Below are 162322 nucleotides of genomic sequence, written 5' to 3' on the forward strand. Positions count from 1 at the left end.
GTCCGTTCGAGCCGTCCGCGGGCCACCGGTGCGACCCGAGCAAGCTGCTCGTCGATCCGTACGCCAAGGCGCTCTCGGGCGCGATCGACTGGGACCCGTCGCTCTTCGACCACCGCTTCGACGACCCGGATGAGCGCAACGAGGACGACTCGGCGTCCCACAACGTGCGCGCGGTCGTCATCAACCCGTACTTCGACTGGCGCGGTGACCGCCGACCGGGCACGCCCTACAGCAGCACGCTGATCTACGAGGCGCACGTGAAGGGCCTCACCCAGCTGCATCCCGACGTCCCCGAACAGCTGCGCGGCACGTACGCCGGTGTCGCGCATCCGGCCGTCGTAGCGCACCTGCAGCGGCTCGGGGTGACCGCGATCGAGCTGATGCCCGTGCACCAGTTCGTGCACGACTCGGTGCTCCTCGAGAAGGGCCTGCGCAACTACTGGGGCTACAACACCCTCGGATTCTTCGCCCCGCACAGCGAGTACTCCTCGAGCGGCGACCGCGGCGAGCAGGTGCAGGAGTTCAAGGGAATGGTGCGCGCGCTGCACGCCGCCGGCATCGAGGTCATCCTCGACGTCGTCTACAACCACACCGCCGAGGGCAACCATCTCGGTCCGACCCTGTCGTTCAAGGGCATCGACAACGCCGCCTACTACCGGCTGGTCGAGGACGACCCGCAGTACTACATGGACTACACCGGCACGGGCAACACCTTGAACGTGCGCAATCCGCACTCTCTGCAGCTCATCCTGGATTCGCTGCGTTACTGGGTGACCGAGATGCACGTGGACGGCTTCCGCTTCGACCTGGCCGCGACGCTCGCGCGGGAGTTCTACGAGGTCGATCGCCTGTCGAGCTTCTTCGACCTGGTTCAGCAGGATCCGGTGGTGTCGCAGGTCAAGCTGATCGCGGAGCCGTGGGACGTCGGACCCGGTGGCTACCAGGTCGGCAACTTCCCGCCGCAGTGGACGGAGTGGAACGGCAAGTTCCGCGACACGGTGCGCGACTTCTGGCGCGGAGAGCCCGCGACCCTGGGCGAGTTCGCGTCGCGGTTCACCGGCTCCGCCGACCTGTACGAGGGCACGGCACGTCGCCCCTTCGCGTCGATCAACTTCGTCACCGCTCACGACGGGTTCACGCTGCGCGACCTGGTCTCGTACAACGAGAAGCACAACGAGGCGAACGGCGAGGACGGACGCGACGGCGAGTCCCACAACCGCTCCTACAACCTCGGCGTCGAGGGGCCCACCGACGACCCGCAGATCCTCGAGCTGCGCGCGCGTCAGCAGCGCAACCTGCTGGCCACGCTGCTGCTGTCGCAGGGCGTGCCGATGCTGCTGCATGGCGACGAGCTCGGCCGCACCCAGGACGGCAACAACAACGGCTACGCCCAGGACAACCCGCTCACGTGGGTGCACTGGGATCAGGCGGACGAGCCGCTCATCGAGTTCACGGCGCTCGTCTCGCGCCTGCGCCGCGAGCATCCGACCTTCCGGCGCTGGCGGTTCTTCGACGGGCGTCCCGTGCGGCGCGGCGAGGGCGATCCCCTGCCCGACATCGTGTGGCTGACGCCCGACGGCTCCGACATGGACGAAGCCGACTGGGGCACGAGCTACGCACGTTCGCTGGGTGTGTTCCTGAACGGGGAGGGCATCCGGGAGCGGGGGCCGCGCGGCGAGCGGATCGTCGACCGTCACTTCCTGGTGTGCTTCAACGCGCACGACGAGCCGGTCGACTTCACCCTGCCCGCCGAGGAGTACTGCACGGCGTGGGACGTGGTGCTGAACACCGCCGACGGGCGCGACCCGAACCCGCATGAGGCCGGATCGACGCTGGCCGTCGAGGCGCGCTCGATCGTGGTGCTGCGCGAGTGGCGCGAGCCGGAACCCGAGGCCGTCTGGTCGCCCGCGGAGTCGGTGCGTCACGCGCTCGGCGCCCGTCAGGAGGAGTCATGAGCCGCGTGCCGCGCACGACGTATCGCCTGCAGGTCCGACGCGAGTTCGATCTCGACGCGGCTGCGGGGGTCGTCGACTACCTGGCCGCACTGGGCGTCGACACGGTCTACCTGTCGCCGCTGCTCGCGAGCGAGCCCGGATCCAATCACGGCTATGACGTGATCGACCATACGCGCGTGGATCCCGACCGTGGTGGTCCCGACGGACTGGCGCGGTTCTCGGCCGCGGCCCGGAAGGCGGGGCTCGGAGTGCTGATCGACATCGTGCCCAACCACGTGGGCATCGCCACGCCCTCGGGCAATCCCTGGTGGTGGGATGTGCTGACGCACGGGCGCGCGTCGCAGTACGCCGACGCTTTCGACATCGACTGGGAGGCGGGCGCGGGGCGCGTCCGGGTACCGGTGCTCGGCGACGAAGACGCCGCGCTGCCGGATCTCGGGCTCAGCATCGAGGACGGGACGCTGCGGTACTACGAGCACCGGTTCCCGCTCGCGCCCGGCAGCGCCGACGACGGCGCGTCGCCGGGCGTCGTGCACGCGCGCCAGCACTACGAGCTGGTCAGCTGGAGGCGAGGCGACGACGAGCTCAACTACCGGCGCTTCTTCGCCGTGTCGACGCTCGCCGCCGTGCGCGTGGAGGACCCGCGGATCTTCGACGCGTCCCACACCGAGATCCTGCGCTGGATGCGCGAGGGCCTCGCCGACGGGCTGCGCATCGATCACCCGGATGGTCTGACCGACCCGGCCGGCTATCTCGCGCGGCTCGCCGAGAAGACCGACGGCGCGTATGTGCTCGTCGAGAAGATCCTCGAGCCCGGCGAGCCCCTGCCGTCGCACTGGGCCACCGCGGGGACCACCGGATACGACGCGCTGGGTGACGTCGACCGCGTGCTCGTCGACCCCGCGGCCCAGACCGTGCTCGACGAGCTGGAGGCGGAGCTGAGCGGCGGCCCCGTCGACTGGACGCGCCTGGTGCACGACGGCAAGCGCGGGATCGCCGACGGGCTGCTGCAGGCCGAGGTGCGCCGACTCGCGCGCCTGGTGCCCTCGGTCGAAGGCGCCGAGGACGCGCTCGCGGAGCTGCTCGCGTGCTTCCCCGTGTACCGCTCCTACCTGCCTGCGGGGATCGAGCACCTGCACGAGGCGGCCGACATGGCGCGCCGGCTGCGCCCGGATCTGACGGGCGCCATCGGTCGGCTGCTGCCGCTGCTGTCGGACCCGGGCCATCCCGCCGCCGTGCGCTTCCAGCAGACCTCCGGAGCCGTGATGGCCAAGGGCGTGGAGGACACCGCGTTCTACCGCTACGGGCGGCTGGTCTCGCTGAACGAGGTGGGTGGGGACCCGTCGGAGTTCGCGATCGACGTCGCCGAGTTCCACCGCCGCCAGGCGGCCAGGCAGGCGTCCTGGCCCCTCTCGATGACGACGCTCTCGACACACGACACGAAGCGCGGGGAGGACACGCGGGCGCGGATCGACGCGCTCTCGGAGGACCCGAAGCTGTGGCGTCGGACGCTGCGGACGCTGCGGTCGCGTGCCCCGCTGGGGGACGGTCCGCTCGAGGCGCTGCTGTGGGAATCGCTGATCGGCGCCTGGCCGCTGTCACGGGAGCGCGCGCACGCCTACGCCGAGAAGGCGGCCCGCGAGGCGGCCACGGGCACGACGTGGACCGAGCCGGATGCCGAATACGAGCGCAAGCTGCACGCCCTGGTGGACGCGGCCTACGACGACGACATCGTGCGCGGCGCGATCGAGGAGCTCCTCAAGGTGGTGCGCGCCGCCGGATGGTCGAACTCGCTGTCCGCGAAGCTGCTGCAGCTCGCGTCCCCCGGCGTGCCCGACGTGTACCAGGGCTCGGAGCTGTGGAACCGCTCGCTGGTCGACCCCGACAACCGCCTGCCCGTCGATTTCGACGAGCGCCGTGAGGTGCTCGCACGGATCGAGGCGGGCGACCTGCCGCCGGTGGACGAGACCGCGGCGGCGAAGCTGCTCGTCACGGCCCGGGTGCTCCACGCGCGTCGGGACCGCCCAGAGCTGTTCACGCGCTATGCGGGGCTCGAGGTCGTCGGAGACGCCGCGCGGCATGCCGTCGCCTTCGACCGCGGCGGTGCGGTCGCGGTCGCCACCCGGCTGCCCCTTGGACTCGAGCGCGCGGGCGGCTGGCGCGATACGCGGGTGCTCGTGCCCCCGGGGCGCTACACCGACGCCATCGCCGGCACGACGGTCGAGGGCGACGCCGTGGCGCTGGCCGATCTGCTGTCGCGCTATCCCGTCGCGCTGCTGCTGCGAGAGGAGACATCGTGAGCTTCGAGGTATGGGCGCCGCTCCCGGAAACCGTGCGGCTGGTGCTCGACGGCGAGACGCACGACATGACACGCGACGACGCCGGATGGTGGCGTGCCGACGTGCCGTCACGGCCCGGGCAGGACTACGGCTACCTGCTGGACGAGCGCGACACGCCGATCCCCGACCCGCGATCGCTGCGCCAGCCCCGCGGGGTGCACGAGCTGAGCCGCGTGCACGACCTGACGTCGTTCGGATGGACCGATGAGCGCTGGACCGGTCGCCAGCTGGCAGGGGCGGTGATCTACGAGATGCACCTCGGGACGTTCACCCCCGGCGGCGGGGGCTCGCCCGGCGGCACATTGGACTCCGCGATCGAGCGGCTGCCGCATCTGGTCGACCTCGGCGTCGACTTCGTCGAGCTGCTGCCGGTGAACTCCTTCAACGGCACCTGGAACTGGGGCTACGACGGGGTGCTCTGGTACGCCGTGTCGGAGAGCTACGGCGGCCCGGAGGCGTATCAGCGCTTCGTCGACGCCTGTCACGCGGCGGGCCTCGGCGTCATCCAGGACGTGGTCTACAACCATCTGGGCCCCAGCGGGAACTACCTGCCCCTGCTCGCGCCCTACCTGCGTCAGGACAGTGCGAACACCTGGGGCTCGTCGCTCGACCTCTCCCGGCCGGAGGTGCGGGAATTCATCCTCGACAACGCGCTGATGTGGCTGCGTGACTTCCATGTCGACGGGCTGCGCCTGGACGCCGTGCACGCTCTGGTCGACGACTCCCCCACGCACCTGCTGCAGGAGATGGCCGAACGCGTCGACGCGCTCAGCGCCCACCTGCGGCGTCCGCTCACCCTGATCGCCGAGTCGGACATGAACGATCCGAAGCTCATCACGCCGCGCGAGGCCGGCGGCTACGGCCTGCACGCGCAGTGGAGCGACGACTACCACCACGCCGTGCACGTGGCCGTGACGGGTGAGACCACGGGCTACTACGCCGACTTCGAGCCCATCGAGGCGCTCGCGAAGGCCGCGACGCGCGGCTTCTTCCACGACGGCACGTGGTCGTCCTTCCGGGAGCGCGCGCACGGGCATCCGATCCCGCCTCAGACCCCGACGTGGCGGCTCGTCGCCTACGCGCAGGATCACGACCAGATCGGCAATCGCGCGACCGGCGACCGCCTCTCTCAGACGCTCGACGACGACCTCCTCGCCGTGGCGGCGCTGCTGGCGCTCGCCGCCCCCTTCACGCCCATGCTGTTCATGGGCGAGGAGTGGGCGGCCTCGACGCCGTGGCAGTTCTTCACGTCCCACCCCGAGGCCGACCTGGGCGAGGCCACCGCGAAGGGGCGCATCGCGGAGTTCGAGAAGATGGGCTGGGATCCGGCTGTCGTGCCCGACCCGCAGGACCCCGCCACGTTCGAGCGCTCGAAGCTCGACTGGGACGAGCCCTATCCGGCCGGTGGTGGCGAGACCCGCCACACGCGTCTGCTCGCGCTGCACAGGGAGCTCATCGCGTTGCGGCGCCGCGAGCCCGACCTCACCGATCCGCGGTTCGATCGGCTCTCGGCCGAGTGGAGCGAGGATCCGAAGTGGATCCGGATCCGCCGTGGCGCACTCGAGATCGTGGTGAACCTGGACGACGTGCCGCTGGCGATCGATCCGCCGCGCGAGGTGCTGTTCGCGACGCGGCCGCTGGGCGCCGAGGCCGACGGCATCCCCGCCCGCTCGGGCGCGATCATCCGGCCCTGACGGTCAATCGGACGCCAGTTCGGCCGCGTATCCCATGACAGAGCGCGTGTAGAACGTCAGGTGCGGTGCGAGGGCGGTGAGCGCCACCGACACCGCTCGAACCGGGTCGCCCGCCGACGCCAGCGTGAGCGCCGTGAAGGCGGCCAGCTCGTCGCGCAGCTCGGCGCCGCTGCGCTGACGCTCGGCATCGAGCAGGGCGAGGGCGTCGTCGGTCTCGCCGAGGTTGCGCAGGGTGCTGGCCAGCTGGATCGTCGCCCGCGCACGGCGACGGTCGTCGAGTCCTCGCTCGATCGCCCGGCGGTACAGCGGCTCGGCCTCGGACTCGCGGCCGGCGCTGTCGCGTGCCCCGGCGCGCTCGAACAGCGACACAGGATGGTCGTCGCCCAGCTCGGTCGCCAGCGCGTCGATCCGCGCGATCCGCTCGTCGGCGCTGAGCGCGCGATCCTGCCAGACCGCGTCGACGCGCGCCTGCCACTGGTCGAAGTCGGTGACGGCCATGGAGCCTCCTGATCGGGATGCTGCAGAAGCAGAAGGGGGACGGATGCCCGCGGGCATCCATCCCCCTTCGAGAGACAGTCGAAGACTACTCGGGTGCGACGTCGCGGATCACTCCGCGGCGGGCTCCTCGGTCTTCTTCTTGCGCGTCGTCTTCTTGGGCTTCTCCTCGACCGGGGCCGCCTCGACCGCGGCCTCGTCGGCCCCCGGCTCCTCAGCGGCGACCTCGTCGGTCGTCTCGGCGGGGGCCTCGGCGTCCGCGGCCTCGTCCTCCTCGACCGCGGCGAAGCCCGACAGGTCCACCGGCTTGCCGTTGGTGTCGACGACCTCGACCTTGCCCAGGACGATCGCGAGCGCCTTGTTGCGGGCGACATCGCCGATCACGGCCTGCAGCTGGTTGCCCTGCTGCAGCGCCTCGATGAACTGCTGGGGCGCCATGCCGTACTGACCCGACATCTGGATCAGGTACTGCGTGAACTCGTCCTGCGAGACCTGCACCTCGAGCTTCTCGGCGATCGCGTCGAGCAGCATCTGCGTGCGGAACTGCTTCTCGCTGGCCTCCTTGACCTCGGCGCGGTGCTCGTCGTCCTCGAGACGGTTCTCCTGCTCGAGGTGGCTGTGCACCTCGTCCTCGACGAGCTGCTCGGGAACCGCGATCTCGACCTTCTCGAGCAGCGTCTCGATGAGCTTGTCGCGGGCCGCCGAGCCCTGCGAGAAGGCACTGCGCGACGCGACCTGCTCGCGGAGGCTGTCACGCAGCTCGGCGATCGTGTCGAACTCGCTCGCCATCTGGGCGAAGTCGTCGTCGGCCTCGGGCAGCTCGCGCTCCTTGACGGCCTTGACGCTCACGGAGACCTCGGCCTCCTCGCCGGCGTGGTCGCCGCCGACCAGCGTGGAGCGGAACGTGGTGTCCTCGCCCGCCGTCAGCGACTCGATGGCCTCGTCGATGCCCTCGAGCAGCTCGCCCGAGCCGACCTCGTACGACACGCCCTCGGCGCGGTCGATCTCGGCGCCGTCGATCGTGGCGACCATGTCGAGCTCGACGAAGTCTCCCTTGGCGGCGGGACGGTCGACGGGGATCAGGGTGCCGAAGCGGGCGCGCAGGCGGTCGAGCTCCTCATCGAGCTTCGCGTCGTCGACCTCGGCCGCGTCGACCGTGATCGTGAGGCTCTCGTAGTCGGGCAGCTCGAACTCGGGGCGCACGTCGACCTCGACGTCGACCACGAGGTCGCCCGAGAAGTCCTTCTCGCTGGGCCACTCGACGATGTCGGCCGAGGGACGGCCCAGCATCTTGATGTCGTTCTCGGCGACGGCGGCACGGAAGAAGCCGTCGAGGCCCTCGTTCACGGCGTGCTCGATGACGGCGCCGCGGCCGACGCGCTGGTCGATGATCGGAGCCGGAACCTTCCCCTTGCGGAAGCCGGGGACCTGCACGTCGCGCGCGATGTGCTCGTACGCGTGCTGGATGCTCGGCTTGAGCTCGTCGGGGGTGACCGTGATGTGCAGCTTGACCCGGGTGGGGCTGAGCTTCTCGACGGTGCTGGTGACCATAGGGGTTCGTTCTCCTCGTGACTCCTCCCGCGCGCAGGTCGCGCGACGGGATCGTAGGTCTGGGTGGGCCGATTGTCGGGGCGACAGGATTTGAACCTGCGGCCTCCCGCTCCCAAAGCGGGCGCTCTACCAAGCTGAGCTACGCCCCGGGGAGTCCCCGCACGGGAACACGAAACGGCCCCGTGAAGTCTAGCCGACGAAGTCGGCGACGCCTTCACGGGGCCGTGAGCGGAGGGGATGACGGGAATCGAACCCGCGTAGCCAGTTTGGAAGACTGGGGCTCTACCATTGAGCTACATCCCCGCGATGCGGTCCGAGAACCGCACAGCGCCTTCGAGTCTAGCCGACTCCGCAGGCGGTTCCGGACAGCCGCCCGGATCACCCTCCCGCAAGCGCCGCAGCGTGGCGCTCCCCATTCGAGAGGTAACGCTCGGCATTGCGGCGCAGCCCCGCGACCTCCTCGTCCGAGAGCTCCCGCCGCACCTTGGCCGGCACCCCCGCCACCAGAGATCGCGACGGGATCGCCGTGCCCTCGAGAACGACTGCTCCGGCGGCGACGAGCGAACCGGCTCCGATGACCGCGCCCGACAGCACCACGCTCCCCATGCCGATGAGCGCCCCGTCGCCGATCACGCAGCCATGCACCACGGCGTTGTGCCCGACCGAGACGAACTCGCCGATCTCCACGGGGTGCGCCGCGTCGACGTGCACCGACACGTTGTCCTGGATGTTGCTGTTGGCGCCGATCGAGATCGCCTCGACGTCCCCACGGACCACGGCGTTGTACCAGACGCTCGCACGCTCGCCGATCCGGACGGAGCCGATGATCCGGGCGCCGTCCGCGACGAACGCGTCAGGGTGCACGGCGGGGACGTCGTCGTCGAGAGGCAGGATCGAGGCATGCGGCGACACGGACATGACGCCGACTCTAGGCGCTGTCAAGCCCCCGCGCGCCCGGAGACTTTGGATAGCCTCACTTTCCCCAGATGAGGGCATATTTAGCCCAGCCTTGTCTTGCTTGCGGAATGCGCCGCGGTGAGTAGCGTTGTGGGTACAGAAGGCAGTCATGCCATCGACCTTCGGAGGGAACGTCATGAGCAAGAACCAGACCATCTCGACCACCGCAGCCGACCCGACCGTCGCCGCCGCCGCGGCCCAGTTCCTCTCCCCTGTCGCTCTGGGCCTGCAGGCGCTCACCGTCAACGGCAAGCAGGCGCACTGGAACGTCCGCGGCGCCAACTTCATCGGCGTGCACGAGTTCCTCGACACACTGGTCGAGCACACCGGCGCCTGGGCCGACGAGGCCGCAGAGCGCATCGTCGCCCTGGGCCTGCCCATCGACGCGCGCCTCGAGACCGTCGCCCAGAAGGCCGCGGGGACGACCGTCGCCGCCGGGTTCTCGCAGTCGGCCGACACGATCCGCGCGATCGTCGCCGACATCGACAAGGTGATCGCCGACCTCGATGCCGCGATCGAGGGACTCGACGAGATCGACCTGACGAGCCAGGATGTCGCCATCGGCATCAAGGGCGGTCTCGAGAAGGACCGCTGGTTCCTCGTCGCGCACATCGCCGAGTGACCAACGGCCGGATGACCGGCCATACCCGCGAAGGCCCCGGACCACGTCCGGGGCCTTCGCGCGCATCGGGACATGTTTCGACGTCGAGACACTCCGCGCACCACCACTACTAAGGCGCCCCTAACTTAGGCTAGGCTCACCGCAACCGATATCCCGGATGCACCAGACCCCGCCAGCGCACGGCGCTCATACGCCGCTCGCACGAGAGGACGCCCATGCCCCAGCCCGATTCACGCGCCGTGCCGCGCGTGCGACCGCCGCGTCCCTCACGGCCGCGTTGCTCCTGACCGGCTGTTCGAGCCGGACCGGCGCGGATGACCCCCATCCCACCCCGGGCGACGACGGTTTCGAGCCGATCGTGTTCACGGACCAGCGCGGGGTCGAGCACACGTTCGACGAGCCCATCACACGCGTCGCCACCACCGTCATCCCCGCTCCGTCGATGATCACGGCGATCGACCAGAGCTACGACCGGATCGTGGGTGTGAACCAGGCCACGATCGGTCGCGACAAGGGATCGGCGTTCGCGACGATGTTCCCGCAGTCGCTCCAGAACACCGTTATCGCGGGCCCCGACTTCGTCCCGAACGTCGAGAAGATCCTCGCGCTGGACCCGGATGTCGTGGTCCAGTGGGGCGACCGCGACGACGACGCGACGTTCATCACACCGATCGAGGACGCCGGCATCCCGGTCGTGGGCTTGAGGTACGGGACCCAAGCCGACCTGGAGACGTGGATCGACATGTTCGGCACGATGCTGCAGCAGGAGGATCGCGCGGCCGAGCTGATCGACATCATGCACTCCTCGATCGATGAGGTCGAGGCGTACGCGGCGGAGCAAGGCGACTCGCCCCGCGCGATGTTCCTCCGCGGCGACGGCACAGGGGCCTACAACGCGGGCATGAACTCGACCGAGGCCTACATGAGCACGTGGATGACCGCCGGTGGCGCCACGAACGTGGCACCCGACGTCGAGTACTCGCAGGCCACCACCGTGAGCCCGGAGCAGATCCTCGCATGGAACCCCGAGGTGATCTTCGTGTCGGGCATGACGCCGCTCACGGTCGAGCAGGTGTACGCCGACCAGGCACTGGCGGGTGTGGAGGCCGTCAAGAACAAGCGGGTGTACGCCGTGCCGTCGGGCGGCTTCTGGTGGGACCCGCCCTCCGCCGAGTCGAACCTGATGTTCCAGTGGGCCGCTGAGGTGCTGCGCCCCGATGACCAGGCCTTCGACGTGCGCACCGCCATGAAGGAGCACTACGCCTTCCTGTACGACCACCAGCTCAGCGACACCGAGATCGACCGGATCCTGAAGCTCGACCAGAACGCGGCCGGGGCCGGCTATGCGGATGCCTTCGCCGGCTGACGCCGACGCGCTCGAGGCGCCGTCAGCATCGCCGACGCCGGCCGTCCGACCGGCCCGCCACCATGACTCCACGCGTCGCGCCCGGTGGGTCGCGCTGCCGGCCATCACTGTCGCGGCGCTCTTCGTCGTCATCGTGGCCACCGCGGCCGGGAAGTACTTCGTGCCGCCTGAGGAGGTCGTGCGGCTGCTGGCCGGGCAGATCCTCCCGATCGAACGCACCTGGTACGACCGGGAGCAGAGCGTCGTCCTCGACGTGCGCCTGCCGCGCGTGCTGCTGTCGTTCCTCGTCGGCGCCGGCCTGGCCGTGTCGGGCGCCGTGCTGCAGGCGGTGTTCCGCAACCCCCTCGTGAGCCCGCAGTTCATCGGCGTCTCCACGGGTGCATCCTTCGGCGGCGTGCTGGCCATCCTGTTCGGGCTCGGCACCGTGCACGTGGTCGGCGGCGCGTTCGTGTGCGGCATCGTCGCACTGGCGCTGGTGCTCTCGATCGGCCGGATGGGCTCCACCTCGCCGCTGCTCATGATCGTGCTCGGCGGTGTGGTGGTCAGCGCGTTCTTCAGCGCGCTGGTTTCGTTCGTCGCGTACATCGCCGATCCCTACACGACCTTGCCCACCATCACGTTCTGGCTCATGGGGTCGCTCGCGGGCGCCTCGTACGCGAAGGCGGTGACCGTGCTGATCCCCCTGGCGATCGGCGGCGTCCTGATCTTCGCCCTGCGCTGGCGTCTCAACGTGCTCTCACTCGGCGACGAGGACGCCCGCGCGCTCGGCGTCTCGCCGAGCGCGACCCGCAGCGTGCTGCTCGTCGCGGTGGCCCTCGTGACCGCCGGGTCGGTCGCGGTGTCGGGCGTCATCGGCTGGGTCGGCCTGATCGTGCCCCACATCGCGCGCCTCCTCGTCGGCAGCGACAGCCGCGTGCTCCTGCCCGCGTCGTTCCTGGTCGGCGGCGGGTATCTCACGCTCATCGACACACTGTCCCGGACGATCGCCGATACGGAGCTGCCCGTCGGCATCCTGACGGCCGTGATCGGTGCGCCGTTCTTCGTGATCCTGCTCGCCCGATTCCGGAAGAAGGTGTGGATCGGTGACTGACGTGCTGACCATCGCGGCCCGAGCGGCCAGCAGCGGAATGCAAGGGTCGTCCAAGGGGACGCCGATGATCGAGGCGCGCGGGATCTCGTACCGCTATGACCGTGCGCGATGGATCGTCCGCGACGTATCCGTCGACGTGCGCGCAGGCGAAGTGCTCGCCGTGCTCGGACCGAACGGGCGCGGCAAGACCACCATGATCAAGGTGCTCGCCGGCCTCGTGGCGCCGAGCGAGGGGGCGGTGGAGCACGGCGGGGGCGTGGGCTATGTGCCCCAGACGCTCGCGACCGCGTCGGCGTTCCCCGTGTTCGACATGGTGCTGATGGGGCGCAGCCGATTCGTGCGCGCCTTCGCGACCCCGTCGTCTCACGACAGGGACGCCGCCGCGGCCGCGCTCGAGCGCGTCGGCATCGCGCACCTCGCGCACCGCGAGTTCCGTGCACTGTCGGGCGGCGAGCGGCAGCTCGTGCTGATCGCACGCGCCCTCGCTTCGGGCTGCGACATCCTGGTGCTCGACGAACCCGCCTCGGCACTCGACCTGCGCAACCAGGCGCGCGTGCTCACCGTGCTGGAAGCGCTCGCCGACGAAGGCATGGCCGTCGTCATGACCACCCACCACGCCGACCACGCGTTACGCATCGCGGCGCGCACGATGCTCGTCGTCGGCCCGGAGGACGTCCGCACCGGCGACACACACGACCTGCTGGTCGGCAGCACGCTCAGCGAGCTGTACGCGCTGCCGATCTCGACGCCCGACATCACACTCGACGGCCGGGAGCACCGGCTCGTCGTACCCCACTACGGAGTGCGCTCCCGCGCTCCGCGCATCGCGCCCGGCTCGGCCGCGGCGCCCGTCACGAACGGAGACGCCTGACATGAGCGACACTCAGACCCTGGAACCCGCCCCGCCACCCGCCCCGTCCCCCGGCCGACTGCTGCACGTGATCGTCGACCCCAGTCGCGGTGGCACGGGGATGAGCCCCGTCCCGCTGCCCGCGGGCCTTGAGATCGTCGACATCTACGATCTGTTCGCGCACGACCTGGACACGGTTGCCGGGATCAACCTGGCCACCCAGTGCGACCAGGTATTCCTGTCGCGCCACCGCGATCGGCTCGACGCGTTCGTCGCACGCGGTGGGCGCATCCTCGTCAACGGCCACGTGGTCGAGCCGTTCGTCACGGGCCTGGCCAAGTGGCGCAAGCTCGCGTACAGCCAGCCGGCCGACCTGGCGGTGACACAGCTCGCCGCGCATCCGGTGTGGCAGGGCGTCGATCCACGCGATCTGCTCTTCCGCACAGGTGTGCCCGGACAGCACACGCACGCAGAGCTCGCGCGTATCGGCGTTGCCGGCTTCTACGGCCGCGGGTACCACGTGCGGCTCCCCGAGGGTGCCACCCCGATCAACGGTCTGGGCGAACTGGGCGCAGTAGTGGACTACGAGTTCGCGCTCGGCGCGGGACGCGTGCTCGTGCACGGCGGACTGGACCTGCTCGCCATGCGCGACCCGCGCCGCACCACCGCCGCTTTCGGCGAGAACATCGTCCGCTGGCTGTCCGGCGGCATGACCCCGGAGAACGCCCAATGACCGCTCCCGTCCTCGCCTATCTGCACAACGGCACGTTCTCGCAGCTGACGACATTCCGCGATCCGGCGCTTGCTCCGTACCGCATCCGAGAGGTCTACCTTCCCGACATGCAGCCGGGCGATCTCGATGACGTCGATGGTCTCATCGTCGCCGACCGCATCCACAGTGGCTTGCTGCGCCGCCATGCCGAAGACATCCTGAGGGTCGCGCATCGAGGTGGAGTGCTCGTGGTGTTCGGCGAGAACTGGGTGCACACCTGGATGCCGGACGTGGTGTGGGAGCCGGGAGTCACCAACTTCTGGTGGTGGCGCACAGGCGAGGACCACGGCATGCGCCCGCGCAACCTCCAGGACCCGGCATGGGAGTTCTTCAGCGAGGGCTCTCTGATCTGGCACCACCACGGCACGCTCACCCCGCCGGCCGGCGCGGTGCCGCTGGTCGCCGTCGAGGAGGACGGCGTCGACATCGGCTGCATCGCCTACGTCGACCGCGTGTCGACAGCCGGCGAGATCCTGGTCACGACGCCCGATCCCTGCTTCCACCATGGCGCCGCCTTCATGAAGGGCGCGACGCAGCTGCTGTACTCGGCGGTGCGCTGGGTCGATCACCGCACCCGCGCGCTCGCGGCTGTGCAGGCCTGAGCCGAGCACGAAGGGACCGAACCGTCGGTCCGGGCCCTTCGTCTGTGTCCAGGTGCTCAGGCGAGATGGGTGAGGCGCCCGGCGAGCAGCGTCGCGTGCACCGCCATGCCGCGCAGCTCCGCCTCCGACGCGGTGAGCGGATCGATCGCGACCAGCGCGAGGTCGGCGAGCTCCCCCGGCTCGACGCGGGCGCCGTGCAGAGAGCCGCCGGCCGTGGATGCCGCCAATGCGGTGGCGGGGTCGATCCGCTCCTCCGGACGCCACGGCTCGCGGCCGTCGCGGGTGCGGAACACGGCTGCCGCCATGGTGATCCACGGATCCAGGGGCGCGACGGGGGCGTCCGATCCGAAGAGCAGGTTGGCTCCCGCGTCTCGCAGCGACCGCAGCGGGTAGGGCAGCGCCGTCTGCTCGCCCCACAGCTCGTCGCTCAGCTCTCGGTCGTCCACCGCGTGCTCGGGCTGCACGCTCGCGCCCACCCCCAGGCGCGCGAACCGCGCCAGGTCGGCGTGGCGCACGAGCTGTGCGTGCTCGATGCGCCCGACCGCTCCCGTCGCGGCGAACGCGTCGAGCGCGAGGGTGTTGGCACGGTCGCCGATGGCGTGGATGGCGCACCCGATGCCGGCCGCGGTCGCCGACGTCATCAGCTCGGTCAGGTCGCCCGGCGAGACGTTGAGAACCCCGAGGTTGCGGGGGTCGTCTGCGTAGCCGTGCGTGCACGCGGCGGTGCGCGTGCCGAGGGATCCGTCGGTGATCACCTTGAGCGGTCCGACGCGCACCAGATCGGTCTCGGCGTCGCGTAGAGGATCACCAGACCGGAGGCCGAGGGCGATCGCGCGGTCGAGGTGCTGCGGATAGATGCCGAAGTCCACACGCAGCGCGTCGAAGCCCGCCGCCACGCGCCGGTGCCACGCATCCTCGTTCCAGGTCATGTCGAGGTCGACGTAGCCGACGAGGCCGCGCGCCGCGGCGGCGGACGCGGCTCGCGCGACCGCCGCGTCGCCGTCGGCGTCGGGCACGTCGTTCAGCACGCGTGTGATCGCGAACGCGGCCTCCTCCCGGACGAGTCCCGTGCCGTCGGGTTCGACGCCCTCGCGGCGCAGCGCCGCCGTGTTCATCCAGAGCGAATGGAGGTCGAGGTTCAGCACGTACGTCGGGGTGTCGCCGGTCGCCTCGTCGATGGCCGCCAGCGACGCCGGCTCCGGCCAAAGGGCGTCGCGCATCTCCACGGCGATACGGCGGCCGTCCGACCGTACGGGCGCGCCGGCCGCCAGCGCCGCCGCCTCGGCGGCCGACGCGGCGTCGCGCAGCGACACGCGCTCGACGCCCAGCGCCCACTGCAGCACGTGCACGTGATGGTCCCACAGCCCCGGGATCAGCCAGGCGCCTCCCGCGTCGAGCACGGTCCCACGGCGCGGCAGCGCCCCCGCCGGAGCGATGTCGACGATGAGGCCGTCGGCGAGGTGCACGTCGTACAGCGCCGCCGCATCCACCATCGCGAGCGGCATGAGCTCTCGGCCCTCGCCCGCGATCCGCGCGTCCGCGATCACGTCGACGCGCGCCCCGGGCTCCAGCGTCATCGGGCATCCTCCATCGCGATCCGTGCCGCCGCACGGGCATCCTGCGAACGGCGCATCTCGGCGGCGAGGGCGGCGTTGGCGTGCGGCCCCTCGCCCGAGAGCCCGGCGATGATCGTCTCGACGACGTCATCGGGCCGGTTCTGGCTGAGCTTGCGCTTGGCCGTGACGCGGGTGGGCGTGAGGCGGAACCCCACCGTGCCGCGCTCGAGCTTCTCGATGAACGCCGCGTCATTGGGCCGCTCCCACATCATGCGGGGTGCGGGCATCGGCGCCTCGAAACGCGCGACGAGCCGGTCAAGCACGGCGAGATTCTCCTCGGGCGTGAGGATATCGGGTACACCCGCAAGGTGAGCGGACACGAAGTTCCAGGTGGGCACCGACGGCACGTCGCCGTACCAGCCGGGAGAGATGTAGCCGTGCGGCCCCTGCACGACCACCAGCAGCTCCCGCTCCCCCAGACCATGGATCGCGTCATCCGGACGCCCGACGTGGCCGACGATGGTCAGGTCGTCGCGGCCGTCGTCGAGCAGCACCGCGTAGTGGGAGGCGACGAGTCCGTCATCCGTGTCGCTCACGAGCGTGACCCACGGATTGAGGTCGATGAGACGGCGCAGCTCGGCGACGTCGGTGAGCGCGAAGCTCGGGTTCTGGCGCATGGATCCGATCGTACGGGCGTCAGGATCGCAGGACCGCCAGGTGCGCGGGCGTCACCTCGCGGTCGGCGTAGACGAGCCGGATGGCGGCCGCATCGGGGTTGCCCTCGTCCGCCCCGCGCCAGACCAGGCGCAGCCGCAGCCGCTCGGCCACGGCCTTCGACGCGAGGTTGTGCTCCAGGAGGATCGCCGAGATCGGCAGCTCCGGCCGGACGCGAGCGGCGTGCGCCATTCCCGCCCGCGCGACCTGCGTGGCGTATCCGCGGCCGTGGTAGGCGGGATCCAGCCGGTAGTAGATGTTCCACGCGACGCCGTCGCGCACCCGGCAGCCCCCGATGCCGACGTAGTCGCCCGTCTTGCCCGCCCGAAGGGTCCAGTAGCCGAGCCCCTCGCGCCAGTCGGCCAGGTAGTGCTCCATCATGTCGCGCGTGCGCTCGAGGGTCGTGTGCCGGCCAGAGGGCAGATGCCGCCAGACGGCGGGATCCGCATGGAGCCGGTGGATCTCGGGGAGGTCCTCCGGCACGATGCGCGTGAGCACCAGCTCGCCGGTCTCGATCCGCTCGTTCATCGCTGGCAGTTGGGGCACCAGTACAGCTTGCGCGCCTGCATCTCCTCCAGCACGATCTCCGTGCCGCAGACGCGGCACGGCAGACCCGCGCGGTGGTAGACCCAGTGACGGTCGTCACGATGCGCCATGGCCTTGCGCCAGGCCTCGCCCTCGAGCCCGTCCATCGTCATCATCTGGCCGGTCTCCACGCCGACGCGCAGCAGCTCGACCCAGTCGCGCCACAGCCCGCGCACGATCTCCTCGGGGATCGCCTTGCCGGGCGTGTGCGGGTCGAGGTTCGCGCGGAACAGCATCTCGGCGCGGTAGACGTTGCCGATGCCGCTCACGATCGACTGATCCATCAGGAGCTGGCCGATCGCGACGTTCTTGCGACGGACGGACGCGACGAACCGCTCCTCGTTCTCGGCCGGATCCCCCACCAGCGGGTCGGGACCGAGCCGCGCGATCACGGCGGCGATCTGCTCGGGCGTCTCGACGACGCACGCTGTCGGACCCCGCAGATCGGCGCACGTCACGTCGGTCATCAGCCGCAGCCGCACCTGACCCACCACCGGAGGCGGCCACTCGGCATCGGCGGCCTCCAGACCGTCGGGCTCGTCGAGCCCCTTCGTCTGCTCGGACATCCGCACATGCACCCGGGTCTTCCGCGGCGCGCCGATCGAGGTCAGCGAGTTCTCGCCCGCGTCGTCGAACACGGGAGCGTCATCCGGCGTCGCCAGGTCGGTGCCGCGCTGGTTGGTCTGCCCCATCCGGCCGTTCGCCGAGGCGATCGTGGAGTCGACCAGGATCTCCCCCGCGAAGTCCCATGCGCCATAGAGGCCGAGGTGCACGCGCAGCCACGCGTCGCCCTCGAACTCGAGGAACATCTGCTTGCCGACCGCCTGCGCGCGCAGCGGAGTGCGCCCGTCGAGCTGCGCAGCGCCGGCCGCGAACCGGCCCTGCGGGCTGGAGGCCGACACGGGCCTGCCGACGAAGTTGCGCGCGAACTGCCTGGCGATGCGATGGACGGAATGCCCCTCGGGCATCAGGCGCGCGGGTCCGGCAGCAGCGAGCCGTCGGCCTCGTAGGCCGCGATCTGCGCGATGCGCCGGGCGTGGCGCTCGTCGCCCGAGAACGGCGTCTCGATGAACCGGTCGATGAAGCCCACGACGTCGTCGAACGAGTGCTGCCGGGCGCCGATCGCGATCACGTTGGCGTCGTTGTGCTCGCGCGCCAGCTCGGCCGTGGCGATGCTCCACACGAGCGCCGCGCGCACCCCCGCGACCTTGTTCGCCGCGATCTGCTCGCCGTTGCCCGAGCCGCCGAACACGACTCCGAGCGCTTCGACGCCGGCCGCCTGATCGGCCACCACCGCCTGAGCCGCGCGAATGCAGAACGCGGGATAGTCGTCGACCGGGTCGTACTCGATGGGCCCGTGGTCGACGACCTCGTGCCCGCGCTCTGCGAGGTGATGCTGCAGCTGCGTGGAGAACTCGAGGCCGGCGTGGTCGGTCGCGATGTGGATGCGCATGATGACGATCCTATTTCCGTCGGGAGACGCCGGTCAGGGCAGGATGCCCGCGGCGGCCGGCTTGAAACCGGCCCGGACGTTCTCGCAGCAGCCGGGGCGGCAGATGTCGAACCAGGGCCCCAGCGACGTGCGGTGGGGGCGCTCGGACGCCGGGGTGCCCTGCAGCCGCTCCTCGATCAGATCGACCAGGCCCGACACGTAGTGGGGGTCCACGCCCGGGGTGGGCGTGCGCACCGCGCGGATCCCCGCCTCCCGCGCCGACTCCATCGCCTCGTTGTCGAGGTCCCACATGACCTCCATGTGGTCGCTGACGAAGCCGAGCGGCACGATGGCCACGGCCTCGATCCCGGCGTCCGGGAGCTCGGCGATGACGTCGTTGATGTCGGGCTCCAGCCACGGCTGCGACGCGGGGCCGGAGCGCGACTGGTAGACGAGCTTCCACGACACCTGCGCGGCCTCGGGAAGGCGCGTGGCGATGTCGGCCATCACGGCGTCCGCCACGGCGAGGTGCTGCGCCGCATACGCGCCGCCCTCGCCCCAGTCGACGTCCCGCGGACCCGAGCGCTGCGCATCCTGCAGGGGCACGCTGTGCGTCGAGAACAGGATGTCGATCCGCGCCGGGTCGATCCCGTCGTCGAGGTAGCCGCGGATCGCCGCCTCCACTCCGTCGATGAAGGGCTGGACGAACCCGGGGTGGTCGAAGAACTGACGCACCTTGTCGATGCTGACGCGCTCACCGAGGCCGGTCTCGGTCAGTACACGGGCGAAGTCCTCGCGGTACTGGCGGCAGCTCGAGAAGGAGCTGTACGCGCTGGTCGCGATCGCCAGCAGCTTCCGATGCCCGGCCGCGTCAGCCTCGGTGACGGCCTCGTCCAGGAACGGCGCCCAGTTGCGATTGCCCCAGTACACGGGCAGGTTCAGACCGCGCCGGGCGATCTCGGCCTCCAGAGCGGCCTTCAGCTCGCGGTTCTGGGCGTTGATGGGGCTCACCCCACCGAAGTGCCGGTAGTGGGTGGCGACCTCCTCGAGGCGCTCATCGGGGATGCCGCGGCCCCGGGTCACGTTGCGCAGGAACGGGATGACGTCGTCCTGCCCCTCCGGACCGCCGAAGCTCGCCAGCAGGATCGCGTCGTACGCCACGGGGGTCTCGATCACGGGTGCACCCGTCGACGCCTCCGGGGAGGCGAACAGGGGTCCCTCGCAGGTGCTGGTGCCGCCGGTGGTCTGAGTCTCGTCGCGCTGCTCGTTCACGCATCCATTTTCGCACCTCTGTAGAAGTGGATGCGCCAGTCGCGGCCCGCGCGGTGGCGACGTCGAGCCACGGCATGACGCGCTTCCGGGAGCGCGGGCCCCGGACGACGTAGTCTTATCCAGTTGCCGCCGGCGTCACATCCGCCCGGCACACCCCCGATCCTCACCCCCACGGGAGCTCAGCAGTGCCTGGAGAGAACCTCACCCGCATCGAAGCGCACGAGCGCCGCGCCGTCATCGACACCCGCTCGTACGAGGTCTCGCTCGACCTCACGAAGGGCGCGGAGGTGTTCGGCTCGCGCAGCGTGGTGCGCTTCACGGCGACGCCCGGTGCCGCCACGTTCATCGATCTGATCGCGCGAGACGTGCGCGAGATCACGCTCAACGGCCAGGAGCTCGACCCCGCGGCCGTCTTCCATGACTCGCGCATCCAGCTCGAGGGCCTCCAGGAGGAGAACGAGCTCGTCGTCGACGCCGACTGCCTGTACACGAACACCGGCGAGGGCCTGCATCGCTTCGTCGACCCCGTCGACGGCGAGGTGTACCTCTACTCCCAGTTCGAGGTGCCCGACTCGCGCCGCGTGTTCGCGGTCTTCGAGCAGCCCGACCTCAAGGCGACGTTCCAGTTCACCGTCACCGCTCCCGCGGGATGGAAGGTCGTGTCGAACGCCCCGACGCCCGAGCCCATCGCGCACGACGACGGCCAGAACGCGACGTGGGGCTTCGCGCCGACGCAGCGGATCTCGTCGTACATCACGGCGCTCATCGCGGGACCGTACGAGGAGGTCCGCTCGGAGCTGACCAACTCGGAGGGGCGTGTCATCCCGCTCGGGGTGTTCGCACGCAGGAGCCTGTGGCAGCACATGGACGCCGACTACATCTTCGACAAGACCCGCCAGGGGTTCGCGTACTTCGAGGAGAAGTTCGGCTACCCGTACCCGTTCGAGAAGTACGACCAGCTCTTCGTGCCCGAGTTCAACGCGGGCGCGATGGAGAACGCCGGAGCGGTGACGTTCACCGAGACCTACGTCTTCCGCAGCAAGGTGACCGACGCCGTCAAGGAGCGTCGCGTCGTGACCATCCTGCATGAGCTCGCCCACATGTGGTTCGGCGACCTCGTGACGATGAAGTGGTGGAACGACCTGTGGCTGAACGAGTCGTTCGCCGAATGGGCCTCGACCATCGCCACGGCCGAGGCCACCGAGTGGACCGAGGCCTGGACCACGTTCAACGCCATGGAGAAGACCTGGGCGTACCGGCAGGACCAGCTGCCCTCGACCCATCCCGTGGTCGCCGAGATCAACGATCTCGAGGACGTGCAGGTCAACTTCGACGGCATCACCTACGCCAAGGGCGGCTCGGTGCTCAAGCAGCTGGCCGCGTGGGTCGGCATCGACGCGTTCTTCTCGGGCGTCGGAGCCTACTTCCGCAAGCACGCGTTCTCGAACACCGAGCTGAGCGACCTGCTGGTCGAGCTCGAGCGCACGAGCGGTCGCGACCTGTCGGGCTGGTCGAAGAAGTGGCTCGAGACGGCGGGCGTGAACACCCTCTCGCCGGTGATCGACGAGGCCGGCGACGGCACGATCTCGCGCTTCGCGATCACGCAGACGGCGCCCGCCGACTACCCCACGATCCGCCCGCACCGGCTGGGGATCGGGTTCTACGACCTGAAGGACGGCGCCCTCGTGTGCACGCACCACGTCGAGCTCGACGTGGACGGCGACCTCACCGAGGTGCCGCAGCTCAAGGGCCTGCGGCGTCCCGACCTGGTTCTGCTGAACGACCACGACCTGGCGTACGCCAAGATCCGCCTCGACGACCGCTCGCTCGCCACGGCGATCGACCACCTCGCCGACATCTCCGACCCCCTGGCGCGCTCGCTGGTCTGGGGCGCCGCCTGGGACCAGACGCGCGATGCCGAGTCGGCAGCGAGCGACTACGTCGACCTGGTGCTGCGCAACATCGGCCGAGAGACCGAGTCGACCACGATCCGCACGACCCTCGCGCAGCTGCAGCTCGCCGCCAACGCGTACGTCGCGCCGGAGCGCCGGGAAGCCACGCGCGCCAATGTCGCCGATGGCCTGTGGCGCCTCGCCCAGCAGGCCGAGCCCGGCAGCGACGCGCAGCTGCAGTTCGCGATGGCCTTCGCATCCGCCGCTTCCACGCCCGCGCAGTGGGACACCGTGCGCCGGCTCCGCGACGGCGAGCTCGCGCTCGACGGCCTGGCGATTGACACCGACCTGTCGTGGCAGCTGCTCGTGTCGCTCGCGGCGGGCGGTGTGGTCGATGCGACGGCGATCGACGAGGCGCTCGCCGTCGACAACACCGCCAAGGGCGGCGAGTTCGCCGCACAGGCGCGCGCGGCCCTCCCGACCGCCGAGGCGAAGGCCGCGGCGTGGGCGTCGCTCGTCGAGCAGGACACCCTGCCCAACACGCTCGTGCGCATGGCGGCGATGGGCTTCGTGCACCCGGCGTCGCGCCACCTCCTGCGCGATTACATCGGCCGCTACTTCGACATGCTGCTGCCCATCTGGGAGTCGCGCACGTACAAGATCGCCGAGTACCTGTGCGAGCTGCTCTACCCGGCTGCGTTGGCGAACGCGGAGCTGCTGGACGCGACCCGCGGCTGGCTGTCGGCTCACCCGGACGCGCCGGCGGCTCTGCGCCGCATCGTGCTCGAGAACCTGGCGGGCGTCGAGCGCGCCCTGGCCGCCCAGTCGCGCGACGCGGAGTGATCGCCGCGATCTGAGCGAGCACTGCGAGCCCCGGATGCGCACAGCGCGCGTCCGGGGCTCCGGCATACCCTGGAGGGGATGACTCCCCTGAATACGGACGACACGGCCGAGAAGGTGCTCACGTTCTCGGAGCAGGCGCTTCAGGCGCTGATCGCGGTCGGCTGGAAGCTGCTGCATATCGCCGCGATCATCGTGATCTGCGCGCTCATCGCGTGGATCCTGCGCTCCCTCGTGCGCCGCGTGGTCGACCGCATCGTGCGCGGCGCCAAGAGCAAGGCGAAGGTCGACGACACCAGGGCGCTCGAACGCTCGCCGCTCGCCAATGTGCGGCTCGTGCAGCGCACGCGCACGCTCGGCTCGATCCTGACGAACATCATCAACGTCGCGATCGTGATCGTGGCGATCATCCTGATCGTCGGCGCGATCGACGAGGGCATCCTCGGCTCCTTCGCGCTGATCAGCGCCGCCATCGGCGCCGGCCTGGGCTTCGGCGCCCAGAACATCGTCAAGGACGTGCTCAACGGCATCCTGATCGTCGCGGAGGATCAGGTCGGCATCGGCGACGTGGTCGACCTGGGGCTGGCGACGGGCGTCGTCGAGTTCGTGAGCGTGCGGATCACCCATGTGCGCGACGTCAACGGCACGCTCTGGTACGTGCGCAACGGCGAGATCACGCGCATCGGCAACCTCTCCCAGGGCTGGTCTCGCGTCGTGATCGACGTCGGCCTGCCCGCCGATGTCGACGTCACCGAGGTCGAGGCCGCGCTGCTCGGCACCGCCGAGGAGCTCGCGAAGGACGCGCGCTGGCGTTCGCGCATCATCGACACCCCCGAGGTGTGGGGCCTGGAGTCCGTCTCGGGCGACACCCTCAGCATCCGGCTCGTGCTGCGCGCCAAGCCGAGCGCGAAGGACGACGTCGCCCACGAGCTGCGTATGCGCCTGCGCGACGCGGTGCACGGCCTGGGTCTCGACCTGCCGTCGCTCGAGACCGTCACGCTGGAGGGAGCCGCCGGCGCGCTGCGCGTGCGCGGCGCGAACCCGCCGCGCACCGAGCCGCAGCCGCTGCCGGAGCGCCCGTCCTGGCGTCCCCGCATCCGCCGCAGGACCACGGTGGATGACGCCGCCCCGCTGACCACTCCCCCCGCGGACGACCAGGCCGACGAGGCGGTCGCCGACGGCGACCTGGACCCCGCCGCACCCAGTTCGGATGCGCCATCCGTCGCGCCGGATGGCGCGCACGACGACGACCCGCACAACGGAAGGGACCGCGCGCTATGACGATGGGCATCCGACCCGAGGGGCACGGCGCGTCGCCGTCCGTCACCTTCTATGAGGCCGTGGGAGGCCACGAGACGTTCGTGCGGCTCGTCGACGGGTTCTACCGCGGCGTCGCCAACGATCCGGTGCTGAAGCCCATGTATCCGGAGGAGGATCTCGGACCCGCCAAGGAGCGGCTCACGCTCTTCCTGGAGCAGTACTGGGGCGGACCGACGACGTACAGCGAGAACCGCGGGCATCCGCGCCTGCGGATGCGGCACATGCCCTTCCACGTGAACCCCGACGCGCGCGATCGCTGGCTGCGGCACATGCGCACGGCCGTCGACGAGCTGGGGCTCTCGCCGCTGCACGAGGAGACGCTGTGGGACTACCTGCAGCGCGCGGCTCACGCGATGGTGAACACGTTCGACCCGACGCCCGGTTCGGCCGCACCGGGCGCCGCCGCCGATTCCCCGCGATCGGGGCTGCCGCTCGCCTGAGGCGGCCGCGCGGGGCTCAGGCCGAGCCGGTGCGCCGGACGGCCGTCAGACCCGTGGCGGCCGGACCGCGCGTCAGGATGTGACCGCGTTGCAGCGTGACGCGCGTCCACCGCCCGGATGCGGTGACCCGTGCCTCCTCCTCGCCGCCGATGAACCCGAGCGAGAACGCAGCGAAGGCGACCCCGAGCGGCAGGCCCAGAAGAGCGTCGTCCGGCGCGCCCCACACGTCCCCTCGCACGGCTCGCACCACGTCCTCCCCCGCGTCCGTCGGCACGCGCTCGGCCACCGCCGCGATGCCCCATTGCGCCCGCGACGCCAGCGTGGCCGCGGCGATCGTGCCGACCCCGCTCCATCCCCCGCGCGGCGGCGCGACGCCCGCCCAGGCGGGTGCCAGTGCCCTCTCCGGCAGACCCAGGGCCCTGTCGTCCTCGGTCTCGGACAGCTCCGCGACCACGAGATCGCACTGCAGCTCAGGGTCGGCCGCGAGCACGCGCATGCCCAGCACCGTCGGGGTGCGGTCCAGCAGCCCGCGGGGTGCCAGCGCCGCAGTGGACATCGCCAGCACCCCGCCCGCGGCCTGCAGTCGCACGCCCTCGTCTCCGAGGCGCGCCGCACGGCGCGCGAACGTCAGGGCATCCTGGGCGGAGGGGGCATCGGCGAGCACGAGGCGGACGGTCACTGGACCAAGCCTAGGTCGGCGCGCGGAGCGCGGGTGCCGACCGCGCGGCGCGGCAAATCTAGACTGGGCGGATGACCGACGCCGCGAACGCCGACCCGATCGACGTGCTGCTCGACGTGCTCGCCCTCGGCGAGACCGGCGCCCGCACCAACGAGGACATCTTCACCGCCTCCTCGCACCCCATGCCGGGCGGACGCGTCTTCGGCGGACAGGTGCTCGGTCAGTCCGTCGTGGCCGCCGCGCGAACCCTCCCGCCCGACCGCGCGCCGCACTCGCTGCACGGCTACTTCCTGCGCCCCGGCGACGTGCGCAAGCCCCTCACGTTCTCGGTCGACCGCATCCACGACGGGCGCTCGTTCTCGCGCCGCCGCATCCAGGCCTTCCAGGATGGGGAGCCGATCTTCTCGGGGATCGCGTCGTTCCAGGACGAGGACCCAGGGCTCGAGCATCAGCTGCCGATGCCGGACGTCCCGGGACCCGAGGCCCTGACAGGACCGTCGAGCCTCGTCACGGATCGCCCCGAAGCGTCGCTGCTCATCCGCGCCAACCCCATCGAGGTCCGGCACGTCGAGTCCGACATCTACCTGGCGGTGGACGAGAAGGCGCCGCGTCAGGCAGTGTGGACCCGCCTGCGTCGCCCGATCGGCGACGACCCGGTGCTGCACCGCGCCGCGCTGGCGTACCTGACCGACTTCACCATCCAGGAGTCGGTGCTGCGCGCCCATGGCGTGCCGTGGCGGACGCCGGGCATCCGGACCGCCAGCCTGGACCACGCCATCTGGTGGCACCGCTTCGGGCGCGCCGACGAGTGGATGCTCTATGTGCAGGAGTCGCCGAGCTCGCGTGGCGGACGGGGCCTCGCGCAGGGCCACCTGTACTCACGCGACGGTGCGCTTCTCGCCACGGTCGCCCAGGAGATCATGCTGCGCGTGCCCGAACAGGGCTGACGAACCGATGACGTCCGTCCTCCGTGACGCGGTCGACGCGGGACGCGGAGCGGCCGTCCTCGACGCGCTCCGGAACGGGCGCGCAACGCAGGTCGTCGAGCTGCTCGAACGGTTCCCTCCGGAGCAACGCAGCGCGATCCGCGGGGGCGTCACGGGCACAGCGAGCGCGATCCTCTCCGCGCCCTCCGGTTCGACGCATCCCGATCGTCTGTGGCGCGGTCCGCTCCGCAGCGGCCATTGGCACGCAGCGCAGACGGCGCTGCTCGCCACTGCCACTGTCCCCCAGGCGCTGCGGCTGCGCACGTTCGACGGGCCCGTCGCCACGGAGCACATCCCCCGCCTCTTCCCGGGAGATCTGCCCGCTTTCGTCGACGCGTTCTCGACGCGCTACCTCTCGAACCCGAAGGCATGGGATGGCAACCGCGGTATCGAGGCGATGTTCGATTGGGCGGAGCGCGGGCTCATCGAGGCGCCCACGCAACAGGGCGCCGTGCTGATCCTGATCTGCTGGGCTCCCCGGCCGTCGCTGTGGAGCTTCCTCCAGAGGCATCCGAGGGCGATCCGCACCACGCTCCCCCGTGTGTTCGAGGTGCCGGGCATCAAGGGCGCTTCCGCGGCGCAACGCGATGAAGCGGGCCCTGCGCCGCGGCTCGACCGCTACGTCATCCCGCGCCTCATCCGCGAGGGGCACTGGACGCGCGACGAGGTCCTCTCGTGGTGCGCGACCGCCCTCGACATGCCGCGCAGCGAGTACGAGCACCGGTGGTTCCGAGCCCTGCAGGACCGGATCAGCGCGATGAAGCGGCCTGATTGAGGCAGGCCTCCAGGGCCACCCATCCGAGCATCGCGCACTTCACCCGCATGACGTACTTCGCGACGCCCTGGAACGCTGCAGCGTCCTCCAGCGACTCGGGCGGCTCTCCTGTGCCGCGCGAGCGCAGCATGGTGCGGAACTCCTCGATGCGTGCCCGCGCGTCGTCGCTGCCGGCGCCCGAGAGCAGATCGGCCATCACCGAGGCCGACGCCATCGAGATGCTGCATCCCTGCCCGTCCCAGACGAGGTGCGAGATCCGGCCGCCCTCCACCGTGACGCCCATCGTGATCTCGTCGCCACACGACGGGTTCAGCTCGTGATGCGTATGCGCCGCCGTCGCGGGGTCGCCCTTGCCGACGGGGGTGCGTGAGTGATCCAGGATCACCTCACGGTAGAGCGCCTCCAGCTCGGCGCTCATCGGTCCGCCCCGAAGAACGCGCGCACCTCGGCGAGGGCGCTGCCGAACGCCGCGACATCGTCAGCGCTCGTGTAGACGTAGGCGCTCGCCCGCGTGGTGGCGGCGACGCCGAGCCTGCGATGCAGCGGCTGCGCGCAGTGATGCCCGGTGCGCACGGTGATGCCCCGGTCGTCCAGGAACTGGCCCACGTCGTGCGCGTGCACGCCGTCGACCACGAAGCTCACCAGTCCCGCACGCTCGGCCCCGGCTCGCGGGCCGATCATCCGCACCCCGGGGACGGCTTCCACGGCTTCGACCAGCAGTCCCGCCATCTCGGCCTCGTGGCGACGTACGCGATCCATGCCAATGCCGGACAGGTACTCGGCCGCGGCTCCGAAGCCCACGGCCTGGGTGACGGGCTGCGTGCCCGCCTCGAAGCGCTGCGGGGCGGGCAGGAACTGGGCATCGTCGATGGTGACCGTGCTGATGGTGGAGCCGCCGGTGCGCGCGGGCGGCAGGAGGTCGAGCAGTTCCGCGCGCCCGTAGAGGGCGCCGATGCCCGTGGGCCCCAGCATCTTGTGGGACGAGAACGCGGCGAAGTCCACCCCGAGCGCTCGCAGATCGAGCGGCAGATGCGGCGCGGACTGGCACGCGTCGAGCACCGTGAGAGCGTTCACGCCGCGAGCGACCTGCACGACGTCGGCGACAGGCGCGATCGCGCCCGTGACGTTGGAGACGTGGGCGAACGCGACGAGCCGTGTGCGCGCCCCGACGACCCCGGCGAGATCGTCCACCGACCACAGGCCGTGCTCGTCCACCGGGACCGCTCGCAGCACCGCGCCGGTGCGACGGGCGAGACGCTGCCAGGGGATGAGGTTCGCGTGGTGCTCGGCCTCGGTCACGACGATCTCGTCCCCCGGGCGCAACGCGAGCTCATCGCCGCCGAGCCCCGCCGAGGCGTCCGAGAGCCCGAGCGCGATGACGTTGAGCGCGTCCGTCGCGTTCTCGGTGAACACGATCTCGCCCTCGCCGGCCCCGACGAATCGGGCGATGCGCTCGCGCGCCCCTTCGAACCCCCACGTCGCCTCGCCGGTCGCCATGCTCGATCCCCGATGCACCGCCGCGTACTCCGTGCGCGCGAAGGCGCTCTCGGCGTCCAGCACCGCGTCCGGGCGCTGCGATGTCGCAGCCGAGTCCAGATAGACCCGCTCGGCGTTGTGCCGCAGGTAGGGATAGCGCTCGCGCCGGAACGCGTCGGACATGTCGACGGTGGTCATAGATCTCCTGGTCGGACGGATCCCGCCCGCCGATGCCGCTCCGACGGATGTCGTGAACGCGTCGCGGGAAGGCCGTCCTCCAGTCTCCCCCATCCCGACCAGCAGCAGGCCCGGATGACGCGACGCTCAGCGACGACCGAAGCGGATGGGCTCCTCGACGTAGGGCTCCCATGCCTCGCGCACGGAGGCGGGCAGACGGGCCGGCCGCCCGGTGGTGGTGTCGACGAGCACGACCACCGCCGATGCGCGGGCGTAGAGCACCTGCGGCTCGCCGCCCAGGGGACTGTAGACCTCGTAGCAGACCTCGGCACTGGAGCCGCCGATGCGCCCGATCCACAGCTGCACGTCGAGGGGCTTGTGCTGGTACGGCACCGGAGCGAGATATTCGATCTCCTGCCGTGCGATCAGCGTGGCGACGGGACCGCCGCCCTCCAGCACGCCACCCTCGAACACCGCCGTGGGAGCCTGGTCGGCGGGATCCTCCGACTTCCAGAACGCGCGCAGACGCGCTTCCTCCAACAGCTTCAGCATCGACGTGTTGTTCACGTGGCCGAGCGCGTCGAGATCGCCCCAGCGGCGGTGAATCGGAACGTGCACGCGGGTCATCGAGGCTCCTGACAGGTCGGCGGTACGGGCTCCTCGAGTCTCTCACCCGCGCGGTCGTCACGATCGCATAACGAAGGAGCACGCCGAATGCGGCGGGCCAGCACCCCGAAAAACCGCGGAATCATGCGCCTGGAGCGATATTTCAGGCGGTCGATGACCGCCCGAGAGGGCTCCGGTCCCGTTGCTAGCCTGGCCAAGGCCTCCCGGTCAGCGACCGTTCGGGGGCCGACCGAGCCGCCGGCGACGCGTCCGACACGACCGCGCGACTCACTACCCGATGAGGGCCGCGCGTGCCACCGAAGGCATTCGTATGGCCGACGAACGCTGCCGCCCGACGGCTGTGCGCGAGACACCGCGCCCTGGATTCGTCTGCCCGGACCGCTACCGATCACCGATCGAGCCGACGTTCGTCGTGCGCTCGATCGGCAGAGGAGAACGTGACCGAGAACGCGAACACCCCCGCTCTGCGCGCCGAGAACCTGTTCAAGGTCTTCGGCCGGCGAACCGATGAGGCTGTCCGGAGACTGCGAGACGGCACCCCCCGGGAGCGGCTCGGCTCCGGCGTCACCGCCGCCGTGATCGACGCGTCCTTCGAGGTGCGCCGCGGCGAGATCTTCGTGGTGATGGGCCTGTCCGGCTCGGGCAAGTCCACCCTCATCCGCATGCTGAACGGCCTGCACGGCGCGACCTCCGGCTCGATCACGGTGCACGGGGAGGCGCTGACCGGTGTCGCGCCCAACCGGCTGCGTGAGCTGCGGCGCGAGCGCATCTCGATGGTGTTCCAGCACTTTGCGCTGCTCCCCCACCGCAGTGTGGCGGCGAACGTCGCCTATCCGCTCGAGCTGCGCGGCGTGGGGCGCGCCGAGCGCCTCGCCAAGGCCGAGGAGATCCTGGGCCTCGTGGGGCTGGCGGGCTGGGGCGACAAGCTGCCGTCTGAGCTGTCCGGCGGAATGCAACAGCGCGTCGGCATCGCCCGGGCGCTCGCGGCCGACACGGACATCCTCCTCATGGACGAGGCCTTCAGCGCCCTCGACCCCCTCATCCGGCGCGAGATGCAGGAGCAGCTCCTCGAGCTGCAGGCGCGCTTCCAGAAGACCATCATCTTCATCACGCACGATCTCAACGAGGCGATGTTCCTCGGCGATCGCATCGCCGTGATGCGCGACGGACGCATCGTCCAGATCGGAACCCCGGAGGACATCCTCACCGACCCGGCGAACGACTACGTCGAGCAGTTCGTGCAGGACGTCGACCGCGCGCGCGTGCTGACCGCCGGCGCCGTGATGGAGCGGCCTCGCCCGGTGATCGCCGACAGCGCAGGGCCTCGCACCGCCCTGCGCACCATGCGCGACGCCTACTCCGCCGCGGCCTACGTGGTCGACCGTGACCGCCGGCTGGTCGGCACCGTCGACGACCGCGACGCTCTCAAGCTCGTCCGCCGCGGCGAGCGCACGATCCAGAGTGCGATCAGAAAGGACGCGGCGACCGTGAGCGCGGAGGCGGTGCTCATGGACCTGTTCGTCCCCGCGGTCGAGTCGAAGCTCCCGGTCGCCGTCGTCGACGACGCCGGCCGGCTCGTGGGGGTCATCCCGCGCGTCACCCTTCTCGCGGCCCTCGGTCCCGGCCCCAGCGCCACCGAGGAGATCCCGCTGCCGGTGCAGCCCATCCCGACGACCGTCATCGACCAGATCCTCGCTGACGGAGAGGATGACGCCGTCGACCGGACGGCCCGCGAGAACGAGGAGGCCCGCTCATGATCGACGGATTCCGCATTCCGGTCGGCGAATGGGCCGCGACCGCCGTGGACTGGGTCCGCGACAACCTCGAGGCGCTCCTCGACGTGATCTCGATGGTCGTGCGGTTCCTCGTGGACGGCCTCACGGATCTCCTCGTCGCGACCCCCATCCCGATCGCCGTCCTGGCCGCAGCGCTCATCAGCTGGCTGCTGCGGTCGTGGCAGCTGGCCGTCGGCACGGTGATCATGTTCACGGTGATCGTCGGCATGCAGATGTGGGTCTCGGCCATGCAGACGCTCGCGCTCGTGCTGGTGGCCGCCCTCGTAGCCATCGCGATCTCGATCCCGCTCGGCATCTGGTCGGCCCGCAACGCGACGGTGCGTGCGGTGGTCAAGCCCGTGCTCGACTTCATGCAGACGATGCCGGCCTTCGTCTACCTGATCCCCGCGATCGTGTTCTTTAGCATCGGCGTCGTTCCCGGCGTCGTCGCCACCGTCATCTTCTCGGTGCCCCCGGGCGTGCGGATGACCGAGCTCGGCATCCGCGGGGTCGACCCGGAGACCGTCGAAGCGGGTCATGCGTTCGGAGCCACGCCCCGGCAGATCCTGCGCGGCGTCCAGCTGCCCCTGGCGCTTCCGACCATCATGGCCGGTGTCAACCAGGTCATCATGCTCGCCCTGTCGATGGCGGTCATCGCCGGCATGGCGGGTGCCGACGGCCTCGGCAAGAAGGTGGTCGAGGCGATCTCGACCATCAACACGGCGCAGGGCGTCGAGGCCGGACTCGGCGTGGTCTTCCTGGCGGTGTTCCTCGACCGCGTGACAGCCGCCCTGGGCAACCCCTCCGAGTACCGCGGCTCGCTGCTCGGAGCGCTGCGGCGTCGCCGCGGCAAGCGCCGGGCCGACGCCGACGCGATCCACGCCGTCCCGGAGCGCGTGCCGACCCCCGTCGGCGCCTGACCGGTCGCGCGCAGATCCGGTCGCGCGCAGATCCGGTCGCGCGCAGATCGGGTCTCGCGCAGACCCCCCTCGAACGCCCCGGCGTTCTCCTCCACGGGCCACCGCGCGTCCGGGAGTCCCCCATACCCGCGGCACCGCCCGCGGGAGGAAAGGAATCAACAGCATGATGAAGAAGCGTCACCTCACCGGGGCTCTCGCCCTCAGCGCCATGGCGAGCCTGGCTCTCGCGGGCTGCGCCTCCGGCGGCGCCGGCTCCTCCGACGCCGACGACTCCGGGGACAGCCTCGGGACGATCACGCTCGGCTACCTGCCCTCCTGGACCGACGGGCTGAGCACCGCCTACCTGCTCGCCGACCAGCTCGAGAAGATCGGCTACACGGTCGAGATGCAGACCCTCACCGAGGCTGGGCCGCTCTACACCGGTCTCGCCCAGGGCGACATCGACATCTATCCCTCGGCCTGGCCGGAGCTCACCCACAAGAAGTACATGGACGAGTACGGCGACGACATCGAGGATCTGGGCGCCTACTACGACAACGCCAAGCTGACGATCGCCGTGCCCTCGTACACCGACATCGACTCGATCGAGGATCTCAAGGGTAAGGCCGACCAGTTCGACGGCAAGATCATCGGCATCGAGCCCGGGGCCGGTCTGACGGGCGTGACCCAGGACTCGATGATGCCCGAGTACGGGCTCGAGGGCGAGTACGAGCTGGTCACGTCGTCGACGCCCGCGATGCTCACGCAGCTCGACACGGCGATCGACGACCAGGAGGACATCGTCGTCACGCTGTGGCGTCCTTTCTGGGCGAACGACGCCTATGACATCAAGGACCTCGAGGACCCGCGCGGGGCGATGGGCGAGGCCGAGGCCCTCCACTTCCTCGGCACGAAGGGCTTCGCCGAGGAGTTCCCCGAGGCCGCCGAGCTCATCGCCGGGATCAAGCTCGACGACGCCGAGTACGGATCGCTCGAGGATCTCGTGGTGAACGAGTACGGCGAGGGCAAGGAGGCCGACGCGGTGGACGCGTGGCTCGAGGAGCACCCCGACGCCTTCGAGACCGTCGCGGCGGAGTGATCCGCGCGGCGTCTCGCCTGTGAAGAGGCCGGTCCCTCCAGACCGGCCTCTTCGCACATCCGGCTCCCTGGCGCACGCCGGGGAGCGCCATCCGCGGCACGGCCGCACCCATCCCGACAGGAAGCACACCGCACACGATGACGCACCGACACCGTCGCACCGCACTCGCCCTGATCGCCGCCGCGGGGGTCTCTCTCGCCGGCTGCTCGAGCACGTCCACGCCCGACTCGGCGCAGGCGCCGCAGAAGGACACGATCACGATCGGATACCTGCCGGCGTGGACCGACGGGCTCACGAGCGCGTACATGCTGGAGGACCAGCTGACGAAGCTCGGCTACGACGTGGAGTTCCAGACGCTGAGCGAGGCGGGCCCCATCTACGCCGGCCTGTCGCAGGGCGATATCGACATCTTCTCGTCGGGATCGCCGGAGCAGACCCACCGGTCGTACTGGGAGGAATACGGCGACGACCTCGAGGATCTCGGCACCTACTACGACAGCATGCAGAACTTCCTGGCGGTGCCTGCGTACACCGACGTCGACACGATCGACGACCTGATCGGCCAGGGCGACCGGTTCCGGGGAGAGATCATCGGGATCGAGCCCGGGGCCGGCAACACCGCGCTGTCGCAGGCGACCGTCGGCGCGTACGGGCTGGATGCGGAATACGACCTGATCACGTCGTCGACCCCCGCGATGCTCACCGAGCTGAGCGATGCGCTCGAGCGGCACGAGGACATCGTCGTGACGCTGTGGAGCCCGTTCTGGGCGAACGCCGTCTACGACGTCAAGCCGCTCACCGATCCCAAAGGGTCGATGGGGGGCAGCGAAGGCATGCACGTGCTCGCCACCAAGGGCTTCACCGCGGCGCACCCCGACGCCGCCGAGCTGATCGCGGGATTCCATCTCGACGACGACGAGTACGGCACGCTCGAGAACACGATCGTCAACGACTTCGAGGAGGGCCAGGAGCGCGAAGCGGTCGATCAGTGGATCGCCGAGAATCCGGAGGCGTTCGACACGCTTCTCACCCAGTGACGAGCAGCTGACGCGCAGACCACGCGAAGAACGGCTGGGGCCGCCCGGATCATCCGGGCGGCCCCAGCCGTTCGCGTCGCCGCGCGCGTCAGTCGCGCGTGAGCTTGCGGTGAGTGGTGCGGTGCGGACGCGCGGCCTCGGGGCCGAGGCGCTCGACCTTGTTGGCCTCGTACGACTCGAAGTTGCCCTCGAACCAGTACCACTGCGCCGGGTTCTCATCGGTGCCCTCGTACGCCAGGATGTGCGTCGCGATGCGGTCCAGGAACCAGCGGTCGTGCGTGATGACCACCGCGCAGCCCGGGAAATCGAGCAGGGCGTTCTCGAGCGAGCTCAGCGTCTCGACGTCGAGGTCGTTGGTCGGCTCGTCGAGCAGCAGAAGATTGCCGCCTTCCTTCAGCGTGAGCGCCAGGTTCAGGCGGTTGCGCTCACCGCCCGACAGCACGCCGGCCTTCTTCTGCTGATCCGGTCCCTTGAAGCCGAACTTCGACACGTACGCGCGCGACGGGATCTCGGTCTTGCCGACAGTGATGATGTCGAGCCCGTCCGAGACCACCTCCCACAGCGTCTTGTTGGGATCGATGTTCGCGCGGGTCTGATCCACGTAGCTGATCTTGACGGTCTCGCCGATCTTCAGGTCGCCGCCGTCGAGCGGCTCGATGCCGACGATCGTCTTGAACAGCGTGGTCTTGCCGACGCCGTTCGGACCGATGATGCCCACGATGCCGTTGGGCGGAAGGTTGAAGCTGAGACCGTCGATCAGGGTGCGCCCGTCGAAGCCCTTCTGCAGGTTCTTCGCGTCGATCACGATGTTACCCAGGCGCGGCCCCGGCGGGATCTGGATCTCCTCGAAGTCCAGCTTCCGCGTGCGATCCGCCTCCGCCGCCATCTCCTCGTACCGGGCCAGGCGCGCCTTCGACTTCGCCTGGCGGCCCTTGGCGCTGCTGCGCACCCACTCGAGCTCTTCCTTCAGGCGCTTCTGCAGCTTGGCGTCCTTCTTGCCCTGGACGTCGAGACGCTCGGCCTTCTTCTCGAGGTACGTCGAGTAGTTGCCCTCGTAGGGGTAGAGACGCCCGCGGTCGACCTCGGCGATCCACTCCGCGACATGGTCGAGGAAGTACCGGTCGTGGGTGACCGCGATGACGGCGCCCTTGTAGGCCTGCAGGTGCTGCTCGAGCCACAGCACGCTCTCGGCGTCGAGGTGGTTGGTCGGCTCGTCGAGGAGCAGCAGGTCGGGCTTCTGCAGCAGCAGCTTCGCCAGCGCCACGCGGCGCTTCTCACCGCCGGAGAGTGGCGCGATCGCGGCGTCGGCGGGCGGAGTGCGCAGTGCGTCCATCGCCTGCTCGAGCTGGGAGTCGAGGTCCCAGCCGTCGGCGGCGTCGATCTCCTCCTGCAGAGTGCCCATCTCGGCGAGCAGCGCGTCGAAGTCGGCGTCCGGCTCGGCCATCAGCGCCGAGATCTCGTTGAAGCGGTCGACCTTCGCCTTGATCGCGATGCCGTCCTGGATGTTCTCCAGCACGGTCTTCGACTCGTCGAGCTCGGGCTCCTGCATGAGGATTCCCACGCTGAAGCCGGGCGTCAGCTTGGCCTCGCCGTTCGACGGGGTGTCGAGCCCCGCCATGATCTTGAGGATCGTCGACTTTCCGGCACCGTTGGGGCCGACCATGCCGATCTTGGCCCCCGGCAGGAACGCCATCGTGACGTCGTCGAGGATCAGCTTGTCGCCCACCTTCTTGCGGGCACGGACCATCGAGTAGATATATTCAGCCATTTGGGTCCCAGTCTAGGGCGCGACGGCTGGATTGCAGGGGTCGCTGCGGGCCCGGATGCCGACGAGACGCGATCCGGTCGGCAGGATCTCAGTCCTTGCGACTCACCAGTCGATCGGCCGGGTGTCTCCCAGCAGGCACACGCTGCCGTCCTGCAGCGCCGGCAGCACGCGCGTGACGGCCTCGCCGATGTCGGGCCCGACCTGGCCGACCAGGCACTCGTCGCCCCAGAGCACCGAGAACTGCATCGACTCGGCCGGGTTGCCCACGGTGCTGAAGTCCTCGGTGACCTGCATCGCGGCCTTGTCGAACCCCGCCGCCACGAGAGCGTCGACGTACGCGCGCCCCTCGGCCCGTCGATCCGATGCCCACACCTGCTCGGTCACGGTCGTGAAGTACGGCAGGTTGTCCGCCGCTGTGCCGCCGGGCACCAGTGCCGGCGGCTGAGGCGTCGCAGCGGGTGTGGGCGTGGCGGTGGCGGGGGCCGAAGGAGTGGAGGCGGGCTCCGGCTCCTCGGCGACGCAGCCGGCCAGCAAGACCGTGGCCGTCGTGACCAGGAGGGCCGCCGACGCCCGCCCGGCACGGAAGGGTCGTGGGTCGCGTCGCAGGCTCACGGCGTCGAGTCTACGGCGCCGCCGTGGCGAGGCCGACGACACGGCGCGATCCGGTCCGGTCCGGCGCCTGCCGCACAGACCTCAGAACGGGGTCTCGCCGACCTCGGCGTCCGGGTGGGGGTCCGGCACCGGCTCCCCCTCCCCCATCGGCGCCCCCGGCGTCGCCCACGCGTCCTCCGCCGTCTGCTGGGCGTCCTGCGCGGTGTCCTGCGCATCCTCCGGCGCTGCGGGAGCGGCGCCGGCCGCGGCCGGACGCTGAACTGTGCGCTGGAAGACGCTGGTTCCGAATCGGAGATCGTGCCCGAGGGCGTCGGCGTCGACCTCGGCTTCCATGCCTTTGCGCCCGTCCGCCTCCCACACGCGGAGCCTCAGTCGCCCCGTGACGACGACGCGCTCGCCCTTGTGCAACGAGCTCTCGGCATTGTCGGCCAGCGCACGGTACGCCGCGACGCTGTACCAGTTGGTGGGTCCGTCCACCCACTGCCCCGCCTCGCGGTCGTAGCGGCGCGTGCCGCTCGCGAGCCGGAAGCGCGTGACCGCGATCCCGCTCGGCAGGATGTGCTTCTGCGGGGGCGTCGCGATGTTCCCGGTGATCGTGATGGTGTCGCTCATGGTCGTCCTCCAAGACCGGGGCCCTTCCCCGGTCGGCCGCCCAGCGGCCTCGGGACGACTGTGTCGCAGCCGGGGCGCCCGAAAACGAGATCGCCCCCGCCCGGGAGGGGCGAGGGCGATCCGCACCTCTGTGGACGAAGGGCGTCAGGCGACGAACTCCGCGAATCGGGCACGCACCTTGTTGACCTTGGGCACCGCGACGGCCAGGCAGTAGCCCTGGGTCGGGTTCTTGGCGAAGAAGTCCTGGTGGTAGTCCTCCGCGTCGTAGAACTCGCCGAGCGGCTCCATCGTGGTCACGATCGTGCCCTCGACGTCTCCGATGGGCGCATCCCAGATCTCGGAGGCCCGCTCGCGCGCCGCCTCGAACAGCTCGCGCTGCGCGTCATCTGCGGGGAACATCGCCGAACGGTACTGCGTGCCCGTGTCGGCGCCCTGGTGGTTGAGCTGGCGCGGGTCGTGCATGGTGAAGAACGCGTCGAGGATCACATCTGAGGGGATCCGGTCGGGATCGAACGTGATCTTCACGGCCTCGGCATGACCCGTCGCTCCCGTGCAGACCTGCTCGTAGCTGGGGTGCGGAGCGCTCCCGCCCGTGTAGCCCGACACCACGCTCGAGACACCCCGGAGCGCGCGGTATGCCGCGTCCAGGCACCAGAAGCATCCGCCGGCCAGCACAAAGGTCTGCATGTCGTACTCCTCTCGCCGCGCGAGCGGCAGGGCGGCCGCGGCCGCGCATCAGTCGGGTGTTCCACGCTACGCGGGTTCCACAGCCCGTGGACGTGTCGATGTCGGTGGCCCCTCGTACGGTCGCTCGTGGAGAGGAGTCCCTCGATGCACAACACCGCACACATCACATCCGTTCCCGAGATCCCCGTCGCCGCGCCGCGCATCCGCGGCCGCGAGACCCTCATCCGCGCCGGCGCCGCATTGTGGCGCGTTCAGGATCGCGATGGCCGCCTTCTCGGGCACCTCCGGCACCTCGAGCATCCGCTGGGGGTGCGGTTCCGCGCCGAGCGGCTCCACCTTCCCACGGGCCGGTTCCTGCAGGTGGGCGAGTTCTGGTGCGCGGACGAGGCCGTCGCGAGCCTGCGCGCCTGAGGGTCAGACGACCGCGTCCAGGGGCTGCTGCTCGCCGGAACCGAATCGGTCGTGCGCGACGTCGCGCCACGCCTGCCCGAGCAGTGTCGCCGCGTGCGAGAGCAGCGCGGGCGGGGCCGTGAACGGGACCCGGATGTGCCGCTCGTGACCTCCGCCGACCGAGAACCGCGGCCCCGCCGACAGCAGCAGCCCGCGACGCCGCGCGGCCAGCGTCAGCGCCGAGCTCCGAGCCGCACCGATGCCGATCCACAGCGCCACGCCTCCGCTCGCGTGCGGCACCGACCACTCGGGCAGCTCCTGCGCCAGCGCCGTGATCAACGCGTCGCGCCCTTCCCGAAGCAGCTGCGACCGCTGCTGCAGGATCTCGGGCATGAGCGGCATCAGGCGCTCGGAGATCGCCTGCTCGAACTCGGGCGTTCCGAGGTCCATGGCCGGCCGGGCCGTCGCGAGCCTCCGGATGGTGTCGACATCCGCGCGGATCCATCCGATCCGCAGTCCACCCCACACCGTCTTCCCGAGCGATCCCAGTGTGATGGTGTTCTCACCTCCCACCGTCGCGAAGGGAGGCGGTGCGATCCGACGCTCGATCGAGAGCTCGGCCGTGGTCTCGTCGACGATCACGACGGCGCCTACGGAACGCGCCAGCTCGGCGATGCGCCGTCGCGACTCCACGGCCATCGATTCGCCCGTCGGGTTGTGGAAGTCGGGCATGAGGTACAGCGCGCGGGGGCGCGAGCGCTGGATCGCATGCTCCGCGCGGTCGAGGTCCCATCCCCCTCCCACCGTGACCGGCACGGCCACGAGTCGGCCGCCCACACGCGCGAAGGCGTCTGCTGCATGGGGGTAGGTCGGGGTCTCGACCAGCACGGCGTCGCCCCGCGAGACGAGCACCGACGCCACAAGCGTGATCGCGCTCTGCGCGCCGGTCGTGACCATGATCTGGGCGGGGTCCGTGGGCAGACCGCGCTCCTCGTAGCGACGGGCGATGGCTTCCCGCAGGCCGGGTCGCCCGAGCACCTCGTATCCCGGCCGCGCCACGACGGCGGCCGCCTCGGCCGCGAGCTCGGCGTACACCGCCGCGAGCCCCGGCCAGGCCGAGGGGCTCGCCTGCTGCAGATCGATCATCCCGTCCTCCGCAGCCGCGCGTCCGAGGTCGCGTCGGCCGATCGGCAACGTGACGCTGCCCGAACCGCGCACGCTCTCGATGTGTCCCGAGCCCCGAAGGCTCCGATAGGCCGCGGCGATGGTCGTCCTGCTCACGCCGAGGCGTGCGGCCAGCTCTCGCTCGGCGGGCAGCGCTGTGCGCGGAGCGATGCGACCGTCGAGGCACAGCAGGCGGATCGCATCGGCCAGCGCCTCGTACGCCGGCTCGCGCATGCGCCAGGAGCCGATGAGAGCCGTGAGGGCGCGTGCGGTGAGGCGGGAGTCCATCATGCCGCCACGCTAGCCGAGGTGGACCCCTGGGAGCAGGCCAATCTCTGTCAGTCGAGGGCAAGAGAGCCAGCGACGCCGGATTGGACCGCATCCTCCGCCCGTCGGATGGGGTGTGATGGGCACGTGACCATCCGACTCATCCGTCTCCTCGCAGGTCTCGTGCTCTACGGCATCGGCGTCGCGCTCACGGTGGAGGCCTCGCTGGGCCTCGACCCGTGGACCGTGCTCGCCGAGGGTGTGGCCGTGCGCACCGGCATCGGCATCGGGTGGGTCGTCACCCTGCTCGGCGGGCTCATCCTGCTCGTGTGGATCCCGTTGCGTGAGCGGCCGGGCGTCGGCACGGTGCTGAACATCCTGATCGTCGGTCCGGTGATGCAGCTCACGCTGGACCTCATGCCCCCGGTCGGCGGCCTCGCCTGGCGCATCCTGCTGCTGCTCGGCGGCATCGTCGTGGTGGGGTTCGCGACCGCGCTGTACATCGGCGCGCACTTCGGGCCCGGTCCGCGCGACGGGCTCATGACGGGGTTGCACCGCCGGTTCGGGTGGCGCATCTGGCGCGCCCGCGCCACGGTCGAGCTGACCGTGCTCGGCATCGGCTGGCTTCTGGGCGGCACCGTGGGCTGGGGCACGCTGGCTTACGCGCTGCTCATCGGCCCTGCGGTCGACTTCGCCATGCGCGTCACCCGCACACGCCCCGCACCGACCCGGGCGATCAGTGCTGCCGGAACTCCGGCCGCGCCGAGCCCGGCTTGAGGTGCGCGCACAGCGCGTTCTTGGCGATGTCGAGGGCCGGATACGTGCCCACAGGCGCATCCGCCCCGGCCATCGTGACCGCGAACTCGCCGTCCTCCACCTCGCGGATCGTCCCGACCGCCCCAGCCGGGCCGTAGGCCACGTACAGCCGCCGCGTGTGCGTCAAAGTCATCGTCGACTCCTTCCGTCCGCCGCGAGGCTACGCCGCCTGCGGCGCGTCCGGTAGGCCTTGACACGATGCCCGTGCGGAGCATCTCTCGCCGGCCCCGGTACGCTGGGGGCGACCCTCAGTAGCTCAGTGGACAGAGCGACGGCCTTCTAATCCGTTGGTCGCAGGTTCGAATCCTGCCTGGGGGACGCATGCTCGTGTCGGCCGGTGTCGGCGCCCGTCGTTAGGCTGGACGGCATGGTAGGCGCCTCCGAGAACGACCGGCTCGTCTGGATCGACTGCGAGATGACGGGTCTCGACCTCACGGTCGACGAGCTGGTCGAGATCGCGATCGTCGTGACCGACTTCGAGCTGAAGATCCTCGACCCGGGTTTCCAGGTCGTCATCAAGCCGTCGCAGGCCGCGATGGACCACATGGGCGACTTCGTCACGGAGATGCACCGCAAGTCGGGCCTGCTCGACGAGATCCCGGGCGGCGTCTCGCTGGAAGAGGCCGAGCGTCTCTCGCTCGAGTACATCCGCCGCTTCGCGCCGCAGGAGCGCAAGGCCCCCCTCGCGGGCAACACCATCGGCACCGACCGCATGTTCCTCGCCAAGTACATGCCCCAGGTCGACAACCACCTGCACTACCGCAGCGTCGACGTATCGAGCGTCAAGGAGCTCTCCCGACGCTGGTTCCCGCGGGCGTACATCCACGCCCCCGCCAAGGACGGCGGTCACCGCGCGCTGGCCGACATCCTCGAGTCGATCCGTGAGCTGGAGTATTACCGACGCGCGGTGTTCGTCGCCGAGCCGGGTCCGACGAGCGACGCGGCACGCACCATCGCGTCGTCGGTCGTGTCGTCATTCGCTCCAGAAGTGTGACAGAATAAAGAGGTTGTCCCCGAGAGATCGGGGGCCACGGTGGCTGTAGCTCAGTTGGTAGAGCACCGCGTTGTGGTCGCGGGGGTCGCGGGTTCGAGCCCCGTCAGCCACCCCAATGAATCACCCGGAAGATTCGATGATCGACATGGACGCAGATGCGTTCGAGCGTCTCGTGATCGATGAACTCGACCGGCTCCCCGACGACATGGTCGACGGGCTGGACAACGTCGTGTTCGTCGTCGAGGATCGGCCCGAAGACGGCTCGCTCGACCTGCTGGGACTCTATGACGGCCTCGCGCTGACCGAGCGGGATCGCTACGGCATGGGCGAACTGCCGGACCGCATCATCCTGTATCGCGAACCGCACCTCGCCCAATGCGAGACGGAGGACGAGCTGCGCGACGAGATCCACACGACCCTGGTGCACGAGATCGCGCACTTCTACGGCATCGACGACGAGCGGCTGCACGAGCTGGGATGGGCATGACCGTGACAATCACTCCCGTGTTCGCGAGCGCCGGCTTCGCCACGCCCGAGGTCGACGAGGAGACCCGGCTCGACGAGCGGCTCGAGGCGGGCCGGCCGTGGCAGACCGTCGTCTGGAATGATCCCGTCAACCTGATGAGCTATGTCGTGCGCGTCTTCCGGGAGTACTTCGGCTACAGCGCCGAGCGGGCCACGGAGCTGATGCTCGCCGTCCACCACGACGGTCATGCCGTGGTGTCCGAAGGTGCGCGCGAGCAGATGGAGCTGCACGCGCAGGCCATGCACGACTACGGCCTCTGGGCGACCGTCAGAAAGGCTTCCGCATGAGCGACCGCATCGTGATGCTCACCCTCACCCGCATCGAGGCCACGCACCTCGCGGATCTGGTGCGTCAGTTCGCCGATCTCGTCGACAGCACGCCGTCGATTCCCGACCCGGCGCTCGAGCGGCTCACTCCGGACGTCTACCCGGAAGACCCCGAGGCCTCGCGCGAGTTCCGCGCGGTCACGCGCGCGGATCTGCTGCGGCGCCGAGCCCACGACGCCCGCGTGGTGCTGGACGACCTCGCGCGGGTCGAGCGCGTGCAGGACGAACTGGCGCCCGTGGACGTCGCGCTCGAGGGCGCGAGCATCGAATCGTGGCTGCGCACCCTCGCCGCCGTGCGCCTCGTGATCGCGAACCGTCTCGGCATCGTGGCGGATGACGAGGACCACGATCCCGAGGATCCCCGCTACGGCGTGTACGACTGGCTGGGCTTCCGGCTCGAAGGCCTCGTGCAGGCGGCCGAGCAAGAGCTGTAGGCCCCGCGGCTCTCGGGCCGGGTTGACCGGCCGGAAGCCTCAAGGCAGGTCGAACACCAGATCCGCCACGGTGCGCGGGTCGTGGCGGGCGATGTGCGCGTCCTCCTGCACGGCCCAGCGGTCCCAGTACGGCACGTAGCTGTCGCCATCGCGGGCGAGCGCGCGGCGGCGCCGCGCGACCTCGGGACCGTCCACCCACACCGCGAGGTCGACCAGACCCCGCGCAGCCTGCGTGAGCGCTCCCGCTCCCTCGACCACGAGCGGACGGTCGGCCCTGGCGACATGCTCCTCCGCGAACGCGTGCGCTTCCCAATCGAAGCGCCGCCAGCGCGCTTCGACCCCCGCCGCGTGCGGTGTGAGCAACCAGTCGTGCGTCAACCTCGTTCCCTCCGCCAGCCCGTCCCACCCGGGGTAGAACGAGTCGAGCGCCACGAGCTGCGGGCGCTCCCCCGACCGAGGCCACCCCGACACCAACCGCTCGGCCAGCGTGGTCTTGCCCCCGCCGCTGCGCCCGTCGATCAGGATGACCGGGGCGGCGGATTGGAGGGCGGCGACCGCGGCGCGCATGGTCACGAGCGCCTCTGCGAACGCGGCTTCGAACGAACCGGCGCTACTTCTTGAGGACACGGATGATGCGGGCGAGAGCACGACCCGCGACCCACACGAACGGGATGCCCACGGCGAGCAGGGACACCACGTTCGGCTCGAACGTCAGCGTGTCGCCCCGGCGGACGTACGCGCCGATCGGCGCGGAGAACCCGCCGCCCCCTCCGCCGCCGTTGCCGGCCTCGTCCGAGCCTCCGCCGAAGCCGGTCCACGTGGCCGCGACGGGCACGAGGCGCACGCCGTCGACATCCTGCTGCTCGCCGTAGGCGCTGTTGACGCCGATGCTCGCCGACATGCGGCCGAGTTCGAGTGCGATGTTGGGCATGAGCCCACGCTACTCGGGATGCGCGGTCGCCACGAGGCTCAGTCCGAGTCGGCCGGCGGGCGCGGGTGCGACGGCAGGTGACCGGATCTGTCACGACCGAGGAAAGCGGCGCGCGTCACCGCGCCGCGGCCGAACCTCGCCAGGGCATCGTCGAGCGTGCCTTCGACGCGCTTCCAGTCGGCGTCGTCATCCCACAGCGCCACGCCGCCCGAACCGGCCGGGCGCAGCCGCTCGGCGCGCACCCCGATGAGGCGCACCGGAAGGCGCATGTCGACCTCGCCGAACAGCTCGCGCGCCACCTCGCCGATGCGCTGCCCCACGGCCGACTGCTCCGGCAGCGTCGCCGAGCGTGTGATCGTCGAGAAGTCCGAGAACCGCACCTTGATGGCCACGCCCGCGGCCTCGAAGCCCCCGCGCCGCAGCCGCACCGCCACCCGGTCGGACAGGCGCAGCAGCTCGGCGCGAAGCAGCTCGACATCCCAGATGTCGGTCTCGAACGTCTCCTCGTGGCCGATGCTCTTCTCGGTGCGAGTCGTCTCCACCTCGCGAGCATCGATGCCGCGGGCGAGCTGCGAGAGCCGCTGGGCGCCCGCGGGCCCGATGATGCGCGCGAGCACAGGCGTCGGCGTGTTCCGCACGTCGGCGATCGTGCGGATGGCCCGCGATTCGAGGGCCTCAGCCGCTTTGGGGCCCACGCCCCAGATCGCGCGCACCGGCTTCGGGTCGAGGAACTCCTGTGTGCGCGCGCCGGGCACGATCAGCAGACCGTCGGGCTTCGACATGGTCGAGGCCATCTTGGCCACATGCTTGGTCGCCGCGACGCCCACGCTCGCCGTGATGCCGATCTCGTCGGCGATGCGCTGTCGGATGAGCTGCGCGATGCGACCGGGACTGCCCCAGAGGCGCCGAGCGCCGCGCACATCGAGGAACGCCTCGTCGATCGACAGGGGCTCGACCAGCGGTGTGAAGCTGCGGAACACCTCCATGACCTGAGCAGACACCGCCTGATATCGGTCGAAGTGCGGCAGCACGACGAGCGCCTGCGGACAGAGTCGCAGCGCATGTGCCACCGGCATCGCCGAGCGCACGCCGAACCGGCGCGCCTCGTACGAGGCGCTGGAGACCACCGAGCGCCCTTCGGGCGCGCCGATGATGATCGGCTTGCCCTTCAGCGTGGGATCGTCGAGCACCTCGACCGACGCGTAGAACGCGTCCATGTCGACGTGCAGGATGCCCGTGCCTGCGTCGTCGGCGCCGGCGGGCGACACGATGCGCCCCGACCCGTCCGCTCGCCCCATGCCTCCATTGTCGCGCGAGGGTCGGACATCCGGGTCAGTCGTCGAACGCGTCCCCGTCGAGCACGCCCGAGGCCAGCACGCGCAGCGTGACGACGCGGGTCGCCGCCTCCTGCAGCCGCTCGGGCTCGAGCTCGCCGTCGTCGGCCGCGCTCGCGATGCCGTCCGCCAGCGCTGACGCCGTGCCGGCATCCGATCCGGCCACCATCAGCGCCATGTCGGCACCGGCCGAGATCGCCTCGACCGCGTTGCGCACGGGGTCGGTGTAGCGCTCCTCGCCGGACGACAGGAGCATGCCCAGGTCGTCGGTGATCGCCACGCCGTCGAAGCCGAGCTCGTCGCGCAGGATGTCGTACCAGGCCGGTGACAGCGACGCCGGAGCGTCGTCGACGTCGCTGAAGCGGAGGTGTCCCGTCATCACCAGCTCGGCACCGGCGGCGATGCCGGCCTCGAAGGGGGGCGCATGCTCGGCACGCCACTCGTCGAGCGGCATCGCCGTCTCCGGGATCGCACTGTGCGAGTCTCCGGGCGCCGCGCCGTGCCCGGGGTAGTGCTTCAGCGTGGAGAACGCGTGCGGCGCTTCGCCCTCGACCGCGGCCGCCACGCGCTCCGCCGCAGCTTCCGCGTCGGCGCCCAGCGTGCGCGGACGGATGAACCCGCTGGTCCTCGTGCCGACGTCGGCCACGACGCCGAAGTTCGTCGTGATACCCGCCTCCTGCAGGAGTCGTCCGCGCGTGTCGAACGCGGCCTGGGCGACGCTCGGGTCGCGCTCGTGCAGCTCGGCGCCCGCCGGCGCGTCGTCCCAAGGCAGACGCGTCACCGCGCCGCCCTCCTCGTCGACCGCCACAAGCGGAGGCAGCGTGTCATCCGGCCCGTCCACGGCGTCGGTCACCCGACGCAGCTCCCGCTCGCTCTTCGGCACGTTCGATCCCATCAGGATGAACCCGCCCAGACGCCCGTCCTCGACATACCGCTCCAGCGTGCGCGGGTCCGTGCCGCCGATGTGTCCCATCACGACGGCCGACGCCCGTTCCTCGGTCGACATCTCGTCCACGATGATCCGGGCGAGGGCCGACGCGACGTCGTGGCGCGATGCCGGCTCGACCGCGGCGCGCACGGAGGACGACGGCGCCGACCCGGACAGCGCTGCCCCCTCCGCCGAGGCGGGAGTCACCGCGGACAACGCGCACATGACGGAGCCGGTCAGCGCGGCCACGAGCCACGCCGACCGGCTTCGGTCACTGCGGAACAGCATCACTCCTGAACGGAACGCTCCAGCCGTCGCCTATGCTTCTTCCGCGCTGGCGCGCGTCAGGACGAGCTCGCGCACGCGCGCGGCGTCGGCCTGGCCCTTCATCGCCTTCATGACCGCGCCGATCACGGCACCGGCGGCCTGCACCTTGCCGTCGCGGATCTTCTCGAGCACGTCCGGCTGGGACGCGAGCGCCTCATCGATCGCGGCGATCAGCGCGCCGTCGTCCGACACGACCGCGAGACCGCGAGCGTCGACGACCGCCTGCGGCGACCCCTCGCCCGCGATGACGCCCTCGAGCACCTGGCGCGCGAGCTTGTCGGTCAGCGTCCCGGCGTCGATCAGGCTCTGCAGCTGCGCGACATGCTCGGCCGACACCAGGTCGGCGGGTTCGCGGCCCTGGGCGTTCGCGACGCGCGTGATCTCGCCCGTCCACCACTTGCGCGCGGCCTGCGGCGCGGCACCCGCGGCGACGGTGGCCTCGACCTCGCTCAGCAGTCCGCCGTTGACGACGTCCTGGAACTCCAGGTCTGTGAAGCCCCAGTCGCCCTTGAGGCGGCGACGGCGCGCGGCCGGCGGCTCGGGCAGCGCGGCACGCAGCTCCTCGATCAGCTCGACGCTCGGCTCCACGGGCAGCAGGTCGGGCTCCGGGAAGTAGCGGTAGTCGTCCGCGTCGGACTTCGGGCGCCCCGGCGACGTAGTGCCGGTGTCCTCATGCCAGTGACGCGTCTCCTGGACGATCGTGCCGCCCTCGGCCAGGATGGCCGCCTGGCGCTGGATCTCGTAGCGCACCGCGCGCTCGACCGAGCGCATCGAGTTGACGTTCTTCGTCTCGGTGCGCGTGCCGAGCTTCGTCTCGCCGCGCGGCCGCAGGGACACGTTGGCGTCGCAGCGGATGTTGCCCCGCTCCATGCGCGCCTCCGAGATGCCCAGCGCGATCGCGATGTCGCGGATGGTGGCGAGGTACGCCTTCGCGAGCTCGGGCGCCCGGTGCTCGGCGCCGAAGATCGGCTTCGTGACGATCTCGACGAGCGGCACACCGGCGCGGTTGTAGTCGACCAGCGAGTACTCGGCGCCCTGGATGCGGCCCGTCGCGCCGCCGACGTGGGTCAGCTTGCCCGCGTCCTCCTCCATGTGCGCGCGCTCGATCGGCACCGTGACGATGGTGCCGTCCGACAGCTCAACCTCGACGGACCCCTCGAACGCGATGGGCTCGTCGTACTGGCTGATCTGGTAGTTCTTGCCGAGGTCGGGATAGAAGTAGTTCTTCCGCGCGAAGCGGCTCGACGGCGCGATCGAGCAGCCGAGCGCGAGGCCGAGGCTGATCGACGAGCGGATGGCCTCGGCGTTGACCGTGGGCATCGAGCCCGGCAAGCCCATGTCGACGGGAGCCACCAGCGTGTTGGGCTCCGCGTCGTGGTTGTCGGCGTGCGCCGGGTTGGCCGCCGGCGAGAACATCTTGGTCCTCGTGTTGAGCTCGACGTGCACCTCGAGGCCGATCACCGGCTCGAACAGCTCGAGTGCCTTGTCGAAGTCCATCAGCGTGGCCGTCGCCATCAGCGGGCCCCTCCCTTGAGCTCCGGGGCTCGGTCGAGCAGCAGACCGCCCCACTCGTCCACCAGCATCGCCTCGAGGGCGGCGCCCACGCGGTACAGTCGCGCGTCCTCGCGAGCAGGCGCCAGGAACTGGACGCCCACCGGCAGGCCGTCCTCCTGCGCCAGCCCCGAGGGCACCGAGATGCCCGGCACGCCGGCCAGGTTCGCGGGGATGGTCGTGAGGTCGTTCAGGTACATCGACAGCGGGTCGTCGATCTTCTCGCCGAGCTGGAACGCCGTGGTCGGCGCCGAGGGCGTCGCGATGACGTCGACCGAGGCGAACGCCTCGTCGAAGTCGCGCTGGATCAGCGTGCGCACCTTCTGGGCGCTGCCGTAGTAGGCGTCGTAGTAGCCCGCCGAGAGCGCGTAGGTGCCCAGGATGATGCGGCGCTTGACCTCCGGGCCGAAGCCCGCGTCGCGCGTCGCCGACATGACGTCCTCGACCGTGCCTCCGGGGACGTCCACGCGCATGCCGAAGCGCACCGAGTCGAACTTCGCCAGGTTGCTCGAGGCCTCCGCCGGAAGGATCAGGTAGTACGCGGCGACCGCGTACTCGAAGTGCGGGGCGCTGATCTCGACGATCTCGGCGCCCTGCGCCTCCATCCGCGCCAGGGCCTGGCGGAACGAGGCGGCGACCCCGGGCTGGAAGCCGCTGTCGGGCAACTCCTTCACCACGCCGACCTTGAGCCCCTTCAGCACGTCGCCGCGCGCGCCCTCGCGGGCGGCTTCGGCGAACGACGGCCAGCTCTCGGGGATCGACGTCGCGTCGTGGATGTCGTGCCCGCCGATGACGTCGTGCAGCAGGCCCGCATCCAGCACCGTGCGCGTGACCGGGCCCACCTGGTCGAGGCTCGACGCCAGGGCGATCGCGCCGTACCGGCTCACGCCGCCGTAGGTCGGCTTCACGCCGACCGTGCCGGTCACGTGCGCGGGCTGGCGGATCGACCCACCGGTGTCCGACCCCAGCGCGAGCGGCGCCTGGAAGGCCGCCACGGCCGCGGCGGAGCCGCCGCCGGAGCCGCCCGGGATGCGGTCGAGGTCCCACGGATTGCGGGTGGGGCCGTACGCCGAGTGCTCGGTCGACGAGCCCATCGCGAACTCGTCCATGTTGGTCTTGCCAAGGGGCACCAGATCGGCGGCCCGGGAACGAGCGACGACCGTCGCGTCGAACGGCGACATGTATCCCTCGAGGATCTTCGATCCGGAGGTCGAGGGCATGTCGGTCGTGACCAGCACATCCTTGATCGCGAGCGGCACGCCCGCGATCGGGCCGAGCGCCTCCCCTGCGGCGCGGCGACGGTCGACGTCGGCCGCCACGTCGAGCGCGCGATCCGAGACGTGCAGGAACGCGTGCACGTCGCCGTCCACGGCGGCGATGCGGTCGAGGTGGGCCTTCGTGGCCTCCACGCTCGAGATCTCGCGCGCGGCGAGCCTGTCGGCCAGCTGCGCGGCGGTGAGGCGGATGATGTCGCTCACTGCTCCTCCCCCAGGATCGCGGTCACGCGGAAGCGCGAGCCGTCGGCATCCGGCGCGTTCTGCAGCGCCTGGGCCGTCGTGAGCGTCTCGGCGACCTCGTCGGGCCGGAAGACGTTCTGCATCGGGATCGGGTGGCTCGTCGCCGGGACGTCGGGGGTGGCCACCTGCGCGACCTTGGCGATGTTGTCGACGATGGCGTCGAGCTCGCCGGTCAGGCGGGTCACCTCCTCGTCGCTCAGCTGGATCCGGGCGAGCACACCGAGATGGCGCACGAGATCGGGGGTGATTTCAGACACCCCCCGAGTCTACGTGGTGCCGCTCCGCGGGCCCGCGCGCCCGGATCTAGGCTGGACGCGTGACGACCTACGATCCGCCGCGCCCCTGGGTGAGCAGCTACGCCGCCGGTGTCCCCTCCGACCTCGAGCCCGTCGCCGGGTCGCTCCCCGACCTGGTCGCCGCATCGGGACGTGAGTTCGCCGACGCCCCCGCCCTGCAGTTCTTCGGGCGCACGACGAGCTATGCCGAGCTGAACGCGGCGATCGAGCGCGCTGCCGCCGGTCTGCACGCGCGCGGCGTGCGCAAGGGCGATCCCGTGGCCATCATCCTGCCCAACTGCCCGCAGCACATCATCGCGTTCTACGCGATCCTGCGGCTCGGCGCCGTCGCCGTGGAGCACAATCCCCTCTACACCCCCCGCGAGCTGCGCAAGCAGTTCGAGGATCACGGAGCGAAGCACGCCATCGTGTGGAGCAAGGTCGTCGCCACGGTGCAGGACTTCCCCGCGGACCTGGCGGTCTCGACCCTGGTGTCGGTCGATGTGACGCGCGCGATGCCCCTGGGGATGCGGCTGGCCCTGCGCCTGCCGATCCCCAAGGCGCGCGAGTCCCGCGCGCAGCTGACCGAGAAGGTTCGCGGCGCGATCCGCTGGGAGGATCTGCTGGCTTCGGCCGCCCTGCCCGCGTCGCACCCCGGCCCCGCCACCGACGACCTGGCGATCATCCAGTACACCTCGGGTACCACCGGCACGCCGAAGGGCGCGGCCCTGACCCATCGCAATCTGCTGGCCAACGCCGCCCAGGCGCGGGCGTGGGTGCCGACCATCCGGCGCGGCAAGGGCACCAACGTCTACGCGGTGCTGCCGATGTTCCATGCATACGGCCTGACCCTCTGCCTCACGTTCGCGATGTCGATGGGCGCACGTCTGGTGCTGTTCCCCAAGTTCGACCCCGACATGGTGCTGGATGTCGTCAAGAAGCACCCAGCCACCTTCCTGCCGCTCGTTCCGCCGATCGCGGAGCGCCTGCTCAAGCGCGCCCAGGAGCGCGGCGTCTCCCTCGCCGGCACCGAGATCGCCATCTCCGGCGCGATGGCGCTGTCCCCCGCGCTCGTCGAGCCGTTCGAGGCGGAGTCGGGCGGATTCCTGGTCGAAGGGTACGGGCTGAGCGAGTGCTCGCCCGTGCTGATGGCGAACCCGGTCGCGACGCACCGTGTCGCGGGCAGCGTCGGCCTGCCCCTTCCGGGTACGGAGTGCCGCGTGGTCGATCCGGACGACCCCAGCCGCGATGTCGCGCCCGGGCAGCCGGGTGAGCTGCTGGTGCGCGGTCCCCAGGTGTTCGGGGGCTATTACGGCAAGCCGGAGGAGACCGAGGCCGTCTTCGTCGACGGCTGGTTCCGCACCGGCGATGTCGTCACGATCGACGAGGCCGGGTTCGTGCGCATCGTCGACCGCATCAAGGAGCTCATCATCACGGGCGGCTTCAACGTGGCGCCGACGGAGGTGGAGGGCGCTCTGCGTCAGCACCCCGACATCGCCGACGCGGCTGTCGTGGGGCTGGCCAGCGAGCGCAGCGGCGAAGAGGTCGTCGCGGCGGTCGTTCCCGAGGACGGACGCGAGGTCGACGTCGAGCAGGTGCGCGCCTACGTGCGGGGCATCCTGACCCCTTACAAGGTGCCGCGCCGCATCTTCGTGTTCGACGAGCTGCCCAAGTCGATGATCGGAAAGGTGCTGCGCCGCCAGGTGAAGGAGCGCATCGAGCAGATCGTCTCGCGCTGAGGGCGAGCCTCGACCGGCGGATGCACATGTGCGCGCGCTAGCGTGACCAGGTGAGCACTGCAGACAGCGACCGGACCGACACCACCGACTCTCCCGACACCCCTGGATTCGAGGAGCTGGGCATCACCGGCTCGGTGCTCTCGGCCATCCGCGAACTGGGATACGAGACGCCCTCACCCATCCAGCGCGCCACGATCCCGACGCTGCTGAGCGGCCGCGACGTCGTCGGCATGGCGCAGACGGGCACCGGCAAGACCGCGGCGTTCGCGCTGCCGATCCTGCAGCGCCTCGACACGGCGCGCAAGATCCCCCAAGCACTCGTGCTGGCCCCGACGCGCGAGCTCGCACTGCAGGTGGCCGAGGCCTTCGAGTCGTACGCCGCGCAGATGCCGGATGTCCGACTGCTTCCGGTGTACGGGGGCCAGGGCTACGGCGTGCAGCTGTCGGCGCTTCGTCGCGGCGTGCAGATCGTGGTCGGCACGCCCGGCCGCGTGATGGACCACCTGGCGAAGGGCACGCTCGACCTGTCGGAGCTCGACTACCTCGTGCTCGACGAGGCCGACGAGATGCTGAAGATGGGCTTCGCGGAGGACGTGGAGCAGATCCTCTCGCAGACACCCGAGGACAAGCAGGTGGCGCTGTTCTCCGCGACCATGCCGCCGCAGATCCGGCGCATCGCGCAGCAGTACCTGCGCGATCCGGAGGAGATCTCGGTCAAGGCGAAGACCGCCACGAACGCCAACATCACACAGCGCTACCTCGTCGTCTCCTACGCCCAGAAGGTCGACGCCCTCACGCGCATCCTGGAAGTCGAGAACTTCGACGGGATGATCGTGTTCGTCCGCACGAAGAACGAGACCGAGACACTGGCCGAGAAGCTGCGCGCCCGCGGCTACTCGGCCGCCGCCATCAACGGCGACATCCCGCAGAACCTGCGCGAGCGCACCGTGAACCAGCTCAAGGAGGCGAAGCTCGACATCCTGGTCGCCACGGATGTCGCGGCCCGCGGCCTCGACGTCGAGCGCATCAGCCACGTCGTGAACTTCGACATCCCGACCGACACGGAGTCGTACGTGCACCGCATCGGCCGCACGGGCCGCGCCGGCCGCACGGGCGATGCGATCAGCTTCATCACGCCGCGCGAGCGCTACCTGCTCGGTCACATCGAGAAGGCCACTCGCCAGCAGCCGACGCAGATGCAGCTCCCGACCGCGGAGGACGTCAACACCACGCGCCTCGCGCGGTTCGACGATGCGATCACGACCGCGCTGCAGGACGAGGAGCGCATCGCCGAGTTCCGCGACATCATCGCGCACTACGTGCGCAACCACGACGTCCCGGAGGCCGATGTGGCCGCCGCCCTGGCGGTCGTCGCACAGGGCGAGAAGCCGCTGCTGCTGCAGCCCGAGGACGATGCGCTGGCCGCCGCCGTCGCCCGCGACAACCGGCCGCCGCGGGAGAGGTCCGAGACGCGAGAGCGCGACGCACGCCCTGCGAGGCGTGGGCGCGGGGACTACGAGCCGTACCGCATCGAGGTCGGGCGCCGGCACCGTGTGGAGCCCCGCCAGATCGTCGGCGCGCTCGCCAACGAGGGCGGACTGGGGCGCGACGACTTCGGAGCGATCACGATCCGCCCCGACTTCTCGATCGTCGAGCTGCCCGCCGGCCTCGACCGCCGCGTGCTCGAGAAGCTGCGCGACACGCGCATCTCGGGCCGCCTGATCGAGATCCGCCCCGACCGCGGCGTCCCTGGTCGTCGCGGCCCGCGCGACGGCGATCGCCGCAGGGACCGAGATGAGCGCCCGGGGCGCGACGACCGCCCGGCGCGCAAGCCACGGCACCGCAAGGACTGACGCCAGACCAGACCGCCCTCCGGATCCATCCGGAGGGCGGTCTGGTCTCGGCGGCGTCAGGGCCGCGTGATCGCGTCGGGCTCGGGCCCCGGTCCCGTGGGGATCACGATGGCCGCCGTCCGGGTGAACTCGCCCTCGATCTCGGCATCGGGACGGTATGTGAAGCGGCTGACGATGGCCGCGACCACCAGGTTGAGCGCGAAGCCGGGCACGATCTCATACAGCCCCGTGCCGAGCAACGGCCACACGAACACCGTCACCACTGCGACGATCATCCCCGCGAGCGCCCCCGCGGCGCTCAGGCGACGCCAGAACAGCGACAGCAGGATGGTCGGCCCGAACGCCGCGCCGAAACCCGCCCACGCGAATCCCACGAGCTCGAGGATCGAGCTGTCCGGATCGAGCGCGAGCACGACCGCGACGATCGCGACGACGAGCACGCACGCGCGGCCGAGCAGCACCAGCAGGCGCTGGCTCGGTGCACGGCGGGCGACCACCTTGTAGATGTCCTCGACCAGTGCCGACGACGTCACGATCAGCTGGCTCGAGATCGTGGACATGATCGCCGCGAGCACGGCTGACAGGACGAGTCCCGCGACGAGCGGATGCATCAGCGCCTGCGCCATCTCGAGGATGACCGTTTCGGGGTTGTCGAGCCCGTCGGACCCGAAGAACGCGATGCCGACGAAACCCGCGGCGACGGCCCCCAGCAGCGACAGAATCATCCAGCCCATGCCGATGCGCCGCGCGGTGTTGGCCTCCCGCGCCGAACGCAGCGCCATGAAGCGCACGATGATGTGCGGCTGCCCGAAGTAGCCGAGGCCCCAGGCGAGCGACGACACGATCGCCACGATCGTGATCCCGGTCACCGCTTCTCCGCCGAACAGCGAGAGATGCGCCGGCGACACGGACCCGCCCACCTCGCCGAAGCCTCCCAGCGCGACGACAGCCATGACGGGCACGATGAGCACGGCGGCCAGGATCATCACGCCCTGCACGAAGTCGGTGAACGACGCTCCGAGGAAGCCGCCGAACAGCGTGTAGGCCAGCGTCACTCCGCCCACCAGCAGCATGCCGACGAGGTAGTCACCGCCGAACGCGCTCTCGAAGAACACCCCTCCGGCGACCATGCCGCTCGAGACGTACAGCGTGAAGAACACCAGGATGATCACGGCCGACACGACGCGCAGCAGTCGCGACCGGTCGCGCAGGCGGTTCTCGAAGAAGCTCGGGATCGTGATCGAGTTCTTCGCGACCTCCGTGTAGGCGCGCAGGCGCGGAGCGACGAGCTTCCAGTTCAGGTAGGCGCCTATCGTCAGGCCGATCGCGATCCAGGCCTCGATCAGACCGGTCGCGTAGATCGCGCCGGGCAGACCCATGACGAGCCATCCCGACATGTCGGATGCCCCCGCGCTGAGCGCGGCGACAGCGGGCGGCAGGTTCCTGCCGCCGAGCATGTAGTCCTCATGGTCCTTGGTCTTCAGGGCGGCGTAGACGCCGATCGCGATCATCGCGGCGAAGTAGATCACCAGCGCGACGATCAGCCAGCTGTGTGCGGACATCGGGAAAGAACCTCCTGTACCTCAGCGCGCGACGGTGCGCACCGGTCAACCTATGCGCTCGCGCGCCGAAGCGCGAAGTCGCGATCTGCCGACGCCGCGGCTAACGCGCGCGCGTAGCAGACGCCGGCGCGGGTCATCCTGCCGGCGGCCGCCCACGATGCTCTCACCCGGGTGGCGCACAGGGGCCCGTGCGGGCCGCTCGCACTGCACGAACAGCGCGTCGGCCGCGTACTCGATCCCGGCCGCGCACTCGATCCCGGCCGCGCACTCGACCCCGGCCGCGTACTCGATCCCGGCCGGCAGCCGCAGCTCGGCCGCCGTCGGCCGGCGGAGCTGCTCACCAGCGGTCGTGCACCAGCGGACGGATCGACTCGTCGTACAGGTCGCGAACGGCGTCGAGGAAGTCGGCCGGCAACGGTCCGACCTCACCCGCGGCGGCGTTGGCCCGCGCCTGCTCGGGGTTGCGCGCGCCCGGGATGACCGTGGTGACACCGGCCTGCTGCGCGACCCATGCGAGGGCGGCCGTCGTCGGCTCCAGACCCGCCCCGCGCGCCAGCCCGGCGAACCGCGCAGCGGCGTCGACGCCGGTCTCGTAGTCGACACCCGAGAAGGTCTCGCCCACATCGAACGCCTCGCCGTGGCGGTTGTAGGAGCGGTGGTCGTTCTCGGCGAACGTCGTCTCCCGCGTGTACCGGCCGCTGAGCAGACCGCTCGCGAGCGGCACTCGCGCGATGATGCCGACGCCGGCCTCCACCGCAGCCGGCAGCGCCACGTCGAGGGGCTTGCGGCGGAACGCGTTCAGGATGATCTGCACGCTCGCGACCCCGGGGCGCTCGATGGCGCGCAGCGCTTCGGCAACGGTCTCGACGCTGACGCCGTAATGGGCGACGGCGCCATCCGCCACCAGCGTGTCGAGGTCGTCGAACACTCGATCCGCCTCGTAGACGTCGCTGGTCGGGCAGTGCAGCTGCACCAGGTCGAGCGTGTCGACGCCGAGATTGCGGCGGGAACGATCGGTCCAGTCGCGGAAGTTGGCCAGCGTCGCGTGCGCGAGGTCCGGTGCGGCGGCGCGGCGGATCATCTTCGTGGCGACGAAGACGTCGGCGCCGGGGTTGGCACGGCGCCACTCGCCGATCGTCTGCTCGCTGCGGCCGTCCCCGTACACGTCGGCGGTGTCGAACAGCGTGACACCCGCCGCGTAGGCGGCGTCGAGGACCGCGAACGCGTCGCTCTGCGCGACGTCGCCCCAGTCCGCTCCGAGCTGCCAGGTGCCGAGGCCGATGACCGAGACGTCGCGACCGGTGCGTCCGAGAGTGCGGTGTTCCATCTCTCGAGCCTATTCCGCCGCGGGAGGAAGGGCGTCCGGCCCTTCGGTCACCAGGATGTGGAACTGCGCCGCATCGATGATCCGCACCCCCAGCTGCTCGGCCTTCGCGAGCTTCGAGCCCGCACCGGGACCTGCGGCGACGAAGTCGGTCTTCTTGCTGACGCTGGAGGCGGCCTTGCCACCCGCCTTCATGATGGCCTCCTGCGCGCCCTCGCGCGTGTAGCCTTCGAGCGACCCCGTGGCGACGACCGTGACCCCGTCGAGCACACCTCCGGCCGCGGCGACCGCGCCGGGACCGGGGTGCCCGGGCGTCTCGAAGCGCACGCCCGCGGACCGCCAGCGATCGATGATCTCGACGTGCCAGTCCACCTCGAACCACTCACGCAGCGACTCGGCGATGATCGATCCGACGCCTTCGACGCCCGCGAGCTCGTCCACCGACGCGGTCCGGATGGCGTCGAGCGAGCCGAAGTACGTCGCCAGGGCCCGCGCCGCCACCGGGCCGACGTGGCGGATGTTCAGCGCCACGAGCAGACGCCAGAGCTCCTTGGTCTTCGCCTTCTCCAGCTCCTCCATGAGCACCAGCGCCTGGGCCGAGGGCTGCGGTGCCTCCAGACCCTGCTTGCGCTCCGCCGCCGTGGGGTTGCGCCGGAACGGCGCGCGCCGCACGTACTCGCCCGTCTTCTCGTCGACCCGCCGCTCGCCGGTCTCGGCATCGCGCACGACCACCTCGATCGGCACGAGCTGCTCGAGCGTCAGATCGAACAGGGCCGCCTCCGTGTGCAGCGGCGGATCGGCCGGGACGTCGGGCTGGGTCAGAGCGGCCGCCGTCACCTCGCCGAGCGCCTCGATGTCGAGGGCGCCCCGTGAGCCGATGTGCTCGACGCGACCGCGCACCTGCGCGGGGCAGTCCTTCGCGTTAGGACAGCGGAGGTCGATGTCGCCCTCCTTCATGGGCCGCAGCGGCGTGCCGCACTCGGGGCACTCCGTCGGCATCACGAAGGCGCGCTCGCTGCCGTCGCGCTTCTCGACGACGGGGCCCAGCACCTCGGGGATCACGTCACCCGCCTTGCGGAGCACCACCGTGTCGCCGATGAGCACGCCCTTGGCCTTCACCACGTCCTGGTTGTGCAGCGTGGCCTGGCGCACGACCGATCCGGCGACGTGCGCGGGCGCCATCACGGCGTAGGGTGTGGCGCGGCCCGTGCGTCCCACCGAGACGACGATGTCGAGCAGCCGCGTGTGCACCTCCTCCGGCGGGTACTTGTACGCGATCGCCCACCGGGGCGCGCGGCTGGTCGCGCCGAGTTCGTCGTGCAGCGCCAGCTCGTCGACCTTCGCAACGATGCCGTCGAGCTCGTGCTCGATCGAATGGCGGTGCTCGCCGAAGTGCTCGACGAAGCTCACGACCTCGTCGATCGTGGCGCACACCTTCGGGTGCGGACTGATCGGCAGCCCCCAGGCCCGCAGCAGCTCGTACACCTCGCTCTGCGCCGCGACCGGCGGGTCGGGCCACGCGCCGATGCCGTGCACATACAGGCGGAGAGAGTTCACGCGGGCGAGGCCTGCCTCGAGCTCGAGCCCCGACTTCTTGTCGAGCTGCTGCCGCAGACCGCCGCTGGCCGCGTTGCGCGGGTTGGCGAAGGCCGGGAAGCGTCGCGCGGCCGACCGCTGCGCGCGTTCCTCGTCGACCCCGCGCTCGCGTGCGTCGGAGACGACGCGGTCGCGCAGCTCCGCCTGCAGGGCGTTGAGCTTCTCGAAGGCGGCGACGGGGATGAACACCTCGCCGCGCACCTCGACGATCCGGGGATGCCCTTCGCCGGAGAGCCGCTCGGGGATGTCGGCGAGCCGCAGCGCGTTCTCCGTCACGATCTCGCCCACGCGACCGTCGCCGCGCGTGGCGGCCGACGTCAGCACGCCGTCCTCGTAGCGCAGATTGATCGCGAGGCCGTCGATCTTCAGCTCGGTGAGCCACGCGACCTTCCGACCGGCGGCATCCTGCGTCTTCGCCGCCCACTCGCGCAGCTCGTCGATCGAGAAGACGTTGTCGAGGCTCAGCATGCGCTCGGCGTGCTCGATGGTCTCCAGGACCGTGCCGTCGGCCGCACCGACCGCCTGCGTCGGCGAGTCCTGCCCCTGGAGCTCCGGATGGGCTCGCTCGAGATGCTCGAGCCGGCGCATCCAGGAGTCGTATGTCGCGTCGTCGACGAGCGACACGTCGCGCCCGTAGTAGGCGTCCTTCGCCTCCAGGATGCGTTCGGTGAGGTCGCGTGCCTCAGCGCGCGCCTCATCGAGGGTCAGGTCGTCGAGGGTCAGGTCGGGGAGGTCGTTCGCACCGTCAGCCACCCGCCAAGTCTATGGAGCGGGTGAGACATCCCCCGGGGCTTGACGGCGGCTCAGACGCTGGCCGGGACCGCGGAGACGGTGCGGTCGATCGTGCACTGCCCGATCACGCGGGTTCCCGCGTAGATCACGGCGGTCTGGCCCGGTGCGACGCCGTGCAGCGGCTCATCCGGGCTCACGATCAGCTCGCCCCCGCGGACCACGGCCTCGGCGGGCACCGGATCCGCGTGCGCGCGCACCTGCACGTCGCAGCGGAAGCCCTCGTCCGGGCGGAGCGGAGCGGCACCGGCCCAGCTGAAGCGCGAGCCGGCCAGCTCGCCGATCGCCAGCGCCTCCTTCGGCCCCACCACGACCGTGTTGCTGACCGGTCGCACCTCGAGCACGAAGCGCGGCTTGCCGTCGGGCGCCGGCACCCCCAGACGCAGACCCTTTCGCTGGCCCACCGTGAAGGCGTGCGCGCCGTCGTGCTGCCCCACGACCGCCCCCGAGCGGTCGACGATCTCGCCCGGGGCGGTGCCGACCTTGTCGGCCAGCCATCCGCGGGTGTCGCCGTCGGGGATGAAGCAGATGTCGTAGCTGTCCGGCTTGGAAGCCACGGTGAGCCCCCGCGCTTCGGCCTCCGCGCGCACCAGCGTCTTCGACGGCGTCTCGCCCAGCGGGAAGTAGGTGTGCGCGAGCTGATCCGCCGTGAGCACGCCGAGCACGTACGACTGGTCCTTGGCCTCCTCGCTCGAGCGGTGCAGCTCCAGACCGTGCTCGCCCTGGCGCAGGATCGCGTAATGACCGGTGCAGACGGCGTCGAATCCGAGCTCGAGGGCGCGCTCGAGGAGAGCCGCGAACTTGATCTTCTCGTTGCACCGCATGCAGGGGTTCGGCGTGCGGCCCGCCTGGTACTCGGCCACGAAATCGTCGATGACGTCGTCGCGGAAGCGCTCCGAGAAGTCCCACACGTAGAACGGGATGCCGAGCCGGTCGGCCACGCGGCGCGCGTCCATCGCGTCCTCGATGGTGCAGCAGCCGCGGCTGCCGGCGCGCAGCGTGCCGCCCGCGCGCGACAGCGCGAGGTGCACCCCGACGACGTCGTGCCCCGCGTCCACCGCGCGGGCAGCGGCGACCGCGGAGTCGACTCCGCCGCTCATGGCCGCCAGGATGCGCATGGCTCCAGTCTAGGAAGACGCGCCTGGGCGCGGGCCGCGTTCAGCCTCCCGCCGCACGGCGATACGCGTCGGGCAGCGCCGCGACGAGCGCGTCGACATCGGCGGCCGTGCTCGTGCGGCCGAGCGTGATCCGCAGCACCTGGCGCGCAGCCCGTTCGTCGTACCCCATCGCCATCACGACGTGCGACGGCTCGGGCACGCCCGCTTGACAGGCGGATCCGGTGGACACCGCGATGCCCGCCATGTCCAGGAGGTACAGCAGCGACTCGCCAGGAGCGCCCGGCAGATGCAGGTGCACGCTGCCGGGGAGCCGGTCTGCCGCATCCCCGAGCAGCACGGCAGACGGGATGCGCGCCGACAGCTCGGCGATCAGACGATCGCGCAGCCGCTCCAGCCGCCGCCCCTCGCTGTCCCGCTCGGCCTCCGCGAGCTCGGCGGCCACGGCCAGCGCGGTCGCACCCGCGACATCCTGCGTCCCCGCCCGCAGCGAACGCTGCTGCCCCCCGCCATGCAGCAGGGCCGTGAGCCCCGCGTCACGTGAGACCACGAGGGCGCCCGTGCCGACGGGGGCGCCGATCTTGTGGCCTGAGACGCTCAGCGCGACCAGGCCGGCGGCGCCGCCGGCCTGGCCCCGCCACGCTCGGAACCTCACGGGCCGGTGCCCGAATGCCGCCACGGCGTCCAGATGCAGCGGCACGCCCGCCGTGCCGGCGGCCTCCGCCAGTGCGCGGGCGTCGTTGACGGTGCCCGCCTCGTTGTTGGCGACCAGCGCCGTGGCCAGGGCCGCCCCCGCATCGAGCGCCTCCGCGAAACGCGACGGCAGGATGCGCGCGTCGCGGTCCAGCGCGACAGGCACGACCCGTGCCCCTTGCTGCTCGTGGAGCCACGACACCGCATCGAGCGTCGCGTGGTGCTCGCCGTCGGGAAGCACCACCGCGTCCGCCCCGTGGGGGCGCGACCACCACAGCCCCTTCAACGCCAGGTTGATCGACTCGGTCCCGCCCGACGTCAGCACGACCTCGATCGGCTGGCAGTCGAGCACCGCGGCCAGCCGCTCGCGCGCGTCCTCCAGCATCCGGCGGGCGGTCTGCCCCGCGCCGTGGATGGACGACGGGTTTCCGACCGCCTGCGACGCCTCGAGCCAGGCGTCCCGCGCCTCCGGACGCAGCGGCGTCGTCGCGGCGTGGTCGAGGTAGACGGTCACAGGATCACCGCGCGTGCAGGGACGACCAGTGCCTCAGAACAGCAGCGACGTCAGGCGCGTCCGCGCGCGGGCCACACGCGGATCCGCCGCGCCGACCACGCCGAACAGCTCCACGAGCCGCTCCCGCACCGGGGCGCGCTCCTCGCCCGGCAGCGCCGCGAACAGCTCCAGCAGGCGGTCGAACGCGTCCTCCACGTGTCCGCCGGCGATGTCGAGGTCGGCCACCAGCAGCTGCGACGCGACGTCGGTGGGCGCCTCGGCGGCGGCGCGCCGCGCCGCCTGCAGGTCGACTCCCTGAACCCGCGCGAGCAGACGCACCTGGCCCAGCCCCGCCTGCGCCTCCTCGTCGCGCGGGTTCTCCTTGAGCGCCTTCTCGTACGCCGCGATGGCGCGCTCGTAGTCGCCCACCTCGATGGCCGCGTACGCCTCGGCGTGCAGGGGCGGCAGGGGCGGCTCCTCGGGCGCCTCGGCGGCGCCGTCCGCCGGCATCGAACCGGTCACGCCGTTCTGCGCCGCGAGCTGGAGCAGCTGGGCGAACACCTGCGCGAGCTGCTCCTCAGGCACCACGCCCGCGAACATGGGCACCGGCTGCCCGGCCACCAGCGCGATGGCCATCGGGATCGACTGGGGGCGGAAAGCCTGCACGAGCTGAGGATTGCCGTCGGCGTCCACCCGCGCGAGCACCAGGCGCCCGCCCTGGGCGCGCACCGCGCGCTCCAGCCCGGGATCGGCGCCGCCCGCTCGGGCCGACCACAGCTCGACGACCACGGGCACAGTGCGCGACAGCTCGAGCACTTCCCCGAACGACGCGTCCGTCACGTCCATGACGAGCGACGAGCCGCCCGTGGGGCCGGCGGTGCCCGCGCCCGGCGCGGGCGGTGCCGGGCGGTTCTTCAGCGCGGACAGATCCACGGCGCCGCGCAGGGCGGCGGCATTGAGCTGTGAGGGGGCGGCGTCACTCATCGATCACCTTTCGACGGATGCGGTCGTTGCAACGGCGGCGGCTCATCCCTCGGTCTCGAGGATCTCCGCGTCGCGGAGTCCCGACGAGTAGCCGAGGAGACGGATCTTCTCGCTCGACCCCTGCGCGGGGACGGAGAAGAACAGCTGGTCGGTGTAGGTCGTCTTCACACCCGGCACGGTCTCCTCACCGGTGAGGGCCACCAGCGGGCGGTCGCCCTCCAGCTTGATGAGCGCTCCCTCGGCGGTCGAGCGCACGAGGTCGACCTCGTCGACCGTCACGGCGACGATCGCACCGCTCTCGAGGGTCGCGAGGGCCGTCGGCTCGCCGGGCCCGGGGCCCTGCTGGAACTCGAGCGACGCGGTCTCCTCGCCTGTCTTGTTCAGCTCGGCGAGCGTCGCAGCGCGCTTCTCCTCGACGGCCGCGCGGAACGTGTCGCTCTCCAGGTCGAACATGGTCGCGAACTCGCTCTTCTCGCCCTTCGCGAGGATGTCTGCGTATGCCGCCCCGAGCTCGCTCGGCGGGATCGACAGGAACGACGAGTCCGGCGGCACGAGCGCGGCCCCGAAGTACCAGGGCGCCAGCTTGGGGATCTCCGCCGATGCCTCCAGGCTCGCGACGGACGAGACCTTGTACCGCGCCCAGGGGTCGGCCTGGCTGACCGTCATGATGCTCGGCGGCGCGTTCTCGGCACCGTCCTCCTCGACCACGAGCATCGCGGTGCGCGGCCACTCGTCGAAGGCCTGGGGCAGCAGGATCCGCACCCTACCGCCCGGGATCGCCAGCGGCGCCGGGTAGTCGTCGACCTCGCCGCGGATGCGGTAGTTGACCTCGCGCATCTGGAGCGCGATCCCCTCGAGGCGCGTCGCCGCGAGGTCGGCGTCGCGCGTCTCATCGGCCTCCGCGACGGTCTCGGCGACGTCGGCCACGATCTTCTCGGCCTGAGCGTCGGTCATCGCGGGGGCCTGCTGGTTCTCGGGAGCGACCACCGTCTCGGTGGGCGACGGCGTGGGCGACGCCGTGAACTGCGGCCATACGTCGGGCGAGCAGCCGGTGAGCAGCGCGACGGTGAGGCCCATCGCGGGTAGCGCGAGCAGTGTGCGACGGCCCCCACGACGCGGACCGCTCGACGAGTCGTCCGGGGAGGACGTCGGCTCGCCCGAGTCGCCCGCACCACCGGCGCCGACCGAGCCGTTCGGCTGCTCTGCGGCGGCGCCGTCTGCGGCCGCGCCGTCGGCTGCGGCGCCGTCGGCTGCGGCATCATCTGCCGCGGGGCCCTCGGCGGTCGAGATCTCCTTGGCGGGCCGCCCGGCCGTGACGGCACCGCGGCGGCCACGCCGTCCGACGGCGATCGGCTCGGTCGGGGGCAGCACCGTGCCCTTGCGGCGCGGACCGCGCGAGCGGCGCACATGCCGCACGCCGAGCGCGTACAGGATGACGCCCAGCAGCAGCAGCAGCGCCCCGGCGGCGATCAGCGGACCCACCCAGGGCGTGGCATTGGAGATCGGCCAGACGATGGAGACCTCGCTCGGCGCGGGCGCGTGGCCGTCAGACGCGATCAGCACGCTCACGCCCTCGGGCAGCTGCAGTCGCTTGCTGAACTCGTTCTCCGCCGAGTGCTCCTCGAGCCACAGGTCAGACCCCGCGGGGCTGCGACCCGGGTACTCGGGGCCCTCCCACGTGGGCTCTGCGGCCGGCACCGACTCGGTCACGGCCTCGCCCGCGTCGTTCAGCGTGACGTGGTTATAGGGGGCGTCCGAGAGCCAGGCCTCCATGTCGGCCGTGCGCCCGTACGCCACGAAGACCTGCTCCGCACCCGAGACCTCGAGCGTCTGCGTCCCGGTGTGGGCGCGGAAGACCTCGGCGTCGACGAGGATGTACGGCTGCTCCTCCTCGATCTCGACGCGAGTGCTCGCGCTGTCGGGCCCCAGGAAAACGGTGCGCTGCGCGATGCCGGCGCCGATCAGCGCGGCTGCGAGCACGAAGGCGATGACCGCCCAGACGAAACGCACGAATCCGACTCCTCACACGACCCCCGGCTCGGGCGGCGGGTCTCAGCACTCGACTCTCCAGACTAGCGAACACGGTCTGAATGTCGCCCAGGAGCAGGTCATGGCGCGGCTGGGCGGCCGGGGGCCCATATCCTTGCGTCACAGACCACGCCCTGAGGAGGACGCTTGAAGATCCACAACCCGTTCCGGGTCGCACTGGTCGCGACCCTCGGCGTCGGTCTCGGCATCCTCCTGCTCCAGAGCGTTCAATCCCTCTCCACGATCCTGCTCTACGTCGGCACGGCGCTGTTCATCGCCCTGGGTCTCGACCCGGTGGTCTCCTGGCTCGAGCGTCACCGGTTCCCCCGCTGGGCTGCCGTGCTCACCACCCTTGTGGCGGTTCTCGGGCTCTTCACCGGCATCGTGCTGATCATCCTGCCGGTCCTCGTCGCGCAGGTCGGGCAGCTCGTGAAGGCCGTCACCGACATCGTCAACCGGGGCACGTGGCAGACGGATCTCCGCCAGTGGCTGCTCGGCATCTTCCCCACGCTCGACATCGACGGGATCTTCCTGAACGTCAACGACTGGCTGCTCGGCAACATCGACACCATCAGCGAGGGCGTCGTGGGCGCGACCTTCGGCGTCGTGAACGGTCTGTTCGGCGCGTTCATCGTGATCATCCTGACGATCTACTTCACCGCCTCGACCCCCTCGCTCAAGCGAGCGATCTACCAGCTCGCGCCCGCCTCCAAGCGGCCGACGTTCGTGTCTCTCGGCGACCAGATCACCGACTCCGTCGGCTATTACGTCATGGGACAGATGAGCCTCGCGCTCATCAACGGCGTGCTGAGCATCGTGTTCCTGAACATCATCAGCGCCCCCTTCCCGGCCGTGCTCGCGGTCGTCGCCTTCCTGGGCTCGATGATCCCGCTCGTCGGCACCCTGACCGGTTCGACGATCATCGCGCTGACCTGCCTCGTGCCCGGCCTCGGGTCGCCGACCACCGCGCTGATCGCCGCGATCTACTACCTCATCTACATGCAGATCGAGGCGTATGTCCTCTCCCCGCGCATCATGAGCCGCGCCGTGTCGGTGCCAGGCGGCGTGGTCGTGGTGGCGGCGCTCGCCGGCGGCGCCCTGCTCGGACTGCTCGGCGCGCTCATCGCCATCCCGGTCGCGGCGAGCATCCTGATCATCTACCGCCAGGTCGTCATCCCGCGCATGAACGAGCGCTGACCCGCGGAGCACCGCGCCGTCAGTCGCCCGGCCACTGCGTGGGCAGCGGCAGGGCCGCGGGGTTGACGACGCCCACGATCTCGCTCAGAACCCGGAAGGTCTGCTTCTCCCCCACCCAGAGGTGCTTGCCGTCCTCGACGTCGATGAGCCGGATGTGCGGGATCGCCGAGAAGCGCTCGGCAGCCTCGGCAGGGCGCAGGTAGTCGTCGAACTCGGGGATGAGCGCCACCAGCGGGCGCGCGTCTCCGGCCCATGCGCGCAGGTCCTCGTCGGTCGCACGGTGCAGCGGCGGCGACAGCAGGATCGCGCCACGGATGTCGTGGCGCAGCCCGTACTTGAGCGCGAGCTCCGTGCCGAACGACCAGCCGAGCAGCCAGGGGTCGGGCAGCCCTCGCTCCGAGACGAAGGCCATCGCCGCGGCCACGTCGGCCTCCTCCGCCACACCGTCGCCGAAGGCGCCCTCGCTCGTGCCTCGCGGCGACGTGGTGCCGCGCGTGTTGAAGCGCAGCACCGCCAGGTCTGCCAGCGCCGGAAGGCGGGCCGCGGCCTTGCGGATGATGTGCGAGTCCATGAAGCCGCCGTGCGTGGGCAGCGGGTGCAGGGTGACGAGCGTGGCGACGGGCTCACGTTCCGCGGGAAGCGACAGCTCCCCGACGAGCGTCAGCCCGTCGCTCGTGTGCAGCTCGATGTCCTCGCGCCGTGCGGGAAGCAGTGCGGCTCCGCGGATCTCCATGTGCAGCGTCCTCCCCGGCCGTCAGGCCGTCCTCCAGCAGTGCGTGTGCCAGTGGCGACGCGCGGCCAGGTCGGCCGCGGCGCCCAGCACGCCGTCCTCGCGCCACACCACCACGTGGGCGACTCCGATGCCGATCGTGCCGCCGCAGCCGGGGCACGCGTAGCTCTTCTCCGATCGGGCACCCGACACGGGCTGCACCGAGTACTCGCGGCCGCGGCGCGTCTCCGTACGCCGCCATCCCGCGATCAGGCGGTCGAGCGAGTCGTCGTCGCGATCCTCGCGGCGACGACGGTGCGAGCGGGGCATGACGCGCGGCCTACCACCAGTGGTTGGCGGTCCAGAACGCGTACGCGTTCGCCCAGCTGCCGTAGCGGCCCACCGCGTAGCCGTTGGCCCACTGCAGGTTCGCAACCGGGTTGTAGCCGCCACCGGGGACCTTGCTGCAGGGCAGCGCCTGCACGAGACCGCACGCACCCGACGAGGGGTTGGTCGCGTTGGGGTTCCAGCCGCTCTCGCGCGACACGATGTAGTCGACGTAGCCCCAGTCGCTCTGAGCGATGCCGGCGGCCGCCATCCACTCCTCCGGCGCGCCGCCACCCGAGTAGAACGGCGCCGCGAAGCCGCCGCCCGACGAGGCGGGCTGCGCGGCCGGCGGCTGCGCCTCGGCCTCCGCTTCGGCCTTCGCCTCGGCCACGAGCTTCACGATGTCCTCACGCGTCGCCTCCGCGGGCACTTCGATGCCCTCGCCCTCGGCATACGCGGCCCACTCGTCGCGCGACGCCTTGGGGTGCGGCGTGCCGTCGGCCTGCGCCTCGAGCTGCACCGCGTACGTGCCGTACTGGATGCTGCCCGCCGGCGAGAGGTCCGCCGCGGCAACGTACACCTGGGCATCCGACGCGGCGGCGTCGAACGAAGAGGCGGGCACGCCCTCCGCCAAGGCGGCGGTCGTCGGAACCAGATAGGCGGCCAGGAAGCCGAAGGCCGCCACACCGGCGAAGGCGTTCAGCACGCCCCGCCGGCGGCTGAGCCGCGTCGGGGCGGGAGTCGGGGTGCGGGTGGCCATCGCGCGCGCGTCGCGACGCGTGAGTGTCTGGGTGGACTGGGCCGTCTCGCGGGTTCGGGTCTCGTAGGCGGAAGTCACAGTCCGCCAAGTCTACCCTTCACACCCCGAGGATGTCATCGCCGTTCGTGATCGAATCGTGATCGATTCTCAGCGCACCGCGAGCATGACGTCGACCACCGCATCGAGCAGGGCGTCGACCTGCTCCTCGCGATAACCGCCGCGCACGGAACGGAACGCGACCGCGCGCACCTGCTCGACCGTGACGGGCTCCCCCGACTCGAAGTAACGGGTCAGCCGGTCGGTCACCAGGTCGACCTCGTCGGGCGCGTAGCCGTAGGCCAGGATGCCCACGCGGTCGAATCGCTCGCCGGGTCGGCGGCTCATCCGGTCGAGGATCACCTGCGCGTCGGCGCGCGCGCGCTCGACCCACGCCTCGGGTCCGACCGTCGCGATGGCGCGCTCGCGCTCGCGGGCGGCGAACGCGTCCTCGACCCGGCTCAGCGCCGCGTCCACGGCGGCGATCTGATATCCGCCACGCCGCAGAGGGAACGCCGCCTCGCGCACGGCGCGCGCATCCAGCACGCGTGTCCCGTCACGATCCGTGCCGAGCTCGAACGACCGGCGGGCGGCGTCGAGGAACGCGTCGACCGCCTCACGGTCATAGCCCTTCTCGCGCCCCTGGGCGACGGGGAACGGCTGCGCGCGGTCGTCGTCGCTCATGACATCCCCAGCGGAGCCAGGAGGTGGTGGAGGGCGAGGGCCGCGGTCGCCGACGGCAGGATGCTGTCGAGACGATCCAGCACGCCACCGTGCCCCGGCAGCCACGAGCTCATGTCCTTGATGCCGAGGTCGCGCTTGAGCATCGACTCCGCGAGGTCACCCGCCGTGGCGGTGGCCACGAGCGCGCCGCCGATGATCAGCCCCGTCCACCACGGCAGCCCCAGCATGAACTGCGCCAGCAGCGCACCTGCCACGAGCGAGGCGAGCACGGCACCGGCAAAGCCCTCCCACGTCTTCTTCGGGCTGATGCGCGGTGCCATCGGATGCCGTCCGAACGCGAGCCCTGCCGCATAGGCGCCCGTGTCGGCGATGACCACCAGGATGATGAACGCCAGCACCCACCACTGACCGCCCGGCTCTCGCAGCAGCACGAGCGCGAGGCTCGCGAGGAAGGGCGCGTAGATGGCGATGAACGCCCCGACCACCGCGTCGGCGAGCACATCGGCGTAGACGCGCCCATCCTGCGCGGCCATCTGCGCGAGCAGGCGCCACACGATGATCAACGCGAGCGACGCGAACAGCATCGACCAGTGCAGCAACGGGTCGCCGAGGTATCCCGACACCATGAGCAGCGGCACGGCAGCCAGCTGCGGCACCAGGTCGACGCGGCGACCGCCCGCCTGCAGCGCACGCGACAGCTCGAAGACCGCCAACCCGACCGCCGCCAGCGCGAAGAGCACGAACGTCCACTTCACGAAGATCAGCGACGACAGCGTGATCAGACCGATCACGAGCCCGAGCACGACGGCGCGGATGAGATCGCGCCCCGTGCGCTCCTTGATGCGCTCGTTCGCCTCGTCGAACTGGTCGCGCGCGTGCGCCGCGTGCTGCTCGAACTCGCTGCGTGCCGCACGGATGCGCGCCTGGAAGGCGGCGGCGTGCTCACCACGCGTCGGCGCAGCCTCCGACGGCGCAGCCTCCGACGGCGCAGCCTCCGACGGCGCCGCCTCCGACGGCGCGGGCTCCGGCGGCACGGGGCCAGGCCGCGACGGATCGGAGGCGCCCCTTCCAGCCTCGGGAACGTCGCTCATGGGCTCAGACCTCGAGAAGCTCGGCCTCTTTGTGCTTGAGCGCGTCGTCGATCTTGTCGACGTGCGCCTTGGTGATGGCGTCCAGCTCCTTCTCGCCGCGCACGATCTCGTCCTCGCCGATCTCGTCACGCAGGGCGTCGAGGTCGTCCTTGATCTGCCGCCGGATGCCGCGGATGCGCACCTTCGCGTCCTCGCCCTTCGAGCGCACGAGCTTGACGAACTCCTTGCGGCGCTCGCTGGTCAGCTCCGGCATCGTGATGCGGATCAGGTTGCCGTCGTTGGTCGGGTTCGCTCCCAGGTTCGGCATGTCGCGGATGGCGTCCTCGATCGCCTTGAGAGCCGACTTGTCGTACGGCGTGACGATCAGGGTGCGAGCCTCGGGATTGGCCAGCGCCGCGAGCTGCTGCAGCGGCGTGGGCGTGCCGTAGTAGTCGACGAGGACCTTCTGGAACAGCTGCGGGTTCGCGCGTCCCGTGCGGACCGTCGCGAAGTCCTCCTTCGCCGCCTCCACGGCGCGATCCATGCGAGTGGTGGCGTCGGCCAGGACGTCCGCGATCACGGTGACTCCATTCATCAGGTGGTACAGCAGAGTTTAGTGTGCCGGATGTGCACGGTCTGGGAGCGCAGCGCTCCGGCGGGCGCCGAGATCACGCCCGAACGGGCGTCCGCGGGGGGTCAGGCGGTGACGAGCGTGCCGATCTTCTCGCCCCGCAGTGCCTTGGTGACGTTTCCGGCGGGCTCCATGCCGAACACCCGCATGTCGATCCGGTTGTCCATGCAGAGGCTGAAGGCGGTCGAGTCGACGACCTTGAGCCCCTGCACCAGGGCGTCGGCGTAGCTCACCGTCTCCAGCTTGGTCGCGGTCGGGTCGGTCCGGGGATCGGCGGTGTACACGCCGTCGACGCCGTTCTTGGCCACGAGCACCTCGTCGGCGCCGATCTCGAGCGCGCGCTGGGCCGCGACCGTGTCGGTCGAGAAGTAGGGCAGGCCGGCGCCCGCGCCGAAGATCACGACGCGCCCCTTCTCCATGTGACGCTCCGCGCGACGCGGGATGTACGGCTCGGCGACCTGCGTCATCGCGATCGCCGACTGCACGCGCGTGGCCGCTCCGGCCTGCTCGAGGAAGTCCTGCAGCGCGAGCGCGTTCATCACGGTGCCCAGCATGCCCATGTAGTCGGCACGTCCTCGGTCCATGCCGCGCTGGCTCAGCTCGGCACCGCGGAAGAAGTTGCCGCCACCGACGACGATCGCGATCTCGACGCTGTCGCTCGCCTCTGCGATCTCGCGCGCGATCTGGCTCACGACATCCGGATTCACACCCAGCTGACCGCCGCCGAAGGCCTCGCCCGACAGCTTCAGCAGGACGCGGCGGCGTCCGGTCTTCTCATGGATCACAGTATTCTCCTGCTCACGCACCTCGCCCGGCTCGGGCACCCTGCGGGTGCCGCTCGCCGCGCCAGACGCTGTCGCTTCACTCCATCGGGCGTGAGAGGGCGGGCGCACTCGCGCCGCCCGCACGCGCACGCTTCGCGCTCACCCGGTCGGTTCAGTCTATGGGGGCGCACCACCTGGACCGGTGGCGCGGAAAGGGGGCCCGGATCCGTGGATCCGAGCCCCCTTGCGACGCTGTTACGCGCCGACCTTGAAGCGGACGAAGCCCGTCACCGTGATGCCGGCGGCGTCGGCCACCTGCTTGACGGTCTGCTTGTCGTCCTTCGCGTACGCCTGGTCGAGCAGGGCGACCTGCTTGAAGTAGGCGTTCAGACGACCCTCGACGATCTTCGGGAGGGCGGCCTCGGGCTTGCCCTCCTGGCGCGTCAGCTCGGTGACGAGCGTGCGCTCCTTCTCGACCTCGGCCTCGGGGACCTCGTCGCGCGTCAGGTACGACGGGTTCGCGAACGAGATGTGCTGCGCGATGCTGCGAGCGGTCTCGGCGTCGTCACCGGTGTAGGCGACGGCCACACCCACCTGCGGGGGGAGGTCCTTGCTGGTCTTGTGCAGGTACACCTGGAAGGCATCGCCCTCCAGCGTGCGCACGCGACGCAGCTCGACCTTCTCGCCGATGATGGCGGCCTCGTCCGAGATCAGCTCGGCGACCGTCTGCTCGCCCGCGGGGGCGGCCAGGGCGGCCTCGGCCGAGTCGGCGGCGACCGCTGCGGCAGCGTCGGCGACCTTGTCGGCCAGCGCGATGAAGCGGTCGTTCTTGGCGACGAAGTCGGTCTCGCAGGCGAGCTCGATCAGCGTGACCTTGCCGTCGACCTCGCGCGACGCGACCAGGCCCTCGCTCGTCGAGCGGTCGGCACGCTTCGCGTTGCCCTTCGCGCCCTTGAGACGGAGGATCTCGGTGGCCTTCTCGACGTCGCCGTCGGCCTCCTCGAGCGCCTTCTTGGTGTCGACCATGCCCGTGCCGAGCTGCTCGCGCAGCGCCTTGATGTCGGCGATGGTGAAGTTGGCCATGGGTTCTGGCTCCTCAGGTTCGGTGGATCCGGATCGGACCCGGACGACTTACTTCTCGGTGGTCTCGGCGGCCGGGGTCTCGGCCTCGGCGGGCGCCTCGGTGGCGACCTCGGCCTCGGCAGGAGCCTCGGCGGGGGTCTCGAGGAGCTCGCGCTCCCACTCGGCCAGCGGCTCGGCGTCGCCCTCGGGGTTGTGCTTGGCCTGCAGGCCCTCGGCGGCGGCGTCGGCGATGATGCGCGTCAGCAGCGAGACCGAGCGGATGGCGTCGTCGTTGCCCGGGATCGGGTACTGCAGGTCGTCGGGGTCGACGTTCGTGTCGAGGATGCCGATCACCGGGATGCCCAGCTTCTTGGCCTCGTCGATCGCGAGGTGCTCGCGCTTGGCGTCGACGACCCACAGCGCCGAGGGCGTCTTGGTGAGGTTGCGGATGCCGCCGAGCGACTTGTGGAGCTTGTCCAGCTCGCGCTTCTTGAGCAGCAGCTCCTTCTTGGTGAAGCCGGTGCCGGCCGGGTCGTCGAAGTCGAGCTCCTCGAGCTCCTTCATGCGCGCGAGGCGCTTCGACACGGTCTGGAAGTTGGTCAGCAGACCACCGAGCCAGCGCTCGTTCACGTAGGGCTGGCCGACGCGGGTCGCCTGCTCGGCGAGCACCTCCTGGGCCTGCTTCTTGGTGCCGACGAAGAGCACGGTGCCGCCGCGGGTGACGGTCTCCTTGACGAAGTCGTACGCCTTGTCGATGTACGTCAGCGACTGCTGCAGGTCGATGATGTGGATGCCGCTGCGCTCCGTGAGGATGAAGCGCTTCACCTTCGGGTTCCACCGACGGGTCTGGTGTCCGAAGTGCACGCCGCTGTCGAGCAGCTGGCGGATGGTGACCACAGCCATGGTCTGTCTCCTTGATTCCGGGCATGGCGCGCCTCGCGAGGCGGCGCATGCCGATTGCGGTTGATCTGCCGGTCGATCGACCGGCGAGCCTGGTGCCCGGCGCACTTCCGCCCTCGAAAGGGACCGATGGGAGTGGATGCCGCGATGTGGTCCGGAGACGCGATCGCTGTAGGCACGCGGAGTCATCCCGACACACGGGATGCGACCTCCAGTGTATCAGGGCGGCTCCCCGATCATGCGCGCCCGCCCCCGTCGGCCATCGGACGCTCCCACGGTCGTCCCCAGGCGCACACTCTCGCCACGGCTGTCCCCGCCACCTCGCTCGCGGCCTGCGCACTCGGAGAGTCGGCGACCCTGGCGACATGCCACGTTCACTTCTCTTGTCGCTCCCCGGGCGGGCAGCCGCCGCCGCGCTCTCGCTCGCGCTCCCGCTCGCGTCCTGGGGCGGGGGTCCCGTCGCGGCGTCTCTCGAGGCGGTCACAGCCCCGCCCGACGCCGAGGCGCGGATCGACACCGCCGAGGCGTGGGTGTGGCCGGTCTCCCGGGGCGTACGGATCGTCGTCGCGTTCTCGGCACCCGCGCACGCGTATGGCGCGGGCCACCGCGGGCTCGACATCGCCGCCGACTCCGAAGACGAGGTTCGCGCGCCCGCATCGGGAGTGGTCGCCTTCGCGGGCACCGTGGTCGACCGCCCCGTGCTGACGATCGACCACGGAGGCGGTCTCGTGTCCACGCTGGAGCCCGTGCGGACCACGCTGAATCCGGGCGATCGCGTCGCGCGCGGGGAGGTCGTCGGGCACGTCGCGACGGGCGGGCATTCGGCGCCCGGATCTGTGCACCTCGGCGCGCGTCTCGACGGCGAGTACGTCAACCCGCTTCTGATGCTCGGCGGTGTGCCGCGCGCGGTGCTGCTTGCCTGCTGCTGATTCCCGGCTGCGGGTGTCGCCGTGGCGCCTCAGGCTCGGGGATGGGCGAGCCGGTAGGCGGCGGCCAGCCGCTCGGACGACACGTGCGTGTAGATCTGGGTCGTGCCGAGGCTGGCGTGCCCGAGCAGCTCCTGCACAGCGCGCAGGTCGGCTCCCCCGTCGAGCAGGTGCGTCGCTGCCGAGTGCCGCAGCGCGTGGGGCCCGACGGCGCTCGACCCCAGTGCCGGGCCGACCTCGCGCGCGACCAGGTCGTACACCGCGCGAGGACCGAGCCGTCCGCCGCGGGCGCCCAGGAAGAGCGCCGGGCCGCCGGCAGAGGCACGGGCGCGCAGCACGGGCCGCGCCCGTGTGAGATACGCGCCGATGGCGCGCTTGGCCGGTGCGCCGAACGGCACCACCCGCTCTTTCGAGCCCTTTCCGAGCACCCGCACGGCTCCGCGGTCGAGATCGACGTCGTCGACGTCGATCCCGCAGAGCTCCGAGACGCGGATGCCGGCCCCGTACAGGGTCTCGAGCACGGCGTGATCGCGCAGCGCGATCGGCTCTCCGTCGGCCGCGACGCGTTCCAGTCGGTCGAGCACATCGCGCAGGGCATCCGCCGTCGCGACCCGGGGCAGGGTCCGGCCCCGTTTGGGGGCCACGAGGCGGAGACTCGGGTCGGCGGGGACCAGCTCCTCCTCGTGCGCCCAGCGGAAGAACGCGCGCGCCGATGACGTGCGTCGCGCGAGGGTCGAGCGCTCGTCGCCGCGCTGGGCGGCGCGCCACAGCCATTCCCGCAGATGCTCGAGGTCGACGTCGGCGATATCGACGTCGTCGGTCGTCTCGACGAGAGCGCGCAGGTCGTTGCGGTACGCGCGCACAGTCGCCGGTGACAGCCGCCTCACCTTTTCGAGGTGCGTGGCGAACAGCTCGATCGCACGCGTCATCCGCATATCTCCAGCTTCCCCCGCGGCGCGACCGTCCGCCTCATCCGACCCGCCGTCGACCGCGAACAGAGCCGCTCCTCCCGCGTCCCGTCAGGTGCGCGCGAGACGCCATCCCTCCGCGGATGACTCGATCCGGCCGTCCAGTTCGAGCAGTCCCAGCTGTGCCTGCACATCCGGAAGGGACATCCCGCACCGCTGCGCGATGTCGTCCAGAGCGCGCCACGCGCGCACCGCGAGGGCGTCGAGCACCCGAATGGCTTCGGGCCGCGGCCGGTCGGGACCGGAGCGCTCCTCGCCGGACCAGTCGCCCAGCAGCTCGCGCACGTCCTGGGCGCGCGTGATGCAGGCCGCGTCGAACTCTCGGAGCAGGCGGTGGCACCCCTCCGACGTCGCGCTCGTCACAGGCCCGGGCACCGCGCCGAGCGGCCGGCCGAGCGTGGCCGCGTGCCCCGCCGTGTTGAGCGACCCGCTGCGCCACCCCGCCTCCACCACGACGGTCGCCGCGCTCGCTGCCGCGATGAGTCGGTTGCGCTGGAGGAACCGCCACTTGGTGGGTGTCCCGCCCGAGGGGATCTCGCTCACGATCGCCCCCTGCTCGGCGATCCGCGAGAACAGGTGCGCGTGAGCGGCCGGGTAGACCCGGTCGGCGCCGCCCGCCACGAACGCCACGGTGAGACCCCCGGCGCCGAGCGCGGCGCGGTGTGCGGCGCCGTCGATGCCGTATGCGCCGCCCGACACGATAGGGACGCCCGTGCTCGCGAGCTCTGCCGACAGAGTGCCCGACAGGTGCTCGCCGTAGGGAGTCGCCGCTCGCGCCCCGACGAGAGCGACCGCGCGCTCGAGCCCCGCGACCGCCGCGACCTCGCCGCGGACCCACAGCGCCAGCGGGGCGTGATCTCCCAGGTCGTCCACGCGCGCGGGCCACAGCCTGCACTCGGGGCTGAGCAGCGCGAGGCGCGAGCGCGCCGCGGCCTGCGTGCGGGATGTCAGCAGCGCCACGTCGAGGCGCGGGGCCCAGCGGTCGATCGCGGCGCGCAGCTCGCGAGCCGAGACGTCCGGGATCCCGGGCAGCAGCCCGTCATGGACGGCGCTGTGAACCGCATCGAGCGCACGCGCCGCTCCCAGCAGGCGCACGAGGGCTCCCGCGATCGCATCGCCCGGTTCTGCCAGGGCGGTCCACGCCGCTCGCGCGGCGACGGCTTCTCGGTCGTCCCCCTGCACGGCGACCGATGCCGCCGCCCGCCGGAAGTCCGGGTCGGACAGCAATCCCCCGGCGCTCACGCCGTGACGCCTTTCTTGAGGAACAGCGCCTGTCCCACCTCGACCGCACTCGGCTCATCCCGTCCCGCGAGGTCGGCCAGCGTCCAGGCCACGCGCAGGATGCGGTCATAGCCGCGCAGAGTGATCGCACCGCGCTGCAGCGCCGCCTCGAGCACGCGCCGCGCCTCGGGCGACACAGGGCGTGGGCCCTGGCGCAGCCAGGCGCCGGGGACCTCCGCGTTGAGCCGCCACGGCGTCTCGCGCAATCTGAACGCAGCGCGTTCACGCGCCGCGGCGACACGTTCCCGCGCCCGCGCGGTGGTCACGGGCGGGGACGCGTCGTGCTGCGAAGACGCGACGCGCTGCAGGCGCAGGTCGATGTCCATGCGATCCAGGAGGGGCCCCGAGAGCTTGGACAGGTAGCGGCGCACGACGCTCGGCGCGCAGACGCACGTGCCGCCCCGCACACCGTACTCGCCGCACGGACACGGGTTCGTCGCGAGCACGAGCTGGAACCGGGCGGGGAACTCCGCGCGGAACCCCGCCCGATGGATCTCGATGCGCCCCTGCTCGAGCGGCTGCCGCAGGGCGTCGAGCACGCCGCCAGGCGCTTCGGCCGCCTCGTCGACGAACAGCACGCCCCGGCTCGCCCGCGCGATCGCACCCGGTCGCGCGGTGCGCGACCCGCCGCCCACGAGCGAGGCGATCGTGGCCGAGTGATGCGGCGCCTCGAACGGCGGCGTCCGGTCGAGCGCCGTGACGGGTTCCCCCGCCAGCGAGCGGAGCGATGCGACCTCCAGAGCCGCGGCGTCGTCGAGCGGCGGAAGGATGCCCGGCAGCCGACGGGCGAGCATGGTCTTGCCCGCCCCGGGCGGCCCCGACATCAGCAGGTGATGGCCGCCGGCGGCGGCCGCGATGAGCGCCTCGACCGCAGCAGGCTGCCCGACGATCTCCGACAGGTCCAACCTGTTGTCGGCGCGGGCGCTCGCCGCCTCTCCCGGAACGGGTTCGACATCCGGCACCTCGATGTCGGCGCCGTGCCACCGCGCGACCTCGGCGAGCGACACCGCGCCGATCACCTCGATGCCGGGCACGAGCCGCGCCTCGTCCGCGTTGGCGTGAGGAACCACGAAGCGCTCGAACCCGCGACTCGCCGCCGCGTGCACCGCGGGCAGCACGCCGGGCACCGGCCTCAGTCGCCCGTCGAGGCCGAGCTCGCCGATGTGCACGGTGCGCGCGAGGGACTCCGGCAGCACGAAGCCGTCGATCGCGAGCGACGCCACCGCGATCGCGACGTCGAAGCCCGTGCCCTGTTTGGGCAGGCCGGCGGGAGACAGGTTCACCGTCACGCGACGGTCGGGCAGGCGCATGTCGCTGTTCTCGCACGCGTTCATCACGCGCCGCTGCGCTTCGCCCAGCGCCTTGTCGCCAAGGCCGATGATGCGGAACTCCGGCTTCTGCGCCGTGATGTCGGCCTCGACCTCGACCAGCTCGCCCCTCAGCCCCGTGAGCGCGACGGCCCACGTGCGCGAGACCCTCATCGCAGGTCCTCCAGGTGCTCGAGGGCTCCGGTGTGCGGGTCACGGCCGATGATCGCGATCGCGTCGACGCTGATCCGACGTCGGCGGGCCTCATGCGGATGCGCCGCGGACCAGGCGAGTGCGACCCGCCACATCCGGTCGAGCTTGCGATCGTCGATCGCGGCGAAGGGGTGCCCGTACGCCGTGCCGCTGCGCGTCTTCACCTCCACCGCCACCAGTCGCGCGCCGCGCGCCGCCACGATGTCGATCTCCCCCTCGCCGCAGCGCCAGTTGCGGTCCAGGACGTCGTAGCCCCGCTCCGTCAGGTAGGCGGCGGCGCGGTCCTCCCCCGCCCGTCCGAGCTCATCCTTGCGTGCCATGTCTCGAGCGTGGCCGCCCGCGGACGCCGCGACCGGCCTCGGTGCGTCCGGTGGACGGGAATCGTCGGGATCGCCGGCTGTGGACGGTCCGCGAAGCCCGCCGTGCGTCGCTCGAGCTGGACGAGGTCAGGCAGTCGATCGAGCAGGTGCGGCCGCTGCTGTCGGGGACACGCGGCGCTTCGGCTTCGACATCGTCGGTCCGGCGCTTCGCGACCGACCGCCGGTGCGGCCTACTTGCCGTCGAGCGAGAGCTCTTCGGGCAGCTGGAAGTCGCGGCGGGAGAGCTCTTCGATGTTGACGTCCTTGAACGTCAGCACCCGCACCGACTTCACGAACCGGTCGGCGCGGTAGATGTCCCACACCCAGACGTCGGTCATGGTGAGCTCGAAGTAGAAGTCGTGCTCGGTGTCGTGCCGCACGACGCTCACGTCGTTGGCGAGATAGAAGCGCCGCTCCGTCTCGATCACGTACTGGAACTGCGAGACGACGTCGCGGTACTCCCGGTACAGCGCGAGCTCGAGTTCGCGGTCGTAGTCGTCGAAGACCTCGTCATCCATGGTGAGTCCATCCTATGGCCGCCGAAGACACCGCCGGCGCCACGCCGGCCCGGCCGCGCCGCGTCAGAAGAGCGTGGGCGCGTCGGCGATCGCCCACGACCGCCGGTGATGGGCGCTCAGGCCCAGCTCGCGGATCGCCGCCCGATGCACAGGGCTCGCGTAGCCCTTGTTGCTGTGCCACTCGTAGGCCGGATGCTCGTCGTGCAGCGCCACCATCCGCGCGTCCCGCGCAACCTTGGCGATGACCGAGGCCGCAGATGCCGACGCGCAGTCGCGGTCGGCCTTGATCACCGGACGCACCGTCAGGCCCGCAGCGCCCGCGGGGCTGATGTAGTCGTAGTTGCCGTCGAGCAGCACGATCCCGGCCGCGGGGGCGAAGCCGCGCTCCTCGAGCGCCGCGAGCGCGCGGATGGCCGCGAGCCCGAGGGCCCGCATGATGCCGACCTCGTCGATCTCCTCGGCCTCCGCCCATCCGATCGCACTGGCCCGCACCCATCCAGCCGCGCGCTCCGCGACATCCGCCCGCTTCGGCTCTGGCACGAGCTTCGAGTCGCGCAAACCCGCGGGCACCCGACGCCGGGCCGACGCCGCGTCGACCACGGATGCGCCGACGGCGACCGGCCCCGCCAGCGCGCCGCGCCCCACCTCGTCGCACGCGAACACGTAGGGCGACTCGCGCAGCAGCCTGCGCTCGAGACTGAGAGTCGGAACCGCGACGGCCATCAGCCCGCGGCCTCCTCCGCATCCGGCACGCCCGCGAACACCTCGTGGTGCCCGTCCACGGCGCCGAACCGGTCGAACGGCCACGTGCGCAGGAACACCTTGCCCACGACATGGTCGAGAGGCACGAAGCCGTCTCCGGGCTGATCGGTGTTGTACCGCGAGTCGCGCGAGAGATTGCGGTTGTCCCCCAGCACCCACAGCGCACCCGCCGGCACCGTGACGTCGAACGGGTCCTTGGAGGCCTCGGAGCTGCCCGGGGGAAGCTTGATGTAGCCCATCTCGTCGATGGGCACGTCGTTGACCGTGATCTGCCCCAGGGCATTGCAGCACACGACGTGGTCGCCGGGCAGACCGACGATGCGCTTGACCAGGTGGTCGTCGGAGTCGGACGCCGACAGCCCCACGAGGCTGAGCAGCCAGTCGACACCGGCCTCGAGCGGCGTGTGCTGGGGCTGCGGCACGGGGTCGAGCCAGCCGCCCGGATCCTGGAACACGACCACGTCGCCGCGCGAGTAGCCGGCCCAGTCGGGCGTGATCTCGTCGACCAGGATGCGGTCGTCGACGATCAGCGTGTCCTCCATCGACGCAGACGGGATGAAGAACGAGCGCACCACAAAGGTCTTCACCAGGAACGACACCAGGACCGCGATCACCACGATCACGACCACGTCCCGCAGGAAGGACAGCCACCCCCGGGAGCGACGCGGCGCGGTGGCCTCGGACGCCTCGCGTCGGCCACGACGATACAGGGGTGCCGCCGAGGCGGAGGAGTCGGTGCTCATGGGTTCCTTAGACTGCTGCGCGCCGATGCTGGGCGCTCCCTCCAGGGTCGCATATCCCGGCGCGAGGGACGCGCGGCCCGCCGATGGGCGGCAGACCTCAGCCGCAACCCGCGCCCAACGCACGGAACCCCGCGACCGAAGCGGTCGCGGGGTTCCGTGGACGAGAGCGCTGGACTCAGCCGCGCTTCTCCTTGATCTTCGCCTTCTTGCCGCGCAGGTTGCGCAGGTAGTAGAGCTTGGCGCGGCGCACGTCACCGCGCGTGACGACCTCGATGTGGTCGATCACGGGCGAGTGCACGGGGAAGGTGCGCTCCACGCCCACCTGGAAGCTGATCTTGCGGACCGTGAAGGTCTCGCGCACGCCGTCGCCCTGACGAGCGATGACGACGCCCTGGAACACCTGGATGCGCGAGCGGTTGCCCTCGATGATGTTCACGTGCACCTTGACGGTGTCGCCGGGAGCGAAGGCGGGGATGTCCGAGCGGAGCGAGGCCGCGTCGACGACGTCGAGGATGTGCATGTCTGATCACTTCCTGCGGCCGTCACAGGTCGACCGCGCTGAGTTCTGAGAATTGGTCTGTGTCGTGCTGTGAGGTCATGCGACCCTCGGCTCCCCTGTGACAGAGCGGCGAAGCGGGGGCAGCGACGGCTGCACCGACCACGGCACAAGGATCCATTATGCCACGCGCGTGGGGTCCGTCCAAACCAGCGCCGCGGGAGCGCCGGGGCTGATCCCGCGCCGGGATCAGCGGTCTGGGCGGTCGTCCTCGCGCAGCACGATCACGGGGTGCCGCTGGGCGGACGCGCCGGCCGGCCACGAGGCACCGTGGCGGCCTTCCTCACGCAGCGTGCGCTGCGCGTCGGCCGTGGCGTCGCGCAGCAGTCGCGAGGGCGACACCTCGCGCCACAGCTGCCACAGCTGCAGCCACAGTACGGCCAGCGCACTCGCGATCGCCGCGGTCAGGGTCAGGCCGAACCAGCCCTCGTCGAAGAACCCGACGACGATCGTCAGCACATGCCATGTGCCGAAGCCGGCGACGTCGAGCCACGAGACGGCTCCGCTCCGCCGCACCGAGGGACGCGCGCGGTTGAGGAGGGTGAACGCCACCTGCGCGACGAGCACGGAGGGCAGTGCCATGAAGAGCACCCAGAGGAAGGCCCATCCCCCGGCATCCGAGATGCCCCACCCGATCAGCAGCCACAACGGCAGCACGAAGGCGGCGGGCCAGAGCCACCGGGAGAAGATGCGACGCAGCGCCATGACGCGATCGTATGCCCGTGGCAGGTGCCGATCGCGCCGGCGAACGCGATCCACAAGGAAGGCACAGGGGCCGATCAGCGACAATGGGACGCGAGCGAGAGGACACTCATGATCGAACTGCGCACCCCGGCCGAGATCGAGCAGATGCGGCCCGCCGGCCGGTTCGTCGCGGAGACGCTCGCGACGCTGCGCGAGGAGACGAAGGTCGGCACCAACCTGCTGGCCATCGACCGCCGCGCGCACGACCTCATCCGCAAGGCCGGCGCCGAGTCGTGCTACATCGACTACCACCCGTCGTTCGGCGCGAGCCCGTTCGGCAAGGTGATCTGCACCTCGGTGAACGACGCGGTGCTGCACGGCCTGCCCCACGACTACGCCCTGCGCGACGGCGATCTGGTGACTCTGGACTTCGCGGTGTCGGTCGACGGCTGGGTCGCCGACTCGGCCCTGTCCTTCGTGGCGGGCACGCCTCGCGATGAGGACCTGAAGCTGATCGAGACCACGGAGCGCGCGCTCGACGCCGCGATTCGAGCCGCGACGGTGGGCCACCGCGTCGGCGATGTCTCGGCCGCGATCGCGGACGTCGCCCGCGGCGAGGGCCTGAGCATCAACACCGACTTCGGCGGCCACGGCGTGGGCCGCATCATGCACGGTGACCCGCACATCCCCAACGACGGACGCCCGGGCCGCGGCTTCCCGCTCAAGCCCGGCCTCGTCGTGGCGATCGAGCCGTGGTTCCTGCAGACCACCGACGAGCTCGTGACCGACCCCGACGGCTGGACGCTGCGCAGCGCCGACGGATCTCGCGGAGCCCACTCCGAGCACACGATCGCGATCACGGAGGACGGCCCCATCGTGCTGACAGACCGGAGCTTCCTCGGCGTGAGGTGAGCCGACGACCGCGAGGCGCGGTCATCCGCCGATCGCGTTCATCCCCCGCGCGGGCTGCAGGAACGTCGGGTCGTCGATCGCGTGGCCCGGCAGCTTGCGCAGGATGCATCCGCGCATCATGGCGTCGACGTCGCGATCGATGTCATCCGAGTCGCCCCTCAGGATGGGCAGCAGGTCGAACTCGGTGGTGGAGAACAGGCAGTTGCGCAGCTGCCCGTCGGCGGTGAGCCGGAGGCGATCGCACGCGCCGCAGAACGGTGCGGTGACCGATGCGATCACCCCCACGCGATGAGGTCCGTCGTCGAGCACCCACGTCTCGGCCGGAGCTCCCCCACGGCCTTCGACGGGTGTCAGCCGCCACCGCCGGGACAGCGTGGCGAGGATCTCGTCGCGCGTCACCATGCGCTCTCGCGACCACGTGTGACCCGCGTCGAGCGGCATCTGCTCGATGAACCGCAGCTGCGCGTCGTGCGCGACCGCGAATTCGACGAGATCGACCAGCTCGTCGTCGTTGACGTCGCGCATCGCCACGGCGTTCAGCTTGAGCGGCTTCAAACCGGAGGCCGCCGCCGCGGCGATGCCGTCCAGCACGTCGTCGAGGCGATCGCGCCGGGTCAGGTCGCGAAAGCGATCGCGCCGCAGCGTGTCGATCGAGATGTTGAGGCGCGACAGACCGGCCTCCACCAGCTCGGGCAGCGCTTCCCGGAGCCGGATGCCGTTGGTCGTCATCGCGATCTGCACCGCCCCGCCGTCTGGACCCCGTATGGCGGAGAGCCTGCGCACGACCTCGACGATGTCGGTGCGCAGCAGCGGCTCCCCGCCCGTGAGACGGAACGTCGTGATGCCCGCGGCCGCCGCGACGCGGGCGATGCGCTCGATCTCGTCGAGCGTGAGGATGCTCGTCTTCGCGAGCCACTCGTTGCCCTGCTCGGGCATGCAGTAGGTGCAGCGCAGCGAGCACCGGTCGGTGAGCGAGATGCGCAGATCGCGGTGCACCCGCCCGAAGGTGTCGACGAGAGCGCCCGAAGAGCGCTCGGCCGCCGGCGCACCCGCGACGGGGCGCGCGCCGATCACGACCGGAACGGCCGTCATCCGTCGCACCCTCGCCTCATCCGTCCAGCCTACGGGCGGCTGATCGCGCGAGGGCCGCGGATCCCGCAGGACGGCGGCGCACGCGTCAGGCGCCCGGCATCAGCCGCACGTCGCCCGGGTCGATCGCGAGCCGCACGGGGTCGCCGGGGGCGAGGGCGAGGGCGGCGAGCTGCGCCGCCGGAACGTCGACGATCACGTCGGGCGTGGCGGTGTGAACGCGCGCGCCGCCGGGCGTGGGCTCCAGCCGCTCCACGCGGGCCAGCCACTCTCCCACCGGCTGGGGGCTCTCGCGGGCCACGCGCAGGGCGCCGGTCCAGGTGCTCTCGGAGGCGCGCGCGAGGCGAACGTCCGCCGGCCGGAACACCGCGACGAGATCCGCCTGATCGGGTTCGGACGACTCCTCGGCAGCGGCGAGGCGCACATCGCCGTCGACGCCACGGGCACGCCAGAGCCCGGCGTCACGCACGCCGTGCACGCGATTGAGCCCCGCGACGGCCGCGACGAACCTCGTGGCGGGGGTCTCGAGCACACGCCGCACCGCCCCGCGCTGCGTGACCCGCCCGTTCTCGATCACGACGACGCTGCGCGCGAGCGCCGCCGCGTCGAACGCGTCGTGCGTGACGACGAGTGCGGTGGTGCGCGTCGCGGAGAGCTGCTCGCGCAGCACCGCACGGATGCCGGAAGCCGTCTCGGCGTCGAGGCCGGTGAGCGGCTCGTCGAGCAGCAGCAGCCGCGGGGCGACGGCCAGCGCGCGGGCCAGAGCCACGCGCTGCTGCTGCCCGCCCGACAGCTCACGCGGTCGGTGATCGCCGGAGCCCGACAGGCCGACGCGCCACAGCCACTCGTCCGCCAACTGGCGCGCACGAGCCTTCGCCATGCGCCGCACCCGCAGGCCGAAGGCGACGTTGTCGCGCACCGAGAGATGCGGGAACAGCCGGGCGTCCTGTCCGAGCAGCACGACTCCGCGTCTCGCGGCCGACGGATGTCGCCGCCGGGTGATCACCGTGCCGTCACCCAGCCGGATGCTCCCCGATGTCAGGCGCACCGTCCCCGCGATCGCGCCGAGCAGGGTCGACTTGCCCGCCCCGCTCGGACCCATCACGGCGGTCACCTCGCCCTGCGGCACCGTCACCTCGGTCTCGAGACGGAACCCACCCCGTTGCACCGTCACGTCCGCGGCCAGCGCCACGCCGTCGGCGAGCGGCGCATCCGAGCTCGCCGACTCCTTGCTCCCCCGACGGTCCCGCCGACCCGCGGGCCGCCCGGCCGGGATCGCGGAGGCGCCGGGCGTCATCCCACGCTCCCGGGCCGCCACGCGCGCACGAGCAGCAGCACCGCGACGGCGGTGACGAGCAGCAGCAGCGACAGTGCGACAGCCGGCCCCTGCCCGACGCCGGCGCCGTTGAAAGCCGTGTAGATGGCCAGCGGCATGGTCTGCGTGACCCCCGGACTGTTGCCCGCGAACAGGGCGGTCGCCCCGAACTCCCCGACCGCGCGCGCGAAGCACAGCACGAGTCCCGCCACGAGCCCGGGACCGGCCAGCGGCAGCGTGATGCGCCAGAGCGTGGCCCATCTCCCCGCGCCGAGCGATGCCGCCGTGCTCTCGTAGTCGACGCCGACCGCGCGCACGGCGCCCTCCACGGCCAGCACCAGGAACGGGAGCGCGACGAACACCTGGGCGATGACGACCGCCGCGGTCGTGAACGGCAGCGCGACGCCCGTCTGCTGCAGCCACGCGCCGACGGGGCCGGTGCGGCCGAACAGATACAGCAGCGCCACGCCGCCGACCATCGGGGGCAGCACGAGTGGCACTGTCACCAGCACGCGCAGGATGGCCGCCAGCCACGGCTGCGATCGGGCGATCACGATCGCCAGCGGCAGACCGAGGAGCAGACACGCGCCCGTCGCGATCAGCCCGGTCACCAGCGAGAGCGCAAGAGCGTCGATCGCCGCGGGTGCCGTGACATCAGACCACAGCGACGACCAGTCGGCCCGGGCGACGAGCCCCCCGAGCGGCACCACCAGCAGCGCGAGCCCCAGGATGGCCGGCAGTGCCAGGATGCGCGGCAGATTGCCCCGCGTCGTCTCACGGTCGTCACGGCGCACGTGGCCCATCGTCCTCCCTCACACCTCTCCGGCCGCTCGCGGGTCTCGCGGCACGCCATCGATCTTGGCGTGCCCACGTGTCGTGCGCACGTCGGCTCCCCTCACCGGCGACCGCCCGCGGCGGCGCACAATCGTGTCACGGCGCTGCGAAGCCATGCTCGGCGAGGATGCGCTGGCCCGCTTCCCCCACCACGAAGTCGATGAAGGCCTGCGCCGCCTCCGGTTCGCTCGCCGCGCGCAGCGACGCAATGGGGTACCGGTTGATCACGTCCGCCGCCCCCTCGGCCGAGACGCTGTCGACGCCGCGGTCGTCCACCGCATCCGTGCGGTAGACCAGGCCGGCATCGACCTCGCCCGCCGCCACCTTCGCGACGACGGCGCCCACGTTCTGCTCCCAGCTCACCGGCCGCACGTCGACGCCCTGTCGACCGAGCAGCGCGCGGCTCGCGGATCCGCATGGCACCTCGGGTGCGCACAGCACCACCTTCGCATCGGAGCGGGCCAGATCGGCGAGCCGGCGCACGCCGGCGGGGTTTCCCGGGGGCACGGCGATGACGAGCGTGTTGGCGGCGAAGATCCGCGGCACGTGCACGAGGTCCGCCACACGCCCCATGGTCGCCTCGTCCGCGCTCGCGAAGACGTCGGCTGGAGCACCCTCGGCCAGCTGCGTGGCGAGCACCTGCGACCCGTCCAGCACGAGGGGGCGCACATCCACGTGCGCATGTGAGCGCTCGAAGGCCGATGCGATCTCGTCGAATGCGGGGCCGAGCGATGCGGCCGCGTAGACGGTGAGCTCACGCGTGGCGCCGTCGTCCTCCTCCGACCGCGCTGCGCAGCCGGGGAGGCAGACTGCGGCGGCGATCGTCAGCGCGAGGACGACCATCGGGCGGGAGGCGCGCATACGCCGATCCTGTCATCCCGCGCGCCGAACACGACCTCCACCTCAGCCGGTGCCCCTGTCGACGACCCGCCGTAGGCTGGCCGCATGTCCGAGCGCCTCCCCCTTCCCCCGCTCGTGGAGCCCGCCGCCCGGCTCACGCCTGCCGAGCGCGAGCGCACCGCCCGGCACCACGTGCTGGCGCCCTTCGGCGAGCTGGGCCAGCGCCGCCTCTCCGCCGCGCGCGTCGCCATCGTCGGGGCCGGAGGACTCGGCTCGCCGGCCGTGCTGGCACTGGCCGCAGCCGGCGTGGGCAGCCTGACGGTGATCGACGACGACGTCGTGGAGGCGTCGAACCTCCAGCGGCAGCTCATGCATCGGGTGGCCGACGTCGGTGCGCCGAAGGTGCGCAGCGCCGCCCGGGCCGCGTCCGACCTGGCGCCGGAGGCGACCGTGCATGCGGTGCAGGCGCGCCTGACGGCCGCGAACGCCGAGCGTCTGCTCGCCGGCGCCGACGTCGTGCTCGACGGCAGCGACACGTTCGAGACGCGGGAGGCGGTCGCCGCCGCGTGCGACCGCCTCGGGGTGCCGCTGGTGTGGGGCACGGTGCAGGGCTTCGATGCGCAGGTCACCGTCTTCTGGTCCTCGCCGCCGGTGGGTCGGCCGGTGCGCCTGAGCGACCTCTACCCCTCCGGAAGCGCGGGGGACGTGCCCACGTGCGCTGAGGTGGGCGTGCTCGGCTCGCTCTGCCTGCAGGTGGGGTCGATCATGGCGACCCAGGCCATCCTGCTGATCGCGGGCATCGGCGATCCCCTCCTGGGCCGCATCCTCGTGATCGACGGCCTGCGGGCGCGGCAGGCCGAGGTGCCGCTGCGGCCGTCGGAGGCCGAATCGCCGCGCGCTGCGACGCAGCCGCCTGCGGCTGCCGCCGCACCCGCCGCCAGGCGCATCGGGACGGCCGACCTCGCGCGCGTGCTGCACGGCGATGCCGCTCCGCTCGTGGTCGACGTGCGCGAGGACGACGAGGTGGCGTCGGGGACGCTCGAAGGCGCGCTGCACCTGCGGCTCGGCGACATCCGCGCCGACCCTGCGGCCGCTGCCCGCGTCGTGACCGACGCGGCGCACGGCCGGCCCGTCGCCGTGGTGTGCCACGCCGGGCGACGCTCGGCCGAGGCGGCCGCCCTGCTCGGCGCGGAGGGTGTCGACGCGGCGACGGTCGACGGCGGCATGCTCGCCTGGCGCGGCCCGGTCGTGCGGCCCGCAGCAGCATCGCGGGTGCCCGCGTGAGCGTCCTGCGCACCGTCGAGCAGCAGCTCGCCGAGGTGCTGGGACGGGTGTCGCCGACGGGGGCGGTGCCGCTGTCGCTTGCCGGTGCGGCCGGCCTCACGCTCGCCGAACCCGTGCGTGCGCGGGTCGACGTGCCGGTCTTCGACAACTCGGCCATGGACGGATTCGCGGTGCGCTTCTCCGACGTCGCCGGCGCCTCCGCCGAGCGGCCCGTCACTCTGCGCGTGGTGGCCGATCTGCCCGCGGGCACCTCGCACGACCCGGCACTCGCGCCGGGCGAGGCGGCTCGGATCATGACCGGATCCGCCCTGCCGACCGACGCCGACACGATCGTGCCGTTCGAGGACACGCGCGGAGGTCTCGCCGACTCCCTCGAGGTCGCGACTGTGCTCCGTCCCCCGAAGGCGGCGGGCGCACACGTCCGCCGACGCGGCGAGGATCTCGGTGCGGGATCCGTGGTGCTTCCGGCCGGCACGGCGCTCGGGCCGCTGCAGCTGTCCGCCGCCGCCGCCACGGGGATCGACCGTGTGGTGGTCGCCCGTCCGCCGCGCGTGCTCGTCGTCTCCACCGGCAGTGAGCTCGTCGAGCCCGGCGCCGAGCTGGAGCGCGGGCAGATCCCCGAGTCGAACTCCGCGCTGCTCGCGGGGCTCGTGCGCGCGACAGGTGCCGAACTGCTGCGCGTGGCCTGCGTGTCGGACGACCCCGACGATCTGCGCAGCGTGCTGGCCGAGATCGACGACGCCGACGTCGTGATCACCTCGGGAGGCGTCAGCGCCGGGGCGTATGAGCCGGTGAAGAGCGCTCTGAGCGGCGAGATCGCGTTCACGAAGGTCGCGATGCAGCCCGGCAAGCCGCAGGCGTTCGGCCGGCTCTCGGACGGGCCCCTCCTGTTCGGACTGCCCGGCAATCCCGTCAGCGTCGCGGTGTCGTTCGAGGCCTTCGTGCGGCCTGCACTGCTGGCGATGCAGGGTCGCGCCGAACTCTTCCGCCCCGTCCTGCGCCTGCCCGCCGGCGCGGGGTGGCGCACGCCGCCCGGGCGGCGCCAGTACCTGCCCGCCGCCATCGATCGCAGCGATCCCGCCCGCTGGACGGTCCGCCCGGCGACGCGGGGCGGATCCGGCTCGCACCTCGCCGCCGGGCTCGCATACGCAGAGGCCTACGCCGTGGTCCCCGCCGACGTCGAGGCGGTCGCCGAGGGGGATCTCGTGGATGTCATGCTGATGTCATGAGCTTCACCCACCTCGACTCGTCCGGTCACGCGCGCATGGTCGACGTGACCGAGAAGCAGCCCACCGTGCGCTCGGCCACGGCACGCGGCTTCGTCCAGGTCGCGCCCAAGACCGTCGCCGCGCTGCGCGACGGCTCCGTCCCGAAGGGCGACGTGCTCGCGGTCGCGCGCATCGCGGGCATCCAGGGTGCGAAGAAGTGCGCCGACCTGTTGCCGCTCGCCCACGTCATCGGCGTGCACGGGGCCACGGTCGACCTCGCCGTCGAAGACGCGGGCGTCGCGATCGAGGCCACCGTGCGAACCGCCGACCGCACGGGGGTCGAGATGGAGGCCCTCACCGCGGTCACGATCGCGGCGCTGTCGGTCGTCGACATGGTCAAGGGCATGGATCGCTCGGCCCGCATCGAGAACGCGTGCATCGTGGCGAAGACCGGCGGGCGCAGCGGCTCGTGGACGCGGACGGAGGACTGAGGATGTCGGATCGCACGCTGCCTCCGGAGGCGCTGGACGAATGGACACGCGCCGCGTGCGAGCGGCTGGGGCTCGATTCGGCCGAGATCTCGATCCCCCTCATCCTGGATCTCGCCCGCGACGTCGCGCACGGCGTGGCCCGGCCTGCTGCGCCGCTGACGGCGTTCCTGGCGGGCCTGGCCGCCGGTCGCGCGGGCGGGTCGCCTGCCGACATCGAGCGCGCCGTCGCCGAGGTCGTCGAGCTCGCCAGCACCTGGAGCGCAGCATGACGCGCGTGCGGTACTTCGCGGCGGCCGAGGACGCGGCGGGCCGCGCCGAGGAGCAGCGAGGCGAGGCGACCCTGGGAGAGCTGCGCACCGCGCTCGCGAGCGAGTACCCCGGCCTCGGGGGCATCCTGCCGCGGTGCGCCGTGCTCGTGGACGGCGAACGACGCGACGACGACGCCCCCCTGGCCGGCGCGCAGACCGTGGATGTGCTGCCGCCCTTCGCAGGGGGGTGAGGCGCGACGGCGCGTCAGCCGGGCACGCTGCGGGAGCGGGCTCCTAGCCCCCGATACCCTTCCATTCCGCAGTGCCGTCGGCCTCGATCTGGCGCTTCCACACCGGCAGCTCGCGCTTGATGTCCTCGATGACGACGCGGCACGCCTCGAACGCCTCGGCGCGGTGCGCCGCCGCAACCGCGATCACCACCGCGGCCTCGCCCACCGCCAGCCGCCCGGTCCTGTGGCTCACGGCCACGATCGCGCCGTGCGCGGAGGCCGCGCGCTCGGCGATCCTGTGCAGCGCCGTCTCCGCCTCGGGGTGAGCCGTGTACTCGAGGGCGGTCACGACGCCCGACGCATCCGGGTCGTGGTCCCGCACACGCCCCACGAACGACGTCTCGGCGCCCATGCGGGGGTCGTCGATCGCCGCGACGTGCTCGTCGAGCGCGATCGGGGCATCCGAGATCCGGGCGATCCTGACGTCCGCCATCAGTGGTCCTCGCCCGCGAGCTGCGACACGACGTGCTTGGCGACCGACAGCACGACGGGCATGCCGCTGCGGACGGCCGCCGGTGAGCCGGGCAGGTTGACGATCAGCGCACCGCGCGCGACGCCCGCCAGGCCGCGCGACAGCATGCCGGCAGGTTTCTCGGCGGCGCCGATGCGGCGCAGCTCCTCCGCCACTCCGGGGATCTCGCGCTCGAGCACGGCACGTGTGCCTTCGGGCGTCTCGTCGCGCGGGCCCAGTCCCGTGCCGCCCGTCGTCACGATGACGTGGGCGCCGGCGGCGATCATCGCGATCAGCGCTCGCTCGACGCTCTCGGCGCCATCCGGCACCACCACCGCGTCGTCGCAGTCGAAGCCGCCGACGCGCAGCGCGGCGACGGCCTCGGGGCCCGACAGGTCTTCGCGCTCGCCACGCGATGACCGGTCGCTCACCGTGATGACGGCCGCGCGGAGGGGGAAACCGGGATCGTCCATGGCACGAGTCTAGGGAGCCGCGCGCCCGCGGGCGCCGCGTCGGCTCCGGGCGAGCGCCTGACCCGGCGCAGGAGCATCGGCCTCAGTCGCCCAGCAGATCGGGGCGGCGCTCGCGCGTGCGTGCGATGCTCTGCTCCCGCCGCCACGCCGCGACGGCGCCGTGGTTGCCGCTCAGCAGCACCGGGGGCACCTCGAGGCCCCGCCAGACCGCGGGCTTGGTGTAGATGGGGTACTCGAGCAGACCGTCCTCGTGCGACTCCTCGAGCAGGCTCTCGGGATTGCCCATGAATCCTGGGATGAGCCGCGTGACCGCCTCGATCATCGCCATCGACGCGACCTCGCCGCCGTTGAGCACGTAGTCGCCGATGCTGACCAGGCGCACGCGCCCCCGCGACGCGTAGTGGTCGATCACGCGCTGGTCGATGCCCTCGTAACGGCCGCACGCGAAGACGAGCTGGGCCTCCTGCGCGAGCTCGCGCGCCAGCGGCTGCCGGAACACCTCGCCCGACGGCGTCGGAACCACGAGCACGGCATCGGGACCCAGGATCTCGTCGAGCGCCTCACCCCACGGCTCGGGCTTCATCACCATGCCGGCGCCGCCGCCGTAGGGCGTGTCATCCACCGTGCGATGACGATCGTGCGTCCAGTCGCGCAGGTCATGCACGCGCAGGTCGAGCAGGCCCTTCTCGCGGGCCTTGCCGATCAGCGAGACGTCCAGGACGTCGAAGAAGGCCGGGAAGATCGTGACGATGTCGATCCGCACGGCGTTCAGTCCTCGGAAGCGGGCTGCTCCGCTTCGGCGTCGCCCGATGCGGGCGTCTCGCCCTCCGCCTCGGGCAGCTCCTCGAACAGTCCGGCGGGCGGGGTCACGACGACGCGGCCGCCCTCGATGTCGACCTCGGGGACGATCGCGGCGACGAACGGCACGAGCACCTCGTCGTCGCCCGTCTTGACTACGAGCAGGTCCTGGGCCGGGAAGTGGTCGACGCGGGCGACGCGTCCGACGACGGAGCCGTCTCGGACGACATCCAGGCCCACCAGCTGATGGTCGTACCAGGCATCGGGCTCGGCGGGCGCATCCTCGTCCTCGTCGATCCACAGGATGGCGCGCACCAGCGTCTCCGCCGCGGTGCGGTCGTCGACGCCCTCGAAGAAGACCACGGGGTGCTGGTTCATCCAGCGGAACTCGCGCACCGTGATGGTCTTGCGGTGCCACTGCGAGTGCTCCGGCACCTGAAGAGTGAAGGCGGCCCCGGGCGCGAAACGGCGGTCGGGGTCGTCGGTGTACAGCTCGAGCTTGAGGGCGCCCTTGAGCCCGTGGGCCTTGACGAGACGGCCGACGCGGAGCTGGTTCCTGGCGGGCTTCGCTGCGGTCACGTCAGTCATCCGCGACGTCGACGCGCACGCGCTTGCCGTCGGCCAGCGCGGCGACCAGCGTGCGCAGGGCCTTCGCGGTACGGCCGCCGCGCCCGATGACCCGGCCACGGTCGTCGGCGTGGACGTGCACTTCCAGCACATCCCCCCGGGACGACGTGGACGAGTCGATGCGCACGTCGTCCGGGTGATCCACGATCCCCTTGACGATGTGCTCGAGCGCGGCGGCCAGCACGATTACTCGGCGGCCTCGGCCTCAGCGGCCTCGGCGGGCGCCTCGGCCTCAGCAGGGGCCTCGGCCTTCTTCTCGACCTTGGGCTTGACGACCGACTTCTTCGAGGAGTCGGCCACGTAGCCCGACTTCTCCTCGCGCGTCTTCAGGGTGCTCTTCGCGCCCTTCTCGCCCTTGAAGGTGCCCCAGTCGCCCGTGATCTTGAGGATGGCGCGCACCTGCTCGGTGGGCTGGGCGCCGACCGACAACCAGTACTGCGCACGCTCCGAGTCGACCTCGATGAACGAGGGCTCCTCGGTGGGGTGGTACTTGCCGATCTCCTCGATCACGCGACCATCGCGCTTGGTGCGCGAGTCGGCGACGACGATGCGGTAGTACGGCGCGCGGATCTTGCCCAGGCGCTTCAGACGGATCTTGACAGCCACGATTCTCCTGAATGGTGTGGAAACGAGACGAACCAGTCGCCAGGTAGTGGGGTTGCACACCGGCGGAAGCTCAAAGAGGAGGACGCGGGGCGCTGGATAGAGGGTCGAGCACCCGGTCCGACCCTCCATTCTGCCAGATGACCCGGCCAGTCGCGAACCGCTTGCCGCTGGCGTGGCGAGCCGCCCACACTGAGCGGATGACAGTTCCGTTCGCGCCATCCGCCCGTTCCTCCGTCGGCATCGAGTGGGAGCTCATGCTCGCCGACGGCCAGACCGGCGACCTCGTCGGGCGCGCCCCCGAGATCATGCCCGCCCTGGAAGAGGCCACCGCGCTCGAGCGCCACACCGTGACCGCCGAGCTGCTCACCAACACCGTGGAGGTCACGAGCGGCGTGGGCGACACGGTGGCCGCTGCGGTGGACGACATCTCGGATGCGATCGACGCCGTGCGCACCCAGACCGACCCGCTCGGCATCGAGCTGATGTGCGCGGGCAGCCACCCGTTCGCGCGCTGGTACGACCAGCAGGTGACCGACAAGACCCGCTACGAGAAGCTCATCGAGCGCACCCAGTGGTGGGGACGCAACATGATGATCTGGGGCATCCACGTGCATGTGGGGATCGAGGACGTCAACAAGGTGTTCCCCATCATCCACGCGCTGACGGGCTACATCCCCCACCTCCAGGCGCTGTCCGCCTCGAGCCCCTTCTGGGCGGGCGAGCGCACGGGCTACGCGTCGAACCGCGCCCTGGTCTTCCAGCAGCTGCCCACCACGGGCCTGCCCTGGCAGCTCAGCACCTGGGCCGAGTACGAGGCCTACCTCGACGACATGGAGCGCACGGGCGTGATCGCCGACTCGACGGAGGTGCGCTGGGACATCCGCCCCGCGCCGCGCTGGGGCACGATCGAGATCCGCGCATGCGACGGCATGTCGACCCTGCCCGAGCTCGCGGCGGTGGCCTCGCTCGTGCAGACGCTGGTCGAGTCGTTCTCGCGGGAGCTCGACGAGGGACGGGAGCTCGTCGCGCTGCAGCCCTGGTACACCCGCGAGAACAAGTGGCGCGCGGCCCGCTACGGCCTCGATGCCGACGTGATCGTCGGCCGGGACGGCACGCAGGTGCCGGTGCGCGAGCACCTGCGTGAGACGTTCGAGCGACTGGAGCCCCTCGCGGCTGAGCTCAAGTGCGCCAAGGAGTTCGCGGAGCTGAGCGCCATCCTCGATCGCGGCGCGAGCTACCAGCGCCAGGTCGCCGTCGCCGAGGCGGCCGACGGCGACCTCCGCGAGGTCGCGCGCTCGCTCATCCGCGAGTTCCGCAACGGCCCCACGCTGCGCGAGCATGTCGGCCTCGGACGCCTGGAGGCCCCCCGCCCCATCTGACCCGCGCCGTCTCGTGCACAGGCCGCGGCAGAGGACGAAGAACGGCGCGAGGCTGAGGAGAACGTCGGATGAGCCGGGCGAGCCGACAGCGTGGGAGCATGCGCCGACCGCAGCCGCTTCCCGGATCCCTGCCCCACGCCTTCACCGTCGCCCGTGCCGACATCGCGGGAGTCAAGCGAGCGCGCCTTCGCGCCTCGGATCTCGCGCGGCCGTTCCACGGGACACGTTCGGTCGGCGAGCTCACCGATCGCGAGCGGCTGCGACTTCTGCTCGACGTGCTGCCTCAGCACGCGCTCGCATGCCGTACGACAGCGGCCGCCGTGCTCGGACTGCCGCTCCCGTGGCGACTCGAGCGCGACGCCTTCGCGCGGCCGGAGATCGCGGTTCCCGCACCGGCGAACCGGATCCGCAGGCCAGAGGTGCGCGGGAGCGCTCTGCGCATGGGACCCGGGGACGTGATGACGCGGGACGGGATCCGCTTGACGTCGCCGGCCCGAACGTGGCTGGATCTGTCGGCCGTGCTCTCCGTGCCTCAACTCGTCGCGGTGACGGATCGGCTGATCGGGCGTCGGCGCCCTCTCCTGGCCGTCGACGAACTGCTCGCGATGAGCACCGCGAACCAGCACGCCGCCGGAGCGGCTCGCCGGGCGGAAGCACTCGTGCTCGCGGACGCGGGCTCCGAGTCGCCGCGAGAGTCGGAGCTGCGGGTGCTCCTGGTCTCCGGCGGGCTGCCTGCACCGGAGGCCAATGTGGTCATCTACGACGGGGCGAGGTTCGTCGCGCGCGTAGACCTCCTCTTCCGGGCGGCGCGTGTGGTGGCCGAGTATCAGGGCGACCACCACCGGGATCGTACGCAGTGGAGTCGGGACGAAATCCGCCGCGCCGAGCTCGAGTCCCTCGGCTACCGGGTGACCTACGTCACCGCGCGCGACTTCGACCGCCCCGACGTCCTCGTCGCTCGCATCCGTCGCCTCCTCAGCGCGGCGCCGCCAAGAAGTGCATGAATGCTTCCGCCGAAGCAGCACTTCTTGGCGAGGCCGCCGTACCGATCAGCGCTCCCAGTCGAACGTGCGCGGGACGGCGTCGCGCCAGCGCGCCAGGCGCGCCGCGCGCTCGGCGTCGGGCATCGCGGGGTGCCAGCGGCGGTCCTCGCGCCACAGCGACCGCAGCTCGTCGAGGCCCGACCAGAAGCCGACCGCGAGGCCCGCCGCGTACGCGGCTCCGAGGGCCGTGGTCTCCGCCACCTCGGGACGAAGCACGGGCACATCCAGGATGTCGGCCTGGAACTGCATCAGCAGGTCGTTCGCGACCATGCCGCCGTCGACACGCAGCTCGTCGAGCGTGATGCCGGCATCCGCGGACACCGCGTCGAGCACCTCCCTCGTCTGGAACGCCACCGACTCGAGCGCCGCACGGGCGATGTGGGCCTTCGTCGCGTAGCGCGTGAGGCCGAGGATCGCGCCACGCGCGTCCGGGCGCCAATGCGGTGCGAACAGGCCCGAGAACGCCGGCACGATCACGACGCCGCCGTTGTCGTCGACGCTCGCCGCCAGACTCTCGACCTCGGGCGCAGAACGGATGATCCCGAGATTGTCGCGGAGCCACTGGATGAGCGATCCCGTCACCGCGATCGATCCCTCGAGCGCGTAGCGAGGCGCATCGTCGCCGCGCCGGTAGGCCACCGTGGTGATGAGTCCGTGCCGGGAGCGCACGATCTCCTCCCCCGTGTTGAAGATGAGGAAGTTGCCCGTGCCGTAGGTGTTCTTCGACTCGCCGCGGTCGAACGCGGCCTGCCCGAACGTCGCCGCCTGCTGGTCGCCCAGGATGCCCGCGATGGGCGTCTCGCGCAGCAGACTGCGCGGCCCGGCCGTGCCGTACACCTCCGACGACGACCGGATGTCCGGCAGCATCGCGCGCGGGACACGGAAGGCTCGCAGCAGGTCGTCGCGCCAGTCGAGCGTGCGCAGATCCATCAGGAGCGTGCGGCTCGCATTGGTGACATCCGTCACGTGCACGCCGCCCCGCGCGCCGCCCGTCAGGTTCCACAGCACCCAGGTGTCGGTCGTGCCGAACAGCAGCTCGCCCGCCTCGGCCCGCTCTCGCGCACCCTCGACGTTGTCGAGGAGCCACGCGATCTTGGTCGCCGAGAAGTACGTCGCCAGCGGCAGGCCGGTGACATCCGCGAACCTGTCCACCCCGCCGTCGGCGGCGAGCTCGTCGACGATCGCCTGCGTGCGCGTGTCCTGCCAGACGATCGCGTTGTGGATGGGACGCCCCGTCGCGCGATCCCATACGACGACCGTCTCGCGCTGGTTGGTGATGCCGACGGCGGCGACGTCATACCGGGTGATGTCGGCCTTCGCCAGCGCCTGCCCGATCGCCTCGCGCGTGTTGGCCCAGATCTCCATCGGGTCGTGCTCCACCCATCCGGCGCGGGGGAAGATCTGGCGGTGCTCGAGCTGACCGACCGCGACCGGGCGGCCGCGCCTGTCGAACACGATCGCCCGCGTGCTGGTGGTTCCCTGGTCGATCGCGACGACGTAGTCCATGGCTCCCTAGGCTAGGGCGTGGAGACCCGCGCGAAGGGAGAGGCATGCAGCAGCCGCTGATCCGGGAGGACGTCGAGGCCGTGCGCACCGCGGCGCGCACGGAGGTGCTGATCATCGGCGGCGGCATCAACGGCATCGCCGCGTTCCGAGATCTGGCTCTGCAGGGCGTCGACGTGCTGCTCGTCGAGCGCGGCGACTTCGCGTCGGGGGCATCCGCTGCATCGAGCCACATGATCCACGGCGGCATCCGCTATCTGGAGAACGGCGAGTTCCGCCTCGTGAAGGAGTCGGTGCAGGAGCGCAACGGCCTGCTCCGCACGGCGCCGCACTATGTGAAGCCGCTGCGCACGACCATCCCGATCTTCTCGACGTTCTCCGGCATCCTGACCGCTCCCCTGCGCTTCCTGACGCATCGCTCGGGCCCGCCCGCCGAGCGCGGGGCGCTGCTCATCAAGGTCGGTCTGACCCTGTACGACGCGTTCTCGGGAGCCGGCCGCGTCGCGCCGCGCCACGCGTTTCACGGGCGTCGGCGCTCACTGCGGCAGCTGCCGGCGCTCAACCCCGCCCTGAAGTACACCGCGACGTACTTCGACGCGTCGATGCACGACCCCGAGCGCCTCGCCCTCGATGTGCTGCGCGATGGGACCGCCGCACATCCGGCCTCGGGCAGCTCCGGAGCGCGCGCGCTCAACTACGTCGAGGCCGTCGGCCGAGACGCCGACCGCGTGGTGCTGCGCGACGTGCTCACCGGCGACGAGTTCCCCGTGGCCGCCGATGCGGTGGTCAACGCCTCCGGCCCGTGGACGGACCTCACCAACGAGGCCCTCGGCACGCCGACCCGCTTCATGGGCGGCACGAAGGGCTCGCACATCGTGCTCGATCACCCCGAGCTGCTCGAGGCGACGCGCGGTCGCGAGATCTTCTTCGAGAACTCCGACGGTCGGATCGTGCTGATCTACCCGCTCAAGGATCGCGTCATGGTCGGCACGACCGACATCGACGCGGATCCGCGCGAGCCCGCCGTGTGCACCGAGGCCGAGGTCGACTACTTCTTCGACCTCATCCGGATCGTCTTCCCCCGGATCCCCGTGGAGCGCTCGCAGATCGTCTACCGGTTCTCCGGCATCCGGCCGCTGCCGCGTCATGAGGACACCGCGCCGGGGTTCGTCTCGCGCGACTACCGCATCGACGTGGACCGCGACTGGGGAGAGCGCGGGGGCGACCGCCCCGTGCCGCTCGTCAGCCTCGTCGGCGGCAAATGGACGACGTTCCGCGCGCTGGGCGAGCACCTCGCCACGACCGTGCTGGACCTGCTGGGGCGGGAGCGTGTGACGGGCACAGCGGGACGGGTGATCGGCGGCGGGAGCGACTACCCGTGATCCGCACGCACCACGGCGGACGCTCGCGGCCATCGCCGACGCACTCGCGCCGCTGCTCGGATGGGATGCCACGGTGCGGGACGCGGAGGTCGGGCGCGTGGCGGCCCTGCTGCGGGATCGCCACGGCGTCGACCTCGACGTGATCGGCGAAGTCACACCGACGCCGTGATGGTGCCGGGCGGGCGCCGCGTGGATCACGCCCGCCACCGCTGCCGCCGAGCGCACACCGCGCCGGTCAGCACCCATCCATCCGGATGCGCCGTCACGCGGCCGGTGTGACCTCGCGACGCGAGATGCGATTCAGCGACCGCCGCCGAACAGCTTCTGGATCTCGGCGAGGTCGGCCTCGCTCGGCGCCTTCTGTCCACCGAGCCCGAACCCGGAACCCGTGGGCTGCGCGGGCGCCGCGGCGAGACCGGCGTTCTCGGCGGCGCGCTTCGCGGGGTTGCCCGACCGCGAGCCGCCCTTCTTCTTGGCCGCCTTGCCCCGCTTCGCCGAGGCACCCGGACGTCCCATGCCGGGCATCGCGCCCATGCCGGGGATGTTCGGCGTGCCGCCGCGCGCCACGGTCTTCATCATCTTGGCCGCCTGCTCGAAGCGGTTCACCAGCTGGTTCACGTCGGTCACGGTCATGCCGGATCCGCGCGCGATGCGCGCCCGGCGCGATCCGTTGAGGATCTTGGTGTTCTGCCGCTCCGCGGGGGTCATCGAGCGGATGATCGCCTCGGTGCGATCGATCTCGCGCTCGTCGAAGTCGTCGAGCTGCTGCTTCATCTGGCCCATGCCCGGCAGCATGCCGAGCATCTTCTTCATCGAGCCCATCTTCTTGAGCTGCTGCATCTGCTCGAGGAAGTCCTCGAGAGTGAACTGGTCCTTCGCGAACTTCTCGGCGACCTTCGCCGCCTCCTCCTCGTCGAAGGCCTGCTGCGCCTGCTCGATGAGGGTCAGGATGTCGCCGAGGTCGAGGATGCGGCTCGCCATGCGGTCGGGGTGGAACGGCTCGAGATCCTCGAGGCCCTCGCCGGTCGACGCGAAGATGATCGGCCGGCCCGTGACCGATGCGACCGACAGCGCGGCACCGCCTCGCGCGTCGCCGTCGAGCTTCGACAGCACGACGCCCGTGAAGTCGACACCCTCCTGGAAGGCCCTGGCCGTGTTGACCGCGTCCTGACCGATCATCGCGTCGATCACGAACAGCACCTCGTCGGGGTTCGTGGCCTTGCGGATGTCGGCGGCCTGCTTCATCAGCTCGGCATCGACGCCGAGGCGACCGGCGGTGTCGATGATGACCACGTCGTGCAGCTTCTGCTTGGCGTACTCGACGCCGTCGCGCGAGACGCGCACGGGGTCTCCGACGCCATTGCCCGGCTCGGGCGCGTAGATCGCGGCGCCGGCGCGCTCTGCGACCACCTGCAGCTGGTTCACGGCATTGGGGCGCTGCAGGTCGGCGGCGACCAGCAGCGGGGTGTGACCGTCCTTCTCCAGCTGACGTGCCAGCTTGCCGGCGAACGTCGTCTTTCCCGAGCCCTGCAGACCCGCGAGCATGATCACGGTCGGCGCGGTCTTGGCGAACTGCAGCCGGCGCTGCTGACCACCGAGGATGCCGACGAGCTCCTCGTTCACGATCTGCACGACCTGCTGGGCGGGGTTGAGCGCGCGATTGACCTCGTCGCCGAGCGCGCGCTCGCGCACCTTCGCCGTGAAGTCCTTGACCACGGTCAGCGCGACATCCGCGTCGAGCAGGGCGCGCCGGATCTCGCGGACCGTGCCGTCGACGTCGGCCGGCGAGAGCTTGCCCTTGGTGCGGAGGTTGCGGAAGGTCTCTGTGAGCCGGTCGGAGAGCGTGCCGAAGGTAGCCATGATGCTGAAGATTCTACCGGCGCCGGGGCGTCAGACCGGCCGGACCGTCACGCCCCGATCGCGGCGCGAGCGCTGGCGACTCGCCGCAGTCCCCAGCCGAGCAGGATCGACAGGATGCCGACGCCGATGGCGAACGCCGCCACGCCGAACGAGACGACCGACGTGAACAGCGAGGCCCGCAGGAACGACGCGTTCATCATGGTCGCGCGCACAGGATCGTCCTGCGCCAGCTCGGCGTACGTCATGCCGCCGCTCGCCTCGAGCGCATGATGCTGGATGGTGTCGGCCTGCACGAACGCGGTGAACGGCCCGGCGACCGTCTGCCCCTGGAACGCCATCGCATCGTCGGGCACGACGATGTTCTCGGCGCGCAGCTGCATCGACACCATCACCCAGATGACGACGCCCGCGACGATCAGCAGAAGTCCGCCGATCATCGCCAGGGTGGCGACGATCCTCGCGCCGCGAAGCCTGTCGACCACCGCATCCGTCGTGCTCATCCTGACCTCCGTCGAGACTCGCTCCCCCGCTGCGGTTCACGCTACGCAGGTGGTCGTCGGCGGGACAAGCCCCCGGGCGCGTCAGCAAGCGCGCATCGGGGCGTATTGTTGGACTCGATCCAACAACGCCGAGAGGATGCCCATGCTCGACATCGTCCCCGTCGGTCTCGCACCGACGTGCGTTCCGTATCGGGAGGGGTGGGACCTGCAGCGGCGGGTGCACGCCGAGGTGCGCTCGGGCGAGCGCTCCGACACCCTGCTGCTGCTCGAGCACGAAGCCGTCTACACGGCGGGCGTGCGGACGCAGCCCGAGGACCTGCCGAACGACGGCACGCCCGTGATCGAGGTCGACCGCGGCGGGCGGATCACGTGGCACGGCCCCGGACAGCTCGTCGGGTATCCCATCGTGAAGCTGCCCGACGCGAACGACGTGGTGGGACACGTGCGCCGCCTCGAACGGGCGCTGATCGCGGCGCTGGCCGAGGTCGGCGTGGCGGGCGTGCAGGTCGAGCGACGCAGCGGCGTATGGGTGGAGCGACCCGACTCGTCGCCCGCGAAGGTCTGCGCCATCGGGGTGCGCGTCGCGGGCGGCGTGACCATGCACGGCTTCGCTCTCAACTGCGACAACCCGCTCGCCCCCTTCGACGCGATCGTGCCCTGCGGCATCGCCGACGCCGGCGTGACCACGCTCACCGAGGTGACCGGCCGCCGGATCGGGCCCCGAGACGTCCTGGAGCCGGTCTCCCACGCCCTGGCCCAGGCCTTCGAGATGGAGAACGCATGACCACCGCGGCCCCCGACGGACGCAAGCTGCTGCGGCTCGAGGTGCGCAACGCGCAGACGCCCATCGAGCGCAAGCCCGAGTGGATCAAGACGGTCGCGAAGCAGGGACCCGAGTACCAGGCGCTCAAGTCGCTCGTGAAGGGCGAGGAGCTGCACACGGTGTGCCAGGAGGCGGGGTGTCCGAACATCTACGAGTGCTGGGAGGACCGCGAGGCGACCTTCCTGATCGGCGGCTCGCAGTGCACGCGGCGCTGCGACTTCTGCCAGATCGACACCGGCAAGCCGGCCGACTACGACACGGACGAGCCGCGTCGGGTCGCCGAGAGCGTGCAGCGGATGGGCCTGCGCTATGCGACAGTCACCAGTGTCGCCCGCGATGACCTGCCCGACACCGGCGCATGGCTGAACGCCGAGACCGTGCGCAGGATCCACGAGCGCAACCCGAACACGGGAGTGGAGCTGCTGGCCAACGAGCACAACGCCGACCCGGAGCTCCTGGGGCAGATCTTCGACGCCCGTCCCGAGGTGTTCGCGCACAACGTCGAGACGGTGCCGCGCATCTTCAAGCGCATCCGGCCCGCGTTCCGGTACGAGCGCTCGCTCGATGTGATCGCCCAGGCGCGGAACGCCGGGCTGATCACGAAGTCGAACCTGATCCTCGGCATGGGTGAGGAGCCGCACGAGGTGATCGAGGCGCTGAAGGATCTGCACGACGCCGGATGCGACATCATCACGATCACGCAGTACCTGCGTCCCTCGCCGCGCCACCTGCCTGTTGCGCGGTGGGTCAAGCCCCAGGAGTTCGTCGAGCTCAAGGCCGAGGCGGAGCGGATCGGCTTCCTCGGTGTGCTGGCGGGACCGCTGGTGCGCTCGTCCTACCGGGCGGGTCGCCTGTGGGCGCAGTCGATGCTCTCCAAGGGCCGCCCGATCCCGCCCCACCTCGCGCACATCGCCGACAGCGCCGAGGCGGGCTTCCTGCAGGCCGTCTGATCACCCTCCGCGACGACACGTGCGCTCAGCGAGCACACGCCTTCTGCGCGTCCAGAGCGCGTGTGCTCGGTGAGAACACGTGTTCTCAGATCAGTCGAGCGGGATGGTCGCGATGGCATCGAGCGCGGCGTCGAGCGTCGCGGCGAGGTCGCTGCGGCCGGGGCCCTGGAGGGCCCAGCGCTCCAGGGCGGCGAGCACCGCACCGCCGTAGGCCGCACCCGCGACCTCCGCGCCCAGAGCATCGACCCCGCGTCGGCGCAGTGCCCGCGCCACGGCGCGCGCGATGCGGGCCCGGCGCAGGGCCGACTCCCGTTCGAGCTCGGGGACCAGCCCCATCGCCTCGGCGTTCGCGTAGGCCAGAGCCAGGGCATCCGGAGCGAAGCGATCGGCGACGCGGCGCACCGCCTCACGCGGCGACAGCGCCGCCAGATCGGCGTCGAGCGCGTCGAGTCGCTCGTCGAGGCCGCCCCACAGCAGCGCGCCCTTCGAGGCGGCGTAGTTGAAGAAGCTCGACCGGCTCACACCGGCGCGCGCCGCGATCTCGGCGATGGACGTCGCGTCGTAGCCCTGCTCGAGGAACAGCTCGCTCGCGGCCTCCGCGAGCATCTCGCGGGAAGACGCCTTGGGGCGTCCGGCGCGGGGGGTGGTCATGGAGCCAGCGTACGGCCGCGTTTGCGCGCCATCGCCGCGCGCCTCTATCCTGACTTCATCACCGACCGTTCGGTCAGGAAATCGACGTGGACGCCACGGCGGACGGTGCGACGAGGAGGTCACCCGGGTGAGTCAGTCCCTGCGCATCGAGGAGCGCGACACGCACGTGCTCGCGACGCTCGACCGGCCCGAGAAGCGCAACGCGATCGATCAGGAGCTGGTGGACGCCCTCCACGAGCTCTGCGCGACTCTCGAAAGCGAGCCGCGCACGCTCGTCCTGACCGGGGCGGGCGGGACGTTCGCGGCGGGCGCCGACATCGCGCAGCTGCGCGAGCGCCGCGCCGACGACGCCCGCGCCGGCATCAACACGCGCTGCTTCGCGCGCATCCGGTCCCTGCCCATGCCCGTGATCGCGGTCGTCGACGGCTATGCCCTCGGCGGCGGGGCGGAGCTGGCGTACGCCGCCGACATCCGCATCGGCACTCCCTCGCTCAAGATCGGCAACCCCGAGACGGGGCTCGGCATCATCGCCGCCGCGGGCGCCACGTGGCGGCTGCGGGAGATCGTCGGCGAGCCGCTGGCCGCCGAGATCCTGCTGACCGGTCGCGTGCTCGGCGCCGACGAGGCGCTCGCCGCGGGGCTCGTCACGCGCGTGCTCGAACCGGACGAGGCGCGGGACGAGGCCGCGCGCATCGCCGCGCGCATCGCGGCGCTCGACCCGGCCGCGACACAGGCGACCAAGCGCGCGCTGCTGGCGCCCCGCGACGCACATCCCGCGATCGACCTGGAGGAGCAGGCGGTGCTGTTCGAGAGCCCCGAGAAGATGCGCAGGATGACCGCTTTCCTCGAGAGGAAGAAGAAGTGAGCGCGCACATCCCCCATACCCCCGCCCGCGTCGGCGTGCTCGGCGGAGGGCGCATGGGCAGCGGCATCGCGCACGCCTTCCTGCTCGCCGGCTCCGACGTCACAGTGGTCGAGCGTGACCAGGATGCCGCGAGCGCGGCCGAGGCGCGCATCGCCGAGAGCGTCGACCGCTCGCTCTCCCGCGGCTTCGACGGCAACGCGGCCGAGCTGCGCAGCCGATTGACGGTCGCGACCGACGCGGCGGCGTTCGGGCTGCACGGGCTCGTGATCGAAGCCGTGCCGGAGGATCTCGACCTCAAGGTGGAGGCGCTCGCGCGGGTCGAGGCGCAGCTCGCGTCCGACGCGGTGATCGCATCGAACACCTCGTCGATCCCGCTGGCGCGCCTGGCTGAAGCGCTCGAGCGACCCGAGCGCCTGATCGGTCTGCACTTCTTCAATCCCGTGCCGGCCTCGGCTCTCGTGGAGATCGTGGTGGGCGCACAGACATCCGGAGAGCTTCCCGCGATGGCGCGCGGCTGGGTCGAGGCACTGGGCAAGACACCGATCACCGTCGCGGACTCCCCCGGGTTCGCGTCGAGCCGGCTCGGCGTCGCGATCGCGCTGGAGGCCATCCGGATGGTGGAGGACGGGGTCGCGAGCGCCGCCGACATCGACCTGGCGATGGAGCTCGGGTACCGGCACCCCACGGGACCGCTCAAGACGACCGACATCGTCGGACTCGACGTGCGCCTGGGCATCGCCGAGCAGCTCGAGCGCGAGCTCGGGCCCCGCTTCGCCCCGCCGCGGCTCCTGCGCGACATGGTCGCCGAGGGGCACCTCGGGCGGAAGTCGGGGCGCGGCTTCTACGAGTGGAACGACTGAGGAGACGGACATGACCCGCATGCTGCAGAGCTACGTGCAGGACGCCTGGTGGCAGCCGGCAGTCGGCACCGCCGGCGCCGAGGTGCGCGACGCGTCGACCGGCGAGATCGTGGCGACCGTGTCGAGCGACGGCCTGGATCTGGGGGCGGTGCTCGAGCACGGCCGCACCGTCGGACAGGCGAGCCTCGGCGCGCTCACCTTCCACCAGCGGGCCGTGCTGCTGAAGCAGATGGCGCTCGCCCTGCAGGAGCGCAAGGACGAGCTGTACGAGCTGTCCTACCGCACCGGCGCCACGAAGGCCGATTCGTGGGTCGACGTCGAGGGCGGCATCGGCGTGCTGTTCACCTACTCCGGCAAGGGGCGACGCGAGCTGCCGAACGCCACGGTGCAGCTCGACGGGCCCCTGGAGATCCTTGCGAAGGACGGGTCGTTCCTCGGCCGGCACATCCGCACGACCCTGCCGGGCGTCGCCGTGCAGATCAACGCGTTCAACTTCCCCGTCTGGGGTCCGCTCGAGAAGCTGGCTCCGGCCTTCCTCGCCGGCATGCCGACCGTCATCAAGCCGGCGACACCGACGGCGTACGTGACCGAGCATCTGGTGCGCATCCTGGTCGAGTCGGGGCTGCTTCCGGGCGGCGCGGTGCAGCTGGTCAGCGGTTCGGTGCGCGAGCTGTTCGACCACACGCGCCTGGGCGACGTCGTGTCGTTCACCGGCTCGGCGTCGACCGCCGACACCCTGCGGCGCCACGACGCCGTGCAGAAGGGGGGCGTGATCTTCAACGCCGAGACCGACTCGATCAACGCGTCCGTGCTGGGGCCGGATGCCACCCCGGGCACCCCGGAGTTTGACGCGTATGTGCGCCAGCTGGTGACCGAGATGACCGCCAAGGCGGGGCAGAAGTGCACCGCCATCCGCCGAGCGATCGTGCCGGCGGCGGTGGCCGACGACGTGGCTGCGGCGGTGCGCGACCGGATCGCCGCGAAGGTGACCGTCGGCGACCCGCGGGCCGAGGGCGTCACGATGGGCGCCCTCGCATCGCTCGAGCAGCGTGAGGAGGTGCTGCGTCAGGTGCGGGCCCTGGTCGAGGGCGGCGGCGAGGTCGTGCTCGGCTCGCTCGAGGCGCCCGACGGCGACGGCGCGTTCCTGTCGCCGATCCTGCTGCGCTTCGCCGACGCCACCGCGCCGCGGGCGCACGACACGGAGGCCTTCGGACCGGTGTCATCACTGCTGACCTATGAGACGCCCGAGCAGGCGGCCGATCTGGTCGTGCGCGGCGGCGGCTCGCTCGTGACCAGCGTGGCCTCGGCCGACCCGGCCTTCGTGGCAGGCCTGACCCGCCGCGTCGCGTCGGCCAACGGCCGCATGCTGCTGCTCGACCGCGACGACGCCCGGTCGTCCACCGGCCACGGCTCCCCGCTGCCGATGCTCGTGCACGGCGGGCCTGGTCGCGCCGGCGGCGGCGAGGAGCTGGGCGGCATCCGGAGCGTGTTCCACTACATGCAGCGCACCGCGATTCAGGGCTCCCCCGAGATGCTCACCGCCGTGACCGGCGTGTGGCACACGGGCGCGAGCGCCCACGACGACGGCGTGCACCCGTTCCGCAAGTCGCTCGACGAGCTGCGGATCGGCGACCGCGTGGTGTCGGCCGAGCGAGAGGTCACGCTGGCCGACATCGAGCACTTCGCCGAGTTCACGGGCGACACGTTCTACGCGCACATGGACGAGGGCGCAGCCGCCGCCAACCCGTTCTTCCCTGGGCGCGTCGCGCACGGCTACCTGCTGGTCTCCTTCGCCGCCGGGCTGTTCGTCGATCCCGAGCCCGGCCCGGTGCTGGCCAACTACGGCCTCGAGAACCTGCGCTTCCTCACCCCGGTCTCCCCCGGCGACCGCATCCGCGTCACGCTCACGGCCAAGCAGATCATCCCGCGCGAGACCGACGAGTACGGCGAGGTGCACTGGGACGCGGTGCTGACGAACCAGGACGGCGACACGGTGGCGACCTACGATGTGCTGACCCTGGTGTCGAAGTCGCCGGTTCCGGCGCTCACCTGAGCCGACCCGACGCGAGCCGAACGACGGATCGGATCGCCGGATCCGATCTGTCGTTCGACCGCCGCGATGCGAGGTCCGGTCGGATCGAACAGGGCACTGCCGCCGATGAAGTCGTGCGGCGCGCCCACCAGGCCGGCGAACAGGAGCGGCCGATGGCGAAGCTCTTTGCCTCGAGCTGTCGCCATGAACCGACGACGTGAGGCAATCGTTGCGCGCCTTGCCCGGGAATGTCGCTGTGAAGCGACGACTCGGGGCAACGGTCAGCCCGCGCTCAGCGGTAATCCCGCGACTCGCTGACGCGCAGGCCGCTGCGCACGAACGCGACGACCGCCTTCGCGAGCTCGTCCGGGGTCATCGGGCCGTCGGGGCGGTACCACTCGACGAGCGAGTTGACGAGACCGAAGGTGAGGCGCTCGGCGACGCCCGGGTCCATGTCCTCGCGCAGCGCCCCCTCGTCACGCGCGAGCTCGAACAGGCGGCGCAGGCGCTGATCGAACGCGCGGCGGCGCTCCATGGCGTGGCGCTGGGCATCGGTGTTGCCGCGCAGCCGCAGCAGCAGCGTGAGGTAGGGCTGCTGCTCGCACGCCACGCGCACGGCCCCGCGCAGGACGTGCCGGATGCGCAGGTCGGCGGGGCCCTCGGTCGCCTGGGGCGAGTCGAACACCTGCTCGAGCGCGCCGAGAGCCTTCTCGAGCGCGAGCTCGAGCATCTCCTCCTTCGAGGAGAAGTGGTGGTACACGGCCGACTTCGACAGCCCGAGCCGCTGCGCGATGATGCCGAGTGAGGTCGCGTCGTATCCGTGATCGTTGAACGCCGCCACGATCACCGCGAGCATGCCGTCGCGGTCATACCCCGGGCGGCCCCGCCGCGGTGCCTCGGTGGTCGTCGTCACTCGTCCATCCTGCCGCAGGTGACCCGTCACGCCCGCGCGCGCAGGTCGTAGACGCGCTTGTACTTGCCCTCGGAGCGCGGCAGTGACCCGGTCGGCACGATCTCGACGCCGACCGTCGTGCCGATGCGCTCCTTGACGCGCGCCTGCAGGATCTTCGCGGCCGCCTCGCTGGTGGCGCGCTCGATGCCGGGCGTGCACTCGATCTTGACGGTGAGCTCGTCCATCCGGCCCCGCTTGGTGAGCTCCAGGATGAAGTGCGGCGTGAGGTGCTCGATCTCGAGCGCGATCTCCTCGATCTGCGTCGGGAAGAGGTTCACGCCGCGCAGGATGATCATGTCGTCGTTGCGGCCGGTGATCTTCTCGATGCGGCGCATCGCAGGATATGCCGTGCCCGGCATGAGCCGGGTGAGGTCCCGCGTCCGGTACCGGATGACGGGGAACGCCTCCTTGGTGAGGGTGGTGAACACGAGCTCCCCGCGCTCGCCCTCGGCCACGCGTCGCAGGTCGTCGCCGATGATCTCGGGCAGGAAGTGGTCTTCCCACACGTGCGGGCCATCCTGCGTCTGTACGCTCTCCTGACCGACGCCGGGCCCCATCACCTCGGACAGGCCGTAGATGTCGACCGCCTTCAGGTTCATGCGGCGCTCGAGCTCATGACGCATCTCGTTGGTCCACGGCTCGGCGCCGCAGATCGCGACCTTGAGCGACGTCTGCCGCGGGTCGAGGCCCTGCTCCTCGAACGCGTCCGCGATCGTGAGCAGGTAGCTCGGCGTGCACATGATCGCGTCGGGTTCGAAGTCGCGGATCAGCTGCACCTGACGCGCTGTCTGACCCCCCGACACCGGGATCACCACGCACCCGAGGCGCTCGATGCCGGCGTGCGCCCCGAGGCCGCCCGTGAACAGCCCGTACCCGTAGGCGTTGTGCACCTTCCAGCCCGGCTGCACCCCCGCCGCGCGCAGCGACCGGGCGATCAGATCGGCCCAGCGGTCGAGGTCGCCCTCGGTGTATCCGACGACCGTCGGTCGCCCCGTGGTGCCCGATGACGCATGGATCCGTCGCACGTCGGCCATCTCGACCGCGAACATGCCGAACGGATAGCTCTGCCGCAGGTCCTCCTTGGTCGTGAACGGCAGCTTCTCTATGTCGGCGAGCGAGCGGATGTCGTCCGGATGCACGCCGGCGGCGTCGAACTTGTCGCGGTACAGGGCCACGTTGTCGTACGCGTGACGCACGGTCCACTGCAGCCGCTCGAGCTGCAGCGCCTCCAGCGCGGCACGGTCCATCGTCTCAGGATCGGCGGCCGCAGCGGGCGGAGCCGTGTGCCGCTGACGTGCGGCGTCATCGACCAGGATGTCGGTCATCGGGACTCCTTATCGGTCTCGGAGGGAGCGTCGGCCTCGGAGGGAGCGTCGGTCTCGGAGGGAGCGTCGGACTCGGAGGGAGCGTCGGTCTCGGAGGGAGCGTCGGACTCGGAGGGAGCGTCGGTCTCGGAGGGAGCGTCGGACTCGGAGCGCGTCGCGGTAGCCGGGCGCGCGGGGATCGCGCGGGAGCGCCCCCGGAACTCGGCGACGGCCCGCCCCTGTGCATCGGCCACGCTGATGTCGTAGATGCCGTTGCGACCGCCGATCCAGCGGCGCACGGCCGTGGCGGTCAGTCGGTCGCCGACGTGCGTGGCCCGCAGGAAGGTGATGTCGGCCGCCTGCGCGACCACCATGTCGGCGCCTTCGTTGCACGCGTAGGCGAACGCCGTGTCTGCCAGCGTGAACACCATGCCGCCGTGCGTGATGCCGAAGCCGTTGGCCATCCAGTCGCGCACGGTCATCGTCAGCACCGCGCGACCCGGCTCGAGCTCGACGATGTCGATGCCGAAATGCTGCTTGGTGTAGTCGGTGGCGGGCATCGTGGTCGCGCGCCAGGCGGGATCGGGCGCGATCGCGTCCTCGAGGGTTTGGGCCTCTGTCTCCAGCTGATCCGGGGTCATGCACGCTCCATCGCGTCGGGCGGGCCGGCGTCGTCGCCGGTTGCGGGTCATCCGCGGCCGAGTATACTCACTGAATGTTCGGTCAGTAATTATTTCGGTCGAACGATCCGCGATCCGCACGCGACAAGTGGCGAGGAGGCCAGCGATGTCGACGACGACCGTCGCCCCCGAAGATCTCGAGGCCCAGCAGCGCGAGGCCCAGGAGCAGTTCGACGCGCTCATCGAAGCCGACCAGCGCATCGAGCCGCGCGACTGGATGCCCGAGGGCTACCGCCGCACGCTGATCCGCCAGATCTCGCAGCACGCGCACTCCGAGGTCATCGGGATGCAGCCGGAGGCCAACTGGATCACGCGCGCGCCGAGCCTCAAGCGCAAGGCCATCCTGATGGCCAAGGTGCAGGACGAGGCGGGCCACGGCCTCTACCTCTACTCGGCCGCGCAGACGCTGGGCATCACGCGCGATGAGATGACGCAGCAGCTGATCGACGGCAAGGCCCGGTACTCGTCGATCTTCAACTACCCCACGCCGACGTGGGCCGACATGGGCGCGATCGGCTGGCTGGTCGACGGAGCAGCGATCTGCAACCAGGTGCCGCTGTGTCGCGCGTCGTACGGCCCCTACGGTCGGGCGATGGTGCGCATCTGCAAGGAGGAGTCGTTCCACCAGCGTCAGGGATTCGAGATCCTGCTCGAGCTGTCGCAGGGCACCCCCGAGCAGAAGCAGATGGCGCAGGATGCCGTGAACCGCTGGTACTGGCCCTCGATCATGATGTTCGGCCCGCCCGACGACAACTCGCCGAACTCCGCGCAGTCGATGAAGTGGAAGATCAAGCGCTTCTCGAACGACGAGCTGCGCTCCCGATTCGTCGGCATGCTCGTGCCGCAGTTCGAGGCCCTGGGGCTCGAATGCCCCGACAAGGACCTGCACTTCGACGAGGAGAAAGGTCAGTGGGTCACCGGCCCCATCGACTGGGACGAGTTCATGGCGGTGCTCGATGGCCGCGGCCCGATGAACAGCCACCGCCTGCGGCACCGCCGCGAGGCGCACGAGAACGGTGCGTGGGTGCGCGAGGCCGCGGCCGCGTATGCGCGCAAGCAGGCCGAGAAGGCCCGCTTCGCGGCCTGACCCGCACCTGACCGAACGGATCGAGGAGACGAAGATGTCGACCCCCGGCGAATCCCCCGCTGAGACCTGGCCCCTGTGGGAGGTGTTCGTGCGCGCCAACCGCGGCCTGAGCCACGTGCACGTCGGATCGCTGCACGCGCCCGACGAGCAGATGGCGCTGCGCAACGCCCGCGACCTCTATACGCGCCGCAACGAGGGCGTGTCGATCTGGGTCGTACCCGCCGCCGCCATCACGACCAGCGATCCCGACGCCAAGGGCGCGTTCTTCGAGTCGCCGGCCGGCAAGAACTACCGCCACGCGGTGTACTACACGCGCGCCGAGGGGGTGAAGCACCTGTGAGCGCCGACGTCGAACTCGACCACGGCGCCGACCACCACGGCGCCGACCATCATGGCGACGTCGAGGTCGACGCCCTCGACCTCGCCGACGAGCTGCCGGGCGCCGGCGGGCTGGCGACGCCGGATGTCGCGGAGTACGCGATGCGCCTCGGCGACGACGCGCTCATCCTGTCGCAGCAGCTGGGCTGGTGGATCTCGCGCGCGCCCGAGCTCGAGGAGGACCTGGCGCTCGGCAACATCGCGCTCGACCTGCTGGGCCACGCACGCGCCCTGCTGCGGTACGCCGGCACGGCGTTCGGACGCAGCGAGGACGACCTCGCGTACTGGCGCGACGAGCCGGAGTTCCGCTGCTGCTGGCTGGTGCAGCAGCCCAACGGCGACTTCGCCGACACGATCGCACGGCAGCTGGCGTTCTCGGCCTACCAGGTCGAGCTCTACGACGCTCTGAGCCGCAGCACCGACGAGAGCCTGCGGGCGATCGCCGACAAGGCCGTGCGCGAGGTCTCGTACCACCGCGACCACGCGGTGCAGTGGACGCTGCGCCTGGCCGGCGGCACCGATGAGTCGCGCCGTCGCATCGTGCGCGCGCTGGACGATCTGTGGCCGTACGTCGACGAGCTGTTCCAGGACGACCCGCTGATCGAGCGCCTCGGCGACGCCGCCGCGCGCCCCTCCGCACTGCGCGAGGCCTTCGACGCGACGATCGACGCCGTCTTCGCCGAGGCCGAGCTCGAGCGCCCGACCGTCAAGCCCGCCATGGCGGAGGGCCGCCAGGGGCGCCACACGACGCACCTCGGCTACCTTCTGGCCGAGATGCAGTGGCTGGCACGCCGTCATCCCGGAGCGACGTGGTGACCCTCATGCAGACCGACACGACCGGCATCCGTCCGACCGACGAGGCGTCAGCCGCGGCCTGGGACATCGCGGCGCGGGTCGCCGACCCCGAGGTGCCGGTGCTCACGATCGAGGACCTCGGCGTGCTGCGCTCGGTGCACTCGGACGGTCGACGCGTGCAGGTCGTCCTGACGCCCACCTACTCGGGATGCCCCGCGATCGAGCAGATGCGCGACGATGTCATCCTGCAGCTGACGGCCGCGGGCTACGAGCGCGTCGACGTGGCGTTCACGCTGTCGCCGGCGTGGACGACCGACTGGATGAGCGACGCCGGCAAGCAGAAGCTCGAGCGCTACGGCATCGCGCCGCCCAACGGCACGGCGCCCGTGCGGCGTGGACCGCTTCCCGTCAGCCTCGGCGTCAAATGCCCGCGCTGCCAGTCGCTGCGCACGCGCGAGGTCTCGCGCTACGGCTCGACATCGTGCAAGGCCCTCTATGAGTGCCTCGCGTGCCAGGAGCCGTTCGACTTCTTCAAGGTGCACTGAGATGGAGACGCACTGACATGGCCGCGACGAACATCGGCGCGCCCGCCAAGAAGCGCGCCTCCTTCCACACGCTGCGCGTGCAGGATGTGCGCCCCCTGACGCCCACGAGCGTCGAGGTGACGTTCGAGGTGCCCCCCGAGCTCGAGAACGAGTACCGCTACCTGCCGGGGCAGTACCTCGCGCTGCGCGCCCACATCGAAGGCCAGGAGGTGCGCCGGTCGTACTCGATCTGCCGCCCGCCCTCCCCGGGGCGCATCTCGGTCGCGGTCAAGCGCGACGACCACGGCCTGTTCTCGCCCTGGGTGCATACGGCCCTCGCGCCGGGCGACCAGCTCGACGTGATGAGCCCGCAGGGCACGTTCACGTCGAACCTCGACGAGCTCGAGGGACGCCACGTGGTCGGCATCGCGGCCGGATCGGGCATCACGCCCGTGATCACGATGGCGCACCGCATCCTCGAGGGCAGCGCCACGGGCCGCTTCACACTCCTCTACACCAACCGCTCGTCGCTCGACGTGATGTTCGTGGAGGAGCTCGCCGACCTCAAGGACCGCTTCCCCGACCGCCTCGCGCTGCACCACGTGCTGTCTCGTGAGCAGCGCACCGCTCCGGTGCTGTCGGGGCGTCTCGACGAGCAGAAGCTGCGCACCATCCTCACCTCGCTCATCCCGGTGCACACGGTCGACGAGTGGGCGCTGTGCGGGCCGTTCGAGCTGGTGCAGCTGTGCCGCGACCTGCTCGATCAGTTCGGTGTGGATCCGCAGCACGTGCGGTTCGAGCTGTTCACGACCGGAGAGCCCGGCGAGGCCGCGCCGCCGCGCGGACGTCCCGTGCAGATCGAGGCGGGCGAGAAGACATACCGCATCGACTTCACGCTCGACGGCACGTCGGCGTCGGTCGAGAGCCCCGTCAGCGCGAACGAGTCCATCCTGAACGCGGCGCTGCGCGTGCGCTCGGACGTTCCGTTCGCGTGCGCCGGCGGGGTGTGCGGAACGTGCCGGGCGCGTGTGCTCGACGGCAGCGTGAGCATGGGCGAGAACTACGCCCTCGAGCCGGATGAGATCGAGCGCGGCTACGTGCTCACGTGCCAGTCGCACCCCACATCCGACCGCGTCGTCGTCGACTACGACGTCTGACCCGCGGCTGCTGAGCCGCCCGAACAGGAGAACCGGATGATCGACCTGACGATCGACGACGGCGTCGCCGAGATCGCTCTGAACGCCCCCGACCGGCTCAACGCGCTGGGTCCCCAGGATCTCGACGACCTCGGCGACGCGTACGCTGAGGCCGAAGCCGCCGGCGCACGCGCGCTCGTGTTGCGCGGCGAGGGGCGCGCGTTCTGCGCCGGGCGCGACATCTCGCACGTCGATCCGCGCGACGACGATGTGCTCGGCTACCTCGATGAGCGCGTGGAGCCGCTGATGAAGCGGATGAGCGCATTCCCCGCGCCGACCTTCGCCGCTGCGCAGGGCGCCTGCCTGGGCGTCGGACTCGGCCTGCTGATCGCGACGGATGTGGTCTACGTGGCCGAGTCGGCCAGGATCGGCAGCCCGTTCGCGAACCTCGGGGCGACGCTCGACTCCGGCGGACACGCGCTGTTCTTCGAGCGGCTCGGCGCGCACCGCACGCTCGACCTCATCTACTCGGGACGCCTCATGTCCGGCGCCGAGGCCGTCGCGCTCGGCCTCTTCTCGCGCGCTGTGGCCGACGACGAGCTGCTCGACGTCACCCGCGCCGCAGCCGCGCACGCCGCGCAGGGCGCGACGCAGGCCTTCCTCGCCTCCAAGCGGCTCGTCGCGGCGCTGCGCGACGATCGCCTCGGGCTGTGGCGGTCGATGGGCGACGAGAGCCGCGCCCAGGCCGCCCTGTGCGACACCGACGACTACCGGGAGGGCTTCGCCGCTTTCCAGGAGAAGCGCACGCCGGTCTTCGGAGGCCGCGCATGAGCGACCGGCAGCAGACCGGACCGCAGCGGGCCGAGGGCAACTACGTGGCGCAGCAGGGCCCCGGCGAGCTGGCCGAGCGCATGGGCATCGAGTTCCTCGAGCTCACGGTCGAGCGCTCGGTCGCGCGTATGCCCGTCGCGGGGAACCGCCAGTCGGTCGGCTTCGTGCACGGCGGGGCGTACGTCGTGCTGGGCGAGTCCCTCGGCTCCGTCGCGGCCAATCTGCACGCGGGCCCGGGACGGCTCGCGGTCGGGGTGGACATCAACGCGACCCACACGCGCTCGGCGACCTCGGGCCACGTCACCGGCGTGTGCACGCCGGTGCATCTGGGCCGCTCGATCGCCGTGCACGAGATCGTGATCACCGACGACGAGGGGCGCCGGTGCTCGACGGTGCGCATCACCAACCACATCAAGGACATGCCCGCGCACGCGACGCGCTCCTGACCGCGTGCGACCGGCGTGCACGTCCGGAGGTGCGCACAGCTCAGGCGACCGCACATCTCAGGGAACCCGCACCACCCGGGATCCTGAGCCGTGCAGTTCTCCGCAGCCGCGCACGTGCGGCACCCGCGCCACTACGCTTCGGGCATGCGCTCCCCCACCCTCGCGCCCGTCTTCTTCGCGACGATCGCCGTCCTCGCGCTGAGCGGATGCACGCCGGCCCCGGCCGCACCCGATCCGGATGAGCTCCGCGCGTGGCAGAACGATCGTTCCGGGCTCGAAGAGGGCCCCGGGGTGCTCGGCGCCATGACGGGCGGCGCAGCACCGACGGATGCAGCGCCGACGGATGCGCCGCCGGACCAGCCGCACGGAACGACCATGGCGTTCGCGAGCGACGTCGACATCGACTCCGTCGACGTCACCTGCTTCGGAGAGGCGCGCATCTCGGTCGAGGTGGAGTTCACCGGGGCGTCGTCGGGGCGCACCGTCGGCGGCGAGGGGGTCCCGTGCGCCGACGGCACCTTCACGGCGGAGAACCCGCTGAGCGGTCGCACGTTCACCGTGCGCGTGGACGTCTACGACGCGGATGTGGAGACCGCGTGGCGTGCGATCGTGCGGGGCGCCGAGGCCGGCTGACGCGCGAGCGGCCGCTCGGCGCCCGGCTGCCCGGTCCGCATCGAGCCCCTGCACGCCGCGCGGAGATCTGCACCCGCCCGGAGCCCAGCGAGCAGGTGCGTCCGCATCCGGGCCGACCTCCGCATCCGGGCCGACCTCCGCCGTCCGGGCAGGAGCGCTCACCGGACGCGGCGCCGGCGTCGCCACGCGACGGTATTCTTGGACGCAGTCCGGTATCTCCGGCGAACACAGCTGATCCCCTGCAGAGGTTCCCATGCGCCGCGCCCTTGTTCCGCTCGTCCTCGCCGCGTCCGTCGCGCTCGTCGCCACCGGATGCTCACCGGCCGACGACGGTGGCGACACCGCCGAGCCTCGCGACGGCGGCACGCTCGTGTACGCCACGGGCGACGCCGAGCCGACCTGCCTCGACCCGCATGTGGGCGGCAACTACCCGCAGGCGCTGATCAGCACGCAGTACCTCGAGCCGCTCGTGGGCCGCGAGCCCGACGGCACGATCACGCCCTGGCTCGCCGAGGACTGGGAGGTCTCGGAGGACGGCCTCACGTGGGACTTCACTCTGAAGAGCGACGTGTCGTTCACCGACGGGACTCCGCTCGACGCCGAGGCCGTCAAGATCAACATCGAGCACCTCCAGGATCCCGAGACCGCGTCGTCGACCGGCTACCTCGCGGTGTCGAAGGTCGCCGAGGTCGAGGTGGTCGACGACACGCACGCGCGGTTCCACCTGGCGGAGCCCGACTCCGCCCTGCTCGAGTCGCTCAGCATGCAGTGGACGGCGATCCAGTCGCCGGCCGGCATCGCGCGCGGCATGGAGGAGAACTGCGCGGCCCCGATCGGCACCGGGCCCTTCCTCGTGGACGAGTGGGTGCCCCAGCAGCAGATCACGCTCGTGCGCAACGACGACTACGCGACCCCCGGGCCGGAGGCGCAGCACGAGGGGCCCGCGTACCTCGACGAGATCGTGTGGCGGTTCATCCCCGACGCGGCCACCCGCCAGGCCGCGCTCGCGTCGGGCGAGGTGCACGTGATCGACAACCCGCTGCCCGCCGACATCGTCGCCGCCGAGGGCGGCGACGATGTCGCGCACATCGACGCGCCGCGCCCCGGCTCTGTGAACCGCATCGAGCTCAACGCCGGCCAGGCGCCTTTCGACGATGTGCGCGTGCGCGAGGCGTTCATCCGGGCCGCCGACCCCAACCCGGGCATCGAGTCGCTGTATCTCGGCACCGTGACCCGCTCGTACTCGCCGCTGGCCAGCACCGAGCCCATGGCCGTCTCGGACGAGTCGCTGTTCGCCACCGATCCCGAGCAGGCGAACGCCCTGCTCGACGAGGCCGGCTGGACCGAGAAGGACGACGACGGCGTCCGGATGAAGGACGGCAGGCGCCTCACGGTGCGCTTCCCGGTCAGCACGAACCAGTCGGTCGCGGCCGAGCAGTCGCTGTTCGAGCAGATCCAGGCGAACGCGGCCGCCGTGGGCTTCGAGGTGATCCTGACGCCGGTCGACCTGTCGGTCTGGTACGCCGCGCTGGGCGCGAACGAGTACGAGGCCGTCAGCGCGCCCTACACGCGTGTGGGTGCCGAGGTGCTGCGCGTGCTGTATCACTCCGACGCGATCACGCCGGCTCCTTCGGGCTACTTCGCGAACCACGCCCAGCTGGCCGACCCCGAGCTCGACGCGCTGCTGGACGAGGCGTCGGCGACGCAGGATGAGGACGCCCGCGCCGCGCTGTACGCCCAGGCGCAGCAGCGCATCCTCGAGAGCTTCACGATCCTGCCGCTGTACGACCAGCAGAACCACTTCCTCACGCGCGGCGTGACGGGCGTGACGACGCTCGGCACCGTCGCGACGCCGACGTTCGTCGATGCCCGACTCGCCGGCTAGCGCATCGCGCACCCGGTCCGTCCTGGCGTGGACCGCCAGGCGGATCGGGTCGGCCCTGCTGGTGGTGTGGATCGTCGCGACCGTGGTCTTCTTCGCACTGCGGGCATCGGGCGATCCGCTCGAGGCGATCCTAGGCGGACCGGGTTCGCAGGCGGGGCCGGAGGCCGTCGCTCGCGCTCGGGAGACCTACGGTCTCGATCAGCCGCTGGTCGTGCAGTATCTGACCCAGCTGTGGCGGGTGGCAACCCTGCAGCTGGGCGATTCCTACGCGCGGCATCAGCCCGTGGCCGACCTGATCGGCGCCCAGCTGCCGGGCACGTTGCTGCTGGCGGCCCTCGCCTTGCTGCTCGCCTGGGCGCTCACGCTGACAGGGGCGGCCATCGCGGCATGGGCGCAGAGCGGCGACGGATGGCGGGCCCGCGCGCGCCGTGCGGTGCAGGGCGCACTGCAGGGGCTCGAGCTCGTCGCCACCGTGATGCCGCAGTTCTGGCTCGGCGCGGTGCTCATCCTGGCGTTCGCGTCGTCGCTCGGCGTGCTGCCCGCGACGAGCGCCGGGAACGACCCGGCCTCGCTCATCCTCCCGGTGGTGACGCTCGCTGTGCCCATCGCCGGCTTCCTCGCGCAGCTGTCGCGCGATGCGCTCCGCGAGGCCGATCGCGCGCCGTTCGCTGTCACGGCCCGTTCTCGCGGCGCCGGCGAGACGCGTGTGCTGCTGCACCACACGCTGCGCCACGCTAGCCTGCCCGCACTGTCGCTGTCGGGCTGGGCCCTCGGCAACCTGCTGAGCGGTGCGGTGGTCGTCGAGTCGCTGTTCGCGCGGCCCGGGCTCGGGCGTCTCCTGCTCGACGCGGCGATGAGCCGGGACGTGCCCGTCGTGATCGGCGCGGTCATCGTCGTGGCGCTGCTCTACGTGGTCGTGGTGACCGTGGTCGACGCGGTCGAGCTGCTGATCGACCCGCGACTGCGCGCACCGCATCCCTCGCACGCCGCCGAGCGCACGCCCGAACTGGCGGTGGGATCGTGAGCTCCGTCGTGCGGGGAGCGCTGCGGCGCCTGGGTCCCGGCGGCATCGTGGCGGCCGTGAGCCTTGCGCTGCTGCTCGTCGCGGTGTTCGCGCCAGGCGCCCTCTCCCCCCACGATCCGCTCGCGATCTCCCCCGCGGAGGCGTTCTCACCCCCGTCGTGGGCTCATCCCTTCGGCACCGACGAGTCGGGCCGCGATCTCTTCGCCCGCGTGGTGCACGGGGCCGCCGCATCGGCGGGAATCGGCCTCGCCGCGACGGCCATCGGCATCGGGGCAGGGCTGGTGCTCGGCTTCGCGGGGGCCCTCGGCCCCCGCGCCGTGGATGTCGCGATCGCACGTGTCGTGGAGGTGCTCTTCGCGCTGCCCACGCTCGTGATGGCGCTGCTGCTGGTGGCGGTGATCGGGCCCGGCACCGAGGCCTCGGTGATCGCGATCGGCGCGGCCACGGCGCCCGGCTACGCCCGCATCCTGCGGTCGCGCGTGCGCGGTGTCGCGCGCAGCGACTTCGTGGCGTACGCACGCCACGAAGGCGCTGGTCGGCTCACCGTGTTCGTGCGGCACATCGCCCCCAACACGCTGTGGCCGCTGGTCGCGACTGCGACCCTCGGCGTGGGCCAGGCCATCGTGTGGGTCTCGGCCCTGAGCTTCCTGGGCCTGGGGGCGCTGCCGCCTTCGCCCGAATGGGGCGCCATGCTCAACGCGGGGCGGGTGTACATCTCGACCGCGTGGTGGATGACCGTGCTGCCTGGCCTCGCGATCGTCGCCACTGCGACCACGCTCACAGTGCTGGGACGCCGCGCGTCGGGAACGGAGGCACGATGACGACGCATGACGCACCGCTGCTGCGCCTGCGCGACCTCAGGGTCGCGCTCCCCGCTGCCGGGCGGGCACGCGGCGGCCATACGCCGGTGCTGCGTGGCGTGGACCTCGAGGTGCGCCCGGGCGAGTGCGTCGCGATCGTGGGTGAGTCGGGGGCCGGCAAGTCGGTGCTCGCCCGGACCATCCTGGGGCTCACGCGACGGGAGGGTGCGCGCGTGGACGCCGACGCCTTCGAGCTGTCAGGGCAGGATGCGCGCGCGCTCAGCGAACGGGCATGGCGCGTGCGGCGCGGTCGCGATGTCGCGCTCGTCCTGCAGGACGCCCTGCAGTCGCTCGACCCCCTGCGCACGATCGGCGCCGAGGTCGGCGAAGCGCTCGCCGTGCGCGGGATGCCGCGCGCCGACCGCCGCGCACGCGTGCTGGACGCCCTCGCGAGCGCGGGACTGCCGCTCGGCGGCTCCGGACGCCCGGAGGCGGGCGCGCGACTGCGGCAGCGCCCCGGAGAGCTGTCGGGCGGCATGCGGCAGCGCGCCCTGATCGCCTCGGCCCTGGTGGGCGGCGCGCGGCTGATCGTTGCGGACGAGCCCACGACCGCGCTCGACGCCACGACCGCCGTGCGCGTGCTGGGTCTGCTGGGCCGCCTGCGCGACGAGGGCACAGGGCTCGTGCTGATCAGTCACGATCTCGCGGCCGTCGCGCGCATCGCCGATCGCATCGCGGTGCTCGACGCCGGTTCGGTGATCGAGCAGGGCGACGCGTCGGACATCCTGGCCCGTCCGCGGCACCGCGTGACCCGGGCGCTCCTCGCCGCCGTCCCGCGCGGCCCCAAGCCCGGCGCTCGCGCCGCGCGCGCGGCGTCACCGCTGCTCTCGACGACCGGCGTCGTGCGCCGCTACGCCGGCGCGGGCGGATCGCACGCGGCCGTCGACGGCGTCGACATCGCCGTGCGGGAGGGCGAGGTGCTCGGCGTGGTCGGCGAGTCGGGCTCCGGAAAGTCGACACTCGCTCGCCTGCTGATCGGCGCGGAGCATCCCGACGAGGGGGTCGTCCACCGGACCGACGGGCTGACCGTGCGCCTGGTGCCGCAGGATCCGCTGGGCTCGTTCGACCCCCGCCACACGGTCGAGCGCATCCTGCGTCACGCCCGGCGCGGTGACGCGCCCGATCCCGCGGCACTGCTCTTTCGCGTGGGACTCGGTCCGGGGCTGCTCCGGCGTCGGCCCGCCTCGCTGTCGGGCGGCCAGCGCCAGAGGGTCGCGATCGCCCGCGCCCTGGCGGCGCGCCCCGACGTGCTCGTCTGCGACGAGCCCGTCTCGGCGCTCGACACCACGACCCAGGCGGGTGTGCTCGACCTGCTGCTCGATCTGCAGCGCGACGAGGGCCTCACGATGGTGTTCATCTCGCACGACCTCGCGGTCGTGCGGCGAGTCAGCGACCGGGTCGCCGTGATGCGCGACGGCCGGATCGTCGAGCAGGGCCCCACCGAGGCGGTGTTCGACGCTCCGCGCCACGCGTTCACACGCGAGCTGGTTTCGGCCGCGGGCTTCTGAGCGCGACGGAGAGTCAGTCGGCGCTGGTGACCGTCAGCACCGTGCCCCGGGAGTCGAGGTTCACGAGCAGCACGTCGTCGGCCGCATCCGGGTCGAGCGCGTACTCGAGCACCGCGAAGGGGTCCTCTCCCCCGTGCTCGTCGGCGAGGATCGTCATGCTCATCAGCTGCAGCGACCGGATGATGTCCACCGCAGGATCGCCGCTCACGTCGACGAGGAAGTCCTCGAGCTCGTCGCCGAGAGTCGCCTGCTGCATCAGGATGTACTCGGTCACCTCGCTCGCCCGGTCGTCGACCTCTGCGAGCATCGCCATGCGCCCCCGGCGGTCGATCTCCTCGAGCGCCGACACCATGGAGGCCGCGGCGTCGAGCGCGGCCGGAGACACGTCGTCCTGGTCGGGAGCGGTCAGGTCGACGGTCACGTTCTGGTCTCCCAGATCGACGTTCTCGGACCAGAAGATCGAGCCGTCGGGCCCGGACTCCAGAAGGCCGAAGAAGTCGTGTTCGATCGCCATAGACCTATGAAACCAGCCGCGCGACCGGCGCGGTAGGTGAGGGGTCGCACGGCGGTTCCGGGCGTGTCGGCGCTCCTGTCGCGGGCAGCCGTTCGGGCGGCGTGAGGATTTCGTGAGGATCGGCCCCCCGCACCGTGTGGATTGCGTCGGCGGGCGCGCTCTGCGCCCCGCCGAGGCCTACCGTTGCCCCTCGTGTCCACTCGCCTCGCCCCCGCCACTGCCCCCGTCGCGGCAGCCCGCGACACCCACGCGCGCATCCGACTCGCCCTCGTGCTGGGCGCGCTCGGCGTCGTGTTCGGCGATATCGGCACAAGCCCCATCTACACCCTGCAGACGATCTTCAACCCGGCGGACCCGCACCCCGTGCCGGTCGACCAGGAGAACGTGTACGGCGTCGTCTCGCTCATCTTCTGGTCGATGATGATCATCGTCACGCTCACCTACGTGTCGCTTGCGATGCGGGTCGACAACCATGGCGAGGGCGGCATCATGGCGCTCATCACGCTGATCCGGCAGTGGGCTGCCACGAACCGGACCAGGTCGACCGCGGTGCTCGCCGTGCTCGGCGTCTTCGGCGCCTCGCTGTTCCTCGGCGACGGGATGATCACGCCCGCCATCTCGGTGCTGTCCGCGGTCGAGGGCCTCAAGGTGGTCAACCCCGAGCTCGGCAGCTGGATCATCCCGATCACCGTCGCGATCATCCTGGCGCTCTTCGCTGCGCAGAGGTTCGGAACCCACACCGTCGGCCGGCTGTTCGGGCCGATCACGACGGCATGGTTCGCCGCCATCGCGGCGTGCGGCATCGGCGGGGTGCTGCTCGAACCGCGCATCCTGATGGCGCTGTCGCCGACGTACGCGTTCACGTTCCTGCTGGGGCACTTCCATTACGCGTTCTTCGCGCTCGCGGCCATCGTCCTGTGCTTCACCGGCGCCGAGGCGCTCTACGCCGACATGGGCCACTTCGGACGCAAGCCGATCACCGTGGGATGGATCTTCGTGGTCGTGCCGGCCGTCACGCTCAACTACTTCGGTCAGGGCGCGCTCATCCTGCACGACCGGGCGGCGCTGGCCTCGCCGTTCTTCCTGCTCATCCCGGAATGGGCGCGGATCCCGATGATCGTCCTCGCGACGGCGGCGACCGTGATCGCGTCCCAGGCGGTGATCAGCGGCGCCTTCTCGGTCGCGTCGCAGGCCGCCGAGATCGGCTACCTCCCGCGGCTGCGCATCCTGCACACCTCGCACGACACGTATGGCCAGATCTACGTGCCGTGGGTGAACGGGATCATCCTCGCCGCGGTGCTCGTGCTGGTGTTCACGTTCCAGAGCTCGACGGCGCTGGCCTACGCGTACGGCATGACCGCGATCGGCACGAACACCATCACGACCATCCTGTTCTTCTACGTCGCCTTCCGGTCGTGGAGGGCGCCGCGGTGGCTGCTGTGGGCGGGACTCGCGCTCATCCTGTCGTTCGAGCTGCTGTTCGTCGCGGCGAATCTGACGAAGATCCTGCACGGCGCCTGGCTGCCGCTCGCGATCGCGCTGGCCTCGTTCTCGATCATGGCGACGTGGCAGCGGGGCCGGGAGATCGTGACCGCCAAGCGCACCAGGATCGAGGGCCCGCTGCAGGACTTCATGGACGAGGTCACCGCGCGCCCGGGCGAGGTCGCGACCGTGCCGGGCACCGCGATCTTCCTGAACCGCGGCAAGACCACCGTGCCGCTCGCGCTGCGCGACAACATCCGGCACAACCACGTGCGGCACCAGAACATCGTGATCGTCTCGGTCGAGATCGCGACCAGTCCCCGCGTGCCGTCACGGCACCGCGTCGTCGTCGACGACCTGGGCGACCCGACCGACGGCATCACGCACGTGACCGTCACCTTCGGCTACGCCGAGCAGACCGACGTGCCGCGTGCGCTCGCGCTCGTGTCGCCCAAGGCGGCCTGCGGACGCCTCGACCTCGCCGGTGCGATCTACTACCTCTCGAAGATCGAGCTGCGTGCCGGGCGCAAGCCGCGCATGGCCGGATGGCGCAAGAAGCTCTTCCTCGCCACGTCGCGCATCACGGTCGACGCCGCCGAGCACTTCAACCTGCCCCTCGACCGCACGGTCGTGCTCGGCGAGGTCGTCGAGGTGTGACGGCGCGGTCTAGTCGACCGCGCCCTCGACCAGCGCCTGCACGAACACGTGCGGCGTGAAGCCCGTCAGGTCGCCGATGCCCTCGCCCTGACCGAGCAGCTTGACCGGGATGCCCGTGCGCTCCTGCACCGCGAGCACGAAGCCGCCCTTGGCCGAGCCGTCGAGCTTCGAGATCACCAGTCCCGTGACTCCCGCGTGCTCGAGGAACGCCTCGGCCTGCATCACGCCGTTCTGACCCGTGGTCGCATCGAGCACGAGCAGCACCTCGCTGATGGGGGCCTGCTTCTCGATCACGCGGCGGATCTTCGTCAGCTCGTCCATCAGGCCGCCCTTGGTGTGCAGGCGGCCGGCGGTGTCCACGAGCACGATCTCGGTCCCCGTGCGCTTGGCGTAGTCGATCGTCTGGAACGCGACGGATGCCGGATCCTGCCCCTCCCGATCCGGGCGCACGATGGTCGCGCCGCCGCGCTCGGCCCAGGTGGCGAGCTGATCGACGGCCGCGGCCCGGAAGGTGTCGGCCGCGCCGACCACGACAGAGCGGTCGTAGCGGCGCAGGAAGTGCGCGAACTTGCCGATGGTCGTGGTCTTCCCGACCCCGTTCACGCCGACGACGAGCACGACGGCGGGCCGTTCGGTGAGCTTGAGCGTGGTGTCGTACTTCGCGAACCGCTCCTCAAGCGTCTCGCGCAGCATGCGGTTCAGGTCACGCGGATCGGTCGTGCGGTAGCGGTCGACCTGCTCGCGCAGGTCGTCGACGATGCGCTCGGTGATGTCGGGCCCGAAGTCGGCCTGGATCAGCGCGGTCTCGAGGGTGTCCCACGTGTCCTCGTCGATCGTCGGCTTGACGAACACGTTGCGCAGCGCACGACCCAGGGACCACTTCTCCGCCATGGCTCCAGCCTAAGCGGGCGGGTCAGTCGCGCGTGACCCGCACGCCCTTGCCGACCACGGTGATCCCGGTGTCCGTCACGGTGAACCCGCGCGACCGGTCCAGCTCGGCGTCGATGCCGATCGTGGCCCCGGCCTCGACGATCGCGTTCTTGTCGACGATGGCGCGACGCACCGTGGCGCCTGCGGCGACCCGCGCCTGGTCGAACACGATCGAATCGCTCAGCATCGCCCCCGACTCCACCATGGTGCGGGGCCCGAGCACGCTGCGCTCGATGTGCGCCCCCGAGATCACCGAGCCGAGCGAGACGATCGAGTCGATCACCGTGCTCAGCGTGCCGCGCGCGTCTCGCGTGAACTTGGCGGGCGGCATGTTGTCCTGCCTGCTGAAGATGGGCCATTCGTCGTTGTAGAGGTTGAAGACGGGCAGCACCGAGATCAGGTCCTGATGCGCGTCGAAGTACGACTCGATCGTGCCGACATCTCGCCAGTAGTACCGGTCGCGCGAGGTCGAACCCGGCACGTCGTTCTTCTTCATGTCGTAGACGCCCGCCGTGCCGCGCTCCACGAAATAGGGCACGATGTCGCCGCCCATATCGTGATGGGAGTCGGTGCGCTCGCCATCCGCCCGCACGGCCTCGATCAGGGCGTCGGCTGTGAAGATGTAGTTGCCCATCGAGGCGAGGACCTCACCGGGCGAATCCGGCAGCCCTTGCGCTGCGGCCGGCTTCTCGAGGAAGTCGCGGATGCACTCGGGACGCGCGGGGTCGACATCGATCACGCCGAACTGGTCGGCGAGCCCGATGGGCTGGCGGATGGCTGCCACCGTGCACTCCGCCCCGGACGAGATATGGGCGTCGAGCATCTGCTCGAAGTCCATGCGGTACACGTGATCGGCGCCCACCACCACGATGTAGTCGGGATTCTCGTCGAACACCAGATTGAGGCTCTGCAGGATGGCGTCGGCCGAGCCGAGGTACCAGCGCTTGCCCAGGCGCTGCTGGGCGGGCACCGACGTCACATACGAGTTGAACAGCCCGCTCAGGCGCCACAGCTGCGAGATGTGCCGGTCGAGGCTGTGCGACTTGTACTGCGTCAGCACGATCACCTGTCGCAGTCCGGAGTTCATGAGGTTGGACAGCGCGAAATCGATCAGCCGGTAGTGGCCGCCGAAGGGAACCGCAGGCTTGGCCCGATCGAGAGTCAGCGGCATCAGCCGCTTTCCTTCGCCGCCCGCGAGGACGATGCTGAGAACCTTCTTCGTCGCCGCCATCGCGGTCACCACCATCCATCGTCGGATATGGCATGACACTAGTGACATCTATGCCCGCGCAGGGAGGGGCTGGACATGGCGCAGATCCATCAGTAGTTCCCTTTCTGATGCGTCCTTTCCGGCGGGTCCCTTCCGGTGGGCCGTTTCCGATGCGTGCTCTCTTGCGACGTCTCGGACCCTTCCGCCGATTTCACGTGCCGGGGTCTGCGGGAGCGCCGCACGCAGTACGGTGACTGCATGCGCGTCGACCTGCTCACTCGCGAGTACCCGCCCGAGATCTACGGAGGCGCGGGAGTGCACGTCGCCGAGCTCGTGAAAGCGCTGCGCCGCCCGGAGCCCGGCCGGGCGATGCAGGTGGTCGTGCGCTGCTTCGGCGCCCCGCGCGAGGAGCCGGGTGTCCACGCCTACGACGTGCCCGCCGAGCTCGGGCGGGCGAACGGCGCGCTGCAGACCATGGGCGTCGATCTGGCCATGGCCCGCGACGCCGCCGGCGCCGACCTGGTGCACTCGCACACGTGGTACGCGAACTTCGCCGGACACGTGGCCAAGATGCTGCACGGCATCCCGCACGTCGCCACCGCGCACAGCCTCGAGCCGCTGCGCCCCTGGAAGGCCGAGCAGCTGGGCGGCGGCTATCGCCTGTCGAGCTGGATCGAGCGGGATGCGCTCGCCGCGGCGGACGCCGTCGTGGCGGTGAGCCAGGGCATGCGCCGCGATCTGCTGCGGGTCTACCCCGACCTCGACCCGGGGCGTGTGAAGGTGATCTACAACGGCATCGATCTGGACGCCTGGACGCGCGTGGACGATCCCGACGTCGTGCGCGCGCTGGGCGTGGATCCGGATCGCCCCTCCGTGGTCTTCGTCGGCCGCATCACTCGCCAGAAGGGCCTGCCGTACCTGCTGCGCGCGGCCCGGCTGCTGCCACCCGACGTGCAGCTCGTCCTGTGCGCGGGAGCGCCCGACACCGCCGAGATCATGGCCGAGGTGGAGGGGCTGGTCGCTGAGCTGCGCGCCGAGCGATCGGGCGTGGTCTGGATCGACCGGCACCTGCCGCGCGCCGAGCTCTGCGCCCTGCTGAGCGTCGCCACCACGTTCGTGTGCCCGTCTGTCTACGAGCCTCTCGGCATCGTCAATCTGGAGGCCATGGCGTGCGGCGCTCCGGTGGTCGGAACGGGCACCGGCGGCATCCCGGAGGTCGTCGCGCATGGCGTCACCGGAACGATCGTGCCCCTCGAGCAGCTCGACGACGGCACGGGCACCCCGACCGATCCCGAGCGGTTCGTCGCCGACCTCGCGGAGGCGCTGACCGACATGGTGTCGGATCCCGAGCGCGCCCGCGCTCTGGGCGCGGCCGGTCGGCAGCGGGCCGAGCACGAGTTCTCGTGGATGTCGATCGCCGACCGCACCCGCGCCCTCTACGCGGACCTGCTGAGCGGCGAGGAGCCGATCGCCGCCTCTCCCGTCCGCTGATTCACCCGCGCGGTACCCTGCCGACGGCCCGCGGCGCGGTACCACCGCGCGCAGAAGATCACGACGATGGCCGCCTCCACCCAGGCGCCGGCGTAGTACATCAGCTGCGCGCCCGCCTGCGCGTCGGCCGGGTCGACCCCGACCGGCGGGTTCGCGTAGAGGTGCTTGGCCAGCACCGCGTGCGACGCCATGGTGGCCACCAGCACGACGGCGATCACGACCCGACGGGGCGCGTGCGGCGCAGGGTCGATGCCGAGCACCGATGCGGTGAAGAGCCAGCCCGCCAGCACGACATGCACCTGAACGGCCAGATGGATCAGAGGACTCGCCTGCATCCACGCGAACACGGGCGTGGCATAGATGAGCCAGAGCCCGCCCGCGCTGAGCACGGCCGCCGTGACCGGATGCGAGACGACGCGGCCCGGCCCGCTGCGCAGCACACGCGAGAGCCGGCGTGCGGGCGTCGGATGCAGGGCACGCAGCGCGAGCGTCACCGGCGCCGCGAGAGTCAGCAGCAGCGGTGCCAGCATGCCGCCCAGCAGGTGCGCGCCCGCGTGGGCGAAGAACCGGCCGTGCGAGGCCTCGGCCAACGGCCCGGCCATGGACATCGCGGCCAACGCGACCCCCATCGTCCACAAGCCGATGCGGTCGGACGACCAGCCGCACCCGCGGCGTCGCGACACGACGACGCCGACGAGATACGCGCCCACGGCGCCGAGCGCGAGGGCGATCACGATCACGTCGAGCAGGCCCGCCCCCGCCAGCGCGGGCGCGCCGTGCGCGCCGCCGTGCAGCGGCCTCACGAGCTGGCCCGTGCGTGGGGGGCGCGACGTGTGCGGACCGTCAGCACCGCGCCGGCCGCGAGCATCGCGACCGCGGCGATGTTCCACGTCAGGTCGTACGGCAGGATGTCGTCGACGTACCGGATCTGGTGGATGCCGAGCAGCTTGTGCTGCACCGTGCCGTCGTAGAGCTGGAACGCTCCCGCACCCAGGAGCACCCCGCCCGCCCACCGCGGCCAGCGCAGCGCGCCCCAGCGCCGCAGGTCCGCCAGCAGGAACAAGCCCGCGATGGTGGCGAACCAGCTGAACGCGTGGAACAGCCCGTCCGACACGAGCCCGGCCGCCGGCGTGCCCAGGTCGTAGAAGTGGTGCCAGTGCAGCAGCTGATGGAACACCGCCTCATCGATGAAGGCGACCAGTCCGATGCCGAACAGCACGCCCGACCACAGGTTCTGCCCCGACCGCTCCATGCGCTCAGCCTCGCCCGGCCGTCGCGCGTATTGAAGGGGATCGACGCCGCTGCCCGGCTCTGCTAGCCGCGGCGGTGCATCCGGTGCCGGGTCGGATCAGCCCCTCACCGACACCGTCACGGTGAACTTGGGGTTGCGGCCCATCTGGCGCGTCGGGCCCACGGTGCGCTCGAGGATCGGGCGATAGCCGAGATGCGAGTTGTAGACGCAGCACAGCTCGCCGCCCGGGCGCAGCACGCGCGCGGCATCGGCGAACAACTTCGGCGCGATCGCGTCCGTCACCGCGGCGCCGGAGTGGAAGGGCGGGTTGAGCAGGATGAGGTCGGCGGACGCGTCTGCCTGCGACGCGAGCCCGTCGTCGCGCACGACCGCGATCCGGTCGGAGACGCCGTTCGCCGCTGCGGTCGCGCGCGCGGACGAGACGGCGGCCGCCGACTGATCCGTGGCGATCACCCGCAGCGAAGGGCGCGCCTTCGCGAGCATGGTCGCGAGCACCCCGGTGCCGCACGCCAGGTCGATCGCGACCTCGGCAGCGCGCATCTCGGGCAGGAAGCCGAGGAGGAATCGCGTGCCGATGTCGATCGCGCTGCCGGCGAAGGCCGCGCCGTGCGCGCATACGGTGATCGCGAGGTCCGGATGGCGCCGCTCGCGCGGCCACGCGGTCGCTGAGCGTCGGACGGGGACGGATGCGTGCAGCGCGCGCGACTTGCTCGTCGCACGGCTCGCCGTCACGCTGCCGAAGTGCCGCCCGAGCACGTCGTTCATCGCCAGCGTCATGTGCTTGATCCGGCCACCGGCGATCAGCCGCACGTCATCGGCACCGGCCGCCGCCACGACGCTCGCGATCTCGTCCAGCGCATCGAGCGATCGCGGCAGCTGCAGCAGCACCGTGCGCGCCCCGTCAGCGAGCGACCCGTCGAGGTCGTGCCATGCGACGCGATCGAGGGGGATCCCGAGCTCGGCGGCATTGGCACGCAGCGCCTGCTCGCCCGTGATCGCGTCCTGGTGCACGCGGATGCGAACGCGGGGGTCGGCCGCGAGCAGAGACAGCGTCAGGGCCCCGTAGCGGTCGCCGATCACGACCGCCTCTCCCGCGATGTCCCCGGCCTCCGACAGGATGAGCCGGTCGCTCGCGTCGGCCGCCACCAGATCGTGCGCCTCGACGTCGGGGCGGCGGCGCAGCCTCGGCGCGAGCTCGTCGAACCGGTCCGCCGCGCTCACGAGGCCGCGCGCTCGGAGATGCGCTGGCCCACGACCGCTGAGACGCCGTCCTGCCGCATGGAGACGCCGTAGAGCGCGTCGGCGATCTCCATGGTGCGCTTCTGGTGCGTGATGACGATCAGCTGGCTCGACTCGCGCAGCTGCTCGAACACGCCCAGCAGGCGGCCGAGGTTGGCATCGTCGAGAGCCGCCTCCACCTCGTCGAGGATGTAGAACGGGCTGGGGCGTGCCTTGAAGATGGCCGTCAGGAACGCCACGGCCGCCAGCGAGCGCTCGCCGCCCGAGAGCAGCGACAGCCGTTCGATCTTCTTGCCGACCGGTCGCACCGAGACCTCGATACCGGTCGTCAGCATGTCGTCGGGGTTCGTGAGCGAGATCGATCCCGTGCCGCCGGGGAACAGAACGGGGAACACCTCGGTGAATGCCGCCTTGGTGTCCTCGAAGGCGGCCTCGAAGATTGTCTGCATGCGCTCGTCGAGGTCGGCGATGATCGTCATCAGGTCCTTGCGGGTCTGCACGAGATCGTCGAGCTGCTCCGTCAGGAACTTGTGCCTCTGCTCCAGCGCGGCGAACTCCTCGAGCGCGAGCGGATTGACGCGCCCGAGCTGGGCCAGCTTGCGCTCGGCGTCGCGCAGGCGCCGCTCCTGCATCCGCCGGTCGTAGGGGATCGTCGCGTGCATGTCGCCGTCGGGATCCTCGCCGGGCTCAGCGATCGCCGTCGGATCGTCGGTGGGCCGGATGTCGGCCGGATCGCGAGGAACGGGCTGATCGGGGCCGTATTCCGCGACGAGCACCTCCTCGCCCAGACCGAGCTCGCTGGCGACCCGGTCGAGCAGGCTCGTGAGATGCAGCTTCTTCTCATGGATCTGCAGCTCGAGACCGTGCACGCTCTCGGTGAGCCCCGTGAGACGCTCGCGCAGCCCCGACTCCTTGCCACGCAGCTCGCGCAGCTCCGCCGTGACGGTGCTGCGCGCGCTCTCCGCCTCGGCGAGGGCCATGCGCGCCTCGGTCACCGAGCGGTCGACCGAGTCGAGCAGGTGCGGCAGCTCGGCCGCGACGCCCGCGGCGATCTGACGTTGGGCGCGCCGCACGACCGCGCGCCGGGCCGCGGCGGCGGCCGCCTCCCGCTCCCGCTCGCGCTGACGTTCGAGGCCGGCGATCCGCGCCTCGGCCGCCCGCACCCGCTCGCGGAGCGTCTCGACCTCCAGGCGCGCCCGCATCTCCTGCTCGCGCGCGCTCTCGAGCGCCGCGAGGTACGCGTCGCGCGCCGACGCGTCGAGGATCGGCCGGGGCTTCTCGAGCGCCGCGTTGAGCTCGTCGGCCGCGGCCTTCGCTTTCGCCTCCGCATCCGCCACGGCGCTCTGCGCTTGGGTCAGCCCCGCTGCCAGGCGCTCGCACTCGGCCACGGCGGCCTCGTGGCGCACGGTGGCCCTGTTCACCTGCTCGGCGTGCTGGGCGAGCCGGGCGTCGTGCTCGCGCAGCGCCTGCAGCGACTCCTTCGCGACGCGACGTGCGGTCTGCAGCCGCTCGTTCGCCTCGGTGCGCTCGGCGGCCAGCTCGTCGACCTGAACGCGCACGTCGCCGAGGCGTGTCGCGGCGGCATCGCGCTCGGCCTGCAGCTCGAGGCGCGACCGCTCGCCGGCACCCGCCCTGACGGTCTGGGCCGTGCACACCTCGCCCGCGCGCGTCACCACGATCATCCGTGCGGCGATGTCTGGCTCGGCCGCCTCGAACGCCGTCCGCGCCGCGTCCAGGTCCTCCGCGACGGCCACGTGCGACAGGATGCTCAGCACGCCTTCGGGTGCCCGCACGACCTCGCGGGCGGCCACCACCCCCGCCACCGGGGGAAGCGTCGCGCCCCCGCCAGCGGCATCCGCGATCACGATGTCCACCACGCCGAACTCGGCGGCGCCGTCCGCGACGGCGAACGCGTCCGCACGGGTGTCGACCAGCACGCCCTCCGCGAGAGGGCCGAGCACCGCAGCGACCGCGGCCTCGTAGCCGGCGTCGACATGCACCTCGTCTCCTACGAGCCCGCGTACACCGGCGCCTCCGCGGGAGATCAGCGCGGCGGCGCCGTTCTGCACGTCGAGCGCGCTGGACAACGCTGCCACCTTCGCCGTCAGAGCGTCGGCTTCGCGTTCCGCTCCGCGATGCGCCTCGCGGATGCGCTCGAGCTCGGACTCGGCCTCCCCCGCCTCGCGCTGCGCGGCCTCGTACGCCGCCTGGTGCTCCGCGGCGGATCCCTCCGAGACGATCTCCGGATCGATGGCCTCCAGGGCCTCCGCCGCCTCGATGCGGCGCTGATCGGCGGCCTCGAACGCGTTCTGCTGGCGCAACACGCCGCCGCGCACCGCGGCGAGAGCCGACTGCGCCGCGTCCGCCGAGCCGCGCAGCGCGGTGAGCTTCATGTCGTGCTCCGACACCAGCGCACTCTGCTCGGCGATGTCCGCGTCGAGCGCGTCGAGCTCGCCACGCGCCCGCACGACCGCGCGCGCCGCCTCCTGCACGGCGTCCTGCGCGGCTCCGAGGCCGTCGGAGATCTCGGTGATCTCGGCGCGAGCGTCGTCGATCATGGCCTGCGTCACCGTGATCGCCACCGCGTCCGGGTCCTCATCCGCCCCGAGCAGGGCGAGCCGCTGGTTCGCGAGCGTGTACAGCCCCCGCAGCCGCTCCTGCACCTGCTCGAGCGCGAAGGCGACACGTCGCGCCTCGTCGACCGCCTCCGCGTTCTGCTCTCGTTCGAGCTGCGCGATGCGCGCGCGCACGCCGTCGATCTCCTCCTGCAGCACGAGACGCTCGGTGTGGCGCTCCTGCTCACTGCGGGCGTGCGCGGCCAGTGCGGAGCGCAGCTGCACGACGTCGTCGGCGAGCAGACGAGCCTTGGCGTCGCGCACGATCGCCGCGATCGTCTGGGCCTCACGCGCGATCTCGGCCTGCCTGCCGAGCGGCTTGAGCTGACGCCGGATCTCTCCGGCGAGGTCGCTCAGGCGCGTGAGGTTCTGCTCCATCGCCTCGAGCTTGCGCAGCGTCTTCTCCTTGCGGCGCCGGTGCTTCAGGATGCCCGCCGCCTCCTCGACGAAGCCGCGCCGGTCCTCCGGCGTCGCCTGCAGCACCGCATCCAGGCGTCCCTGACCGACGATGACGTGCATCTCACGGCCGAGCCCGGAGTCGCTCAGCAGCTCCTGGACGTCGAGCAGGCGGCACGACTCGCCGTTGATCGCGTACTCGCTCGAGCCATTGCGGAACAGCGTGCGGCTGATCGTCACCTCGCTGTACTCGATCGGCAGCGCGCCGTCCGAGTTGTCGATCGTCAGCTGCACCTCGGCGCGCCCGAGCGGTCCGCGCGTCGCGGTGCCGGCGAAGATGACATCCTCCATCTTGCCGCCGCGAAGAGTCTTGGCTCCCTGCTCGCCCATGACCCAGGCGAGGGCATCGACCACGTTCGACTTGCCCGATCCGTTGGGCCCCACGATCGCCGTCACGCCGGGCTCGAGCGCGAAGGTGGTCGGCTGCGCGAACGACTTGAAGCCCTTGAGCGTCACGCTCTCCAGGTGCATCCGCGCTCCTCTCGCTCCGTCTGCCGACGCCGACCCCGCGATCCTTGGAAAACCGCGGGTTTCACGCTACCGGACGACCCGTGACACGCCGCGCGCGACGCGACGCGCCCGGGCTGATCCTGAGAATGTGCTTGACACCTGCTGAGCGACGCCGATAGCGTCAGTGACCGCAAGCCCGCGAGACACGAGAGGAGGGCGCCATGATCATCGAGTTCACCGCAATGACTCCGTTCACCGGAGGGGCGTCCGGCCCCGCTCGCGCGCGCCTCGTCGGCGATCGCCTCACCGGCATCGCGGCGGGCCTGCTCGGCTGACGCCCGTCCGCCGCGCGTCGCGCTGACGCCCAGCCCACAGGCGACGTCTCTGTCGCATGCCGGTTCTCTCCGGCATCCCGCCTGATCGTGCGGCGATGCGCGGGGTCCGCTCGGACCCGCGTCGCCGGGGCACCGCATCACCGGGATCTCGCGTCGCCGCCGGGCCCCTCTCCGCGAGGGCCATCCGCGTCCCCATCCGGGGCGAATCCATCCACGTCCCGTACGGGGCATCCACCCAGGAGACATCCATGTCGAACTCCCTCACCACCGCACGCCACGACGACCGCCGTGCCGTCTCGCACGACGAGGCCCAGGCACACCAGACGCAGACGCACGCGGCACGACTGTCGCATCCGCCCGGCCCTCCGCAACAGGCCGCGGAGGCACTGCAGCAGCGTGCTGCACGCACCGCGCTTCCCGACCGGGTGGCGATGTGGATCGGACTGCGTCTGCTGCTGTGGGGCACCCGCCCCGAGCGCGCGATCGACGCGAGCGACCCGACGATCAGCCGCCGCGACGCCCGAGCCCTGCGGCTCGAACGGGCGCTCGACGAACAGCGTGCCGCGCAGGATCGCCTGCTCGCACAGACCGGCCTGATCGGCTTCCCCGGCATCCGCTGACGGGGACGCCGCACACCACCCGCGGCCGGGCGGGATCCGTTTCGACATCCCGCCCGGCCGAACCTCCATCCGGAAGGAAAGCACCACCATGTCCCAGACCCTGGGAACCACCGCCGCCGGCCTGCGCATCGAGGCGCTGCGGCTTCCGGCGTCGATCGACGCCCCTGACGCCGCCGACTATCTGACGGCGACACGCCTGATGTCCGACGCACTGTGCGCCGACTCGGGCACCGATCTGTTCCGCGTGCAGCCCGCCGAGTGGCTCGTCGCGCTGCACTCGACGCGTTACACCGAGCGCCTCGTGTCGCTCGCACGGCAGGATGGCGAGATCGCCGGCGTTCTCGTGCTGGAGTACCAGCGCAACGCGGAGAGGACCGCCACCGTCGAGGCGCACGTGCCGCCGCGGTGGCGCGGAGCCGGTATCGAGGAGGCGCTCTTCGCGGAGGCCGACCGCCTGGCCGCCGAGCACGGCCGCTCCCTGCTGCACGCCTGGAACCTCGTGCTCGTGCAGGCTCCGGGCCGGCGACTCGTCTCGCCCACGGGCGTGGGGTCCGTTCCGGCCGATGCGGAGAGCACCCGGCGCCTGCAGCGGCTCGGGTACACGCTCGGGCAGGTCGAGCGCGTCAGCACGTTCGAGTTCGCGACGTCGCTGCCGCGCGCCGAGCGCATGCTCCGCGCGGCGCTCGATACGGCGGGTGACGAGTACCGCGCCGTGTGGTGGCACTCCTCGGCACCCGATGAGCTGGTCGACGCGTACGCCGCCGCCGTGACGCGCATGGCGACCGACGTGCCGGCGGGTGAGCTCGAGTTCGAGGAGGACCCATGGGACGCCGAGCGCATCCGGTACCGAGAGCGTCTCAAGGCGGAGGCCGGTCAGACGATGGCCGTGGCAGCCGTGGTGCATGCGCCCACCGGAACCGTCGCCGCGTTCAACGAGCTGGTGCTCGAGAGCGACCGCACCCGCCCGGCGATGAACTACGGCACGCTCGTGCTGCCCGAACACCGCGGACGGCGCCTGGGCACGATCGTCAAATGCGTGGGGCTCATCCGCTTCCACGACATGGCCCCCGAGTGCCCCCGAGCGATGACCTTCAACGCTGAGGAGAACCGGTACATGCTCGACGTGAACGAGGCTGTCGGGTTCGTTCCCGCGGCGTACTCGGGCGAGTGGAAGAAGGAGCTGTGATGGACATCGAGATCGAGCCCCTGGTGGTGCCCGAGTCGCTGGACGCGCCGGGCGGCGCGGACTTCGCGGAGGTGGTGCGCATCGGCAACGAGGCCTGGCGCCGGGAGTCGGGAACCGACCTGCACGACGACGACCCCCAGGAGCTGCTCGCTCGGTGGCGCGAGACGCCGTACCGGGTCACGCGCGCCATCCTGGCCCGCGTCGATGGGGCGATCGCCGGAAGCGGGCGCATCGAGATCGACAAGACCACCAGCCAGTCGGCCGAGGTGGACGTCTCCCTCGCCGAGGCCCACGCGGACGGCCCGGTCGCGGACGCGCTCTTCGCGGCAGTCGACGCTCTCGCGCGGGAGCACGGCCGCTCCGTCCTGCAGACCTGGACGATCCACCGGCCCGACCCGGTCGACGACCGGCTCGTCCCGCCGACGGGCGCCGGCTGGATTCCGGCCCAGGATGCCGCGACGCGGCGCATGCGGCGCAACGGATACGTGCTCGGACAGGTGGAGCGCAACAGCGTGTTCGATCTGCAGGGCTCGTACGACGCCGTGGACCGGCTGCTCGAGGACGCGCTCGCGAAGGCCGGCCCGGACTATCGCCCGGTGTGGTGGGCCGGACCGACGCCACCGGAGTACGCCTCCGGATATGCCGCGGCGATCGCCCGGATGAGCTCCGACCCGCCGGCGGGCGAGCTCTCGACCGAGCAGTCGGCGTGGGATGCGGAGCGCGTGTTCGAGCGCGACACGCGGTTGGCGGACGCCGGCGTCCTGATGGGCGTGACGCTCGTCATCCACGGTCCGTCGGGAGAGGTCGCGGCCTTCAATGAGCTGTCCATCGGCCAGGACCGGACGCGCCCGACCGATCAGTGGGGCACACTCGTCATGCCCGAGCACCGCGGTCGCCGTCTCGGCGCGATCGTGAAGTGCATCGGGCTCCGGCGCTGGCATGAGCTGGTGCCCGAGTCGCCGCGGGTCTCGACGTTCAACGCCGAGGAGAACCGCTACATGCTCGACGTCAACGAGGCCGTCGGCTTCGTGCCCGCCTCATACGCGGGCGCCTGGGAGAAGAGGCTGTCGTGAGCCCCGGGCGCCGCCGCTGATTGACTGGTGTCATGAACTACACCGTGATCGGCGGCGGCGTCGGCTGCGCGCGCTTCGTCAAGGGCCTGCGCGAGCATGTGCGGCGCGCAGGCGGCCAGCACCGGATCGACGTCGTCGTCAACACGGCCGATGACTGGTGGGTCTCAGGGCTGCGCATCGCACCGGATCACGACAGCCTGCTCTACGCCCTTGCCGGCGTGAACGACGCCGAACGCGGGTGGGGCCGCGCGGGGGAATCGGAGCGCGTGGCGGGCGAGCTGCACGTCTGGGGCACGGCGCCCGACTGGTTCACCCTGGGAGATCTGGACCTCGGCACGCACATCGCCCGCACCGCCTGGCTGCGGGAGGGCCTGTCGGTGTCCGAGGTCTACCGTCGCCTCGGAGCCCGCTGGGACCTCGGTGCGACCCTGCATCCTGCGACCGACGCCGAGATCGACACGCACGTGCTGCTCGCTGAGGGCGAGCCCGTGCACTTCCAGGAGTGGTGGGTGCGCCACCGGGCGCAGCTGCCGGCCACCGGCTTCGCGCAGCGGGGCATCGAGCGGGCCGCCCCCTGCCCCGGCGCGCTCGATGCGATCGCATCCGCCGACGTCATCCTCGTCGCGCCGTCGAACCCCGTGGTGTCGGTCGGCCCGGTGCTCGCGGTGCCCGGCATGCGTGACGCGCTCGCGGTGGCGACCGCCCCGGTGGTCGGCATCTCGGGCATCATCTCCGGAGCCGTGGTGCGCGGCATGGCCGATGCGTGCCTCGCCGCCATCGGCGTGGAGACCTCCGCCGAAGCGGTCGCTCGGCACTACGGCGCGCGGTCGGGCGGGGGGCTGCTCGACGGCTGGCTGGTCGACGAGTCGGACGCCGCCGCGGTCGCGGCGGTGCGGGAATGCGGCATCGTGGCGCGCGCCGTGCCGCTCTGGATGCGCGACGCCGACACCTCGGCGCGCCTCGCGGGCGACGCGCTCGCGCTCGCGGCGTCGCTGCGCTGAGCCGGGATCGACAGACGGCGGGATCAGTCCCGAACGGGACCGACCGCGCCCAGATCCTTCGCGCCGATGCGGAGCGCGCGCACGAGCGGCTTGTTGATGGCCTGCGACACGGCGGCCTGCGTGATGCCCTCCCGGGCGGCGATCTCCTTCTGCTGCAGACCTCGCCAGCTGTCGAACGTGGCACGCCGTGCGCGCGGGTTCATATCGGCCACCACCTGGTCGCGCAGCAGCAGGTAGGCGTTGACGAGCCCCTCCCGCTCGCGCATGGCGGCCGCCTCGCTCTCGTGCACCGTGAGCCACGAGCGCACGCCCGGCAGCCGCCCCTTGTCGAGGTCGTGCGCCCGGCCGACCGCCTCGCGTGCCGCCCACCATCCGGGACCGTCCTGGATCTGCTCGGCGAGAGCCGACTCCACGGGCACGATGTCGCCCACCCCGATGCCGAACCGACACGCGACCCCGTCGGGCAGGGCGAGCTGCAGGAAGAGGGTCGCCACGAGGGCGTCCTCGATCGTGTCGTAGACCGCCTGGAACTCGTCGCCGACCGTGGGCCACCAGTCCTGACGAGCCCTGCGCATGACGCGTTCGACCTCACGGGCGGCCTGTTCGATCCCGCGCTGCACCGCGTCGCGATCGTCGGCGGCGCGGGAGGCGATGATGTCAGCGATCACGGCGACGGCCATGGCATCACCGTAACACTGATATGACCTGTGACATAAGCGTTTCCGCTTAATCAGAACGGATATCAGCGTTGCCGTGATGCGCGTTGGCAGAAGGGGCAGTAGTGGCTGCTCCGATTGGCGAACGAGACCCGGATGAGCATCCGGCCGCAGCGTGGGCACGGCTCGCCGTGGCGGCCGTACGCGTTCAGGCTGTGCGCGAAGTAGCCGGCCTCGCCGTTGACGTTGACGTACTGGGCGTCGAAGCTCGTGCCCCCTTCCGCGAGCGCCTTCGCCAGCACCGCGCGCACCTCGGCGAGGAGCCGGTTCAGCGCGCGCGACGACAGGTCCCGCGCCGGCGTCTCGGGATGCACGCGCGCTGCCCACAGCGCCTCATCCGCGTAGATGTTGCCGATGCCGCTGACCACGGTCTGGTCGAGCAGGACGCGCTTGATCGCCGAGCCCTTCCCGGCCACGCGTCGACGGAACAGCGCATCGTCGAACGCGGGATCGAGCGGATCGCGTGCGATGTGAGCCGCCTGCTGCGGCACGAGCGGAGTGGCATCCCCGTACCCGCCCGGCTGCCGGTCGAGCGTCGGGATGAGCGCGTCGATCGCGAGCGACCCGAACGTGCGCTGATCGGCGAACACGATCGCGAGCTCGCCGTGATCCGGGTGCTCGATGGAGATCCGCACCCGCTCGTGCCGCTCGGCGGGCGCGCCGGGAGCCCGCAGCAGCATCTGACCGCTCATGCCGAGGTGCACCATGATGCACTCCGGCCCTGCCCCGGACGCGGTGTCGCTCAGCGGCATCCACAGGAACTTGCCGCGACGGGCCGTGCCCACGATCGTGCGACCGCCGAGCCGAGCCTCGAAATCCGCCGCCGTGCCGGGATGCCGCGTGAGAGCCCGGACGTCGTGAGCCTCGACGCCCAGCACGCGCGCACCGGTCACGGCGGGTGCGAGCCCGGCTCGCACCACCTCGACCTCGGGCAGCTCCGGCATCGGGCGCCTCTCAGTCGGCGACGCGCTCGCTGAGCACGCGCCACAGTCCGAGAGCCGCCGCCATCTCCGACGTCTTCTTGCTCGTCCCCTCGCCCGTCGCGCTCCACTCGCCCACCGCGACCGTCGCGACGAACCGGCGATCGTGATCCGGCCCGCTGGCCTCCACCGAGTACACGGGCGGCACGAGGCCCTGGCGCGCGGCGATCTCCTGCAGCGCCGTCTTCGGGTCCATCGCTGCGCCATAGCGCTCGGGATCGCGCAGCAGCGGCTCGATGAGGCGCAGCACCATCGCGGTCGCCGCCTCGGAGCCGGCCGACAGATACGTCGCGCCGATCACGGCCTCCATCGCATCGGCCAGGATCGAGTCCTTGTCGCGACCGCCCGTCAGCTCCTCGCCCCGGCCGAGCCGCAGGTGCTCGCCCAGGCCGATGCCTCGCGCGATCTCGGCCAGCGCGACGGTCGACACCACGCTGGCACGGCGCTTCGCGAGCGCGCCCTCCTCGAGCTCGGGATGCCGCGTGTACAGCATCGTCGTCACCGCCAGGCCCAGCACCGAGTCACCGAGGAACTCGAGGCGCTCGTTGTGCGGGATGCCGCCGTTCTCATAGGCGTACGAGCGGTGCGTCAGCGCCAAACCGAGAAGCTCGGCGTCGATGTCGACGCCGAGCTTCTCGGTTAGGTGCTGAGGCCCGCGACCGTTCTCCGTCACGGGGTGCGCCGAATCAGACGTCGGCGACCTTGCGGCCCTTGTACTCGAGGAACAGCTCGGTGCCCTGCGAGTCGGTGACGACCTTGGCCTGGTGCGGACGGCTGTAGACGACCTTGCCGTTCTCGACCGTCTTGACCAGCGCGGGGGCCTCGGCCTTCCACTGCGCGCGGCGCGAACGGGTGTTGGAGCGGGAGACCTTCCGCTTCGGGGGGTTACCAGCCATGAGTTAGCTCTCTTCTGTGTCGCGGGCGGCGTCGTGCGCCGCTCCGTGGTCGGTGAGGTTCTGGAGCGCGGCCCACCGCGGGTCGACGGGCGACTGCTGGGCGCTTGCCGATTCCGTCAGACGCTCACCCGTGACCGGATCAAGGCCGGGGCAATCCGGCTGACAGACCGGCTGAAACGGGAGCGCCAGAACGGTCGCGTCCCTGACCAGAGTTTCAAGATCCACGTGGTCGTCTTGAACCTCGAAGTCAGCTGTTTCCTCCCCAGGATACTCGAAAAGCTCCTGAAACTCGACTTCGAGCGGAGCGCTGATCTCACGCAGGCAGCGTCCGCACTCGCCCTCGTACTCGGTGTCGAGCGTTCCCGAGACCAGGATGCCCTCGTGCACCGACTCGAGACGCACGTCGAGTTCGAGATCCTTGCCCTGCGGCACGGACACGATGCTTTCACCCCAGCGCTCCGGGGCGGGGACGGTCAGAGAGTGCTCGCGCATCTCGCCCGGCTTGCGCACGATGTCGCGCGCGGGCAACACGAAGGGACCGGAAAGTCGAGATCTCACCCTACGATGCTACTCGCGCATCGGGCGGACAGGGCCGGAAGCGCCGGCAGCCGGAAGGCTCAGAAGTCGTTGGCACCGGCTTTGGCGAGGAAGCGCGCGACCGCCTGCGGAACGTACGGCGACACATCTCCGCCCAGGCCCGCGACCTGGCGCACGAGCGAGCTCGACACCAGCGCGTGCGACGGCTCCGGCAGCAGGAAGACCGTCTCGATGTCGGCGAGGTGGCGGTTCACGACCGCCATGGGGGTCTCGTACGCGACGTCCACCTGCGAGCGGATGCCCTTGACCAGCACTCCCGCGCCGACCTCCTGGGCGTAATCGACCAGCAGGCCCACGCTCCACGACCCGATCACCACGTTGCCGTCCATGCCGTCCTCGGCGATCGACTCCTCGAGCAGCGACACGCGCTGCGCGATCGGCAGCATGCCCGCCTTGTCGGGGTTGTGCACCACCAGCACGTGGAGCTCGTCGTACAGCCGGGCAGCGCGCCGGATCACATCCAGATGGCCGAGAGTCGGAGGGTCGAACGATCCGGGGACGACGGCGATCCTGCTGCTCATGCGGCCAGCCTATCGGGCGAGCGACGCCGGCCCGGGCGGGCGTGTCACGTCACGACTTCGACAGCGCGGCACGCTCTTCCTGAGTCACCCGGCGGGCGAGCGCCTCGGCCAGACCGGGGTGGCGCTCGAGCGCGGGGTCATCCTGCAGGATGCGCTCCGCCTCCTCGCGGGCCCGGGCGATCAGGTCGGCGTCCTTGACCACCCGCAGCAGGCGCAGCGACGACCGGACTCCCGATTGCGCGTCGCCGAGCACGTCGCCCTCCCCCCGCAGCTCGAGGTCGATCTCGGCGAGCTCGAAGCCGTCGAGCGTCGCGGCGACCGCCTCGACGCGCTGGCGCGCGACCGTGCCCTGCTCGGATTCGGTCACCAGCAGGCAGAGCCCCGGCACCCCGCCGCGCCCCACGCGGCCTCGCAGCTGGTGCAGCTGCGAGACGCCGAAGCGGTCGGCGTCCAGGATCACCATGGTGGACGCGTTGGGCACGTCGACGCCCACCTCGATCACCGTGGTCGCGACCAGCACGTCGATGTCGCCGCGGGCGAAGTCCTGCATGATGCGGTCCTTCTCGTCCGACGGCAGCTTGCCGTGCAGCGTCGCGATGCGCAGGCGCCCCACCCGCGGGTGGCGCCCCAGCATCTCACCGACCTGCACCACACCCCAGCTCGGCCGGGCGCTCTCCCCCTCGGCGGACCGGCGACTCGCGGGCTGCGGGCTCTCGCCTGTGCCGTCGTCCGCCCCTGGCGCGGCGGCCCCCTTCTCGGCATCGATCGCCGCGCACACCACGAAGACCTGGTGCCCCTTCTCGACCTCCTCGGCTGCGCGGTCCCACACGCGCCCGAACCAGCCCGGCTTCTCGGCGACCGGCGCGACGAAGGTCTGGATGCCGGCCCGCCCGGCCGGCATGGTGCGGATGGTCGACACATCCAGGTCGCCGAAGACCGTCATGGCCACCGTGCGCGGGATGGGAGTCGCGGTCAGCACAAGTGCGTGCGGGCTCGTGCCCTTGGCGCGCAGCGTCTCACGCTGCTCGACGCCGAAGCGGTGCTGCTCGTCGACGACCACCAGGCCGAGGTCGGCGAACGTCGTCCCCTGGCTCAGCAGCGCGTGCGTGCCGACCACGATCAGCGCCTGTCCCGAGGCGACGCGCAGGGCGGCTTTGCGACGTTCGGCCGCCGGCATCTGCCCCGTGAGCAGCGTGGGCATGACCTCGGGGGCGAGCTGGGGGCCGAGCATGCGGGTCATCGACCGCAGGTGCTGCGCTGCGAGCACCTCGGTGGGAGCGATCAGCGCCGACTGGCCGCCCGATTCGGCCACCTGCAGCATCGCGCGCAGCGCGACGAGCGTCTTGCCCGAGCCCACCTCGCCCTGCACCAGCCGGTTCATCGGCCACTCGGCCGTGAGGTCGTGCGCGATCCGGTCGCCCACCGACACCTGGTCGGGCGTGCGCTCGAAGGGCAGCGCGGCATCGAAGCGCGCCAGCAGTCCCCCGTCGCGCGCCGGCCGACGAGTCGCCGACATCATCCGCACGAACTGGCGCTGCTGAGCGAGCGCGGTCTGCAGCACCAGCGCCTCATGCATGCGCAGCGTGTCGCGCGCCGCATCGATCTGCACCCTCGTCTCGGGACGGTGGATCCATTCGATCGCCTCGCGGGCCGTGAGCAGCCCGTCACGGAACCGCAGATCGTCGGGCACGGGGTCGGGCACGTCATCCAGGCGGTCGAGCACCGCGCCGACCCAGCCCTGCAGCGCCCACGACGCCACGGTCGAGGTGGCGGGGTAGATCGGGATGGGCGTGCGCACCATCTCGTCGGCCTCCGCGACGCCCGCGCGCTCGTCCTCGAAGAGCTGGTAGTCGGGGTGCGAGAACTGCAGCGTGCCGCGATAGGCGCTGACCTTTCCCGAGAACACCCCGCGGCGTCCGGGTCGCAGCTCGCGTTCACGCCATGCCTGGCCGAAGAACGTGAGCGTGAGCTCGCCTTCCCCGTCGCCGATCACGACCTCGAGCATCGCCCCGCGACGGTTGCGCATGGGGCGCGACGAGACGCGCCTGACCTCGGCGATCACCGTGGCGAGCTCGCCGACGGGCAGTCCGCGGATGGGCGTCAGCTCGCCGCGCAGCGCGTAGCGACGGGGATAGTGGCCCACCAGATCGCCCACCGTCGTCATGCCGAACGCCCGCGACAGCGCCTTGGACGACTTGTCGCCGAGCGCCGCCACGAGCGGCGTGTCGAGGGTGAACGACATGCCCTCGAGTCTAGGTCGGGGGTACGACATCTCCGGGTCGGGCCGCTCGTCAACTAGCGTGGAACGGTGACCAGGATCATCGCGGGGGCTGCGGGCGGTGTGCGCCTCGACGTTCCCTCGTCCGGCACACGGCCCACCAGCGACCGTGTGCGCGAGTCGCTGTTCGGGGCCCTCGAGGCCGGCGGCGCCCTCCACGGCGCCCGCGTGCTCGACCTCTACGCGGGGTCGGGTGCCCTGGGGCTCGAGGCCGCCAGCCGCGGCGCCGCCTCGGTCGACCTGGTCGAGCGCGCGAAACCCGCGGCAGCGATCGTGCGCCGCAACGCCGAGGCCGTGCGGCGCTCCATGGGGGCCGTGGCTCCCCCGGTCCGGGTGCACGCGAGCGCAGTCGGCACGTACCTGCGCTCGACCTCGGGAGCCTTCGACCTGGTGTTCCTCGATCCGCCCTACGACCTGCCCGACCGCGACCTCGCGAGCGACCTCGCCGCCCTCGCCGGATCGCTCACGTCCGGTGCGCTCGTCGTGGTCGAGCGCTCGTCGCGGTCGGCTGCGCCCGACTGGCGAGGCGCCGGGCTGGAGCCGCTCCGCGACCGGGCCTACGGCGACACCGCGCTCTGGTGGGGCCGCCCCGCGCCTCAGCCCGCCGACGAGTCCCAGTCACGGTAAGGGTCCCAGCCGCCCGGCCCGCCGTAGGGACGCCCACCCACTCGCAGCGCGTCTGCGCCGCGCGGGAGCACCCGCCCGACGGGGCGGAAGCCCGGCGGCAGCACGTCGCCCGGAAACGCCGCGAGCAGCGCGTGATCCTCGCCGCCCTCGATCGCGGCGGTGGCGTCCGGGCCCAGCGCACCCGGGTCGAGATCGATCGTGACGTCCGAGGCATCCGCCATGCGCCGAGCGTCGAGGCCCAATCCGTCGGAGACGTCCATCATCGCCGTCGCTCCCGCCACGGCGGCCACCGGCCCGAGCCCGATCGGCGGAGACGGGCGCAGCTGCGCGTCCAGGGCCTCACGCTCGCCCGGGGCCAGCACGGCCGCGTCGACCGGCACGGGAGACCCGTGCGCGTCACGGAAGCGATCGAACAGCACGCGGAGCCCGCGCCCCGAGACCCCCAGCTCGCCCGCCACCGCGACGACGTCCCCCGGCCTCGCGCCCGAGCGCAGCACAGCCTCGCGCCCTTCGAGATCGCCGAGCGCCGTGACCGCGACCGTCAGTGTCGCGGACACCGTGAGGTCCCCGCCCACCACGGCGCATCCGGGCGCGAGCGCGTCGCAGGCGTCGCGCAGACCGTCGGCCAGGCGCTCCACGTACGACACGCGCGTGTCGTTCGGCATCGCGAGGGCCACGAGCAGCGCGGTGGGCCGTGCTCCCATCGCCGCGACGTCGGCGAGATTGACGGTGGCGGCCTTCCACCCGAGGTCGTAGCCGCTCGACCATGCGAGCCGGAAGTCGGGCCCGTGCACGAGCGTGTCGGTCGTGGCCACCACCGAGCCGCTCGGCGCGGCGACGACGGCCGCGTCGTCGCCGGGGCCCACGACGGTCGCAGACGCGCGACCCGTGCGCGCCACGATGCGACGCAGGATCTCACCCTCGCTCAGCTCGCCGACTGTCGGATCCGCGGGTTCGAGGGCATCGTGCATCCCCTCAGCGTATGCGGCCGCTCACCGCAGGTGCGCGCCGGCACCGACCGCGTAGGCCTCCCGGACCCACACGGCGAAGTCCCCGTCGAGCTGAGCCGGCCAGTCGGGACGTGTACGGTGCGACGGCCGTGATGCGCGGGTCGTCGACGGCGCGCTGCAGGTCGAGGTAGCCACGGAGTCCGCCGCGCGTCGGATGCGCCCCGGCGAACCCGCGGCGCGCGCCCTTGAACGTGACCGTGCTCTTCGAGACGGAGAGCTCGAAGGACCCGCAGCCGGCCACCATCGCCTCGAAGGCGCGGAAGAGGTCGACCGACGCCGGGGGCTTGCCCCGGAGGTGGTCGTCGACTGTCCAGCTCTCCTGCGTCACGCGCTCACGGTAGCAACGGGCGCCGACATTGCGGATCGTCCGCTTCCAGGGCTGGGCGCGCCCTCAGGACGCACGACCTAGGCTGGACGGGTGATCCGTCGTCTCGCCGCCGCGACCGCGCTCGTCCTCGCCGCCGGCCTGTCGGGGTGCACGGCCACCGTGTCCCTCGAGGCCGCTCCCGACGCGAACGACCCGGCCTGCGCCGAGGTCACCGTGCGGCTGCCCGATGCGATCGGCGACCTCGAGCGCCGCTGGACCGATGCCCAGGCGACAGGCGCCTGGGGAGACCCGACATCGGTCATCGTCAGCTGCGGCGTCACTCCGCCGGGCCCGACCACGCTGCAGTGCGTGCCGTTCGAGGGCGTCGACTGGATCGTCGATGCCTCCGAGCTGCCCTACCAGCGCATCACGACCTACGGGCGCACGCCTGCCACGCAGGTGTATGTCAACACCGACGAGATCAGTCCGTCCGACGTGCTGCCGACGATCAGCCGCATCGTGTCGTCCATCCCGGCCGAACGCCAGTGCGTCGACCGGGAGGACGCGACCCCGGTGCCGGACGCTCCGCAGACCGGCTGAGAGCCCACGGCTCAGGCCGCGCGCGCCAGCCCCAGCTCGATGAGCTCGGTGATCAGCTCGGCGTAGGTCATGCCCGACGCGATCCAGCACTTGGGATACATCGAGATCGGCGTGAAGCCGGGCATGGTGTTGAGCTCGTTGATCACGACATCGCCCGCCGCGGTGAGGAACACGTCGACGCGGGCGAGCCCGCGCCCGTCGACCGCCTCGAACGCGCGGCGACCCGTCTCCCGGATGCGCGCGGTCTCGTCCTCGGTGAGCGCGGCCGGGCAGACCACCTCCGCGCCGTCGCCCCCGAGGTACTTGCCCTCGAAGTCGTAGAACTCGCGGGTGGTCAGCACGATCTCGCCGGGCAGCGACGCGCGGGCGGGGCCGCCGTCGCGGCCCTCCAGCAGCGCGACCTCGATCTCGCGGCCGATGATGCCCACCTCGACGAGCACCTTGTCGTCCTCCGCCAGCGCGAGCGCCATCGCGGCATCCAGCTCCGACGCGTCATGCGCCTTCGAGACCCCGACGCTCGACCCCGCGCGCGCGGGCTTGACGAACACGGGATAGCCCAGCGCCTCCACCTCGGCGCGCACGCCCTCGGGGTCGGCCGCCCAGCGCGCCGCGCGCACGGTGACCCACGGGGCGACGGCGAGGCCCTCAGCCTGCAGCGCGATCTTCATGAAGTGCTTGTCCATGCACATCGCCGAGTCGAGCACGCCGCCGCCGGCGTACGGCAGCTCCAGGATGTCGAGGAAGCCCTGCATCGTGCCGTCCTCGCCGTGAACGCCGTGCAGGATCGGCAGCACCACGTCGACCTCGCCCAGCTCGTCGACCGTGCCGTCCTCGCGCCGCACGCGCAGCATGCGGTCGCCGCCCGAGGTGGGCCACAGGACGCGCGTGCCGTTGTCCGTCACCTCCGGCAGCTTGGCCGCGTCGAGCGCGAACCGGGACGGATCGTCCTGCTCCAGCACGAACACGCCGTCGCGGGTGATGCCGACAGGGATCACCCGGAAGCGGTCACGGTCGATCGCCCCCAGCACCCCGCCCGCCGTCGCGGAGGAGATCGAGTGCTCGCTCGAGCGCCCTCCGAAAAGCACCGCTACGGTCGTGCTGGCCATTCTGCGTCCCTTCGCCCTGCGGCGTGTCGTCGTCGGTGGTGAGATGAGGCGCGATCTCGCGCGGGTTCATCCGCCCGTCCAGCACCATCTTGACCTGCTGGACGATCGGCATCTCCACGCCCGCCTCCTTGGCGAGCTGCAGGATGGGTCCGACCGAGCCGAGCCCCTCGGCGGTCTGGTTCATCTGCGCGATGACCTCGTGGAACTTGTATCCCTGGCCCAGCAGGCGGCCGGCCGTGTTGTTACGGCTGAGCGGCGACTGGCAGGTCGCGATCAGGTCGCCCAGGCCCGCCAGGCCCTGCAGCGTGCCCGGCTGGGCGCCGTAGGCGACCGCGAAGTCGGTCATCTCGACGAGCCCGCGGGTGATGATCGACGCCTTGGTGTTCTCGCCGTAGCCGACGCCGTCGACGATGCCGATGGCCACCGCGATGAGGTTCTTCAGCACGCCGCCGAACTCGGTGCCGATCACGTCGGTGTTCACGAACGTGCGGAAGTAGCGGTTGCGCGCTCGGCGCGCCACCGCGTCGGCGGTCTCCTGACCGTTGGCGGCGATGACGGCGGCCGTGGGCTGCTCGCGCGCGATCTCGAGCGCCAGGTTGGGGCCGCTCGCCACGGCGATGCGCATCGGGTCGCACGCGAGCTCCTGCTCGATGACCTGGCTCATCCGCAGGTTCGTCTTCTTCTCGACGCCCTTCATCAGGCTCACAAGAGGGATGGAGTCATCCGCCACGTACGGTCGCATGGCCTGCAGGGTCTCGCGGGCCGACTGGCTCGGCACCGACAGGTAGATCTGGGTCGCGCCGTCGATCGCCTTGGCCAGGTCGTGCGTGGCGCGCATGGTGCGGGGCAGATTGACGCCCGGCAGGTACTGCGAGTTGCGCTTGGCCTCGTCGATCTCGTGCGCCTGCTCCGGCCGGCGCGCCCACATCGTGACCTGGGCCCCGCCGTCGGCGAGGATCTTGCCGAACGTGGTGCCCCAGCTGCCCGAGCCGACGACCACGACCTTGGGCCCGTCCGCGCGCCGGGCACCGGCCGCGCGGCTCACAGGCGACCCGTCTCGGTCTGACCGTGCGATGACGGATCCCACCGGGCATCCGGCGCGTTCTCGCCCCGGATCTCCTCGAGCAGCCCGGTGATGGCCTTCATCAGACGATCGGTCGCCTCGGCGATGGCAGCGGGCTCGGTGGGGCGATCCTGCAGGTCGGACAGGTCGATGGGCTCGCCGATCACCATGTGCACGGGCTTGCGCGGCGGCCAGAAGCTGATGCCGCGCGCATAGCGCCCCATGACGTCCTGAACCCCCCAGTGCGCGACCGGGATCAGCGGCAGCCCGCCGGCCAGCGCGAGGCGTGCGGCGCCTGATTTGCCGCGCATCGGCCACAGCTGAGGGTCGCGCGTGAGGGTGCCCTCGGGGTAGACGATCACGCCGCGGCCGTCTTCGACGAGCGCCGTGGCCTGCGCCATGGTCTGCGTGGCCGAGTCGCGCGACGACGTGCGCGAGACAGGGATCATGCCCGTGGCGCGCAGCGCCGCGCCCAGCACGGGCACCCGGAACAGGCTCTCCTTGGCCATGAACCGCGGCGCACGGCCGAGGCGCCACACGCCCACGGCGACGACGAGCGGGTCGATCTCGCTCACGTGATTGGGCGACAGGATGTACGCGCCCTCGCGTGGCAGGTTCTCGCTTCCCGTGATCCGGAGCTTCGCGAGCAGCCCGATGATGGGCACGATGACGAGCGCGAGCGGCCAGAACCAGCTGGGCCGACTCTTCTCGGGAGACCTCATCCCCGCCCCGCTCAGCCGACGACGTCGAAGTCGGCGCCGAGCGCCGTGAGCTTCTCGAAGAACTTCTCGTAGCCGCGACGGATGATGCCGACGCCCGAGACGCGCGACGTGCCCTCGGCCGTCAGTGCGGCGACGACGTAGCTGAAGCCGCCGCGCAGGTCGGGCACCACGATGTCGGCGCCGCGCAGCGGCGTCGGTCCGTTGATCACGGCCGCCTGCTCCAGCTCGCGTCGCGGAACGCGACGGTACTCGCCGTCGAGACCGCGCGAATGCACGACGATGTCCGCGCCCATCTGCACCAGCGCCTGCGTGAAGCCGAGGCGGTTCTCGTACACGGTCTCGTGCACGATCGACTGACCCGTCGCCTGCGTGAGAGCCACGATGAGCGGCTGCTGCCAGTCGGTCATGAAGCCGGGATGCACATCCGTCTCGACGATGGTCGCCTTGAGCGGAGCGGCACCGCGACGGAAGCGGATGCCCGCGTCGGTGATGTCGAAGTCTCCGCCGACCTTGCGGTACACGTTCAGGAACGTCAGCATCTCGTACTGGCGCGCGCCCTTGACGAAGATGTCGCCGTCGGTCGCGAGGGCCGCGCACGCCCACGACGCGGCCTCGTTGCGGTCGAACAGCGAGCGGTGGTCGTAGCCGCGGAGCTCGTCGACGCCCTCGATGAAGATGACGCGGTTCGGCTCGTAGGAGATGATCGCGCCCATCTTCTGCAGCACGCCGATGAGGTCCATGATCTCGGGCTCGATCGCGGCGTTGCGGAGCTCGGTGACGCCCTTGGCCCGCACGGCCGTGAGCAGCACCTGCTCGGTCGCTCCGACGCTCGGGTACGGCAGCTCGATGTTCGCACCGTGCAGGCCCTCGGGGGCCGACAGGCGGATGCCGCTGGGCTGCTTGTCGACGATGGCGCCGAACTTGCGCAGCGCATCGAGGTGGAAGTTGATCGGACGATCGCCGATGCGGCAGCCGCCCAGGTCGGGGATGAACGCCTGACCCAGCAGGTGCAGCAGCGGGCCGCAGAACAGGATCGGGATGCGCGACGAGCCCGCGTGGGCATCGATCTCCTCGAAGCCGGCCGACTTGGCGTCGGACGGGTCGAGCACCAGCGAGCCGCTCTCGTCGCCCTCCGAGACGTGCACGCCGTGCACCTCGAGCAGCGAGCGCACGACCTCGACGTCGCGGATGTCGGGCACGTCGCGCAGGGTGCTCGGCGTCTCGCCGAGAAGCGAGGCCACCATGGCCTTGGTCGCGAGGTTCTTCGCCCCGCGCACGTCGACCTGACCCTTGAGCGGTCGTCCGCCGCGGATCTCGAGCACTTCTCCCGACGCGTACGCCGGGGTGCCGGGGGTCTTGGCGTCGCCGATCAGAGTCATGTGGTGGTGCCTCACTAGGGTCTCGCGGCGGTCGGCCGCTTCTGTTCGACGGCGGTGGCCGCGTTCTGATGGAACCGGTCTCCGTCGATGTCAGCCGAGGCCCTCACAGCACCTCGGCAGGCTCACGAGACGGTTGTCGTCCGTGGCCGCCACGCCTCGCGGCGGGCCTCGAACTGCGCGATCCTGTGCTCGTTGCGCAGCGTGAGCCCGATGTCGTCGAGCCCTTCGAGGAGCCGCCACCTAGTGTAATCGTCGATATCGAAAGCGGCCGTGAAGTCCCCCAGAGTGGCGGTTCGCGCTTCCAGGTCGACCGTCATCTGGACGCCGGGCTGGGCGTCGATCGCGGCCCAGAAGCGCTCGACGTCGTCTTCGGAGATGACGCCCGTGACCAGGCCCTGCTTGCCGGAGTTGCCGCGGAAGATGTCCGCGAAACGCGGGCTCAGCACCACCTTGAAGCCGTAGTCGCGCAGCGCCCAGACCGCGTGCTCTCGGCTCGATCCCGTACCGAAGTCGGGGCCCGCGACGAGGATCGACGCGGCTCGGAACGGCTCCTGGTTCAGCACGAACTCGGGGTCCTGCCGCCAGCCGGCGAACAGCGCGTCGTCGAAGCCGGTCTTCGTCACCCGCTTCAGGTACACGGCGGGGATGATCTGGTCGGTGTCGACGTTCGAGCGCTTCAGAGGCGCGGCGACACCCGTGTGGGTCGTGAACTTCTCCATGTCAGGCCTCCACCACGCTCGTCGCCAGCTCGCTCGGCACGTCCTCGAGATCCGATGGGCTCGACAGGGTGCCGCGGACGGCCGTGGCGGCGGCGACCAGCGGCGACACGAGATGCGTGCGTCCGCCCTTGCCCTGGCGTCCCTCGAAGTTGCGGTTGCTCGTCGACGCGCAGCGCTCCCCCGGCGCGAGCTGGTCGGGGTTCATGCCCAGGCACATCGAGCAGCCGGCGAAGCGCCACTCTGCTCCGAACTCCTTGACGATCCTGTCGATGCCCTCGGCCTCGGCCTCCAGCCGCACGCGCGCCGACCCGGGAACCACCATGACGCGCACGCCGTCGGCCTTCCTGCGGCCCAGGATGATCGACGCGAACGCGCGCAGGTCCTCGATGCGGCTGTTGGTGCACGATCCCATGAACACGGCGTCCACGGGGATGTCCTTCATCGGGGTGCCCGGTGCCAGGTCCATGTACTCCAGGGCCCGCTCGGCGGCGGCGCGCTCGTTCGGGTCGGCGATGTCGGCCGGGGTCGGCACGACATCGCTCAGCGACACGCCCTGGCCGGGGTTGGTTCCCCATGTGACGAACGGCTCGAGCTCGTCGGCGTCGATGAACACCTCGGCGTCGAACACGGCCCCCTCGTCGGTCGGCAGCGTGCGCCAGTAGGCGACGGCGTCGTCCCAGTCCCGCCCCTTCGGAGCGTGGTCGCGGCCTTTCAGGTAGGCGAAGGTCGTCTCGTCCGGCGCCACCATGCCGGCCCGGGCGCCGGCCTCGATCGACATGTTGCAGATCGTCATCCGGCCCTCCATCGACAGCGACCGGATGGCGCTGCCGCGGTACTCCAGGACGTAGCCCTGGCCGCCCCCGGTGCCGATCTTCGCGATGACCGCGAGGATGATGTCCTTGGCCGTGACGCCCGGCTTCAGGTCGCCCTCGACCGTGATCGCCATGGTCTTGAACGGCTTCAGCGGCAGCGTCTGCGTGGCCAGCACGTGCTCGACCTCGCTCGTGCCGATGCCGAAGGCCATCGCGCCGAACGCGCCGTGCGTGGAGGTGTGGCTGTCGCCGCACACGACGGTGATGCCCGGCATCGTCAGGCCCAGCTGCGGCCCGACGACGTGCACGATGCCCTGCTCCTTGTCGCCCAGCGAGTGCAGGCGCACGCCGAACTCGGCGGCATTGCGGCGCAGGGTCTCGATCTGCGTGCGACTGGTCAGATCGGCGATCGGCTTGTCGATGTCGACCGTGGGGGTGTTGTGGTCCTCCGTGGCGATCGTCAGATCGAGGCGGCGCACGGGGCGCCCCTCGGCGCGCAGTCCGTCGAACGCCTGCGGGCTCGTGACCTCGTGCACCAGGTGCAGATCGATGTAGATCAGATCGGGCTGGCCGTCCTCGCCCTTGACCACGAGGTGGTCGTCCCAGACCTTCTCGGCCAGGGTGCGCGGTCGCTCGGGGATGATCGTGGGATCGATGGGATTCGTGCTGTCGCTCATGTTGTCTCTTCCAGCGTCGGGATGTCGGCCTGCGACGGACTCCGCGACGGGGAAGGCCTAGAGCGAGGTCCCGTCGCGGCGCAGAAGGAGAAGAAGTCCAGCGAACCGCATGTGGCCAGCGTAGCATCCTGCTCGCGAGGTCACTGTTTCCGGAGCAGAGTGCCCAGACAGAAGCGGCGCGGAGATCTGACTTCTCAGCAGATCTCCGCGCCGCCTGATCATGCTGCGCAGCGGGCGTCGGTCAGCTGCCGACCTCGGCGCGCTTCTTGTCGCGGGCCGACGAGATGAGGCTCGCGATGGTGGCCACGGCCATGGAGGCGATGATCACGCCGAGCGACATCCAGTTGCTGATCTCGGGCGCCCAGTCGATGTGGTGACCGCCGTTGATGAACGGGAGCTCGTTCACGTGCATGGCGTGGAGGAAGAGCTTGACGCCGATGAACGCCAGGATGAACGCCACGCCGTAGTGCAGGTACTTGAGGCGCTCGAGCAGGTCGCCGAGCAGGAAGTAGAGCTGGCGCAGACCCATGAGGGCGAAGATGTTCGCGGTGAACACGATGAACGGGCTCTGCGTGAGGCCGTAGATCGCCGGGATCGAGTCGATCGCGAACATCAGGTCGGTCACGCCGATCGCGACGAACACGAGCAGCATGGGCGTGAAGAACTTCTTGCCGTCGATCACGGTGCGCAGCTTGTTGCCGTCATAGTGATCGCTGATGTCGACGAAGCGGCGCAGGAAGCGCACGATCGCGGTCTCCTCCTTCTTGTCCTCCTCATGCTTCTCGGGCATCGCCTGGCGGATGGCCGTGAAGACGAGGAAGGCGCCGAACAGGTAGAAGATCCACGAGAAGTTCTCGATGAGGGCGGCCCCGAGCAGGATGAACGCGCCGCGCAGCACGAGCGCGATGATGATGCCCACCATGAGCACCTCCTGCTGCAGCTTCCGCGGCACCGCGAACTGGCTCATGATCAGCACGAACACGAACAGGTTGTCGATCGAGAGGCTGTACTCGGTCATCCAGCCGAGCAGGAACTCCTGTGCGGGCGTGGCTCCGGCCACGACCCACATCACGACGGCGAAGATCAGGGCGAGCACCACGTAGAACACGACCCACAGGGTCGACTCGCGGGTCGAGGGGATGTGCGGGCGCTTCAGGATGAGCAGCAGGTCGGCGATCAGGATCGCCGTCAGCAGCACCAGTGATCCGATCTCGAACCACGGGGGCAGGAAGAGGTCCATCAGGGCCTTTCAGGTCCGGCCTCAGGGAGGCGCAACGAGGCGTCGAGAGTCTCTCCCCCGCCGTGGCACGGCGGCGCGCGACCGGGATCCCACCGTCGAGAACCGTGATGACGATCGCGCTGCTTGCGGGATACTCCCTCTCGCACCTCCATCGTAGGCGACCGCAGGCGGCGCATGCCGGAGGGCCGGGAGCGACCGGACCTCCGGCATGGACCGCGCGCTACGGCAGCTCGCCGAACGCCACCGCTCCCCCGATGACGGTGGCGACCGTGCCGATCGTGTCGAGCCTGTCGAGGTCGACCCCGAAGGGGTCGGCGTCGATCACGCTGAAGTCGGCGAGCTTGCCCGGCTCGAGCGAGCCCTTCTCGTCCTCCTGCCCCGTGGCCCACGCGGCGTCCACCGTGAACGCGCGCAGCGCCGCCGCGAGATCCACCTGCTCGCCGGGCGTGATCTCCAGCCCCGAACGATTGCGCAGCAGCACCATGCACTGCATCGTGAACCAGGGGTTGGTGGTGAACGGCTGCGCGCCCGCGGTATCGGAATTGCCAGGGATCACGCCCTGGATGCGGCGCAGCGTGGCCAGCGCGTACTTCGTGGCGCCCTGAGGCTGCCGCCGCGCCGGGTCGTCGGGTTCGGCGAAGACGAAGCCCGGGTTGGGCACTGCGATGCCACCCGCGGCGACGAGACGCTCCAGCCGCCGGGTGCCGGTCGACTCGTTGAAGAAGTGCTCGATGCGCATGCGGAGGTCGAGCTCGGGATGGCGCGCGCGCACCTGCTCGACGGCCGAGACGGCGATCTCCTGCGACAGATCTCCGATCGCGTGCGTCATCACGCGGATGCCGAGGCGCGCCGCCGTGGCCAGCTCGTCCACGAGCGTGGGGTACAGCCGCGTCAGCAGCCCCCAGCGTTCCGCCGGGTCGTGCGCGAGCACGTCCCGCCCGCCGTCGTTCGAGCGGAAGGCGCCGTCACGCCCGCCATCCATGAAGATCTTCAGTCCCTGCACCCACGCACGCGCGCGGGGACGCCGTGTGGCGATCCCGAGCAGCGAGGCGTCGGGCACTCGGTCGACGAGCGCCTGATGCCCGGGCGCCACCGTGTAGTTCAACCCGATGCGCGGTCCCTGGGTCTCGGCGATGTCGCACAGCGCGCCGGCTCCCGCGCGCGACGCCACGATCTCGTGCACGGTCGTCACGCCATGCGACAGGAACAGCGACGCGAGCGTCTCGGCGAGCGCCGGCCGGAGCTCCTCCTCGGCGGGGACCGGGGCGGCCAGCAGATCCCAGCCCTCCTCGATCACCCCGTTGAGGCGGCCGGCATCGTCGCGCTGCAGCCTCATGCCGGGCGCGGGGACGGTCGACTCGTCGACGCCGGAGACGTCGAGGGCCGCCCGATTGACGATGAACTTGTGCATCGACCAGCGCACCGCGACGGGATGCCGCGGCGCGGCGGCATCGAGCTCGTCCAGCGTCGGCAGATCGGCACCGAACGTCGCCTGGTAGATCGCCCAGGTGCCCGGCTCCGTGGCCGCCGCGTGCGCTCGGATGCGACCGAGGATGTCCGCGCGGCTCTCCCCGCGCACGTCGATCCAGAAGTGGCGCGACATCGCGGTCAGCTCGACGTGGGTGTGCGCGTCGATGAAGCCGGGCAGCACGGTGCGCCCTGCCAGGTCCACGACCTGGGCGTCGGCCGCGGCGAGCGCGCGCATCTCCGCGTCGGTGCCGGTGGCGACGATCCGATCGCCGCGCACGAGCATCGCCTCATCGACCCGGCCGGCGCCGGCCTCGCCCTCCAGCGAGGCCGACGCGCCGGCCAGCGTGCGGATCCGGCCCGATCGCAGCAGGATCTCCGCGCTCATCGGACCTCCACGGCCTCCGCGGTCTCCACGGACTCGAGCGGCGCCGCCTCCGTGGAGGCCAGCCGCGCGGCGCGCGCCGCGCGCTCCGCGGGCGTGCCGTTGCCGAGGGGCCCGGGCGCCGGGGTGCCGCCGCGCCAGTAGAACTCCCACCGCTCGCCCAGCACGCGGTGCTTGGAGATCGCGCTGAACAGCGAGCTGCGCAGCGGTGCCAGGGGGCGCGGCCACTTGTAGCTGAGCGCGTCGTACGCGGTGGTGATGCGCTGCACCATGTCGATGCGCGGACGGGCCGTCGTCTCCCACTCCCGCAGCGCCTCGTTGACGTCGTCGGCGTATGCGACGCTCTCGGCCATCTCCCACGCGGCCGCGATCGCGACGCCCGCGCCCTGCCCGAGGTTCGGCGGCTGTGCGTGCGCCGCGTCGCCGACGATCGCGACACGCCCCTTCACCCACGTGTCGCAGTGGACCACCGAGTGGCGATGGTGGATCGACAGTTCGGGCGTCACGGCGTCGAAGTACTCCGCGAGGTGCGGGAAGTGGCGCTTCCAGTACGACTTGTCGAGCGGCACCCGCGTGGCGCGGCGCTCCTTCTCGGGGCCGATGATGAACATGTAGGTGTACTCGTCCGACGCGGGCGCGATGCCCACACGCAGCTGCCCCGACCAGTGTTCGGTGGAGTGTGGCAGCTCGTCCGCCAGGCGCGGCACGAGCACACGCGTCGCTCCGTCGCCGAGGCTGTACTTCATCCGGGCCAGGTCGAGCGAGTCGCGCACGCGCGAGTGCACGCCGTCGGCGCCGACGACCACGTCGCCGCTGACCACCGTGCCGTCGTCGAAGTACAGGGCACCCTTGGCGTCGGCGCCGATCACGCGGCGATTGGTGTGGATCACGGCTCCCAGCTGCTCGGCGCGCTCCCGCAGCAGCCCGTGCAGATCGCTGCGCAGCGTGACGACCAGGCGCTCCTGGCTGACGTCGCGGCTGATCACGAGACGCCCGCTCTCGTCGACGATCCGGGCGGCGTCGATCCGCACGCCGCGGCGCGCGATCTCATCGCTCAGGCCCAGCTCGTCGAGCACCTGGAAGCTGTTCTCCTTGACGTAGATGCCGGCGCCGATCTCGCGCGGCTCGTCGCTGCGCTCGAACACCTCCACGTCCCATCCGTGCATGCGGAACGCCGCCGCGGCCGCGAGGCCGGCGATACCGGCTCCCGCGATGAGTGCTTTCCCGGACATGTGTGCGTCTCTCTCTTTCTCGTTCGAATCTGTCTCGTTGCGAATCTGTCTCGTTGCGAATCTGTCTCGTCGCGAATCTGTCTCGTCGCGAATCTGTCTCGTCGCCGAACGCTCAGTCCGGCATCACGGTGATGTCGGTGGCCGGCACGAACAGGTCGAGCTCGTCGCCGACGCGGTCGACGCAGTCGGCCGACAGGGGTCGCCGGGCGATGACGGTGCCGAGCTGAGGCACCGCGAGCTCGAGCTGCTCGACGTCCCCGAGCAGGTGGCGCTCCTCGACGCGTCCGCGCAGGCGCAGACCCTCGCCGCTGGGCGCGCCCACCCGCACGAGGCCCGGTCGCACCGCGAGGGCCACCGCCCCGCTGTGCTGCGTGGGGCTGGCGAAGCTCTGGCCCAGCGCGTCGACACGGCCGCCGGTCGCGTGTCCGTCGATCACGTTGGCGTCGGAGAAGAACCGCGCCACGAACGAGTTCGGCGGCGTCTGGTACAGCGACATGGCGGTGTCGAGGCCCGCGAACACGCCCTGATCCATGATCGCGACGCGGTCCGAGAGCACCAGCGCCTCCTCCTGGTCGTGAGTGACGTACACGACCGTCGTGCCGGTCTGCCGGTGCACGCGCTTGATCTCGCGCTCCATCTGCAGGCGCAGGCTGCGATCGAGCGCGCCGAGCGGCTCGTCCATCAGCAGGATCTCCGGCTCGTACGCCAGCGCCCGAGCCAGCGCGACGCGCTGCTGCTGACCACCCGACAGCTGCGACGGCTTGCGATGGCGGTGCCCGGCCAGCCCCACCATCTCGAGCATCTCGTCGACGCGGGACGTGAGCGCGGCGCCGCGGACCTTGCGGATGCGCAGCCCGTAGGCGACGTTCTCGGCCACGGTCATGTGCGGGAACAGCGAGTAGTTCTGGAACACCATGCCGAGCCGTCGCTCGGCAGGTGTGAGCGTGAGCAGGTTCACACCGCTCAGGCGCATCTCGCCGCCCGTGGCGTCCTCGAAGCCCGCGATGATCTTCAGCAGCGTGGTCTTGCCGGATCCGGACGGGCCGAGCAGCGTGAGGAACTCGCCCCGTTCGACGTCGAGATCGATGCTCTTGAGCACCTCGACGTCGCCGTACGACTTCGACAGGCCCCGCATGCGCAGTGCGACGCCGGCCTCCTCCATCTCGACGGCCGCGATCGCCGCCGTGGGGGTCAGGGTTGCGTTCACCGGGGTTCCTTTCGCAGAGAGGTGGCGAGCAGCATGATCGCCGTGGTCGCCAGCATGAGCAGCGTGGCGATGGCCGTGATGGCCGGGTCGATCGCGTACTGCACCGAGTCGAAGATGTACTTCGGCAGCGTCACGAGGCCCGCGCCGCCGAGGAAGGTGATGAGCACGGCCTCGTCGAACGACGAGATGAAGCCGAACAGCAGGGCCGCGACGATCGACGGCACGAGCAGCCGCAGGGTGATGCCGAGCCAGGCGCGGCCCCGCGACGCGCCCATCGTCATGGCGGCGAGCTCGAGGTCGGGCTTGAGCTGCTCGAGCGAGGTGGACAGCAGGATGACCACGAGCGGCAGGGCATGCACCGTGTGGGCCAGCACGATGCCGAACTTGCTGCCGAGCAGGTCGAGCTGGGCGAACACGGCGTACAGGCCGACCGCGTACGCGGAGACGGGGATGACCAGCGGCGCGATCGCGATGCCCTCGAGCAGACCGCGGCCGGGCAGCCGGCTGCGCTTGAGAGCGAACACCATCGGCACCGCGATCAGCACCGCCAGCAGCGCCACCCACGACGCGATCTCGAGCGAGAGCAGCAGCGGCCGGTCCCAGTTGCCCGACGTGAAGACGTCGACGTAGCGGTCGAACCCCCAGGTGCGGGGCGGGAACAGCACGCGACTGTCGGCGGCGAAGGACAGCACGGCGATCAGCACGGCGGGAGTGAGCAGGAAGACGACCGAGACGACGACCAGCGCACCGCCGAGGACGCCCGTGGTGCGGTCGAGCGCGCGCTGCGCGCGGTCGGGAGCGGGAAGGCTCACTTGGCACCTCCCAGTCCGCCGCGCAGCGCCTGCCCGCCGACGAGCCGGAGGGTGAGGGCGAGCACCGCGAGAGCGATGACCAGCAGGATGACCGACGACGCCGAGGCGCGCGGGTAGTTGAAGAACGAGTAGATGTCGTCTCCGATCACGGTGGCCATGAAGGGCACCTGCGCGCCGCCCAGCAGCACCGGGGTGACGTAGAAGCCGATGCTGATGGCGAAGACGATCGCGCCGGCGGCGACCATGCCGGGCCGCACCGCGGGAAGCCAGATCTGCCACATCGCCCGGGTGCGCGAGGCGCCCATGACGGACGACGACCGCAGCAGATCCTGGTTGAAGCCGCTCATGGTCGGGAACATCGCCAGCACCGCGTACGGAAGCATCGTGTAGGTCATGCCGATGATCACCGCCAGGTCGGTGTAGAGCAGCTTGAGCGGCTCGTCGATGAGGCCGATCGCCTGCAGGAACGAGTTGATGACGCCGTTGCTGGCGAGCAGGATCGACCAGCCGTACGTCTTGACGACCACGCCCATCCAGAACGGCAGCAGCACCGCTGCCCACAGCAGGGCTTTCACGCGCGGCGAGCGCGCCTTCGACAGGGCCCAGGCCAGGCTGCCTCCCATCAGCAGGCACAGGATCGTGACGACGATCGACATGGTGAGGGTCGACGCGAGCGAGTTGCGGATCGCCGCGGACGAGAACGCCGCGACGTAGTTCGAGATGCCGCCGTCGCCCTCCGTCAGCGAGTCCACGACGAGCTTGACGAGCGGGTAGACGATGAACAGGGCCGCTGCGGCGACCATCGGCAGCACCATCAGCGCTGCGGGCAGGTTGGGCAGTGCGGCGCTCCAGGCCCTGCGCCGCTCGGCGCGGGGAGCGGGGGCTTCCACCGTGGCCATCTGTGCTCCTAGTGGGTGTGGGAAGGGGACGGGGGCACGGGTGCGGAGGCGCGGCCTCCGCACCCGTGGTGGGCGATCAGCCGCGCAGGAACTCCTGCCAGCGGGCGTTGACCTCGTCGAAGTTCTCGACGTACCAGTCGAAGTTCATCGCGGCGAGCTGCTCGCGGTTGGCGGGGAAGTCGGGCAGGGTCTCCGCGATGGCCGGGTCGATGAAGTCGAACGCCTCGGGGTTCGGCACCGAATAGCCGAGCTCGGAGGCCCAGGCCGCCGCGTTCTCGGGGTGGGTCGCGATCCACTCGATGAACTCCCAGGCGGCGTCCTCGTCGCCCGACCCCTCCACGACGTTCATGAAGCCGGGGTTGTAGAGGCCGTCCTCCCAGTTGAGCTGGGTGTTTCCGATCTCCTCGTTCACCGTGTAGGCGCGGCCGGAGTAGAGGACGCCCATGTCGGCCTCCTCGTTGGTCATGACCTGCACGCTCTGGTCGCCGGAGTTCCACCAGACGCCGGTCTCGGCCTTGACCTTCTCGAGCGTCGCGAACGCCGCGTCGAGATCGATCTCGTGCGTGGCGAGATCCTCGATCGGCACTCCGTTCGCGATCTCCGCGAGCGACAGGTTCACGAGCGGCGACGTCGAGATGCTGGTGCGGCTGCCGGGGAACGCCTCGGTGTCGAAGTACTCCTCGGTGTTCGAGGGGCACGCCTCGACCGCCGCCTGGTTGCAGGCGGTGATGTAGCCGAGGATCGACCACGTGATGCCGAAGTCCGTGACGGCGTCCTCGGGAAGCACCTCGAGCAGGCGCTCCTTGACGTCGTCCGGCATCTGGTCGATCATGCCGCGGTCGTACATCACGTACGCGTCGGGGGCCGACGTCGAGTCGAGGATGTCCCACTCCACGTTGTCCGCCGCGATCTGCGACTCGAGCGTGGCGACGAACTTGCCGGGAGCGTCCACGATCTGCACGTCGTACCCGGTCTCCTCGGCGAACGGCTCGGCGAGGTGGGTGCGGGTGGCGGACGTGAACGGGTCGCCCCAGCTGGCGATCGTGAGCGTGACGGCCTCGTCGCCGCCGGCGCCCTCGCCGCCGCTGCCGGACGAGCACGCCGTGGCGGCGAGCATCGAGACGGCGCCGAGCGCGGCGCCGCCGATGCGGGCCGCCTTCTTCCAGGTGCGCTGCATGGGATCCTCCTCAGGTTCCTCAGGTCTTGTGTGTCTGTGTCGGGTACGACTGTCGATCGGGTATGTCGGTGAAACGGGTACGGCGGTGAAACGGGTACGACTGTGGAGCGGGCAGGTCAGGTGGAACGGGAGCCCTCGTCGGAAGGCGGCCCTGCGGGACTGATGACCCACAGGGTGGTCGTGATGCCGGCCGCGGCGTTCGCGAACCGGTGCGGCGTCGCCGCGTCGAAGGTGACCGCGTCGCCCGGGCCGAGCTCGATCGCCTCTCCCCCGAGGTCGAGACTGACGCGCCCTTCCTCCACGAGCACGTGCACGTCGGCCTCGTGGGCGGGGGCGTAGTCTCCGGAGCCCGCAGCACCCTCCGGTTCCAGCACGACGTGGAACACCTCGAAGCTGCCGAAGCCGGCACTCGTCGTGCTCGAGCGTGTGGCGCGGTGCCCGAACGGGACGGCCGGTCGCGTCGCTCCCCGCGTGATCGTGCGGTAGCCGCCGGAGGGGCTGAAGACGTCGTCGAGCCGCACCTCGAGCGCTTCGGCGAGGAGCGCAAGCGAGGAGATGCTCGCCTGCGTGTGCCCGCGCTCGAACTGGCTGATGAAGCTCTCCGACAGACCGGTGCGACCGCTCAGGTCGCGCAGTGTCAGCCGCGCGCCGCGTCGCAGGCGTCGGAGCGTGGCTCCGAGCTCGGCGCTGTCGGTCGTCATGGGCGGCCCATCCTGTGGCGCTTCTGCAGTATCTCTGCAGAATTTCTCAGGACTGTACAGACACACTTCAGGACAATTCAATGGTCGTTTTCGCACGGGCTGGCTGGTCCGGGCGGTTTTATATACTCTGACCGGGTTTTTCTAGCGGACCGAATCCAGAAGGTATTTACCGCGTCGTAACACAACAGACCCGCACTATCTGCAGTAACAGTGAAACGAAATTCAGTGCTACTACAGCTGCACGGACAGCGGGTTCAGACTCCGCGCACGGCTCGGACCCGGGCAGCGCGCGCCGGCGCGCGTCACATATCGCTGTTGGCCGGGGTGATGACCCAGAGCACGGTCGCGGGGGTCGTGCCGTGGTTCTCGAACCGATGCCCTTCCGTGGGCGTGATCAGCAGGGCATCGCCCTTCTCGAGCCGGTAAGTGCGATCGCGCCAGGTGACGCTGAGCTCGCCTTCGAGCACGATGACGCACTCCTCCTCCCCCGCATGCGAGTAGGTCTCGCGCCCGGACGAGCGCCCCGGAGCCACAACGTTGTAGTGGATCTGGAGGTGCTGAGCGGCGGCGGGCGTCAGCATGTAGTCGGCACTGCCGTCGGGGCGGAAGATGCGCCGGCGGTCAGCCACGCGCACCAGCGGCGAATCCTCGCGGCCCTGCTCGTCGCCCTGCTGGAACAGCGCGCCCATCGGCTCGTCCAGGGCCGCGCAGATGCGGCGCAGCGAGGCGACCGAGGGGCTCGCGACCCCGCGCTCGACCTGCGACAGGAAGCTCTCGGAGACCGCCGCCCCCTCGGCCACGGTGCGCAGGGACAGACCCTTCGCGCGCCGCAGCGCGCGCAGGCGACGGCCCAGATCGAGCTCGTGGTCATCCGCGGTCTCGGCGCGTGCCGCTTCGGCGTCCTGCATCGCACGGAGTCTAGCCGGGCGGCCCCGTGGCGGCGCGACGGCGCGGCGGGATGGCCCGCGCCGCCGCGCGGTCTCTCACAGCAGAAGGTGCCAGGGGTCGGGGAACCTGCCGACGGGTACGTGGATGAGCGCCGGCTCGCGCGCGGCGATCGCCGTGCGCAGCGCCGCGCTGAGCTCCTCCGGTGTCGTCGCCCGCGCGGCCTGCACGTGGAACGCCTCCGCCACGCGCACGAAGTCGGGGTTGACCAGCTCCGCCCCGAAGACCCGCCCCTCGAAGAGCGTCTCGAGGTCCCGCGCGACATTGCCGTAGGCGCCGTCGTCGAACACCACCACCACGGCCGGGATCCCGTACTGGTGGGCCGTGGCGAGCTCGGGCAGCGTCCATCCGAAGCCGCCGTCGCCCACGATGGCGACCACAGGCCGATCGGGCCGGCCCACAGCGGCGCCCAGCGCGGCGGCGTACGCATAGCCGAGGTTGCCCTGATAGCCCGGGGCGACGTGGCAGGCCCAGTCACGATGCGGCCATGCGATCGGCGTCACGTAGGCGATCTGCGTGAAGTCCTTCACGAGGATCACGTCGTCGGGCGTGCCCGCGTGGATCGCGTCGAGCCACTCGCGCTGCGGCGCGATGTCGGCCAGCGCGGCGCGGGACACGTCCTTGGCGGCCCGCACGCGGCGCTCCCCGTCGCCTCGGGGACCTCGGGAGCGGGCGCGCCAGGCGGCGACCAGGGCGTCCACGAAGGCGACGCCGTCGGACAGGATGGGCAGGTCGGGCCGTCTGGGCTCTCGCAGGTGGTCCGCATCCGCGTTCACGAGCACGAGCCGGCACTCCTCCGGCAGAGCGAGCTGCTGCCCCGACAGCACGAAGCGGGTCCCCACCCCGATCACGAGGTCCGCCTGCGCCAGCAGCGCGCGACCGTCGAGGGGGTCGGCTGCGAGCGGATGGACCGCGTCCAGCGTGCCGAGACCGTTCTGCGACATCACGATCGGCACCGCGAGGCGTTCGGCCGCGGCCCGGATGGCGGCAGATCCCTCGGGCGAGCGCATGCCGCCGCCGACATACAGCACGGGGGACGTCGCCTCGGCCAGCATCGCGCACACCGCCTCGACGGCGGCGTCCGGCGCGGTGCGCGGCCGGGGTGCGGGCTCAGGGTCGATGTACACCCCGTCGAACGGAGCGAGCATCAGATCGGGGGCGATCTCGAGCGCGACGGGGCGCTGCGGCGCCGCGCGCAGCTGCTGGATCGCGGTGTGCACCAGCAACGGGATCTCCCCCGTCGTGCGCACGGTGCGGCGCCAGCTCGTGAGCCGGTCGAGGAGCTCCGACTGCTCGGGCACATCGTGCAGCACGCCCACGGCCGCACGCCGCACATCCGACTCGATGCGGTCGGCCGCGGGGCATCCGACGATCGTCAGAGCGATCTCCACTCGCACGTCCGTGCCCGCCGCC

General features: G+C 71.1%; 161 protein-coding genes, 4 tRNA genes and 1 pseudogene (1 of these 166 only partly in view). 64 read left to right on the forward strand and 102 right to left on the reverse strand.

Annotated elements, in window-relative coordinates:
* The 3 genes in view from glgX to treZ are tightly spaced (each overlapping or abutting the next) and all read left to right on the forward strand, a layout consistent with a single transcriptional unit that may run on beyond the window.
* Positions 1-1955, forward strand: the 3' portion of a protein-coding gene (gene glgX, locus ABTW64_RS01635; RefSeq protein WP_350618500.1) for a glycogen debranching protein GlgX. 223 nt of this gene lie to the left of the window's left edge; 1955 of the gene's 2178 nt are visible here — the last part of the coding sequence; the start codon falls outside the window, past its left edge; the stop codon is at positions 1953-1955.
* Positions 1952-4255 carry a malto-oligosyltrehalose synthase gene (gene treY, locus ABTW64_RS01640; RefSeq protein ID WP_350618502.1) on the forward strand — a complete coding sequence of 768 codons (2304 nt, stop codon included), beginning with the start codon at positions 1952-1954 and terminating at the stop codon, positions 4253-4255. The genes glgX and treY overlap by 4 nt, the downstream gene beginning before the upstream one ends.
* A complete protein-coding gene (gene treZ / locus ABTW64_RS01645; RefSeq protein ID WP_350618504.1) occupies positions 4252-5988 on the forward strand; it encodes a malto-oligosyltrehalose trehalohydrolase in 1737 nt (578 codons plus the stop codon). Before treY ends, treZ begins: the two co-directional genes overlap by 4 nt.
* A 3-nt stretch (positions 5989-5991) precedes the next feature.
* Here treZ and ABTW64_RS01650 read toward each other — a convergent pair whose 3' ends face one another.
* From ABTW64_RS01650 to ABTW64_RS01670, 5 genes are all read right to left on the reverse strand, one after another.
* Entirely contained in the window at positions 5992-6486 is a 495-nt protein-coding gene (locus ABTW64_RS01650) for a tetratricopeptide repeat protein (protein ID WP_350618506.1), read from the reverse strand.
* Positions 6487-6594: 108 nt separating this feature from the next.
* Positions 6595-8034: a trigger factor gene (gene tig, locus ABTW64_RS01655; protein ID WP_350618508.1), complete on the reverse strand. Its 1440-nt coding sequence runs from the start codon at positions 8032-8034 to the stop codon at positions 6595-6597.
* A gap of 75 nt (positions 8035-8109) precedes the next feature.
* A tRNA-Pro gene (locus ABTW64_RS01660) sits at positions 8110-8183 on the reverse strand.
* Between the two features lie 83 nt (positions 8184-8266).
* Positions 8267-8337: transfer RNA gene (locus tag ABTW64_RS01665), tRNA-Gly, on the reverse strand.
* A gap of 75 nt (positions 8338-8412) precedes the next feature.
* Positions 8413-8952, reverse strand: coding sequence for a gamma carbonic anhydrase family protein (locus ABTW64_RS01670; RefSeq protein WP_350618510.1), 540 nt, complete (start codon positions 8950-8952; stop codon positions 8413-8415).
* 175 nt (positions 8953-9127) lie between these two features.
* Between ABTW64_RS01670 and ABTW64_RS01675 the strand changes: the two genes are divergently transcribed.
* The 6 genes from ABTW64_RS01675 to ABTW64_RS01700 all read left to right on the forward strand — a co-directional run bounded on the left by ABTW64_RS01675 (position 9128) and on the right by ABTW64_RS01700 (position 14293).
* Positions 9128-9613: a Dps family protein gene (locus ABTW64_RS01675; protein ID WP_350618512.1), complete on the forward strand. Its 486-nt coding sequence runs from the start codon at positions 9128-9130 to the stop codon at positions 9611-9613.
* A 358-nt stretch (positions 9614-9971) separates the two neighbouring features.
* Positions 9972-10979, forward strand: a complete 1008-nt coding sequence (locus tag ABTW64_RS01680; RefSeq protein WP_350618514.1) for an ABC transporter substrate-binding protein — start codon at positions 9972-9974, stop codon at positions 10977-10979.
* Entirely contained in the window at positions 10963-12069 is a 1107-nt protein-coding gene (locus ABTW64_RS01685; protein WP_350618516.1) for a FecCD family ABC transporter permease, read from the forward strand. The genes ABTW64_RS01680 and ABTW64_RS01685 overlap by 17 nt, the downstream gene beginning before the upstream one ends.
* Positions 12062-12940, forward strand: coding sequence for an ABC transporter ATP-binding protein (locus ABTW64_RS01690; RefSeq protein ID WP_350618518.1), 879 nt, complete (start codon positions 12062-12064; stop codon positions 12938-12940). Before ABTW64_RS01685 ends, ABTW64_RS01690 begins: the two co-directional genes overlap by 8 nt.
* A gap of 1 nt (position 12941) precedes the next feature.
* Positions 12942-13652: a hypothetical protein gene (locus ABTW64_RS01695; RefSeq protein WP_350618520.1), complete on the forward strand. Its 711-nt coding sequence runs from the start codon at positions 12942-12944 to the stop codon at positions 13650-13652.
* Positions 13649-14293: a hypothetical protein gene (locus ABTW64_RS01700; protein WP_350618522.1), complete on the forward strand. Its 645-nt coding sequence runs from the start codon at positions 13649-13651 to the stop codon at positions 14291-14293. Before ABTW64_RS01695 ends, ABTW64_RS01700 begins: the two co-directional genes overlap by 4 nt.
* A gap of 56 nt (positions 14294-14349) precedes the next feature.
* Here the strand turns inward: ABTW64_RS01700 and ABTW64_RS01705 are convergent, their stop codons facing one another.
* Genes ABTW64_RS01705 through ABTW64_RS01730 form a run of 6 tightly spaced genes read right to left on the reverse strand, consistent with a single transcriptional unit; the run spans position 14350 to position 19852 of the window.
* Positions 14350-15870, reverse strand: a complete 1521-nt coding sequence (locus ABTW64_RS01705; protein ID WP_350618524.1) for an amidohydrolase — start codon at positions 15868-15870, stop codon at positions 14350-14352.
* On the reverse strand, positions 15867-16526 hold the full coding sequence (locus ABTW64_RS01710; protein ID WP_350618526.1) for an FMN-binding negative transcriptional regulator: 660 nt from the start codon (positions 16524-16526) through the stop codon (positions 15867-15869). The genes ABTW64_RS01705 and ABTW64_RS01710 overlap by 4 nt, the downstream gene beginning before the upstream one ends.
* 19 nt (positions 16527-16545) lie before the next feature.
* Complete coding sequence (locus tag ABTW64_RS01715) at positions 16546-17109, reverse strand: GNAT family N-acetyltransferase (RefSeq protein WP_350618528.1); 564 nt, start codon at positions 17107-17109, stop codon at positions 16546-16548.
* Positions 17088-18116 (reverse strand): Fpg/Nei family DNA glycosylase, encoded by a 1029-nt coding sequence (locus tag ABTW64_RS01720; RefSeq protein WP_350618530.1) that lies wholly within the window; start codon positions 18114-18116, stop codon positions 17088-17090. Before ABTW64_RS01720 ends, ABTW64_RS01715 begins: the two co-directional genes overlap by 22 nt.
* Positions 18116-18601 carry a ribose-5-phosphate isomerase gene (locus tag ABTW64_RS01725; RefSeq protein WP_350618532.1) on the reverse strand — a complete coding sequence of 162 codons (486 nt, stop codon included), beginning with the start codon at positions 18599-18601 and terminating at the stop codon, positions 18116-18118. The genes ABTW64_RS01720 and ABTW64_RS01725 overlap by 1 nt, the downstream gene beginning before the upstream one ends.
* 33 nt (positions 18602-18634) lie before the next feature.
* Complete coding sequence (locus ABTW64_RS01730) at positions 18635-19852, reverse strand: ferrochelatase (protein WP_502892283.1); 1218 nt, start codon at positions 19850-19852, stop codon at positions 18635-18637.
* 185 nt (positions 19853-20037) lie between these two features.
* On the opposite strand from ABTW64_RS01730, the gene pepN reads away from it, so the two are divergent.
* From pepN to ABTW64_RS01745, 3 genes are all read left to right on the forward strand, one after another.
* The gene (gene pepN, locus ABTW64_RS01735; protein ID WP_350618534.1) at positions 20038-22587 is read left to right on the forward strand and encodes an aminopeptidase N; all 2550 of its coding nucleotides are present in this window, start codon (positions 20038-20040) and stop codon (positions 22585-22587) included.
* A 78-nt stretch (positions 22588-22665) separates the two neighbouring features.
* On the forward strand, positions 22666-23865 hold the full coding sequence (locus ABTW64_RS01740) for a mechanosensitive ion channel family protein (protein WP_350618536.1): 1200 nt from the start codon (positions 22666-22668) through the stop codon (positions 23863-23865).
* A gap of 2 nt (positions 23866-23867) precedes the next feature.
* Positions 23868-24344, forward strand: coding sequence for a globin (locus tag ABTW64_RS01745; protein ID WP_350618826.1), 477 nt, complete (start codon positions 23868-23870; stop codon positions 24342-24344).
* A 16-nt stretch (positions 24345-24360) separates the two neighbouring features.
* On the opposite strand, the gene ABTW64_RS01750 is transcribed toward ABTW64_RS01745, so the two are convergent.
* Positions 24361-25023, reverse strand: a complete 663-nt coding sequence (locus ABTW64_RS01750; RefSeq protein ID WP_350618538.1) for a DUF8185 domain-containing protein — start codon at positions 25021-25023, stop codon at positions 24361-24363.
* Between the two features lie 71 nt (positions 25024-25094).
* Between ABTW64_RS01750 and ABTW64_RS01755 the strand changes: the two genes are divergently transcribed.
* Positions 25095-25970 (forward strand): acyl-CoA thioesterase, encoded by an 876-nt coding sequence (locus ABTW64_RS01755; RefSeq protein ID WP_350618540.1) that lies wholly within the window; start codon positions 25095-25097, stop codon positions 25968-25970.
* A gap of 7 nt (positions 25971-25977) precedes the next feature.
* Positions 25978-26784, forward strand: coding sequence for a hypothetical protein (locus ABTW64_RS01760; protein ID WP_350618542.1), 807 nt, complete (start codon positions 25978-25980; stop codon positions 26782-26784).
* Here the strand turns inward: ABTW64_RS01760 and sufU are convergent.
* From sufU to ABTW64_RS01775, 3 genes are all read right to left on the reverse strand, one after another.
* A complete protein-coding gene (gene sufU / locus ABTW64_RS01765) occupies positions 26759-27202 on the reverse strand; it encodes a Fe-S cluster assembly sulfur transfer protein SufU (protein WP_350618543.1) in 444 nt (147 codons plus the stop codon). The genes ABTW64_RS01760 and sufU overlap by 26 nt on opposite strands.
* Positions 27199-28458, reverse strand: a complete 1260-nt coding sequence (locus ABTW64_RS01770) for an aminotransferase class V-fold PLP-dependent enzyme (protein WP_502892284.1) — start codon at positions 28456-28458, stop codon at positions 27199-27201. The genes sufU and ABTW64_RS01770 overlap by 4 nt, the downstream gene beginning before the upstream one ends.
* Positions 28459-28584: 126 nt before the next feature.
* Complete coding sequence (locus ABTW64_RS01775; protein WP_350618544.1) at positions 28585-29064, reverse strand: acyl-CoA thioesterase; 480 nt, start codon at positions 29062-29064, stop codon at positions 28585-28587.
* Between the two features lie 437 nt (positions 29065-29501).
* On the opposite strand from ABTW64_RS01775, the gene ABTW64_RS01780 reads away from it, so the two are divergent.
* The 4 genes from ABTW64_RS01780 to ABTW64_RS01795 all read left to right on the forward strand — a co-directional run bounded on the left by ABTW64_RS01780 (position 29502) and on the right by ABTW64_RS01795 (position 33874).
* On the forward strand, positions 29502-30821 hold the full coding sequence (locus tag ABTW64_RS01780) for a quaternary amine ABC transporter ATP-binding protein (protein ID WP_350618545.1): 1320 nt from the start codon (positions 29502-29504) through the stop codon (positions 30819-30821).
* The gene (locus ABTW64_RS01785; protein WP_350618830.1) at positions 30821-31759 is read left to right on the forward strand and encodes an ABC transporter permease; all 939 of its coding nucleotides are present in this window, start codon (positions 30821-30823) and stop codon (positions 31757-31759) included. Before ABTW64_RS01780 ends, ABTW64_RS01785 begins: the two co-directional genes overlap by 1 nt.
* Before the next feature lie 166 nt (positions 31760-31925).
* On the forward strand, positions 31926-32837 hold the full coding sequence (locus tag ABTW64_RS01790; protein WP_350618831.1) for a glycine betaine ABC transporter substrate-binding protein: 912 nt from the start codon (positions 31926-31928) through the stop codon (positions 32835-32837).
* A gap of 137 nt (positions 32838-32974) precedes the next feature.
* Positions 32975-33874, forward strand: a complete 900-nt coding sequence (locus ABTW64_RS01795) for a glycine betaine ABC transporter substrate-binding protein (protein WP_350618547.1) — start codon at positions 32975-32977, stop codon at positions 33872-33874.
* Between the two features lie 88 nt (positions 33875-33962).
* Here the strand turns inward: ABTW64_RS01795 and ettA are convergent, their stop codons facing one another.
* The 4 genes from ettA to msrA all read right to left on the reverse strand — a co-directional run bounded on the left by ettA (position 33963) and on the right by msrA (position 37553).
* On the reverse strand, positions 33963-35642 hold the full coding sequence (ettA, locus tag ABTW64_RS01800; protein ID WP_350618549.1) for an energy-dependent translational throttle protein EttA: 1680 nt from the start codon (positions 35640-35642) through the stop codon (positions 33963-33965).
* Between the two features lie 102 nt (positions 35643-35744).
* Positions 35745-36254 carry a DUF6993 domain-containing protein gene (locus tag ABTW64_RS01805; RefSeq protein WP_350618551.1) on the reverse strand — a complete coding sequence of 170 codons (510 nt, stop codon included), beginning with the start codon at positions 36252-36254 and terminating at the stop codon, positions 35745-35747.
* 81 nt (positions 36255-36335) lie between these two features.
* Positions 36336-36866, reverse strand: a complete 531-nt coding sequence (locus ABTW64_RS01810; RefSeq protein ID WP_350618553.1) for a single-stranded DNA-binding protein — start codon at positions 36864-36866, stop codon at positions 36336-36338.
* 144 nt (positions 36867-37010) lie between these two features.
* Entirely contained in the window at positions 37011-37553 is a 543-nt protein-coding gene (gene msrA / locus ABTW64_RS01815) for a peptide-methionine (S)-S-oxide reductase MsrA (protein ID WP_350618555.1), read from the reverse strand.
* A 144-nt stretch (positions 37554-37697) separates the two neighbouring features.
* Between msrA and ABTW64_RS01820 the strand changes: the two genes are divergently transcribed.
* Positions 37698-37964: a hypothetical protein gene (locus tag ABTW64_RS01820; protein WP_350618557.1), complete on the forward strand. Its 267-nt coding sequence runs from the start codon at positions 37698-37700 to the stop codon at positions 37962-37964.
* Positions 37965-37967: 3 nt separating this feature from the next.
* Here ABTW64_RS01820 and yczR read toward each other — a convergent pair whose 3' ends face one another.
* A complete protein-coding gene (gene yczR / locus ABTW64_RS01825) occupies positions 37968-39398 on the reverse strand; it encodes a MocR-like transcription factor YczR (protein ID WP_350618559.1) in 1431 nt (476 codons plus the stop codon).
* Positions 39399-39521: 123 nt separating this feature from the next.
* Here yczR and yczE point away from each other — a divergent pair, with 123 nt between their 5' ends.
* Positions 39522-40151 (forward strand): membrane protein YczE, encoded by a 630-nt coding sequence (gene yczE / locus ABTW64_RS01830; RefSeq protein ID WP_350618561.1) that lies wholly within the window; start codon positions 39522-39524, stop codon positions 40149-40151.
* On the opposite strand, the gene ABTW64_RS01835 is transcribed toward yczE, so the two are convergent.
* On the reverse strand, positions 40111-40323 hold the full coding sequence (locus tag ABTW64_RS01835) for a methyltransferase (protein WP_350618563.1): 213 nt from the start codon (positions 40321-40323) through the stop codon (positions 40111-40113). The two genes, yczE and ABTW64_RS01835, sit on opposite strands and share 41 nt — an antisense overlap.
* A 112-nt stretch (positions 40324-40435) precedes the next feature.
* On the opposite strand from ABTW64_RS01835, the gene ABTW64_RS01840 reads away from it, so the two are divergent.
* The 6 genes from ABTW64_RS01840 (at position 40436) to ABTW64_RS01865 (ending at position 42470) form a co-directional block, all read left to right on the forward strand.
* Positions 40436-40508 (forward strand) — tRNA-Arg (locus tag ABTW64_RS01840).
* 49 nt (positions 40509-40557) lie between these two features.
* Positions 40558-41184, forward strand: coding sequence for an oligoribonuclease (gene orn, locus ABTW64_RS01845; protein WP_350618565.1), 627 nt, complete (start codon positions 40558-40560; stop codon positions 41182-41184).
* 39 nt (positions 41185-41223) lie between these two features.
* Positions 41224-41299 (forward strand) — tRNA-His (locus ABTW64_RS01850).
* A 21-nt stretch (positions 41300-41320) separates the two neighbouring features.
* Complete coding sequence (locus tag ABTW64_RS01855; protein ID WP_350618567.1) at positions 41321-41671, forward strand: metallopeptidase family protein; 351 nt, start codon at positions 41321-41323, stop codon at positions 41669-41671.
* Positions 41668-41997, forward strand: a complete 330-nt coding sequence (clpS, locus tag ABTW64_RS01860) for an ATP-dependent Clp protease adapter ClpS (RefSeq protein WP_350618569.1) — start codon at positions 41668-41670, stop codon at positions 41995-41997. Before ABTW64_RS01855 ends, clpS begins: the two co-directional genes overlap by 4 nt.
* Complete coding sequence (locus ABTW64_RS01865) at positions 41994-42470, forward strand: DUF2017 family protein (protein ID WP_350618571.1); 477 nt, start codon at positions 41994-41996, stop codon at positions 42468-42470. Before clpS ends, ABTW64_RS01865 begins: the two co-directional genes overlap by 4 nt.
* 39 nt (positions 42471-42509) lie before the next feature.
* On the opposite strand, the gene ABTW64_RS01870 is transcribed toward ABTW64_RS01865, so the two are convergent.
* The 7 genes from ABTW64_RS01870 to gatC are packed head-to-tail and all read right to left on the reverse strand — an operon-like array spanning position 42510 to position 49315.
* Positions 42510-43097 (reverse strand): nucleoside/nucleotide kinase family protein, encoded by a 588-nt coding sequence (locus ABTW64_RS01870; RefSeq protein WP_350618573.1) that lies wholly within the window; start codon positions 43095-43097, stop codon positions 42510-42512.
* Positions 43081-43401 carry a hypothetical protein gene (locus ABTW64_RS01875; RefSeq protein ID WP_350618575.1) on the reverse strand — a complete coding sequence of 107 codons (321 nt, stop codon included), beginning with the start codon at positions 43399-43401 and terminating at the stop codon, positions 43081-43083. The genes ABTW64_RS01870 and ABTW64_RS01875 overlap by 17 nt, the downstream gene beginning before the upstream one ends.
* Before the next feature lie 38 nt (positions 43402-43439).
* On the reverse strand, positions 43440-44699 hold the full coding sequence (gene dinB / locus ABTW64_RS01880) for a DNA polymerase IV (protein WP_350618577.1): 1260 nt from the start codon (positions 44697-44699) through the stop codon (positions 43440-43442).
* 34 nt (positions 44700-44733) lie between these two features.
* The gene (locus ABTW64_RS01885) at positions 44734-45951 is read right to left on the reverse strand and encodes a glycoside hydrolase family 3 N-terminal domain-containing protein (protein WP_350618579.1); all 1218 of its coding nucleotides are present in this window, start codon (positions 45949-45951) and stop codon (positions 44734-44736) included.
* A 30-nt stretch (positions 45952-45981) separates the two neighbouring features.
* Positions 45982-47505: an Asp-tRNA(Asn)/Glu-tRNA(Gln) amidotransferase subunit GatB gene (gene gatB / locus ABTW64_RS01890; RefSeq protein WP_350618581.1), complete on the reverse strand. Its 1524-nt coding sequence runs from the start codon at positions 47503-47505 to the stop codon at positions 45982-45984.
* A complete protein-coding gene (gatA, locus tag ABTW64_RS01895; protein ID WP_350618583.1) occupies positions 47505-49019 on the reverse strand; it encodes an Asp-tRNA(Asn)/Glu-tRNA(Gln) amidotransferase subunit GatA in 1515 nt (504 codons plus the stop codon). Before gatA ends, gatB begins: the two co-directional genes overlap by 1 nt.
* Positions 49016-49315 carry an Asp-tRNA(Asn)/Glu-tRNA(Gln) amidotransferase subunit GatC gene (gatC, locus tag ABTW64_RS01900; protein WP_350618585.1) on the reverse strand — a complete coding sequence of 100 codons (300 nt, stop codon included), beginning with the start codon at positions 49313-49315 and terminating at the stop codon, positions 49016-49018. Before gatC ends, gatA begins: the two co-directional genes overlap by 4 nt.
* Positions 49316-49374: 59 nt before the next feature.
* Here gatC and ABTW64_RS01905 point away from each other — a divergent pair, with 59 nt between their 5' ends.
* Both ABTW64_RS01905 and ABTW64_RS01910 read left to right on the forward strand, forming a co-directional pair.
* Entirely contained in the window at positions 49375-51072 is a 1698-nt protein-coding gene (locus tag ABTW64_RS01905; protein ID WP_350618587.1) for a long-chain-fatty-acid--CoA ligase, read from the forward strand.
* A gap of 50 nt (positions 51073-51122) precedes the next feature.
* On the forward strand, positions 51123-52925 hold the full coding sequence (locus ABTW64_RS01910; protein WP_350618589.1) for a DEAD/DEAH box helicase: 1803 nt from the start codon (positions 51123-51125) through the stop codon (positions 52923-52925).
* 56 nt (positions 52926-52981) lie between these two features.
* Here the strand turns inward: ABTW64_RS01910 and putP are convergent, their stop codons facing one another.
* From putP to ABTW64_RS01945, 7 genes are all read right to left on the reverse strand, one after another.
* Positions 52982-54487, reverse strand: coding sequence for a sodium/proline symporter PutP (putP, locus tag ABTW64_RS01915; protein WP_350618591.1), 1506 nt, complete (start codon positions 54485-54487; stop codon positions 52982-52984).
* Positions 54488-54824: 337 nt separating this feature from the next.
* On the reverse strand, positions 54825-55814 hold the full coding sequence (locus ABTW64_RS01920; RefSeq protein WP_350618593.1) for an aldo/keto reductase: 990 nt from the start codon (positions 55812-55814) through the stop codon (positions 54825-54827).
* Between the two features lie 9 nt (positions 55815-55823).
* Positions 55824-58160, reverse strand: a complete 2337-nt coding sequence (gene ligA, locus ABTW64_RS01925) for an NAD-dependent DNA ligase LigA (protein ID WP_350618595.1) — start codon at positions 58158-58160, stop codon at positions 55824-55826.
* Between the two features lie 50 nt (positions 58161-58210).
* Complete coding sequence (gene mnmA, locus ABTW64_RS01930) at positions 58211-59314, reverse strand: tRNA 2-thiouridine(34) synthase MnmA (protein ID WP_350618596.1); 1104 nt, start codon at positions 59312-59314, stop codon at positions 58211-58213.
* Between the two features lie 40 nt (positions 59315-59354).
* Positions 59355-60518, reverse strand: a complete 1164-nt coding sequence (locus tag ABTW64_RS01935; protein ID WP_350618598.1) for a cysteine desulfurase family protein — start codon at positions 60516-60518, stop codon at positions 59355-59357.
* A 33-nt stretch (positions 60519-60551) separates the two neighbouring features.
* Positions 60552-61481: a tetratricopeptide repeat protein gene (locus ABTW64_RS01940; protein ID WP_350618600.1), complete on the reverse strand. Its 930-nt coding sequence runs from the start codon at positions 61479-61481 to the stop codon at positions 60552-60554.
* Between the two features lie 42 nt (positions 61482-61523).
* A complete protein-coding gene (locus ABTW64_RS01945) occupies positions 61524-63491 on the reverse strand; it encodes a DUF8094 domain-containing protein (RefSeq protein WP_350618601.1) in 1968 nt (655 codons plus the stop codon).
* A 165-nt stretch (positions 63492-63656) separates the two neighbouring features.
* Here ABTW64_RS01945 and ABTW64_RS01950 point away from each other — a divergent pair, with 165 nt between their 5' ends.
* Positions 63657-64706: an AI-2E family transporter gene (locus ABTW64_RS01950; protein ID WP_350618603.1), complete on the forward strand. Its 1050-nt coding sequence runs from the start codon at positions 63657-63659 to the stop codon at positions 64704-64706.
* A gap of 19 nt (positions 64707-64725) precedes the next feature.
* Here the strand turns inward: ABTW64_RS01950 and ABTW64_RS01955 are convergent, their stop codons facing one another.
* From ABTW64_RS01955 to rpsB, 9 genes are all read right to left on the reverse strand, one after another.
* Complete coding sequence (locus tag ABTW64_RS01955; RefSeq protein WP_350618605.1) at positions 64726-65439, reverse strand: alpha/beta hydrolase; 714 nt, start codon at positions 65437-65439, stop codon at positions 64726-64728.
* A gap of 21 nt (positions 65440-65460) precedes the next feature.
* The gene (locus tag ABTW64_RS01960; RefSeq protein WP_350618607.1) at positions 65461-65745 is read right to left on the reverse strand and encodes an Rv1322 family protein; all 285 of its coding nucleotides are present in this window, start codon (positions 65743-65745) and stop codon (positions 65461-65463) included.
* 10 nt (positions 65746-65755) lie between these two features.
* Entirely contained in the window at positions 65756-66580 is an 825-nt protein-coding gene (locus ABTW64_RS01965; RefSeq protein ID WP_350618609.1) for an aggregation-promoting factor C-terminal-like domain-containing protein, read from the reverse strand.
* 69 nt (positions 66581-66649) lie between these two features.
* Positions 66650-67222, reverse strand: a complete 573-nt coding sequence (locus tag ABTW64_RS01970) for a DivIVA domain-containing protein (RefSeq protein WP_350618611.1) — start codon at positions 67220-67222, stop codon at positions 66650-66652.
* The gene (locus ABTW64_RS01975) at positions 67219-68313 is read right to left on the reverse strand and encodes a phosphatidate cytidylyltransferase (RefSeq protein ID WP_350618613.1); all 1095 of its coding nucleotides are present in this window, start codon (positions 68311-68313) and stop codon (positions 67219-67221) included. Before ABTW64_RS01975 ends, ABTW64_RS01970 begins: the two co-directional genes overlap by 4 nt.
* Positions 68314-68317: 4 nt before the next feature.
* Entirely contained in the window at positions 68318-68872 is a 555-nt protein-coding gene (gene frr, locus ABTW64_RS01980) for a ribosome recycling factor (protein WP_350618615.1), read from the reverse strand.
* A gap of 116 nt (positions 68873-68988) precedes the next feature.
* Positions 68989-69708, reverse strand: coding sequence for a UMP kinase (gene pyrH, locus ABTW64_RS01985; RefSeq protein WP_350618617.1), 720 nt, complete (start codon positions 69706-69708; stop codon positions 68989-68991).
* 234 nt (positions 69709-69942) lie between these two features.
* Positions 69943-70770: a translation elongation factor Ts gene (gene tsf / locus ABTW64_RS01990; RefSeq protein ID WP_350618619.1), complete on the reverse strand. Its 828-nt coding sequence runs from the start codon at positions 70768-70770 to the stop codon at positions 69943-69945.
* A gap of 48 nt (positions 70771-70818) precedes the next feature.
* Positions 70819-71652, reverse strand: coding sequence for a 30S ribosomal protein S2 (gene rpsB / locus ABTW64_RS01995; protein WP_350618621.1), 834 nt, complete (start codon positions 71650-71652; stop codon positions 70819-70821).
* A gap of 362 nt (positions 71653-72014) precedes the next feature.
* Between rpsB and ABTW64_RS02000 the strand changes: the two genes are divergently transcribed.
* Positions 72015-72578, forward strand: coding sequence for a murein hydrolase activator EnvC family protein (locus tag ABTW64_RS02000; RefSeq protein WP_350618623.1), 564 nt, complete (start codon positions 72015-72017; stop codon positions 72576-72578).
* 29 nt (positions 72579-72607) lie between these two features.
* Here ABTW64_RS02000 and ABTW64_RS02005 read toward each other — a convergent pair whose 3' ends face one another.
* The 9 genes from ABTW64_RS02005 to ABTW64_RS02045 all read right to left on the reverse strand — a co-directional run bounded on the left by ABTW64_RS02005 (position 72608) and on the right by ABTW64_RS02045 (position 79987).
* Positions 72608-73510 carry a tyrosine recombinase XerC gene (locus ABTW64_RS02005; protein WP_350618625.1) on the reverse strand — a complete coding sequence of 301 codons (903 nt, stop codon included), beginning with the start codon at positions 73508-73510 and terminating at the stop codon, positions 72608-72610.
* Between the two features lie 84 nt (positions 73511-73594).
* On the reverse strand, positions 73595-74785 hold the full coding sequence (dprA, locus tag ABTW64_RS02010; RefSeq protein WP_350618627.1) for a DNA-processing protein DprA: 1191 nt from the start codon (positions 74783-74785) through the stop codon (positions 73595-73597).
* Positions 74782-76305: a YifB family Mg chelatase-like AAA ATPase gene (locus ABTW64_RS02015; RefSeq protein WP_350618629.1), complete on the reverse strand. Its 1524-nt coding sequence runs from the start codon at positions 76303-76305 to the stop codon at positions 74782-74784. The genes dprA and ABTW64_RS02015 overlap by 4 nt, the downstream gene beginning before the upstream one ends.
* Positions 76302-76664, reverse strand: coding sequence for a YraN family protein (locus ABTW64_RS02020; RefSeq protein WP_350618631.1), 363 nt, complete (start codon positions 76662-76664; stop codon positions 76302-76304). Before ABTW64_RS02020 ends, ABTW64_RS02015 begins: the two co-directional genes overlap by 4 nt.
* Before the next feature lie 230 nt (positions 76665-76894).
* Positions 76895-77221, reverse strand: a complete 327-nt coding sequence (locus ABTW64_RS02025; protein ID WP_134745171.1) for a DUF2469 domain-containing protein — start codon at positions 77219-77221, stop codon at positions 76895-76897.
* A 63-nt stretch (positions 77222-77284) separates the two neighbouring features.
* Positions 77285-77944 (reverse strand): ribonuclease HII, encoded by a 660-nt coding sequence (gene rnhB, locus ABTW64_RS02030; RefSeq protein WP_350618634.1) that lies wholly within the window; start codon positions 77942-77944, stop codon positions 77285-77287.
* Positions 77944-78726, reverse strand: a complete 783-nt coding sequence (gene lepB, locus ABTW64_RS02035; protein ID WP_350618636.1) for a signal peptidase I — start codon at positions 78724-78726, stop codon at positions 77944-77946. Before lepB ends, rnhB begins: the two co-directional genes overlap by 1 nt.
* A gap of 175 nt (positions 78727-78901) precedes the next feature.
* Entirely contained in the window at positions 78902-79246 is a 345-nt protein-coding gene (gene rplS, locus ABTW64_RS02040; RefSeq protein WP_350618638.1) for a 50S ribosomal protein L19, read from the reverse strand.
* Positions 79247-79471: 225 nt separating this feature from the next.
* The gene (locus ABTW64_RS02045) at positions 79472-79987 is read right to left on the reverse strand and encodes an MFS transporter permease (RefSeq protein ID WP_350618640.1); all 516 of its coding nucleotides are present in this window, start codon (positions 79985-79987) and stop codon (positions 79472-79474) included.
* 108 nt (positions 79988-80095) lie between these two features.
* On the opposite strand from ABTW64_RS02045, the gene map reads away from it, so the two are divergent.
* Complete coding sequence (gene map, locus ABTW64_RS02050; RefSeq protein WP_350618642.1) at positions 80096-80878, forward strand: type I methionyl aminopeptidase; 783 nt, start codon at positions 80096-80098, stop codon at positions 80876-80878.
* Between the two features lie 21 nt (positions 80879-80899).
* Here the strand turns inward: map and moaA are convergent, their stop codons facing one another.
* From moaA to modA, 4 genes are all read right to left on the reverse strand, one after another.
* A complete protein-coding gene (moaA, locus tag ABTW64_RS02055; RefSeq protein WP_350618644.1) occupies positions 80900-81970 on the reverse strand; it encodes a GTP 3',8-cyclase MoaA in 1071 nt (356 codons plus the stop codon).
* An 85-nt stretch (positions 81971-82055) separates the two neighbouring features.
* Positions 82056-83264 (reverse strand): sulfate/molybdate ABC transporter ATP-binding protein, encoded by a 1209-nt coding sequence (locus ABTW64_RS02060; protein ID WP_350618646.1) that lies wholly within the window; start codon positions 83262-83264, stop codon positions 82056-82058.
* The gene (locus ABTW64_RS02065) at positions 83261-84076 is read right to left on the reverse strand and encodes an ABC transporter permease (RefSeq protein WP_350618648.1); all 816 of its coding nucleotides are present in this window, start codon (positions 84074-84076) and stop codon (positions 83261-83263) included. Before ABTW64_RS02065 ends, ABTW64_RS02060 begins: the two co-directional genes overlap by 4 nt.
* A gap of 136 nt (positions 84077-84212) precedes the next feature.
* Positions 84213-84977 carry a molybdate ABC transporter substrate-binding protein gene (modA, locus tag ABTW64_RS02070; RefSeq protein ID WP_350618650.1) on the reverse strand — a complete coding sequence of 255 codons (765 nt, stop codon included), beginning with the start codon at positions 84975-84977 and terminating at the stop codon, positions 84213-84215.
* A gap of 84 nt (positions 84978-85061) precedes the next feature.
* Between modA and ABTW64_RS02075 the strand changes: the two genes are divergently transcribed.
* The 5 genes from ABTW64_RS02075 to ABTW64_RS02095 are packed head-to-tail and all read left to right on the forward strand — an operon-like array spanning position 85062 to position 88438.
* Positions 85062-86240 (forward strand): ThiF family adenylyltransferase, encoded by a 1179-nt coding sequence (locus ABTW64_RS02075; RefSeq protein WP_350618652.1) that lies wholly within the window; start codon positions 85062-85064, stop codon positions 86238-86240.
* Complete coding sequence (locus ABTW64_RS02080; protein WP_350618654.1) at positions 86237-87469, forward strand: molybdopterin molybdotransferase MoeA; 1233 nt, start codon at positions 86237-86239, stop codon at positions 87467-87469. The genes ABTW64_RS02075 and ABTW64_RS02080 overlap by 4 nt, the downstream gene beginning before the upstream one ends.
* Positions 87466-87939 (forward strand): cyclic pyranopterin monophosphate synthase MoaC, encoded by a 474-nt coding sequence (gene moaC, locus ABTW64_RS02085; protein WP_350618656.1) that lies wholly within the window; start codon positions 87466-87468, stop codon positions 87937-87939. Before ABTW64_RS02080 ends, moaC begins: the two co-directional genes overlap by 4 nt.
* 2 nt (positions 87940-87941) lie before the next feature.
* The gene (locus ABTW64_RS02090) at positions 87942-88208 is read left to right on the forward strand and encodes a DUF6457 domain-containing protein (protein WP_350618658.1); all 267 of its coding nucleotides are present in this window, start codon (positions 87942-87944) and stop codon (positions 88206-88208) included.
* Positions 88205-88438, forward strand: a complete 234-nt coding sequence (locus ABTW64_RS02095) for a MoaD/ThiS family protein (protein WP_350618660.1) — start codon at positions 88205-88207, stop codon at positions 88436-88438. The genes ABTW64_RS02090 and ABTW64_RS02095 overlap by 4 nt, the downstream gene beginning before the upstream one ends.
* Positions 88439-88481: 43 nt before the next feature.
* On the opposite strand, the gene ABTW64_RS02100 is transcribed toward ABTW64_RS02095, so the two are convergent.
* The 6 genes from ABTW64_RS02100 to rpsP form a co-directional block, all read right to left on the reverse strand.
* A complete protein-coding gene (locus ABTW64_RS02100; RefSeq protein ID WP_350618662.1) occupies positions 88482-88910 on the reverse strand; it encodes a molybdenum cofactor biosynthesis protein MoaE in 429 nt (142 codons plus the stop codon).
* Entirely contained in the window at positions 88910-89401 is a 492-nt protein-coding gene (locus ABTW64_RS02105) for a MogA/MoaB family molybdenum cofactor biosynthesis protein (protein WP_350618664.1), read from the reverse strand. Before ABTW64_RS02105 ends, ABTW64_RS02100 begins: the two co-directional genes overlap by 1 nt.
* Before the next feature lie 82 nt (positions 89402-89483).
* Complete coding sequence (gene trmD, locus ABTW64_RS02110; protein ID WP_350618666.1) at positions 89484-90164, reverse strand: tRNA (guanosine(37)-N1)-methyltransferase TrmD; 681 nt, start codon at positions 90162-90164, stop codon at positions 89484-89486.
* Positions 90165-90169: 5 nt separating this feature from the next.
* A complete protein-coding gene (gene rimM / locus ABTW64_RS02115; protein ID WP_350618668.1) occupies positions 90170-90787 on the reverse strand; it encodes a ribosome maturation factor RimM in 618 nt (205 codons plus the stop codon).
* A complete protein-coding gene (locus ABTW64_RS02120; RefSeq protein WP_350618670.1) occupies positions 90780-91010 on the reverse strand; it encodes an RNA-binding protein in 231 nt (76 codons plus the stop codon). The genes rimM and ABTW64_RS02120 overlap by 8 nt, the downstream gene beginning before the upstream one ends.
* 2 nt (positions 91011-91012) lie before the next feature.
* On the reverse strand, positions 91013-91432 hold the full coding sequence (gene rpsP / locus ABTW64_RS02125; RefSeq protein WP_350618672.1) for a 30S ribosomal protein S16: 420 nt from the start codon (positions 91430-91432) through the stop codon (positions 91013-91015).
* Between the two features lie 197 nt (positions 91433-91629).
* Here rpsP and ABTW64_RS02130 point away from each other — a divergent pair, with 197 nt between their 5' ends.
* Both ABTW64_RS02130 and ABTW64_RS02135 read left to right on the forward strand, forming a co-directional pair.
* Entirely contained in the window at positions 91630-92811 is a 1182-nt protein-coding gene (locus ABTW64_RS02130) for a glutamate--cysteine ligase (RefSeq protein WP_350618674.1), read from the forward strand.
* A gap of 98 nt (positions 92812-92909) precedes the next feature.
* The gene (locus ABTW64_RS02135; RefSeq protein WP_350618676.1) at positions 92910-93815 is read left to right on the forward strand and encodes an endonuclease domain-containing protein; all 906 of its coding nucleotides are present in this window, start codon (positions 92910-92912) and stop codon (positions 93813-93815) included.
* 45 nt (positions 93816-93860) lie between these two features.
* Here the strand turns inward: ABTW64_RS02135 and glpK are convergent, their stop codons facing one another.
* A complete protein-coding gene (gene glpK, locus ABTW64_RS02140) occupies positions 93861-95360 on the reverse strand; it encodes a glycerol kinase GlpK (protein ID WP_350618678.1) in 1500 nt (499 codons plus the stop codon).
* 44 nt (positions 95361-95404) lie between these two features.
* Between glpK and ABTW64_RS02145 the strand changes: the two are divergent.
* Positions 95405-96736 (forward strand): annotated as a pseudogene (locus ABTW64_RS02145) (glycerol-3-phosphate dehydrogenase/oxidase); the annotation flags it as partial.
* 303 nt (positions 96737-97039) lie between these two features.
* Here ABTW64_RS02145 and ffh read toward each other — a convergent pair.
* Both ffh and ABTW64_RS02155 read right to left on the reverse strand, forming a co-directional pair.
* Positions 97040-98599, reverse strand: coding sequence for a signal recognition particle protein (ffh, locus tag ABTW64_RS02150; protein ID WP_350618680.1), 1560 nt, complete (start codon positions 98597-98599; stop codon positions 97040-97042).
* Between the two features lie 47 nt (positions 98600-98646).
* The gene (locus ABTW64_RS02155) at positions 98647-99099 is read right to left on the reverse strand and encodes an aromatic ring-opening dioxygenase LigA (protein WP_350618682.1); all 453 of its coding nucleotides are present in this window, start codon (positions 99097-99099) and stop codon (positions 98647-98649) included.
* A gap of 142 nt (positions 99100-99241) precedes the next feature.
* Between ABTW64_RS02155 and lipB the strand changes: the two genes are divergently transcribed.
* Both lipB and lipA read left to right on the forward strand, forming a co-directional pair.
* Entirely contained in the window at positions 99242-99883 is a 642-nt protein-coding gene (gene lipB, locus ABTW64_RS02160; RefSeq protein ID WP_350618684.1) for a lipoyl(octanoyl) transferase LipB, read from the forward strand.
* Positions 99880-100872, forward strand: coding sequence for a lipoyl synthase (gene lipA, locus ABTW64_RS02165; protein WP_350618686.1), 993 nt, complete (start codon positions 99880-99882; stop codon positions 100870-100872). The genes lipB and lipA overlap by 4 nt, the downstream gene beginning before the upstream one ends.
* Positions 100873-100962: 90 nt before the next feature.
* On the opposite strand, the gene ABTW64_RS02170 is transcribed toward lipA, so the two are convergent.
* Positions 100963-101523: a TetR/AcrR family transcriptional regulator gene (locus tag ABTW64_RS02170; protein ID WP_350618688.1), complete on the reverse strand. Its 561-nt coding sequence runs from the start codon at positions 101521-101523 to the stop codon at positions 100963-100965.
* 127 nt (positions 101524-101650) lie between these two features.
* Between ABTW64_RS02170 and ABTW64_RS02175 the strand changes: the two genes are divergently transcribed.
* From ABTW64_RS02175 to paaZ, 3 genes are read left to right on the forward strand one after another with little or no spacing between them, the layout of a single operon-like run.
* Entirely contained in the window at positions 101651-102388 is a 738-nt protein-coding gene (locus ABTW64_RS02175) for an enoyl-CoA hydratase/isomerase family protein (RefSeq protein ID WP_350618690.1), read from the forward strand.
* A gap of 53 nt (positions 102389-102441) precedes the next feature.
* Entirely contained in the window at positions 102442-103248 is an 807-nt protein-coding gene (locus ABTW64_RS02180; protein ID WP_502892292.1) for a 3-hydroxyacyl-CoA dehydrogenase family protein, read from the forward strand.
* Positions 103249-103258: 10 nt separating this feature from the next.
* Positions 103259-105301, forward strand: a complete 2043-nt coding sequence (gene paaZ, locus ABTW64_RS02185; RefSeq protein ID WP_350618694.1) for a phenylacetic acid degradation bifunctional protein PaaZ — start codon at positions 103259-103261, stop codon at positions 105299-105301.
* Positions 105302-105572: 271 nt separating this feature from the next.
* Here the strand turns inward: paaZ and ABTW64_RS02190 are convergent, their stop codons facing one another.
* From ABTW64_RS02190 to paaI, 3 genes are read right to left on the reverse strand one after another with little or no spacing between them, the layout of a single operon-like run.
* The gene (locus tag ABTW64_RS02190) at positions 105573-106193 is read right to left on the reverse strand and encodes a TetR/AcrR family transcriptional regulator (protein WP_350618696.1); all 621 of its coding nucleotides are present in this window, start codon (positions 106191-106193) and stop codon (positions 105573-105575) included.
* A gap of 26 nt (positions 106194-106219) precedes the next feature.
* Positions 106220-107557 carry a phenylacetate--CoA ligase PaaK gene (paaK, locus tag ABTW64_RS02195; protein ID WP_502892285.1) on the reverse strand — a complete coding sequence of 446 codons (1338 nt, stop codon included), beginning with the start codon at positions 107555-107557 and terminating at the stop codon, positions 106220-106222.
* Positions 107554-108177, reverse strand: coding sequence for a hydroxyphenylacetyl-CoA thioesterase PaaI (paaI, locus tag ABTW64_RS02200; protein ID WP_350618698.1), 624 nt, complete (start codon positions 108175-108177; stop codon positions 107554-107556). Before paaI ends, paaK begins: the two co-directional genes overlap by 4 nt.
* A 145-nt stretch (positions 108178-108322) precedes the next feature.
* Here paaI and paaA point away from each other — a divergent pair, with 145 nt between their 5' ends.
* From paaA to ABTW64_RS02260, 12 genes are all read left to right on the forward strand, one after another.
* On the forward strand, positions 108323-109303 hold the full coding sequence (gene paaA / locus ABTW64_RS02205; protein ID WP_350618700.1) for a 1,2-phenylacetyl-CoA epoxidase subunit PaaA: 981 nt from the start codon (positions 108323-108325) through the stop codon (positions 109301-109303).
* Positions 109304-109337: 34 nt separating this feature from the next.
* Positions 109338-109643 (forward strand): 1,2-phenylacetyl-CoA epoxidase subunit PaaB, encoded by a 306-nt coding sequence (gene paaB / locus ABTW64_RS02210; RefSeq protein ID WP_350618702.1) that lies wholly within the window; start codon positions 109338-109340, stop codon positions 109641-109643.
* Entirely contained in the window at positions 109640-110497 is an 858-nt protein-coding gene (gene paaC / locus ABTW64_RS02215) for a 1,2-phenylacetyl-CoA epoxidase subunit PaaC (protein ID WP_350618704.1), read from the forward strand. The genes paaB and paaC overlap by 4 nt, the downstream gene beginning before the upstream one ends.
* Before the next feature lie 5 nt (positions 110498-110502).
* Entirely contained in the window at positions 110503-111021 is a 519-nt protein-coding gene (paaD, locus tag ABTW64_RS02220) for a 1,2-phenylacetyl-CoA epoxidase subunit PaaD (protein ID WP_350618834.1), read from the forward strand.
* 17 nt (positions 111022-111038) lie between these two features.
* Positions 111039-112157, forward strand: a complete 1119-nt coding sequence (gene paaE / locus ABTW64_RS02225; RefSeq protein ID WP_350618706.1) for a 1,2-phenylacetyl-CoA epoxidase subunit PaaE — start codon at positions 111039-111041, stop codon at positions 112155-112157.
* A 36-nt stretch (positions 112158-112193) separates the two neighbouring features.
* Entirely contained in the window at positions 112194-112967 is a 774-nt protein-coding gene (locus tag ABTW64_RS02230) for an enoyl-CoA hydratase/isomerase family protein (protein ID WP_350618708.1), read from the forward strand.
* Positions 112964-113413 carry a PaaI family thioesterase gene (locus ABTW64_RS02235; protein ID WP_350618710.1) on the forward strand — a complete coding sequence of 150 codons (450 nt, stop codon included), beginning with the start codon at positions 112964-112966 and terminating at the stop codon, positions 113411-113413. Before ABTW64_RS02230 ends, ABTW64_RS02235 begins: the two co-directional genes overlap by 4 nt.
* A gap of 144 nt (positions 113414-113557) precedes the next feature.
* Complete coding sequence (locus ABTW64_RS02240; protein ID WP_350618712.1) at positions 113558-114046, forward strand: hypothetical protein; 489 nt, start codon at positions 113558-113560, stop codon at positions 114044-114046.
* Positions 114047-114299: 253 nt separating this feature from the next.
* On the forward strand, positions 114300-115931 hold the full coding sequence (locus ABTW64_RS02245) for an ABC transporter substrate-binding protein (RefSeq protein WP_350618714.1): 1632 nt from the start codon (positions 114300-114302) through the stop codon (positions 115929-115931).
* Positions 115912-116955, forward strand: coding sequence for an ABC transporter permease (locus ABTW64_RS02250; RefSeq protein WP_350618716.1), 1044 nt, complete (start codon positions 115912-115914; stop codon positions 116953-116955). Before ABTW64_RS02245 ends, ABTW64_RS02250 begins: the two co-directional genes overlap by 20 nt.
* A complete protein-coding gene (locus tag ABTW64_RS02255) occupies positions 116952-117776 on the forward strand; it encodes an ABC transporter permease (protein WP_350618718.1) in 825 nt (274 codons plus the stop codon). The genes ABTW64_RS02250 and ABTW64_RS02255 overlap by 4 nt, the downstream gene beginning before the upstream one ends.
* A complete protein-coding gene (locus ABTW64_RS02260) occupies positions 117773-119323 on the forward strand; it encodes an ATP-binding cassette domain-containing protein (RefSeq protein WP_350618720.1) in 1551 nt (516 codons plus the stop codon). The genes ABTW64_RS02255 and ABTW64_RS02260 overlap by 4 nt, the downstream gene beginning before the upstream one ends.
* A 13-nt stretch (positions 119324-119336) precedes the next feature.
* Here the strand turns inward: ABTW64_RS02260 and ABTW64_RS02265 are convergent, their stop codons facing one another.
* A complete protein-coding gene (locus tag ABTW64_RS02265; protein WP_350618722.1) occupies positions 119337-119837 on the reverse strand; it encodes a DUF2004 domain-containing protein in 501 nt (166 codons plus the stop codon).
* Between the two features lie 192 nt (positions 119838-120029).
* On the opposite strand from ABTW64_RS02265, the gene ABTW64_RS02270 reads away from it, so the two are divergent.
* Positions 120030-121976, forward strand: a complete 1947-nt coding sequence (locus tag ABTW64_RS02270; protein ID WP_350618724.1) for a potassium transporter Kup — start codon at positions 120030-120032, stop codon at positions 121974-121976.
* A 9-nt stretch (positions 121977-121985) separates the two neighbouring features.
* On the opposite strand, the gene ftsY is transcribed toward ABTW64_RS02270, so the two are convergent.
* Together ftsY and ABTW64_RS02280 are read right to left on the reverse strand one after the other, a co-directional pair.
* Positions 121986-122867, reverse strand: a complete 882-nt coding sequence (gene ftsY, locus ABTW64_RS02275) for a signal recognition particle-docking protein FtsY (protein WP_350618726.1) — start codon at positions 122865-122867, stop codon at positions 121986-121988.
* Positions 122868-122889: 22 nt separating this feature from the next.
* Entirely contained in the window at positions 122890-124137 is a 1248-nt protein-coding gene (locus ABTW64_RS02280) for a glucose-1-phosphate adenylyltransferase (RefSeq protein WP_350618836.1), read from the reverse strand.
* Between the two features lie 237 nt (positions 124138-124374).
* Between ABTW64_RS02280 and glgA the strand changes: the two genes are divergently transcribed.
* Complete coding sequence (gene glgA, locus ABTW64_RS02285; RefSeq protein ID WP_350618728.1) at positions 124375-125607, forward strand: glycogen synthase; 1233 nt, start codon at positions 124375-124377, stop codon at positions 125605-125607.
* On the opposite strand, the gene ABTW64_RS02290 is transcribed toward glgA, so the two are convergent.
* The 4 genes from ABTW64_RS02290 to smc all read right to left on the reverse strand — a co-directional run bounded on the left by ABTW64_RS02290 (position 125553) and on the right by smc (position 131640).
* Positions 125553-126410, reverse strand: a complete 858-nt coding sequence (locus ABTW64_RS02290) for a cytochrome c oxidase assembly protein (protein WP_350618730.1) — start codon at positions 126408-126410, stop codon at positions 125553-125555. The genes glgA and ABTW64_RS02290 overlap by 55 nt on opposite strands.
* Entirely contained in the window at positions 126407-126859 is a 453-nt protein-coding gene (locus tag ABTW64_RS02295) for a DUF2243 domain-containing protein (protein ID WP_350618732.1), read from the reverse strand. Before ABTW64_RS02295 ends, ABTW64_RS02290 begins: the two co-directional genes overlap by 4 nt.
* A 96-nt stretch (positions 126860-126955) precedes the next feature.
* Positions 126956-128080, reverse strand: a complete 1125-nt coding sequence (locus ABTW64_RS02300; RefSeq protein WP_350618734.1) for a class I SAM-dependent methyltransferase — start codon at positions 128078-128080, stop codon at positions 126956-126958.
* Positions 128077-131640 carry a chromosome segregation protein SMC gene (gene smc / locus ABTW64_RS02305; protein WP_350618736.1) on the reverse strand — a complete coding sequence of 1188 codons (3564 nt, stop codon included), beginning with the start codon at positions 131638-131640 and terminating at the stop codon, positions 128077-128079. Before smc ends, ABTW64_RS02300 begins: the two co-directional genes overlap by 4 nt.
* 562 nt (positions 131641-132202) lie before the next feature.
* Here smc and ABTW64_RS02310 point away from each other — a divergent pair.
* The 4 genes from ABTW64_RS02310 to cofD all read left to right on the forward strand — a co-directional run bounded on the left by ABTW64_RS02310 (position 132203) and on the right by cofD (position 135834).
* Positions 132203-132574: a hypothetical protein gene (locus ABTW64_RS02310; RefSeq protein WP_350618738.1), complete on the forward strand. Its 372-nt coding sequence runs from the start codon at positions 132203-132205 to the stop codon at positions 132572-132574.
* An 88-nt stretch (positions 132575-132662) separates the two neighbouring features.
* On the forward strand, positions 132663-133760 hold the full coding sequence (locus tag ABTW64_RS02315; protein ID WP_350618740.1) for a GNAT family N-acetyltransferase: 1098 nt from the start codon (positions 132663-132665) through the stop codon (positions 133758-133760).
* A complete protein-coding gene (locus ABTW64_RS02320) occupies positions 133760-134833 on the forward strand; it encodes a GNAT family N-acetyltransferase (RefSeq protein ID WP_350618742.1) in 1074 nt (357 codons plus the stop codon). The genes ABTW64_RS02315 and ABTW64_RS02320 overlap by 1 nt, the downstream gene beginning before the upstream one ends.
* A gap of 32 nt (positions 134834-134865) precedes the next feature.
* On the forward strand, positions 134866-135834 hold the full coding sequence (gene cofD / locus ABTW64_RS02325) for a 2-phospho-L-lactate transferase (RefSeq protein WP_350618744.1): 969 nt from the start codon (positions 134866-134868) through the stop codon (positions 135832-135834).
* 23 nt (positions 135835-135857) lie between these two features.
* On the opposite strand, the gene ABTW64_RS02330 is transcribed toward cofD, so the two are convergent.
* The 7 genes from ABTW64_RS02330 to ABTW64_RS02360 form a co-directional block, all read right to left on the reverse strand.
* Positions 135858-136514: a SatD family protein gene (locus ABTW64_RS02330; RefSeq protein ID WP_350618746.1), complete on the reverse strand. Its 657-nt coding sequence runs from the start codon at positions 136512-136514 to the stop codon at positions 135858-135860.
* A 62-nt stretch (positions 136515-136576) separates the two neighbouring features.
* Positions 136577-137494 carry a bifunctional DNA-formamidopyrimidine glycosylase/DNA-(apurinic or apyrimidinic site) lyase gene (gene mutM, locus ABTW64_RS02335; protein ID WP_350618748.1) on the reverse strand — a complete coding sequence of 306 codons (918 nt, stop codon included), beginning with the start codon at positions 137492-137494 and terminating at the stop codon, positions 136577-136579.
* 10 nt (positions 137495-137504) lie between these two features.
* Positions 137505-138203, reverse strand: a complete 699-nt coding sequence (gene rnc / locus ABTW64_RS02340) for a ribonuclease III (protein WP_350618750.1) — start codon at positions 138201-138203, stop codon at positions 137505-137507.
* A gap of 13 nt (positions 138204-138216) precedes the next feature.
* Positions 138217-138426 carry a 50S ribosomal protein L32 gene (gene rpmF, locus ABTW64_RS02345; protein WP_050721097.1) on the reverse strand — a complete coding sequence of 70 codons (210 nt, stop codon included), beginning with the start codon at positions 138424-138426 and terminating at the stop codon, positions 138217-138219.
* A 3-nt stretch (positions 138427-138429) separates the two neighbouring features.
* Positions 138430-138918 (reverse strand): YceD family protein, encoded by a 489-nt coding sequence (locus tag ABTW64_RS02350; protein ID WP_350618838.1) that lies wholly within the window; start codon positions 138916-138918, stop codon positions 138430-138432.
* Positions 138919-139043: 125 nt separating this feature from the next.
* Positions 139044-139544: a pantetheine-phosphate adenylyltransferase gene (gene coaD, locus ABTW64_RS02355; protein WP_350618753.1), complete on the reverse strand. Its 501-nt coding sequence runs from the start codon at positions 139542-139544 to the stop codon at positions 139044-139046.
* Between the two features lie 49 nt (positions 139545-139593).
* Positions 139594-141786: an ATP-dependent DNA helicase RecG gene (locus tag ABTW64_RS02360; RefSeq protein WP_350618755.1), complete on the reverse strand. Its 2193-nt coding sequence runs from the start codon at positions 141784-141786 to the stop codon at positions 139594-139596.
* 66 nt (positions 141787-141852) lie between these two features.
* Here ABTW64_RS02360 and rsmD point away from each other — a divergent pair, with 66 nt between their 5' ends.
* Positions 141853-142449 (forward strand): 16S rRNA (guanine(966)-N(2))-methyltransferase RsmD, encoded by a 597-nt coding sequence (gene rsmD / locus ABTW64_RS02365; protein ID WP_350618757.1) that lies wholly within the window; start codon positions 141853-141855, stop codon positions 142447-142449.
* Here the strand turns inward: rsmD and thiL are convergent.
* Positions 142419-143420 carry a thiamine-phosphate kinase gene (gene thiL, locus ABTW64_RS02370; protein ID WP_350618759.1) on the reverse strand — a complete coding sequence of 334 codons (1002 nt, stop codon included), beginning with the start codon at positions 143418-143420 and terminating at the stop codon, positions 142419-142421. The two genes, rsmD and thiL, sit on opposite strands and share 31 nt — an antisense overlap.
* A gap of 4 nt (positions 143421-143424) precedes the next feature.
* The gene (locus ABTW64_RS02375; protein WP_350618761.1) at positions 143425-143787 is read right to left on the reverse strand and encodes a DUF5655 domain-containing protein; all 363 of its coding nucleotides are present in this window, start codon (positions 143785-143787) and stop codon (positions 143425-143427) included.
* A 90-nt stretch (positions 143788-143877) separates the two neighbouring features.
* Here ABTW64_RS02375 and ABTW64_RS02380 point away from each other — a divergent pair, with 90 nt between their 5' ends.
* Positions 143878-144366, forward strand: a complete 489-nt coding sequence (locus ABTW64_RS02380) for a DUF3515 family protein (protein ID WP_350618763.1) — start codon at positions 143878-143880, stop codon at positions 144364-144366.
* 11 nt (positions 144367-144377) lie between these two features.
* Here ABTW64_RS02380 and ABTW64_RS02385 read toward each other — a convergent pair whose 3' ends face one another.
* The 16 genes from ABTW64_RS02385 to ABTW64_RS02460 form a co-directional block, all read right to left on the reverse strand.
* Entirely contained in the window at positions 144378-145472 is a 1095-nt protein-coding gene (locus ABTW64_RS02385) for a D-alanine--D-alanine ligase family protein (RefSeq protein WP_350618765.1), read from the reverse strand.
* On the reverse strand, positions 145372-146517 hold the full coding sequence (locus ABTW64_RS02390; protein WP_350618767.1) for an NAD(P)H-dependent glycerol-3-phosphate dehydrogenase: 1146 nt from the start codon (positions 146515-146517) through the stop codon (positions 145372-145374). Before ABTW64_RS02390 ends, ABTW64_RS02385 begins: the two co-directional genes overlap by 101 nt.
* Positions 146514-147257 (reverse strand): lysophospholipid acyltransferase family protein, encoded by a 744-nt coding sequence (locus tag ABTW64_RS02395; RefSeq protein ID WP_350618769.1) that lies wholly within the window; start codon positions 147255-147257, stop codon positions 146514-146516. Before ABTW64_RS02395 ends, ABTW64_RS02390 begins: the two co-directional genes overlap by 4 nt.
* 11 nt (positions 147258-147268) lie before the next feature.
* On the reverse strand, positions 147269-148636 hold the full coding sequence (gene murA / locus ABTW64_RS02400) for a UDP-N-acetylglucosamine 1-carboxyvinyltransferase (RefSeq protein WP_350618771.1): 1368 nt from the start codon (positions 148634-148636) through the stop codon (positions 147269-147271).
* 122 nt (positions 148637-148758) lie between these two features.
* The gene (gene leuD, locus ABTW64_RS02405) at positions 148759-149355 is read right to left on the reverse strand and encodes a 3-isopropylmalate dehydratase small subunit (protein WP_350618773.1); all 597 of its coding nucleotides are present in this window, start codon (positions 149353-149355) and stop codon (positions 148759-148761) included.
* Position 149356: 1 nt separating this feature from the next.
* Entirely contained in the window at positions 149357-150844 is a 1488-nt protein-coding gene (gene leuC, locus ABTW64_RS02410; protein WP_350618775.1) for a 3-isopropylmalate dehydratase large subunit, read from the reverse strand.
* Positions 150845-151085: 241 nt separating this feature from the next.
* Positions 151086-152084 (reverse strand): TerC/Alx family metal homeostasis membrane protein, encoded by a 999-nt coding sequence (locus ABTW64_RS02415; RefSeq protein WP_350618777.1) that lies wholly within the window; start codon positions 152082-152084, stop codon positions 151086-151088.
* A 220-nt stretch (positions 152085-152304) separates the two neighbouring features.
* Positions 152305-153939 carry an amidohydrolase gene (locus tag ABTW64_RS02420; RefSeq protein ID WP_350618779.1) on the reverse strand — a complete coding sequence of 545 codons (1635 nt, stop codon included), beginning with the start codon at positions 153937-153939 and terminating at the stop codon, positions 152305-152307.
* Positions 153936-155168: an FAD-dependent monooxygenase gene (locus tag ABTW64_RS02425; RefSeq protein ID WP_350618781.1), complete on the reverse strand. Its 1233-nt coding sequence runs from the start codon at positions 155166-155168 to the stop codon at positions 153936-153938. Before ABTW64_RS02425 ends, ABTW64_RS02420 begins: the two co-directional genes overlap by 4 nt.
* 112 nt (positions 155169-155280) lie before the next feature.
* Positions 155281-156375: an ABC transporter ATP-binding protein gene (locus tag ABTW64_RS02430; protein ID WP_350618783.1), complete on the reverse strand. Its 1095-nt coding sequence runs from the start codon at positions 156373-156375 to the stop codon at positions 155281-155283.
* Positions 156372-157187: an ABC transporter permease gene (locus ABTW64_RS02435; protein ID WP_350618785.1), complete on the reverse strand. Its 816-nt coding sequence runs from the start codon at positions 157185-157187 to the stop codon at positions 156372-156374. The genes ABTW64_RS02430 and ABTW64_RS02435 overlap by 4 nt, the downstream gene beginning before the upstream one ends.
* Positions 157184-158086, reverse strand: a complete 903-nt coding sequence (locus tag ABTW64_RS02440; protein ID WP_350618788.1) for an ABC transporter permease — start codon at positions 158084-158086, stop codon at positions 157184-157186. Before ABTW64_RS02440 ends, ABTW64_RS02435 begins: the two co-directional genes overlap by 4 nt.
* Positions 158087-158162: 76 nt before the next feature.
* Positions 158163-159263 carry an extracellular solute-binding protein gene (locus ABTW64_RS02445; RefSeq protein ID WP_350618790.1) on the reverse strand — a complete coding sequence of 367 codons (1101 nt, stop codon included), beginning with the start codon at positions 159261-159263 and terminating at the stop codon, positions 158163-158165.
* A 116-nt stretch (positions 159264-159379) separates the two neighbouring features.
* On the reverse strand, positions 159380-159964 hold the full coding sequence (locus ABTW64_RS02450) for a helix-turn-helix domain-containing protein (protein WP_350618792.1): 585 nt from the start codon (positions 159962-159964) through the stop codon (positions 159380-159382).
* A 302-nt stretch (positions 159965-160266) separates the two neighbouring features.
* Positions 160267-160872, reverse strand: coding sequence for a cupin domain-containing protein (locus tag ABTW64_RS02455; RefSeq protein ID WP_350618794.1), 606 nt, complete (start codon positions 160870-160872; stop codon positions 160267-160269).
* Positions 160873-160947: 75 nt separating this feature from the next.
* The coding region (locus ABTW64_RS02460) for a thiamine pyrophosphate-dependent enzyme (protein ID WP_350618796.1) at positions 160948-162322 on the reverse strand (1375 nt) is incomplete at its 5' end.

Source organism: Microbacterium sp. NPDC096154 (assembly GCF_040302945.1).
In the GTDB taxonomy this organism is placed as follows: Bacteria; Actinomycetota; Actinomycetes; order Actinomycetales; family Microbacteriaceae; genus Microbacterium.

Excerpts from the sequence above, each read along its gene's own strand:
- treY (WP_350618502.1), top strand. The coding sequence starts at position 1,952 with ATGAGCCGCGTGCCGCGCACGACGTATCGCCTGCAGGTCCGACGCGAG.
- ABTW64_RS01650 (WP_350618506.1), bottom strand. The coding sequence starts at position 6,486 with ATGGCCGTCACCGACTTCGACCAGTGGCAGGCGCGCGTCGACGCGGTC.
- tig (WP_350618508.1), bottom strand. The coding sequence starts at position 8,034 with ATGGTCACCAGCACCGTCGAGAAGCTCAGCCCCACCCGGGTCAAGCTG.
- ABTW64_RS01670 (WP_350618510.1), bottom strand. The coding sequence starts at position 8,952 with ATGTCCGTGTCGCCGCATGCCTCGATCCTGCCTCTCGACGACGACGTC.
- ABTW64_RS01675 (WP_350618512.1), top strand. The coding sequence starts at position 9,128 with ATGAGCAAGAACCAGACCATCTCGACCACCGCAGCCGACCCGACCGTC.
- ABTW64_RS01685 (WP_350618516.1), top strand. The coding sequence starts at position 10,963 with ATGCCTTCGCCGGCTGACGCCGACGCGCTCGAGGCGCCGTCAGCATCG.
- ABTW64_RS01695 (WP_350618520.1), top strand. The coding sequence starts at position 12,942 with ATGAGCGACACTCAGACCCTGGAACCCGCCCCGCCACCCGCCCCGTCC.
- ABTW64_RS01700 (WP_350618522.1), top strand. The coding sequence starts at position 13,649 with ATGACCGCTCCCGTCCTCGCCTATCTGCACAACGGCACGTTCTCGCAG.
- ABTW64_RS01705 (WP_350618524.1), bottom strand. The coding sequence starts at position 15,870 with ATGACGCTGGAGCCCGGGGCGCGCGTCGACGTGATCGCGGACGCGCGG.
- ABTW64_RS01710 (WP_350618526.1), bottom strand. The coding sequence starts at position 16,526 with ATGCGCCAGAACCCGAGCTTCGCGCTCACCGACGTCGCCGAGCTGCGC.
- ABTW64_RS01720 (WP_350618530.1), bottom strand. The coding sequence starts at position 18,116 with ATGCCCGAGGGGCATTCCGTCCATCGCATCGCCAGGCAGTTCGCGCGC.
- ABTW64_RS01725 (WP_350618532.1), bottom strand. The coding sequence starts at position 18,601 with ATGCGCATCCACATCGCGACCGACCACGCCGGCCTCGAGTTCTCCACG.
- ABTW64_RS01740 (WP_350618536.1), top strand. The coding sequence starts at position 22,666 with ATGACTCCCCTGAATACGGACGACACGGCCGAGAAGGTGCTCACGTTC.
- ABTW64_RS01745 (WP_350618826.1), top strand. The coding sequence starts at position 23,868 with ATGGGCATCCGACCCGAGGGGCACGGCGCGTCGCCGTCCGTCACCTTC.
- ABTW64_RS01755 (WP_350618540.1), top strand. The coding sequence starts at position 25,095 with ATGACCGACGCCGCGAACGCCGACCCGATCGACGTGCTGCTCGACGTG.
- ABTW64_RS01760 (WP_350618542.1), top strand. The coding sequence starts at position 25,978 with ATGACGTCCGTCCTCCGTGACGCGGTCGACGCGGGACGCGGAGCGGCC.
- sufU (WP_350618543.1), bottom strand. The coding sequence starts at position 27,202 with ATGAGCGCCGAGCTGGAGGCGCTCTACCGTGAGGTGATCCTGGATCAC.
- ABTW64_RS01770 (WP_502892284.1), bottom strand. The coding sequence starts at position 28,458 with ATGACCACCGTCGACATGTCCGACGCGTTCCGGCGCGAGCGCTATCCC.
- ABTW64_RS01775 (WP_350618544.1), bottom strand. The coding sequence starts at position 29,064 with ATGACCCGCGTGCACGTTCCGATTCACCGCCGCTGGGGCGATCTCGAC.
- ABTW64_RS01790 (WP_350618831.1), top strand. The coding sequence starts at position 31,926 with ATGAAGAAGCGTCACCTCACCGGGGCTCTCGCCCTCAGCGCCATGGCG.
- ABTW64_RS01795 (WP_350618547.1), top strand. The coding sequence starts at position 32,975 with ATGACGCACCGACACCGTCGCACCGCACTCGCCCTGATCGCCGCCGCG.
- ettA (WP_350618549.1), bottom strand. The coding sequence starts at position 35,642 with ATGGCTGAATATATCTACTCGATGGTCCGTGCCCGCAAGAAGGTGGGC.
- ABTW64_RS01810 (WP_350618553.1), bottom strand. The coding sequence starts at position 36,866 with ATGAGCGACACCATCACGATCACCGGGAACATCGCGACGCCCCCGCAG.
- msrA (WP_350618555.1), bottom strand. The coding sequence starts at position 37,553 with ATGCAGACCTTTGTGCTGGCCGGCGGATGCTTCTGGTGCCTGGACGCG.
- ABTW64_RS01820 (WP_350618557.1), top strand. The coding sequence starts at position 37,698 with ATGCACAACACCGCACACATCACATCCGTTCCCGAGATCCCCGTCGCC.
- yczR (WP_350618559.1), bottom strand. The coding sequence starts at position 39,398 with ATGATGGACTCCCGCCTCACCGCACGCGCCCTCACGGCTCTCATCGGC.
- ABTW64_RS01835 (WP_350618563.1), bottom strand. The coding sequence starts at position 40,323 with ATGACTTTGACGCACACGCGGCGGCTGTACGTGGCCTACGGCCCGGCT.
- orn (WP_350618565.1), top strand. The coding sequence starts at position 40,558 with ATGGTAGGCGCCTCCGAGAACGACCGGCTCGTCTGGATCGACTGCGAG.
- ABTW64_RS01855 (WP_350618567.1), top strand. The coding sequence starts at position 41,321 with ATGATCGACATGGACGCAGATGCGTTCGAGCGTCTCGTGATCGATGAA.
- clpS (WP_350618569.1), top strand. The coding sequence starts at position 41,668 with ATGACCGTGACAATCACTCCCGTGTTCGCGAGCGCCGGCTTCGCCACG.
- ABTW64_RS01865 (WP_350618571.1), top strand. The coding sequence starts at position 41,994 with ATGAGCGACCGCATCGTGATGCTCACCCTCACCCGCATCGAGGCCACG.
- ABTW64_RS01875 (WP_350618575.1), bottom strand. The coding sequence starts at position 43,401 with ATGCCCAACATCGCACTCGAACTCGGCCGCATGTCGGCGAGCATCGGC.
- dinB (WP_350618577.1), bottom strand. The coding sequence starts at position 44,699 with ATGGGGCGAGCGGACGGGTCGGGGCGCATCGTGTCGCCCGCCGGCGCC.
- ABTW64_RS01885 (WP_350618579.1), bottom strand. The coding sequence starts at position 45,951 with ATGCTGTTCCGCAGTGACCGAAGCCGGTCGGCGTGGCTCGTGGCCGCG.
- gatB (WP_350618581.1), bottom strand. The coding sequence starts at position 47,505 with ATGGCGACGGCCACGCTGATGGACTTCGACAAGGCACTCGAGCTGTTC.
- putP (WP_350618591.1), bottom strand. The coding sequence starts at position 54,487 with ATGTCCGCACACAGCTGGCTGATCGTCGCGCTGGTGATCTACTTCGCC.
- ABTW64_RS01920 (WP_350618593.1), bottom strand. The coding sequence starts at position 55,814 with ATGGAACACCGCACTCTCGGACGCACCGGTCGCGACGTCTCGGTCATC.
- mnmA (WP_350618596.1), bottom strand. The coding sequence starts at position 59,314 with ATGCGCATCCTGGCGGCCATGAGCGGCGGAGTCGACTCCGCGGTCGCC.
- ABTW64_RS01940 (WP_350618600.1), bottom strand. The coding sequence starts at position 61,481 with ATGAGTGACGCCGCCCCCTCACAGCTCAATGCCGCCGCCCTGCGCGGC.
- ABTW64_RS01955 (WP_350618605.1), bottom strand. The coding sequence starts at position 65,439 with ATGGAGATCCGCGGAGCCGCACTGCTTCCCGCACGGCGCGAGGACATC.
- ABTW64_RS01960 (WP_350618607.1), bottom strand. The coding sequence starts at position 65,745 with ATGCCCCGCTCGCACCGTCGTCGCCGCGAGGATCGCGACGACGACTCG.
- ABTW64_RS01970 (WP_350618611.1), bottom strand. The coding sequence starts at position 67,222 with ATGAGCGACGACGACCGCGCGCAGCCGTTCCCCGTCGCCCAGGGGCGC.
- ABTW64_RS01975 (WP_350618613.1), bottom strand. The coding sequence starts at position 68,313 with ATGAGCGACGTTCCCGAGGCTGGAAGGGGCGCCTCCGATCCGTCGCGG.
- tsf (WP_350618619.1), bottom strand. The coding sequence starts at position 70,770 with ATGGCCAACTTCACCATCGCCGACATCAAGGCGCTGCGCGAGCAGCTC.
- rpsB (WP_350618621.1), bottom strand. The coding sequence starts at position 71,652 with ATGGCTGTGGTCACCATCCGCCAGCTGCTCGACAGCGGCGTGCACTTC.
- ABTW64_RS02000 (WP_350618623.1), top strand. The coding sequence starts at position 72,015 with ATGCCACGTTCACTTCTCTTGTCGCTCCCCGGGCGGGCAGCCGCCGCC.
- ABTW64_RS02005 (WP_350618625.1), bottom strand. The coding sequence starts at position 73,510 with ATGCGGATGACGCGTGCGATCGAGCTGTTCGCCACGCACCTCGAAAAG.
- ABTW64_RS02015 (WP_350618629.1), bottom strand. The coding sequence starts at position 76,305 with ATGAGGGTCTCGCGCACGTGGGCCGTCGCGCTCACGGGGCTGAGGGGC.
- ABTW64_RS02020 (WP_350618631.1), bottom strand. The coding sequence starts at position 76,664 with ATGGCACGCAAGGATGAGCTCGGACGGGCGGGGGAGGACCGCGCCGCC.
- ABTW64_RS02025 (WP_134745171.1), bottom strand. The coding sequence starts at position 77,221 with ATGGATGACGAGGTCTTCGACGACTACGACCGCGAACTCGAGCTCGCG.
- rnhB (WP_350618634.1), bottom strand. The coding sequence starts at position 77,944 with ATGGCCGTCGCGGTTCCGACTCTCAGTCTCGAGCGCAGGCTGCTGCGC.
- lepB (WP_350618636.1), bottom strand. The coding sequence starts at position 78,726 with ATGAGCACCGACTCCTCCGCCTCGGCGGCACCCCTGTATCGTCGTGGC.
- rplS (WP_350618638.1), bottom strand. The coding sequence starts at position 79,246 with ATGCACATCCTCGACGTCGTCGACGCGGCCTCGCTCCGCTCGGACATC.
- ABTW64_RS02045 (WP_350618640.1), bottom strand. The coding sequence starts at position 79,987 with ATGGCGCTGCGTCGCATCTTCTCCCGGTGGCTCTGGCCCGCCGCCTTC.
- map (WP_350618642.1), top strand. The coding sequence starts at position 80,096 with ATGATCGAACTGCGCACCCCGGCCGAGATCGAGCAGATGCGGCCCGCC.
- moaA (WP_350618644.1), bottom strand. The coding sequence starts at position 81,970 with ATGACGGCCGTTCCGGTCGTGATCGGCGCGCGCCCCGTCGCGGGTGCG.
- ABTW64_RS02060 (WP_350618646.1), bottom strand. The coding sequence starts at position 83,264 with ATGACGCCCGGCGCCTCCGCGATCCCGGCCGGGCGGCCCGCGGGTCGG.
- modA (WP_350618650.1), bottom strand. The coding sequence starts at position 84,977 with ATGCGCGCCTCCCGCCCGATGGTCGTCCTCGCGCTGACGATCGCCGCC.
- ABTW64_RS02075 (WP_350618652.1), top strand. The coding sequence starts at position 85,062 with ATGTCCGAGCGCCTCCCCCTTCCCCCGCTCGTGGAGCCCGCCGCCCGG.
- moaC (WP_350618656.1), top strand. The coding sequence starts at position 87,466 with ATGAGCTTCACCCACCTCGACTCGTCCGGTCACGCGCGCATGGTCGAC.
- ABTW64_RS02090 (WP_350618658.1), top strand. The coding sequence starts at position 87,942 with ATGTCGGATCGCACGCTGCCTCCGGAGGCGCTGGACGAATGGACACGC.
- ABTW64_RS02095 (WP_350618660.1), top strand. The coding sequence starts at position 88,205 with ATGACGCGCGTGCGGTACTTCGCGGCGGCCGAGGACGCGGCGGGCCGC.
- ABTW64_RS02100 (WP_350618662.1), bottom strand. The coding sequence starts at position 88,910 with ATGGCGGACGTCAGGATCGCCCGGATCTCGGATGCCCCGATCGCGCTC.
- ABTW64_RS02105 (WP_350618664.1), bottom strand. The coding sequence starts at position 89,401 with ATGGACGATCCCGGTTTCCCCCTCCGCGCGGCCGTCATCACGGTGAGC.
- rimM (WP_350618668.1), bottom strand. The coding sequence starts at position 90,787 with ATGACTGACGTGACCGCAGCGAAGCCCGCCAGGAACCAGCTCCGCGTC.
- ABTW64_RS02130 (WP_350618674.1), top strand. The coding sequence starts at position 91,630 with ATGACAGTTCCGTTCGCGCCATCCGCCCGTTCCTCCGTCGGCATCGAG.
- ABTW64_RS02135 (WP_350618676.1), top strand. The coding sequence starts at position 92,910 with ATGCGCCGACCGCAGCCGCTTCCCGGATCCCTGCCCCACGCCTTCACC.
- glpK (WP_350618678.1), bottom strand. The coding sequence starts at position 95,360 with ATGGACTACGTCGTCGCGATCGACCAGGGAACCACCAGCACGCGGGCG.
- ffh (WP_350618680.1), bottom strand. The coding sequence starts at position 98,599 with ATGGCTACCTTCGGCACGCTCTCCGACCGGCTCACAGAGACCTTCCGC.
- ABTW64_RS02155 (WP_350618682.1), bottom strand. The coding sequence starts at position 99,099 with ATGAGCACGACGGATGCGGTGGTCGACAGGCTTCGCGGCGCGAGGATC.
- lipB (WP_350618684.1), top strand. The coding sequence starts at position 99,242 with ATGCTCGACATCGTCCCCGTCGGTCTCGCACCGACGTGCGTTCCGTAT.
- lipA (WP_350618686.1), top strand. The coding sequence starts at position 99,880 with ATGACCACCGCGGCCCCCGACGGACGCAAGCTGCTGCGGCTCGAGGTG.
- ABTW64_RS02170 (WP_350618688.1), bottom strand. The coding sequence starts at position 101,523 with ATGACCACCCCCCGCGCCGGACGCCCCAAGGCGTCTTCCCGCGAGATG.
- ABTW64_RS02180 (WP_502892292.1), top strand. The coding sequence starts at position 102,442 with ATGGGCAGCGGCATCGCGCACGCCTTCCTGCTCGCCGGCTCCGACGTC.
- paaZ (WP_350618694.1), top strand. The coding sequence starts at position 103,259 with ATGACCCGCATGCTGCAGAGCTACGTGCAGGACGCCTGGTGGCAGCCG.
- paaK (WP_502892285.1), bottom strand. The coding sequence starts at position 107,557 with ATGACCGACATCCTGGTCGATGACGCCGCACGTCAGCGGCACACGGCT.
- paaI (WP_350618698.1), bottom strand. The coding sequence starts at position 108,177 with ATGACCCCGGATCAGCTGGAGACAGAGGCCCAAACCCTCGAGGACGCG.
- paaA (WP_350618700.1), top strand. The coding sequence starts at position 108,323 with ATGTCGACGACGACCGTCGCCCCCGAAGATCTCGAGGCCCAGCAGCGC.
- paaB (WP_350618702.1), top strand. The coding sequence starts at position 109,338 with ATGTCGACCCCCGGCGAATCCCCCGCTGAGACCTGGCCCCTGTGGGAG.
- paaD (WP_350618834.1), top strand. The coding sequence starts at position 110,503 with ATGCAGACCGACACGACCGGCATCCGTCCGACCGACGAGGCGTCAGCC.
- paaE (WP_350618706.1), top strand. The coding sequence starts at position 111,039 with ATGGCCGCGACGAACATCGGCGCGCCCGCCAAGAAGCGCGCCTCCTTC.
- ABTW64_RS02230 (WP_350618708.1), top strand. The coding sequence starts at position 112,194 with ATGATCGACCTGACGATCGACGACGGCGTCGCCGAGATCGCTCTGAAC.
- ABTW64_RS02235 (WP_350618710.1), top strand. The coding sequence starts at position 112,964 with ATGAGCGACCGGCAGCAGACCGGACCGCAGCGGGCCGAGGGCAACTAC.
- ABTW64_RS02240 (WP_350618712.1), top strand. The coding sequence starts at position 113,558 with ATGCGCTCCCCCACCCTCGCGCCCGTCTTCTTCGCGACGATCGCCGTC.
- ABTW64_RS02245 (WP_350618714.1), top strand. The coding sequence starts at position 114,300 with ATGCGCCGCGCCCTTGTTCCGCTCGTCCTCGCCGCGTCCGTCGCGCTC.
- ABTW64_RS02250 (WP_350618716.1), top strand. The coding sequence starts at position 115,912 with ATGCCCGACTCGCCGGCTAGCGCATCGCGCACCCGGTCCGTCCTGGCG.
- ABTW64_RS02260 (WP_350618720.1), top strand. The coding sequence starts at position 117,773 with ATGACGACGCATGACGCACCGCTGCTGCGCCTGCGCGACCTCAGGGTC.
- ABTW64_RS02265 (WP_350618722.1), bottom strand. The coding sequence starts at position 119,837 with ATGGCGATCGAACACGACTTCTTCGGCCTTCTGGAGTCCGGGCCCGAC.
- ftsY (WP_350618726.1), bottom strand. The coding sequence starts at position 122,867 with ATGGCGGAGAAGTGGTCCCTGGGTCGTGCGCTGCGCAACGTGTTCGTC.
- ABTW64_RS02280 (WP_350618836.1), bottom strand. The coding sequence starts at position 124,137 with ATGGCGGCGACGAAGAAGGTTCTCAGCATCGTCCTCGCGGGCGGCGAA.
- glgA (WP_350618728.1), top strand. The coding sequence starts at position 124,375 with ATGCGCGTCGACCTGCTCACTCGCGAGTACCCGCCCGAGATCTACGGA.
- ABTW64_RS02295 (WP_350618732.1), bottom strand. The coding sequence starts at position 126,859 with ATGGAGCGGTCGGGGCAGAACCTGTGGTCGGGCGTGCTGTTCGGCATC.
- smc (WP_350618736.1), bottom strand. The coding sequence starts at position 131,640 with ATGCACCTGGAGAGCGTGACGCTCAAGGGCTTCAAGTCGTTCGCGCAG.
- ABTW64_RS02310 (WP_350618738.1), top strand. The coding sequence starts at position 132,203 with ATGTCGAACTCCCTCACCACCGCACGCCACGACGACCGCCGTGCCGTC.
- ABTW64_RS02315 (WP_350618740.1), top strand. The coding sequence starts at position 132,663 with ATGTCCCAGACCCTGGGAACCACCGCCGCCGGCCTGCGCATCGAGGCG.
- ABTW64_RS02320 (WP_350618742.1), top strand. The coding sequence starts at position 133,760 with ATGGACATCGAGATCGAGCCCCTGGTGGTGCCCGAGTCGCTGGACGCG.
- cofD (WP_350618744.1), top strand. The coding sequence starts at position 134,866 with ATGAACTACACCGTGATCGGCGGCGGCGTCGGCTGCGCGCGCTTCGTC.
- ABTW64_RS02330 (WP_350618746.1), bottom strand. The coding sequence starts at position 136,514 with ATGGCCGTCGCCGTGATCGCTGACATCATCGCCTCCCGCGCCGCCGAC.
- mutM (WP_350618748.1), bottom strand. The coding sequence starts at position 137,494 with ATGCCGGAGCTGCCCGAGGTCGAGGTGGTGCGAGCCGGGCTCGCACCC.
- rpmF (WP_050721097.1), bottom strand. The coding sequence starts at position 138,426 with ATGGCTGGTAACCCCCCGAAGCGGAAGGTCTCCCGCTCCAACACCCGT.
- ABTW64_RS02350 (WP_350618838.1), bottom strand. The coding sequence starts at position 138,918 with ATGCGCGAGCACTCTCTGACCGTCCCCGCCCCGGAGCGCTGGGGTGAA.
- coaD (WP_350618753.1), bottom strand. The coding sequence starts at position 139,544 with ATGAGCAGCAGGATCGCCGTCGTCCCCGGATCGTTCGACCCTCCGACT.
- ABTW64_RS02360 (WP_350618755.1), bottom strand. The coding sequence starts at position 141,786 with ATGTCGTTCACCCTCGACACGCCGCTCGTGGCGGCGCTCGGCGACAAG.
- thiL (WP_350618759.1), bottom strand. The coding sequence starts at position 143,420 with ATGCACGATGCCCTCGAACCCGCGGATCCGACAGTCGGCGAGCTGAGC.
- ABTW64_RS02385 (WP_350618765.1), bottom strand. The coding sequence starts at position 145,472 with ATGGCCAGCACGACCGTAGCGGTGCTTTTCGGAGGGCGCTCGAGCGAG.
- ABTW64_RS02395 (WP_350618769.1), bottom strand. The coding sequence starts at position 147,257 with ATGAGGTCTCCCGAGAAGAGTCGGCCCAGCTGGTTCTGGCCGCTCGCG.
- murA (WP_350618771.1), bottom strand. The coding sequence starts at position 148,636 with ATGACTCTGATCGGCGACGCCAAGACCCCCGGCACCCCGGCGTACGCG.
- leuD (WP_350618773.1), bottom strand. The coding sequence starts at position 149,355 with ATGGAGAAGTTCACGACCCACACGGGTGTCGCCGCGCCTCTGAAGCGC.
- leuC (WP_350618775.1), bottom strand. The coding sequence starts at position 150,844 with ATGAGCGACAGCACGAATCCCATCGATCCCACGATCATCCCCGAGCGA.
- ABTW64_RS02415 (WP_350618777.1), bottom strand. The coding sequence starts at position 152,084 with ATGGACCTCTTCCTGCCCCCGTGGTTCGAGATCGGATCACTGGTGCTG.
- ABTW64_RS02420 (WP_350618779.1), bottom strand. The coding sequence starts at position 153,939 with ATGAGCGCGGAGATCCTGCTGCGATCGGGCCGGATCCGCACGCTGGCC.
- ABTW64_RS02425 (WP_350618781.1), bottom strand. The coding sequence starts at position 155,168 with ATGTCCGGGAAAGCACTCATCGCGGGAGCCGGTATCGCCGGCCTCGCG.
- ABTW64_RS02440 (WP_350618788.1), bottom strand. The coding sequence starts at position 158,086 with ATGGCCACGGTGGAAGCCCCCGCTCCCCGCGCCGAGCGGCGCAGGGCC.
- ABTW64_RS02445 (WP_350618790.1), bottom strand. The coding sequence starts at position 159,263 with ATGCAGCGCACCTGGAAGAAGGCGGCCCGCATCGGCGGCGCCGCGCTC.
- ABTW64_RS02450 (WP_350618792.1), bottom strand. The coding sequence starts at position 159,964 with ATGACGACCGACAGCGCCGAGCTCGGAGCCACGCTCCGACGCCTGCGA.
- ABTW64_RS02455 (WP_350618794.1), bottom strand. The coding sequence starts at position 160,872 with ATGCAGGACGCCGAAGCGGCACGCGCCGAGACCGCGGATGACCACGAG.